Source organism: Pseudomonas sp. CVAP#3, from assembly GCF_018986375.1.
GTDB lineage: Bacteria > Pseudomonadota > Gammaproteobacteria > Pseudomonadales > Pseudomonadaceae > Aquipseudomonas > Aquipseudomonas helvetica.
The window spans coordinates 284,376-515,061 of the sequence record NZ_JAHMSC010000001.1; the positions used below are offsets into that span (position 1 = coordinate 284,376).

201 protein-coding genes, 1 tRNA gene and 2 pseudogenes (2 of these 204 only partly in view) are annotated in these 230,686 nt (G+C 58.5%); 87 read left to right on the forward strand and 117 right to left on the reverse strand.

The features are described 5' to 3' along the window. From lpxA to rpsB, 13 genes are all read right to left on the reverse strand, one after another. Window positions 1–114, reverse strand: the 5' end (the start) of a protein-coding gene (lpxA, locus tag KRR23_RS01365; protein WP_216741036.1) for an acyl-ACP--UDP-N-acetylglucosamine O-acyltransferase. 663 nt of this gene lie to the left of the window's left edge; only the first 114 of its 777 coding nucleotides appear in the window; its start codon is at window positions 112–114; its stop codon lies off the left edge, out of view. Continuing rightward, window positions 111–551 carry a 3-hydroxyacyl-ACP dehydratase FabZ gene (gene fabZ / locus KRR23_RS01370; protein ID WP_007978374.1) on the reverse strand — a complete coding sequence of 147 codons (441 nt, stop codon included), beginning with the start codon at window positions 549–551 and terminating at the stop codon, window positions 111–113. Before fabZ ends, lpxA begins: the two co-directional genes overlap by 4 nt. A gap of 108 nt (window positions 552–659) precedes the next feature. Continuing rightward, window positions 660–1,715 (reverse strand): UDP-3-O-(3-hydroxymyristoyl)glucosamine N-acyltransferase, encoded by a 1,056-nt coding sequence (gene lpxD / locus KRR23_RS01375; RefSeq protein WP_216741037.1) that lies wholly within the window; start codon window positions 1,713–1,715, stop codon window positions 660–662. 3 nt (window positions 1,716–1,718) lie between these two features. Next, the gene (locus KRR23_RS01380) at window positions 1,719–2,222 is read right to left on the reverse strand and encodes an OmpH family outer membrane protein (protein WP_019692093.1); all 504 of its coding nucleotides are present in this window, start codon (window positions 2,220–2,222) and stop codon (window positions 1,719–1,721) included. Window positions 2,223–2,267: 45 nt separating this feature from the next. Continuing rightward, complete coding sequence (gene bamA, locus KRR23_RS01385; protein WP_216741038.1) at window positions 2,268–4,646, reverse strand: outer membrane protein assembly factor BamA; 2,379 nt, start codon at window positions 4,644–4,646, stop codon at window positions 2,268–2,270. Between the two features lie 74 nt (window positions 4,647–4,720). Further along, a complete protein-coding gene (gene rseP / locus KRR23_RS01390; protein WP_216741039.1) occupies window positions 4,721–6,073 on the reverse strand; it encodes a sigma E protease regulator RseP in 1,353 nt (450 codons plus the stop codon). A gap of 54 nt (window positions 6,074–6,127) precedes the next feature. Then, window positions 6,128–7,318 (reverse strand): 1-deoxy-D-xylulose-5-phosphate reductoisomerase, encoded by a 1,191-nt coding sequence (gene ispC / locus KRR23_RS01395; protein ID WP_216741040.1) that lies wholly within the window; start codon window positions 7,316–7,318, stop codon window positions 6,128–6,130. Beyond that, window positions 7,315–8,121, reverse strand: coding sequence for a phosphatidate cytidylyltransferase (locus tag KRR23_RS01400; protein ID WP_103315516.1), 807 nt, complete (start codon window positions 8,119–8,121; stop codon window positions 7,315–7,317). The genes ispC and KRR23_RS01400 overlap by 4 nt, the downstream gene beginning before the upstream one ends. Further along, window positions 8,121–8,876: a polyprenyl diphosphate synthase gene (gene uppS / locus KRR23_RS01405; protein WP_054595911.1), complete on the reverse strand. Its 756-nt coding sequence runs from the start codon at window positions 8,874–8,876 to the stop codon at window positions 8,121–8,123. The genes KRR23_RS01400 and uppS overlap by 1 nt, the downstream gene beginning before the upstream one ends. A gap of 17 nt (window positions 8,877–8,893) precedes the next feature. Continuing rightward, the gene (frr, locus tag KRR23_RS01410; protein WP_019692087.1) at window positions 8,894–9,451 is read right to left on the reverse strand and encodes a ribosome recycling factor; all 558 of its coding nucleotides are present in this window, start codon (window positions 9,449–9,451) and stop codon (window positions 8,894–8,896) included. Further along, window positions 9,448–10,191, reverse strand: coding sequence for a UMP kinase (gene pyrH / locus KRR23_RS01415; protein ID WP_011059526.1), 744 nt, complete (start codon window positions 10,189–10,191; stop codon window positions 9,448–9,450). The genes frr and pyrH overlap by 4 nt, the downstream gene beginning before the upstream one ends. 210 nt (window positions 10,192–10,401) lie before the next feature. Continuing rightward, entirely contained in the window at window positions 10,402–11,265 is an 864-nt protein-coding gene (tsf, locus tag KRR23_RS01420; RefSeq protein WP_216741338.1) for a translation elongation factor Ts, read from the reverse strand. Between the two features lie 204 nt (window positions 11,266–11,469). Next, complete coding sequence (gene rpsB / locus KRR23_RS01425) at window positions 11,470–12,207, reverse strand: 30S ribosomal protein S2 (protein ID WP_003219330.1); 738 nt, start codon at window positions 12,205–12,207, stop codon at window positions 11,470–11,472. A gap of 371 nt (window positions 12,208–12,578) precedes the next feature. Between rpsB and map the strand changes: the two genes are divergently transcribed. From map to dapC, 3 genes are read left to right on the forward strand one after another with little or no spacing between them, the layout of a single operon-like run. Continuing rightward, a complete protein-coding gene (gene map, locus KRR23_RS01430; protein WP_054595909.1) occupies window positions 12,579–13,361 on the forward strand; it encodes a type I methionyl aminopeptidase in 783 nt (260 codons plus the stop codon). A gap of 43 nt (window positions 13,362–13,404) precedes the next feature. After that, window positions 13,405–16,107 carry a [protein-PII] uridylyltransferase gene (locus KRR23_RS01435; RefSeq protein ID WP_216741041.1) on the forward strand — a complete coding sequence of 901 codons (2,703 nt, stop codon included), beginning with the start codon at window positions 13,405–13,407 and terminating at the stop codon, window positions 16,105–16,107. Between the two features lie 44 nt (window positions 16,108–16,151). After that, window positions 16,152–17,351 carry a succinyldiaminopimelate transaminase gene (gene dapC / locus KRR23_RS01440; protein ID WP_216741042.1) on the forward strand — a complete coding sequence of 400 codons (1,200 nt, stop codon included), beginning with the start codon at window positions 16,152–16,154 and terminating at the stop codon, window positions 17,349–17,351. Window positions 17,352–17,902: 551 nt separating this feature from the next. Here the strand turns inward: dapC and KRR23_RS01445 are convergent. Beyond that, window positions 17,903–18,520 (reverse strand): nitroreductase family protein, encoded by a 618-nt coding sequence (locus tag KRR23_RS01445; protein WP_216741043.1) that lies wholly within the window; start codon window positions 18,518–18,520, stop codon window positions 17,903–17,905. Continuing rightward, on the reverse strand, window positions 18,517–19,452 hold the full coding sequence (locus tag KRR23_RS01450; protein ID WP_145017520.1) for an EamA family transporter: 936 nt from the start codon (window positions 19,450–19,452) through the stop codon (window positions 18,517–18,519). The genes KRR23_RS01445 and KRR23_RS01450 overlap by 4 nt, the downstream gene beginning before the upstream one ends. An 80-nt stretch (window positions 19,453–19,532) precedes the next feature. On the opposite strand from KRR23_RS01450, the gene KRR23_RS01455 reads away from it, so the two are divergent. The 5 genes from KRR23_RS01455 (at window position 19,533) to KRR23_RS01475 (ending at window position 23,659) form a co-directional block, all read left to right on the forward strand. Beyond that, window positions 19,533–20,045, forward strand: coding sequence for a MarR family winged helix-turn-helix transcriptional regulator (locus tag KRR23_RS01455; RefSeq protein ID WP_216741044.1), 513 nt, complete (start codon window positions 19,533–19,535; stop codon window positions 20,043–20,045). Between the two features lie 448 nt (window positions 20,046–20,493). Next, window positions 20,494–20,856, forward strand: a complete 363-nt coding sequence (locus tag KRR23_RS01460) for an ArsC family reductase (protein WP_216741045.1) — start codon at window positions 20,494–20,496, stop codon at window positions 20,854–20,856. Window positions 20,857–20,889: 33 nt separating this feature from the next. After that, a complete protein-coding gene (gene dapD, locus KRR23_RS01465; RefSeq protein ID WP_216741046.1) occupies window positions 20,890–21,924 on the forward strand; it encodes a 2,3,4,5-tetrahydropyridine-2,6-dicarboxylate N-succinyltransferase in 1,035 nt (344 codons plus the stop codon). A gap of 128 nt (window positions 21,925–22,052) precedes the next feature. Further along, on the forward strand, window positions 22,053–23,258 hold the full coding sequence (locus KRR23_RS01470) for an aminotransferase class V-fold PLP-dependent enzyme (protein WP_216741047.1): 1,206 nt from the start codon (window positions 22,053–22,055) through the stop codon (window positions 23,256–23,258). Next, on the forward strand, window positions 23,255–23,659 hold the full coding sequence (locus tag KRR23_RS01475; RefSeq protein ID WP_216741048.1) for a SufE family protein: 405 nt from the start codon (window positions 23,255–23,257) through the stop codon (window positions 23,657–23,659). Before KRR23_RS01470 ends, KRR23_RS01475 begins: the two co-directional genes overlap by 4 nt. A gap of 145 nt (window positions 23,660–23,804) precedes the next feature. Here KRR23_RS01475 and tcdA read toward each other — a convergent pair whose 3' ends face one another. Continuing rightward, a complete protein-coding gene (tcdA, locus tag KRR23_RS01480) occupies window positions 23,805–24,617 on the reverse strand; it encodes a tRNA cyclic N6-threonylcarbamoyladenosine(37) synthase TcdA (RefSeq protein ID WP_216741049.1) in 813 nt (270 codons plus the stop codon). A 268-nt stretch (window positions 24,618–24,885) separates the two neighbouring features. Here tcdA and KRR23_RS01485 point away from each other — a divergent pair, with 268 nt between their 5' ends. The 4 genes from KRR23_RS01485 to KRR23_RS01500 all read left to right on the forward strand — a co-directional run bounded on the left by KRR23_RS01485 (window position 24,886) and on the right by KRR23_RS01500 (window position 30,111). Further along, a complete protein-coding gene (locus tag KRR23_RS01485; RefSeq protein WP_216741050.1) occupies window positions 24,886–27,477 on the forward strand; it encodes a glycosyltransferase in 2,592 nt (863 codons plus the stop codon). A gap of 199 nt (window positions 27,478–27,676) precedes the next feature. Beyond that, entirely contained in the window at window positions 27,677–28,828 is a 1,152-nt protein-coding gene (gene dapE / locus KRR23_RS01490) for a succinyl-diaminopimelate desuccinylase (RefSeq protein ID WP_216741051.1), read from the forward strand. Beyond that, on the forward strand, window positions 28,828–29,637 hold the full coding sequence (locus KRR23_RS01495; RefSeq protein WP_216741052.1) for a putative RNA methyltransferase: 810 nt from the start codon (window positions 28,828–28,830) through the stop codon (window positions 29,635–29,637). Before dapE ends, KRR23_RS01495 begins: the two co-directional genes overlap by 1 nt. A gap of 96 nt (window positions 29,638–29,733) precedes the next feature. Then, window positions 29,734–30,111, forward strand: a complete 378-nt coding sequence (locus KRR23_RS01500; RefSeq protein ID WP_054595899.1) for a hypothetical protein — start codon at window positions 29,734–29,736, stop codon at window positions 30,109–30,111. 179 nt (window positions 30,112–30,290) lie between these two features. On the opposite strand, the gene KRR23_RS01505 is transcribed toward KRR23_RS01500, so the two are convergent. Then, window positions 30,291–30,500, reverse strand: a complete 210-nt coding sequence (locus KRR23_RS01505; RefSeq protein WP_054595898.1) for a cold shock domain-containing protein — start codon at window positions 30,498–30,500, stop codon at window positions 30,291–30,293. A gap of 245 nt (window positions 30,501–30,745) precedes the next feature. Here KRR23_RS01505 and plsB point away from each other — a divergent pair, with 245 nt between their 5' ends. The 3 genes from plsB to KRR23_RS01520 all read left to right on the forward strand — a co-directional run bounded on the left by plsB (window position 30,746) and on the right by KRR23_RS01520 (window position 34,791). Then, window positions 30,746–33,250 (forward strand): glycerol-3-phosphate 1-O-acyltransferase PlsB, encoded by a 2,505-nt coding sequence (plsB, locus tag KRR23_RS01510; protein WP_216741053.1) that lies wholly within the window; start codon window positions 30,746–30,748, stop codon window positions 33,248–33,250. A 56-nt stretch (window positions 33,251–33,306) separates the two neighbouring features. After that, window positions 33,307–33,996 carry a DUF4197 domain-containing protein gene (locus tag KRR23_RS01515; protein ID WP_216741054.1) on the forward strand — a complete coding sequence of 230 codons (690 nt, stop codon included), beginning with the start codon at window positions 33,307–33,309 and terminating at the stop codon, window positions 33,994–33,996. A 420-nt stretch (window positions 33,997–34,416) separates the two neighbouring features. Further along, window positions 34,417–34,791 (forward strand): DUF6124 family protein, encoded by a 375-nt coding sequence (locus KRR23_RS01520; RefSeq protein ID WP_216741055.1) that lies wholly within the window; start codon window positions 34,417–34,419, stop codon window positions 34,789–34,791. Window positions 34,792–34,849: 58 nt separating this feature from the next. Here KRR23_RS01520 and KRR23_RS01525 read toward each other — a convergent pair whose 3' ends face one another. From KRR23_RS01525 to KRR23_RS01535, 3 genes are all read right to left on the reverse strand, one after another. Next, window positions 34,850–36,205, reverse strand: a complete 1,356-nt coding sequence (locus KRR23_RS01525; protein ID WP_216741056.1) for a Fic family protein — start codon at window positions 36,203–36,205, stop codon at window positions 34,850–34,852. A 96-nt stretch (window positions 36,206–36,301) separates the two neighbouring features. Then, a complete protein-coding gene (locus tag KRR23_RS01530; RefSeq protein WP_216741057.1) occupies window positions 36,302–39,367 on the reverse strand; it encodes an efflux RND transporter permease subunit in 3,066 nt (1,021 codons plus the stop codon). Between the two features lie 6 nt (window positions 39,368–39,373). Then, on the reverse strand, window positions 39,374–40,462 hold the full coding sequence (locus KRR23_RS01535; RefSeq protein ID WP_216741058.1) for an efflux RND transporter periplasmic adaptor subunit: 1,089 nt from the start codon (window positions 40,460–40,462) through the stop codon (window positions 39,374–39,376). Window positions 40,463–40,555: 93 nt separating this feature from the next. Here KRR23_RS01535 and KRR23_RS01540 point away from each other — a divergent pair, with 93 nt between their 5' ends. Continuing rightward, on the forward strand, window positions 40,556–41,200 hold the full coding sequence (locus KRR23_RS01540; protein ID WP_216741059.1) for a TetR/AcrR family transcriptional regulator: 645 nt from the start codon (window positions 40,556–40,558) through the stop codon (window positions 41,198–41,200). Window positions 41,201–41,307: 107 nt separating this feature from the next. On the opposite strand, the gene KRR23_RS01545 is transcribed toward KRR23_RS01540, so the two are convergent. Then, the gene (locus KRR23_RS01545) at window positions 41,308–42,090 is read right to left on the reverse strand and encodes a class I SAM-dependent methyltransferase (protein WP_216741060.1); all 783 of its coding nucleotides are present in this window, start codon (window positions 42,088–42,090) and stop codon (window positions 41,308–41,310) included. Window positions 42,091–42,183: 93 nt separating this feature from the next. On the opposite strand from KRR23_RS01545, the gene KRR23_RS01550 reads away from it, so the two are divergent. Then, window positions 42,184–42,804, forward strand: a complete 621-nt coding sequence (locus tag KRR23_RS01550) for an energy transducer TonB (protein WP_216741061.1) — start codon at window positions 42,184–42,186, stop codon at window positions 42,802–42,804. A gap of 9 nt (window positions 42,805–42,813) precedes the next feature. Here KRR23_RS01550 and KRR23_RS01555 read toward each other — a convergent pair whose 3' ends face one another. The 7 genes from KRR23_RS01555 to ppc all read right to left on the reverse strand — a co-directional run bounded on the left by KRR23_RS01555 (window position 42,814) and on the right by ppc (window position 50,168). Beyond that, window positions 42,814–43,512: an extensin family protein gene (locus KRR23_RS01555; protein ID WP_216741062.1), complete on the reverse strand. Its 699-nt coding sequence runs from the start codon at window positions 43,510–43,512 to the stop codon at window positions 42,814–42,816. A gap of 16 nt (window positions 43,513–43,528) precedes the next feature. Next, window positions 43,529–44,350, reverse strand: coding sequence for an oxaloacetate decarboxylase (locus KRR23_RS01560; protein ID WP_216741063.1), 822 nt, complete (start codon window positions 44,348–44,350; stop codon window positions 43,529–43,531). A 32-nt stretch (window positions 44,351–44,382) separates the two neighbouring features. Next, the gene (locus tag KRR23_RS01565; RefSeq protein WP_216741064.1) at window positions 44,383–45,243 is read right to left on the reverse strand and encodes a DUF72 domain-containing protein; all 861 of its coding nucleotides are present in this window, start codon (window positions 45,241–45,243) and stop codon (window positions 44,383–44,385) included. Beyond that, entirely contained in the window at window positions 45,243–45,551 is a 309-nt protein-coding gene (locus tag KRR23_RS01570; RefSeq protein ID WP_103315536.1) for a hypothetical protein, read from the reverse strand. The genes KRR23_RS01565 and KRR23_RS01570 overlap by 1 nt, the downstream gene beginning before the upstream one ends. Window positions 45,552–45,831: 280 nt before the next feature. Then, on the reverse strand, window positions 45,832–46,506 hold the full coding sequence (gene tsaB / locus KRR23_RS01575) for a tRNA (adenosine(37)-N6)-threonylcarbamoyltransferase complex dimerization subunit type 1 TsaB (RefSeq protein WP_216741065.1): 675 nt from the start codon (window positions 46,504–46,506) through the stop codon (window positions 45,832–45,834). 93 nt (window positions 46,507–46,599) lie between these two features. Next, entirely contained in the window at window positions 46,600–47,247 is a 648-nt protein-coding gene (gene adk / locus KRR23_RS01580; RefSeq protein WP_054595883.1) for an adenylate kinase, read from the reverse strand. A 290-nt stretch (window positions 47,248–47,537) separates the two neighbouring features. After that, a complete protein-coding gene (ppc, locus tag KRR23_RS01585; RefSeq protein WP_216741066.1) occupies window positions 47,538–50,168 on the reverse strand; it encodes a phosphoenolpyruvate carboxylase in 2,631 nt (876 codons plus the stop codon). A gap of 194 nt (window positions 50,169–50,362) precedes the next feature. Here ppc and KRR23_RS01590 point away from each other — a divergent pair, with 194 nt between their 5' ends. Next, complete coding sequence (locus KRR23_RS01590) at window positions 50,363–50,707, forward strand: pilin assembly protein (protein ID WP_103315539.1); 345 nt, start codon at window positions 50,363–50,365, stop codon at window positions 50,705–50,707. Window positions 50,708–50,875: 168 nt separating this feature from the next. Further along, on the forward strand, window positions 50,876–52,330 hold the full coding sequence (locus KRR23_RS01595) for a transposase (protein ID WP_216741067.1): 1,455 nt from the start codon (window positions 50,876–50,878) through the stop codon (window positions 52,328–52,330). Between the two features lie 59 nt (window positions 52,331–52,389). Here KRR23_RS01595 and KRR23_RS01600 read toward each other — a convergent pair whose 3' ends face one another. Both KRR23_RS01600 and KRR23_RS01605 read right to left on the reverse strand, forming a co-directional pair. Next, on the reverse strand, window positions 52,390–52,716 hold the full coding sequence (locus tag KRR23_RS01600) for a hypothetical protein (protein ID WP_216741068.1): 327 nt from the start codon (window positions 52,714–52,716) through the stop codon (window positions 52,390–52,392). Continuing rightward, window positions 52,713–53,627, reverse strand: coding sequence for an alpha/beta hydrolase (locus KRR23_RS01605; RefSeq protein ID WP_216741339.1), 915 nt, complete (start codon window positions 53,625–53,627; stop codon window positions 52,713–52,715). The genes KRR23_RS01600 and KRR23_RS01605 overlap by 4 nt, the downstream gene beginning before the upstream one ends. A gap of 380 nt (window positions 53,628–54,007) precedes the next feature. On the opposite strand from KRR23_RS01605, the gene KRR23_RS01610 reads away from it, so the two are divergent. The 10 genes from KRR23_RS01610 to KRR23_RS01655 all read left to right on the forward strand — a co-directional run bounded on the left by KRR23_RS01610 (window position 54,008) and on the right by KRR23_RS01655 (window position 63,040). Next, window positions 54,008–54,922: a glutamate/aspartate ABC transporter substrate-binding protein gene (locus KRR23_RS01610; RefSeq protein ID WP_216741069.1), complete on the forward strand. Its 915-nt coding sequence runs from the start codon at window positions 54,008–54,010 to the stop codon at window positions 54,920–54,922. Between the two features lie 191 nt (window positions 54,923–55,113). Further along, window positions 55,114–55,860 (forward strand): amino acid ABC transporter permease, encoded by a 747-nt coding sequence (locus KRR23_RS01615; protein WP_054595878.1) that lies wholly within the window; start codon window positions 55,114–55,116, stop codon window positions 55,858–55,860. Next, a complete protein-coding gene (locus KRR23_RS01620; RefSeq protein ID WP_054595877.1) occupies window positions 55,860–56,531 on the forward strand; it encodes an amino acid ABC transporter permease in 672 nt (223 codons plus the stop codon). The genes KRR23_RS01615 and KRR23_RS01620 overlap by 1 nt, the downstream gene beginning before the upstream one ends. After that, window positions 56,528–57,262: an amino acid ABC transporter ATP-binding protein gene (locus tag KRR23_RS01625; protein WP_054595876.1), complete on the forward strand. Its 735-nt coding sequence runs from the start codon at window positions 56,528–56,530 to the stop codon at window positions 57,260–57,262. Before KRR23_RS01620 ends, KRR23_RS01625 begins: the two co-directional genes overlap by 4 nt. Before the next feature lie 132 nt (window positions 57,263–57,394). Continuing rightward, on the forward strand, window positions 57,395–59,296 hold the full coding sequence (locus KRR23_RS01630; RefSeq protein ID WP_216741070.1) for a sensor histidine kinase: 1,902 nt from the start codon (window positions 57,395–57,397) through the stop codon (window positions 59,294–59,296). After that, window positions 59,293–60,621: a sigma-54 dependent transcriptional regulator gene (locus tag KRR23_RS01635; protein ID WP_216741071.1), complete on the forward strand. Its 1,329-nt coding sequence runs from the start codon at window positions 59,293–59,295 to the stop codon at window positions 60,619–60,621. Before KRR23_RS01630 ends, KRR23_RS01635 begins: the two co-directional genes overlap by 4 nt. Before the next feature lie 27 nt (window positions 60,622–60,648). Then, on the forward strand, window positions 60,649–60,978 hold the full coding sequence (locus KRR23_RS01640; protein WP_173859969.1) for a GlpM family protein: 330 nt from the start codon (window positions 60,649–60,651) through the stop codon (window positions 60,976–60,978). Between the two features lie 355 nt (window positions 60,979–61,333). Continuing rightward, window positions 61,334–62,254, forward strand: coding sequence for an arginase (locus KRR23_RS01645; protein ID WP_216741072.1), 921 nt, complete (start codon window positions 61,334–61,336; stop codon window positions 62,252–62,254). Further along, window positions 62,251–62,625, forward strand: a complete 375-nt coding sequence (locus KRR23_RS01650) for a transporter (RefSeq protein ID WP_216741073.1) — start codon at window positions 62,251–62,253, stop codon at window positions 62,623–62,625. Before KRR23_RS01645 ends, KRR23_RS01650 begins: the two co-directional genes overlap by 4 nt. Window positions 62,626–62,638: 13 nt before the next feature. Further along, window positions 62,639–63,040, forward strand: a complete 402-nt coding sequence (locus tag KRR23_RS01655; protein ID WP_103315552.1) for an EamA family transporter — start codon at window positions 62,639–62,641, stop codon at window positions 63,038–63,040. A 184-nt stretch (window positions 63,041–63,224) separates the two neighbouring features. Here KRR23_RS01655 and KRR23_RS01660 read toward each other — a convergent pair whose 3' ends face one another. Both KRR23_RS01660 and KRR23_RS01665 read right to left on the reverse strand, forming a co-directional pair. Further along, on the reverse strand, window positions 63,225–64,091 hold the full coding sequence (locus KRR23_RS01660) for a fatty acid desaturase (protein WP_216741074.1): 867 nt from the start codon (window positions 64,089–64,091) through the stop codon (window positions 63,225–63,227). Window positions 64,092–64,283: 192 nt separating this feature from the next. Further along, window positions 64,284–65,054, reverse strand: coding sequence for a MipA/OmpV family protein (locus KRR23_RS01665; protein ID WP_216741075.1), 771 nt, complete (start codon window positions 65,052–65,054; stop codon window positions 64,284–64,286). A gap of 227 nt (window positions 65,055–65,281) precedes the next feature. On the opposite strand from KRR23_RS01665, the gene KRR23_RS01670 reads away from it, so the two are divergent. The 6 genes from KRR23_RS01670 to KRR23_RS01695 are packed head-to-tail and all read left to right on the forward strand — an operon-like array spanning window position 65,282 to window position 72,555. Then, window positions 65,282–66,004, forward strand: a complete 723-nt coding sequence (locus tag KRR23_RS01670) for an MtnX-like HAD-IB family phosphatase (RefSeq protein ID WP_216741076.1) — start codon at window positions 65,282–65,284, stop codon at window positions 66,002–66,004. Then, window positions 65,997–67,391: an aspartate aminotransferase family protein gene (locus KRR23_RS01675; protein ID WP_123582346.1), complete on the forward strand. Its 1,395-nt coding sequence runs from the start codon at window positions 65,997–65,999 to the stop codon at window positions 67,389–67,391. Before KRR23_RS01670 ends, KRR23_RS01675 begins: the two co-directional genes overlap by 8 nt. Then, entirely contained in the window at window positions 67,388–68,251 is an 864-nt protein-coding gene (locus KRR23_RS01680) for a carboxylesterase (RefSeq protein WP_216741077.1), read from the forward strand. The genes KRR23_RS01675 and KRR23_RS01680 overlap by 4 nt, the downstream gene beginning before the upstream one ends. 14 nt (window positions 68,252–68,265) lie before the next feature. Next, window positions 68,266–69,390, forward strand: a complete 1,125-nt coding sequence (locus KRR23_RS01685) for a GNAT family N-acetyltransferase (RefSeq protein ID WP_216741078.1) — start codon at window positions 68,266–68,268, stop codon at window positions 69,388–69,390. Then, on the forward strand, window positions 69,390–71,168 hold the full coding sequence (locus KRR23_RS01690; RefSeq protein ID WP_216741079.1) for an ATP-binding protein: 1,779 nt from the start codon (window positions 69,390–69,392) through the stop codon (window positions 71,166–71,168). Before KRR23_RS01685 ends, KRR23_RS01690 begins: the two co-directional genes overlap by 1 nt. Next, entirely contained in the window at window positions 71,158–72,555 is a 1,398-nt protein-coding gene (locus KRR23_RS01695) for a sigma-54 dependent transcriptional regulator (protein WP_216741080.1), read from the forward strand. The genes KRR23_RS01690 and KRR23_RS01695 overlap by 11 nt, the downstream gene beginning before the upstream one ends. A gap of 167 nt (window positions 72,556–72,722) precedes the next feature. Here the strand turns inward: KRR23_RS01695 and KRR23_RS01700 are convergent, their stop codons facing one another. Beyond that, window positions 72,723–73,757 (reverse strand): alpha/beta fold hydrolase, encoded by a 1,035-nt coding sequence (locus KRR23_RS01700; protein ID WP_216741081.1) that lies wholly within the window; start codon window positions 73,755–73,757, stop codon window positions 72,723–72,725. Between the two features lie 247 nt (window positions 73,758–74,004). Beyond that, window positions 74,005–76,317 carry a 5-methyltetrahydropteroyltriglutamate--homocysteine S-methyltransferase gene (gene metE, locus KRR23_RS01705; protein ID WP_216741082.1) on the reverse strand — a complete coding sequence of 771 codons (2,313 nt, stop codon included), beginning with the start codon at window positions 76,315–76,317 and terminating at the stop codon, window positions 74,005–74,007. Window positions 76,318–76,426: 109 nt separating this feature from the next. Here metE and metR point away from each other — a divergent pair, with 109 nt between their 5' ends. Further along, complete coding sequence (gene metR, locus KRR23_RS01710; RefSeq protein ID WP_019693392.1) at window positions 76,427–77,344, forward strand: transcriptional regulator MetR; 918 nt, start codon at window positions 76,427–76,429, stop codon at window positions 77,342–77,344. 163 nt (window positions 77,345–77,507) lie between these two features. Here the strand turns inward: metR and KRR23_RS01715 are convergent, their stop codons facing one another. The 4 genes from KRR23_RS01715 to KRR23_RS01730 form a co-directional block, all read right to left on the reverse strand. Continuing rightward, a complete protein-coding gene (locus KRR23_RS01715; protein ID WP_216741083.1) occupies window positions 77,508–78,011 on the reverse strand; it encodes a GNAT family N-acetyltransferase in 504 nt (167 codons plus the stop codon). Window positions 78,012–78,016: 5 nt separating this feature from the next. Further along, complete coding sequence (locus KRR23_RS01720) at window positions 78,017–78,655, reverse strand: LysE family translocator (RefSeq protein WP_145015184.1); 639 nt, start codon at window positions 78,653–78,655, stop codon at window positions 78,017–78,019. Window positions 78,656–78,683: 28 nt separating this feature from the next. Then, entirely contained in the window at window positions 78,684–79,118 is a 435-nt protein-coding gene (locus KRR23_RS01725; RefSeq protein WP_216741084.1) for an NUDIX domain-containing protein, read from the reverse strand. A 147-nt stretch (window positions 79,119–79,265) separates the two neighbouring features. Further along, the gene (locus KRR23_RS01730) at window positions 79,266–80,600 is read right to left on the reverse strand and encodes an HD domain-containing phosphohydrolase (RefSeq protein ID WP_216741085.1); all 1,335 of its coding nucleotides are present in this window, start codon (window positions 80,598–80,600) and stop codon (window positions 79,266–79,268) included. 256 nt (window positions 80,601–80,856) lie between these two features. Between KRR23_RS01730 and KRR23_RS01735 the strand changes: the two genes are divergently transcribed. The 8 genes and pseudogenes from KRR23_RS01735 (at window position 80,857) to KRR23_RS01770 (ending at window position 91,613) form a co-directional block, all read left to right on the forward strand. Further along, window positions 80,857–83,169, forward strand: a complete 2,313-nt coding sequence (locus KRR23_RS01735; protein WP_216741340.1) for an EAL domain-containing protein — start codon at window positions 80,857–80,859, stop codon at window positions 83,167–83,169. Continuing rightward, window positions 83,166–85,037: a bifunctional diguanylate cyclase/phosphodiesterase gene (locus KRR23_RS01740; protein WP_216741086.1), complete on the forward strand. Its 1,872-nt coding sequence runs from the start codon at window positions 83,166–83,168 to the stop codon at window positions 85,035–85,037. Before KRR23_RS01735 ends, KRR23_RS01740 begins: the two co-directional genes overlap by 4 nt. 43 nt (window positions 85,038–85,080) lie before the next feature. After that, on the forward strand, window positions 85,081–86,040 hold the full coding sequence (locus KRR23_RS01745; protein ID WP_216741087.1) for a cytochrome-c peroxidase: 960 nt from the start codon (window positions 85,081–85,083) through the stop codon (window positions 86,038–86,040). Then, window positions 86,037–87,848, forward strand: coding sequence for a DAHL domain-containing protein (locus tag KRR23_RS01750; protein WP_216741088.1), 1,812 nt, complete (start codon window positions 86,037–86,039; stop codon window positions 87,846–87,848). The genes KRR23_RS01745 and KRR23_RS01750 overlap by 4 nt, the downstream gene beginning before the upstream one ends. Continuing rightward, a complete protein-coding gene (locus KRR23_RS01755) occupies window positions 87,845–89,251 on the forward strand; it encodes an ATP-binding protein (RefSeq protein ID WP_216741089.1) in 1,407 nt (468 codons plus the stop codon). Before KRR23_RS01750 ends, KRR23_RS01755 begins: the two co-directional genes overlap by 4 nt. Further along, window positions 89,252–89,455: pseudogene (locus tag KRR23_RS01760) on the forward strand (response regulator transcription factor); the annotation flags it as partial. A 199-nt stretch (window positions 89,456–89,654) separates the two neighbouring features. Next, window positions 89,655–91,271 (forward strand): FMN-binding glutamate synthase family protein, encoded by a 1,617-nt coding sequence (locus KRR23_RS01765; protein WP_216741090.1) that lies wholly within the window; start codon window positions 89,655–89,657, stop codon window positions 91,269–91,271. 57 nt (window positions 91,272–91,328) lie between these two features. Continuing rightward, window positions 91,329–91,613, forward strand: coding sequence for a putative quinol monooxygenase (locus tag KRR23_RS01770; RefSeq protein ID WP_054595853.1), 285 nt, complete (start codon window positions 91,329–91,331; stop codon window positions 91,611–91,613). A 40-nt stretch (window positions 91,614–91,653) separates the two neighbouring features. Here the strand turns inward: KRR23_RS01770 and KRR23_RS01775 are convergent, their stop codons facing one another. The 5 genes from KRR23_RS01775 to KRR23_RS01795 form a co-directional block, all read right to left on the reverse strand. Next, window positions 91,654–93,351: a glycosyltransferase family 39 protein gene (locus KRR23_RS01775; RefSeq protein WP_216741091.1), complete on the reverse strand. Its 1,698-nt coding sequence runs from the start codon at window positions 93,349–93,351 to the stop codon at window positions 91,654–91,656. 165 nt (window positions 93,352–93,516) lie between these two features. Then, the gene (locus tag KRR23_RS01780; RefSeq protein WP_216741092.1) at window positions 93,517–95,049 is read right to left on the reverse strand and encodes a glycosyltransferase family 39 protein; all 1,533 of its coding nucleotides are present in this window, start codon (window positions 95,047–95,049) and stop codon (window positions 93,517–93,519) included. After that, a complete protein-coding gene (locus KRR23_RS01785; protein ID WP_216741093.1) occupies window positions 95,043–96,548 on the reverse strand; it encodes a glucosyltransferase domain-containing protein in 1,506 nt (501 codons plus the stop codon). Before KRR23_RS01785 ends, KRR23_RS01780 begins: the two co-directional genes overlap by 7 nt. Further along, a complete protein-coding gene (locus tag KRR23_RS01790) occupies window positions 96,545–97,483 on the reverse strand; it encodes a glycosyltransferase family 2 protein (protein ID WP_216741094.1) in 939 nt (312 codons plus the stop codon). Before KRR23_RS01790 ends, KRR23_RS01785 begins: the two co-directional genes overlap by 4 nt. Continuing rightward, a complete protein-coding gene (locus tag KRR23_RS01795) occupies window positions 97,480–97,983 on the reverse strand; it encodes a GtrA family protein (RefSeq protein ID WP_367880637.1) in 504 nt (167 codons plus the stop codon). The genes KRR23_RS01790 and KRR23_RS01795 overlap by 4 nt, the downstream gene beginning before the upstream one ends. 171 nt (window positions 97,984–98,154) lie before the next feature. Between KRR23_RS01795 and KRR23_RS01800 the strand changes: the two genes are divergently transcribed. Then, window positions 98,155–99,279: an OpgC family protein gene (locus KRR23_RS01800; RefSeq protein ID WP_216741095.1), complete on the forward strand. Its 1,125-nt coding sequence runs from the start codon at window positions 98,155–98,157 to the stop codon at window positions 99,277–99,279. A gap of 223 nt (window positions 99,280–99,502) precedes the next feature. On the opposite strand, the gene KRR23_RS01805 is transcribed toward KRR23_RS01800, so the two are convergent. Continuing rightward, window positions 99,503–100,921 carry an amino acid permease gene (locus tag KRR23_RS01805; RefSeq protein ID WP_216741096.1) on the reverse strand — a complete coding sequence of 473 codons (1,419 nt, stop codon included), beginning with the start codon at window positions 100,919–100,921 and terminating at the stop codon, window positions 99,503–99,505. Window positions 100,922–101,533: 612 nt separating this feature from the next. Between KRR23_RS01805 and KRR23_RS01810 the strand changes: the two genes are divergently transcribed. The 4 genes from KRR23_RS01810 to KRR23_RS29345 all read left to right on the forward strand — a co-directional run bounded on the left by KRR23_RS01810 (window position 101,534) and on the right by KRR23_RS29345 (window position 110,644). Continuing rightward, window positions 101,534–101,992, forward strand: a complete 459-nt coding sequence (locus KRR23_RS01810; protein ID WP_216741097.1) for a transposase — start codon at window positions 101,534–101,536, stop codon at window positions 101,990–101,992. 268 nt (window positions 101,993–102,260) lie between these two features. Beyond that, the gene (locus KRR23_RS01815) at window positions 102,261–105,407 is read left to right on the forward strand and encodes a transglycosylase domain-containing protein (protein ID WP_216741098.1); all 3,147 of its coding nucleotides are present in this window, start codon (window positions 102,261–102,263) and stop codon (window positions 105,405–105,407) included. Between the two features lie 460 nt (window positions 105,408–105,867). Next, entirely contained in the window at window positions 105,868–108,744 is a 2,877-nt protein-coding gene (locus KRR23_RS29340) for a DUF6543 domain-containing protein (RefSeq protein WP_367880638.1), read from the forward strand. Between the two features lie 91 nt (window positions 108,745–108,835). Next, window positions 108,836–110,644, forward strand: a complete 1,809-nt coding sequence (locus KRR23_RS29345) for an NEL-type E3 ubiquitin ligase domain-containing protein (RefSeq protein WP_367880639.1) — start codon at window positions 108,836–108,838, stop codon at window positions 110,642–110,644. Between the two features lie 71 nt (window positions 110,645–110,715). Here the strand turns inward: KRR23_RS29345 and KRR23_RS01825 are convergent, their stop codons facing one another. From KRR23_RS01825 to KRR23_RS01850, 6 genes are all read right to left on the reverse strand, one after another. Next, window positions 110,716–111,978, reverse strand: a complete 1,263-nt coding sequence (locus KRR23_RS01825) for a hypothetical protein (RefSeq protein WP_216741099.1) — start codon at window positions 111,976–111,978, stop codon at window positions 110,716–110,718. Next, window positions 111,975–112,472 (reverse strand): CS1 type fimbrial major subunit, encoded by a 498-nt coding sequence (locus tag KRR23_RS01830; RefSeq protein ID WP_123582574.1) that lies wholly within the window; start codon window positions 112,470–112,472, stop codon window positions 111,975–111,977. Before KRR23_RS01830 ends, KRR23_RS01825 begins: the two co-directional genes overlap by 4 nt. 15 nt (window positions 112,473–112,487) lie before the next feature. Beyond that, window positions 112,488–113,228 carry a molecular chaperone gene (locus tag KRR23_RS01835; protein WP_216741100.1) on the reverse strand — a complete coding sequence of 247 codons (741 nt, stop codon included), beginning with the start codon at window positions 113,226–113,228 and terminating at the stop codon, window positions 112,488–112,490. 43 nt (window positions 113,229–113,271) lie between these two features. Beyond that, the gene (locus KRR23_RS01840; protein WP_216741101.1) at window positions 113,272–114,543 is read right to left on the reverse strand and encodes a hypothetical protein; all 1,272 of its coding nucleotides are present in this window, start codon (window positions 114,541–114,543) and stop codon (window positions 113,272–113,274) included. Window positions 114,544–114,574: 31 nt separating this feature from the next. Then, the gene (locus tag KRR23_RS01845; protein WP_216741102.1) at window positions 114,575–117,097 is read right to left on the reverse strand and encodes a CS1-pili formation C-terminal domain-containing protein; all 2,523 of its coding nucleotides are present in this window, start codon (window positions 117,095–117,097) and stop codon (window positions 114,575–114,577) included. A gap of 109 nt (window positions 117,098–117,206) precedes the next feature. Then, window positions 117,207–117,692 (reverse strand): CS1 type fimbrial major subunit, encoded by a 486-nt coding sequence (locus KRR23_RS01850; protein ID WP_216741103.1) that lies wholly within the window; start codon window positions 117,690–117,692, stop codon window positions 117,207–117,209. 508 nt (window positions 117,693–118,200) lie between these two features. Here KRR23_RS01850 and KRR23_RS01855 point away from each other — a divergent pair. Further along, entirely contained in the window at window positions 118,201–118,779 is a 579-nt protein-coding gene (locus KRR23_RS01855; protein WP_216741104.1) for a PadR family transcriptional regulator, read from the forward strand. Continuing rightward, window positions 118,776–119,561 carry a siderophore-interacting protein gene (locus tag KRR23_RS01860; protein ID WP_216741105.1) on the forward strand — a complete coding sequence of 262 codons (786 nt, stop codon included), beginning with the start codon at window positions 118,776–118,778 and terminating at the stop codon, window positions 119,559–119,561. Before KRR23_RS01855 ends, KRR23_RS01860 begins: the two co-directional genes overlap by 4 nt. 152 nt (window positions 119,562–119,713) lie before the next feature. Here the strand turns inward: KRR23_RS01860 and KRR23_RS01865 are convergent, their stop codons facing one another. Both KRR23_RS01865 and KRR23_RS01870 read right to left on the reverse strand, forming a co-directional pair. After that, the gene (locus tag KRR23_RS01865) at window positions 119,714–120,394 is read right to left on the reverse strand and encodes a Pr6Pr family membrane protein (RefSeq protein WP_216741106.1); all 681 of its coding nucleotides are present in this window, start codon (window positions 120,392–120,394) and stop codon (window positions 119,714–119,716) included. A gap of 9 nt (window positions 120,395–120,403) precedes the next feature. Then, complete coding sequence (locus KRR23_RS01870) at window positions 120,404–120,634, reverse strand: VF530 family DNA-binding protein (RefSeq protein ID WP_019693422.1); 231 nt, start codon at window positions 120,632–120,634, stop codon at window positions 120,404–120,406. Between the two features lie 344 nt (window positions 120,635–120,978). Between KRR23_RS01870 and KRR23_RS01875 the strand changes: the two genes are divergently transcribed. From KRR23_RS01875 to cmoB, 8 genes are all read left to right on the forward strand, one after another. Then, a complete protein-coding gene (locus KRR23_RS01875) occupies window positions 120,979–122,361 on the forward strand; it encodes a carbohydrate porin (protein ID WP_216741107.1) in 1,383 nt (460 codons plus the stop codon). Window positions 122,362–122,446: 85 nt separating this feature from the next. Then, window positions 122,447–124,858, forward strand: a complete 2,412-nt coding sequence (locus KRR23_RS01880; RefSeq protein WP_216741108.1) for a glucose/quinate/shikimate family membrane-bound PQQ-dependent dehydrogenase — start codon at window positions 122,447–122,449, stop codon at window positions 124,856–124,858. A gap of 552 nt (window positions 124,859–125,410) precedes the next feature. Then, window positions 125,411–125,782, forward strand: a complete 372-nt coding sequence (locus KRR23_RS01885; protein ID WP_019693425.1) for a DUF6124 family protein — start codon at window positions 125,411–125,413, stop codon at window positions 125,780–125,782. Between the two features lie 272 nt (window positions 125,783–126,054). Continuing rightward, entirely contained in the window at window positions 126,055–128,475 is a 2,421-nt protein-coding gene (lon, locus tag KRR23_RS01890; protein ID WP_253911869.1) for an endopeptidase La, read from the forward strand. Between the two features lie 230 nt (window positions 128,476–128,705). Then, window positions 128,706–129,098 (forward strand): protease inhibitor I42 family protein, encoded by a 393-nt coding sequence (locus tag KRR23_RS01895; protein WP_216741109.1) that lies wholly within the window; start codon window positions 128,706–128,708, stop codon window positions 129,096–129,098. Window positions 129,099–129,100: 2 nt separating this feature from the next. After that, window positions 129,101–129,736: a lysoplasmalogenase gene (locus KRR23_RS01900; RefSeq protein ID WP_216741110.1), complete on the forward strand. Its 636-nt coding sequence runs from the start codon at window positions 129,101–129,103 to the stop codon at window positions 129,734–129,736. 217 nt (window positions 129,737–129,953) lie between these two features. Further along, complete coding sequence (gene cmoA / locus KRR23_RS01905; protein ID WP_177474908.1) at window positions 129,954–130,733, forward strand: carboxy-S-adenosyl-L-methionine synthase CmoA; 780 nt, start codon at window positions 129,954–129,956, stop codon at window positions 130,731–130,733. Then, complete coding sequence (cmoB, locus tag KRR23_RS01910; protein ID WP_216741111.1) at window positions 130,730–131,686, forward strand: tRNA 5-methoxyuridine(34)/uridine 5-oxyacetic acid(34) synthase CmoB; 957 nt, start codon at window positions 130,730–130,732, stop codon at window positions 131,684–131,686. Before cmoA ends, cmoB begins: the two co-directional genes overlap by 4 nt. A gap of 163 nt (window positions 131,687–131,849) precedes the next feature. Here cmoB and tadA read toward each other — a convergent pair whose 3' ends face one another. From tadA to treP, 7 genes are all read right to left on the reverse strand, one after another. Continuing rightward, the gene (gene tadA / locus KRR23_RS01915; RefSeq protein WP_216741112.1) at window positions 131,850–132,347 is read right to left on the reverse strand and encodes a tRNA adenosine(34) deaminase TadA; all 498 of its coding nucleotides are present in this window, start codon (window positions 132,345–132,347) and stop codon (window positions 131,850–131,852) included. Continuing rightward, the gene (locus tag KRR23_RS01920; protein WP_216741113.1) at window positions 132,347–133,723 is read right to left on the reverse strand and encodes a multicopper oxidase family protein; all 1,377 of its coding nucleotides are present in this window, start codon (window positions 133,721–133,723) and stop codon (window positions 132,347–132,349) included. The genes tadA and KRR23_RS01920 overlap by 1 nt, the downstream gene beginning before the upstream one ends. Window positions 133,724–133,971: 248 nt before the next feature. Beyond that, on the reverse strand, window positions 133,972–134,262 hold the full coding sequence (locus tag KRR23_RS01925) for a PTS transporter subunit EIIB (protein WP_216741114.1): 291 nt from the start codon (window positions 134,260–134,262) through the stop codon (window positions 133,972–133,974). Between the two features lie 2 nt (window positions 134,263–134,264). After that, complete coding sequence (ptsP, locus tag KRR23_RS01930) at window positions 134,265–136,799, reverse strand: phosphoenolpyruvate--protein phosphotransferase (protein WP_216741115.1); 2,535 nt, start codon at window positions 136,797–136,799, stop codon at window positions 134,265–134,267. A 61-nt stretch (window positions 136,800–136,860) separates the two neighbouring features. Beyond that, window positions 136,861–138,084 carry a carbohydrate porin gene (locus KRR23_RS01935; protein ID WP_216741116.1) on the reverse strand — a complete coding sequence of 408 codons (1,224 nt, stop codon included), beginning with the start codon at window positions 138,082–138,084 and terminating at the stop codon, window positions 136,861–136,863. A gap of 96 nt (window positions 138,085–138,180) precedes the next feature. Beyond that, window positions 138,181–139,830 carry an alpha,alpha-phosphotrehalase gene (gene treC / locus KRR23_RS01940; RefSeq protein ID WP_216741117.1) on the reverse strand — a complete coding sequence of 550 codons (1,650 nt, stop codon included), beginning with the start codon at window positions 139,828–139,830 and terminating at the stop codon, window positions 138,181–138,183. Window positions 139,831–140,022: 192 nt separating this feature from the next. Continuing rightward, window positions 140,023–141,465, reverse strand: coding sequence for a PTS system trehalose-specific EIIBC component (gene treP / locus KRR23_RS01945; protein ID WP_216741118.1), 1,443 nt, complete (start codon window positions 141,463–141,465; stop codon window positions 140,023–140,025). Between the two features lie 222 nt (window positions 141,466–141,687). Here treP and treR point away from each other — a divergent pair, with 222 nt between their 5' ends. Next, window positions 141,688–142,392 (forward strand): trehalose operon repressor, encoded by a 705-nt coding sequence (gene treR / locus KRR23_RS01950; RefSeq protein ID WP_216741119.1) that lies wholly within the window; start codon window positions 141,688–141,690, stop codon window positions 142,390–142,392. Window positions 142,393–142,618: 226 nt separating this feature from the next. Further along, window positions 142,619–145,522, forward strand: a complete 2,904-nt coding sequence (locus tag KRR23_RS01955) for a DUF6543 domain-containing protein (protein ID WP_367880640.1) — start codon at window positions 142,619–142,621, stop codon at window positions 145,520–145,522. Window positions 145,523–145,947: 425 nt separating this feature from the next. Here KRR23_RS01955 and KRR23_RS01960 read toward each other — a convergent pair whose 3' ends face one another. The 5 genes from KRR23_RS01960 to KRR23_RS01980 form a co-directional block, all read right to left on the reverse strand. Further along, entirely contained in the window at window positions 145,948–148,647 is a 2,700-nt protein-coding gene (locus KRR23_RS01960) for an AAA domain-containing protein (protein ID WP_216741121.1), read from the reverse strand. A 200-nt stretch (window positions 148,648–148,847) separates the two neighbouring features. Further along, a complete protein-coding gene (guaA, locus tag KRR23_RS01965; protein WP_054595817.1) occupies window positions 148,848–150,425 on the reverse strand; it encodes a glutamine-hydrolyzing GMP synthase in 1,578 nt (525 codons plus the stop codon). A 99-nt stretch (window positions 150,426–150,524) separates the two neighbouring features. Next, window positions 150,525–151,994 carry an IMP dehydrogenase gene (gene guaB, locus KRR23_RS01970; RefSeq protein ID WP_216741122.1) on the reverse strand — a complete coding sequence of 490 codons (1,470 nt, stop codon included), beginning with the start codon at window positions 151,992–151,994 and terminating at the stop codon, window positions 150,525–150,527. Between the two features lie 276 nt (window positions 151,995–152,270). Beyond that, window positions 152,271–152,819: a hypothetical protein gene (locus tag KRR23_RS01975; protein ID WP_019693449.1), complete on the reverse strand. Its 549-nt coding sequence runs from the start codon at window positions 152,817–152,819 to the stop codon at window positions 152,271–152,273. A gap of 159 nt (window positions 152,820–152,978) precedes the next feature. Next, window positions 152,979–153,704 carry a sulfite exporter TauE/SafE family protein gene (locus KRR23_RS01980; RefSeq protein ID WP_216741343.1) on the reverse strand — a complete coding sequence of 242 codons (726 nt, stop codon included), beginning with the start codon at window positions 153,702–153,704 and terminating at the stop codon, window positions 152,979–152,981. A gap of 190 nt (window positions 153,705–153,894) precedes the next feature. Here KRR23_RS01980 and xseA point away from each other — a divergent pair, with 190 nt between their 5' ends. The 3 genes from xseA to leuA all read left to right on the forward strand — a co-directional run bounded on the left by xseA (window position 153,895) and on the right by leuA (window position 158,201). Continuing rightward, window positions 153,895–155,274: an exodeoxyribonuclease VII large subunit gene (gene xseA / locus KRR23_RS01985; RefSeq protein WP_216741123.1), complete on the forward strand. Its 1,380-nt coding sequence runs from the start codon at window positions 153,895–153,897 to the stop codon at window positions 155,272–155,274. Between the two features lie 3 nt (window positions 155,275–155,277). Further along, entirely contained in the window at window positions 155,278–156,099 is an 822-nt protein-coding gene (locus tag KRR23_RS01990; RefSeq protein ID WP_216741124.1) for a M23 family metallopeptidase, read from the forward strand. 422 nt (window positions 156,100–156,521) lie between these two features. Further along, window positions 156,522–158,201 (forward strand): 2-isopropylmalate synthase, encoded by a 1,680-nt coding sequence (gene leuA, locus KRR23_RS01995; RefSeq protein WP_216741125.1) that lies wholly within the window; start codon window positions 156,522–156,524, stop codon window positions 158,199–158,201. Window positions 158,202–158,410: 209 nt separating this feature from the next. On the opposite strand, the gene KRR23_RS02000 is transcribed toward leuA, so the two are convergent. After that, window positions 158,411–159,202 carry an amidohydrolase gene (locus KRR23_RS02000; RefSeq protein ID WP_216741126.1) on the reverse strand — a complete coding sequence of 264 codons (792 nt, stop codon included), beginning with the start codon at window positions 159,200–159,202 and terminating at the stop codon, window positions 158,411–158,413. Further along, on the reverse strand, window positions 159,190–160,338 hold the full coding sequence (locus KRR23_RS02005) for a pyridoxal phosphate-dependent aminotransferase (RefSeq protein ID WP_216741127.1): 1,149 nt from the start codon (window positions 160,336–160,338) through the stop codon (window positions 159,190–159,192). Before KRR23_RS02005 ends, KRR23_RS02000 begins: the two co-directional genes overlap by 13 nt. A 264-nt stretch (window positions 160,339–160,602) precedes the next feature. Here KRR23_RS02005 and KRR23_RS02010 point away from each other — a divergent pair, with 264 nt between their 5' ends. Next, the gene (locus tag KRR23_RS02010) at window positions 160,603–161,832 is read left to right on the forward strand and encodes a hypothetical protein (RefSeq protein WP_216741128.1); all 1,230 of its coding nucleotides are present in this window, start codon (window positions 160,603–160,605) and stop codon (window positions 161,830–161,832) included. Between the two features lie 60 nt (window positions 161,833–161,892). Here KRR23_RS02010 and der read toward each other — a convergent pair whose 3' ends face one another. The 19 genes from der to trmJ all read right to left on the reverse strand — a co-directional run bounded on the left by der (window position 161,893) and on the right by trmJ (window position 178,597). Then, on the reverse strand, window positions 161,893–163,362 hold the full coding sequence (der, locus tag KRR23_RS02015; protein WP_054595810.1) for a ribosome biogenesis GTPase Der: 1,470 nt from the start codon (window positions 163,360–163,362) through the stop codon (window positions 161,893–161,895). Between the two features lie 143 nt (window positions 163,363–163,505). Continuing rightward, complete coding sequence (gene bamB, locus KRR23_RS02020) at window positions 163,506–164,657, reverse strand: outer membrane protein assembly factor BamB (RefSeq protein WP_216741129.1); 1,152 nt, start codon at window positions 164,655–164,657, stop codon at window positions 163,506–163,508. Beyond that, on the reverse strand, window positions 164,650–165,291 hold the full coding sequence (locus KRR23_RS02025) for a tetratricopeptide repeat protein (protein ID WP_103319250.1): 642 nt from the start codon (window positions 165,289–165,291) through the stop codon (window positions 164,650–164,652). The genes bamB and KRR23_RS02025 overlap by 8 nt, the downstream gene beginning before the upstream one ends. A 40-nt stretch (window positions 165,292–165,331) precedes the next feature. Further along, window positions 165,332–166,621 (reverse strand): histidine--tRNA ligase, encoded by a 1,290-nt coding sequence (gene hisS, locus KRR23_RS02030; protein WP_216741130.1) that lies wholly within the window; start codon window positions 166,619–166,621, stop codon window positions 165,332–165,334. A 23-nt stretch (window positions 166,622–166,644) separates the two neighbouring features. Beyond that, window positions 166,645–167,754 carry a flavodoxin-dependent (E)-4-hydroxy-3-methylbut-2-enyl-diphosphate synthase gene (gene ispG / locus KRR23_RS02035; RefSeq protein WP_054595806.1) on the reverse strand — a complete coding sequence of 370 codons (1,110 nt, stop codon included), beginning with the start codon at window positions 167,752–167,754 and terminating at the stop codon, window positions 166,645–166,647. Between the two features lie 3 nt (window positions 167,755–167,757). Next, window positions 167,758–168,795, reverse strand: a complete 1,038-nt coding sequence (locus KRR23_RS02040) for a RodZ family helix-turn-helix domain-containing protein (protein ID WP_216741131.1) — start codon at window positions 168,793–168,795, stop codon at window positions 167,758–167,760. Beyond that, a complete protein-coding gene (gene pilW / locus KRR23_RS02045; RefSeq protein ID WP_054595804.1) occupies window positions 168,795–169,553 on the reverse strand; it encodes a type IV pilus biogenesis/stability protein PilW in 759 nt (252 codons plus the stop codon). The genes KRR23_RS02040 and pilW overlap by 1 nt, the downstream gene beginning before the upstream one ends. A gap of 12 nt (window positions 169,554–169,565) precedes the next feature. Further along, window positions 169,566–170,714 carry a 23S rRNA (adenine(2503)-C(2))-methyltransferase RlmN gene (rlmN, locus tag KRR23_RS02050; RefSeq protein ID WP_019693463.1) on the reverse strand — a complete coding sequence of 383 codons (1,149 nt, stop codon included), beginning with the start codon at window positions 170,712–170,714 and terminating at the stop codon, window positions 169,566–169,568. A 28-nt stretch (window positions 170,715–170,742) separates the two neighbouring features. Continuing rightward, entirely contained in the window at window positions 170,743–171,168 is a 426-nt protein-coding gene (gene ndk / locus KRR23_RS02055) for a nucleoside-diphosphate kinase (RefSeq protein WP_007903599.1), read from the reverse strand. 90 nt (window positions 171,169–171,258) lie between these two features. Then, window positions 171,259–171,459 (reverse strand): Fe-S cluster assembly protein IscX, encoded by a 201-nt coding sequence (gene iscX, locus KRR23_RS02060; protein WP_071553503.1) that lies wholly within the window; start codon window positions 171,457–171,459, stop codon window positions 171,259–171,261. Window positions 171,460–171,473: 14 nt separating this feature from the next. Then, on the reverse strand, window positions 171,474–171,815 hold the full coding sequence (fdx, locus tag KRR23_RS02065; RefSeq protein WP_216741132.1) for an ISC system 2Fe-2S type ferredoxin: 342 nt from the start codon (window positions 171,813–171,815) through the stop codon (window positions 171,474–171,476). A gap of 3 nt (window positions 171,816–171,818) precedes the next feature. Next, the gene (gene hscA, locus KRR23_RS02070; RefSeq protein ID WP_216741133.1) at window positions 171,819–173,681 is read right to left on the reverse strand and encodes a Fe-S protein assembly chaperone HscA; all 1,863 of its coding nucleotides are present in this window, start codon (window positions 173,679–173,681) and stop codon (window positions 171,819–171,821) included. A gap of 51 nt (window positions 173,682–173,732) precedes the next feature. Continuing rightward, window positions 173,733–174,254 carry a co-chaperone HscB gene (gene hscB, locus KRR23_RS02075; RefSeq protein WP_123425092.1) on the reverse strand — a complete coding sequence of 174 codons (522 nt, stop codon included), beginning with the start codon at window positions 174,252–174,254 and terminating at the stop codon, window positions 173,733–173,735. 8 nt (window positions 174,255–174,262) lie between these two features. Beyond that, window positions 174,263–174,586 (reverse strand): iron-sulfur cluster assembly protein IscA, encoded by a 324-nt coding sequence (gene iscA, locus KRR23_RS02080; RefSeq protein WP_123425091.1) that lies wholly within the window; start codon window positions 174,584–174,586, stop codon window positions 174,263–174,265. A gap of 34 nt (window positions 174,587–174,620) precedes the next feature. Then, window positions 174,621–175,007: a Fe-S cluster assembly scaffold IscU gene (gene iscU / locus KRR23_RS02085; RefSeq protein WP_003443374.1), complete on the reverse strand. Its 387-nt coding sequence runs from the start codon at window positions 175,005–175,007 to the stop codon at window positions 174,621–174,623. Window positions 175,008–175,101: 94 nt separating this feature from the next. Then, window positions 175,102–176,316 carry an IscS subfamily cysteine desulfurase gene (locus KRR23_RS02090; RefSeq protein ID WP_103319241.1) on the reverse strand — a complete coding sequence of 405 codons (1,215 nt, stop codon included), beginning with the start codon at window positions 176,314–176,316 and terminating at the stop codon, window positions 175,102–175,104. Window positions 176,317–176,366: 50 nt separating this feature from the next. Beyond that, window positions 176,367–176,858, reverse strand: a complete 492-nt coding sequence (gene iscR, locus KRR23_RS02095; protein ID WP_054595797.1) for a Fe-S cluster assembly transcriptional regulator IscR — start codon at window positions 176,856–176,858, stop codon at window positions 176,367–176,369. Between the two features lie 189 nt (window positions 176,859–177,047). After that, a complete protein-coding gene (gene cysE, locus KRR23_RS02100) occupies window positions 177,048–177,824 on the reverse strand; it encodes a serine O-acetyltransferase (RefSeq protein ID WP_216741134.1) in 777 nt (258 codons plus the stop codon). A gap of 2 nt (window positions 177,825–177,826) precedes the next feature. Then, entirely contained in the window at window positions 177,827–178,597 is a 771-nt protein-coding gene (gene trmJ, locus KRR23_RS02105) for a tRNA (cytosine(32)/uridine(32)-2'-O)-methyltransferase TrmJ (RefSeq protein ID WP_054595795.1), read from the reverse strand. Between the two features lie 146 nt (window positions 178,598–178,743). On the opposite strand from trmJ, the gene suhB reads away from it, so the two are divergent. Next, window positions 178,744–179,562: an inositol-phosphate phosphatase gene (gene suhB / locus KRR23_RS02110; RefSeq protein ID WP_038981724.1), complete on the forward strand. Its 819-nt coding sequence runs from the start codon at window positions 178,744–178,746 to the stop codon at window positions 179,560–179,562. Between the two features lie 56 nt (window positions 179,563–179,618). Here suhB and KRR23_RS02115 read toward each other — a convergent pair whose 3' ends face one another. The 6 genes from KRR23_RS02115 to queA all read right to left on the reverse strand — a co-directional run bounded on the left by KRR23_RS02115 (window position 179,619) and on the right by queA (window position 185,706). Continuing rightward, window positions 179,619–180,173, reverse strand: a complete 555-nt coding sequence (locus KRR23_RS02115; RefSeq protein WP_145015124.1) for a glycine zipper 2TM domain-containing protein — start codon at window positions 180,171–180,173, stop codon at window positions 179,619–179,621. Between the two features lie 118 nt (window positions 180,174–180,291). Beyond that, window positions 180,292–181,206, reverse strand: a complete 915-nt coding sequence (gene secF / locus KRR23_RS02120; RefSeq protein ID WP_216741135.1) for a protein translocase subunit SecF — start codon at window positions 181,204–181,206, stop codon at window positions 180,292–180,294. A gap of 9 nt (window positions 181,207–181,215) precedes the next feature. Beyond that, entirely contained in the window at window positions 181,216–183,084 is a 1,869-nt protein-coding gene (gene secD / locus KRR23_RS02125; protein ID WP_216741136.1) for a protein translocase subunit SecD, read from the reverse strand. A 63-nt stretch (window positions 183,085–183,147) separates the two neighbouring features. Continuing rightward, the gene (gene yajC / locus KRR23_RS02130; RefSeq protein ID WP_019693477.1) at window positions 183,148–183,483 is read right to left on the reverse strand and encodes a preprotein translocase subunit YajC; all 336 of its coding nucleotides are present in this window, start codon (window positions 183,481–183,483) and stop codon (window positions 183,148–183,150) included. A 43-nt stretch (window positions 183,484–183,526) separates the two neighbouring features. Continuing rightward, a complete protein-coding gene (gene tgt, locus KRR23_RS02135) occupies window positions 183,527–184,642 on the reverse strand; it encodes a tRNA guanosine(34) transglycosylase Tgt (protein WP_162130405.1) in 1,116 nt (371 codons plus the stop codon). Between the two features lie 14 nt (window positions 184,643–184,656). Next, window positions 184,657–185,706 carry a tRNA preQ1(34) S-adenosylmethionine ribosyltransferase-isomerase QueA gene (gene queA / locus KRR23_RS02140; protein ID WP_216741137.1) on the reverse strand — a complete coding sequence of 350 codons (1,050 nt, stop codon included), beginning with the start codon at window positions 185,704–185,706 and terminating at the stop codon, window positions 184,657–184,659. 107 nt (window positions 185,707–185,813) lie between these two features. Here queA and KRR23_RS02145 point away from each other — a divergent pair. Beyond that, a tRNA-Leu gene (locus KRR23_RS02145) sits at window positions 185,814–185,898 on the forward strand. Window positions 185,899–186,105: 207 nt separating this feature from the next. Beyond that, window positions 186,106–186,435 carry a hypothetical protein gene (locus tag KRR23_RS02150; RefSeq protein WP_216741138.1) on the forward strand — a complete coding sequence of 110 codons (330 nt, stop codon included), beginning with the start codon at window positions 186,106–186,108 and terminating at the stop codon, window positions 186,433–186,435. 409 nt (window positions 186,436–186,844) lie between these two features. Here KRR23_RS02150 and KRR23_RS02155 read toward each other — a convergent pair whose 3' ends face one another. Beyond that, window positions 186,845–189,958 carry a metallophosphoesterase gene (locus KRR23_RS02155; RefSeq protein WP_216741139.1) on the reverse strand — a complete coding sequence of 1,038 codons (3,114 nt, stop codon included), beginning with the start codon at window positions 189,956–189,958 and terminating at the stop codon, window positions 186,845–186,847. Window positions 189,959–191,000: 1,042 nt separating this feature from the next. On the opposite strand from KRR23_RS02155, the gene KRR23_RS02160 reads away from it, so the two are divergent. After that, window positions 191,001–191,975 (forward strand): ATPase, encoded by a 975-nt coding sequence (locus KRR23_RS02160; protein ID WP_216741140.1) that lies wholly within the window; start codon window positions 191,001–191,003, stop codon window positions 191,973–191,975. Between the two features lie 198 nt (window positions 191,976–192,173). Here the strand turns inward: KRR23_RS02160 and KRR23_RS02165 are convergent, their stop codons facing one another. Together KRR23_RS02165 and KRR23_RS02170 are read right to left on the reverse strand one after the other, a co-directional pair. Next, window positions 192,174–192,452, reverse strand: a complete 279-nt coding sequence (locus KRR23_RS02165; protein ID WP_216741141.1) for a hypothetical protein — start codon at window positions 192,450–192,452, stop codon at window positions 192,174–192,176. Window positions 192,453–192,486: 34 nt separating this feature from the next. After that, window positions 192,487–192,870, reverse strand: coding sequence for a DUF6124 family protein (locus KRR23_RS02170; RefSeq protein ID WP_216741142.1), 384 nt, complete (start codon window positions 192,868–192,870; stop codon window positions 192,487–192,489). A 472-nt stretch (window positions 192,871–193,342) separates the two neighbouring features. Between KRR23_RS02170 and KRR23_RS02175 the strand changes: the two genes are divergently transcribed. From KRR23_RS02175 to KRR23_RS02185, 3 genes are all read left to right on the forward strand, one after another. Further along, window positions 193,343–194,113 (forward strand): alpha/beta fold hydrolase, encoded by a 771-nt coding sequence (locus KRR23_RS02175; protein ID WP_216741143.1) that lies wholly within the window; start codon window positions 193,343–193,345, stop codon window positions 194,111–194,113. A 149-nt stretch (window positions 194,114–194,262) separates the two neighbouring features. Beyond that, window positions 194,263–194,745 carry a hypothetical protein gene (locus tag KRR23_RS02180; protein ID WP_216741144.1) on the forward strand — a complete coding sequence of 161 codons (483 nt, stop codon included), beginning with the start codon at window positions 194,263–194,265 and terminating at the stop codon, window positions 194,743–194,745. 3 nt (window positions 194,746–194,748) lie between these two features. Continuing rightward, on the forward strand, window positions 194,749–194,982 hold the full coding sequence (locus KRR23_RS02185; protein WP_216741145.1) for a hypothetical protein: 234 nt from the start codon (window positions 194,749–194,751) through the stop codon (window positions 194,980–194,982). Between the two features lie 149 nt (window positions 194,983–195,131). Here KRR23_RS02185 and KRR23_RS02190 read toward each other — a convergent pair whose 3' ends face one another. Together KRR23_RS02190 and KRR23_RS02195 are read right to left on the reverse strand one after the other, a co-directional pair. Further along, window positions 195,132–195,752, reverse strand: a complete 621-nt coding sequence (locus KRR23_RS02190; protein WP_216741344.1) for a LysE family translocator — start codon at window positions 195,750–195,752, stop codon at window positions 195,132–195,134. Window positions 195,753–195,911: 159 nt separating this feature from the next. Next, entirely contained in the window at window positions 195,912–196,661 is a 750-nt protein-coding gene (locus tag KRR23_RS02195; RefSeq protein WP_216741146.1) for a type IV pilus biogenesis/stability protein PilW, read from the reverse strand. A 196-nt stretch (window positions 196,662–196,857) separates the two neighbouring features. Between KRR23_RS02195 and KRR23_RS02200 the strand changes: the two genes are divergently transcribed. Continuing rightward, window positions 196,858–198,120: a VWA domain-containing protein gene (locus KRR23_RS02200; protein ID WP_216741147.1), complete on the forward strand. Its 1,263-nt coding sequence runs from the start codon at window positions 196,858–196,860 to the stop codon at window positions 198,118–198,120. Between the two features lie 422 nt (window positions 198,121–198,542). On the opposite strand, the gene KRR23_RS02205 is transcribed toward KRR23_RS02200, so the two are convergent. The 13 genes from KRR23_RS02205 to KRR23_RS02265 form a co-directional block, all read right to left on the reverse strand. After that, window positions 198,543–199,121: a TerD family protein gene (locus KRR23_RS02205; RefSeq protein WP_216741148.1), complete on the reverse strand. Its 579-nt coding sequence runs from the start codon at window positions 199,119–199,121 to the stop codon at window positions 198,543–198,545. A gap of 32 nt (window positions 199,122–199,153) precedes the next feature. Then, the gene (locus KRR23_RS02210) at window positions 199,154–199,729 is read right to left on the reverse strand and encodes a TerD family protein (RefSeq protein ID WP_216741149.1); all 576 of its coding nucleotides are present in this window, start codon (window positions 199,727–199,729) and stop codon (window positions 199,154–199,156) included. Between the two features lie 33 nt (window positions 199,730–199,762). Continuing rightward, on the reverse strand, window positions 199,763–200,797 hold the full coding sequence (locus KRR23_RS02215; RefSeq protein ID WP_216741150.1) for a TerC/Alx family metal homeostasis membrane protein: 1,035 nt from the start codon (window positions 200,795–200,797) through the stop codon (window positions 199,763–199,765). 11 nt (window positions 200,798–200,808) lie between these two features. Then, window positions 200,809–201,258 carry a tellurite resistance TerB family protein gene (locus tag KRR23_RS02220; RefSeq protein WP_216741345.1) on the reverse strand — a complete coding sequence of 150 codons (450 nt, stop codon included), beginning with the start codon at window positions 201,256–201,258 and terminating at the stop codon, window positions 200,809–200,811. Between the two features lie 48 nt (window positions 201,259–201,306). Further along, window positions 201,307–202,473 carry a TerD family protein gene (locus KRR23_RS02225; protein ID WP_216741151.1) on the reverse strand — a complete coding sequence of 389 codons (1,167 nt, stop codon included), beginning with the start codon at window positions 202,471–202,473 and terminating at the stop codon, window positions 201,307–201,309. Next, window positions 202,470–203,057, reverse strand: a complete 588-nt coding sequence (locus tag KRR23_RS02230) for a TerD family protein (RefSeq protein ID WP_216741152.1) — start codon at window positions 203,055–203,057, stop codon at window positions 202,470–202,472. Before KRR23_RS02230 ends, KRR23_RS02225 begins: the two co-directional genes overlap by 4 nt. After that, window positions 203,038–203,817 (reverse strand): HAD-IB family hydrolase, encoded by a 780-nt coding sequence (locus tag KRR23_RS02235; protein ID WP_216741153.1) that lies wholly within the window; start codon window positions 203,815–203,817, stop codon window positions 203,038–203,040. Before KRR23_RS02235 ends, KRR23_RS02230 begins: the two co-directional genes overlap by 20 nt. Further along, the gene (locus KRR23_RS02240) at window positions 203,814–204,764 is read right to left on the reverse strand and encodes an HpcH/HpaI aldolase/citrate lyase family protein (RefSeq protein ID WP_216741154.1); all 951 of its coding nucleotides are present in this window, start codon (window positions 204,762–204,764) and stop codon (window positions 203,814–203,816) included. The genes KRR23_RS02235 and KRR23_RS02240 overlap by 4 nt, the downstream gene beginning before the upstream one ends. Beyond that, window positions 204,764–205,858 (reverse strand): cysteine protease StiP family protein, encoded by a 1,095-nt coding sequence (locus tag KRR23_RS02245; protein WP_216741155.1) that lies wholly within the window; start codon window positions 205,856–205,858, stop codon window positions 204,764–204,766. Before KRR23_RS02245 ends, KRR23_RS02240 begins: the two co-directional genes overlap by 1 nt. Continuing rightward, a complete protein-coding gene (locus KRR23_RS02250; protein ID WP_216741156.1) occupies window positions 205,851–206,609 on the reverse strand; it encodes a trehalose phosphatase in 759 nt (252 codons plus the stop codon). Before KRR23_RS02250 ends, KRR23_RS02245 begins: the two co-directional genes overlap by 8 nt. Beyond that, entirely contained in the window at window positions 206,599–207,735 is a 1,137-nt protein-coding gene (locus KRR23_RS02255) for a phosphoribosyltransferase domain-containing protein (protein WP_216741157.1), read from the reverse strand. Before KRR23_RS02255 ends, KRR23_RS02250 begins: the two co-directional genes overlap by 11 nt. A gap of 69 nt (window positions 207,736–207,804) precedes the next feature. Next, complete coding sequence (locus KRR23_RS02260; protein WP_216741158.1) at window positions 207,805–208,947, reverse strand: trypsin-like peptidase domain-containing protein; 1,143 nt, start codon at window positions 208,945–208,947, stop codon at window positions 207,805–207,807. Window positions 208,948–209,025: 78 nt separating this feature from the next. Next, complete coding sequence (locus tag KRR23_RS02265) at window positions 209,026–210,024, reverse strand: ATP-grasp domain-containing protein (RefSeq protein ID WP_216741159.1); 999 nt, start codon at window positions 210,022–210,024, stop codon at window positions 209,026–209,028. Between the two features lie 554 nt (window positions 210,025–210,578). Here KRR23_RS02265 and KRR23_RS02270 point away from each other — a divergent pair. The 5 genes from KRR23_RS02270 (at window position 210,579) to KRR23_RS02290 (ending at window position 216,557) form a co-directional block, all read left to right on the forward strand. After that, window positions 210,579–211,055 (forward strand): formate dehydrogenase subunit gamma, encoded by a 477-nt coding sequence (locus KRR23_RS02270; RefSeq protein ID WP_216741160.1) that lies wholly within the window; start codon window positions 210,579–210,581, stop codon window positions 211,053–211,055. After that, on the forward strand, window positions 211,052–212,614 hold the full coding sequence (locus tag KRR23_RS02275; RefSeq protein ID WP_216741161.1) for an NADH-quinone oxidoreductase subunit NuoF: 1,563 nt from the start codon (window positions 211,052–211,054) through the stop codon (window positions 212,612–212,614). Before KRR23_RS02270 ends, KRR23_RS02275 begins: the two co-directional genes overlap by 4 nt. Continuing rightward, window positions 212,611–215,499 carry a formate dehydrogenase subunit alpha gene (fdhF, locus tag KRR23_RS02280; protein WP_216741162.1) on the forward strand — a complete coding sequence of 963 codons (2,889 nt, stop codon included), beginning with the start codon at window positions 212,611–212,613 and terminating at the stop codon, window positions 215,497–215,499. The genes KRR23_RS02275 and fdhF overlap by 4 nt, the downstream gene beginning before the upstream one ends. Next, window positions 215,496–215,717, forward strand: coding sequence for a formate dehydrogenase subunit delta (locus tag KRR23_RS02285; RefSeq protein ID WP_216741163.1), 222 nt, complete (start codon window positions 215,496–215,498; stop codon window positions 215,715–215,717). The genes fdhF and KRR23_RS02285 overlap by 4 nt, the downstream gene beginning before the upstream one ends. A 381-nt stretch (window positions 215,718–216,098) precedes the next feature. Next, complete coding sequence (locus KRR23_RS02290) at window positions 216,099–216,557, forward strand: hemerythrin domain-containing protein (protein ID WP_216741164.1); 459 nt, start codon at window positions 216,099–216,101, stop codon at window positions 216,555–216,557. Window positions 216,558–216,753: 196 nt separating this feature from the next. Here the strand turns inward: KRR23_RS02290 and KRR23_RS28955 are convergent. Continuing rightward, window positions 216,754–216,941, reverse strand: a pseudogene (locus KRR23_RS28955) (hypothetical protein); the annotation flags it as partial. A gap of 335 nt (window positions 216,942–217,276) precedes the next feature. On the opposite strand from KRR23_RS28955, the gene KRR23_RS02295 reads away from it, so the two are divergent. After that, on the forward strand, window positions 217,277–217,777 hold the full coding sequence (locus KRR23_RS02295; RefSeq protein WP_216741165.1) for an RNA polymerase sigma factor: 501 nt from the start codon (window positions 217,277–217,279) through the stop codon (window positions 217,775–217,777). A gap of 79 nt (window positions 217,778–217,856) precedes the next feature. Here KRR23_RS02295 and KRR23_RS02300 read toward each other — a convergent pair whose 3' ends face one another. Further along, window positions 217,857–218,516: an EndoU domain-containing protein gene (locus KRR23_RS02300; RefSeq protein WP_216741166.1), complete on the reverse strand. Its 660-nt coding sequence runs from the start codon at window positions 218,514–218,516 to the stop codon at window positions 217,857–217,859. A gap of 220 nt (window positions 218,517–218,736) precedes the next feature. On the opposite strand from KRR23_RS02300, the gene KRR23_RS02305 reads away from it, so the two are divergent. After that, window positions 218,737–219,360 (forward strand): hypothetical protein, encoded by a 624-nt coding sequence (locus KRR23_RS02305; RefSeq protein ID WP_216741167.1) that lies wholly within the window; start codon window positions 218,737–218,739, stop codon window positions 219,358–219,360. Window positions 219,361–219,592: 232 nt separating this feature from the next. Here the strand turns inward: KRR23_RS02305 and KRR23_RS02310 are convergent, their stop codons facing one another. Further along, on the reverse strand, window positions 219,593–220,477 hold the full coding sequence (locus KRR23_RS02310) for a LysR family transcriptional regulator (protein WP_216741168.1): 885 nt from the start codon (window positions 220,475–220,477) through the stop codon (window positions 219,593–219,595). A 71-nt stretch (window positions 220,478–220,548) separates the two neighbouring features. Between KRR23_RS02310 and KRR23_RS02315 the strand changes: the two genes are divergently transcribed. Beyond that, entirely contained in the window at window positions 220,549–221,820 is a 1,272-nt protein-coding gene (locus KRR23_RS02315; RefSeq protein ID WP_253911871.1) for an MFS transporter, read from the forward strand. 119 nt (window positions 221,821–221,939) lie between these two features. On the opposite strand, the gene KRR23_RS02320 is transcribed toward KRR23_RS02315, so the two are convergent. Continuing rightward, window positions 221,940–223,268 (reverse strand): ATP-binding protein, encoded by a 1,329-nt coding sequence (locus KRR23_RS02320; RefSeq protein ID WP_216741169.1) that lies wholly within the window; start codon window positions 223,266–223,268, stop codon window positions 221,940–221,942. Window positions 223,269–223,276: 8 nt separating this feature from the next. After that, window positions 223,277–223,987 (reverse strand): response regulator, encoded by a 711-nt coding sequence (locus KRR23_RS02325; RefSeq protein WP_033865698.1) that lies wholly within the window; start codon window positions 223,985–223,987, stop codon window positions 223,277–223,279. 211 nt (window positions 223,988–224,198) lie between these two features. On the opposite strand from KRR23_RS02325, the gene KRR23_RS02330 reads away from it, so the two are divergent. The 4 genes from KRR23_RS02330 (at window position 224,199) to KRR23_RS02345 (ending at window position 226,163) form a co-directional block, all read left to right on the forward strand. Continuing rightward, window positions 224,199–224,516: a hypothetical protein gene (locus KRR23_RS02330; RefSeq protein ID WP_216741170.1), complete on the forward strand. Its 318-nt coding sequence runs from the start codon at window positions 224,199–224,201 to the stop codon at window positions 224,514–224,516. A gap of 82 nt (window positions 224,517–224,598) precedes the next feature. Beyond that, entirely contained in the window at window positions 224,599–224,997 is a 399-nt protein-coding gene (locus KRR23_RS02335) for a hypothetical protein (RefSeq protein WP_216741171.1), read from the forward strand. 52 nt (window positions 224,998–225,049) lie between these two features. Further along, a complete protein-coding gene (locus KRR23_RS02340; RefSeq protein WP_216741172.1) occupies window positions 225,050–225,490 on the forward strand; it encodes a VOC family protein in 441 nt (146 codons plus the stop codon). Window positions 225,491–225,584: 94 nt separating this feature from the next. Then, window positions 225,585–226,163: a DedA family protein gene (locus KRR23_RS02345; RefSeq protein WP_216741173.1), complete on the forward strand. Its 579-nt coding sequence runs from the start codon at window positions 225,585–225,587 to the stop codon at window positions 226,161–226,163. A gap of 126 nt (window positions 226,164–226,289) precedes the next feature. On the opposite strand, the gene KRR23_RS02350 is transcribed toward KRR23_RS02345, so the two are convergent. Continuing rightward, on the reverse strand, window positions 226,290–227,471 hold the full coding sequence (locus KRR23_RS02350; RefSeq protein ID WP_216741174.1) for an aspartate aminotransferase family protein: 1,182 nt from the start codon (window positions 227,469–227,471) through the stop codon (window positions 226,290–226,292). Between the two features lie 102 nt (window positions 227,472–227,573). Between KRR23_RS02350 and KRR23_RS02355 the strand changes: the two genes are divergently transcribed. Beyond that, on the forward strand, window positions 227,574–228,482 hold the full coding sequence (locus tag KRR23_RS02355) for a LysR family transcriptional regulator (RefSeq protein WP_216741175.1): 909 nt from the start codon (window positions 227,574–227,576) through the stop codon (window positions 228,480–228,482). A gap of 131 nt (window positions 228,483–228,613) precedes the next feature. Further along, window positions 228,614–229,627: a diguanylate cyclase gene (locus KRR23_RS02360; RefSeq protein WP_216741176.1), complete on the forward strand. Its 1,014-nt coding sequence runs from the start codon at window positions 228,614–228,616 to the stop codon at window positions 229,625–229,627. Window positions 229,628–229,634: 7 nt separating this feature from the next. On the opposite strand, the gene msrA is transcribed toward KRR23_RS02360, so the two are convergent. Both msrA and KRR23_RS02370 read right to left on the reverse strand, forming a co-directional pair. Continuing rightward, window positions 229,635–230,342 carry a peptide-methionine (S)-S-oxide reductase MsrA gene (gene msrA, locus KRR23_RS02365; protein ID WP_216741177.1) on the reverse strand — a complete coding sequence of 236 codons (708 nt, stop codon included), beginning with the start codon at window positions 230,340–230,342 and terminating at the stop codon, window positions 229,635–229,637. Between the two features lie 230 nt (window positions 230,343–230,572). Continuing rightward, window positions 230,573–230,686: the end of a cytochrome c biogenesis protein DipZ gene (locus KRR23_RS02370; RefSeq protein WP_216741178.1), read on the reverse strand. Its footprint extends 1,698 nt past the window's final position; 114 of the gene's 1,812 nt are visible here — the last part of the coding sequence; its start codon lies beyond the right edge, outside the window — the gene reads right to left on this strand; its stop codon occupies window positions 230,573–230,575.

Here is a 230,686-nt window from a genome sequence, read left to right on the forward strand (position 1 = left end):
TGTTCCCTCGCCGATTTCCACACCAGCGCCGACGATCGACCATGGGCCGACCTCGACGTCGTCGGCCAGGATGGCCGTCGGATCGATGATTGCGCGAGGGTCAATCAAACTCATAGTTTGCGTTCCGCACAGATGATTTCAGCAGAGCAGACTGGCTTGCCATCGACCGAAGCCTGGCATTCGAACTTCCAGATCTGACGCTTGCAGCTGATGAACTTGGCTTCAAGAATCAACTGATCACCCGGCAGGACCGGCTGGCGGAAACGCAGCTTGTCGGAGCCGACGAAGTAGTAAAGCGTGCCATCGGCAGGCTTGACGTCGAGCATTTTGAAACCAAGGATCCCGGCAGCCTGAGCCATCGCTTCAATGATCAATACGCCTGGCATGATTGGATGCGCCGGGAAGTGACCATTGAAGAACGGCTCGTTGATGCTGACATTCTTGTAGGCGCGAATGCGCTTGCCCTCAACATCCAGCTCCACTACCCGGTCCACCAACAGGAACGGGTAACGGTGAGGCAGGTATTCGCGAATCTCGTTGATGTCCATCATTTCGGGGGGAAGCCTATGTAAAGATTGGGAGCGCGCGACTGACGCACACTCCTCTAGCAAATCAAGGAGGCCGTCTAACGGCTGTGCACACTTGATATGGAAATGGTATCAGCCATCTGATGAAGCATTGCCGTCAGGGGTCACGTCCCCAACACGCTTTTCCAGCTGTCGCAGACGTCGCGCGATATCATCGAGTTGACGGATACGTGCGGCGCTTTTGCGCCACTCGGCAGCCGGTTGCATAGCTGTCCCGGAGGAATAGGAACCCGGCTCGGTAATCGAGTGAGTCACCATGGTCATCCCGGTCAGGAATACGTTGTCGCAAATATCAATGTGTCCGACCAGCCCCACACCACCCGCCAGCATGCAGTGCTTGCCGATTTTGGTGCTGCCGGAAATCCCCACGCACGCCGCCATGGCGGTGTGATCACCGACTTGCACGTTGTGGGCGATCTGAATCTGGTTATCGAGCTTCACGCCATTGCCGATGATGGTGTCAGCCAGCGCGCCGCGGTCGATGGCGGTATTCACGCCAATCTCCACATCGTCACCGATCAATACCCCACCCACCTGGGCGATCTTCTGCCAGATGCCTTTTTCGTTGGCAAAACCAAAGCCTTCACCACCGAGCACGGCACCGGACTGAATCACCACGCGCTTGCCGATGCGTACGTCGTGGTACAGCGTCACACGCGGGGCCAACCAGCCACCCTCACCGATCTCGCTGCGCGCACCGACGAAGCAGTGGGCACCGACCGTCACGCCGGCGGCAATTCGCGCAGCACTTTCGATCACGGCAAACGCGCCAATGCTCGCAGCCGGATCAACCACTGCGTCCGCTGCCACCACCGCTGTCGGATGGATACCGGCAGCAGCCTTGGGCTTGGGGTCGAACAGATGGGAAACCCGGGCATACGCCGCATACGGATCAGGCACAACCAGCGCATCACCGGCAAAACCTTCTGCGTCAGCGGCCTTCAGCAACACGGCTGCGGCCTGGCTGTCAGCCAGATATTTACGGTATTGGGGGTTTGCCAGAAAGCTCAACTGAGCTGGGCCAGCCTCCTGCAAGGTGGCTAGCCCAGTGATTTCTTTCTCCGCGGAGCCACGGAGAGTGGCCCCGAGGAACTCGGCCAATTGACCGAGCTTTATAGTCGCTGTCATGGATTACTTCAGCTGATTCATGCGCTCGATAACCTGGCGAGTGATGTCGTACTGAGGCTTGACATCAATCACTGCGCCACGCTCGAAGACCAGGTCAAAAGCACCTTTCTTGATGACTTCTTCCACAGCGCTGTCCAGTTTCGGCTTGAGCTGCTTCAGCATTTCACGGTCAGCAACGGCTTTGGCTTCGTTCAGCTCTTTGGACTGGAACTGGAAGTCACGGGCCTTTTGCTTGAATTCAAGCTCAAGACGCTCACGCTCGCCCTGGGCCATCTTGTCGCCACCGCTTACCAGACGATCCTGAATGCCTTTGGCACTGCTTTCCAGGGTTTTGAGCTTGGTCAACTGCGGCCCGAATTTCTTCTCGGCATCCACGGCGTACTTCTTCGCCGCGTCAGATTCCAGCAGAGCCATTTGATAGTTCAGTACCGCGATTTTCATTTCGGCAAATGCCGGGGTTGCTACCAGGACAGTTGCCAGGAGAACCAATTGAGTCAACTTACGCACGATGCACTCCTACAAAATCCATTGTCGTTATCTTGGATCAGGCTATTAGAAAGTCTGACCGAGGGAGAATTGGAACACCTGAGTCTCCGCATTGCTGTCCGGTTTCTTGACCGGCATTGCCAAGGCAAAGCTCAACGGACCAAGGGCGGTAACCCATGTCACACCAACGCCCACCGAACTGGCCATATTGGCCAGACTGATGTCATTGCACAGTGTTTTGGACTTCGAACCATCGGCGTTAGTACTCTGCGTGCAGCTCGAGTCGAACACGTTACCCACGTCCCAGAATACCGATGTACGCAAGGAACGCTGATCCTTCACGAACGGCAGAGGGAACAGAACCTCTACACCGCCTTGGATCAGGACGTTACCACCAAACGGCAGCGGATCCTGGTCCGGGTCGACGGCGGTTCCCGGGTTAATGCCACGGCTTGGCGTACTGCGAGGACCCAGGGTGCTGTCCTTGAAGCCGCGAACCGAGTTGAAACCACCCGCGTAGTAGTTCTCGTAGAACGGCAGGCCATTCGTCGAACCGTAACCATCACCATAGCCCAGCTCTGTATGCAGACGCATGGTGTAGTTTTCGGTCAATGGCTGGAACAGCTGGCCACGGTAATCTAGCTTGAAGAAAGACAGGTCGCTACCTGGTGTCGTCGCTTCCATCGTCAAGCTCTGGGAATGACCACGAGTCGCCAGCACGCCTTTGTTCAGGGTCGATTCAGACCAGCCGGCCGAAGCCTTGAAGTTCAGGAACTGGTTGCCTTCACGGTTAACGAAGTCAAAAATCTCGTCAACGGTGTACTGACCGGTCTTGATCTTGTCTTGCTGCGCCGTCAGACCAAAGGTCAAACGCGAAGTTTCACTGATCGGATAACCGACGTTGACGCCCGCGCCCAAGCTGTCTACCGCATAGCTCGATACGTTGACGTCGAGGTTTTTGTAGTCAGTGGTGCGATAGAAGGCGTTGTAACCCAGGCTCACGCCATCGGCTGTCCAGTACGGGTCGACATAACCGAAGTTATAACGGCTCTGGTATTGGCTACGGGTCAAGCCGATGCTGACCTTGTTACCGGTACCCAGGAAGTTGTTCTGGGTAATCGAACCACCCAGGATCAACCCGGCGCTCTGAGCAAAACCAACGCTGGCGGTAATCGAACCGGAGGGTTGCTCTTCAACGGCGTAGTTCACATCAACCTGGTCATCGACGCCCGGTACAGCCGGAGTCTCGACGTTGACCTCCTTGAAGAAGCCCAGACGTTCCAGACGGGTCTTGGACTGGTCGATCAGGTAGGTCGAAGCCCAGCCACCTTCCATCTGGCGCATTTCACGACGGAGCACTTCGTCTTCCGACTTGGTGTTGCCGCGGAAGTTGATACGGTTTACGTAGGCACGCTTGCCCGGATCGACCACAAAGGTGATATCAACGGTGTGATCGTCGTCATGCGGAGTCGGTACGCCGTTGACGTTGGCGAAGGTGTAGCCCTCGTTCCCCAGGCGACGGGTGATCAACTCAGAAGTCGTGGTCATCAGCTTACGCGAGAACACCTGACCTTTTTGCACCAGCAGCAGCGCCTTGACCTGGTCTTCAGGGACCTTCAGGTCTCCGCTGAGCTTCACGTCACGAACGTTGTACTTCTGACCTTCGTTGATGTTGACGGTGATATAGACGTGCTTTTTGTCCGGAGTGATCGAAACCTGGGTCGAAGCGATATCCATGTTGATATAGCCACGGTCCAGGTAGTAGGAACGCAGACGTTCCAGGTCACCGGAAAGTTTTTCACGAGCATACTTGTCATCGTTCTTGAAGAACGACAACCAGTTGCTGGTCTTGAGTTCGAACAGGTCGATCAGGTCTTCGTCAGGGAAAACCGTGTTACCCACCACGTTGATGTGCTGGATAGCCGCGACAGTGCCTTCGTTGATATTGACCTTCAAGCCAACGCGGTTGCGCGGCTGAGGAACAACTTCAGTGTCAACGGTGGCCGAGTAGCGGCCTTGAGCGACGTACTGGCGCTGCAGCTCGTTACGCACGCCTTCAAGCGTCGCACGCTGGAAGATCTCGCCTTCGGCCAGACCGGATTGTTTAAGGCCTTTCATCAGGTCTTCAGTGGAGATCGCCTTGTTGCCTTCGATCTCGATACTGGCGACCGACGGGCGCTCGACTACAGTAATGACCAGGACATTGCCATCGCGGCCCAGCTGGATATCTTGAAAGAAACCGGTTTTGAACAGCGCACGAGTGGATTCCACCAGGCGACGATCATCCGCCTGTTCACCGACGTTCAACGGCAAGGCACCAAAGACGCTACCCGCGGATACCCGCTGGAGGCCATTGATACGAATATCGGAGATAGTGAAGGACTCGGCGTGAACTTCGGCGATCATCAATACGGTGAGAACCGCAGTTAGCAGCAGACGTTTCATGAAGTCCTTTCTTATTCCAACTGGCAATAAACAAACTGCCGCAAAATGCGGCAGATTCGCAATTCAGCGAAGCGTTACAGTCGACCCAGATCGTTGACCAGAGCAAGCAACATCACCCCGATCACCAAACTGATACCGATCTGTATCCCCCAACTCTGCACCCGATCCGACAAGGGACGACCACGCGCCCACTCGATCAGATAAAACAACAGATGCCCCCCATCCAGTACAGGAATGGGCAGCAAATTCAGAACACCCAAGCTAATACTCAGATAAGCCAGGAAATTCAGGAAATCAGCGACACCCGACTGGGCAGAAGCGCCCGCCACTTTAGCAATGGTTATCGGTCCACTCAAGTTTTTTACCGAGAGCTCGCCGAACAACATTTTCTTTAGTGAATCAAGGGTCAGCACACTCATGGTCCAGGTGCGTCGAGCACCTTCGCCAATCGCGGCCACGGGACCGTAGCTGACCTCGCGAATCATCTCTGGTGGCCAATCGATAGCCTTCACCCCTGTCCCCAGATAACCACTGGCTACTTTCGCCTTGTCGCGAGTTGCCAAGGTAACCGGGACGTCGATTTGAGCACCGTCACGTTCGATATGCAGCACAATTTTGGTATCAGGACGCACACGCACCCAATCGACCACTTGCTGCCAATCGGTCAGCGCCTGGCCATCGAGCGCCAGCAGACGGTCACCGGTCTTCAGGCCTGCTGCCTGCGCCGGCCCCTTAGGGTCCAGCTCAGCCAACACGGGCGGCAATGCCGGACGCCAAGGACGGATACCCAACGAACGAATCGGGTCCGGCTCATCGGCCCCCTTGAGCCAGTGATCCAGGACCAGCTCGCGCGGCGAATCGGCGGTAGAGCCCTGTTCGCGCACCAGCAATTGCAACGAACCACTTTCACCAAGACGTCGGACCAGTTGCAGATTCACCGCTGCCCAACCCGAAGTCGGCTCACCATCGATGGCGACGATTTCCTGCCCTGGACTCAAACCGGCCTTGGCAGCCATGCTGCCGACTTCAACGGCTCCGATGACAGGACGCACCTGCTCGGTGCCAAGCATCGCCAGCACCCAGAAAAACGCCAATGCCAACAAAAAGTTGGCGATAGGCCCGGCAGCTACGATGGCAATGCGCTGACGAACGGATTTGCGATTGAAGGCCTGATCAAGCTGGTCAGCCGACACTTCGCCTTCACGCTCATCAAGCATCTTCACGTAACCACCCAAAGGGATGGCAGCGATCACGAACTCGGTGCCGCGCCGGTCATGCCAGCGCAACAATGGCAGGCCGAAGCCCACGGAGAAACGCAGAACCTTGACGCCACAGCGACGCGCGACCCAGAAATGGCCAAATTCATGGAAGGTGACCAGCACGCCCAAAGCTACCAGGGTGCCGACAATCATATAGAGCGCGCTCATCTACTTTCTCCGCAATCCTATTCAGTGCTGCCGTGGGCAAACCCGCCGCAACACCTATCGCCCGTGACGACTCAACCAACGCTCGGCCAGGACACGCGCTTTCGCGTCCGCAGTGAAAACCGCATCGAGATCATCGACCGAAACCACAGGTTCGAGGTTTAACACCTCTTCGATGATACTCGCGATCTCCAGGTAACGGACACGTCCATCGAGAAAGGCTGCAACTGCCACCTCATTCGCGGCGTTCAGCATGGCCGGAGCACTGTTCCCGGCCTCGGCTGCCTGGCGCGCCAGACGCAAGCACGGGAAACGCTCTTCGTCGGGCGCCTGGAAGTCCAGACGCGCGATTGCAAACAGATCCAGCGGCGCAACCCCGGAGTCGATGCGCTCAGGCCATGCCAGCGCGTTGGCGATCGGCGTCCGCATATCCGGATTACCCAACTGCGCCAATACCGAACCATCAACGTAGTCGACCAGCGAATGAATCACGCTTTGCGGATGAATCACCACCTCAACCTGTGACGGCTTGGCATCAAACAGCCAACAGGCCTCGATCAGCTCCAGGCCTTTGTTCATCATGCTGGCCGAATCGACCGAAATCTTGCGCCCCATCGACCAATTGGGATGGGCACATGCCTGCTCTGGCGTAACATGCGCCAACTCAGCCATGGATGTCTGCCGGAACGGACCGCCAGAAGCTGTCAGTAAAATCCGTCGAACACCTACAGCGCCGAGCCCACGAGAAAAATCTGTGGGCATGCACTGAAAGATCGCATTGTGCTCGCTGTCGATCGGCAGCAGCACCGACCCGCTCTTGTGCACGGCCTGCATGAACAGAGCGCCGGACATCACCAGCGCTTCCTTGTTGGCCAGCAGAATCTTCTTGCCCGCCTCCACCGCCGCCAGCGTCGGACGCAATCCCGCCGCACCGACAATCGCCGCCATCACCGCATCGACTTCAGCGTCGGAAGCGACCTGACACAGCCCCTCCTCCCCCACCAGCACGCGCGTAGAAAGGCCCGCAGCCCGCAAATCATCTTGCAGACGCCGGGCAGCCACGGGCTCCGGCACAACAGCAAAGCGCGGCACATGGCGGACGCACAAGGCCAACAGCTCACTCAGGCGAGAGAAGCCGCTCAAGGCAAAGACTTGATAGCGCTCGGGATGACGCGCGATGACATCAAGGGTGCTCAGGCCAATAGAACCGGTCGCCCCCAGGACAGTGATCTGTTGTGGGCGGCTCACGATGCAGCCATCCACAGCAATACTGCAAACACCGGAATCGCCGCAGTCAGACTGTCGATACGATCCAGAATGCCGCCATGACCCGGCAGCAGATTACTGCTGTCCTTGATACCCGACTGGCGCTTGAACATACTTTCGGTCAAATCGCCGACCACCGAGATAAACACGATAATCGCCGCACCGATCAAACCTTTCAGCATCTCGCCAACTGTCCAGTCACGCACCAGACCAACGATGGCGGTAATCACCAGGCTCAGCAACAAGCCGCCGTACACGCCTTCCCAGCTCTTGCCAGGACTGACCTGCGGAGCAAGCTTGCGCTTGCCGAATGCCCGACCGGAAAAGTAAGCGCCAATATCTGCGCCCCAGACCAATACCATCACCGCCATGATCAACCAGTTACCCAGCGGCTCTTGCTTGATCAGGATCAAACCTTGCCAGGCCGGCAACAGGATCAGCAGGCCGATAACCAGCTTGCAGGCCGCACTGGCCCAATGCTCACTGGTCTTGGGATAGGTCAGCACCAGATAGGTTGCCACCGCCCACCAGAGCACGGCAGCACCCAGCACCCAGGGTGAAAGCCCCGGCAGCACATGCATGACAAACAGCATCGCCGCGACCACCGCGGCATAAGCGACACGCATCGGTTGTGCAGTGAAACCTGCCAGACGCGCCCATTCCCAGGCACCAAGAGTCACGACCAGGCCGATAAACAGCGCAAAACCGGAGCCCTCGAGCAGAAAAAATCCGCACAGGGCGATCGGCAGCAGGATCAGCGCAGTGATGATTCGTTGTTTAAGCATTAAACCCGGGCTCCAGCCTCGACCTGCTCACTCGTTTTACCGAAGCGACGCTGGCGAGAAGCGAAATCGGCCAATGCGTTACGCATGGCTTCGTGTTTGAAGTCCGGCCAGAACAGGTCGGAGAAATACAGCTCGGAGTACGCCAATTGCCACAGCAGGAAGTTGCTGATGCGATGCTCGCCCCCGGTACGAATGCACAAATCCGGCAACGGCAGATCACCGGTAGCCAGACAGGTTTGCAGCAATTGAGGAGTGATGTCGTCCGGACGTAAATGCCCGGCCTGAACCTCTCGCGCCAGACGCTGGGCTGCCTGGGCGATATCCCATTGGCCGCCGTAGTTGGCCGCGATCTGCAGGACAAAACGATTGGCGCCGACGGTCATTGCCTCCGCCTCACGCATGGCGGCCTGAAGCTCGGGATGAAAGCGCGAACGATCGCCGATAATACGCAACGTGATGTTGTTGTCGTTGAGGCGCTTGGCCTCGCGACGCAACGCCTTGAAAAACAAATCCATCAAGGCGCTGACTTCATCGGCCGGACGCTGCCAGTTTTCACTGGAGAAGGCGAACAGGGTCAGTACTTCAACCCCGGCCTCAGCGCACACCTCAATAACCGCGCGCACAGCATCGACGCCAGCCTTGTGCCCGGCAACACCGGGCAAGAAACGTTTTTTTGCCCAGCGATTATTACCGTCCATGATGATCGCGACGTGGCGCGGCACCGAGGACAGCACTGGCTGCTTGGTCTTTTCCATGAAGGCGTCCTGACCCCTTATACGGCCATCAGGTCCTTTTCTTTGTCTTCAGTGAGCTTATTGATCTGAGCCTCGAAGTCTTTGATCAACTTGTCGATATCGGCACTCGCGCGACGCTCTTCGTCTTCGCTGATTTCCTTATCCTTGACCAGCTTCTTCAGGTCGCCCAGAGCATCACGGCGAATATTACGCACCGCGACACGAGCATCTTCGGCTGCGCTGCGCGCTTGCTTGGTAAAGCCCTTGCGGGTCTCCTCGGTCAAGGCCGGCATAGAGATCAGCAGCAACTCACCCAGGTTCGTCGGGTTGAGGTTCAGGCCAGCACTCTGGATCGCCTTGTCGACCGCTGCGAGCATGTTGCGCTCGAAAGCCACGACTTGCAGGGTCCGGGAGTCCTTCACGGTGACGTTGGCCACACTGCTCAAAGGTGTATCCGAACCGTAATAAGGCACCATCACACTGCCCAGGATACTTGGGTGCGCCTTGCCTGTACGAATCTGACCAAAAGCGTGGGCCAGGGACTCCAGGGATTTGGTCATGCGCTCTTGAGCGTCTTTCTTGATTTCGTTGATCATTGTTCGCCTTCCTCGATCAGGGTTCCTTCAGCGCCGCCATGTACGATGTTCAGCAGGGCGCCGGGCTTGTTCATATTAAATACGCGCAGCGGCATCTTGTGGTCGCGGCACAGGCAAATAGCCGTCAGATCCATCACACCCAGCTTGCGATCCAGTACTTCATCGTAGGTCAGATGATCGAACTTCTCGGCATGCGGGTCTTTGAATGGGTCAGCGGTGTACACACCATCAACCTTGGTCGCCTTCAACACAACGTCAGCATCGATCTCGATCGCACGCAAGCAGGCTGCCGAGTCCGTGGTGAAGAACGGGTTGCCGGTACCGGCAGCGAAAATGACCACTTCCTTGGAGTTCAGGTGACGCATGGCTTTGCGGCGATCGTAGTGATCAGTCACGCCTACCATCGAAATAGCCGACATCACGATGGCCGAGATATTCGCACGCTCCAGCGCATCACGCATGGCCAGGGCGTTCATCACAGTGGCCAGCATGCCCATGTGGTCGCCAGTCACCCGATCCATACCGGCCGCACTCAGTGCCGCGCCGCGGAACAGATTACCACCACCAATCACCAGACCGACCTGAACACCGATACCGACCAGTTGGCCGACTTCCAGCGCCATGCGATCCAGAACCTTGGGGTCGATCCCGAACTCTTCGGAGCCCATCAGGGCCTCGCCGCTAAGCTTGAGTAGAATGCGTTTATAGCGAGCCTGATAACCACTGCCCTGCTGAGCCATTGCGAATCTCTCCTGCGGCGTATTTTAAAAAATTCTTTGCGGGCTGTTTGCAGCCTGCGTTCACTCTAACGTGACGCTGTCACAGCGCCATCAGAACACGGCTTTGTAAGCCAGTTCCGACGGAAAACCAAATAAATTGGCTTCCCCATCTGAAAAGAGGCTGCGCGCGTAAGCGGGCAGCCTCTTCAGGGCGACAGTTAAAAAACCGTCTTACTGCTTAGCAGCAGCCAGTTGAGCAGCAACTTCTTCAGCGAAGTTGTCGACTGGCTTCTCGATGCCTTCGCCTACTTTGAAGTAAGTGAAAGAAACGATTTCAGCACCGGCTTTCTTAGCCAGTTCGCCAACCTTGATTTCAGGGTTCTTAACGAACGCCTGCTCAACCAGACTTGCTTCAGCCAAGAACTTGCTGATACGGCCTTTGACCATGTTCTCAACAATGTTTTCTGGCTTGCCTTTGATTTTTTCTTCGTTCAGCTGCAGGAACACAGCTTTTTCGCGCTCGATAGCTTCGGCAGAAACTTCCGATGGCAGCAGGAACTCAGGATTGCTGGCCGCTACGTGCATAGCGATGTCTTTGGCCAGCTCAACGTCGCCGCCCTTCAGAACAACAGCTACACCGATCTTGTTGCCGTGCAGGTAACCACCAACAACATCACCTTCAACGCGAGTCAGGCGACGGATGTTGACGTTTTCGCCAACCTTGCCGACCAATACCAGGCGAGCAGCTTCTTGAGCTTCGATCAGAGGCTCAACGGTAGTCATCTTGTCGGCGAACGCTTTTTCAACGCTAGCAGCAACAAATACCTTGAAGTCGTCCTGCAGAGCCAGGAAGTCAGTCTGCGAGTTCACTTCCAGCAGGACTGCGGATTTACCGTCTTCTTTCAGAGCGATCGCGCCTTCAGCAGCAACGTTGCCTGCTTTTTTGGCGGCCTTGATGGCGCCCGAAGCACGCATGTCATCAATGGCTTTTTCGATGTCGCCGCCAGCCTTGGTCAAGGCTTTCTTGCAGTCCATCATGCCTTCGCCAGTACGCTCGCGCAGTTCTTTGACCAACGCTGCAGTAATCTCTGCCATTTCAAAATTCCTCTTGGATAGGTTATCAACCATTCCACCCGATCGAACGGGCGTTCAATTCTTCCCGAACCACCCTTGTTAGCTGCTGCACATTACAGATGCAGTAGCGGCATCCTGAAAACAGGCGCCAACAAATGGTTTTCGAGGTGGCAAAAAGGGGGCCAAGCCCCCTTTTTGCTTACTGAGTCAACGCCAATGCGTCAATTACTCAGCTGCTGCTACCGGAGCTTCTTCAACGAACTGCTCGGTGCCGCCAGCAACGTGGTTGCGACCGCGGATTACAGCGTCAGCCATCGAACCCATGTACAGCTGGATAGCGCGGATTGCGTCATCGTTGCCTGGGATGATGTAGTCAACGCCTTCCGGGCTACTGTTGGTATCGACTACGCCGATAACCGGGATGCCCAGCTTGTTGGCTTCGGTGATCGCGATGCGCTCGTGATCAACGTCGATAACGAACAGTGCGTCAGGCAGACCGCCCATGTCCTTGATACCACCCAGGGAACGATCGAGCTTTTCCAGGTCGCGAGTGCGCATCAGCGCCTCTTTCTTGGTCAGCTTGGCGAAAGTACCGTCTTCGGCTTGCACTTCAAGGTCACGCAGACGCTTGATGGAAGCACGGATGGTTTTGAAGTTGGTCAGCATGCCGCCCAACCAGCGGTGATCGACGTACGGCGAACCGCAACGTGCTGCTTCTTCAGCAACGATCTTGCCAGCGGAACGCTTGGTGCCGACGAACAGAATCTTGTTTTTGCCCTGGGCCAGACGCTCTACGAAAGTCAGAGCTTCGTTGAACATTGGCAGGGTTTTTTCAAGGTTGATGATGTGGATCTTGTTACGCGCGCCGAAAATGTACTTACCCATTTTCGGGTTCCAGTAACGGGTCTGGTGACCGAAGTGCACACCGGCCTTCAGCATATCGCGCATGTTGACTTGGGACATGATAGTTCCTTAATAAGTCGGGTTTGGCCTCCACGTATCCCAATGACCAACCAGCAGCATCAGCTGAAGGCACCCAGGTCATCGTGTCGACACGTGTGTGGATTTAAGCTTTTCGGGGTATACCCGGAAAGCGGCGCATTTTATATCACAAGGAGGACGAAAACGAAACCCGGATTCTTAAAACCCGATAAGTGCTTTTGCTTCGGCCCTTGGAATCCCCCCAGAATGCGCCATTCTATAGAGAGAAGCGATGCACAGAGGCGCAGATTTGCCGTGATCGTCTGTTAGAATCGTGTTTTTCAGGGCTGCGAGCAGCATCACGCAGAGCCCATTCCGTATAGAAAGCGCCACTGAGCGTAGAGAGAACCTGTATGACCGTCACCCTCAAAACCCCAGAGGACATCGCAAAAATGCGGATCGCCGGCAAGCTTGCCGCCGATGTGCTGGAAATGATTGCCGAATACGTCAAGCCCGGTGTCACGACCGAAGAGCTAGACCGCATCTGCCACGACTACATCGTCAACGAGCAGAAGGCCATCCCTGCCCCGCTCAACTATAAAGGCTTTCCGAAGTCGATCTGCACCTCGATCAACCACGTGGTCTGCCACGGCATCCCGAACGAGAAGCCGCTTAAAGACGGCGACACGCTGAACATCGACGTCACCGTGATCAAAGATGGCTATCACGGCGACACCAGCCGCATGTTCCACGTCGGCACCGTGCCAGTCTGGGCCGAGCGCCTGTCGCAAGTTACCCAGGAATGCATGTACAAGGCCATCGAACTGGTCAAGCCCGGCTGCCGCCTCGGCGATATCGGCGAAGTCATCCAGAAGCACGCTGAAAAGAATGGCTTCTCGGTGGTTCGCGAGTTCTGCGGCCACGGCATCGGCAAGGTGTTCCACGAAGAACCGCAAATCCTGCATTACGGCCGCGCCGGTACCGGCATGGAACTGAAAGCCGGCATGACCTTCACCATCGAGCCGATGATCAATCAGGGCCGTGCCGACACCAAGGTACTCGGCGATGGCTGGACCGCGATCACCAAGGATCGCAAGCTGTCGGCCCAGTGGGAACACACCCTGCTGGTGACCGAAACCGGCTACGAGATCTTCACCTTGCGCAGCGATGACACCATCCCTCGCGTTTCGGCCTGATCCGACAAGTTCCGCACCCAGCCTATAGAAGGAAAGCCAATCGATGCCGCAGGTGGATCCCGAACTCTTCGACCGCGGCCAGTTCCAGGCCGAACTGGCCCTGAAGGCAAGCCCGATCGCGGCCTTCAAGAAGGCCATCCGCCAGGCACAAGAGGTGCTCGACGCGCGATTTCGCAGCGGACGGGATATTCGCCGGCTGATAGAAGATCGCGCCTGGTTCGTCGACAACATCCTGCAACAGGCCTGGGAGCAGTTCAATTGGAGTGAAGACGCCGACATCGCGCTGGTCGCGGTCGGCGGCTACGGTCGCGGCGAACTGCACCCCTACTCCGACATCGATTTGCTGATCCTGCTGGACAACGCCGATCACGAAGTTTTCCGCGACTCCATCGAGCGTTTTCTGACGCTGCTATGGGACATCGGCCTGGAAGTTGGCCAGAGCGTACGCTCGGTGGACGAATGTGCCGAACAAGCCCGCGCCGACCTGACCATCATCACCAACCTGATGGAGAGCCGCACCATTGCCGGCCCCGAGCACTTGCGCCAGCGCATGCTCGATGTCACCAGCACTGAGCACATGTGGCCGGCCAAGGATTTTTTCCTGGCCAAACGTGCTGAACAGAAGGCTCGTCACCACAAATACAACGACACCGAATACAACCTGGAACCCAACGTCAAAGGCTCGCCTGGCGGCCTACGGGATATTCAGACGATTCTGTGGGTGGCACGCCGCCAATACGGCACACTCAACCTGCGCGCACTGGCGGGCGAAGGCTTCCTGGTCGAAAGCGAAAACGCCCTGTTGGCCTCGTCCCAGGAGTTTTTGTGGAAGGTTCGCTACGCCCTGCACATGCTCGCTGGCCGCGCCGAAGACCGCTTGCTGTTCGATCACCAGCGCTCGATCGCCGGGCTGCTGGGCTTTGAAGGCGATGACGCCAAGCACGCCATCGAAAACTTCATGCAGCAGTACTACCGGGTGGTGATGAGCATTGCCCAGCTCAGCGACCTGATCATCCAGCATTTCGAGGAAGTCATCCTCGCGCCGGAAGATGAAGCGCCGCCGCAACCGATCAACTCGCGCTTCCAGCTGCATGACGGCTACATCGAGGCGATCAACACCAACGTGTTCAGACGCACACCGTTTGCCATGCTGGAAATTTTCGTGCTGATGGCTCAACAGCCGGAAATCAAAGGTGTGCGGGCTGACACCATTCGTCTGCTGCGAGAACACCGATACCTGATCGATGACGATTTTCGCAATGACATTCGCAATACCAGCCTGTTCATCGAACTGTTCAAGTGCAAGATCGGCATCCACCGCAACCTGCGACGGATGAACCGTTACGGCATTCTCGGGCGCTACCTGCCGGAGTTCGGTTTTATCGTCGGGCAGATGCAGCACGACCTGTTCCATATTTATACGGTCGACGCCCACACCCTGAACCTGATCAAACACCTGCGTAAGCTGCAGTACACCCAGGTGTCCGAGAAATTCCCGCTGGCCAGCAAGCTCATGGGCAAGCTGCCCAAGCCAGAGCTGATCTACCTTGCCGGGTTGTACCATGACATTGGCAAGGGCCGGCATGGCGATCACTCGGATATCGGTGCGGTCGACGCCGAAGCGTTTTGCCAACGCCATCAACTGCCCCTGTGGGACAGCCGACTGATTGTCTGGCTGGTGCAAAACCACCTGGTGATGTCGACCACCGCCCAGCGCAAAGACCTGTCCGACCCGCAAGTGATCCACGACTTCGCGCAGATCGTCGGCGACGAAACCCGCCTCGATTACCTGTACGTGCTGACCGTTTCGGACATCAACGCCACCAACCCGACGCTGTGGAACTCCTGGCGCGCCAGTTTGCTGCGCCAGCTCTACACCGAAACCAAGCGGGCCTTGCGCCGTGGCCTGGAAAACCCGGTCGATCGCGAAGAACAGATCCGCCAGACCCAACGCGCCGCCCTGGATATTCTGGTACGCGGCGGCACTGACCCGGATGATGTCGAACAGCTCTGGTCGCAACTGGGCGACGACTACTTCCTGCGTCACACCGCTGGCGACGTGGCTTGGCACACTGAGGCCATCCTCCAGCAGCCAGCCGATGGCGGGCCGCTGGTACTGATCAAGGAAACCACCCAGCGCGAGTTCGAGGGCGGCACGCAGATCTTCATCTATGCGCCGGACCAGCACGACTTCTTCGCCGTGACCGTGGCGGCGATGGACCAGCTCAACCTGAACATTCACGACGCCCGGGTGATCACCTCGACCAGCCAGTTCACCCTCGACACCTATATCGTGCTCGACACCGATGGCGACTCGATTGGCGACAACCCGGCGCGGGTCAAGCAGATCCGCGACGGCCTGACCGAGGCCCTGCGCAACCCGGACAACTACCCGACCATCATCCAGCGTCGGGTGCCGCGTCAGCTCAAGCACTTTGCGTTCGCACCGCAAGTGACGATCCACAACGACGCCCAGCGTCAGGTGACGGTGCTGGAACTCAGCGCCCCCGACCGTCCGGGTCTGTTGGCACGGATCGGAACAATCTTTCTCGAATTCGACCTGTCGCTGCAGAATGCCAAGATTGCCACCCTCGGCGAGCGGGTCGAAGACGTGTTCTTCATCACCGACGCGAGCAATCACCCGTTGTCCGACCCGCAACTGTGCAGCCGTTTGCAGGATGCGATCGTCGAACAACTGAGCGTCAGCCCTGAACCCTCTATCGAACTGTCGCGCATCAGCATCTGAATGCGCGCCATGATTTAACTGCTTTTGAGTGAGACCCCGCACCGATGAACAACGCTCTGAACCAGCTCCAGCCTTACCCGTTCGAGAAACTGCGCGCCCTGCTCGGTGCGGTGACGCCAAATCCCGACAAGCGCCCGATTGCGCTGTCCATCGGCGAACCGAAGCACCGTTCGCCAAGCTTTGTCGCTGAAGCGCTGGCGAGCAATCTGGATCAGATGGCGGTGTACCCGACCACGCTTGGCATCCCGGCCCTGCGTGAAGCCATTGCCGGCTGGTGCGAGCGGCGCTTTGGCGTACCGAGTGGCTGGATCGATCCGGCGCGCAACGTGCTACCGGTCAACGGCACTCGCGAAGCGCTGTTCGCCTTCACCCAGACCGTGGTCAATCGCGGCGACGACGCACTGATCGTCAGCCCGAACCCGTTCTACCAGATCTATGAAGGCGCAGCGTTCCTCGCTGGCGCCAAGCCACATTACTTGCCGTGCCTGGATAAAAACGGCTTCAACCCGGACTTCGACGCCGTATCGGACGATATCTGGAAGCGCTGCCAGATCCTGTTCCTGTGCTCGCCGGGCAACCCGACGGGCGCGCTGATCCCGGTCGAAACCCTGAAGAAACTGATCGCCCTGGCCGACGAACACGACTTCGTGATCGCTGCCGACGAGTGCTACAGCGAGCTCTACTTCAACGAACAGACCCCGCCGCCAGGCCTGCTCAGCGCCTGCGTGGAACTGGGTCGCAAGGACTTCAAACGCTGCGTGGTGTTCCACAGCCTGTCCAAGCGCTCCAACCTGCCGGGCCTGCGCTCGGGTTTCGTCGCCGGCGATGCCGAGATTCTCAAGGGCTTCCTGCTGTATCGCACCTACCACGGCTGCGCCATGCCGGTTCAGACCCAACTCGCCAGCGTTGCCGCGTGGAATGACGAAGTGCATGTACGGGCCAACCGTGCGCTGTACCGCGAGAAATACGATGCAGTACTGGAAATCCTCAGCCCGGTGATGGACGTACAGCGTCCGGACGGCGGTTTCTACCTGTGGCCGAACGTTGAAGGCGATGATGCCGCGTTCTGCCGCGATCTGTTTGTCGAAGAGCACGTGACGGTGGTGCCGGGCTCTTACCTGTCACGTGAGGTTGACGGTTTCAATCCGGGGGCAGGCCGGGTGCGCCTGGCATTGGTCGCGCCGCTGGCAGAGTGCGTTGAAGCAGCAGAGCGCATTCGCAGCTTTATAGTTAACCGCCATTAACAAACACCAGGCCTGCACCGTGCAATACGCTGTAGGCCTATTTAAATACACTGCAACTCTAACAACTTAAAACACGCCTTCCTCACGCACACCCCTTAGACCAATCTGCACGTCAAGCGAGCAGAAATATATTCCGAAAACTTGCATAACCAACAACGGTTTAAATTATTCACTTATAAGAACACGAATGTTTTTTATGCCACCTATAAAACCTTGTCTTGCCAGGGCCCCAACGACACACAAGCCTCTTACGAAGCAGCTATCACCGAGAATCCGGCCAATGCAATGCACGCCTCATCCAGCCGAAAAAAAAGATCCATCGGTGAGCACACCACATACTGGAAACCAGGCCGAAAACACTCAACTCAGCACAGCCGACAAGGCCTTCGCTCGACTGATTTACCCGAAATGACCCGCGATCATTGAGTGCCCTCATTTCACCACGCCAAGATTGGCCACACTTAAATCCAGTAAGTCGCAAGCAGTTCGAACACATCCAGCCCCTGCTATTTCAGTCAGTGGAGTGAGCCCGAACAGGATGGTGAAGGCTCTTAGGCGAATGCCAGCACCTCATGCAAAGGCCGACGCACTTTTTGCGGCCAGTTGCCGGCGGCCGGGTAGCCGGCGGTAACCAGCATGACCGGCAGTTCATTGGCCCCCAGGTCGAACTCCCGCGCCACACCCTCGGCATCGAAGCCGCTCATGGCCCCGCTGGCCAGGCCCATGCCTTGCGCCGCCAACATCAGCGTCATGGCGGTGAGGGAGGCCGAACGCAGCGCCTCGTCGCGTTGCAACTGCGGATTGCCCGCGTGCGATTCGCTGGCCATGGCCGCCCAGCCCTGGAGGGTGGCGGGCGGCAGAATGCCGGCGTCGACCGAGGGCTGCAGCATCTGCGGCAGCGTCTCGTGGGCCGCCAGGGTGCCGCAGATGATAAAGGTCACGGGGGCATCCAGCACTTGGCGCTGCTGGTAGGCCACGGCATGCAGGCGGGCCTTGGCTGCGTCCGAGCGCACCGCGATAAATTTCCAGTTCTGCAGGTTGTAGGCCGAGGGCGCGCGGGTGGCAAGCTGCACCAACTCGCGGATGACCGACTCGGGCAGATCGCGACCGGCCTGATAACGGGTGGTGGAAACTCGCGACTCGATAAGGTTCTTGATGGCAGTGTTCATAGCATTCTCCGTTGCACAGGGTTTTCTAGAGTGGATAAATCAGTGTGCTTTTGGTTGGCCGGCGAGCCTGAGGTCGATGCCCATTGCACCGCCAGGATGCTGCCCAACACTGTGATCAGCCCCAGCAGCGCCAGACCGGTGATGCTCTGTCCCAGCAGCGCCCAACCCAGTAGTACGGCCACCAGCGGGCTGAGCAAGCCCAGGGATGACACCGCCACCGGCCTCAACCGGGCAATCCCGCGAAACCACAGCACATAGGCCAGCAGCGCGCCGAACAGCGACAGGTAGGCGTAACCCAACCACTGGCTGAGGCTCAGGCTCGGCAGCGGCGGATCGACCAGCCAGGCCAGCGGCAGCAGCAACAGGCCGCCCACCAGCAGCTGCCAGCCGGTAAAGGCCAGCAACGGTATCGCCAGCTGCCAGCGCCGTGTCAGGTAGGTGCCGGCCGCCATGCAGGTGGTGCCGATAAAGGCCGCGGTTATGCCGATCGGGTCCCAGGAGGCGCCCGGCGCCAGCAGCAGCGCGGCCATCCCGACGATCCCCAGCACGCTGGCGCCGACCGCCAGATAAGCCGGGCGTTGGCGGTCCAGTGTCCATACCAGGCCCATCACCAGCAGCGGCTGGATGGCCCCGACCACGGCAGCCAGGCCGCCGGGCAAGCGGTAGGCGGCGACAAACAGCAGAGCCTGGAAGAAGCCGATATTCAGCGCCGCCAGTATCAGCAGGCGCAACCATTCGGCGCGTTTGGGCAGATGCCGGCTGTACAGGACCAGCAACAGACCGGCCGGCAAGGCGCGCAGCAAGGCGGCGGTAAAGGGCCGATCCGCTGGCAAGAGTTCGGTGGTGACTATATAGGTCGAGCCCCAGATGGCCGGGGCCAGCGCCGTGCTCAGGACGTCCAGCCAGGAACTGCGGGTGCTTAACTTGTGCATGTATTTACCTCGCATTCAAGATAAAATGGAAGTTAGTAGTATTTTGTCTTGAGTTCAAGATAAATTTTGAGGAGTAGAGCATGACAACCGAACGACAGGCCGATGCGGTCGACATGATTCTTCGACAGTGGCGCCGCGAGCGTCCGGATCTGGACGTCAGCCCCATGGGCACCATTGGCCGGGTCAAGCGCTGCTCGGTGCTGCTGCAGCGTGAACTGGCTAAGGTCTTCAGCGCTTTCGGCCTGAACGCCTGGGAGTTCGATGTGCTGGCCACCCTGCGTCGCGCCGGCGCGCCCCACTGCCTGGCGCCGACCGCGCTGTTCTCGTCCTTGATGATCACCTCCGGCACCATGACCCGGCAGCTGCAGCAGTTGGAAGCCGCCGGCTGGGTCAGTCGCACGCCCAACCCCAGTGACGCGCGCAGCCTGCTGGTGCAATTGACCCCGGCCGGGCTGGAGCTGATCGACCGCGCGGTGACCGCTCATGTCGCCAACGAGGCGCGGATTCTGGCGCCTATGGCGGCGGCACAGCTGGCGCAGTTGGATGAGCGGCTATCGGAGCTGTTGGCGGCCTTGGAACCGGCGGCCGAGTGATTTCTGAAAACCTGTTTATGACCTGCTGCGCGTCGGCGATACCGCGTTAAAAACAGCCTCAGAATGCTCATTTACAGCCCGTAAACTGCGCTTCTTCGGCTGTTTTTGCCTTTTATCCTCTAGCTCGCGAGATCGTAAACAGGTTCTAAGGCCCTGTGTCCGCAGCACCTTCGGTCGCAAACGCCGCTTCAGCCGTGAAACGCCAACCAGTATCAGCAGGACAGGACGGCTAAGCCGGTTTGCACAAAACGCGGGACCCAGGCAATCGACAGCATTGAAGTGCCATATCAGTCGCTTAGACTGACGACTGACCGTTGCACCCATGTCGCACGGAACCGATGATCCTCCCGGCAAAAGGACAAACCCAACCACGGCCGACGCGAACCCGCGCGGTCATGGCATAATCCTTCACCTTTTATTTCCAGCACCTCCAAAGGGGGGCAATTCCTTGACCGCTTCAAGCAAAACGTTGCACCTTTTCGGCATCAAAGCCTGCGACACCATGAAAAAGGCGCGCACCTGGCTCGATGAAAACGCTGTGCATTTTGACTTTCATGATTACAAAACGGCCGGAATCGACCGTGAACACCTGACCCAGTGGTGCGACGAGCACGGCTGGCAAGTGGTGCTCAACCGTGCAGGCACGACCTTTCGCAAACTCGACGACGAACGTAAAGCCGATCTCGACCAGGCGAAAGCTATCGAACTGATGCTCGCACAACCTTCGATGATCAAGCGCCCGGTGCTCGATCTCGGTGACCGAACCCTGATTGGCTTCAAGCCAGACATTTACGCGGCAGCGCTCAAGTAAGCCAGCCCGTTCAATTTTGTTAGAGGTATAAACATGTCCACTACCCTGTTCAGCCTGGCCTTTGGTGTCGGCACTCAAAACCGTCAAGGTGCATGGCTGGAAGTGTTTTATGCAGCCCCGGTTCTCAAGCCATCGGCTGAGCTGGTCGCCGCTATCGCGCCGATTCTGGGCTACACCGAAGGCAATCAGGCTATCGCTTTCACTACCGCCCAGGCCGCGCAACTGGCTGAAGCCCTGAAAGGTGTCGATTCTGCTCAAGCGGCGCTGCTGACCCGCCTGGCCGAAAGCCACAAGCCGCTGGTCGCCACCCTGCTGGCTGAAGACGCACAACTGAGCTCCACCCCTGAGGCCTACCTGAAGCTGCATCTGCTGTCCCATCGCCTGGTCAAGCCACACGGCCTGAACCTGGCCGGGATCTTCCCGTTGCTGCCGAACGTGGCCTGGACCAGCCAGGGCGCAATCGACCTGAACGAACTGGCCGAGCATCAACTCGAAGCGCGCCTGCGTGGCGAGCTGCTGGAAGTGTTCTCGGTCGACAAGTTCCCGAAAATGACCGATTACGTTGTTCCGGCTGGCGTGCGTATCGCTGACGCCGCGCGGATCCGTCTGGGCGCCTACGTGGGTGAAGGCACCACCGTGATGCACGAAGGTTTCGTCAACTTCAACGCCGGCACCGAAGGCCCGGGCATGATCGAAGGTCGCGTCTCTGCGGGCGTGTTCGTCGGCAAGGGTTCTGACCTGGGCGGCGGCTGCTCGACCATGGGCACCCTGTCGGGCGGCGGCAACATCGTGATCAAGGTTGGCGAAGGCTGCCTGATCGGCGCCAACGCCGGTATCGGTATTCCATTGGGCGATCGCAACACCGTTGAGTCGGGCCTATACGTGACCGCTGGCACCAAAGTGGCCCTGCTGGACGAGAACAACAAACTGGTCAAAGTGCTCAAGGCCCGCGAACTGGCTGGCCAGCCTGACCTGTTGTTCCGCCGTAATTCGGAGACCGGTGCCGTGGAATGCAAAACCCACAAATCGGCCATCGAACTGAACGAAGCGCTGCACGCTCACAACTAAGTGCCGCAGGCACCTGTGGGAGCGAGTTTGCTCGCGAAGCTTTTGGCGACCTCTAGGACGCCTTCGCGAGCAAGCTCGCTCCCACAGGGTCTGGCCTACACCCGCCCCATGTTCACAGGGCCGAACATATGATGATTCCTTCGCCCTGGCGCGCCGATTTTCCGGCCATCGCCGCTCTGCAACGGCAAGACCAGACCTATCTGGACAACGCCGCCACCACCCAGAAACCCCAAGCCCTGCTCGACGCGCTGGCGCATTACTACGCCAACGGCGCGGCCAACGTCCATCGTGCGCAACATCTGCCCGGCGCCCACGCCACGCAGGCATTCGAAGGCAGCCGCAGCAAAGTCGCGCACTGGCTCAATGCCGGCAACAGCGGGCAAATCATCTTTACCCACGGCGCAACCTCTGCGCTGAACCTCCTGGCCTACGGCCTGGAACACCTTTTCAATCCGGGCGATGAGGTTGTCATCAGCGCTCTGGAACACCACGCCAACCTGTTGCCGTGGCAGCAATTGGCGCACCGTCGCGAGCTAAAACTGGTGGTGTTGCCGCTGGACGCAGACGGTCTGATCGATCTCGACGCCGCCACCCGGTTGATCGGCCCACGCACGCGGTTGCTGGCGGTCAGCCAGTTGTCCAACGTGCTCGGCGCCTGGCAACCGTTAGCGCCGTTGCTGGCGCTGGCCAAGGCGCAGAACGCCTTGACCGTGGTCGATGGCGCCCAAGGCGTAGTCCATGGCCGCCATGACGTGCAGGCACTGGGTTGCGACTTTTACGTTTTTTCCAGCCACAAACTCTATGGCCCGGACGGTCTTGGCGTGTTGTATGGTCGCAACGAAGCCTTGCAACAGCTGCGCCCATGGCAGTTCGGCGGCGAGATGGTGCTGGACGCCAACTACCACGACGCACGTTTCCGCCCCGCCCCGCTGGGCTTTGAAGCCGGCACACCGCCGATTGCCAGCGTAATTGGCCTGGGTGCGACTCTCGATTACCTCGCCGGTCTGGACCAGGATGCCGTGTGCGCCCACGAAGCCGCGCTGCATGATTACCTGTTGAAGGGTTTGCAGGCGCGCAATGGCATTCGCCTGCTGGGCAAACCGCAACTGGCACTGGCCAGTTTTGTCGTCGAAGGCGTGCACAACGCCGATTTGGCGCATCTGCTCACCGAACAGGGCATCGCTGTACGTGCCGGACACCATTGCGCCATGCCGTTGATGAAGAGCTTCGAGCTGGCGGGGGCGATTCGGGTTTCGTTGGCGCTGTACAACGATTCGGAAGACCTTGAGCGCTTTTTTGAAGCCCTTGATCAAGCGCTGGAGTTGTTGCGATGAGCCTGCCGGCGGATGCCATTACGGCACTCGAAACCTTTCAGGCCGCCGCGGGCTGGGAACAACGCGCTCGTTTGCTGATGCAGTGGGGCGAACGGCTTCCGGCGTTGAGCGATGCAGACAAGACCGAGGCCAATCGCGTACACGGCTGCGAAAGTCAGGTGTGGCTGGTGGGCGCGTTGCAAGACGGTCATTGGCAGTTTGCTGCCAGCAGCGATGCACGGTTGATTCGCGGGTTGGTGGCACTGCTGCTGGCGCGGGTCAACGGCTTGACCGCCGCCGAGTTGCAACAGGTGGATTTGCCGGATTGGTTCAATCAACTGGGGTTATCGCGACAACTGTCGTCGTCGCGCAGCAATGGCCTCAATGCCGTGTTACAGCAAATGCGCGAACTGTCCACCTGACACCAGTGGCGAGGGAGCTTGCTCCCGTTCGGCTGCGCAGCAGTCGTAAATCGATGAATACGGTGTGCCTGACAACCTGCGGCGCTCGATTTTTGGGCCGCTTCGCGACCCAGCGGGAGCAAGCTCCCTCGCCACAACGGCAGGATTATTGCGCTGGTTTGATCTTGTCCGCCGGGCGCCGCACACCCGCCACAATCTTATCCACAGCCTTGGTCGCGGCGACCATGCCAAAAGTCGCGGTCACCATCATCACCGCGCCGAAACCGCCGGCGCAGTCGAGCTTCACGCCATCGCCGACAAAGCTCTTCTGCAAACAAATGCTGCCATCGGGTTTCGGATAGCGCAGTTGCTCGGTGGAGAATACGCACGGCACGCTGTAGTGACGGGTCACGGTGCGCGAAAAACCATAATCGCGACGCAACGTGGAGCGCACTTTCGAGGCCAGCGGGTCGTTGAAGGTACGGTTCAGGTCACAGACCTGGATCAGCGTCGGATCGATCTGCCCGCCCGCACCGCCCGTGGTAATGATCTGGATCTTGCGACGTTTGCACCAGGCGATCAGCGCAGCCTTGGCGTTGACGCTGTCGATGCAGTCGATCACGCAGTCGATATTTGGCGTGATGTACTCGGCCATGGTCTCGCGGGTGACGAAATCCGCCACCGCGTGCACGGTGCATTCCGGGTTGATCCCGCGCAAGCGCTCGGCCATCACCTCGACCTTGGGTTTGCCGACGGTGCTGTCCAGTGCATGCAACTGACGATTGGCGTTGCTGACGCACACGTCATCAAGGTCGAACAGCGAGATTTCGCCGACACCGCAACGGGCCATGGCTTCCGCCGCCCAGGAACCGACGCCACCGACGCCAACAATCGCCACATGGGCCGCGCGCAAACGCGCAAGGCCATCGATGCCATACAAGCGGGCAATGCCAGCAAACCGCGGATCTTCTGTACTCATGACCACTACCCTAAAAACCGGCGCGCATTATAGGGCCGATGCGTGCCAAGAACATCTTTGCGCTATAAACGGCAGCGGGTCGTGCTTTATTTGTGCCGGCATATGTACATTTTTTGTCACACAAAAGAACTTAAGCGAAGATGGCTTGCCCAATGTCCGGCTTTTTTCTGTCTGCTGTACGCTCAGTTGAAGGCCAGTGTAGGATGCGCGCCGATTGGCGCGTGCCAACCGTCCCCTCGTTCCACACCTTTTGGAACCCGATATAGCTATGTCATCGCGTAAATTTGGACTCAATCTGGTGGTAGTGCTGGCGATTGCCGCGCTGTTCACCGGTTTCTGGGCGCTGATCAACCGCCCCGTCACGACCCCCAACTGGCCTGAGCAGATCTCCGGTTTTTCTTACTCGCCGTTCCAACAAGGCCAGTTCCCACAGAAAAACCAGTTCCCGTCCGACGATGAAATGCGTCGCGACCTGGAGATCATGAGCAAGCTGACCGACAACATTCGGACCTACTCCGTCGACGGTACGCTTGCGGACATCCCGAAGCTGGCGGAAGAATTCGGCCTGCGCGTAACGCTCGGGATCTGGATCAGCCCCGATCTTGAGCGCAACGAGCGCGAGATCCAGCGCGCCATTGAGCTGGCCAACAGCTCGCGCAGCGTCGTACGCGTGGTGGTCGGTAACGAAGCGATCTTCCGTAAGGAAATCACCGCCGAGCAATTGAGCGTGATCCTCGATCGCGTGCGCGCAGCGGTAAAGGTCCCGGTGACCACGTCCGAGCAGTGGCACGTCTGGGAAGAAAACCCGATGCTGGCCAAGCACGTCGACCTGATCGCGGCTCACATCCTGCCTTACTGGGAATTCATTCCGGTGGACCAGGCCGGCCAGTTTGTTCTGGACCGTGCCCGCGACCTGAAAAAACTCTTCCCGAAAAAACCACTGCTGCTGTCCGAAGTGGGCTGGCCGAGCAATGGCCGCATGCGCGGTGGTGCTGACGCAACCCCGGCAGACCAGGCGATTTACCTGCGTACGCTGGTGAACAAACTCAACCGCCAGGGCTTCAACTACTTCGTGATCGAAGCATTTGACCAGCCATGGAAAGCCAGCGACGAAGGTTCGGTAGGCGCCTATTGGGGCGTGTTCAACGCTGCACGTCAGCAGAAATTCAACTTCGAAGGCCCGGTCGTCGCGATCCCGCAATGGCGAGTACTGGCGGTCGGCTCCGTGGTCCTGGCGTTGTTGTCCCTGACGCTGCTGATGATCGACGGCTCGGCCCTGCGCCAGCGCGGTCGGACCTTCCTGACCTTCACCGCGTTCCTCGGCGGTTCGGCACTGGTGTGGATCGGTTACGACTACAGCCAGCAATACAGCACCTGGTTCAGCCTGACGGTGGGCTTCCTGCTCGCCCTCGGTGCGCTCGGGGTATTTATCGTATTGCTGACCGAAGCCCACGAACTGGCCGAGACCGTCTGGACCCACAAACGCCGGCGTGAATTCCTGCCGGTGGTGGGTGATTCGGACTACCGCCCGAAAGTGTCGATTCACGTGCCGTGCTACAACGAGCCGCCGGAGATGGTCAAACAGACCCTCAACGCCTTGGCCAACCTCGACTATCCGGACTTCGAAGTCCTGATCATCGACAACAACACCAAGGACCCGGCCGTCTGGGAACCGGTGCAGGCCTATTGCGAAACCCTCGGCCCGCGCTTCAAGTTCTTCCACGTCTCGCCATTGGCCGGGTTCAAGGGCGGCGCGCTGAACTACCTGATCCCGCACACCGCCAAAGATGCCGAAGTCATCGCGGTGATCGACTCGGACTACTGCGTCGACCCGAACTGGCTCAAGCACATGGTGCCGCACTTCGCCGATCCGAAAATCGCCGTGGTGCAGTCGCCACAGGATTATCGCGACCAGAACGAAAGCACCTTCAAGAAGCTCTGCTACGCGGAATACAAAGGCTTCTTCCACATCGGCATGGTGACCCGCAACGACCGTGACGCGATCATCCAGCACGGCACCATGACCATGACCCGCCGTTCGGTGCTCGAAGAGCTCGGCTGGGCCGACTGGTGCATCTGCGAAGACGCCGAGTTGGGTCTGCGGGTGTTCGAAAAAGGCCTGTCGGCGGCGTACTACCACAACAGCTATGGCAAGGGCCTGATGCCCGATACCTTTATCGACTTCAAGAAGCAGCGTTTCCGCTGGGCCTACGGAGCGATTCAGATCATCAAGCGGCACACCGCCAGCCTGTTGCGTGGCAAGGACACCGAGCTGACCCGTGGTCAGCGTTACCACTTCCTCGCGGGCTGGTTGCCGTGGGTCGCGGATGGCATGAACATCTTCTTCACCGTCGGCGCCCTGCTCTGGTCGGCGGCGATGATCATCGTGCCGCAACGGGTCGATCCGCCGCTGCTGATCTTCGCAATCCCGCCTTTGGCGCTGTTCGTGTTCAAGGTCGGCAAGATCATCTTCCTCTACCGCCGTGCGGTCGGGGTCAACCTGAAGGACGCATTCTGCGCGGCATTGGCCGGCCTGGCGTTGTCGCACACCATCGCCAAAGCGGTGCTGTACGGCTTCTTCACCAGCAGCATTCCGTTTTTCCGCACCCCGAAAAATGCCGATAATCACGGCTTCTGGGTAGCGATTTCGGAAGCGCGCGAAGAGCTGTTCATCATGCTGCTGTTGTGGGGTGCGGCGCTGGGGATTTACCTGGTGCAGGGTATCCCGAGCAACGACATGCGCTTCTGGGTGACCATGTTGCTGGTGCAGTCGCTGCCGTATCTGGCTGCGCTGATCATGGCCTTCCTGTCTTCGCTGCCAAAACCAACGCCTGCAACCGAGCCGGCACCGGCCGCTTAAATCTGCGCAAACCACTAAACGGCGGCCTCTGGCCGCCGTTTTGCTTTAAGATATCTGCCATTTTGCAGGGCTTGGCCCCAAAGGCCTGACCCAATACCTGTGAGAGCGAGCTGGCTCGCGATGGGGTTTGTCATACAAACCGTGTCATCGTTCATCGCGAGCAAGCTCGCTCCCACATTGACAGTCTCCGGAGCTTCCCATGACGGCCCACGCCGACCTTTCGCCGACCCTCCAACTCGCCATCGACCTGATCCGTCGTCCGTCCGTGACGCCGGTCGACGCCGATTGCCAGAAGCAGATGATGCAGCGCCTGGGCGATGCCGGTTTTGCGCTTGAGCCGATGCGCATCGAAGATGTGGATAACTTCTGGGCCACCCACGGCAAACACGAAGGCCCGGTGTTGTGCTTCGCCGGTCACACCGACGTGGTGCCGACCGGTCCGGTGCAGGCCTGGCAGATCGATCCGTTCGACGCCGTGATCGACGAACACGGCATGCTCTGCGGCCGTGGCGCGGCGGACATGAAAGGCAGCCTGGCCTCCATGACCGTGGCGGCCGAACGTTTTGTCGCCGACTACCCGGACCACAAGGGCAAGGTTGCGTTTCTGATCACCAGCGACGAAGAAGGCCCGGCGCATCACGGCACCAAGGCTGTGATCGAACGCCTCGTGGCGCGTAAGGAACGTCTGGACTGGTGCATCGTCGGCGAACCGTCGAGCACCACCCTGGTCGGTGACGTGGTCAAGAACGGTCGTCGCGGTTCCCTCGGCGCCAAGCTCACCGTGCGCGGCGTGCAAGGTCACGTGGCCTACCCGCACCTGGCGAAGAACCCGATCCACCTCGCCGCCCCGGCCCTGGCCGAACTGGCCGCCGAGCACTGGGATCACGGCAACGACTTCTTCCCGCCGACCAGTTTCCAGATTTCCAACGTCAACTCCGGCACCGGCGCGACCAACGTCATTCCCGGTGATCTGGTGGCGGTGTTCAACTTCCGCTTCTCCACCGAATCGACCGTCGAAGGCCTGCAACAGCGGGTGGCCGACATCCTCGACAAACATGGCCTGGACTGGCACATCGACTGGGCGCTGTCCGGCCTGCCGTTCCTCACCGAGCCGGGCGCCCTGCTCGATGCGGTGTCGGCAAGCATCAAGACCATCACCGGACGCGAAACCAAGGCGTCCACCAGCGGTGGTACTTCGGACGGGCGCTTCATCGCCACCATGGGTACGCAAGTAGTCGAGCTTGGCCCGGTCAACGCGACGATCCATCAGGTGAACGAGCGTGTACTGGCCAGCGACCTCGATCTGCTGACCGAAATCTACTACCAGACCCTGATCAAGTTGCTCGCCTGATGCTTGCCTGTCCTATCTGCAGCGCGCCGCTGAACGCGGTCGACAACGGCGTCGCGTGCCCGGCCGGGCATCGCTTCGACCGCGCCCGCCAGGGTTACCTGAACCTGCTGCCGGTGCAGCACAAGAACAGCCGTGACCCAGGCGACAACCAGGCGATGGTCGAAGCCCGTCGCGACTTCTTGAACGCCGGGCACTACGCGCCGGTGGCCAAGCGTCTCGCCGAGCTGGCTGCTGAACGTGCGCCACAGCGCTGGCTGGACATCGGTTGTGGCGAGGGTTACTACACCGCGCAAATCGCTGACGCCCTGCCAAACGCCGATGGCTACGCGCTGGATATCTCCCGCGAAGCGGTCAAGCGCGCCTGCAAACGCAATCCGCAGCTGACCTGGTTGATCGCCAGCATGGCCCGGGTGCCATTGGCCGATGCCAGCTGCCAGTTTCTCGCCAGTGTGTTCAGCCCGCTCGACTGGCTGGAAGCCAAACGCCTGCTCAGCCCGGGTGGCGGCTTGATGAAAGTAGGGCCGACCAGCGGCCATTTGATGGAACTGCGTGAGCGTCTGTACGACGAAGTGCGCGAATACACCGATGACAAGCACCTGGCGCTGGTGCCGGAAGGCATGACGCTGCAACACAGCGAAATCCTCGAATTCAAGCTGAACCTGGTCAGCGGCCAGGACCGCGCCAACCTGCTGGCCATGACGCCTCACGGCTGGCGCGCGAGTGCCGAACGCCGGGCGGCCGTCATCGAACAGGCCGAGCCGTTCGAGGTCAGTGTGTCGATGCGCTACGATTATTTCGTTTTGCAGTGATTTGAGAGTAACCCTTAAACTTTTGGTCTTGAGCAATGGCTTGAGACCGGCTAAATCCGCGAATGGATTTTTCGAAACCCGCAGTGAGGAACATCCATGCGCCAACCCGATATCGAGATTTACCTGAAAGACGCCGACGTCGACTACAAGGCCATCGCCACCTGGCTCGGCGCGGCGCTGGGCCCTTGCACCGACTGGGTTCAGAAAGGTCAGACCTACAAGTGCAAGGCCGGCAACGTGCCTGTGACCTGGCTGCCAAAAGCCGTGGGCAAGTGGAACAGCCTGTACCTGGAAAGCGACCAGACGCCGTGGGACGACGATATCGCCTGCGCCCGCGCCGCCTTTGCCGCGCTGAACGTCGAAGTGCGCTGCGCGCCAGGGACCTGGGTCGAGGAAGAAGGTGAAGAGACGGCGGATCGCTGGATTCGGATCAGCGTCGACGGTGAAGAAGAGATCACCTGGAAAACCGCTTAACCCTGCTGGACAACCTTGTGGCGAGGGGGCTTGCCCCCGTTCGACTGCGCAGCAGTCGTAAAACCAGCGAACGCGTACTTCCTGAAACACTGCGTTTGCTGAATTTGGGGCCGCTTCGCGACCCAACGCGGGCAAGCCCGCTCGCCACAGGGAATGATGGTGATTTCGCAGTCCGTGGGTTACAGGCCGACTACATCCTCAGCCTGCAAGCCTTTCTGCCCATCGACCACGGCGTATTCAACCTGCTGGCCCTCGGCCAACGAGCGGTGGCCTTCGCCACGGATCGCGCGGTAATGCACGAACACGTCTGCCCCGTCCTCACGCTGAATGAAGCCGTAGCCCTTGGCGTCGTTGAACCACTTCACGTTGCCGGTCTCGCGCGTTGCCATCAATCAATCCCCCTATTTTTATTATTGGTCGGCGTGCTCATGAACACGCCTTGAGAACGTTTGCCAGCGCTCGGTTGACTGTAAGAAACAGCGCCGATAGTGGCAAACGACTGGCCGAGTATATGACAGTCGTAAAAACTCTCAACTCAAGATTACTTCGGCGCTTTTTTGCCGATTTTCGACGAATACGGCACACTACCGACCCCGAGCGCTTGCTCGGTTTTTTCAACTAAAGCAGAAGCCGTATGACCCGCTCCCCGTTCCGCCGTCTGGTGTTTGGCGCCTTGCGCCGACTGTTGTACCTCTGGGTTCGCTCGGAGACGATCAATCAGTCGTCCTTCACCCTCAACCTCGACCGCAGTCGTCCGGTGTTCTACGTCCTGCAAAATCCTTCGCTGACTGATCTTGCCGTGGTCGATACCGAATGCAGCAAGGCCGGACTGCCGCGTCCGGTGCTGCCGACATCAGTGGGTAACCTGCTGGAGCCCGCCGCGTTTTTCTACCTGACGCCTGAGCCCGACTGGCTCGGTCGCCAGGACAAGCGCGGCGCACCGCCCACCCTGACCCGGCTGGTCAGCGCCCTGAGCCAGAATGGCGCCGAAGACGCGCAGATCATCCCGGTCAGCGTGTTCTGGGGCCAGTCGCCGGACAGCGAATCGAGCCCGTGGAAATTGCTCTTCGCTGATAGCTGGGCGGTGACCGGACGTCTGCGCCGACTGCTGAGCATCATGATCCTGGGGCGCAAGACCCGCGTGCAATTCTCCGCGCCGATCCACCTGCGCGAGCTGATCGAGCACAACAAGGGCCATGAACGCACCGTGCGCATGGCCCAACGCATTTTGCGGGTGCACTTTCGCAACCTCAAAGCCGCAGTCATCGGCCCGGACATTTCCCACCGTCGCAACCTGGTCAAAGGCCTGCTGAATCAGCCATTGGTCAAACAGGCGATCCTCGACGAAGCCGAGCGCGAAAACATTTCACCCGAGAAAGCCAAGGCGCAAGCCCTGCGTTACGGCAACGAAATTGCCTCGGACTACACCTACACCGCGATCCGTTTTCTGGAAGTGGTGCTGAGCTGGTTCTGGAACAAGATCTACGACGGGATCAAGGTCAACCACATCGAAGGCGTGCAGAAAGTAGCCCAAGGTCACGAAGTGATCTACGTGCCGTGCCATCGCAGCCACATCGATTACCTGCTGCTCTCCTACCTGCTGTTTCGCAACGGCCTGACCCCACCGCACGTCGCTGCCGGGATCAACCTCAACATGCCGGTGATCGGCAGCCTGCTGCGGCGCGGCGGGGCGTTCTTCATGCGCCGCACCTTCAAGGGCAATCCGCTCTACACCTCGGTGTTCAACGAATACCTGCACACGCTGTTCACCAAAGGCTTCCCGGTGGAGTACTTCGTCGAGGGCGGCCGTTCGCGCACCGGGCGCATGCTGCAACCGAAAACCGGGATGCTGGCGATCACCCTGCGCAGCTACCTGCGCTCGTCGCGCATGCCGATCGTCTTCATCCCGGTGTACATCGGTTACGAGCGGGTGCTCGAAGGCCGGACTTACCTCGGCGAACTGCGTGGCGCGAGCAAGAAGAAAGAGTCGATCTTCGACATCTTCAAAGTCATCGGCGCGCTCAAGCAGCGCTTCGGCCAGGTGGCGGTGAACTTCGGCGAGCCGATCAAACTGGCGGAGTTCCTCGACAGCGAACAACCGGATTGGCGCACCCAGGAGCTTGGCCCACAGTTCAAGCCAGCCTGGCTCAACGCAACCACCAACCGCCTCGGCGAGCGCGTGGCGCGGCACTTGAACGAAGCGGCCGCGATCAACCCGGTGAATCTGGTGGCGCTGGCCCTGCTCTCCACCAGCCGTCTGGCGCTGGATGACCGCGCCATGGCGCGGGTACTCGATTTGTATCTGGCGTTGCTGCGCAAAGTGCCTTACTCGCCACACACCACGCTGCCGGAAGGTGACGGCCGGGCGCTGATCGAACACGTCAAGGACATGGACTTGCTCTCTGAGCAAAGCGATGCGCTGGGCAAGATTCTTTATCTGGACGAGCAAAACGCCGTCCTGATGACCTACTACCGCAACAACGTGCTGCACATTTTCGCCCTGCCGGCGTTGCTCGCGAGCTTCTTCCAGAGCGCCTCGCGCATGAGCCGCGAACAAATCCTGCGCTACGCGCGCGCGCTGTATCCGTACCTGCAATCGGAGTTGTTCATTCGCTGGTCGCTGGACGAACTGGATGCGGTGATCGATCAATGGCTTGAGGCCTTTGTCGAACAGGGCCTGCTGCGCTTCGAGAACAACGTGTACTTGCGCCCGGCACCAAGCTCCCGGCATTTCGTGTTGCTGACCTTGCTGTCCAAGAGCATCGCGCAGACCTTGCAGCGCTTCTACATGACCGTTTCCCTGTTGCTCAACAGCGGCCAGAACACCCTCACCGCCGAAGAACTGGAAGACCTGTGCACGGTCATGGCCCAGCGCCTGTCGATCCTGCATGGTTTGAATGCCCCGGAGTTCTTCGACAAGAGCCTGTTCCGCCACTTCATCCAGACCTTGCTGAACCTCGACGTGCTCAAGCGCGACGAAGCCGGCAAGCTGAGCCACCACGAACTGCTCGGCGAACTGGCCGAGGGCGCGGCCAAACGCGTGCTGCCGGCGGAGATTCGTTTGTCGATCCGCCAGGTGGCACTGCATCGCAGTGAAGATGCGGCGGATCAACCCGCACCTGCGCTGCAAACCGACTAAATGATTTAAAGCCGTCCGCGGTCCGTTAATTGCTTTTATCGAACAAGGAAACTGCCATGCTCCGCTCTACCCTTCGCTTCGCCGGCCTGTGCGCCGGCCTGCTGATCTCCGCCAACGCGCTGGCCCTGTCGCTGGGCAGTCTTTCCCAGGGCGAAGCCTCGGGCGGCCTCAAGGACGCCCTGGCCCAGGGGGCCGTAGCGGCCGTCACCACGCTCGGCAAACCGGGCGGTTTCAGCAACAACCCTGAAGTGAAGATCGAACTGCCGGGCAAACTGGGCAAAGTCGCCAGCAAGATGAAACAGTTCGGCATGGGCGCCCAGGTCGATCAACTGGAAACCAGCATGAACAAGGCAGCGGAAGCGGCCATGCCGCAGGCCCAGGCCCTGCTGGTGGATGCGGTGAAAAAGATGACCGTGACCGATGCCAAGGGCATCCTCACCGGCGGCAAGGATTCGGCCACCCAATACCTGGACAAGACCAGCCGCGAACAAATCCGCGCCAAGTTCCTGCCGATCGTCAAACAAGCCACCGACCAGGTGGGCCTGGCCAAGCAGTACAACTCGTTCGCCAGCCAGGCGGCAACCTTCGGTGTGCTCGATGCCAAGAGTGCCAACGTTGAAGGCTACGTGACGGAAAAGGCCCTGGACGGCCTGTTCAAGATGATCGCCCAGAAGGAAGAAGGCATCCGCGCCAACCCGGCGGAAGCCGCGACCAGCCTGGCGAAGAAAGTCTTCGGCTTGCTGTAACCCCGCCCCCCCGAAACGGCTCGATCGTTCCCACACGGGAACGATCAACCTCCCCCCCTACGGTTGCGGGGGCATGGTGTTTAATTGCACGTCGACTGCGTTCATCACAAGCCACAGCGTCTTGCGTTGCGCCCTACACCTACGCCAGAATCCGCCGGCTTGTGCGCTTGAGCACTGGGCTCTATCGTCTCCGGGTCGCTGAAAATCAGCGATCGGGTTTGGTAGCCCGGTGGTACTAGGCGCAAAGCGTCACTTCTGCGGAGCCATATTTTGGCCTCTGCTAAATGGTGGCCGTGCGCAGGGCGCCTTCGGGTGCGCCGGGTTCCTAGTACACCGGTCTACCAACCTGCGTATGGCCGCCACCCTAATCGTTTGGTAGCGATGGTGTCGGCTCCTTACTTACGTACTAGGAGTTTCATCATGTTCAAGCCCACACCCAATCCCCCCGAAGCCGACGCCGAAAGCGTCTCCCCCTACGCGTCCCTCGACTCGAAAGAACTCCACGCCGCCGCCCACCGGGCACTCGATCATTACCTGCTGTTACCTGAAACCAAGAAACTACTGACCGACCGCCGCCCCAGCTGCATCTTCGTCATCGCCCCAGAGGTCGACAGCGAAACCCTGCTGGCCCACGCCTGCGAAACCCTGGCCTCGGCCAATGTCATGGCCAGCGACCTGGCGTTTGAACTCGACGGCCCCAAGCGCAACAGCGCACTGGCGATTCAGCAGATGGTCGCCCTGGCGGAACTGGCGCTAAACCGCGCGCTGGATAACATTGATCAGCCAGAGACTTAACACCACCACCGCGTAGGAGCTGCCGCAGGCTGCGATCTTTTGATGTTTAGATCGCAGCCTACGACCAGTCTGTTTTGATGTGTGATGACTCGCGCAAAAAGAACACCCACTCACGGCCCATCTTTTTCTTCTCGAACAGCTTCAACTCAACCAAACCGTTCAAGGTCGTGGCCGCCGTGTTGTAGGAGCAGTTCAGGTTTTCCTTCACATTGACCGCGGTGAACTCCTTGGCCCTGCCGCTCTTGGCAATCTGAAACAGCGTGCGCTGCTTCTCGGTCAACTGCTCGAAAAGCCCGGATTCCTCCAGCCAGCGATCAAAACCTTCGGCATCAACCAGGCTCTTTTGATAAGCCGCCGTGAACCCGGTCACGGCCCGCAAAATCACCGAACACTGGTAATCGATGAAATACGTCAGGTCCAGCCCGTCACTCTCGGTATGCACATAAGACCGACCGTACTTCACCGGTGCATTGCGCAGCAGAATGCTGATCGCGATGTAGCGAAATGCCGAGAAGTCATTCTTGAACATGAACCAGTAAAACAACGCCCGCGCTACCCGGCCATTGCCATCGCGAAACGGATGCTCGTAACCCAGGGCAAAATGCAGGGCGATGGCCTTGATCATCGGGTGCACGTAATCAACGCGTAGAGGGTCGTCGTGGGGCTGGTTGATCCAAGTCGCCAATCCATCGAGCCGAGCGCTGATGCCCGTGGCTGGCGGCGGTGTATGAACGGTATTGCCTTCACCATCCTGTACCACGACCTGATCATTGCTGCGAAAAAGTCCCGGCGAATACAGCGCGTCATCAATGCCTTCGACGCCGACACGATGCAGTTGCCGGATCAGCTCGACACTCAATGGCTCGTGACGCTTCTCCCAGGCGAAGATCATCATTTTGTAGTTGCCGATGACCATTCGCTCGTCCGGGGTACGCGGCAGGCGATTGCGCTTGAGCATGTCCTTGGCCACCAGCGTGGTGGTCGCGGCGCCCTCAAGCTGACTGCTGCTGATCGCTTCGTCTTCGATCAGGTCATTGAGCAGGTAACTGAAATGCGCCGTCTCACCAATATGATGAGTCATGTATTCCAGCGCGGCAGTCGTTGCCTGACGATCAACCGTCGACAGGGTTTTCTGCGCCAGCGGTGTCAGAACGAACTGGCCCCATTGGCTCGGCTCGCCCAGCGGCAACAAACGCACGTATTGCGCCACGCGGGCCTTTTTCACCAAGGCCCAGCACAAAGTCGGATCAAGACCGGGCGGCCAGCGAAAACGCAGATCATCGAACGGCAAGTAACGCCCCTGATCATCCAGCGGCTTGAGCAGTGCCAGATAGTCGACCAGCTTTTCCTTGTGAGGCGATTGGCCGAGTGCGTCGAAAAGACTCGGGTCTAGGGCTGGAGGGCTTTTTATCATCGCTGTCTCAAAAACTCGTAAAACTGAGTTATGAGTACAACACAGAAGCAGTCTTGTCTCAATTTTTCAAAAAATTGAGACAAGGCACTGCCGGGATCAGACTGGTTCTTTCTTGACCCTGAACCACGCCGCATACAGCGCTGGCAGGAACAGCAAGGTCAGCGCCGTCGCGACGATCAAGCCACCCATGATCGCTACCGCCATCGGGCCGAAGAACACGCTGCGTGACAACGGAATCATCGCCAGCACGGCGGCCAGTGCGGTCAGCACGATAGGCCGGAAACGTCGTACCGTGGCTTCGATGATCGCTTGCCAGGGTTTGAGCCCGGCGAGGATGTCCTGTTCGATCTGGTCAACCAGGATCACCGAGTTACGCATGATCATCCCCGACAGCGCGATGGTCCCGAGCATGGCCACGAAACCGAACGGCTGACGGAATACCATCAGGAACAAGGTGACACCGATCAATCCCAACGGCGCCGTCAGAAATACCATCGCCGCGCGTGAGAAGCTACGCAGTTGCAGCATCAGCAAGGTCAGCACAACCACGATGAACAACGGCACGCCGGCATTCACCGAATCCTGACCACGGGTCGAGTCTTCTACCGTGCCGCCGACGTCCAGCAAATAGCCGTCAGGCAATTCGGCGCGAATCGGCTCCAGTGTCGGAAGGATCTGCTTAACCAGGGTTGCCGGTTGCTCCTTGTCATAGATGTCGGCGCGAATCGTCACGTTCGGCAAGCGGTTGCGGTGCCAGATAATGCCTTCTTCGAAGCCATATTCCAGGGTCGCCACCTGTGACAGCGCGACGCTTTTGCCGTTGTCGGTCGGCACCGCCAGGCTCGACAGCCGCGACAGCTCGGTGCGTTCGTGCAAGGTGCCGCGCAAGAGGATCTCGATCAACTCGTTATCTTCACGGTACTGGCTGACGCTGGAGCCGGTCAGCGAGCTCTGCAAGAACCTCGACAGGTTTGCCGTGCTCACGCCCAAGGCTCGCGCGCGGTCCTGATCGACGTTCAGGTACACCACTTTGCTCGGTTCTTCCCAGTCCAGGTGCACGTTGACCACATGCGGGTTCTCACGCACCTTGGCCGCGACTTTACGTGCCAGCGCGCGGACCTCTTCAATGTGTTCGCCGGTGACCCGGAACTGCACCGGATAACCCACTGGCGGACCGTTTTCCAGGCGCGTGACCCGCGAGCGCAAGGCCGGGAATTGTTCGTTCAGGGTTTCGATCAGCCAGGTGCGCAGGCTTTCGCGCTCCTCGATGGTTTTTGCCAGGACCACAAATTGCGCGAAGCTCGCTGCCGGCAATTGCTGGTCCAGCGGCAGGTAAAAACGCGGCGAACCGGTGCCGACATACGCGACATAGTTGTCGATGCCCGCGCGCTCCTTGAGCATCGCTTCCAGGCGCTTGACCTCCTCGTTGGTGTTGCTCAACGAGGCGCCTTCGGCCAGTTTCAGATCAACCATCAGTTCCAGGCGCCCAGAAGCCGGGAAGAACTGTTGCGGCACAAAACGGAACAGCAGCACCGAAGCCACGAACAGCAGGATGGTCAACGCAATCACGGTTTTGCGGCGGCGCACGCACCACTCCACCAGACGCCGGACGCGTTGATAGAACGGCGTGCCATATGGGTCCGGTTGACCGGCACCGTGTTTGGCAGCGTGAATTTTCGCCAGGTCCGGCAGGAGCTTTTCACCCAGATAAGGCACAAACATCACCGCGGCGACCCACGAGGCCAGCAACGCGATGGTCACCACCTGGAAGATCGAGCGGGTGTATTCACCGGTGCCGGATTGCGCGGTGGCAATCGGCAGGAAACCGGCCGCGGTAATCAACGTCCCGGTGAGCATCGGGAATGCGGTGCTGGTCCAGGCAAAGCTGGCAGCCTTGAGCCGGTCGTAGCCCTGCTCCATTTTGATCGCCATCATTTCCACGGCGATGATTGCGTCGTCCACCAGCAATCCCAAAGCCAGCACCAACGCGCCGAGAGAGATCTTGTGCAGGCCGATTCCGAGGTAATACATGCAGGCAAACGTCATCGCCAACACCAGCGGAATCGCCAGGGCAACCACCATGCCGGTGCGCACACCGAGGGAGAAGAAGCTCACCAGCAAGACGATCGCCAGCGCTTCTACCAGCACCTGGACGAACTCGCCGACGCTGGATTTCACCGCGGCAGGCTGATCGGAGACCTTGCGCAGTTGCATGCCGGCCGGCAGGTTGTTCTGGATACGCTCGAATTCCAGCTCCAGCGCCTTGCCGAGCACCAGAATGTCGCCGCCCTCCTTCATCGCCACGGCCAGACCGATTGCGTCCTCACCCATGAAGCGCATGCGCGGTGCCGGTGGATCGTTGAAGCCACGGTGCACATCAGCCACATCGCCGATACGGAAGGTCCGGTCGCCGACACGGATCGGAAAACTCCTGATCTGGTCGACCGTCTGGAAATTGCCCGTCACCCGCAGCTGCAAACGCTCGCTGGAGGTTTCGAAGAATCCGGCGTTGGACATTGCGTTCTGTTCTTCCAGCGCTTGCTGCACCGTGGCCAACGGCAATCCCAGGGTGGCGAGTTTGACGTTGGACAGTTCAATCCAGATCTTCTCGTCCTGCAGCCCGAGCAAGTCGACCTTGCCCACATCCTTGACCCGTTGCAGCTGGATCTGGATACGGTCGGCGTAATCCTTCAGCACCGCGTAATCGAAACCCTCGCCGGTCAGCGCATAGATATTGCCGAAGGTGGTGCCGAATTCATCGTTGAAGAACGGTCCCTGGATCCCCGGCGGCAAGGTCTGGCGGATGTCGCTGATCTTCTTGCGCACCTGATACCAGAGGTCGGGGATCTGCACCGAATGCATCGAGTCCCGGGCCATGAAGGTCACCTGGGATTCACCCGGGCGAGAAAACGAGACAATCCGCTCGTACTCACCGGTTTCCATCAGCTTCTTTTCAATGCGCTCGGTCACTTGCCGCGAGACTTCCTGGGCCGTCGCCCCCGGCCAACTGGTCTTGATCACCATGGCCTTGAAGGTGAACGGCGGGTCTTCGCTCTGGCCCAGCTTGGTGTAGGACAACGTGCCGACGACCGCCAGCAAAATCATCAGGAACAGTACGATCTGGCGGTTACGCAGCGCCCATTCGGAAAGGTTGAAACGCATCGGGAATTACTCCTTGACCGCCAGATTGACCACGCGGTTGGAGTGATCCACCGGCCGCACTTGCTGGCCCTCATGGAGCACATGAACGCCAGCGGCTACCACCCAGTCGCTGGGGTTGAGGCCGTCAAGCACCGGCACGGTTTTCTCACCGAAGGCACCGACACGAACCGGGGCCTTTTTCAGGGTGTTATTGGCGCCCACGACCCAGACATACGTCGCGCCGTTTTCTGCGGTGAGCGCCGAGAGCGGCACCGACAGCGGCACCACATCAGCCAGCTGAATGAATACCCGTGCGCTTTGGCCAAGCTCGGCCGGAACCTTGCCAGCGGTGAAGGTGATGCGCGCGGCAAAGGTCCGCGATTTTGGATCGGCGGCCGGCGACAGCTCACGAATACTCCCGGCGAACCGCTGACCTTGCTGGGTCCACAGTTCAACGGTGACCGGCTGACCCACCTTGAAACGGCCGAAGTTTTGTTCCGGCAGACTGATCAGCACTTCACGCTCGCCGTCGGTGGCCAGGGTGAAGACGGTTTGCCCGGCCGCCACCACTTGCCCGACTTCCACGGCGCGCTTGGCCACGACGCCGTCATGCGGCGCGCGTAACACGGCGTAGCTGGCCTGGTTGCTGGCGACGTCGAACTCGGCCTTGATCTGCTTGAGCCGTGCTTCGCCGGAGCGGTAGAGATTTTCAGAATTGTCGTACTGCGAGCGGCTGACCATCTGACGGTCCATCAGGGTCTTGTAGCGATCACGCTCGGCACGCACCAGGTTCAAATTGGCCTCAGCGGCAGCAACCTGCGCGCGAGTCGCTTCCAGTTGCAGGCGTACGTCCTGGGGATCGAGTTCTGCCAGCGGCTGGTTGGCCTTGACTCGCTCACCTTCCTCGACCAGTCGTCGGCTGACTTTGCCGCCAATACGGAAGGCCAGGTCTGGCTCGTAACGCGCGCGAACTTCGCCGGGATAGCTGTCCATCGCCTGCGCGGAAGGCTCTGGCTGAACCACCATGGCCGGACGCACGGTGACTTGCGCCGGCTCTTCATGGCCGCACGCAGACAACAAGAACGCCAGGCTGACTGGCAAGGCATAGCGGAACATGGTGAACGACCTTTCGCTAATGGAGCTCGGAATATTTATACTGGCCGGTATGTTATTAATAGCAAACTCACCAGTCCAGTATTAAAGCGAAAAATGTCCAACAATCTTCCTGCACCCAACGGCCCCGGCCGCCCGAAGGATCTCGCCAAGCGCGAGGCGATCCTCGAGGCGGCGAAGCGTCTTTTTCTAAGCAATGGTTACGCAAGCACCAGCATGGACGCGGTGGCGGCTGAGGCCGGAGTATCAAAGCTGACCGTTTACAGTCACTTCAACGACAAGGAGACGCTGTTCTCCTCTGCCGTGATGGCCAAATGCGAAGAGCAATTGCCCACACTGTTCTTCGAACTGCCCGACGGCATGCCGATCGAGAACGTGCTGTTGAACATCGCCCGAGGCTTTCATCTGCTGATCAACAGCGATGAATCGGTGAACCTGCATCGCCTGATCATGACGCTGGGGAGTCAGGACCCGAAACTCTCGCTGATCTTCTTCGAGGCAGGTCCGCAGCGGATGTTGCAGGGCATGGAACGCTTGCTGACGAAGATCGACCAGATCGGCGCCTTGAGCATCGACAAACCGCTGAATGCCGCCGAGCACTTCTTCTGCCTGCTCAAAGGCGCGGCGAATTTTCGCTTGCTTTACGGTTGCGGCGAGCCCTTGACCGGGGACGCGGCCGAGGCTCACATACAGGAAGTGGTGGGGTTGTTTATGCGGGCGTATCGGCCGGATTCGGCCTGATAGATATGTAGCGTCTGGGCGGACGCTATCGCGGGCAAGCCTTGCTCCTACAGAATTGTGTATGACCTGTAGGAGCAAAGCTTGCTCGCGATGGGGGCGACACGGTCTTAAGGCTTGAGCGCTTTCTTGGGGTAGATGTCGTAGCGGCTGGACTTGCCATCCAGCGCATGGCTCGGCTTTGGCCCTTCGATGCATGGCGCCTTGCGCGGGCGTTTGACCACCACTCGGTGGCTGGCCAGTGCGAGCGCAGCTTGAAGCAGGGCTGGTGCGTCCGGGTCATCGCCGACCAACGGGCGAAACAGGCGCATTTCCTTCTTCACCAACGCGGTTTTCTCACGATGCGGGAACATCGGGTCGAGGTAGATCACCTGCGGTGGCTCACCTTCCCAATTGCGCATCAACTCGATTGAGTTGCCCTTGAGCAAGGTCATCCGCGCGACAATCGGCGCCACCTCAAAATCTTCCGCCGCGCGAGCCAAACCGTCTTCCAGCAACGCGCCAATCAACGGCTGCCGCTCGATCAGGCTCATTTCGCAGCCAAGACTGGCCAGCACAAAACCATCCTTGCCCAGCCCCGCCGTGGCATCCAGTACCTTTGGCCGCACGCCTTGAGCGACGCCGACAGCCTTGGCGATCATCTGGCCGCTGCCGCCACCGTACAACCGACGATGGGCCGCGCCGCCCTCGACGAAGTCCACCCGCACCGGGCCCGGCGCATCCGGGCCGAGCTGTTGCAGCTGCAAACCATGCTCACCCACTTGCAACACAAACTCGGCATCGTCCAGCAGCAACGGCAAGTTCAATCGCTCGGCCCAGTGCTCGGCACGTGCCTGAAACGCTTCGGCCAAGGCCTGGACTTTGATGCGGCTGGCCGCGGGTTGCTCACTCATCAGAAAACACACTCAAAAAATTAATGATCGGCAAAAACGGCCGATAACAAAACTATCGAGCATTTTGCCAGAGCTGAGCGTCGACCGAGAGAAATGTCAGACATTCAACGCACATCAGTAGGCTACATCTCGCCCCACGGCGATTATGGCCTGCGCAACTCCCAAGCACTGAGCGGTGTCAGTCACCTGTGGCAGGATTTTTTTGCCCAGGCGCTGTCCGATCATTTGGGCGATGCTGCACCGGCTCCTGGCAGTTACACCCCTGTCGCCATCGACGGCCCGGTCGAACCGACCGTTGGCGCAGAATTGCTCGAACACATCGTCACGCAGCGCACCTGTGACGTGAAGGACACCGAAGTCCGCCCGCCTGAGCCGCTGTTCCTGCCGATTGCCGAGTTCGAAATGGACCTGGCCGACAAACCGTTCCCGCCATTCCCGCCGCAAGAAATTCTCGCGCAGCAGAAGCAACAAGACTTCGAAAGCGCTTGGGTGCGCCCGATCGTCCTGGCTGCCGGCCAGCCATTGCCTGCGCCAGGTCCGGCACCGCAACCGCGTCCGTTGCATCTGCCGATTGCCGAGTTCGAACTCGATCTGCTGGATAAACCGGCGACCCCTTACCCGCATGAAGAGTTGGTCGAGCAACAGAAGCGATTCGACTTCGATAACGGCTGGGCCCGCCCGATCGTCCTGCAAAACCTGCGCATCGCCGCCTGAGCCTCAACCTCAGCGACAAACCCACCACGGCCCGACATCCAGATGAAAATGGTTGCGATGAGCGGCGTTGTAATCCGGGCTCAATACCACGCTGAACATGTCACACGCGCCATCGCGAACCTTGCGCAGAAAGCGTGCATCGTCGTTGTCCTTCGGCCAGTCCCGCAGCACGCTGATACTGCGCCCGTCCGCCAGGCGAAAGCCCGCGATATCCAGTGCATCGGCCGTCGCATGCTGACTGCGTGAACCGTTTTCGCGGTTGTACATAGTGCGGCAGGCAAAACTGCCAAGGTGATCGACCCGCGCCACCGCCTGCCCATACGTGGCCTGCGCTGCCGGTTGCAGGGCATGCCGCTCGAACAGCACAAACGCCACTGCCAGCGGGCAACTGGCGAGGAAGCTGCTGCTCAGCGCCACCTCGCCGCCCTGCACGCGCAAGGTGTTGTTCAACGGGCAATCGACGTTGGGGTTGCTGTCGGCCTGGCGAGTGAACTTCAACCCGGCACCGCTGAGCACTTGGTCGCAGAGTGCCGGGTTATCGCGCAGTCTCATCAATTTGAAGCGTGTCAGCAGGTTCGGCGTCGCCCGAACATCCAGCGGCGCCCAAGGGTTCCAGGCCGCTGGCAATGGCAGCCAACCACGCCAGACCCCCACCAGCAATCCGCCCAACACCAGCACTACCGCCAACAGCACTTTCAGAAACCGCACGACAACTCCCTGTGGGTCAGCCTTTGAACAGTTGATTGATCTGCCCGAATGGCAGCGCGCGGTCGGCGAAGTCGAAGGTGCCGTGCGTCTGAATTTCCTGAGCAGCCTGATAAAACGCGCCGTAGGCGGCACGGGCCATGGCTGAGCCGACGCTGATCCGCTTGACGCCCATTTCACTGAGCTGCGCGACGCTCAACTTGAGACCGCCGGACATCAGCACATTGACCGGTTTCGGCGCCACCGCACGGACCACCGCCAGTATCTCTTCGGCGTTGCGCAGGCCCGGCGCATACAGCACATCGGCGCCCGCCTCGGCAAAGGCCTGCAAGCGGCGAATGGTGTCGGCCAGGTCCGGATTACCGTGCAGGTAATTCTCGGCGCGCGCGGTCAGGGTGAACGGGAACGGCAAACTGCGCGTGGCCGCGACCGCCGCTTCGATTCGTGCGACGGCGTGTTCAAAGCAGTAAATCGGGCCGTCTTCACGGCCGGTAGCGTCTTCGATCGAGCCACCGACCGCGCCAGCAGCGGCGGCACGCAGCAGGCTCTCGGCGGACTCTTGCGGGCTGTCGGCGAAACCGTTTTCCAGGTCAACCGCCACCGGCAGATCACTCGCGCCGACAATCGCCCGGACGTTGACCAGTGTCTCTTCGAGTTTGACCGCACCATCCGGGCGGCCCAGCGAAAAAGCATAACCGGCACTGGTGGTCGCCAGCGCCTGGTAACCCAGGCCGGCAAGCATTTTTGCCGAACCGGCGTCCCACGGATTGGGAATCACAAAAGCTCCGGCGCCTTCATGTAAGGCCTTGAAGGCCTGAGCTTTAAGGGTTTGCGCATCCATTGGCTCACTCCTGCAGAAGGGAAAACCCGTCGTCAGAGCAACCCAAGCTGCTCGGCGGCGGGTTCTCTGTATAGCTCAGGCAGCGCCGGCAAGCCAGGCAAACGCGTCATCAACCGAGTATGAAAGCGTTGCGCCAAAGCGGCGGCCAGCAGGTTGTCGGCGGTGTGCAGGAAGATGTACGGCGTGCGGCCCTCTTCGATCCATTGGGCGATTTTCTCGACCCATGGCGTCAGGAACGTATCGTTGGCTTCAAGCAGCGGATGACCGATGAAACGCACCTGCGGGAATTGGGTAAAAGCCGCCGGACGCGGTGGCACCTTGGGCTTTTTCGCTTGCGCATGCAGCACCGAGGGTTCAGTCGACGTGCAACTGAACAGCGCCCGTGGATCAAGGCAAATGCGCTCCACGCCACGATCCAGCAACAGTCGATTGAGCCTGCGCTCGGCATCGCCTTTGGCGAAGAAATCCCGATGCCGCACTTCAACGGCCAAGGGCCGCTGCACGCCATCGATGAACCCGGCCAGCTCGGCCAGTCGTTGCGGAGTGAACGCTGTCGACAGTTGCAGCCAGAGCGGTGAAACCCGCTCACCGAGCGGGCTGAGCAATTGCACGAAGGTTTCGGCGGCGCTCAGTTGCTCGCGCAGGTCGCCGCCGTGGCTGATGTCGCCGGGGAATTTGGCGGTAAAACGAAAATGTTCCGGCATCGTCTGCGCCCAGCGCTCCACCGTCGCCGGTGCAGGGCGTGCGTAGAACGTGGTGTTGCCTTCAACGGCGTTGAACACCTGCGAGTACAGGCCGAGAAATTCATTGGGGCGGGCGTTTTGCGGATACAGGTATTCGCGCCAGGCGTTTTCGCTCCAGGACGGGCAACCGAGGTAATAAGGCAACCGCATCAGATGTGCAGGTCGAGACCCAGCACTTCCATATCCCAATCGACGAACGCTGCGGTACTCAGGTAGCTGGCCAGGGCCATCGCCACGCTTTTGCTCATGGCGCGATGGTAGATCATGTCCTGCTGACGAGCCGGGAGATTGCTCAGGCGTTGCGCAGAAGCCTTGGCGGCGCGGGCGGCGAGTTGCTCTTCAGAAGGAAACTCCTGCTCGCCGTCGATATCTTCGAGGGACTCGTCCACCGACACATTGCCTTTGCGTGGCTTGCGCTTGATGGGGTAGGACTGAGAGGCAAAGCCGTCTATGCGCATAGGTATAAACTCGCTATCGATGATGGCAATTTAGCGGCACTTACCAGTGTGCGCAAACTCCCAAGTGATAACTAGAGCACAGAAACCGGAAAAGGTTTAAAAGCGCGCGGCAGAAACTGACCATTGGCAGTGCCCCTGTGGCGAGGGAGCTTGCTCCGCTCGGGTGCGAAGCGCCCGCAGATCAACCGACGCGATATAGCTGACGAAATGAGGTTGTAGATTTTGGGGGTGCTTCGCGCCCCAGCGGGAGCAAGCTCCCTCGCCACAAAAGCACTCGGATTCACTTGGCTTTGGGGGTTGCTACTTTGTCGCGCAGGTAAACCGGCTGGGCGTCGTCGGCGGGGATGCCTTCGCCGCGTTCCCAGGCGAAACGGGCCAGGGTCAGCAAGTCTTCGGCGTGAGGCAACATGCCGGCATCCTGACCGATCAGGTTGACCGCGATTCGCTCGCCATAGCCCCAGCCGGTGCCCGCGCCGAACCAGTCGCCCGTGGCATCTGCCGGCAATGCCGCGACTTGCGGCGGCAACACCGCTTCAGCCCCCACCAGACGCATTTCCCCGGCGGTTTCGCGGTAGCAGCCCCAATAGACTTCATCCATCCGGGCATCGATGGCCGCCGCGACCTGATGTGCACCGTGCTCGCGCAATGCGCGCTGCGCCAATACCGCCAGGTTAGACACCGGCAACACCGGACGATCCAGCGCAAACGCCAGGCCCTGAACCACGCCAATGGCTATTCGCACGCCAGTGAACGCACCCGGGCCGCGACCAAAGGCAATCGCATCGACCGCTTGCAAGGTGGTGCCCGCATCCGCCAACAACTGCTGGATCATCGGCAACAACTTCTGCGCATGCAGGCGCGGGATCACCTCGTAATGACTCGTGACCTTGCCGTCATGCAGCAAGGCAACGGAGCAAGCTTCAGTCGCGGTGTCCAGGGCCAGCAAGGTGCTCATCGATGTTTCCGTAAAGAGAGTTGGAAAAAGTCCGCCAGTATAAACAACAACGGCCCGCAAGCGGGCCGTTGTAGGTAAAGCAAATCAGCTTTCTCAGCTCAGCGCTTCAAGCACCTTGCCGGTGATCGCTTCAACCGAACCGACGCCTGCGATGTGGCTGTACTTCGGCTTGCCTTGGGCAGCCGACAGTTGCTGGTAGAAATCCACCAGTGGCTTGGTCTGGGAATGGTAGACCGACAGACGATGACGCACGGTTTCTTCAGTGTCGTCTTTACGCTGCACCAGCGCTTCGCCGGTGACGTCGTCCTGGCCCGCGACTTTTGGCGGGTTGTAGACGGTGTGGTAAACGCGGCCGCTGGCTTCGTGTACACGACGACCGGCGATACGCTGGACGATTTCTTCGTCATCAACGGCGATTTCAACCACGTGATCCAGTTCTACACCGGCATCGACCAGGGCTTCAGCCTGAGGAATGGTGCGCGGGAAACCGTCGAACAGGAAGCCATTGGCGCAATCGGGCTGAGCGATACGATCCTTGACCAATGCGATGATCAGGTCGTCGGAGACCAGGCCGCCTGCGTCCATGATGCTCTTGGCTTTAATGCCCAGCTCGGTGCCGGCCTTGACGGCAGCACGCAGCATGTCGCCGGTGGAGATCTGTGGAATAGCGAATTTTTCAGTGATGAACTTAGCCTGAGTACCTTTACCGGCCCCGGGAGCTCCCAGCAGAATGACGCGCATCGATGTGCTCCTCAATTTCTTATTTAGATAACGATCGGATTTGCCGCGTGGGGCCAATCTCAAAAATAGGGTCGTGGGCCGCCCAAACGGCCAAAGGCTGATCAAGATACACAGCAGGCCCTGACCACACAAGCCGCCGAAAGTCGGAGCAACCCGTGCCTGTTATGCCCTGGCGAGGAGGCGATCCAAGTCGCAACCCCATAACAAAGTGTCGCCTGACAAGCGCGACCGGCCCCCGCGGACCGGTCGTTTGTCGCAGTAAAATTGCCTGCGACACCCCGCAAAAGACCTTAGCCGGTATTGCGTAAACCGGCGGCAATCCCCGCCACAGACACCAGCAACGCCTGCTCCACCGGGCTGCCCTGCACCACATCCGGCTGTCGCGAGCGCGCCAACAGTTCAGCCTGCAATAGATGTAGCGGATCGAGGTAGGTGTTGCGCAAACGGATGAACTCCAGGGTGTCAGGGCTATGGGCCAGCAGTTGCGACTGACCGGTCAAGCCAAGGACCACGGCACATGCCTGCGACAATAGGTCGCGTAAATGCACACCCAAAGGTAACAATTCCGGCGCAACCAATCGTTCGTCGTAGGACTGGGCGATGTCCGCGTCAGCCTTGGCCAGCACCATCTCCAGCATGTCGATGCGTGTGCGGAAGAACGGCCACTGCTCACGCATCTGCGCCAGCAACTCGCCCTCACCGCGTGCCAAGGCGTTGCTCAACGCCGCTTCCCAGCCGAGCCAGGCCGGCAGCATCAGGCGGGTCTGGGTCCAGCCGAAGATCCACGGAATCGCCCGCAGGCTTTCGATCCCGCCAGCACGACGCTTGGCCGGACGGCTGCCGAGCGGCAGGCGCCCCAGCTCCTGCTCGGGCGTGGATTGACGGAAATACTCGACGAACTGCGGATTCTCCCGCACCACGGCGCGATAAGCGCTGACGCCATCGGCGGCCAATTCGTCCATCAGGCCGCGCCATGCGGGCGCAGGCGGTGGCGGCGGCAACAGCGTTGCTTCGAGCACCGCCGCCAGATACAGGTTGAGGTTTTGCTCGGCGATGTCCGGCAAGCCGAACTTGAACCGAATCATTTCCCCTTGCTCGGTGGTGCGGAAACGCCCGGCCACCGACCCCGGTGGCTGCGACAGAATCGCCGCGTGCGCCGGGCCACCGCCACGGCCTACGGTGCCACCGCGGCCATGGAACAACAGCAGTTCGACTTGCTGTTCGCGGCAGATATCCACCAGACGTTCCTGCGCCCGGTACTGAGCCCAGGCCGCCGCCGTGGTGCCGGCGTCCTTGGCCGAGTCGGAATAGCCGATCATCACTTCCTGCGGGCCCTGCAAACGCGAACGGTAACCCGGTAGCAGCAACAGTTTTTCGATCACCGGGCCGGCATTGTCGAGGTCGGCGAGGGTTTCGAACAACGGCACGACGCGCATCGGCCGCAGCACGCCAGACTCTTTAAGCAGCAGTTGCACGGCGAGCACGTCCGAAGCGGCACCCGCCATGGAGATCACATACGAGCCGAGCGACGCCGCCGGCGCCGCCGCGATTTCGCGACACGTCGCCAGGACTTCGGCGGTGTCGGCCGAAGGTTTGAAATAGGCCGGCAGGAGTGGCCGACGATTGTTCAGCTCACCCATCAGGAAGCTGATGCGCGCTTCCTCGTCCCAGTCTTCATAGCGACCGAGCCCGAGGTAGTCGGTGATTTCGGTCATCGCCGACGCATGCCGCGACGAGTCCTGGCGCACGTCCAGTCGCACCAGGAACAGGCCGAACGTCACCGCCCGACGCAGGCAATCGAGCAACGGGCCATCGGCGATCACGCCCATGCCGCATTCATGCAGCGATTGATAGCACAGCTCCAGCGGATCCAGCAGCTCGCGGTTGTTTTGCAGCACATCGGCCGGCGCCGGGGTGCTCGCGGTCAAGGATGCCTGCGCCCAGTTACGGGTCGCGCGCAGGCGTTCACGCAGCTGTTTAAGCACTGCACGGTAAGGTTCGGCGCTGTCCCCAGCCTTGGCCCGCAACGCGGTGCTGGCCTGCTGCATCGACAACTCGGCGGCCAGTTGATCGACATCGCGCAGGTAAAGGTCGGCCGCCATCCAGCGCGCCAACAGCAGCACTTCACGGGTCACCGCCGCCGTGACGTTCGGGTTGCCGTCGCGGTCGCCACCCATCCACGAGGCGAAGCGAATCGGCGCCGCCTCCAGCGGCAAGCGCAGACCGGTGGCCGCATGCAGCGCCTGGTCGGCTTTGCGCAGGTAGTTGGGAATCGCCTGCCACAGCGAATGCTCGATCACCGCAAAGCCCCACTTGGCTTCATCGACCGGGGTCGGCCGGGTGCGGCGAATTTCTTCGGTGTGCCAGGCTTCGGCGATCAGGCGCTGCAAGGTCGACTTGATCTGCTCGCGCTCGGCGCGGGTCAGGTCACGGTGATCCTGCGCCGCCAGTTGCGCGGCGATGGCATCGTACTTCTGGATCAAGGTCCGGCGGGCGACTTCAGTCGGGTGCGCCGTCAGCACCAGTTCGATCTCCAACCGTCCCAATTGCCGCGCCAGCGCGTCGCTGCCATGCCCTTCAGCCCGCAGGCGGGCGAGCAGTTCGGGCAACACCCGCGCCTCGAACGGTGCCGGTTGGGACTCTTCGCGGCGGTGAATCAACTGATATTGCTCGGCAATGTTCGCAAGATTCAGGAACTGGTTGAACGCTCGCGCCACTGGCAGCAGTTCATCTTCAGTCAACTGGTTGAGGCTGGCACGCAGTTCGGCGTCCGTCGAGCCACGACGGTCCGCTTTGGCACCCTTGCGGATCAGCTCGATCTTGTCGAGAAAGCCATCCCCGTACTGCTCGCGAATAGTGTTGCCCAACAACTCACCCAGCAGGTGAACATCCTCGCGCAAGCGTGCATCGATATCAGTCATCAGCAGTTCTCCAGCGAATGGCGGTCGACTCCAAGAGTGCCGTCCACAGCGGGTTCTTACAAGTCAGACGACAAATCGACGGTAAATCCTGAAGGTTGGGGCTAGTCTGAAGAATAAGTCGCACAAAGGCTTGCCACCGGCCACGGCCGGACACTCATCTCCCCTGCCACCAGCAGGTGCCTATTGAGGTCATTATGAAAATCCGTGAGCTAGCCCAGCATTGGGAAGAAACCGCCAAAGGCCGTTTGACCAAGACCGGCTACACCATTCACCTGGACGTCGAAGCCGCGGCGCGGTTGGCGGCGCTTACCGAGATGTACCCCAAACGCCACCCCGAAGAACTGCTGGGCGAACTGATCGGCGCCGCCCTGGAAGAGCTCGAAGCGAGTTTCCCTTACATCAAGGGTCAGCACGTGGTCGCAACCGATGAGGAAGGCGACCCGCTCTACGAAGACGTTGGCCCGACACCGCGCTTTCTCGAATTGTCGCGACGCCATCTGCACGATTTATCGGCTCAGGCCGGCAAGCAAAAACATTGACGTGCCCGCAATGCAAGAGCCCCGTCTGAGGTGATCAGTCGGGGCTCTTGTGTATACGCACGCTCTTGCCATTCGTCGCCACCTGTTATTTCTGACAGTAGGCAGCCTCCAGCGTCGCGAGTAAAAGTGAGCTCCTGGCCGGGATCACGGGCATCAAGGAGCAACACCATGCGACTGCTGACGGTTTTTTTGCTGCTGTGTGCGGCGCTGATCCAGGGAGGGTGCGCACAATCCACCCACGACCCTAAAGTCAGCGTCTCGACGAACGGCGAGTCTGAGTATAACCATCTCGACCCTGAGGCCATTCTCACCGGTGAGCCCCTGCCCGTTCCGGGCGTCAACCAACGACCGGTCGTGGGTACAAAAAAGGTGTTGCTGGTGGTCGGTCAGTGGACCGGCACCACCGCGCTGGACAAAGACGTGCTGTGGGCGCAGAGCCTTTCTTCCGAGGAAAAATCCTCCTTGCGCAGTTACATCAGAGATGTTTCAGGCGGGAAACTGACCCTGGAAGGCAAAATGATCACCGCTGACTTCGGTGCAAAACCGGACATCTGCAACACTCGCGACGCAGTCAAAGGTCCAGCGGAAGCTGCTGCCAGGGCTCAAGGCCTGAATCCCGCCGACTATGATTATCTGTTCATCGCGGCCCCTTGCGAAAAAGGTACCGGGAGTGCCGACGCACCTGGCCGAGTGCTGGCGATCTACGGCCAGCCAACGAGCTCGCATCTCTGGATTCGCCTGTTCGGCAATAACCTGGGGGTTATCAGCGGGCCGACCTACTCCGGCTGCCCTCTGAGCGGCAATGTCATCACGGCACCCGACCACTGCAAAATCATCTTCTACCGCGACTACGGTAATCCCGTCTCAGGTGGGCTGGCGGTTCTGTATCCCACGCACCACCGCTGGTATGCAGGCTGGTTGAGTGAGTCCCAGGTAACGCACATCAAGACGTCGGGCATCTACCGCCTCGTCCTCAGAAACAGTTATTTGATTGATCGCCCGACAACGGGCCCAAACCAGCCCCGGCAAATAGCGCTGGAGGTCCGTCAGCCCAGCACTCCACCATTCGACAGCCAGTTTCCCGACAACTTCGCCGTGGGCGTCTGGGTGCGCTACACCAACATGGGTGCCTACGCTCAGGACACGCAACTCGATGCCACGTCAGAGACGGCTTCAACAGAAGATGCGACCTTGAAAGCGGGCAGAACGTTAAAGGATGTGGCGGCCGGTATTACCGTGCTGGTGTGCGCAGTTGAGCCCTTGACGGGATCGTATGCAGCCATTTCTGTTGGCCTCAACGGGGAAACGCCAGCGGCCTGCTCCTCACTGAAGAAGCCGACCGTCACGACTCCAACTGATCAAGCATCGATCGACAGCAATACGCCCTACAGCGGAACTGGAGAGCCCGGCTCGCAGATGTTCTTGACGCTCATTGACCTTGAGACACTGTTCGCTCCAACCTTCACCGTCCCCGTAGATAAAACAGGCCACTGGACAATACGGGGATTGGGGAAGCCGGGGCGATCATACCAACTTACCTTGACTCAAAACTTCGGCGGTATCATTGGCCAAGCACACATCAAGTTCAGAGTAAAACCCGACACATCAGCCGCCAACCGATAGAAAAAGCCCCGCTTCCAGCCAAGGAAGCGGGGCTTTTTTCATTTGTCCGATCTAAACCGTTACTGCTCCAGTTGCGGGGTCTCTTGCCCCATGCAACGCACGGCTTTTTTCTTGTTGTTGACCAGCACACCCGTCAGGCCTTTCTGTTCGGTGTCGAACAGCACCAGTACGCCATCGACGCACTGGGCGACTTGCGCGGCCGGCTCCAGGGAGACTTTGTAGTTTTCGCCCGGTACGGTCTTGAGCATGGTGAAGTCGCTGAGCAGCAGCGCGTCTTCCGGTTTGGCGAAGTGCAGGTAACCGTAGAACCACAAGGCCCCGACGGTGCCGAGGATGCTGCAGATACCGGTGATAATCAGCGGGATGGCGTTACGTTCTTCACTCATTGCGGACTCTCTGGAGGTTCAACTTCTGAATTCGGGGGTACCGGGTAATTGGGCGTTTCGCCCAGGCGGCGCAGACCGTTGAAGTGCTGCGGGTCATCGAGGTAACGCAGCATGACGGTGCGCCAGGTCGGGACGCTGAAGGTCTGCACATGCCCGCCTCGGGTCAATTGCAGGACCCTGGGCGCGGGCGCAGCTTGATACAGTCGGATGCCATTGGAAAGAGGCACGAGCGGATCGTCGATACTGTGGAAGATCAGTTTTGGCACGCCATTGAGCTGCGGCATGGCGTAGATTGCGCTGTCGGCGTCCGGCACCAGCCAGGACAACGGCACCTGAAACGGCCAGGTCATCCACGACGAACTCAGTGCAAACCGCCCGACATCCCGATAACTGGCCGGCACGCTGTCGAGGACCAGCGCCTTGAGACGGGGCTGACGCTCGGGGTGTTCAGCCAGATAATGCACGACCAGCGCACCGCCAATGCTCTGACCCAGGACGATCAACGGTTTGCCCTGAACTTCTGGCGCCTGGTCCAGCCATTTGAATGCAGCGTCGATGTCCTGATAGATCGCCGGAAGGCCGGGTTTACCCTGCGACAGCCCATAGCCGCGATAGTCCACCAGCAGCACCTGGTAACCCTGCTTCGGTAGCCACCAGCTGCCCCCAAGATGCCCGGCGAGATTTCCGCCATTACCGTGCAAGTGCAGCACCGTGCCCTTGACCGCTACGCCTTTTTTGGCCGGCAGCCACCAACCGTTGAGTTTCACGCCGTCAGCGGTGGTCAAGGTGACGTCACGGTATTCAAGCCCGGCTTTTTGCGGGGTAAACGGCAGACCGGGATCGGGGTAGAACAGCAAGGAGCTGCAACCGCCGAGGGTCAGGAGAAGGCAAAGGATGCCGAGGACTTTCATCCGTTGAAACCCCGCAATGAAGGTGAAGAACTCCGCTGCCATTCAGATCATCAGCATCGCGGTCTGCGGTAACTCACAGGGGATCGCATTCCAGTGTAGGCGCTGCCGCGGGCTGCGATTTTTTGCATTCGGTTTTCCGAACGCGACCCATCAGTCGATTCGGTTAACCGGACTATCAAGTCCTGAATCCAACTCTATAAATATTTAATATCCTTTAAAATCAATAAGTTGATTGATAAACACTGAACTGGCATGACTCATGCTCTACAACTTGGGACGAATGCCTGATGTGCCAACACTTCAGGAGCCGTCAAGGCATTCAGCAGTACAAAAGAGCCGATGAACTGGCTCCATATAAAAACAATGTAGAGGAAAATTTGATGCGCATCGTTCCCCATATCCTGGGCGCAGCCATTACGGCCGCTCTGATCAGCACGCCAGTTTTCGCCGCCGAACTCACCGGCACCCTGAAAAAGATCAAAGAGTCCGGCACCATTACCCTGGGGCATCGCGACGCTTCTATTCCGTTTTCCTACATTGCAGATGCTTCCGGCGTACCGGTCGGCTACTCCCACGATATTCAGCTGAAAATCGTCGAAGCCATCAAGAAAGACCTGGATATGCCAAACCTGAAGGTCAAGTACAACCTGGTCACCTCGCAAACCCGTATTCCACTGGTTCAAAACGGCACTGTGGACGTCGAGTGCGGTTCCACCACCAACAACACCGAGCGTCAGCAACAAGTTGACTTCTCCGTTGGCATCTTCGAAATCGGCACCAAGCTGCTGTCGAAAAAAGACTCGACCTACAAAGACTTCGCCGACCTCAAAGGCAAGAACGTCGTGACCACCGCCGGCACCACGTCCGAGCGCATTCTGAAGTCGATGAACGCCGACAAGCAGATGGGCATGAACGTCATCTCCGCCAAAGACCATGGCGAATCCTTCCAGATGCTGGAATCGGGCCGCGCTGTCGCCTTCATGATGGACGACGCCTTGCTGGCCGGTGAAATGGCCAAGGCCAAGAATCCGACTGACTGGGCCGTGACCGGTACTGCTCAGTCCTATGAAATCTACGGTTGCATGGTCCGCAAGGGCGACGCGCCGTTCAAGAAGGCTGTGGACGACGCCATCGTCGCGACCTACAAGTCCGGCGAGATCAACAAGATCTACGGAAAGTGGTTCACTCAGCCAATCCCGCCAAAAAACCTCAACCTGATGTTCCCGATGAGCGACGAGCTCAAGGCCCTGATCGCCAACCCGACCGACAAAGCGGCTGAAGAAAAGAAATCCTGATTTCTGACTAACCCACCTCCTGACAGGGCCTGCGCCCTTTCAGGAGGCTGTCACTACCTGCTGGCACTTTCTGGAAACACTCGAACCGGTGGTTGTCGAGCCGATCGCGTGTGCCTGATCGTCGAGATCAGAGGGAACGGAGTTTCCCCAGGCAGGCACTTGTACATCGATCGATCTGAGGGGAGACCCCAATGAATTACAACTGGGATTGGGGCGTGTTCTTCAAGTCCACCGGCGTGGGCAGCGAGACCTATCTCGACTGGTTCATCACGGGATTGGGCTGGACCATCGCCATCGCCATCGTGGCCTGGATCATCGCCTTGATGCTGGGCTCGGTGCTCGGCGTCATGCGTACCGTACCGAATCGCCTGGTATCGGGCATCGCCACTTGCTATGTGGAACTCTTTCGTAACGTACCGCTGCTGGTTCAGCTGTTCATCTGGTACTTCCTGGTGCCCGACCTGTTGCCGCAAAACCTGCAGGACTGGTACAAGCAGGACCTGAATCCGACCACCTCGGCCTACCTGAGCGTCGTCGTGTGCCTGGGCCTGTTCACCGCCGCCCGAGTGTGCGAGCAAGTGCGCACGGGTATCCAGGCGCTGCCGCGTGGCCAGGAATCGGCCGCCCGCGCCATGGGCTTCAAGCTGCCGCAAATCTACTGGAATGTGCTGCTGCCCCAAGCCTACCGGATCGTCATTCCGCCGCTGACCTCGGAATTTCTCAACGTTTTCAAGAACTCCTCCGTCGCATCCTTGATCGGCCTGATGGAGCTGCTTGCACAGACCAAACAGACCGCGGAGTTCTCCGCCAACCTGTTCGAAGCCTTCACCCTGGCGACCCTGATCTACTTCACCTTGAACATGAGCCTGATGCTGCTGATGCGTATGGTCGAGAAGAAAGTTGCGGTGCCCGGCCTGATTTCCGTGGGGGGTAAATAATGGATCTCGATTTCAGTGGCGTCGTACAGGCCGTCCCCGGCATGTGGAACGGCATGGTCATGACCCTGCAACTGACGGTACTCGGCGTCGTCGGCGGGATCATCCTCGGCACTCTCCTGGCGCTGATGCGCCTGTCCCACAGCAAGCTGCTGTCGAACATTGCCGGCGCTTACGTGAACTACTTCCGCTCGATCCCGCTGCTGCTGGTGATCACCTGGTTCTACCTGGCGGTACCGTTCGTGCTGCGCTGGATCACCGGCGAAGACACGCCGATCGGTGCGTTCACCTCGTGCATCGTGGCCTTCATGATGTTCGAAGCGGCGTACTTCTGCGAAATCGTCCGGGCCGGCGTGCAGTCGATTCCCAAGGGACAGATGGGCGCAGCCAAGGCGTTGGGCATGGGCTACGGCCAGATGATGCGCCTGATCATCCTGCCGCAAGCGTTTCGCAAGATGACCCCGCTGTTGCTGCAACAAAGCATCATCCTGTTTCAGGATACCTCGCTGGTCTACACGGTCGGCCTGGTGGACTTCCTCAATGCTACGCGTGCCAGTGGCGACATCATCGGCCGCGCCAATGAGTTCCTGATCATCGCAGGTCTCGTGTACTTCACAATCAGCTTTGCCGCCTCACGGCTGGTCAAGCGTCTGCAAAAAAGGTTTGCCGTATGATTTCTATCAAGAATGTCAACAAGTGGTATGGCGACTTCCAGGTACTGACTGATTGCAGCACCGAGGTCAAAAAAGGCGAAGTGATTGTGGTGTGCGGACCGTCTGGCTCCGGCAAATCCACCCTGATCAAATGCGTCAACGCCCTGGAACCGTTCCAGAAAGGCGACGTGGTGGTCGATGGTACCTCCATCGCCGACCCGAAAACCGACCTGCCGAAACTGCGCTCGCGCGTTGGCATGGTGTTCCAGCATTTCGAACTGTTCCCGCACCTGACCATCACCGAAAACCTGACCATCGCGCAGATCAAGGTGTTGGGCCGCAGCAAGGAAGAAGCCACCAAAAAGGGCCTGCAACTGCTTGAGCGCGTCGGCCTTTCGGCTCACGCCCACAAGCACCCGGGCCAGCTCTCCGGTGGTCAGCAACAGCGTGTGGCGATTGCCCGTGCACTGGCGATGGACCCGATCGTCATGCTGTTCGACGAACCGACCTCGGCGCTCGACCCGGAAATGGTCAATGAAGTGCTCGACGTAATGGTGCAACTGGCCAACGAAGGCATGACCATGATGTGCGTAACCCACGAAATGGGCTTCGCCCGTAAAGTGGCGGACCGGGTGATCTTCATGGATCAGGGCAAAATCATCGAAGACTGCAAGAAGGAAGAGTTCTTCGGCGACATCAACGCCCGCTCGGACCGCGCGCAGCACTTCCTCGACAAGATTCTGCAGCACTAAAACCGGCAACCGCTCCCTGTTGGAGCGGGCCTGCCTTTGTGGCGAGGGAGCAAGCTCCCTCGCCACAGGTCCTGCGCTCGACTGAAACGAGCGCAAGCCCGCCGCCACACTGGTTGACCCAAGGCATCTGTGATGAAATGCGACCCCACTCTCTATCGCGCAGCGCCGCCATCACTTGCCGTGAAACCTCGTCTGATTCGCCAACTGTTCCTGCCACCGCTGATCATCTTGCTGATGGTCGGATTGGGTTACCTCGGCTTCTGGGTCAGCGAGCACTACGGCATTCGCAGCCTGAGCGAGAACGGTCAACGTCAGCTGGAACTGCACGCCCGCGCGGTCGAAAGCGAGATCAGCAAATACACCTACCTGCCCAGCCTGCTGGAACTCGAATCGAGTGTTTCAGAGCTGTTGGGCGACCCTACGCCCGAGCACCGGCAAGCGGTCAACAATTACCTCGAAGGCCTGAACCGGCGCAGCCGCAGTCGGGCAATCTACGTGATGGATACCACCGGTCGGGTACTGGCCACCAGTAACTGGCGCGATGTCGACAGCTACCTAGGCGAAGACCTGTCCTTCCGTGCGTATTTCCAGAATGCCGTACGCGGTCAGCCCGGTCGTTTCTACGGCATCGGCAGCACCAACGGCGAGCCTGGCTACTACCTGGCCCATGGCCTGGAAGAGCAAGGCAAAATCATCGGCGTCGCAGTGGTCAAAGTCCGCCTCGAAGCCATGGAAGAACGCTGGCAGCGTGCACGCCTGGAAGCTTTCGTCAGCGACGAGAATGGCATCATCATTCTGTCCAGCGACCCGGCGCGGCGGCTCAAATCGGTTCGCCCGCTCAGCGACGACACCAAGGAACGCCTGGCCCGCAGCCTGCAATATTACTGGTACCCGCTCAACGAACTGGAACCGCTGGCCCGCGAACGGCTGTCCGAAGGCGTAGAGAAAATCACCTTCCCGGCCAACGCCGAGCTGGTCTCGGATGAACAGGAAATCAGTTACCTGTCGCAGACCCGCGTCTTGAGCGATACACCGTGGAATTTCACCCTGCTCACACCGCTTGGGGATCTGCGTCGTGAAGCGATCAACCAGGGCATCCTGGTCGCGGTGGCCTTCGCGCTGGTGGCGTTCCTGCTGATTGCCTGGAACGAACGGCGCAAAGTCATCGCCACCCGCCTCGCCGCCCGCGAAGCGCTGCAAGAAGCCAACAATCAGCTCGAACGCAGGATTACCGAACGTACCACCGACCTGCGGGCCAGCAACGAGCGCCTGAAAAGCCAGATCCGCGAACGGCGCCAGGCCGAAGAAACCTTGCGCCGAGCTCAGGACGAACTGGTACAGGCCGGTAAACTCGCGGCCATCGGCCAGATGTCCACCAGCATTGCCCATGAATTGAACCAGCCGCTGGCCGCGTTGCGTACCTTGTCCGGCAATACCGTGCGCTTTCTCGAGCGCGGTCAGCTGGACATCGCCAGTGCCAACCTGAAAACCATCAACGATCTGATCGACCGCATGGGCCGGATTACCGCCAGCCTGCGCTCCTTTGCCCGGCGCGGCGACGATCAGGGCCAGGCCAGCCTCGGTAAAGCGGTAGATGCCGCCTTGCAGTTGCTCGGCGCACGCCTTGAAAGCGCTCGTTTGCTGTTGCACCGCGAGTTCAGCGACGTGCAAGTACAGATCGACCAGACCCGTCTGGAACAGATCCTGGTCAACCTGATTGGCAACGCCCTGGACGCCATGCAAGCGCAGCCATTGCCCGAACTATGGCTGGAAGGCGAGGTTGTCGACGGCAAATATCGCCTGCGCGTCCGCGATAACGGCCACGGTATCAACGCCGAAGCCCGCAAGCATTTGTTCGAACCTTTCTTTACCACCAAACCCGGCGAACAGGGCCTGGGCCTTGGCCTGACCCTGTCGGCGAGCCTGGCGGCCGCCACCGGCGGTCACCTCGGCGTCGAGCACCCGGCCAGCGGTGGTACCGCTTTCGTCCTCAGCTTACCGTTGGTAAGCCCCGTTCCTGCCGAGCCGATATGAACAACGACCTTAGTGTGCTGATCGTCGAAGACGATCCCCATGTCCTGCTCGGTTGCCAGCAGGCGCTGGCGCTGGAAGATATCCCCTGCGAAGGCGTTGGCAGCGCTGAAGAGGCCCTGGCGCGGGTCGGCGACAACTTCGCCGGGATCGTCATCAGCGACATTCGCCTGCCGGGCATCGATGGACTGGAACTGCTAAACCGCCTCAAGGCCCGTGACCGTAGCCTGCCGGTGGTGCTGATCACCGGCCATGGCGACATCTCGATGGCGGTTGGCGCGATGCAAAAAGGCGCCTACGACTTCATGGAGAAACCGTTCTCCCCCGAACGCCTGGTCGACGTCGCACGCCGTGCCCTGGAGCAACGCAGCCTGGCTCGCGAAGTGACCTCGTTGCGCCGGCAACTGGCCGAGCGTGATTCCCTGGAGGGGCGGATCATCGGGCGCTCGCCCGCCATGCAGCACCTGCGCGAGCTGATCGCCAACGTCGCCGATACGTCGGCCAACGTGTTGATCGAAGGCGAGACCGGCACCGGCAAAGAGCTGGTCGCGCGTTGCCTGCACGACTTCAGCCGCCGTCAGTCGCAGCAATTCGTCGCGCTGAACTGCGGTGGCCTGCCGGAGAACCTGTTCGAAAGTGAGATTTTCGGTCATGAAGCGAATGCATTCACCGGTGCCGGAAAACGCCGGATCGGCAAGATCGAACACGCCAACGGCGGCACGTTGTTCCTCGACGAAGTAGAAAGCATGCCATTGCCACTGCAAATCAAACTGCTGCGGGTATTGCAGGAGCGCACGCTGGAGCGGCTCGGCTCGAACCAGAGTGTCGCGGTCGACTGCCGGGTGATCGCGGCGACCAAGTCCGACCTCGACGACTTGAGCCGCGCCGGCCAGTTTCGCAGCGACCTGTATTACCGCTTGAACGTAGTGACGCTGGAACTGCCACCGCTGCGTGAGCGTCGCGAAGACATCCTGCAATTGTTCGAACACTTCTTGCAGCAATCGTCCCTGCGCTTTGACCGTGCGCTGCCTGAGCTGGACAACCAGACCCTGTCGACCCTGATGAGTCACGACTGGCCCGGTAATGTGCGCGAACTGCGTAACGTCGCCGAGCGTTTTGCCCTTGGTTTGCCGGCCTTCAAGAAATCCGGCACCGGTGGCGCCGCCCAAGGCCTGGCGTTCTCAGAAGCGGTGGAAGCCTTCGAACGCAACCTGCTCAATGACGCCTTGCTGCGCAGCGGCGGCAACCTGACCCAGGCCAGCCTGGAACTGGGAATGGCCAAGACCACGCTGTTCGACAAAGTTAAAAAATACGGCTTGAGCCACTAACCCACTGCGAGAGTTTTCGTGGATCTACTGTTAAAAGCTGCACTGGGCGCGGCGGTGGTGGTGATCCTCGCCTTCCTCGCCAAAACCAGAAACTATTACATCGCAGGCCTGGTGCCGCTGTTTCCGACCTTTGCACTGATTGCCCATTACATCGTCGGCAAGGGCCGCTCGCTGGACGATCTGAAGACCACCATCGTGTTTGGCATGTGGTCGATCATTCCGTACTTCGTTTATCTGGCAACCTTGTACGTGATGGTCGATCGCCTTCGCCTGGAGGCCTCGCTGGCGGTGGCTGCGCTTGCGTGGCTGATGGCGGCGACGGTGTTGGTTTCTGTTTGGGTCCGCGTTCACGCCTGACTGCTTTTTAGGGCTTCAGATCCATCCCCTCACCCTAACCCTCCCGAAACGTCGGACCGCCCCAAGGGGCGAGGGGACTGATTTGGGTGTTCTTGCGACTTACTGCGACCTGAAAGATTGGGTGGAACTTGAGTTCGCTGCATTGGATCAGGTCGCAGTATTTCAACTAAACACCTCGGTCAGTCCCCTCGCCCCTCGGGGAGAGGGTTAGGGTGAGGGGGGATTCAAGCCACACCCGGTCATTCAAACCCGACACTGGCCCGCCCCTTGCATTTACCCCCTAAAGCCCGCCCGGCCTGCGCTCGTGATCGACCGCGCCGGCCTTGCAGGGGCGCTGCCATGGGTAAAACACGTTTTGAATATATTGGATCTCGACCACAGCCTCACAGCCCAGGCGCCGATTGCCCGATTGCTGGAAAGCGGTCGCGCCAAGCGTCTGGACCTGCTCGATCTGGGCCCCAAACTGCGTTTGTGGTCCAGCGAGAAAAACTATCGTCGCTTTTCCGAACGCCTGCGCCAACGGCCACCCCATACGGGCCCGCAGCCAGAAATCTTCTTTATAGGCTCTGGCGACTACCACCACCTGACCCCGGCTTTTCTCGCCGAGATTACCGAGCCGGTCAGCCTGATTCATTTCGACAACCATCCCGACTGGGTGCGTTTCGCACCGCGTCGGCATTGCGGTTCATGGGTCAACCGGGCACTGAAGCTGCCGAACATCAAACGCATCGTCACCCTCGGGCCGTGCAGCGATGACCTGCATAACCCGCAACTGCGTGGCGGCAACCTCGGCGCGCTGAAGCGTGGCGACTTGCAGCTGTTCCCCTGGCAGCACCCGCCGTCCCAGGTCTGGGGTTTCATCGGCGATGGTGCCGGGCATCAACAGCGGGAAAACCTGCTGCACTGGCGCAACCTGGCCGACCTCGATTGGCCGGTGTTTCTCCAGCAACTGATCGAGAGCCTGCCGACCGAAGCGGTGTGGATTACCATCGACAAGGATGTGCTGGCCAGTGAAGACGCCGCGACCAACTGGGATCAGGGTGGCATGCGGCTGACGCACTTGCTGCAAGCCCTGCGCATGTTGGCCGCGAGCAAGCGAATCCTCGGCATCGATGTCTGCGGCGAGTTCGCCCAACCAGCCTTCAGCAACGCGCTCAAGCGTTGGGAAGCGAAATCCGACCAGCCGTCCCCCGAGCGCTGGAGCGAAGACGATCTGCTGCGAAATGCGGCAACCAACCAGGCGCTGATCAGCCTGTTCGAGGAGTTATTCCCGTGACCTTGACCGTGGTGTTACTGGTGGCGTTTTCGATTGTTCTGGACGTCATCGGCCAGCTCTGTTTCAAGCTGGGCCTTGACCGTTTACCGGAGCTCGAAGGTGGCTTTCGATTGAACGCGTTCTGGGGCCAGGTGTTCAACGCGCCGTTGCTCTGGTGCGGGATAGGCGCCTATGCCATCGAGTTCTTTGTCTGGCTCGAAGCCCTGTCCCGCGCGCCGCTGAGCCTGTTGTTTCCATCCGCGGCGCTGGCTTATTGCGGTGTGGTACTGGCCGGTAAAGTCGTGCTGGGTGAAACCGTCAGCCGCCGGCGCTGGCTTGGCACCCTGGTGATTACGGCGGGCGTGATGCTCGTGTGTGTCGCCCATGTCTGAAGCTCAATCGATGATGGAAAGGAACAGCACTATGGGTTGGCTGCACGGACGTCTGGGCACCGTGGTGCTCTGGATGCTGCTGATCGGTTTTGAAAGTGGCGGTCAGATCGCCACCAAAGTCGGTGGCGATCAACTGGGGCAGATGGACTTCAACCTTCAATGGCTGGCGGCTGTGGCCGGTAATCCTGGGGTGCTGACGGCCATCGCCTGCTACATCGGGGCGTTTTTCGTCTGGATGTTGATCCTGCGGCGCAGCAGCCTGTCGCTGGCGTTTCCGCTGAGTTCGCTGGTGTTTGTCGGCGTGTTGCTCGGCTCGTGGCTTGGTCTCGGCGAGCAGATCAGCCTGCTGCACTGGCTGGGCGTGGCGGTGATCATGGGTGGGATAGCGTTGCTGGCGGAAGGCGAAGAGACCTAAGAACAGCGCATTTCCCTGTGGCGAGGGGGCTTGCCCCCGCTGGGCCGCGAAGCGGCCCTAAACACTGCAACCGTGGATATCAGGCAGACCTCGATAGCTGGATTGATCGCGAGCGCTTCGCACTCGAACGGGGGCAAGCCCCCCTCGCCACAGTAAGCCCCCTCACCACAAAAGGATCTATAGATCAGCCTTTGCGGTGAGCCGTCAGAAAGCCCAGTCCGTGTGACACCGGGATTACCTTCACCCCCGCCGCACGTTGCTGCTCGGCAATTTCACGGTGGAATGCCTTGACCTGGGTCCAGTGCATTTTCGGCCGGTAATGGTGCTCGGCGTGATAACCGTTGTTCATCCAGATCAGGTTGTAGAGCACGCTGTAGCTGCTCACGCCCCAGGCGATCGGCAAGTCCGGATTACCGCCCAAATGCTCGTAATACCCATTGAGCGACGACAGCGCCTGGCCCAGATACCAGAACGGCAGCAACAGCAACACGGCATGCCAGTCATAGAACGCCAGCGCCACATACGCCGCCACCGTCACATAAATCTCGACCTTGACCCAGCGTGCATCGCCGGGCCGCTTGCGCTGCATTTCTTCGTAGAACGGCTTGGGATCATCGCGGAAAAAGCTGAGAAAAGTGTACGACCAGGGGTTTTCAGGTTGCCCATCCTTGCCGCGCAAGTAGATCGACAGCGGATCGACGGTTTTTCCGTGTGCATCCGGCAGGTCTGAATTACCACGGTGATGGCGATTGTGGATGTCGCGATAGAGGGTCTGCGAGAAACCGATGGTGACCGACAACAACAGATCGAATGCCCGATTCATCCAGCCAAGGGTGAAGTACGGGTTGTGGATCTGGTTGTGGGAAATACTGTTGATGCTCCACGACAGGCTGACGGCATAGACCAGCGCCAGTGGCACAAGGGCCCACCATGACAGGTCATGGAAGGCCAGCACCAACCACAGAACAAACGCCAGATGAGCCACGCCCAGCGCAATCGGGACCAGATCCCACAGCGAATAGGCAAGGAAGCGATACGCGGGACGAGCCATGAAGCACTCCTGAGAAATTGAGTTCATGGCAGGGTTTGCAAAGGACGGACCAGATTGAACACGAATGATCATTCCCACGCTCCCGCGTGGGAATGCATCCGGTGACGCTCTGCGTCACATCCGAAGCGGACGCAGAGCGTCCAGGGCGGCATTCCCACGCAGAGCGTGGGAACGATCACACCTGTGATCGCCTCAATTGAATTTGTAGCTGATCGCCGCCTGAACCTCGCCCTGGTTCACGCGGCCTTCTTGTTTGACGATAGTGCTGTCCGCCGCCGAATTGGTCAGGTGCTTCCAGGTGGCACTGGTCACCAGCGACCACTTTGCGGCCAGCGGGAACTCGAAGTTCTGGGTCAACGCCACATTCTGCAAGCCACCACTGGCCTTGTACTGACGGAACTCCGAATCCCGGGCGTCTTTCTCGGAAACACCAAAGAACGTCTGAGTCTGCTGGCGATCGGCAAAATTGGCGCTCAGTTCGCTACTGCCAATGATCCCCAGCCCCAGTGGATAACCCACTTCCCCGCCCACCCGACCGAGCACACCACCCTGGCCGCGATTGGCGCCGACGGTATGGCCGACGAAAGCGAAAATGCGCCAGAAATCAGCCGGGCTGTACTGAACGAAGCCACCGGCCTCGCCCATGGCCGACACATTGTGCAGGCCCCGCAGCGTGCCATTGGAGTTGCGGCCCGGAATGTAGTTGATAAACGGCCCGGCACTGAAACCATTGGCTTTCAAGGCGCTCCAGGTCAAACCGTCGTCGGTGCTGAGGCTGACATCGCCCCAGTCCAGATCGAAGTAAGGCACCGGCACGGTTTCATAACGGCTACCCGTGGGGTCATAGGGCTGATTGCTCATGCCGAGACCTGCCTCACCGGTAATTCCGGTCGCCTGCGCAGTGGCGCAAAAGCCGCCAAGGCCCAGCATGGCAGCGAATACAGCAGAGGTAATCCTGAACATAGAGCGATTCCTTAGCAGTGCATGCGCGCATCAACTCCCGGGCCGATTTTCCTGCGCAAGCACTCATGTTGTTTGTAGCGACCTACAAAAATTGTAGCTTCGCGGACATATTTCCCGCACAGCATACCTCAGAGCCCCAGCCTATAGGATCTGAAACAACTTGGCACAATCCCTGCTCTACCCGTTGCAAGCGCATCAGCGCGCCCCTGCCCCAATAGGTAATGCAGATGATTGATTGGCATATCGTGTGTGATTTCGACGGGACCATCACCCGGACCGACGTAATCGACAGCATTCTCCAACGTTTCGCCGACCCGAGCTGGGAAGCGATCGAGGACGAGTGGCTGAGCGGTGCTATCGGCTCGCGTGAATGCCTCAGCCGCCAGCTTTCGCTGGTCAAGGCAACTCCCAATGAACTGCTCGAGTTCTTCGACAGCGTCGAAATCGATGCCGACTTCCCGGACTTTGTCGACCATGTGGTCGGCCTGGGCGCTTCCATCGAAGTCGTCAGTGACGGTATCGAACAAGGTATCGCGCGGATTCTGTCGCGCAACTACGTCAGCCTCCTGCCGATCCTCGCCAACCGCCTGCGCCAGGTCGACAACAACAGCTGGCGCATCGACTTCCCGTATTCGAGCGACGCCTGCCGCGCGGCCTCCGGCAACTGCAAATGCAAATCCACGCCCAGCAGCAAACGCGTGCTGGTGATTGGTGACGGTCAGTCCGACATGTGCGTGGCGTCCACTGCCGACTTCGTATTTGCCAAGGACCGCCTGGCCGAACATTGCGAACGCAATGGCATCGCCTACGCCCGCTTCGACAGCTTCGCCGAACTTCCGGCCTTGCTGGCCAAACTGCCGGCCGGCAGCGCAGCCAACGCCACTGACTTCGCACTTGAAACCTCTTCTGAACTCTCGCTACACAATCAGGAACTCTTCCACCATGTCTGATATTCGAATTGCTACCGCAGAAGACCAGGTTCTTCTGGATAAAGAAGCCAAGTACTGCTCCTACGGCGACACCGTTCACTACATCGATCCTCCGCGCATTTTCAGCCGTTGCGAAGGTTCCTACGTGTGGGACACCGAAGACCAGGCCTACCTCGACCTGCAAATGTGGTACTCGGCGGTCAACTTCGGCTACGCCAACCCGCGTCTGAACAACGCCCTGAAACAACAGATCGACACCCTGCCGCAAATCGCCAGCCAGTACCTGCACAAAGGCAAGATCGAGCTGTCGGAAATGATCGCGGTCGACGCCAAGAACAAGTTTGGCCTCGACGGTCGCGTGCACTTCAACGTCGGCGGTTCGCAGTCCATCGAAGACTCGTTGAAAGTGGTGCGTAATGCCTCCAACGGCAAGAGCCTGATGTTCGCCTTCGAAGGCGGCTACCACGGCCGTACCCTCGGCGCCTCGTCGATCACCTCGAGCTTCCGCTACCGTCGCCGCTACGGCCACTTCGGTGAACGCGCCAACTTCATCCCGTTCCCGTACCACTTCCGCGGCCCTAAAGGCATGACCAAGGAAGAATACGGCAGCCACTGCGTGCAGCAGTTCGCCCGTCTGTTCGAAACCGAATACAACGGCGTTTGGGACCCAAAAACCAACCAGTGTGAATACGCAGCCTTCTACGTCGAGCCGATCCAGGGCACCGGCGGCTACGTCATTCCGCCAATGAACTTCTACAGCGAGCTCAAGCAAGTGCTGGATCAGCACGGCATCCTGATGGTTTCCGATGAAATCCAGATGGGTTTCTGGCGTACCGGCAAGCTGTGGTCGATCGAACACTTCGACGTTAAACCTGACGTGATCGTATTCGGTAAGGCGCTGACCAACGGCCTCAACCCACTGGGCGGTATCTGGGCCCGTGAAGAGCTGATCAACCCGAAGATCTTCCCGCCAGGTTCGACTCACTCCACCTTCGCCTCCAACCCACTGGGTACCGCGGTAGGCCTGGAAATGTTCAAGATGACCAGCGAAGTCGACTACGGCGCGATGGTTATGGCCAAGGGCAAGTACTTCCTGTCCGGTCTGCAAGAGCTGCAAAAACGCTTCCCGATCATCGGCGACGTCGACGGCCTGGGCCTGGCCCTGCGCTGCGAAATCTGCACCACTGACGGCTTCACCCCGGACAAGGCCACCCTGGACTACATGGTCGAGGAAGGCATGAAGGGCGATATGGTGGTTGACGGCCAGAAACTGGGCTTGATCCTCGACGTGGGCGGCTACTACAAAAACGTGATCACCCTGGCACCGTCGCTGGAAATCAGCTACCCGGAAATCGACCTGGGCCTGAAACTGCTCGAGCAGTTGCTGAACCGAGCCATGAAACGATGAACGAAACAGAGATCGATCTGGGCGAAGGTAGCACCGGTTTCGTTCTCGGCAGTGGTGAGGTCGCGGTGTTGTTGATCCACGGCCTGACCGGCACCCCGACGGAGTTGCGTCGGGTTGCCATCGGCTTGGCCAAATCGGGTTGCACGGTGTACGTGCCAACCCTGGCCGGGCACTGCGGTGATAACGCCGACCTGCAAGCCACTGGCTGGCAGGATTGGTACGAAGGTGTACGCAAGACATTCGTGGGCATACGCCAGAAGCACAAACAGGTGTTCGTCGGCGGTCTGTCCATGGGCGCGGTCATGTCCATGTATGTCGCGTCCGAGCATCCAGGACAGGTTGCCGGCCTGCTGATGTATTCAACCACCCTGCGCTACGACGGCTGGAGCATCCACAAACTGGCGTTCCTGACGCCTTTGTTGATGAAGATTCCGTTCGGCGTGCACATCTGCAGCTTCGAAGAGAAGCCACCTTATGGCATCAAGAACGAGCGCCTGCGGGCGATCGTCGAACGTCAGATGAAGGACGGCGAAAGCAGCAATGCCGGTCTGTTGACCATGGAAGGCGTCACCGTGCGCGAATTGCACCGGATGAATGCCGTGGTCAAGAAACGCATGCCGTCGATCAAGACACCAGCCCTGGTGCTGCACTCCATCGAAGACGACATCACCAGCCGCTGGAACGCCGATTACGTCGAACGCCATCTCGGCGGCCCGGTTACCAAGATCCTGCTGGACAACTGCTATCACATGATCACAGTTGACCTGGAATACCGCCGCGTCGTGGACCTGAGCGCGGACTTTGTCCATCAGCTTTCCATCAAGCCTGGCGAGCGTGAAGAGTATCGACAACTGGCGTAGCTTAAGGAAAAGACGTGATTACCGCCCAAGCCTTTTCAACCATCCAGGCCATCGAACGCTGCGTCTGGAATGACTGCTTCCCTGGGGAACTGGAGGACTGGGATTATTACCGGGCCGTTGAACAGGCGGGAGTCGCCGACTTCCAGTGGCGCTACCTTGCACTCTATGAAGGCAGCACATTGATTGCCGCAGCCGCGGCATTTACCACGCAGTACTCGCTCGACACCACGGTGCAGGGCATCGGCAAACGCATCACGCAACGCTTGCGTCAATGGTTGCCGGGCGTGCTGGATATTCGCTTGTACGCCATGGGATCGCCAGTGACCGAGCAATGCCACGCAGGCACCGCCAGCCATATCGCTGACGACCAACGTCCGGCGCTGCTGCGTCAGTTACTGACGTTGGCTCGTAACGATGCCAACCAGGCGGGTATCGGCCTGTTGGCGGTCAAGGATGCACCCAGCCACGATCAGCAGTGGATTGACGTCTGCCGCGAGGCCGGACTGCAAACCATGCCCGGTTTACCGAGTGCGGTATTGCCGATCGCGTTCGGCTCACTTGATGCCTACCTCGGCACACTGGGCAAATCCACCCGCAAGGACTTGCGCCGAAAACTTCGGGCGCAAGGCCCGCGAATCGAATGGCGACGCTCGGTCGACGATGTATTGCCACAGATGATGCGTTTGTATGAAGCCACCCTGGCGCGCAGTGATCTGGAGTTCGAACGACTGTCCGCAGAGTATTTCACCAGTATCCTCGAACACCTCGACCAACGTGCCGCGTGCGTGCTGTATTGGGTGGGCGAGCAGCTGGTGGCGTTCAACCTGGTGTTGCTGGACGAACATCGACTGGTGGACAAGTTTTTTGCCCACGACCTGGAACAGACCCGTGAGTACAACCTGTACTTCAGAAGCTGGCTGGCCAATGTCGACTATTGTATTCAGCACAAAATCCCGCTGTATGTGTGCGGCCAGGCCGGCTATGCCAGTAAGCTGCGGCTCGGCTGTAAATTTGAAGGCAATACGCTGTTTTTTCACCACCGCAACGGGTTGCTCAATACATTACTGAAACTCGTGAAACTGTTTGTCCGACCGGATAAATCCGACCCTGCCATGGCTGCTGCGATAAGCGAAACCTGATGATCAAAGTCCGACGCCGTAAAGCCCTGCCCTTCGCCATCTCCCGCTGGAGCCTGCAACGCAAGCTGGTATTGGCATTCTGGCTGGTCAGCGTGATCCCGACCATGATCGCGGCGGAACTGGCGGCCACCACGCTGTCACAGATTTTCGATAGCAACGTGCGCATCTGGTTGCAGGAATCGACCAAGATCGTCGAAGACGAGGTCCGGGAAATCCTGCGCGAAAACACGCGGGTCGCCCAGTTGTTGCTGCGCCACATCCGCCCGATCAACGACCGGCTTTCGGCCCGGCAGGACCGCCTCAGCGCCGACATTGCCGAAGCCATGGGCATCGACGTCGTGGCGCTGGTGCGCACCAGCGATCACAAAGTGCTGTTCAGTACCGTGGCCGACGACATCGTCCAGCAAATCAACACCGCGCCCAAGGCCGTCTTGCAAACCATTCAGGTGACTGGCGAGTCCACCGGCATCCTGGTCTCGACCTACCAGACTACCCAGTCTGGGGTCGACTATCAGTTGGTCCTCGCCAACTACCTGGACAGCAGCTTTCTCACCAGCGTCGCCGATGTACATTCCCTTGACCTGCGGTTGTACCTGGCCAAGGCCGAGGACTTCTCGGAAATTTTCGCCACCCAGCGCTTCGAAAATCACCCTATGAAGGTGCCCGAAGACATCGAGCAAATCCTGCGCACCACGAAAAAACCGATCGAACAGTTCACCAATAACTACAGCGGCATCTATCGGCCAATCCTCAATGACAGCGGTGAACTTCAGGGTGTGATCTTCAGTGGCCTGCTGCGCCACAACAGCCTGGTCGGGCTGGTGAACCAGAGCAATCTGTTCATCCTGATTTTCATCCTCAGTTCGGCGCTGTCGCTGGGTGTCGGCTGGCTGGTCTCGCAACGCCTGACCCAGCCCCTGCGCGCGCTCTCCAAAGGCGTTCGGGCGGTGATCGACGGCGATTATCGTCAGCGAGTGCCGGTCTATGGCAGCGACGAACTGGCCGAACTGAGCAGCACCTTCAACCACATGACCGAGCGTCTGGGCGAATTGCAGCACCTGGAATCGCAACTGCGCCGCCGCGATCGCTTGCACGCCCTGGGGGAAGTGGCCATGGGCCTGGCCCATGAAATCCGCAACCCGCTGGGCATCATCAAGACCGCGACCCAGTTACTGCACCGTCGCGCCGACCTGCCCGATACCGACAAGCGGCATCTCGAATACGTGGTCAGCGAGGTCAGCCGGATCAACGACCTGATCACCGACTTCCTCGACTTTGCCAAGCCCAACGCGCCCATGCGCTCCACCCAACCGGTGCGACCGCTGATTGATGAATTGGTCGGGTTCTGCGCCCCGGAACTGGCGACTCACAACATCGATGCCCGAATAGAAGACAACGCCCCTGGCGCGACCATCTATGCCGACGCACGACAGCTCAAACAGGCCTGCCTGAACCTGGTGATCAATGCCATCGACGCGATGCCTGACGGCGGTCGCTTGACCCTCGGTATAACCAGCGACAAGGAATACACCGTCATCAGTGTTTCCGACACCGGCCAGGGCATCGAACCGGACATGCTCGAACGGATTTTTACACCGTTCGTCACCACAAAGGCATCAGGTACGGGCCTGGGGCTGGCAAAAGTCTTCTCGATCATGGAAAACCATGACGGACGGGTCGAATGCATCAGCGAAAAAGATGCCGGCTCCACATTCAGCCTGTACATTCCGGCCAACGGTGAAGACGACAGCGACGACGAGGACAGTGATGACGCATAACATTCTGGTGGTCGATGACGAGCCCAAGCTTTGCGACTTGTTGGCCTCGGCCCTGAGCCAGAACGACATCCAGGTGTTCACCGCCAGCAATGGCCTGCACGCGCTCAAAGTGCTGGAACAGGAAGACATCGACCTGGTGATCAGCGACTGGCGCATGCCCGGCATGGACGGGCCGCAGTTGCTGGCGGAAGTCAAAGTGCGCTATCCGCAACTGCCGGTGATCGTCATGACGGCCTACAGCACGGTTAAAAATGCCGTGCAGTCGATGCGCAATGGCGCCTTCGACTACATTGCCAAGCCGTTCGACATCGATGAGCTGGACATCACCGTCAACAAGGCCCTGCAATTTCGCGACATTCTTAAAGACAACCTGCGCATGCGCGCCGAGCTTGAAGAACACCAGCAGATCGACAGCCTGGTGGGCGACAGCCCGACCTTCCGCCGAGTGCTGCAAGCAGTGGATTCGGTACGCGAAAGCAATGCGACCATCCTGCTCACCGGCGAAAGCGGCACCGGCAAGGAAATGGTCGCCCGGGCCATCCACAAACACGGCAACCGCGCCGACAAACCCTTCGTCGCAGTGAACTGTGCGGCGATCCCCGAAGGGTTGCTGGAAAGTGAAATGTTCGGCCATCGCAAAGGCGCCTTCACCGGCGCCGTGGCGGACCGGGTCGGGCGCTTCATGCAGGCCGACAAGGGCACGCTGTTTCTCGATGAGGTTGGCGACATGCCGCTGGCCTTGCAGGCAAAAATCCTCCGGGCCTTGCAGGAGCGAGTGATCGAGCCGGTGGGCGACCAGCGCGAGCGCAAAGTCGATGTGCGCGTGATCGCCGCCACCAACAAAAACCTGCTGGAAGCGGTGGCCAACAAAGAGTTTCGCGAAGACCTTTATTATCGCCTCAACGTGTTCCCGATCCCCCTGCCCGCCCTGCGTGAACGGGTCGAAGACATCGCGCCACTGGCCCGACACTTCGCTCACACCCTAGGCGCCACCGCCGGCAAGCGCATCACCGGTTTCAGCCCGGAAGCCTTGCAGGCCATGGCCAATTATTCGTGGCCGGGGAACATCCGCGAACTGCAGAACTGCGTTGAACGAGCCACCATCGTGGCCTCGGGTTCGGTGATCGAGGAGGACGATCTGCCGGCGTACCTGTTCGCCTCAAGACCCACCGTCGACGGCGCCCGCGTGCCCCTCAACGTAGGCACTGGCGTGCCGCCGGACCTCGACGCCGCGCTGGTGGAAGTCGAGAAGTCCTACATTCTTGCCGCCCTGCAACAAAGCAATGGCGTACAAGCGGCCGCGGCGCAACTGATCGGCATCTCGGAGCGCAGCTTCTGGTATCGGCTGAAAAAACTCGGGATTCATGTGGACAAGATTGTCCGCTGAAACCCTCGCGCGGTCTCTGTGGCGAGGGAGCTTGCTCCCGCCGACCGGTCCGCGCTCGGGCGCAGCAGTCGCAGACTGTTTCTATCTGAAAGTACGCGGTGACGGGTTTAGGGCCGCTTCGCAGCCCAGCGGGAGCAAGCTCCCTCGCCACAAAGGCGCGTTGACCGTTACAACAGATTCGGTGCCTGCACCGGATCGATCTGCGCCCAATGCGCGGTGTCCTCACGATGGGTTTTCAGGTACGGCAACACTGCCGCCAGTAATGGCGCCTTGAACGCTTCCTGAAAACGATGAGCCAGCCCCGGAATCAGCTTCAACTGACTGCCCTGGATATGCGCCGCCAGGTGAATGCCATGCATCACCGGCAACAGCGGATCAGCGGTGCCATGCACCACCAGCGTCGGCACCCGCAGCTGGTTGAGCAACGCCACCCGGCTCGGCTCGGCGAGGATCGCCATGATCTGGCGTTTCACGCCTTCAGGATTGAACGCCCGGTCGTACGCCACTGCGGCCTGATGCAGCAGCGCCTGACGATCATCACTCACCTGCGGACTGCCCAGCGCTGCCAGCAGATCGGCCTGTTGCTCCAGTGCCACCTCACGGTTCGGTGCACCGCGCCGTGAGAGCAATTGCACCAGCGCCGCATTCGGCGCCGGCAGCCCTTCTGCACCGGAACTGGTCATGATCAGCGTCAGGCTCTCGACCCGTTGCGGTGCCATGGCCGCCAGGTGCTGGGCGATCATTCCGCCCATGCTCGCGCCCAGTACATGGAATTGCTCCACGTGCAGCGCATCCATCAGGCCCAGCGCGTCGTCCGCCATATCGGTCAGGCTGTACGGCGCCGCTACGGGTAATCCGAGCTTGTAGCGCAGCACCTCAAAGGTCAGGTTGGCGTTGGCCGGGGCCTGGCGCCAGGTCGACAGCCCGACATCACGATTATCGTAGCGAATCACCCGAAAACCCTGCTCGCACAGCGCCACCACCACCTCGTCCGGCCAGTGAATCAACTGGCCACCCAGGCCCATCACCAGCAATAACGCAGGATCGGACGCACGACCGATGCTCTGGTACGCCAGGCTCACCTGCGCCAGATCGACCCGCTCGGTCGGAACATTGACATCGCAGCGCGGCGCCGCCAAAGACGGTAAGCCAAATAGCAGCGCGGCCAGAAAAACCGCAGTTGAAAAAAATCGTACCCGCATGGAAAAACACCGAAACGCAGAACCCCAGTAGAGCGCGAGTCTGATGAACTTTGTTAAAGCGCGCTGCCACAGTTGTGTGACAGTTTGATGAAGAGTGCCGAGCGGTCGATTCGTAGTCCGCTGATCGTTCCCACGCGCAGCAAAGGAATGCAGCCCGGGACGCTCTGCGTCCCTTCAACAGCCGAACGCAGAGCGTCCGTAGAGGCATTCCTTTGCTGCGCGTGGGAACGATCAATCGGTTACGGGATCAGGCCAGTTGATTACGCAGTTGGCGCGCGGCGGCAACCATATTCACCAACGCCGCCTCCGTCTCCGGCCAGGCCCGGGTTTTCAGGCCGCAGTCCGGGTTGACCCACAGCCGTTCGGCCGGGATCCGCTGCACGGCTTTGCTCATCAACTTGACCATCTCGGCGGTGTCCGGCACCCGTGGCGAGTGAATGTCGTAGACGCCCGGGCCGATGTCGTTCGGGTAGTCGAAGGCCTTGAAGGCTTCGAGCAATTCCATGTCCGAACGCGAAGTCTCGATGGTGATCACATCCGCGTCCATGGCCGCGATGGATTCGATCACGTCGTTGAATTCGCTGTAGCACATGTGGGTATGGATCTGCGTTTCATCGAGCACGCCAGACGCGCTCAAGCGGAACGCTTGCACCGACCAGTCGAGGTATTCCTGCCACTGCGCCCGGCGCAGCGGCAAGCCCTCGCGGAACGCCGCTTCGTCGATCTGGACGATCTTGATTCCGGCCTGCTCCAGGTCGACCACTTCATCACGCAGGGCCAGCGCCAACTGTTGCGCCTGGATTTTGCGCGACACGTCTTCACGCGGGAATGACCACATCAGCATCGTCACCGGCCCGGTCAGCATGCCTTTCATGACCTTGTCGGTCAGGCTCTGCGCGTAGGTGATCCAGTCGACGGTCATGGCCTTTGGACGGCTCAGGTCGCCGTAGATGATCGCCGGCTTCACACAGCGCGAACCGTAGCTCTGAACCCAGCCGAAACGGGTGAACAGGTAGCCGTCGAGTTGCTCGGCAAAGTACTCGACCATGTCATTGCGTTCGGCTTCACCGTGCACCAGCACGTCGAGGCCAAGACGTTCCTGGATTTGCACCGCGTGGCGGATTTCGCTGTGCATGGCGTCGGTGTAATCGTTGGCCGAGAGCTTGCCCTGTTTGAACGACTGACGCGCCAGACGGATCGATGCGGTCTGCGGGAACGAGCCGATAGTGGTGGTCGGGAAGGCCGGCAAATTCAGGCGTGCGCGTTGCAACTCGATACGCTTGGCAAACACTGAGTGACGCTGACTGTCGGTGTCGCGAATGGCCCGGATGCGCGCCTGCACCTCGGCTTTGTGAATGCGTGGCGACTGCGCACGGCTGGCCTGCACGGCACGGTTCTGCGCCAGCGCGGCCTGGACCTTCGGCGCTTGCGGATCGTTGAGCGCATCACGCAGCACGGCGATTTCAGCGCATTTTTGTACGGCGAACGCCAGCCAGCTCTTCAGCTCGGCGTCGAGTGTGTCTTCACGGTCCAGATCCACCGGACTGTGCAGCAGCGAGCACGAGCTGCTGACCCACAGGTTGTCGCCGTAACGCTCTTGCGCCGGTTTCAGTTGTGCCAACGCCTGTTCCAGCTCGCAACGCCAGACATTGCGACCGTTGACCAGGCCCACCGACAGCACTTTGTAAGTCGGCAGGCGATCGAGTACCTGGCCCAGTTGTTCCGGCGCTCGCACCGCGTCGATGTGCAGGCCGTCCACCGGCAGGCTCACCGCCAGCCCGAGGTTGTCTTCCAGGCCACTGAAGTAGGTGGCCACGAGTTTCTTCAGCGGCGAATACTGAAGGATGTGGTAGGCGCGCTCGAAGGCGTTTTTCCAGGCTTGCGGCAGGTCGAGGGTCAGGATCGGTTCGTCAATCTGCACCCATTCCACACCTTGGGCCTTGAGGCGATTGAGGATTTCGCCGTAGAGCGGCAGCAGGCGTTCGAGCAGGTCAAGCTTGTCGAAGTCGTTGCCTTTGGTTTTACCCAGCCACAGGTAAGTCAAAGGGCCGATGATCACCGGCTTGACGCGGTGACCGAGGGCGTGGGCTTCGTCGACTTCGTCGAACAGTTGCTCCCAGCTCAGTTTGAACGGCTGGTCAGCGCTGAATTCCGGGACCAGGTAGTGGTAGTTGGTGTCGAACCACTTGGTCAGTTCCTGCGCATGGTGCGTCTTGGCTGACTCACCATCGCAGCACTTTGCACTGGCGCCACGGGCCATTGCGAACAAGGTGTCGAGGGTCGGCAGGCCCTGTGCATCCTTGGCGCTGTCGAAGCGTTCGGGGATCACGCCAAAGGTCAGCGAGTGCGTCAGCACCTGGTCGTACCAGGCGAAGTCGCCCACCGGCAGCAGGTCGATACCGGCGTCTTTCTGCACTTGCCAGTGTCTGGCTCGCAGTTCACGGCCGACGATTTGCAACCCGGCCTGATCGAGGTCGCCCTTCCAGTAGGATTCGAGGGCTTTTTTCAGCTCGCGGTCGGCACCGATGCGTGGAAAACCGAGTGTGTGGGCCAAGGCCATGGCATATGTGCTCCGAAGTAAAAGATGGCCCTATTGTCGACAGCCAACCCAACATGAGACAAGCTCAACCTTTTCGTGTTGATCACAAAATTTACTCATGGAGGCCCTGGTGCTCGAAATCCGTCACCTGAAGACCCTGCACGCCTTGCGCGAGGCCGACAGCCTGGTCGAAGCCGCCGACCGTCTGCACCTGACCCAGTCCGCCCTGTCCCACCAGTTCAAAGAACTGGAAGAGCGCATGGGTATGCCGCTGTTCGTGCGCAAAACCAAACCGGTGCGTTTCACCAGCGCCGGCCTGCGCCTGCTGCAACTGGCCGATGCCACCCTGCCGCTGCTGCGCGGTGCCGAACGTGACATTGCGCGCCTGGCCGGAGGCACCGCCGGACGGCTGCACATGGCAATCGAATGCCACAGTTGCTTTCAGTGGCTGATGCCGACCATCGACCAGTTCCGCGATGCCTGGCCGGAAGTCGAGCTGGACCTGGCGTCGGGTTTCTCCTTCGCCCCGCTGCCGGCCCTGGCCCGTGGTGACCTGGACCTGGTGGTAACGTCCGACCCGCTGGAGCTGGCCGGGATCACCTACGTGCCGTTGTTCACCTACGAAGCGATGCTCGCGGTGGCCAATCAGCATCGGTTGGCGAACAAGCCGTACATCGTCCCGGAAGATTTGCTCAGCGAAACCCTGATCACCTACCCGGTGGAACGTGATCGGCTGGACATCTTCACCCGCTTCCTGGAGCCGGCCGATATCGAACCGGCGCAGGTCCGTACTTCGGAACTGACGGTGATGATGATGCAGTTGGTGGCCAGCGGCCGTGGCGTCTGCGGCATGCCGCATTGGGCGCTGCATGAATACAGCTCACGGGGTTATGTGAAGGCCAAGCGGCTCGGTGAGAAAGGTTTGTTTGCCACGCTATACGCCGGGATCCGCGCCGACATGCTCGACGCGCCGTACATGCGCGACTTTCTGCTGACGGCCAAGGACACCTCGTTCTCGACCCTGGATGGGGTTAGCGCGGTGCGCTGACAGATATCACACCTGTGGCGAGCGAGCTTGCTCGCGCTCGGCGGCGAAGCCGTCGTAAAGTCAGCGAACGCGGTAAACCTGACAGAGCGTGGTGGCAGAGCTTGGGGCTGCTTTGCAGCCCAGCGGGGGCAAGCCCCCTCGCCACAAAAAACCTAGCCGCAGGTCAGGCCGGGACTTCGCGCCACATATGGATCTTGTCGAAGTACTCTTCGCCAACCCGCACCGCCAGCGGTTCGAGCCCGAACTGCACGAAACCGCAACCCTGGTACAACGCCAATGCGGCGTCATTGCCAGCGGTGACGGTCAGTTGAATCAGCTTCAAGCCCGACCGACGCCGTGCCTCGTCGAAAAGCACCTGAACCAGCTGATAACCAAGCCCCCGCTGTCTGGCCTTGTCTGACACATACATGCCAAACAGCGTTGCCTTGTGCCGGGCTTTTTCCCGTGCCTCAAAGGCCAGGCCGACAATGCCCACCAGTTCGTCGTCTTCAAATGCGCCGAACAGCACGTCCAGCGGGCTGGTCAAGCGTGACTCCCACCAGCTCAACGGCATTACCGCGCGCTCGCGGACACTCGACGTGAACGCCTGCGGGTGACGGTCATAGGCCTCAAGCATCAGCGCCCGGTAAGCGAGTGCATGGCTGGCATCGAGTCGTTGGATTGCCATGTGCCTCAGGCCATGCGCCGCTGTTCAGACATCAGCCGCACTGCCAGCCCAGCCAGTACGAAGCCCATGAAATAGCGCTGAACCGCCAGCCAGCTCGGATTGTTGACGAACCACGAGGCAATCCCGGCAGCAAACAGTGCGATAAACAGGTTAACCGTGAAACTCACGCTGATCTGGGTCAGGCCCAGGGCGATACTTTGGGTAAACACCGAACCGTGTTCCGGACTGATGAACTGCGGGAACACCGAGAGATAGAACACCGCGATTTTCGGGTTCAATGCGCTGGTGAAAAAGCCCATCAGCATCAGTTTTCGAGAAGAATCCGGCGGTAGTTGCTGCGCCTCAAAGGGCGAGCGCGCACCCGGTTTGACTGCCTGCCAGGCCATCCACAGCAGGTACAGGGCGCCGGCCCATTTGAGCGCCTCGTAAGCCATCGGCACCGCCATGAACACTGCTGTCAAACCGGCCGCCGCGGCGAACAGATGCACGAAAAAACCTGCGACAACCCCAAGCAACGAGGTCACGCCCGCCTTGCGTCCCTGGCAGATCGAACGGGAGATCAGATAGATCATGTTCGGGCCCGGGGTCAGCACCAGTAGCAGCGAGGCCGCCGCAAAAATCAACAGATCATGTGTTGGAATCATGACGCAGTCCTTGTCATTGTGTGGGGGGTCAGGCCGGAGCCGTCAGGGAGGCTCGATAAAACGGCAGGATCAGGTCCCGTGTCAATGGCGCCAGGATGAAATCAACGACATTGTGCGGATCAACCCACAGCACTTCTTCGATCTCTGCCGCCGGGGTGACGCGTTGCTGGATATCCAGTTGAAAAATCTCGGCCTCGACCACAAACCCCGGCTCATTGGCTGCCGGGGCAGAAAACTTGCCCAGATAACTCGCTTGAGTGGTGTCGATGACCAAACCCAGTTCTTCTTCCAGCTCGCGGGCCAGCGCATCGACCGGTTGCTCAGAGGCCTCGATCTTGCCACCCGGTTGCATGAAGGCCTGGGTCCCGCGCTTGCGCACCAGCAGGGTTCGACCGTCCGGGCCGATCAGCAGGGCAGCGGCAATGCGGATAATGCGCGGTGAAACAGAGGATGAAAGCGTCATGGATCAACGATGGCCTTGGACAAAAGAGCCAAGGATCACATGAGTGCAGGTGCTCAGTCACGTCGAAAAGACCACCGCCGCGTAGGAGCTGCCGCAGGCTGCTATCTTTGGTTACACAGATCAAAAAATCGCAACCTGCGGCAGCTCCTACGCGGAAATAGCCGTTTCCGGCTCCTCGGGCACATGGACAAATACACTGTACCTGGCACCTTCCATAGCTTCAAAGGCGATGAGTTTTTCCACCAGCGGGCCATTGAGCACCTTGCCGGCATTGAGCAGCAACATGCCGTTGTCGGCATTGAGGTTGCGCGCCAGCACCATCCCGGCCGCCAGATCGCGGGTGCTCAGCACCTTGACTGTCGGATCGCCGAGGGTGATATCGCGCTGGTAGGTGGCGCAAACCTGAACGAAGTCCTCCACCAGTTCCGGGTCGTAGAAACGCCCGGTGTATTTACGGATGAACAGCAGCGCTTCATCACTGTTCATGTTTCGCTCAAGAATCAGCCCGCACTGCAATTCGATGAAGTCCACGGCCAGCTTCAGCAGGCGCGAACCCAAAGGGATTGCCTCCCCCTTGAGGCGATCGGGAAACCCGCTGCCGTCCCAGCGCTCCTGATGGTGCAGGATCAGGCGTGCGGCATCCTTCATCGGCTCAAGGGTCATCAACAGCGATTCGCTCTGTTTCGGATAACCGCGATACAGCTCCTTTTCGGGGTGATGTAGCAGGTCCGAAGGCGTCGTCATCATGCCGTCGGTCCAGCTCAGCTTGCCAATGTTGTAAAGCGCCGCAGCCATGGTCAGGTCTCGGCTGCTGGCCTCATCCAGCCCATGGGTCTGGCAGTAGATACGCACCAGATCGATGATTTGCCGGTTGGTTTGCTTGGCGGGTGGCAGACGCAAGTTGGCCAACAGCGAAAACACTTCGGTGCCGGTGACGTAGCTGTGCTTGAGCTCTTCATAGGCCAGATCGAGCATGTCGGCGGTCTGCTGCAGTTCGGCAGTGCGCGCTGCGACACGTTTTTCCAGGGACACGTTGAGCAGCTTCAACTGCTCATTCTGATCCCACGTCAACTGCACCAGACGCAGCCGCTCGCGCTCGGAGTTTTGATACGCCAGTGCCTGACGCAACGTCAGTAGCATTTCCTCGTCGCTCCAGGGTTTGCTGATGTAGCGGTGGATCTTCCCCTCATTGATTGCCTTGATGATCATCGACAGGTCGGCATACCCGGTCAGCAGGATGCGTACGGTGTCGGGATGCCGCTCGTGGATATGCGCCAGCAGGGTCGCACCGTCCATGTTGGGCATGCGTGCGTCGGTCATCACCAGATCAACCGGTTGCCGAGCCATGATCTCCAGCGCCTGGGTGCCGCTTGCGGCCAGCAGCACTTCATAGGGGTGGCCGCGCAACAGCCGACGCAGGCTATTGAGGATCGATTCTTCGTCATCAACCAGTAACACTCGGGGTTTAAGCGGCTCATCCATGGCATTACCTCAGCTGAAACAGACCAGTCGTTTGTGAGCACCCAAGGGAGTTGCCCCTCCTCCATGGGCCTGAACTACAGGCTAGACGGTTTTTCAGCACAGTTCGCAATAGATTTGCCACACGGCGGGCGGCGAACTTGAGAGTCGCAGACTATGCTCTGGGTACCTGGATCCAAGATCTGCACCCGTAGCACACTGCGATCAGGAAGGGACGCCATATGAACACGACGCTGCGAGGGCTTATTTGCAACGGTGCATTGCAATGAAGACACCGTTTGCGCAAAAAAACCGACGGATCCTGATCGTCGACGACACCGCCTCTATCCATCAGGACTTTGCCAAGATCCTCAGCCCCCACGTGCTCGACGATGATGCGCTGAGCAGCGCCGAAGAAGCCCTGTTCGGCACCCAAGTGGTGGCTGCAGACCTGGGCTTTGTGCTCGACAGCGCCTTTCAGGGCCTGGAAGCCCTGGGCAAGGTCGAAACCGCCCTGGCCAAGGACCTTCCCTATGCGATGGCCTTTATCGACATGCGCATGCCGCCCGGTTGGGACGGTCTGGAAACCATCGAACGGCTCTGGCAGGTCGATCCAAAGCTGCAAGTCGCGCTGTGTACCGCGTACTCCGACTACTCCTGGGACGATATCGCCGAACGGCTGGAGCTGGGCGATCGCCTGCTGATCCTGAAGAAACCCTTCGATGCCATCGAAATCCGTCAAATGGCCAGCGCCCTGACCGTCAAATGGCAAATGACCGAAGAAGCCGCCTTGAAGATGAACCTGCTGGAGCAGGCGGTCGAAGAGCGAACCCGCGAGCTGTCCGACGCAAATATCATCGTGCAGAACAGCCCGACCATTTTGTACCGGCTGCGCGGCGAACCCTCGTTCCCGTTGATGTACATCTCCCACAACATTACCAAGTTCGGTCACGTGGCCGCGCAATTGGTGGCGTCGGCAAACTGGGCTCAGGAGCTGATTCATCCCGAGGACCAGGACAAAGTCGACAACGCCATGGCGCGGATACTCGACCGGGACGCTGTCGGGGCGTCCATCGAATTTCGCCTGCGCACTGGCACCGGCGACTGGCGCTGGGTCGAAAACCGCTACGTGCCGGTGCGTAACCAGGACGGACGGTTGCTGGAAGTCGAAGGCATCATCATCGATATCACTGAACGCAAGCTGGCCGAAGAGAAGATCGCCCTGCTGGCACGTACCGACGGGCTGACCGGGCTGGCCAATCGAACGACGCTCCTCGAACGTCTGCACCAGGCATTCGCTGCCGCCCGTCGGGGCGGCGCACCCTTCGCGGTGTTCTATCTGGACCTCGATCATTTCAAACGCATCAACGACACCCTGGGCCATCCCATCGGGGATTTGCTATTGCAGGAAGTCGCCCGACGCATCAAGGCCTGTGTCCGCGAAAACGACCTTGTGGCGCGTCTCGGCGGTGACGAGTTTGCAATCGTGCAGCTCGACGCCGGCGACCCGACACAGGCGGCGGCCCTGGCAGGCAAGGTCCGCGATGAACTGGTACTGCCTTACACCCTCGATGGCAACAATGTGCGGGTTTCGGTCAGCATCGGCATCAGCACTTACTCCAGTGCCAGCTTGAGTGCCGAAAGCCTGCTGGCTCAAGCCGACATGGCGCTGTATCGCTCCAAGGAAAAAGGTCGCAACCAGTACCACTTCCACTCAGAGGAGATCAATCAGGAAGTACTCGACCGGGTGTCGATTGCCAACGATTTGAAACAAGCCATCGAGCAAAACCAGCTTGAACTGCATTACCTGCCCGAAGTCGACCTGAGTACCGGGAAGATCCTCGGCATGGAAGCCCAGGTCCGCTGGAGTCATCCAGAGCGAGGAATACTGGAACCCGATATGTTTCTTCCCGCGGCGGAAAAAACCGGTGTAATCATCGCGCTCGGGCACTGGTTGCTGGATCGGGCCTGTCGGCAAATGCGTGAGTGGCGCGATGAAGGCATGGCGCCCCCGGTGATTGCGATCAAGCTTTCGCTGGCCCAGCTCAAGAGCGGTCCGGACCTGATCTACGACGTGCTGCGCACCACGGCCCTGTGGAACCTCTGCCCCTGGGACCTGCGCTTCGACGTCACCGAAGCGACACTGGCGCAAACCAAATGGACCCACAACGATGTGCTGCCTCGCTTGCGTGAGCTGGGGGTGAAAATAGCCATCGACGACTTCGGCACCGAGTACTCCTCGTTCGACTACCTCAAGACCTATCGGGTCAATCACCTCAAACTCGCCCAGGCCTTCATTGACACCGCGACCCGTGATCCCGCCAGCGCCACAACCTTGCGCGCGATCATCAATTTCGCCCGCGAAGTGGGGATCGGCATCATTGCCGAGGGTGTCGAGACCCAGGAACATCGCAGCTCGCTGATCTCCACCGGCTCGCCAATGAACGCCCAGGGCTATTACTTCAGCAAAGCCGTCAGCAGCCGGCAGGCAGCGGCGTTGCTGATGGCCGGCAGCATCGTGCCGCCGACCTTCCCCGGCGCAACGAACCCGCTGTTCGAAGATGCGCCCCACCCACCGGAGGACCGGGGATGAAACTATCACTCGCCCCCACCAATCGGCGCATCCTGATCATCGATGACATGCCTTCGATCCATCAGGACTTTCGCAAGATCCTCAGCCCCGACGCGCCAAACGAACAGACGCTGGCGGGTACCGAAGAGGCGCTGTTCGGCACGGAACAACCCTCTCGCCCGACGTTTCTCCTCGACTCGGCCTATCAGGGGGAAGAAGCACTGGAACTGGTCAAGCGAGCCCAGGCCGAAGGCCGCCCCTATGCTCTGGTATTTACCGATATGCGCATGCCGCCGGGTTGGGACGGTCTGGAAACCATCGAACGACTCTGGGAGGTCGACCCGCACCTGCAAATCGCCTTGTGCACCGCCTTCTCCGACTACTCTTGGGAAGCGATGGCCGAACGGCTGGAGTTCGGCGACCAGTTACTGGTGCTGAAAAAGCCCTTCGACACCCTGGAAATCCGTCAGATGGCCAGTGCCCTGACCTGGAAATGGCAGATGGCCCAGGACGCCGCGATAAAAATGCTCAGCCTGGAGCGAACCATCGAAGACCGCGTTCAGGAGCTACTCAAAGTCTCCCATCTGTTGCAATACGATGTACTGACCGGCCTGCCCAACAGCACTTTGCTCGGTGATCGACTGACTCAGTCCCTGGCCCTTTCTCGGCGACACGACAAACAACTGGCGGTGATATTTCTGGGGCTCGACCGCTTCAAGCGCATCAACAACGCACTGGGCCATCCGGTTGGCGACGAAATGCTCAAACGGGTCGGCCTGAGCCTCGTGTCCACGGTGCGTGAATCCGATTCGGTGTTTCGTTACGGTTCCGACGAGTTCGTGGTGATCCTCGCGGACATCCACCATCCCCAGCAAACCAAAGGCATTGCCGAAAAGCTGCTGAAAGCCGTCAATACCCAGCAGCACATTGCCGGCCATGACCTGAGCGTGACCGCCAGCCTGGGCATCAGCATCTATCCGGACGACGGCTTCGATGCCGTACCGTTGATCAAGAAAGCCGAAACCGCGATGCATAACGTCAAGGAGAGAGGACTTAACGACTTCAGCTTTTTCATCGACGACATGAATCAGCGAGCCCGTGAACAGCAAAGCATCGAATCCGGCCTGCGCCTGGCGCTGGAGCGCGATGAATTCGTCCTGCATTACCAACCCAAACTGGATCTGCGCACGGGTAAAGTGGTCGGTGCGGAAGCCTTGATCCGCTGGCTCAAACCCGGTCACGGTTGGGTGTACCCAATGGATTTCATCGGAGTGGCCGAAGACAGTGGGCTGATCATTCCCCTGAGCAAATGGGTATTGACCCAGGCCTGCCAACAGGCCCGCACCTGGCAACTGGCCGGATTGCCGGCGATCAGCATGTCCGTCAACGTTTCCGCTATCGACTTCCGTCAGCACGACTTTGTCGACGGTATCGTGCAGGTCCTCGAACTGACAGGCTTCGATCCAACGCTACTGGAGCTCGAAATCACCGAAAGCGTGCTGATGCAGAACGTCGAGGCCACCGTGCAGACCCTGCACGCCATCAAGGCATTGGGCGTGCGCCTGGCAATCGATGATTTCGGCACCGGTTATTCCAGCCTGAGCTACCTGCAACGGTTCCCGGTCGATGTACTGAAAATCGACCAGTCATTCATACGTGGGCTGAGCACCAAAAACAACGACGCTGCGCTGGTCAGCGCCATCATCAGCCTGGGCAAGAGCCTTAACCTCAATATCATCGCCGAAGGCGTGGAAACCCTGGAACAGCTGGACTTTCTCAAGGCCCTTCAGTGTGAGGAAGGCCAGGGTTACTTCTTCAGCAAAGCCGTGCTCCCCCAGGAATTCGTACAGTTGCTCACCGACAGCGAACAGGCACCACCGCGCACGTAGACTGACGCCCCGACAGGCAGGCACCCGGTAAAGGAATCATCAGATGTCGCCCTATGGATTCACACTGCTCACCACGTTGATGCTCGGACTCTGCCTGACGGCGAGTGCCGAGCCTTTGGACGAACCCCTCAAACCGCTGCCACCGGTGCCTGCGCAAGACCCTCAGCGTGTAGAACTGGGTCGTCAGCTGTTCAACGAAACGCGCTTGTCGGTCAACAACCGCCTGTCCTGTGCCAGTTGCCATCACCTGGAAAAGGGCGGTGCCGATAACAAGCAATTTTCCATCGGTTTCGACGGCAAGCCGCTGGTCCTCAACACCCCCAGCGTGCTGAATGCCAGCCTGAACTTCAGGCAGTTCTGGAATGGGCGGGCCGACACCCTGGAAGACCAGGCTCACGCAGTGGTGGAAAGCCCCACTGAAATGGGCAGCAACTGGGAACACGTGGTGCAAATGCTGGCCACTGACCCAGCCTACCGCTCGGCGTTTGGCAACGCTTACCCGAATGGGGTTACGGCGGCCAATGTGCAAAATGCCCTGGCCACCTACGAGCGTACATTGCTCAGCGCCAATTCGCGTTTCGACCAGTACCTGCAGGGCAACACCGACATTCTCAGCCTCGATGAAAAATACGGCTACCAACGCTTCAAGGACTACGGCTGCATCGCCTGTCATCAAGGGGTAAACATTGGCGGCAACATGTTCCAGAAATTCGGGGTGATGGGCGATTACTTCCAGGCGCGGGGCAATCCGACCGAATCGGACCTGGGCCGCTACCTGGTGACCAAGGACGAGGAAGACCGCAACGTGTTCAAGGTTCCCAGCCTGCGCAATGTCGCGGTGACCGCACCGTACTTTCATGACGGCACGGCGAAAACCCTCGAAGACGCCGTTGATGTGATGTTCAAGTTCCAGCTGGGACGCGTCCCCTCCGATAAAGACAAGGCCCTGATCATCAAATTCCTCAAGACCCTGACCGGCGAGTGGGGAGGCAAACCATTATGAAAGTGTCCCGTCGAGTCAGTTTGCTGTTGCTCACCGGCATGACCGTCTTGCTGGCCTCGATCCTGCTGTTCCTGTATCTAAAGTCCAGTTCGGATCAAACCTCGACCTACACCGAATCGCGGGATCTGATCCGCCAGATAAAACAACTGGACGCCCAATGGGAAACCGAGATCCTCAAGGCCCGGATCGCCCTCGTCCACAACTACGATCCACTGGTTTCGCCGCTGACCGAAATGAGCCGTCTGTGGGAACGATTCGACTCGATGGAGTCCAGACATGGTCGCAACGACTCGACACAGTGGCAAACCAGCCATGACGCTTACCTGAACGCGATCAAGGAAAAGACCCGGCTGGTCGAACAATTCAAGTCACACAACGCGGTGCTGCGCAATTCACTGGCGTTCCTGCCGACCGCCGAAGACGACATTCAGGGCCAGCTCGCCCGCCTCACGGACGACGACAAACTACAAATGCAGAACACCGCCACCGACACCTACGATCTGCTACTCAGCAGCCTGGAGTTCGCCCAGGTCACGTCCGACGACAAAGCCGCCGACATCCTGCTCGGCTTGAACAAACTGGCGGTGAACAAAGACCGACTGCCTGCCGAGTTCCACACACCGGTGGAGATTCTCAGCAACCACATTGCGCTGATCCTGCGTGAACAACCACTGGTCAACAGCCTGCTGGAACGGATCGAGGCAGTCCCCGTGTCCGAGCGCCTGGACAACATCACCAGCCTGCTGGACAACGATCAACAACAGGTCGATGCAGTCGATCAACGCTACCACTTCTACATGGCGGTTTTCTCGGCGCTGCTGGTGCTGTTGCTGCTGTTGCTGGCCAATGGGCTGCTACGCAGCTTTGCGGAAATCAACCGCGTCAACAAGGACCTGCAAGCAGCCAATGAAAGCCTGGAACATCGGGTCGAGGAGCGCACCCGCGAACTCAAGGACACTCAAAGCGAGCTGCTGGACACCGCACGCCTGGCCGGGATGGCCGAGATCGCCACCAACGTGCTGCACAACGTCGGCAATGTGCTCAACAGCGTGAATATCTCTGCCGACCTGGTCACCCGCAAACTGCGCAACAGCAAGGCGCTGGGGCTGGGCAAGGCGATGCAGTTGATCAACGAGCACCCGGGCGACCTCGGCCACTTCATCACCGAAGACGAGAAAGGCAAATTGCTGCCCGGCTATCTGAATCAACTGGTGGAAGCCATTGCCCTTGAGCAGCAGAGCATTACCGACGAACTGGCGCAATTGAGCAAAAGCGTTGACCACATCAAGGACATCGTTGCCACCCAGCAGTCCTACGCCGGGGCCAACAGCCTGATGGAGCCGCTGCAAGTCAGCGAACTGCTCGAAGACGCCCTGCGCATGAACTCGGGCGCCCTGACCCGCCACCACGTCACCGTGGTCAAGGACTACGCCGAAGTACCCAAGGTCATGGGCGATAAACACCGGATGTTGCTGATTCTGATCAACCTGATCAGCAACGCCAAATACGCCATGTCGGACCTTAGCGATCGCCCCCGGGAAATGACCCTGGGGGTCAAGGTGGTCGACGACGCCACGCTGCAAGTCAGCGTCAAGGACGAAGGTGAAGGCATCTCGGCCGAAAACATGACCCGGATCTTTGCCCACGGCTTCACCACGCGCAAGGAAGGTCACGGTTTTGGTCTGCACAGTTGCGCCCTCGCTGCCATCGAGATGAATGGCCACCTGACAGCCCACAGCGACGGTCCGGGAAAAGGTGCACTGTTCACCTTGAAAATCCCCTTGAAAATCGCCGAAGGTGAAACATGAACAAGTCATCGAATCGACGCATTCTGCTGATTGACGACACACCGTCGATCCATGACGACTTTCGCAAGATCCTGACACCTGCACCGCCGCAACACGGCGAACTGGACGAGATGGAGTCCGCGCTGTTCGGCACGCAAATCAAAGCGGCGAGCACCCGCTTCGAACTGGATTCGGCCTATGCTGGCCAGGAAGGCTTGAGCAAACTGGTCCAGGCCAAACACGACAATCGCCCCTATGCACTGGCGTTCGTCGACATGCGCATGCCCCAGGGCTGGGACGGCGCCGAAACCATCGAACATTTATGGCAAGCCGATCCGCGTTTGCAGGTGGTGGTCTGTACGGCGTATTCCGACTACTCCTGGGATGACCTGCTCAATCGCTTGCAGGCCCACGACCGGCTGCTGATCCTGAAAAAACCCTTCGACAACATCGAAGTCCAGCAAATGGCCAATACCTTGACCAGCAAATGGGACATGACCGAGCGCGCCAGCGTGCAACTGGATCAGTTGGGGCACCTGGTAGAACGACGGACCCGGCAGTTCCAGCAAGCGAGCGTCGAACTGCAACAGGAGATCGACGAGCGCAAGCAGCTCGAAAGCCAGTTGATACAGTCGGAAAAACTCGCTTCCCTGGGGCAACTGGCGGCGGGTGTCGCCCATGAAATCAACAACCCCATCGGCTTTATTTCTTCGAACCTCGGCGCTCTGGACGGTTACTTCAAGCAGTTGCAAGTCATGCTCGACGCCTATCAGAGGGCCGAAGAAGCCATTGGCTCCATTGAGCTTCTCGAACGGCTCCAAACGTTGCGTAAAGAAGTGGAACTGGACTTCCTGCGTGAAGACATTCCGCTGCTGATCAAGGAGTCCAAGGACGGCATCAACCGGGTCGGGCAAATCGTCAGGGACCTGAAGGACTTCTCACGCGTAGACACCAGCCAGGAGTGGCAGTCGGTCAATCTGCAAGCGGGTATTGATTCGACGCTGAACATTGTCGCCAACGAACTCAAGTACAAGGCCGACGTGATCAAGCACTATCAGACGCTTCCCGAGATCGAGTGCCTGCCCTCGCAGATCAATCAGGTGATCATGAACCTGATCGTCAACGCCGCCCAGGCCATGGGCCCCGAACGCGGGACCATTACCCTGAGTAATGGGGTTGCCGGGGAAAAAGTCTGGATCGAAGTGGCGGACACCGGCTCAGGCATCGCGCCCGAATGCCTGCAGAAAATCTTTGATCCCTTCTTCACCACCAAACCGGTGGGCCAGGGGACCGGATTAGGCCTGTCATTGTCTTACGGCATTGTGAAAAAGCATCGTGGCGACATTACCGTGCGCAGCGAAGTCGGGGTGGGCAGCACCTTTCGGATCGAGCTGCCAATCCGCCAGTCAACACCTGTTGCCTGAACGGCCCGAGAGCCGGGTATCGGTCTATGGATGCACAGTGGTTGCTCCAGCAAGGAAATCGCCCGTAAGCTGGGAATCTCTGCCGAAACCGTGAAAGTCCATAAGAAACACATTTACAGCAAGCTGGGGATCAAATCCCGGTCCGAGCTGTTTTCGATATTTCTCCAGGCACAAAACGCCTGTAAAACCTGCTGCGTTGAATGAACCACCTTGTGGCGAGGGAGCTTGCTCCCGCCGGCCGGTCCGCGCTCAGGCGCAGCAGTCGCAAAACCGGTTGACGGATTTTGTCTGGCTGAACGCGGTGCCTTTATTGGGACCGCTTCGCGGTCCAGCGGGAGCAAGCTCCCTCGCCACACAGAAGCACACCGTGCATAACCAATGAGTCCGAACCCAAGGAAACCGTATGAGCCTGTCACTCCTGAGCCGCTACGCCTTCTTTGCCGTCTGTGTGATCTTCACCCTCGCCAGTCTGCCGTTTCTTGAATACGACTGGCTCTGGCCAATCTCCATCGTCACTGGCCTGCTGAGCCTGCTGGGTATTTTCGACCTGCTGCAAAGCCCCCACGCGGTACGCCGCAACTACCCGATCCTGGGCAATATCCGTTATCTGGTCGAAGGCATTCGCCCGGAAATCCGCCAGTACCTGCTCGAATCCGACAGCGACGCGCTGCCCTTCTCCCGGGCCCAGCGTTCGTTGGTCTATTCACGGGCCAAGAACGAAAGCGCCGACAAACCCTTTGGCACGCTGATCGACGTGTACCAGTCGGGTTTCGAGTTCATCGGCCATTCGATGCGCCCGGCCCCCGTGAGTGACCCGAGCAGTTTCCGGGTGGCCGTTGGTGGCCCGCAATGTACAAAACCGTACTCGGCCTCGGTCTTCAACATCTCGGCCATGAGCTTCGGCTCGCTGAGCGCCAACGCAATCCGCGCCCTCAACCAGGGCGCCAAACTCGGCAACTTCGCCCATGACACCGGCGAAGGCAGCATCAGCCCCTACCACCGCGAACACGGTGGCGACCTGACCTGGGAACTGGGCAGCGGCTACTTCGGCTGCCGCACCGCCGATGGACGCTTCGACCCGGAGCGCTTTGCCGCCCAGGCTCAAGACCCGCAGGTGCGGATGATCGAAATCAAAATGAGCCAGGGCGCCAAACCTGGCCACGGCGGCATCCTGCCCAAACACAAAGTGACCCAGGAAATCGCCGACACTCGCGGCGTTCCGATGGGCCAGGACTGTGTGTCGCCGTCCCGCCACAGCGCGTTCTCCACGCCGATCGAAATGATGCATTTCATCAAGCAACTGCGTGAGCTGTCGGGCGGCAAACCAGTGGGCTTCAAGTTCTGCCTCGGCCACCCGTGGGAGTTCATGGGCATTGCCAAGGCCATGCTGGAAACCGGCATCCTGCCGGACTTCATCGTTGTCGACGGCAAGGAAGGCGGCACTGGCGCTGCGCCGGTGGAGTTCACCGACCACATCGGCGTGCCGATGCGTGAAGGCCTGCTGTTCGTGCACAACACCCTGGTGGGGCTGAACCTGCGGGACAAGATCAAACTCGGCGCCAGCGGCAAAATCGTCAGTGCCTTCGATATCGCCAGCGTGCTGGCAATTGGTGCCGACTGGGCCAACTCGGCCCGCGGCTTCATGTTCGCCATCGGCTGCATCCAGTCGCAAAGTTGCCACACCAACAAGTGCCCGACCGGCGTCGCCACTCAGGACACCCTGCGCCAACGCGCATTGGTGGTACCGGACAAGGCCCAGCGCGTGTTCAACTTCCATCGCAGCACCCTCAAGGCCTTGGCCGAAATGCTCGCCGCGGCAGGCCTCGAACACCCGTCGCAGCTGTCGGCCAAACACCTGGTACGGCGCATGTCAGCGACCGAGATCAAACTGTTTTCCCAATTGCACGTGTTCCTCAAACCCGGCGAGTTGCTGACCGGGGAAGTGAATGGCGAGTTCTATTCACGGATGTGGCAGATGGCCCGGGCTGACAGTTTTGAGGCGAATGAAGTGGCCGCTTGAAGATAGTTTTTATGCCAATCTCGTCGCGAGATTGGCGCTCTTTCCAAGGAAGAAACAGTGCTGAAAGTAATTGCCCGGGATTTCATCAAACCCGAACATATCGAAACCGTCCGCCCGTGGTACACCGAATTGGTGGAGAAAACCCGACAGGAGCCGGATTGCATTGCCTACGACCTGTTCGTCGATCAGAAAGACCCGGGGCATTTCATCTTCGTTGAGCAATGGCCGAATCAGGCCGCGCTGGACGCTCATTGCCAGTCAGAACACTTCAGACGGCTGGTGCCGCAAATCAACCGCTATCAGGCCAAAGATTGCATTGTTGTGCTGATGGATGAATTCTGACCTCCATGCAAGATACAAAAGAAGTGAACGAGTGTTCTATTCACGGATGTGGCAGATGGCCCGGGCTGACAGTTTTGAGGCCAATGTTGTGTAATGCATACTCGCGACTATCAGGTGGCTGGGTAGCACATCCGCCGCCGGTGGTGGCGGTGGTGGTGGTTTGCTCTGCCGAGGCGCGGGTCACATAGAGTCGAAGCTCCATGTCCCCCACGCCTTGCGCGAACAGGCACTGCCAATTGCCTGGAAAGTGGTTTTCTTCATCCGCCAGGCGAGTCGATGTTACCCACCACACTCGCTTGATGTCGGGCGATACACTGACAAGGTTGTCGAGAAAGACCTTATCCCGATCCTGATAAATCAACGTGGACGCGCCATAACCGTTAGGTCGGTGAGCCGTACTGTTATCCCAGGGCGCCTGATACAGCCTTGGTTGAATGTCGGAGCGATTGTAGTAAGCAACGCTGTAATACCAGTACGCGCCATCCACAATGATGTTATCGCCTGCGATCGCATTTTCATTGATACGCGACACAATATCGTCAAGCGGATACTGGGACGCATTGCGTGGATCATCCAGATCATCTTGTTGTTGATAGATTGTATTCAACCCCATGAGTTGAACGCCGACCATCAACAAGGCCGACACCCACGCCAGGGCACGCGTGCGATGTGCTATCCGGCTGATTGCCAACGCCACTATCATCGGCAAGCCCAGCGCCGCAAAGGCCATGTACCGTTCAACAAAAATGGGAAAACCGAACGACACCACAAAAACAATCAACACCGGCAACAGCACGTAGATAACCAGTAACAGCTCAAGTTTCAACCGGCTTCTTTCCTTGAACCCGACCCACACCACCGATGCCATTACCAGCGCCGGAAGCATTACATAAATCGGGCTGGCAAACTCCAGTCCACTCTTCACCGTTAAAAACTTCCAGACCGCTGAAGGCAACGTATAGATCGTCAATTCAGGGATCCAGAAAATATCCCCTCCGGTCTCTAGCTTCTCCGTATTTAAAAACAGCTCATTACCCAGACTGATCAACCAGGGAATATAAAGAACAACAATGGCCACATTCGCGCCCCACCACTTGGGCCGCGAAAGGTAATGCAGCGTTTTATCTCGCTGAAGACGCAAGACAACGAGGTATAGCCAGTGAGACAGCAGACATAAAACAGCCAGGTAATGGGTGTATAACGCGGCCGTCATGAGCACGAGATAGCTCATCAGGTATCGGTTGCGAGCGCTTTTAAGCCAATAGACCAAGGCGATGGTTGCGCCCAGCAGCCATACCCCCTCCAGCGTATACATCCGGGCTTCCTGGCTGTAGCGAACGGATATCGGTAACAAGGCCAGAAACAACCCGGCCAACAAGGCCACCCTCGGTGTGCTGATCAATCGCATCAGCCACATGCCCAACGCGACTGTCGCAACCCCCGCCAGCGCACTCAGGGCCCGAATCGCAAACACCCCTTCACCAAAAATCGCCATCCAGGCATGGAGCACTAAAAAATACAGCGGCGGATGAACGTCATGCCCCAGGTGAAACCAGATACGCCCCGGCGACTGAACCCCCACCAACGCCGAGAACGCTTCATCGGTCCAGAAATAAGGAAGGTTGATGCAGTAAAACCGAACAACAATCGCGAGCATCATGACCAGCACCCACCCACCGTTATCTACCGATGAGCGCAGGGATAGAAACCCCGTATCGTCACGACGCAGAAAGCGCATATTTTCTCCCCGACAACGTAAACCTGATAGAAACAGGTGCCTGTCCACGGACGACTACCCTCATCGTGAATCCGTGTTTACGCTAAACACTCTCGATAAAACGGCCTGCAGTCATCGGTAAAGGCTAGCCAAAGGAGCTGCCCCGGATTGGTTTTTTTTGATTCCTCACGGAATTCCGGGACTTACTGAAAATAATCGGACGTCCCCATCCCCCTGGATAAAGGTATCGAGCAGCCGCCAGTTTTCAGGGATAACGACCGGCTGCGCCCCGTCACCACCGCCGTCCAGCACCCACACCCGACCTGAGCCCGGTGTCAGGCCTTCAAGGTTATCGAGATAGACCTTATCTGCGTTTTTTTGAGTCAGTGTCGAGGTTAGATAGCCGTCGGGACGTCCGGAAGTACCGTCCTTTTGAGGGGGCGTATACAGCATCGGTGTCACGCCAGTCTTGTTGTAATACGCAAAGGGATAGTAAAGAAACCGGTTGGCTACCACGACACCGTCATCGGGACGGGCAGAGGCATTGATGTAGTCCGCCAACGCATCGACTTTGTTGACTTCGGCATACACAACGTGCCCCCGTTGATGAACGTTATATAACCCGACACTTTCCATCGACACTATCAATAGCAACAGAACAAAAAATAACGCTTTTGCGCGCCCCCACAGTGCATCCAGTGCCACCGCAAGGATCATCGGAAAGCCCAGCGCAGCAAACACAAAATAACGGTAAATAAACAGTGGCCGAACCAGAGAGACCCCTGCAATCAATACCAACGGGAACCAGGTATAGATAACGAGCAGCGTGCTGAATCTTTTCTCACTCGTGTCCCGCATGACAATGACTGCCGACACCAGCAACATCAATAACGGCACACTATAGAACAGCCAGATTGATTCTTTCGGCCCATCGCTATAATTCACAAACTGCCAGAACGCTGAAACCACCGTAGGAACGTCCAGCGGCGCTATCCAGTTAAAACCGGAAAACCTTAACTGGTTCATCAGGCTCGGGACCCAGGGCATGAACAGTAAAACGACCACTCCATTGGCCAGCCACCACGCAGGCGCTAGCAACTGTTTTTGTTGTGCTTCGCGTTGAAACCTCAATACCAAAAGCCAAGCCCAGTGTGCCGCCATACACACAGCCGCAAAATAGTGAGTATAAAATCCTGCGACCATCACTAACGTATAGATGGCAAGCGGCCAATGACTGCCTGAGCCTTTTACCCAGTAGACGAAAGCAATCGTTGCGCTAACCATTAACAGCGCAAGCAACGCATACATGCGAACTTCCTGACTGTAGCGTACCGCTATGGGCAGTAACGCCAACATGGTTCCGGCGAGCATCGCCGCCCGTCGCGTACTGACCAGACGAACCAGCCAGATGCCCAGCCCGACGGTGACGACGCCCGCCAGTGCGCTCAGGCTTCGAGCAGCAAAAACACCCTGTCCGAACACATTCATCCATTCATGCAACACCAGATAATACAGCGGCGGGTGCACATCCCGGGCCGTATGGAACAGGATTTGAGAGGGTGAATATGAACTCAACAGCAAGGTAAACCCTTCATCGGCCCAGATAGCAGGTTTACCCAAGTCGTAAAAACGCACCCCTGTCGCCACTAGAATAATCAGCAGGACCCAGCACTTGCTCTGGAGAGTGCTGGCACTCGGGCGGTTAACCTGGTTTACCACTTATCCTCTCCAGAAGAGGGCACTTCCTTCATAACGATAAAGCCATAATCGCCAATCACGTACATAGAATAAAATTTGCTGTCCACCACGGGCGTGTACCGTTGATACCCTACCAGGGTCGCATTTTTCCGTTCATTTTCGGTAACGACATTGGTAATTCCCTCCCTGAGCAGATTTTCAGACAGCATGTAAAAATCAATATTGAGTATGTATTTCAATACCGGGATCTGTTCAAAGCTTGCCTTGGCGCTCAGCAACCAGTTGTTTGAATAGCTAATCGCCATGTATATCCGCTTCGCATCGCGCAAGCCTTGATGAGAAGCAATATCATGGGCCATATTGAATTCAGCATTCAGTCCAAATTCTTTCTGCATATTCAGTACCCGCCCATACGCATATGACATCGACAGCATACTCAGCAACGGCACAATCAATACAACACCGAGCCTGGCATCAACCGTCACCAACCACTGATGAGCCAGGTAAAACAAAAACACCAGCAGCACACCAAAACCCAACAGCGTTCTGGCGCCCTCATGGAAAAACCTGAACAACAGGGCCGAACCTGACACCAGAAAAACCAGGAATAAAACCATCAGAAAATACAAAAAAAACAGCAGCATCTTATTTAATGATGTCTCTTTCCCCTGGGTGACAGTTCGCCCAATCAGCCCTCCCCCAACGACCGCACACACCACCATCAGCCACGCCAGCCAACGATTCCCTCCCTGAAAAAGCAATCCGATTTTTCCGACTAATACGCCTGCATTGTTCAGGATCAGCAACAGCCCGCTCGTATTGAACGGAATCATCTCCAGGCGCTCATGGGTCATGAGTGGATAAGCCAGCAAGAAATAAATGATCAAGCCTGCTACCAACTGCACCGTTTTCACTCCTGCCATTGATAATAAACAGGCAAGGGACTCCTTATTATCAAGAGCTCTCACGAACTCGATGCAACACAGCCCCAAAAACACATTGATACTCAGTTGATACAAGCTGAGCCCCACTGCAATCAATGCGCCAGGCACCAGTGCCTGAACGACGCCAGCTTTATGTTGAAATGCCACCGCATAGATCACCACCACCAGGCTCAACGCCGTTGCTGGCCCGTCATATTGATACGATAAATTCTGTAGAAAAAACGGGTTGTACCACAATGGTAGTAGCACCAGACAGCATGAAACAGTCGGTGCTTTGTAGTAATGCATCGTCAGTTTCGTCAAGGCAAACGCCATGGCAAGCGTGGCGATCAGCAAGGGTAAGGGGAACATATCGGGCGCGCCCGAGGTGAAGCTCAAGGTGTTGTAAAACAGTTCGACCAGTAACCGTCCCTGTCCCGCCCAGCCAGTACCGGCCGCCAAGGACCGCCAGTTATCATCTATATAGTAATAATCGACCAGTATCAGAGGGAGTACATAAACAAGAGTGGCAAGTAGAAAAAACACAAACACTTCACGACCGGGCAACGCCCTGCTCAATACACTCGCCACCTTCATTTCGGCGCTCCTTTGCCACCCACAATATCTTTCACCACGTACCTCGGTCGGTGTTTCGATTCAATATAGATCCGCCCCACATACTCACCCAATATGCCAATACCAATCAGTTGAACCCCCCCCAGGAATAAAATCGCGGTCATCAACGAAGGGTAACCTGGCACGTTATTGCCGAAGAAAATCTTGTCCAGCACCATGTAAATGGCGTAGATAATTGCAAACAGGGAAATCGCGCTACCGACATACGTCCACAACTGCAAGGGCACTGTACTAAAAGACGTAATCCCTTCCAGCGCCAGATTCCAGAGTTTCCAGAGATTGAACTTGGTGGTACCCGCCACACGCTCGGCCCGTTCGTATTCGACAACTGCGGTATTGAACCCCGCCCATGAAAGAATGCCCTTCATGAACAACCGATGCTCCGGGAGCGTGCGAATCACATTCACGACCTTGCGGTCCATTAACCGGAAATCACCGACGTTCTCTTCTATCCGGGTATAAGCGATCCGGTTCAACAGGTGATAGAACAGTGCGGCGCTGTGCCGCTTCATATAACTGTCAGCGGCGCGATCATGGCGCTTGGCAAGTACCACATCAGCCCCGTTCTGCCACTCCCGGATCAACAAGGGGATCACATTGATCGGGTCCTGCAAATCGACATCCATCGGTATCACCGCATCGCCGGTGGCGTACTCCAACCCGGCAAATAACGCCGGCTCCTTGCCAAAATTGCGCGAAAAATTGATGACCAGCACATGCTCGTCAGCCAACGCGATGGCTTTGGCCTGTGCTGGCGTCTGGTCGGAACTGCCGTCATTGATGAACACGATCTCGACGTCACAATCAGCGATCGACAGTTCCTGACGAACCGCCTGATAAAACAGGTTAATCGCCTGTTCTTCATTGAAGACGGGAACAATCAGCGAGATCTTCACTGCTCACGCCCCCGAAAGATGAAATATTTCGAGTAAAAAAAACCGCAGACCAGGCTGATACCGGAGAAGACCACCAACGTCACCAACCCTGGCAGCAGTAACTGATCCGCCCCATACCCCACGCCATAACTCAATACGCCCATGAACCCGATAAACAGCACATACCGTGGAACACTGGTTCTTTGTTTGAAGGTGTATCGCGCATTGGCATAAAAGGAAAAAGAAACGGCCAGACAAAAGCTCACGAAGTTACTGGGTGCCTGACGAAAACCCATGACTGTGTGCAGAACAAAAAACGTCGACCAGTGGATCAACGTATTAAGCAGGCCAACCGACACGAATCTGGGGAAACCGTGAAATGCGGCTCTCATGTCCATTGCGTTTGTTTCCAGTCTGAACACCTGCCCAGTTGAAAGCTTGGCACCCTTGGTCCGCTTGTCTATTTTCCAGTCAACAAATAGACCAATGGCTAAAAATGCTGTTCTAGCAACGCGCTTCAACGTTCAGAGATACGCCCCTGGCTCGCCCCGTTCGCCGCTGAGACATCCGGTAATATCCGGCCTTTGCAATTGCCGCCAAATCGCGCCACCCTGCGCGCCGCCGATGTGCGGCGCACAGTCTTTTGCCCCGCTGACCACCCTTTATTCACATTTGTTCAAGAGCCCGTTGTCATGACCCAAGGACGCGACCTTCGTATCGATTTCTTTCGCGGACTGGCACTGATCTTCATTTTCTGGGATCACGTGCCACACAACCCCCTCGCCCATTTCACGGTGCGCAATTTCGGCTTCAGCGATGCGGCGGAAATCTTCGTGTTTCTGGCGGGCTACGCGGCGGTGCTGGCCTACGGCAAGATTGCTCGACGCGATGGTTTGCTGGTTGCGACGGTGAAAATCCTGCGCCGCGCCTGGGTGCTGTACGTGGCGCATATCTTTTTGTTGGCGGTGCTGATGGGCATCGTGTTCTTTGCCAACAGCCACGTGGAAACCCGTGACCTGGTGCAGGAAATGGGCCTGCAATACTTCCTCAGCAACCCGCAACAGGCCTTGGTCGATGAGTTGCTGCTGCGCTTCAAACCCAACCTGATGGACCCGTTGCCGTTGTACATTCTGCTGTTGCTCGGGCTGCCGCTGATGTTGCCGATGCTACTGCGCAAGGCCGAGTACGTGGTCGGGTTGTCGGTGGTGCTGTACATACTGGCGCCGTGGTTTCAATGGAACCTGGCGGCAACCGACGGTGGCGTGTGGTTCTTCAATCCGATGGCCTGGCAGTTGCTGTTTACCCTCGGTGGCGCAGCCGCGATTCACGGTCAGCGCCCCGCGTTGCCGGACACTCGGACCTTGCCACATCAGCCACTGTTTGTTGCGGCAGCGACCTATCTGCTGATCACCGGGCTGATCGCAGTGTCGTGGAAATGGCCGACAGTGCATGACGCCTTCATGCCCCGGATGCTGGGCGAATGGCTGTACCCGATCAGCAAGACCAACTTGTCACCGGCGCGGCTGCTGCACTTTTTGGCGCTGGCATACGTCATCGCCAAGCTCTTGCCCAACAGCGGCTGGACGCAAAACTGGCTGGCGCGGCAAAGCTGCCGCATGGGCCGTTACTCGCTGGAAGTGTTTTGCCTGGGTGTGCTGCTGGCACCGCTGGCGGACATGCTCAACTCGCTGGCCGGGGATGCGTTGGTCATGCAGATTTTCAGCGCCCTGTTGGGGGCGGGATTGATGGCGGTACTGGCGGCGTGGCTGGATTGGAACAAACGGCTGAACCGGCCGGCGCAAGTGGCCGCGGTTTAGATGATCAAAGCGCACATCTGTGGCGAGGGAGCTTGCTCCCGCTCGGGGGCGAAGCCGCCGCAGAACAGATAAACACGATTTACCTGACAGACCGCAGGTTTGGGAGTGCTACGCACTCCAGCGCGAGCAAGCTCGCTCGCCACAGGTAAATCGCGTTGTCCCAACCGAAACGAGAAAGCCCTGATCTTGCGACCGGGGCTTTTGCTTTTACAGCATCAGACGATTACGACGCCGTGCGCACCGCAGCTTGCGGAACACCGGTCGGTTGCAACTTGAACACATAAAACAGCACCGTCAGCAGCACCAGGAACGCAGGCCCCACATAGAGCGCGACGCGGGTGTCCGGGAAGTAGGCCATCAGGCCAACCACCAACACCAGGAACGCCAGCGCCAGGTAGGAACTCACCGGGTACAGCCACATGCGGTACTTGAGAGCGGCACGTTCAGCCGGGGTCAGGCCTTTGCGGAATTTTAGCTGCGCCAGCAGGATCATCACCCACGTCCAGATCGCACCGAAGGTCGCGATGGCGGTGACCCAGACAAAGACTTTTTCCGGCACCAGGTAGTTGAGCAACACGCCCAGCAGCAGCGCGCCGATCGACAGCAACAAGGCGCGACGCGGCACACCGTTCGATGTTTTGGCGAAACCGGCCGGGGCCTGGCCGTTCTGCGCCAGGCTGTAGAGCATGCGTCCGGTGCTGAAGATGCCGCCGTTGCAGGACGACAGCGCGGCGGTAATCACCACGAAGTTGATGATGCCGGCAGCGGTCTTGATGCCCAGGCGCTCGAAGGTCATCACAAACGGACTGCCCTGAGTGCCAATTTCGTTCCACGGGTAGATCGACAGAATCACGAACAGCGCGCCGACGTAGAACAGCAGGATGCGCCAGAACACCGAGCCGATGGCATTCGGAATAGTCTTCTGCGGGTTCTTCGCTTCACCGGCCGTGAGGCCGATCATCTCGACACCCAGGTAGGCGAACATCACCATTTGCAGGGACATCAATACACCCTGCACGCCATTGGGCATGAAGCCGCCATGGCTCCACAGGTTGGAAATCCCCAACGCTACACCGTCGTTGCCGAAACCGAATGCGATCACACCGACACCGCCGACCACCATTGCAATGATGGTGACGATCTTGATCAGGGCGAACCAGAACTCGAACTCACCGAAGGCCTTGACCGCGATCAGATTGATCGAGCCCATGCTCACCAACGCCGCCAGTGCCCAGATCCAGCGCGGCACATCAGGGAACCAGATGCCCATGTACACCGCCACCGCGGTAATTTCCGCGACGCAGGTCACCAGCCACAGGAACCAGTAGTTCCAGCCCGTGAGAAAGCCCGCCAACGGGCCGAGATAATCTTGTGCGTAACGACTGAACGAGCCGGCGACCGGGTTGTGCACCGCCATTTCGCCAAGGGCGCGCATGATCACCAGGATCGCCAGACCGCCGATGATATAAGACAGCATGATTGCCGGGCCGGCCATTTCGATGGCCTTGGCTGAACCGAGGAACAGACCGACACCGATACAGGCGCCGAGCGCCATCAAGCGAATATGCCGTTCGCCGAGTTCGCGTTTGAGCGGGCCGCCCTGAGCGGTCTCGCCGTGGGGCAGGTGATTGCCGACGGTCATAGGGTACAAACCTCATCTTGTTATTGGATATAGCCACCGAGTGTCGAGGTACAGACCGATAAGCCTGAACCTCCTGAAACCGGATCCACTTCATGGGTAGATACGTCTTGTAGGACAAAACCTGCAAGATCAGCGGGGCGTGCAGTATAAAAAGCTCAATGCAGGGCTTTTCACTATATAAACGACAAGATTAAGCCAGAACTCTCGGCAAAAGCGGTCCTTGCGGAGGGGCATTACCTGGGATTCAGCCTTGAACTCGCCAGCGAAGCGGCACCGAGTATTGCACAGCAATGGTGCGGCGTCATGCCCCTACCTAGACCGTATTTACCGGCTTGATGGCTCTAGCCCAATACTCTCAGACAACCTCTATCCTCTGTGGCGAGGGAGCTTGCTCCCGCTCGGGGGCGAAGCCGCCGCAGAACAGATAAACGCGATTCACCTGACAAACCGCGCTCGCAGGTTTGGGACTGCTTCGCACTCCAGCGGGAGCAAGCTCCCTCGCCACATTGAGGACTTCAGTGTTTTCGGACTTTTCACTCAGCAGTGGAAGCTTCGACTCTATGGCTAGGCAGCTAAGGTCAATTGATACCCCAGACCCAAGGACGCAATGGAATGCATCCCCGCCCAAACTCTCATTGTCTACGCCGTGGCAGGTACTCTGAACCCGGACGGGCCTATATGGTCACGACCGTCGTTCACAAGCGGTGCCCGCTCTTCGCCGACTGGCGTATAGGCCGATTGCTGGTAACAGAAATGAAACGGGCTCATGAGAGAAATCAAGTCGACTCTCTGGCCTGGGTCGTCATGCCTGATCATTTCCACTGGTTGCTTGAACTGAAGCAACGCACCCTGTCTCAGGTCATGCAATCAATCAAATCTCGTAGCACACTCACTATCAATAGAGCGGTCAATGGCTCAGGAGCCTTCTGGCAAAGCGGCTACCACGACAGGGCAATACGCGACGGTGAAGACCTGCGCCCATTCGCCCGATACATCGTCGCCAACCCATTGCGGGCCGGGTTGGTGGAAAACATCGGAGACTATCCGCTCTGGGATGCAAGCTGGCTCTGACCACATCAATAGAACAGTACCTGCCTCCGTGGCGAGGGAGCTTGCTCCCGCTCGGGGGCGAAGCCGCCGCAGATCAGACGAACGCGATTCACCTGACAAACCGCGCTCGCAGGTTTGGGACTGCTTCGCACTCCAGCGGGAGCAAGCTCCCTCGCCACGGTCAGTGATGGGTTCGTGTTTTTTTGCATTCACAAATTTTTCACCGGTTCCAACCAGCGACTAAGCTTCAGACAAGTCCGATCAATCTGCGTAAATGGATCAATCGACTATGGGCGCTTTGTGGCAATCCGATTCGAGTGAAGCTGTTGTGCCAACTGACAACGTGGAAGAAGCGCCTTCACCGAAAAAACCTCGCCGTCCTCGTTATGGCTGGCGACTGTTCTGGTTGTTGTTACTGATTGCTCTGGTCGCGCTCGGCTGGGCAGCCTCCAAGGAAATGCGTACCTCGAAACTGCAGGCGCGCGAATTCAGCCAGTTTGCTGCATCGCTGAGTTACTCGATGCAACCGGGGCCCAGCGATTCAATTTTCTATCCGGGTGCAGGGCCTTTCGACAAGCGCCTGGGCTACAGTTCTCTGGGTGAGTTTTTGCCGCGCTTGCTCAAGCGTGGCTACATGATCTCCGCACAAACCCGTTTCTCACCGAAACTGTTCAACTACAGCGAAAAGGGCTTCTTCGTGCCCTACGCGGAAAAAATCCAGGCCGGTTTATCCATTACCGACTGCCGCGCGTTGCCCTTGTATCAATACAACTATCCGCAGCAGCTGTATTCGAGCTTTGCCGCGATCCCGCCGCTGGTGGTGCACAGCCTGCTATTCATCGAGAACCGCGAACTGCTCGACCCCAAACAACCGCTGGCAAACCCCGCTGTGGACTGGCCGCGTTTTGGCAAGGCGGCCTGGTCGCAAGTTGCCAAGCTGCTGCACCTGCCCGGTCAGACTGCCGGTGGCAGCACCCTGGCCACTCAGCTGGAAAAATACCGCCACTCGCCCGATGGCCTCACCGTGTCGGGCAGCGAGAAAATCCGCCAGATGATTTCCGCCAGCGTGCGCGCTTATCAAGATGGCCCGCAAACCCTCGAGGCTCGTCAAAACATCGTGCGCGATTACCTCAACAGCGTGCCGCTGTCGGCGGTGCCCGGCCACGGTGAAGTGCATGGCATGGCCGAAGGGTTGCGCGTGTGGTACGGCGCCGACTTCAATCAGGTCAATAGAGCCCTGACGAGTGTTGCCAGTGACCCGCTGAGTCTGTCTCAACGCGGTCTGGCCCTGCGTCAGGTACTGTCGCTGATGATCGCCCAGCGCCGGCCTTCACACTACTTGGCCAATGGCCGTGACGAACTGGCAGAACTCACCGACAGCCACATCCGCCTGCTCGCACAAAACGCTGTGATCGACGACCCGCTGGCCGCTGCCGCACTGGCCAGCAAGGTGACCTACCGCGACTGGCAACAACAGCCGACCATTCAACCGATTGAATCCAACAAGGGCATCAGTGTGGCGCGCAGTCGACTGGCCGCCCTGCTCAATCGCCCTTTGTATGACCTCGATCGCCTTGATCTGTCGGCCACCAGCACCTTGCAGTACGACCTGCAAACCAAGGCCACCGCGTACCTCAAGCATTTGGCCGACCCGACCTACGCGGCGCAACTGGGCCTGCTTGGCGAACACTTGCTGACCCCCACCAGCACGACCCAGGTGCGTTACAGCTTCACCCTGTTCGAGCGCACCCCCGATGGCTCGCGGGTGCGCGTGCAGACCGACAGCACCGATCAGCCCTTCGACATCAACGAAGGCAGCAAACTGGAACTGGGCTCCACCGCCAAACTGCGGGTGTTGACCTCCTACCTGCAAATCATCTCCGAACTGCACGACCGTTATGGCGACCAGCCACCGGCCGTGCTGAAAAAAACCGCTGTCCCCGAGCAGGACGTGATTAGCCGCTGGGCCGTCGATTACCTGATCCAGAACACCGACCGCAGCCTGCCGAAAATGCTCGATGCGGCGCTCAACCGTACGTACTCGGCCAACCCCGGCGAATCATTTTTCACGGGTGGCGGCCTGCACACCTTTCACAACTTCCGCAAGGAAGACAACGGCCGCAGCCCGACCCTGCGCGATGCCCTGCGCGAATCGATCAACCTGCCGTTCATTCGCCTGATGCGCGACCTGGTGCGCTACAGCACCTACTCGGGGCCCAACAGCAGCGGCCAGTTGCTCAGTGACGATGACAACCCACGGCGCCAGGAATATCTGGCGCAATTCGCCGACCATGAAGGCACCGCGTTTTTACTGCGCTTCTGGAAGAAGTACCAGAAAAAAGACACTCAGGCTCGCCTCGAGACCTTCCTCGACAGCATGCACCCGACGGCGATTCGTCTGGCCGCGGTGCACCGTTACCTGCTGCCCGAAGCCAGTCAGGAAAGCTTCAACAGCTTTGTGCGCGCACACCTGAAAACGGCCAAAAACACCGATAAGAATATCGACAGAACCGCCGGCAAGCTCAACGAAAAGCTCACTGACGAGCGCCTGGAAAAACTCTATAAAACCTACGGACCAGGCGCCTTTGACCTGCCCGATCAAGGCTTCATCGCCAAGGTCCACCCACTGGATCTGTGGCTGATGGGCTACTTGCTGAACCACCCCGACGCCAAGTTCAGCCAGATCGTCAAAGCCAGTGAATTCGAGCGTCAGGAAGTCTACAGCTGGCTGTTCAAGAGCCGGCACAAGAGCGCTCGCGACAGCCGCATCCGGACCATGCTGGAGATCGAAGCCTTCCTCGACATTCACCAGCGCTGGCAGAAAGTCGGCTACCCGTTCGACCACCTGGTGCCGTCACTGGCCACCGCCATCGGCAGCTCCGGCGATCGGCCAGCGGCTCTGGCAGAGCTGATCGGGACGATCCTCAACGATGGCGTGCGGATGCCGACCCTGCGCATCGACAGCCTGCATTTCGCCGCCGGCACGCCGTATGAGACAACGGTGATCAATGACCCGGACAAAGGCAAACGCGTGATGCCATCCGAAGTGGCGACGGCGATGCGCGAAGCGTTGTCGCAAGTGGTCGACGCCGGTACCGCCAAACGGGTCGCCGGTACGTTCAAACTGCCAAACGGCACCCCGCTGGCCATGGGCGGCAAGACCGGCACCGGTGACAACCGCATTGAAGCCTTCGGTTCCGGCGGGCGGGTGCTGAGCTCGAAATCGATCAACCGCACCGCCACGTTCGTGTTCTACATTGGCGAGCATCACTTCGGCACCCTCACCGCCTTCGTGCCTGGCGCCTCGGCCGAATCCTTTAAATTCACCTCGGCGTTGCCGGTGCAGGTACTTAAAGGCATGGCACCGATTCTCACACCGTATTTGCAACCGGGGAGCAACACGCTGTGTCTGCCTGTCAACGTAGCGCAGCGCTGATGAAGCAGAACATTAAAGGAAGGTAGTAATTAGTTGTTTTCGGCATTGTAAATTTCAATGCCTTATCCGCGCGAACGCCTGTTTAACAGTTGAATTTCAGACTTTTACTTTGAGCCCCGGGAGTTAGGCTGATACCCCCGATAAAGACTCAAGGTTTATTAAAAGCATGTCTGACTTACAAGGAAGTATCTCTGCTCGCCAGTCACTGGAGGCAAGCGATAATAAAGGCCGCCATTACGACTTCATCAAGAGCCGGATCCACCCCGCTTTCAAGAACACTTCATTGCAAAGGGTTCGGGAGCTTAGCCTCACAAAAATACGGCCTGCGCCATGGATAACAACCGCCACAGACTTCCATCACGCGCGGTTACAAGAGGCCAACCTTAAACTCTGGTCCTCTCAAAACAAGGTGGACCGGTTTATTGATAAGTTACAAGATGTTTATGAGTTCGCAGAACCCATGCTCACCCATGCACTGATAAAACAGTTCGGCGTCAATGCCAATGTCAGAACCACTTACTTGCACCTCTATCTACCCAAGGAACGCCCTTGGTATGTCATCAACACATCCGGCGGCGTTGTCACCCGAACCGTTTCGCTGCTGGACGCCGCCTTACACAACTTCGCGCGTACTGAAACCTGTGAGCCAGACTCCGACTTCATCAGCAAGCCCGATGCTCGCGGGCACTTCGACATCCTGGCGATCAAACGCAAAATGTCCATCGCCCAGTTCCAGGCCCTGTGCCGCGAACTGGACATTGGCGCGCGCTATACGAAATACCTCGAAGAACAGTTGCTGCCCAGTGACGGCCTCGCACAGGGCTTTTTGAAACTCAACATTGTCGAGAGCCAGAAAGCCGCCTTTAAAGCGGCCGCGCAACAGGCGGTGATGACCGGCGACATTGACGCCGACGCTCGCGACCTGATCCTGATGATGCTCGATGGCCAGCGCAACCTCACCCGCAAAGGCCGGGTGATGCAGTTCGCTGAACTGTCCATCCTGGACAACCTCCTGACCGGAATCGTGTTGATTACACCGAGCCCGGAACAAAAGATCCGCGACGTTACGCCAGTGTTCGCTTATGTCCCGCAGGACCCTGAGCATCCACTGAAAGAGTACCCGTCAACCGTCGCTTTCATGAATGAACTGACTCGCCAACTGCGCGACAACGACGTCATATCGTCCACTGGAATGACTTACCGGCAGTACTTCAGCCGGTTCGTCGATCAGCAAGAGCGAGGGCACTTTTTCGCAGGGTTGCAACAACGCCTGTTCGAGGTGAAATGGCATCAGAAAGAACCGCTGGACCAGAGTCCTAGCTGGCAGGAAGTCCCGGTCACCAAGCCCAATCTGCATTTCAGCACCACACCGATCCCTGGCAAATTCTGGGAGTACCTCTATCAGCAAAAACTGAACAAGATCCTCAATGACGCCCGACACATCGCCGTGTCCACCGCCGATACCGATCGCAACGCCCGTTGGGCCTGGTGGGACAATTTCAAAAAAATAGTCTCGGACCTCTTCAACGTCGCGCTGATGATCGCCACCCCCTTCGTCCCGGGCCTGGGAGAATTGATGATGGCCTACACCGCTTACCAGATTGCCAGCGACGTCATCGAATCCATCGTCGACCTGGCAGAAGGCCTGTGGATCGAAGCCGCCGAGCATATCGTGGGTGTGGTGACCGACGTTGTTCAACTGGCGGCATTCGCGGCGGGCGTGCAGATTGGCCAGTTCGCTCGCTTGAAGCTCTCGCCGTTGATCGAAGGCATGAAACCAGTGGAACTGCCCAATGGCCAGCCCCGCCTGTGGCACCCCGATCTCGAACCTTACGAACTGCCGGACTACACGTTACCGGCCAACTCCAGGCCTGACGCGTTGGGTATTCACTCCCACGAAGGCCAGGACATTTTGCCGCTGGATGAAAAACATTACGCCGTGCAGCAAGACCCGAAAACGGGCAGCTATCGCGTCAAGCATCCACACCGTTCCAACACCTATTTACCCGAGTTGAAACACAACGGTCTCGGTGCCTGGACCCACGAAGGCGAAAATCCACGCGCGTGGGGAAGCCCGACACTGATGCGTCGTCTCGGCCACTCCGTGGACGGTTTCAGCGACGCAGAGCTGGAGCAAGTTCGCATCGCCAGTGGTACCGACGACGGTGCGTTGCGTCGGATGTACGTCGACAACACGGTCCCGCCACCGTTACTGGACGACAGCCTAAAACGCTTGAACATCCAGCGCCAGACCCGGCAAACCATTCAGCGGATTCGAACAGGCCTGCCTCTGGACTCATCGTCTTACTGGTTTGAACCGCTGGCGACTTACCTGGACGGCTGGCCTTCGGATAAAGCCCTGAGGGTCTATGAAAACGCCGACATGTCGGGGCGTTTTCGCCAGTACGGCAATGCCGACGCGACTGGCGAGCAAACCCTTTCCACCAGTCTGTCCCACCTCCTGAGCGACCGGTTTGCGCCAAGCCTTGTCGAGTTCCTCAGCAAAGAAGAACTGCAAGCGGTGCTCGGTCGACCAACCGCCAACAGCGAACAGGTGCAAGCGCTGCGAAATCGTCTGGCGGACGAAGCAAACCGCCTGAACGCCGATATCGTCAATCAGCTGTATCAGGGGGCAGAAGCGTCCAACGATCCGCGGGTCCGGCTCATTCGCCAGGCATTTCCAGAGCTGCCGTCCCGAGCGGCACAGACGTTGTTGAACAGTAGCGAGGGTGCGAACCTCCAGCGCATGACCCAGGAGCAACGCCTACCGTTGGACCTCAAGATCCGCGCGCGTGAAGCGGCCTTCGAAGCACGGACCAACCATGCGTATGAAGGTTTTCACGATGGGGCGCAGTGGGTGCCCGAAACCGAACGCCTGGTGCTGAACGCGCTCAGGATTCATACCGATACGTTCGCGCAATTGCGCATCGAGGTTCGCGAAGGCAGCGATGCCGGACCACTGCGCGGCAGTGTGGGTGCGCAGGACGCATCGACGGTCCGGCTGCTGGTCAGGGATGACATGAACCGATTCGAAGTCTGGGACGCCGAAAACCACAAACTGCATGACGCCGCTGACTTTTACGAAGCGGTGCTCAAGGCCTTGCCGAAAAACCAACAAACGCAATTGGGTTATCGGCCTGGCCAGGGTGCATTTTTCAAGCAATGGGTGATGGTCAAGACCGAGACGCCGGCCGAACGCCGCACAGCGCTCGCCGCACCGCCGATCCGTCCGTTGGCTGACCATGAAGACATGCTGCTGTTGCGCGGTCCCGGCTTTTCCATCACAGCAGCCACGCTCACCGAACGGGTGCAGGACCTGTACCCACTTCAACGATAGGGAGGTCAATACCTTTGTTCGATCCCTGGGCTCGCAAGAGCAAGGGCATCAGACACTGACGAGACTGGACCGTGAACTGGATGACCTTCGCGTGTTGCTCCATCGGTGGCGATACCAGCAACCTGATACGTGGGGTCCGGATCGTCAGGGGTTCGTGAATGGTGGCGGTCTGCACATTTGCGAACGGCTCGTCGATTGTTTTAAAAGAAAACCCACTGTCTTCGGCGAACGCAGTACCACCGTCGACGGCGGCTATGCGCTGGATCTGTCGACAGAGTTCGATGTTCTTGATCTCGAACGCTGGTGGAAAGAGCTGCCGGATATCAAGCACTACCTCGATCAGGTCAGCACCTTGAACCTGGACCGCGCGACCTTTTCCGCAACCTCTACGGGGCTGTTGAAGGACTTCCCCCATCTTCGGCAACTGAGTGCCAGGAGTTGCGGGCTGACGCAGCTGCCTGCAAGCATTGGCAAGATGCATTACCTGCGTACTTTGCGGCTGATGAACAACGACATCACGTTGACACCCTCGACTGTCGAACAACTGCGAAACCTGACCCACATGGAAACGCTCAGGCTCGATGACAACCCGCAATTGACCAGGTTACCGAACGTTGAACGCATGCCCAAGCTGAGCATCCTGAGTTTGAGCAACACGGGCGCAACCACGTGGCCCGACGGCCTCTTCGCGCCCATCAGCAAGCGTCGACCGCGTGGTTTTTTTCTGGATCTGCAGGAGAACCCGATCAGTAAAATTCCGACCGTCGTACCCGGCTCGGAGGATGCATTCATCGTGGCGCGAACCCGTTTGTACGAAAGAAATCTTTCAGAGGTAAATCTGGTCATTTTCAAAGAGTATCGGCGCTCGGTCGGCATTTCTCCCAAGCAGCTCTATACCGACGCCGCTACCGATGCGATGGCCCAATGGCCAATGAACGACGACTCTCAATGGTGGAGTGCCGAGGTCTCCGGGCTGGGCACTTTCCGGCAGGAAGCCTGGCACGACTTGATGACCGAACCTGATTCTGAGGGTTTTTTCTTGCTGATCCAGAAGCAGACCCTCTCGGCCGATTACCGGGCCGGCGGGGAAATGCGCAGACAGCTCAGCAGCCGGGTATGGCGAATGATCGAGGCCATTGATCTGGACAGCGAGTTGCGCAAGGAACTGTTCGAGATGGCGACAGCGCCTACCACCTGCGCTGATGCAGGGGCCCAGGTGTTCAACCATATGGGCATCAAGGTGCTCGCATCCGAAGCCTATGCCTTGTCGACGTCGGGCGCGATCCTTGAAAGCAGGTTGGTGACCCTGGCCAAAGGCGCCGCTCGTCTCGCGCGGGTGGATGACATTGCACGTGCCGATTTCGGCAGCCGGCCAGGTAATCCCGATGAGGTTGAGGTGTACCTCGCCTATGAGAGCGGTCTGGCGCAACGCCTCGATTTGCCGTGGCAATCGGAGATCATGTTGCATCGACGAGTGGCTGGCGTGAGCGCAGAAACCCTCGACACGGCCTTTAACACAGTGATGTCGATGGAAGCCGGCGATGGCTTGATCAACGACATGCTCGAACAGCCGTTCTGGGAGAAATACCTGCGCAACACCTACCCGATCGAATTCAGGCGCAATGCCCGACTGTACGAAAACAAGACCGACCTGCTGGATGAGTTGCGCGACGCTCAACACGCCTGGGCCCGTTCCAAAGGCATGCAGATTGCGCAACGACGGGCACTCAAACAGCGTGTCCAGGACCTCGCCAGGCAATTAAACGTCGACGACAGCGTTGTACTCACCAATGAGGACATGACCGATGAGGCCTATGGCAGGTTGTTGAACGACATCGGCTACGAGGAGAAGCAGCTGAGCAGGCGGTTGACACGCGAGGCGTTGCGCAAGGCCGTGTAGAGGTAACCCGCCCTGAAAGCTCGCGGAGCAGCTTTCAGGGCGTTACATGCAAACCGGTTCGCGCCTCACGGTTATCCCACTTCGGAGTCCCAGATCACCGTGATACTCCCGGAATAGTTGGCCGCTTCGCCGGGTTTCAACATGTAGTCCACGTAAGCGCGTGCAATCTCGAAGTGCAAAACACCTGGAGCCCGATCCACATAAAACCCGGGTTTGAATGCTTGCGCATTCACCCCGCCCACGCGCAACGGACGACGTTTGACCGGTTGCCCGCTGACGTCCGTCAAGCCGTTGGGCAGGCTGACACTGAGCTGCACCGTGGCTGCGCGTTGTGAAACCGGATCACGAACCATGCAATCGAACAGCCCCGGAATCTGGCACTCCACGAGCATCTTGAAACGACTCGACGCCGAAATATTGAACGTCTGATCACGAAACAGCCGCGTTGGCTTGCGCCCCTGAGTCAGCCAGGCCTGCCATCCCCCCTGAGGGGCCAGTTCGACGCGATTGCCACCGGGTGGAATCTCGACCTTGAGCGTATGCCGAACATCCAGAGAGAAGCTGAGGGTCAGTTGGTTGTCACTTGGAATCATGACATCGCCCATATCGAAATCCTGATGAGGGCCGACCATATAGTTAATAGAACCGGTGTATTTACCCGCCACCATGTTCAGCGGGTCAGGTGTTCGCAGTTCATAAGCGAAAACGAAATACAGATACCGAAAGGACATCGGAATGTCGAAAAGCGCCTTTTTGCTGCACACACCCGCCCCCTCCGGGACTCTCCAGAAACTGTTGTAACCCCTAGGTCCATGGGTATACCAACCAACACCCTGGCAAGGAGCCCGGGGATAAACCCAGCCCCCACCTTCCCACAGTTGATCCCAATACCCACCCCCGGTTAACTCGGAAACGGCGCGGGGAATTGACGCTTCGTGACCAATACCGCCGATCCGTATGGAAAGCACTTTGGAATCACCTGACTCATGCGTAACGCGCACGTCTCTCCATTCCGAGGGAACCCGGGCCATGCCGCCCTGGCGAGGGTCGGCATGATTGGCCAGAATCGGCGCATTGGCCGTGAATAAAATGGGCGCTCGAAGACTGAAAAGGTTAAAGGGTTCACAGGCCACCGGGACCTGATTACAGAAACCCACAGAGGGTGTTTTATTGACGAATTCATTTTTTTGCGGCTTCGCCGAGTCGGGCTCGAACACCGCCTCAATGTCCAGCACCACCGCTTGCGCCTGCATTGCAAACACAGCGCACACCAGACTGCTCAATACACAGCCACTCAGTGTCCGGGCCAGTCGCCCGCTCAATAAGCTCATCATTTCGGTAACACCGCATTAAAAGTCATATTGACGCTGCCAAAGTAATTGCCGGGTTTATAAACCCCATCGACGGGCGGCACGGGTATGACTTCCAGCAAAACCCGTTTACCCAGGGCGGCATCGCTCAGGGAAACCACTTCGCTGCTTTCCAGCTCGCTCAATAACGTGCCGTTGAACAGAACACGCAAGCCAATGTCATGGGCATCGGTGCCGTTGGACAGATAAGGCCTGCCTTCAAGCCGGGCCTTGATCGAACCGGCTTCATTCTTGACATCGAAATACTTGCGCAAGCCGCCCAAGGTCGACGTCACCAGATTCCACGGCAGTTGCTGCTCACGATGTATCCAGCCAGAGTCCGCCGGAATGACGTAGAACGCCTGGCTCGGGACCGTCACGAACACCTCGAAGTGATGCACCTCGCGGGCTGCAAACGCCGAAGTACAGGCCCACAGGGCAACAGCCGACAAAGGCACGACAGTCAGTTTTTTGAACATGCTCATCACCTGGCGTTATCCCTTCACGTCGAGTTTTTTGCTTTTCTCGCCTTCAACCAGAGTGAAGCGGTATTCACGACCGGCCTGTTTCTCGAACTGAAAGGTCCGGCCCGCAAGAATGTGATGCTTGGTCGTCGGCTGGCAGTCCTGCTCGTTTTTCACCGCGCAGTCCTTGAACTCATCGATCACCACCACGCTGTTGCCGTTGTTGCGAATCCGGTAGTTGCGCGCGTCGTTCTCGATCGCGCTGTCGAAGCGGGTTTCCTTGGGTCGCACGAAAAATACCGTGCCGTACCCGGCCAGCACATTGACCCCGGCGGACAGGCCTTTCTTGTAATCTTCACGGTCTTCGCTGGAGACCGCGAACTCGTCTTCCTTCTCCGGAACCACCGGTACAAAACGCACCCGGAAATACCGCTCTTTCTCACGCTCGCCCATATACAACAGGCGCGTGCCCTGCATGCCGTTGGCCGGCACGATCAATCGGGCCGGGCTGGCCATCAAGCCATCACGCGCGGTCGCGTCGGCCTGGGTTTTGAGCGGCTCTTCCCGTGCGCTGCCATCGGCGTCATAAATAATTTCGAGAATATTGACCTTGACGAACGCGGTGCTGTCACCTCCGTTGAACACGCGTTTCAAGTAAGTACTTTTGTCCCCGTCCAGATAGTCATACACGGTCCCGACATTGATACTCGGGCCGGCGTGAGCCGTCTGGGTAAATAAGCAAAAACCAAATAATGCCACCAGGCGTTTCATAGTCCTGTCCCTCCTTGAATGAATGCCGCAATGACGCGACGCACTAAACCTCTGAATCCCAGATAACCGTCACACTTCCCGAGTACTGCCGTTGTGATTCGGGACGAATCATCTCTGCCACTTCGCTTGAAGGAATTTCGAAGTGCAGGGTTCCCGGTTTGCGGTCGACATAAACGCCCGGCTGGAACAGTTCAGTGCCGCTGCCATCACGCAGCAGTGGCCTACGATTGACGGGTAGACCGCCAACATCGGACACGCCATGGGGAAGACTGACGCTGACGTTCAGCGGTACGACATGACCGGTCACCGGCTCTCGCAAAGAGCAGGTTTTGCCGTCCTGGGTGTATTCACATTCAAGTTTCATCTTGAAGCGCGAACTGGCCGAGATATTGAAAGTCTGGTCCCGGAACAGGCGTGTGGGTTTACGGCCCTGTTGCAACCAGGCTTGCCAGCCACCTTGCGGCACCAGTTCAATCCGGTTGCCGCCCGGCGGAATTTCGACTTTGAGGGTGTGTTCGACGGTCAGGGTGAAGTCGAGCTGGATGAGCCCGTCCGCGGCTACGACGACATCGCCCAGATCGAAGTCGCCACCGGGACCGATGGTGTAGACCTGCATGCCCTGGTAGACACCCGAGGACATCTTCAGCGGATCCGGCGTGCGCAGTTCGTAGGTGAAATCCAGATACCGATAACTGAAACCGGGAATAAGAAATTTGGCCTGTTTGGCACACACCGCTTCTGTGGGGGTCAGCCAGAAAAATCCGAAGCCCGTGGTACCGTGATGGCTTATAGGGCCGATTGCTACGCAGGGACTGGGCGCATGTCGCCAATCATCGGTTGCCCACAACACCCGATGGGACTGGTACATATCCGGTTCGCCCGTGATATCCCTCACGTCGTCGCTAAGCCGATAAACAGCGCCCATCCCGGCAATGCGAACTTCCACTGTGGTCGCTTCGCCCGTTTCGCGGTTCAACACTGGCAACGTTCGCCAGGCGGCTGGCGTCTTGATCATCGCGCCCTGTCGTACGTCTGTGTGGTTGGGCTGGATGGGGCCAGTGGACTCAACACCTACGACATGTGAGCGCAGACTGAAAATATTGTGAGCCAAACAGGTGGCTGGTTGGGAAGTGCAGAATCCTTCATTGCGCGTCGTGTTCCTGAATTCATTGTTCTGCGGATTGCTCGGGTCAGGGTTGAAAGTGGCGGTGATCTGCTTAACCACCGCTCCCGCCTGCAACGGCGTGACAACCAGGCAGGCAGTGATGAATATCGTTCTTGCCGTGCGCCATCGCACTGTCAAAAAGCTCATCATTTTGCGGACTCCAGAGATTGAGCAACACACATCAACCGGCGCTCTGCACGGCATCGCCAACGTCTGCCAGCGTGTCTGGGCTGCAGCGCAAATCCCCGATCATCAACACATTGTTTTCAGTACGCCCACGGCTCGGGTCCAGCCGGAACTGACACAGCAACTGATTGCCATGCCGCACTTCGAGGGTCGGTGAACCGGCGTTCATTTCCATCGAGAAGAAGCCGTCCACTTCACTGACCCCACGGCTGGCGTGGTTGATGATGTGATGGCCCTTGAGCGGCTTGCCCGTGGGGTCAACCAGACGCCCAAGGACGGTGAGGGTTTTCATCACGCGGATCTTGCGATAGTCCACGCCGCCCTTGTTCAAGTGATAGCTGGTACGGGCTGGCTGGATGGTCGCGGCGGGCACATGGTTGCCTTCGAAGTCGAAGCTCACCGAACTGCTCTTGTACGCGGTGATCGGAATGAAATTGCGACCCGGACGCAGACGGGCGCTGCCGCCGCTGAGGTCATCGGCGCGCAGGGCGATTTGATCGAGATCGGACTCCACATCGACGATCATCCCTGCCCCGCTGCCCTGCTGCTGGTGGGTCATGACCAAGTGCTTGCCGCTGGTGGCAATCGTGCTGTCCAGGTTCAAGCCGCCGGTCAAGTTGTTACTGAAAGACGAGCGCTGAACGAACGCATCGCCATTGACTACCTCCGTACTGAAACTGGTGGTACCGGACAGACCGAGACCGTAAGTGTCGGACATCGCGGTGGCCGATACGCTCTGCAGCACATGGTCTTGCAGGTCTTTGCGGTAGGTCAGCGAGGCATTGTTGTCGCGTCCGCCCTCACGAGAAGTGCGTGAGCCGATGCTGCCGGACCACTGCTCACCGGGGCTGCCGAGCGCCAGGCTGAGCGTCAGGTCGACCCCGCGATTGCGCGAGTCACCACTGCTGACGCTTCCGGGTCGGTCAAACAGCGAAAAGCGCCAGTTGGCATCGTTGCCGAACAGAGTGCTGCGCTGGGTCCAGCCCAGATCCAGCCCCATCCCTTCAACGTTGCCCTCGCTATGCGAGACCCGCGCATTGACCGAGCTTTTGCTGGTAACGCGGTGGTTGAGCGCCAATGACGAATTGCTGGTCTGGCCGACAAACACATTGCGCTGGCGCACCCGCGTACCGTCGGGCAAGGTTTCAAAGATGTCGGTGGTGTCGAGCCAACTGCGGTTATGACTCAGGAACAGGCTGCCGGCGCCATAGTTGTACATCGTCTGCACATCAAGGCCGGTGCCGTGGTCCTTGGTCTGATAGACATTGGCGAAAAGGCTGACGTCGTTGGCCAGCGTCCAGTCAATCGACGAACCGTATTGCATCGTCTCTCGAACCTGACGCCCGGAAACCCCGAGAATCACCCGTGGGTGCAACAAGTAATTGAGCGCGGCGCCAGCGGTCATTTCACCGCTAGCCTGATCCTGCCAGTTACTCCACAGTTTGCTTTCCTGACCGGCGAACAGGTTGTAGCGCCAGCGCTCATCGTGGTTACGCCAGTTGCTGGGCTTGTACACCAGCTCCTGGGTGGTCGAGGTGATCTGACCGTCTTCAATCAGACGCACTTCTACTTCGTAGATACCACCGGGCAATGGCCGGGTATCCAGCGTCTGTAACCCCGCGTCCACCGGCTGGGTGTTGATCATCAGCCCATTGCGGTAGATCTCCACCGAAGCCTGGCGATTGGCGGTGACATAAATCGGGTACACCGCAGGTTTCGGGTTGTCGATCGCCAGACTGTCAGAGCTGCCGTACATCACCCCCACCGCCGTGTCGGGGCTGGCGCCGAACGAACGTGGCTGGCGGCTTAGGCCTTCGGAATTGGGCATGAAATAGCCCAGGCGCAGGAAGCTGCCTTGCAGCTCACGCTGACTGTAGAGCTCGTGTACGGCGTGGTACAGCTGATCGTCCGGACCGCCCAGGCGAGCCAGTTGCATGTTGAAACTCTGTGTCCAGTTGCCCAGGCTGCTGCTGGTTCCCAGGCCATAACGGCCACCAAGGTCCTGATCCTGACCGCCATTGAGGTTCAATTGATTACGCAGGATCAAGCCAGTGCTGCCGCCTTCGGGCAGGTTGTAATACTGCTGCACCTGATCGTCCCGTTCGGCGTTCTCCGTGAGAATCGACACCAGCGAGTTTTCGAGGCTGTAGTGCACGGCCAACAGTTGTTCGGGGCAGTTGGTCTGGCAGGCGCCCAGCGCCACACCTTGTTTCAGATGGTTGGCCCAGATGTCGCGTTCGCTGGGCTTGATTGTGCTGTCGCTGACATCATTGAAGTCAACTAAGGTGATTCGATCGTCGCGGGTCAACACGACCATCGCCTCACCAAGAAACTGTTGATCAAGTTCCACTCGCACCGCCAGCGGTACATCAAAGAAGTGCTCTTCGAACTCGCTCGGTAAACCCTTGGCTTGCGCAAGCAAACTTCGGGGTGTGTGGCCGTTGTCCGCTGGCGCGGCCAGGGCGGTTGCACAAAAACATAGGGCAAGCGCCGTCGCGATGGGAGTCATCGGGAACATGAACGGGATACTCTGAAGATAAATGCGTTGAAACCCGATCGACAGGCAGTGATTACCCATCGACCGGTAAGTGTTAACGAATAAGGCTGAGCCTTAAGTCATGACTGACTTAGATGCGCGGAACGGCATCGAAGATCACGACTGGGTTGGCCGTGTAAAAACCTGTCTGAGTGCTAATAGGCGGGGCGGCAGTAATCACCAGATCAGCCCGCATGCCCCCGTTGGATGCGGCATCGCTGACCACTTCTTTGGAAAAAGCGGTCAAGGTTACGCCGTTGAAGGTGTAGGTCATCGGAATGTTGTTGTTGCCGTTGCTCAGGGGTTGCGGACCACCTTCCACGTAAGCATTGACCGAACCGTTAGTGTGGCGGATATCGTAAGCCGCACGCAGCGGGCTCAAGGTCTCGGATATCACGTTCCAGGCCATTTTTTCATCTTTACCGAAGTCAGGATTCACCGGTTGGGCGTGGAATGCATTGGTGGGGATATTAGCGCTGATGTTGATGGACGAACGCGCTTCTTCCGCAGCGAACACCATCGAAGAGCTGAGAGCCAGGAGGGTCATCGGAACGGCGATTGCAAGCTTCTTGAACATTATTAAGTACCTGTCAATTTCAAAGGATTGGGCAGAGGAAAGTCTTGAAATGCGAATACCACTCAATACAACGATGGCGATTTCGCTTAACTTTCGACGCCGGAGAATGATCGTCAAATCCGTTGAGAAAGTAAGTACGCAACTTCCTAAGAACAGGTAGTAACAACGACTTTCGAGCCGCAGGAGAAAAGTCAAAAAAGCACTAACAGCACTTCTTTACCCTCAGAGAAATACTACACACAGCTCTAACTAAAAAAGCACACAGACAAGAACTAACCCAACTTCTGTAAGACCGGTACTACTTAACTCCCGGCACTTGGTTAATGATCAACAGCTTAACTTTATAATTAGTTAAATTACTCTAAAAAAGCAATCGACTCATCATTTATTGCGCGTGGTCTTAAGCGCCGCCCAAGGCCGACAGGAGGGCGACCGTTGGTCCAGGACGCTTGCCTAAGCCATAAGATATATCTTAAGTTGTATCTAAATACGACGAGAGCACTTAAAAATGAGAGACCATCATGCCCACCGAGAACACACAGACGGCCGCGACGGCTTCGAAAAACGCCCTGCCCCCGGCCGCGAACGCGGTGGACGCGGCCCGCGAGTATTCGCCCCCGGCGATCTGAAACTGCTGTTGCTGGCGCTGATCGCCGAGCAGCCGTGCCACGGCTACGACCTGATCCGCCAGATCGAAAGCATGTTCGATGGCGCCTACAGCCCCAGCCCTGGCGTGATCTACCCGACCCTGACCTTTCTTGAAGAAAGCGAAATGATCCTCGGCGATGCCGAAGCTGGAAAAAAACGCTACAGCATCACCGACGCCGGTCGTCTGTCATTAAGCGAGCAGGCAATTGCCCTGGACGGCGTGCGCATGCGCATCGAGGTCAGCAAGCGTTCGTTGCGCGGGCAAGACCGCCCGGCCGAGATCCACGAAGCGGTGCACAACCTGCGTCATGCCTTGCAAATGCATCACGGCCGCTGGAGCCCGGAGGAAATCCTGCGGGTGCGCGACCTGCTCAACAACACCGCCAAAGCCATCGTCGATGGCCCTGTCGTTCAATCTGTTCAGGAGAAGGCCGAATGACCGACGTCATCGTGCAAACCATTCACCGCGTCAGCCACGAACTCAAACGCCGTCGCCTGGAAGTGCTGCGGGTGGTCGACCTGACCCCGCGCATGCGCCGGATCACCCTCGGCGGAGCGGAACTGGCCGGCTTCGTCAGCCTCGGAACCGACGACCACGTAAAGCTGTTTTTCCCGCAAACCGCAGCGGAACACGCAACACTGGAAACCCTGGTGCTCGGTGCAGGTAAGGACAACGGACCAATGCCGGCGATGCGTGACTACACGCCCCGTCGTTACGATTTGGACACGCTGGAACTGGACATCGACTTTGTATTGCACGGCGATGGCCCCGCCGCGACCTGGGCGGCTCAGGCCACACCCGGCCAGCTCCTGCACATTGGCGGGCCACGGGGCTCGATGGTCGTGCCGGACGTGTTCGACAGTTACCTGCTGATCGGCGACGAGACCGCCCTGCCTGCCATCGCCCGCCGCCTCGAAGGCCTGGCGGCCAACCGTCGCGCTCTGGTGGTGGTGGAAATCGAAAACGGTGCCGAACAGCAAGTCCTCGAAAGCCAGGCGGAGGTCAAGGTGATCTGGGTCTTGCGCGAAAGTGGCAAGAACCACCTGCTGACGACCGTGCAACAGCTGCCAATGCCGAGCGGCGAGTTGTATGCGTGGATCGCGACAGAATCCAAAGTCTCACGACAGATCCGCCGCGTGCTGCTGGACGAGAAGGGTTTGAGTCAGGATCAGGTGAAAGCCGTGGGCTACTGGAAACTCGACGACAACGACGAAGCCTAACGACGCACTCCTGTGGCGAGGGGGCTTGCCCCCGTTGGGTTGCGAAGCGACCCCCAAACCATTCAATCGGGTTGTATCAGGCAGACCACATTGGTTGAATTACGACGGCTTCGCCGCCGAACGGGGGCAAGCCCCCTCGCCACAATCGATGTTCACTTTGGATCTATGCCAACTCGGCCTGCCGCCGTCCCGCGCCAGCGATCCAGCCCAACCACCACCAGCGCAATCAGCACAAACCCCAGCAATATCCCGCTGGCATTGATGAACACCTGGGGATAACCGAGTTTTTCGACATCAATAAAGGGATACGGGTAAAGCCCCAGCGAGTGCCCGCGCAGCAAGGTAAAAGCGAAATACAGCACCGGGTAAATCGCCCACAAACCGATGTGCCCAAGACGCAAGGTGCCCTTGGGTACGCACCGCCACCAATAGAACAGAAACAGCAGCGGCATGACGTCATGCAACAACTCGTCGGCGATGAACTGCCAGCCCTGCGGATGCCACAAATGCCGCAACAACAGGCTGTACGCCAGACCGACCAGGGTAATGCTCACGGCAATCGCGCTGCTGACCCATGGCTGTAAAAAAAACGTACGGCCCTTCGACTCGCGTGAAGTCACGGCGCAGGTCAGCACCGTCGCCACCAGCGTATTGGTCAGGACCGTGAAGTAACTGAAGTAACTCACCAGCCCACCCAGCTGGCTGGCGCTGACACTCCAGCGGCCGTAAAACACCAGGTACAGCTGAATGCTCAATCCCAGCCAGCCCAGCACGGCGGCCAAGCAGGTAAAACGGCTCATGACGGGCGACAGTCGAGTCGGCTCGGCGGGCATCTATATTCCTTAGAGCGGACGTTTGGTGCGCATCAACTTCACGTAGAGCTTTTCGACTTTCTCGCGGGCCCACGGGGTTTTGCGCAGGAAGGTCAGGCTCGACTTGATACTCGGATCGCTCTTGAAGCAGCGAATGTCGATGCGCTCGGCCAGCCCCGACCATTCGTAGTGTTGAACCAGCGTGTTAAGGATCTGTTCCAGGGTCACGCCGTGCAGCGGGTTGGTGTTCTGTTCGGTCATGCCGGGCCTTTGAACGAAGAAAGTAGAGGAAGCCGCGCACCTTAGCCGAGGGTGTCCTGCGGTGGAAGGACTCTGTGCGCTATCCGTTAAATGTAGGTGAACTCTGAACGATCGCAGCCTGCGGGTGTACACCTTCCGATGTGGAGCTGCCGCAGGCTGCGATCTTTTCAAGGGTGACCGCACACTGTTACCAAATCCGAAATGATCCATGTCAAGAAAAGCCCTTTCTCTCTTTGTTACAGATCATTATCCTTGCAAGCCTAAAAGCTGAATCGCTTCACCTGCCCGATTTCCCCTCGCAGCGTTCAGCTCTCTTCCCCTAAAAGACCAAGAATTCCTTCTCTATGCCTGACATTCAGACTTTGCGAGACAGCGCTGTCTTCCCAACTGGTGCTGCCCGAAAAGCCATTAGCCTGATCGGTGGGCTCAGCGCCCTCGGCCTTGCCACCTGCAGTCAAGCTGCCCCTGCATTCGATAGCGACTCACCGTGGATGCTCGGCGACTGGAACGGCACACGCACCGAACTTGCGGAAAAAGGCTACGACTTCAAGCTCGACTACACCGGCGAGATGGGCAGCAACCTGCACGGCGGCTACGACCACGATCGCACTGCGCGCTACAGCGACCAGTTCGGCCTCGGCACGCACCTGGACCTGCAAAAAATCCTCGGTTGGCACGACGCTGAATTTCAGCTGACCATCACCGAACGCAGCGGCAACAACATCAGCAACGACCGGGTCAACGATCCGCGCGTTGGCGGTTTCACTTCGGCCCAGGAAGTCTGGGGCCGTGGCCAGACCACCCGGCTGACGCAGATGTGGTATCAGCAGAAATTCTTCGATCAGAAGCTCGACATCAAGGCCGGTCGTTTTGGCGAAGGCGAAGACTTCAACAGCTTCCCCTGCGACTTCCAGAACCTGGCGTTCTGCGGATCCCAGGTCGGCAACTGGGCCGGTGGCATCTGGTACAACTGGCCAGTCAGCCAATGGGCGCTGCGGGTCAAATATCACCTGACGCCTGAACTCTACGCACAGATTGGTGCGTACGAGCAGAATCCGTCGAACCTGGATCGCGACAACGGCTTCAAGCTCAGCGGCAGCGGCACCCAAGGCACGGTGCTGCCGGTTGAGCTGGTGTGGACACCGAAGCTCAATGGCCTGCCGGGCGAATACCGCGCCGGTTACTACTACAGCAGCGCCAAGGCTACCGACGTCTACAAGGACAGCAACGGCCAGCCCGCCGCCCTGAGTGGTCAGCCCTACCGCAGCGCATCGAGCAAACACGGCGTCTGGCTGGGCGTGCAGCAGCAACTGACCAGCCGCGCCAGTGATCACTCGCGAGGCTTGAGTGTGTTCGCCAACGGCACGATGCACGACAAAAAGACCAACGCCGTCGACAACTATGTCCAGGCCGGCGTCGTCTACAAAGGCCTGTTCGATGCCCGTAGCAAGGACGATATCGGCTTCGCCATGGCCCGGGTTCACGTCAACCCGGCCTTCCGCAAAAATGCCGAGGCGATCAATCAGGCGCACGCGGTCTTCGACTACAACGACCCGTCCTACCTGCCGCCGCAAGACACCGAATACAGCGCCGAACTCTATTACGGCGTACACGTGACCAACTGGCTGACCGTGCGCCCGAACCTGCAATACATCCGCCATCCGGGCGGCGTGAATGAGGTCGATGACGCGCTGATCGGCGGGATCAAAATCCAGTCGTCGTTCTAAAACCCTTACTGAAACCTGCCCGTACCTGATCGTCATCTACAGTGAACAGGCGCGGGACTACTTAAACGTCACGGAGAACCACACTATGAGCACTGATGGTGCTTTGAGTCGAAGCCGCCTGTTGCCGAGCCTGCTCGGTATCGTGCTTCTGCTAATGGGCCTGGCCTTGCTGGCCGGGGGGATCAAACTGAGCATGCTCGGCGGCTCGCTGTATTACCTGCTGGCCGGGATCGGCCTGGTGCTGACCGGGATTTTGCTGCTGGCTGCCCGCCGTGCGGCGCTGGGCCTGTACGCCGTGGTGCTGTTCGCCAGTACGGTGTGGGCGCTGTGGGAAATCGGTCTCGACTGGTGGCAACTGGTGCCACGTCTGTCGCTGTGGTTCGCCCTTGGCGTAGTCCTGCTGTTGCCGTGGTTCCGCCGTCCACTGCTGCGTGATGGCGCTGCTCCGCTGGGCACTGCTGCGCTGAGCGTGGCCGTGGTGCTGGCCGGCGCCACCGCGGTTGCCAGCCAATTCACCCACCCGGGTGAAATCATCGGCGAGCTGGGCCGCGACACTGCCGACATGACCAGCACCGCGCCAGCAATGCCCGAAGGCGAGTGGCAGGCCTATGGCCGCACCGAATTCGGCGACCGCTACTCGCCGCTGAAGCAGATCACCCCGGCCAACGTCGGCAAGCTGCAGGAAGCCTGGCGCATCCGCACCGGCGACCTGCCGACCGCCGACGATCCGGTAGAGCTGACCAACGAGAACACCCCGCTGAAGGCCAACGGCATGCTCTATGCCTGCACCGCCCACAGCAAGGTGCTGGCGCTGGACCCGGACACCGGCAAGGAAATCTGGCGCTTCGACCCGCAGATCAAGAGCCCGGTGGGCTTCAAGGGCTTCGCCCACATGACCTGCCGTGGCGTTTCCTACTACGACGAGAACGCCTACGCCAAGGCTGACAACGCTTCGGCCGCCGTCATCTCCGAAGCTGGCAAAGCGGTTGCACAAGCCTGCCCGCGTCGTCTCTACCTGCCCACCGCCGATGCTCGCCTGATCGCCCTGAACGCCGACACCGGCAAGGTCTGCGAAGGCTTCGGCAATCACGGCGTGGTTGACCTGACCCAAGGTATCGGCCCGTTCACCCCCGGCGGCTACTACGCCACCTCCCCGGCGGCGATTACCCGTGATCTGGTGATCATGGGCGGTCACGTCACCGACAACGAGTCGACCAACGAGCCGTCCGGCGTGATCCGCGCCTTCGACATTCGCGACGGTCACCTGGTCTGGAACTGGGACAGCGGCAACCCTGAGGCGACCGAGCCTTTGGCACCGGGCAAGGTCTACACCCGCAACTCGCCAAACATGTGGTCGCTGGCCAGCGTCGACGAAAAACTCGGCATGGTCTACCTGCCGCTGGGCAACCAGATGCCTGACCAGTGGGGTGCCGACCGCACGCCGGGCGCAGAGAAATTCAGCGCCGGCATGGTTGCCCTGGACCTGACGACCGGCAAAGTTCGCTGGAACTTCCAGTTCACCCACCACGACCTGTGGGACATGGACGTCGGCAGCCAGCCAACCCTGCTCGACATGAAAACCGCCGACGGCATCAAGCCGGCACTGATCGCACCGACCAAACAGGGCAGCCTGTATGTGCTCGACCGTCGCAACGGCACACCGATCGTGCCGATTCACGAAGTGCCGGCGCCGCAAGGCGCAGTCACCGGCGACCATACCGCACCGACCCAGGCGCGCTCGGACCTCAACCTGCTCGGCCCGGAACTGACCGAAAAGGCCATGTGGGGCGCCAGCCCGTTCGACCAGATGCTCTGCCGCATCCAGTTCAAGCAACTGCGCTACGAAGGCCAGTACACCCCGCCGTCGTTGCAGGGCAGCCTGATCTATCCGGGTAACGTCGGTGTGTTCAACTGGGGCAGCGTGTCGCTCGACCCGGTTCGCCAGATGCTATTCACCAGCCCGAACTACATGGCGTTCGTCTCCAAACTGATCCCGCAGGCTGAAGTGGCTGCCGGGAGCAAGCGCGAGAGCGAGACCTCGGGCATCCAGCCCAACACCGGCGCGCCATACGCGGTGACCATGCACCCGTTCATGTCGCCATTCGGCGTACCGTGCCAGGCTCCGGCCTGGGGCTACGTGGCCGGTATCGACCTGACCACCAATAAAGTGGTGTGGAAGCGCAAAAACGGCACCAGCCGCGACAGCTCGCCACTGCCTATCGGCCTGCCAATCGGCGTGCCAAGCATGGGCGGCTCGATCGTCACTGCCGGTGGCGTCGGCTTCCTCAGCGGCACCCTGGACCAGTACCTGCGCGCCTATGACGTCAACAACGGCAAAGAACTGTGGAAGTCGCGCCTGCCGGCCGGCGGCCAAGCCACGCCGATGACCTACACCGGCAAGGACGGCAAACAGTACGTGCTGCTCGTCGTTGGTGGCCATGGTTCGCTGGGTACCAAGATGGGCGACTATGTGATTGCTTACAAACTGTCGGAATAAGCGTTAATGGCAGTTAAGAGAAAGGCGACTACCGTGAGGTAGTCGCCTTTTTTGTGGGTGATCAGCTGGAATATATGCAACACCGTACTGTGGCGAGGGGGCTTGCCCCCGTCGGGTTGCGCAGCAGCCCCAAACCCGTTAAACGCGGTGTGCCTGACAAAACCCGATTGCAGGTTTTGGGAGTGCTACGCACTCCAACGGGGGCAAGCCCCCTCGCCACAGGTTGAGTGTTTATCCCATGAGTAGGACGCAGAGAAGCTTCCGACATGGTTTTCAGGTTGTCGGTGGGAAGCCGCATCACTAGTCTTTGGTGGTCGCTGCCAATTCAGCGACCGGGTTTGACCGTCCGTGTACACTCTAGGCGCACAGCGTCCACTGATCATGAGCAGACGCTTTTTTTATGTCTGTCATTTCATGTTATGGCGGCTGTGCGCGGGATACCTTCGGGTATGCCGGGTACCCGGAGTCCCGGTCGGTCAACCCGCGTACAGTTGCCACCCCAATTCGTTTGACCGCGGACGGTGGCAGCTCCACTACTCTGGGAGCTTCATCATGCACAAAGTCACTCCAAATCCGCCTGAAACCCCAAGCACTTCCCCTTACGCCTCCACCGACTCGAAAAAACTCCACGACGCCGCCGAGCGGGCGCTGGATCACTACCTCAAGCCACCGTTCGACAAGGGCAACCTGCCCGACAAACGCCCCTCCAACATCTTCGCGGTCATCCCTGATCTGGATAACGAAACCTTGCTGGCGCATGCCTCGGAAACCCTGGCGTCGGTCAATGTGCTGGCCAGTGACCTGGCGTTCGAGCTGGAAGGCACGCGCCGACATGTGGCGCTGGCGATTCAGCAGATGGTCTCGTTGGGGGAACTGTTGGTGAATCGGGCACTGGATAGTTTCGATCAGCCAGAACAGCCATAACACCGCGCTCTGAAGCCAATGTGCTTCTGTGGCGAGGGGGCTTGCCCCCGTTGGAGTGCGCAGCACTCCCAAAACCAGCAATCGGGATGCGTCAGGCACACCGCGTTTGCCGGGTTTGCGGCTGCTGCGCAACCGAACGGGGGCAAGCCCCCTCGCCACAGGTTTGGGTGTACATCGTTGAGTACGAAACACCCGCCAACAACCGCCCCCCCCATTGAAACCACCCACCACCTGCCCCATCTATCCCTCATACCCCATTGCGCAGGTGCCCCATGAGCGACCAGCAAGAATTCCCGGATAACCCGAGCGACTACGCCGACCCCGAACACGCCGAACGCCCCACCTCATCAGGCAAAGGCCTGGCCCTGCCCGGCCAGAACCTGCCGGACAAGGTCTACATCATCCCGATTCACAACCGCCCGTTCTTCCCCGCGCAAGTACTGCCGGTGATCGTCAACGAAGAACCCTGGGCCGAAACCCTCGACCTGGTCGCCAAGTCCGAACATCACTCGCTGGCACTGTTCTTCATGGACACCCCGCAGGAAGACCCACGGCATTTCGACACCTCCGCCCTGCCGCTCTACGGCACCCTGGTGAAGGTCCATCACGCCAGCCGCGAAAACGGCAAACTGCAATTCGTCGCCCAGGGCCTGACCCGCGTACGCCTCAAGACCTGGCTCAAACACCATCGCCCACCGTACCTGGTGGAAGTCGAATACCCGCACCAACCGAGCGAGCCGACCGATGAGGTCAAGGCCTACGGCATGGCGCTGATCAACGCGATCAAGGAACTGCTGCCGCTCAACCCGCTGTACAGCGAAGAGCTGAAAAACTACCTCAACCGCTTCAGCCCCAACGATCCGTCGCCGCTGACTGACTTTGCCGCCGCCCTGACCTCGGCCACCGGCAGCGAGCTGCAAGAAGTGCTCGACTGCGTGCCAATGCTCAAGCGCATGGAAAAAGTCCTGCCGATGCTGCGCAAGGAAGTCGAAGTCGCGCGGTTGCAGAAAGAAATCTCCGCCGAAGTGAACCGCAAGATCGGCGAGCACCAGCGCGAGTTTTTCCTCAAGGAACAACTCAAGGTCATCCAGCAGGAACTGGGGCTGACCAAGGACGACCGCAGTGCCGACGTCGAACAGTTCGAGCAACGGCTGGTGGGCAAGGTCCTGCCACCGCAGGCGCAGAAACGCATCGAAGAGGAAATGAACAAGCTGTCGATCCTCGAAACCGGCTCGCCGGAATACGCGGTCACCCGCAACTACCTCGAGTGGGCGACAGCAGTGCCGTGGGGCGTTTATGGCGAGGACAAACTCGACCTCAAACACGCGCGCAAAGTCCTCGACAAACACCACGCCGGGCTCGACGACATCAAGGACCGGATTCTGGAATTCCTCGCGGTCGGTGCCTATAAAGGCGAAATCGCCGGCTCCATCGTGCTGCTGGTCGGCCCGCCGGGCGTGGGCAAAACCAGCGTCGGCAAATCCATCGCCGAGTCGCTGGGGCGGCCGTTCTATCGCTTCAGCGTCGGCGGCATGCGCGACGAAGCCGAGATCAAGGGCCACCGCCGCACCTACATCGGCGCGCTGCCGGGCAAACTCGTGCAGGCGCTGAAAGACGTTGAAGTGATGAACCCGGTGATCATGCTCGACGAAATCGACAAGATGGGCCAAAGCTTCCAGGGCGACCCGGCCTCGGCGCTGCTGGAAACCCTGGACCCGGAACAGAACGTCGAATTCCTCGACCATTACCTGGACCTGCGTCTGGACCTGTCGAAAGTGCTGTTCGTCTGCACCGCCAACACCCTGGACTCGATCCCGGGTCCCTTGCTCGACCGGATGGAAGTGATTCGCCTGTCGGGTTACATCACCGAAGAAAAGGTCGCCATTGCCAAGCGTCACCTGTGGCCAAAACAGCTTGAGAAAGCCGGGGTCTCCAAAACCAGCCTGTCTATCAGCGACAGCGCGCTGAAAGCCTTGATCGACGGTTACGCCCGCGAAGCCGGGGTGCGTCAGTTGGAAAAACAACTGGGCAAACTGGTGCGCAAAGCGGTGGTGAAACTGATCGACGAACCGAAAGTAGTGATCAAGATCGGCCCCAAAGACCTCGAAGCCTCACTCGGCATGCCGGTGTTCCGCAACGAACAAGTGTTGTCCGGCACCGGCGTCATCACAGGCTTAGCCTGGACCAGCATGGGCGGCGCGACCTTGCCGATCGAAGCCACGCGCATTCACACCCTCAACCGTGGCTTCAAACTCACCGGACAACTGGGTGATGTGATGAAGGAATCGGCCGAGATCGCCTACAGCTACGTCAGCTCGCACCTCAAGCAGTTCGGTGGCGACGCGAAGTTCTTCGACGAAGCCTTCATCCACCTCCATGTGCCGGAAGGTGCAACACCGAAAGACGGCCCAAGCGCCGGCGTAACCATGGCCAGCGCCCTGCTCTCGCTGGCACGCAACCAGCCACCGAAAAAAGGCGTGGCCATGACCGGCGAACTGACGTTGACCGGGCATGTACTGCCGATTGGCGGAGTACGCGAGAAAGTAATTGCAGCGCGACGCCAGAAGATCTTCGAACTGATACTGCCGGAGCCTAACCGGGGTAGTTTCGAAGAGCTTCCGGACTACCTGAAGGAAGGCATTACCGTGCACTTTGCCAAGCGCTTTGCGGATGTGGCGAAGGTGTTGTTCTAATCAAAAGCCCCTCACCCCAACCCTCTCCCGGAGGGAGAGGGAGCCGATTCTTGTTGCCTTCAGAATCTGAGTTCGGCTCGATATTTCAGGTCGATGTACCTTGTCCAATCACCTCGATCAGTTCCCTCTCCCTCCGGGAGAGGGTTAGGGTGAGGGCTGGCACTGTCACACTTTGATTCATCTTCGGTTATGCTCGCCGTTCGTCGTGAAAACCGGAGCGCTTGACCCTCATGTCCCCTACCCGTCTGCTTTTGCCCCTAAGCCTCGCCCTGCTGGCCGCCTGCGCCACTCAACCGAAACAGAACGTGACGGTGGAAAAACAAAGCGAATGCCCGGTGCAACTGAACAACGGGCAACACCTGATCCTGACCCTGCCGAGCAACCCGACCACCGGTTATCGCTGGGCGATCCAGGACTCGGCCGGTGGCGTGCTGCGGGCGATCAGCCCCGAGGTTTACAGCAACCCGGAGAACACCGGGTTGGTGGGCAGTGGCGGGCAATCGACCTGGCGCTTTCAAGCCTTCGCCGCGGGCAACGGGCGTTTGCGTCTGACTTATCAACAGCCGTGGGAACCGGAAGTCGAACCCGCGCAAACCTTCGACTGCGCGATTTCGGTTAACTGATCATGGGCTGGCTGATTCTGGCGCTGATGGGCGCGGTAACGTTTCTCTACGGAGTGAGCGTACACGCCGCGTTGCTGTGCCTGTTGGTCAAACCGTTGCCGGTGTTGGCGCTGCTCGGCTGGTTGCACGACGCGCCGCCCAGCGACTATCGGCGCTGGATCAGTCTTGGCCTGATGTTTTCCGTGCTCGGCGATGTGCTGTTGGCGTGGCCAGGGGACTTGTTCGTGTTTGGCCTCGGCGCGTTTCTGGTGGCGCACCTGGTGTACTTGAAAGCCTATTTGAGTGATTGCCGACGCCTGGCGCTGGTGCCGCTGATCTTCGCGCTAGGCGTCGGTGCCGTGCTGCTGGGGATCCTGATCAGCCATGGCCTGGGGCCGTTGCTGATTCCGGTGATCGTTTACGCCGTGGCCATCAGCGCCATGCTCTGGCGCGCCCTCGCCCGTTTGGGCAGCGATGTGCCCAAGCGCTCGGCGCTGTTGGCGGCCGGGGGGGCGCTGGCGTTTGTGTTCTCCGACAGCGTGATCGGCATCAGCCGTTTTGTAGTGCCGTTCGAGGCCGCACCCTATGTGATCATCCTCAGCTACTGGCTGGGGCAATGGGGAATTACCGCGTCGGCGTTCTCCCAGAAACCGCGCTGACCCCTGTGGCGAGGGAGCTTGCTCCCGCTGGAGCGCGTAGCGCTCCCAATACTGGCAATGACAATTTTTCAGATAGATCTCATTCGCTGGTTTTGGGGCTGCTACGCAGCCCAGCGGGAGCAAGCTCCCTCGCCACAAGCACTAACCTGCCATGCAACCGGTGGAACGTCAGCGGTTTATCAGACAACCCGCGCATCCACGCGCCAAGTTGGCTAAAATGCCGGCCTTTTCCACATCCGCCGCTGGAACCGCCGTGAGCAAAGAATCCGATCGCCTTTTCGCCCAGCCTTTGGCCCAGGTGCCTGACTTCGCCTTTAACGAGGACGTGGTGCGGGTGTTCCCGGACATGATCAAGCGCTCGGTGCCGGGTTACCCGACCATTGTCGAAAACCTCGGCGTGCTCGCGGCGCAGTTCGCCCAACCGGGTAGCGTGCTCTACGACCTCGGTTCGTCGCTTGGCGCTGTGACCCAGGCCCTGCGCCGTCACGTGCGCACCGACGGTTGCCGGGTGATCGCGGTGGATAACTCGGCGGCGATGGTCGAGCGTTGCCGCGAATACCTCAACGGCCAGGACTCGATGTTCCAGGAGCTGCTGCCGGTTGAAGTGATCGAAGGCGACATTCTCGCGCTGGAGTTCAAACCGGCCTCGGTGGTGGCGCTGAACTTCACCCTGCAATTCATCGCCCCGGATCAACGCCTCGCACTGCTCGCGCGCATTCGTCAGTCGCTGTTGCCCGGCGGTGCACTGATTCTGTCGGAGAAGCTGCGTTTCGAAGACGCGCAAGAGCACGCGCTGCTCACCGACCTGCATATCGCCTTCAAACGCGCCAACGGCTACAGCGAACTGGAAATCGCCCAGAAGCGCAGCGCCATCGAAAACGTCATGAAGCCCGACAGCCTCCAGGAACACCGCGAACGCCTGCTGGCCGCCGGGTTCTCGAAAGTCGTGCCGTGGTTCCAGTGTCTTAACTTTGCCTCGTTGATTGCCTTGCCATGATTGATCTGTCTCCCCTCGCCCGCCGTCTGGCCGGTACGCCGCTGGCCGATTGGGCCAACACCCTGCAAGCGCAACTCGATGTGAAAATGGAAAAAGGTCACGGCGACCTCGAGCGCTGGCAGAGCGCGCTGGACGCCTTGCCGAAGCTCCAGCCGAGTGAAGTCGACCTGCTGAACGGCTTGATCCTCGACACCGACTGCGACGATGAAACCCGCGCGCAAATGCGTACTGCATTGATGGGTTTGTCGCCTTGGCGCAAAGGCCCGTTCGACCTGTTCGGCGTGCACGTCGACACCGAATGGCGTTCGGACTGGAAGTGGTCGCGGGTCGCCCCGCACCTCGACCTCAAAGGTAAACGCATCCTCGATGTCGGCTGCGGCAACGGCTACTACATGTGGCGCATGCTCGGCGCGGGTGCCGACAGCGTGATCGGCGTCGATCCGAACTGGCTGTTCTTCTGCCAGTTCCAGGCGGTGCAGCGTTACCTGTCCGAGCCCAACGCCTGGCACCTGCCATTTCCTTTTGAAGACCTGCCACCGAATCTGGAAGGCTTCGACACCGTGTTTTCCATGGGCGTGTTCTACCATCGCCGCTCGCCGATCGAGCATTTGCTGGCGCTGAAGGATTGCCTGGTCAAGGGCGGTGAGCTGGTGCTGGAAACGCTGGTGATCGAAGGTGACGAGCAGCAGGTGCTGGTGCCGGAAGACCGCTATGCGCAGATGCGCAACGTCTGGTTCCTGCCGTCGGTGCCCGCGCTGATGCTCTGGCTGCGCCGCGCCGGATTCAGCGATGTGCGCTGCGTGGACGTGAGTGTGACCACGGTTGAAGAGCAACGCGGGACCGAGTGGATGAAGTATCAGTCGCTAAGCGACTTCCTCGATCCTGATGATCACAGCAAGACCATTGAAGGTCTGCCGGCACCGATGCGCGCAGTGATCGTCGCCAAAAAATAACGCAGCACACCTGTGGCGAGGGAGCTTGCTCCCGCTCGAGTGCATAGCACTCGCAAAGGGTCTATCCAGCTAAAAACGCATTGACTGTTTTTAGGGCCGCTTCGCGCCCCAGCGGGAGCAAGCTCCCTCGCCACAAAAGCCCGCTCCCACATTGGTTGGGTGTTTAGTCTGTTGGCTTGGCCCGTCGGGCCTTGAAAAATTCGCTCAGCACCGTGCCGCATTCTTCGGCCAAGACCCCGCCTTCGACCAGCACCCGGTGGTTGAGAAAGCCCTGGGTGAAAAACTGCCCCTGGCTTTGCACGATCCCGGCCTTGGGCTCCAGCGCCCCGTAGACCACCCGCGCAATCCGCGAATGCACGATCAAACCGGCGCACATGCTGCACGGTTCCAGCGTGACGTACAGCGTGCTGCCCGGCAGGCGATAGTTGCTCACGGCCTGCGCCGCAGCGCGGATCGCGACCATCTCGGCGTGGGCGCTGGGGTCGCTGCCGCTGATCGGGCAATTGAAGCCGCGGCCGATGATTTCACCGTCCTGCACCAGCACCGCGCCCACCGGCACTTCGCCGAGGGCTGCACCTTGCGCGGCCAGCGCCAGGGCTTCACGCATGAAGTCCTGATCGCGGCTACGGTCGATGATTTTCACGGGGCGTATCTGACGCATCAGGCCACCTCAATGGCGGCCATCAGGCCGGTTTCCATGTGGTCGATCACATGGCAGTGGAACATCCACACCCCCGGGTTATCCGCCACCAGCGCCACCTGGGCGCGCTCGTTCTTGCCCAACAGGTAGGTGTCGGTGAAATACGGGATGATCTTTTTGCGGTTCGAGGCAATGACCTTGAAGCTCATGCCGTGCAGATGGACCGGGTGCTGATACTGAGTCATGTTCTTCAATTCAAAAATGTAGCTTTTGCCTTTTTTCAGAGTAGCAATCGGGCGGTCGGCACAGGTTTTGTCGGTGATGTCCCAGGCCTTGCCATTGATCTGCCAGAGGCTCGGCGGCTTGCCATTATCGACGTTCACCGACACCGATCCAACCCACTCGAAATTGAAGTTGAGCTTCTCGGCATTGGCCAGGTCCGGCTCGGAAATCGGGTTGGCCGGCAGCGCGGGCGGCCACTGGCTCGGCGCATCGCTGTTGGCCACCGAGCGCAAGGTGCCAATGCGCACCGGCCCGTTACGCAGCGACAATTCTTCACCCGCCGCTGGGGCTTTGATCGCCAGGCAAATGCGCATGCCGGGGCCCAGCCAGTATTCCTTGCCCAGCGGACGCGGCTCGATCGGGTTGCCGTCGAGCGCATAGATCTGCGCTTCGACGCCCGGAATGTTGAGGCGGTAAGTCAGGGTGTTGTCGAGATTCAACAAGCGTACTCGAGTGATCTGCCCGGCCGGCAAGTCGATCACCGGCAGCGGCACACCATTGATAGTCGCCAGACGCCCGGCCGTGCCGCCGCGCGCCGCTTCACGAGGAACGCTGAACGGCACGAACGCGCCCTCTTCATCGACGTGCCAGCTTTTCAGGCTGAGGGTCTTCTCGTAGTTGAAACCGGTGGGCTCACGTTCTTCGATGATCAGCGGCCCGACCAGCCCGCGCCCCAGCTCTTCGCTGCTGTTCACGTGCGGGTGATACCAGTAGCTGCCGGCGTCCGGCACGCGGAATTTGTAGTCGAAATACTCGCCCGGCAGCACCGGCAATTGCGAGACGTACGGCACGCCGTCCATCTCCAGCGGCAAACGGATGCCGTGCCAGTGAATGGTGGTGGGCACCGGCAGGTGGTTGATGAAGCGCACCCGCAGCCATTCGCCCTGACGCACCCGCAGTTCCGTCCCCGGCGCCGACGGACCAAAGGCCCAAGCCTCGGTTTTGTGCCCCGGCACCAGCTCGACATCCAGCGGCGCGGCGATCAGCTCGTAGTCGTGACCCGCGTTGGCGTCGGCCATTTTCCCCAGCCAGTAACGCGATGCACCACCGGCCCCGACGCCCACCACTGCCAAACCGGCCAGACCACCCAGTATTTGTCGACGGGTAAAGGACATGAACTCAACAACCTCACGTATCAGCGGCAGGCCTATGCCCGCAAAAGGCGAATACGATACACCTGCGGTTGAGAAACAGTAAGGGCAACAAAGGGACGCACATCACCTGTGGCGAGGGAGCTTGCTCCCGCTCGAGTGCGAAGCAGTCGTAAAACCATCCTGCGCGCGGTGTCTGACGGAATGCGGTTTCAGGTTTTAGGGCCGCTTCGCGCCCCAGCGGGAGCAAGCTCCCTCGCCACAGGGTTCGGTTATGCGTCCAGTCCTGTGATCAAATGCACCACCCCACCCGCCAACGCCATCACCCCCGGCACACCCGCCGCACGCAAGGCCGTCGCGTCCAGCAGCGCGGCATCCTTCAACTCCACCCGCACCCGCGTCAGTGCTACGCGCTGCTGGGATTTGAGGTTATTCACACCGCCCAGCGCGGCCACCACATTCGCGGCCAAGCCCGAGGCAGGTTGGGCAACCCGCTTCGGCTCATCCACCACCAGGTCCGGGGTCAATGCCTTCCAGAACGCCCGTTGCATTTTCTCGAACATGTTCAGCTCTCCAACACCTGTGAAGTTTCGACCATTGCCTGCTGCTGCAACGACAAGGCCTCGCGGACCCGCTCGGCGCTTTCCAGTCCCAGCACCCGATGCGCGATGGCCTGACAGTCACTGAGCTCGACCTCGCGAATCGCTGCCTTGATCGCCGGAATCAGCGGCACACTGACCGACAGCTCATCCACGCCAAGCCCCAGCAATAGCGGCACCGCCAACGTCTCCGACGCCAGCGCGCCACACACACCGACCCACTTGCCATGGGCATGGGCGGCCTTCACGGTGCTGGCGATCAGGCGCAGTACCGAAGGGTGAAAACTATCGGCCTGGCTGGCCAGGCGCGGGTGATCGCGGTCCATGGCCAAGGTGTACTGAGTCAGGTCGTTGGTGCCGATGGAAAAGAAATCCACCTCGGGCGCAAACAGGTCCGCCATCAGCGCCGCTGCCGGGACCTCGATCATGATGCCGAGTTTCGGCAGCTCCGTGAGCCCCAGCGCCAGCGCCTCTTCTTCGAGCATCAGCCGCGCCAGGCGCAGCTCCGACAGCTGGCTGACCATTGGCAGCATGATGTGCAGACGCGCCAGCCCGGCGCTGCTCAGAATCGCCCTGAACTGCTCACGCAGCAGTTGCGGACGCTCCAGGCACAAGCGAATCCCGCGCATCCCCAGAAATGGATTGGCCTCGCTGTCCATCGGCACGTAGGCCAAGGGTTTGTCGCCGCCGACATCCAGCGTGCGCACCACCAGATTGCGTTGCGGGCCCAGTGCGTTGGCGATGGCGCTGTAGGTGCCGGCCTGTTCATCGTGACTCGGCGCCACACTGCGCTGCTGATACAAAAACTCCGAACGCAACAGGCCGATACCTTCAGCCCCGAGGCTCATGGCCTGCTCGGTTTCGGCCAGCGAAGCAACGTTGGCCGTGACTTCGAAGTGATGACCGTCGCGGGTGACGGCGGCCCGTGCAGCGTGTTCCAGTTCGTGCTGATGACGCTGGCGTTGCTGCTGGCGCTTGGCGTGCAACTGCTCGATCACCGACACTGCCGGGTCCAGGTGCAATTCACCCTTGTCCGCATCGAGCAGCACCCGCGTGCCACTGGCCAGCGACAGCACTGGCAGCGGTAAACCACACACCGCGGGCAACCCCAGGGCCCGGGCGAGAATCGCCACATGGCTGGTGGCACCTCCGCCGACGGTGGCGAAGCCCAACACTTTGCTGGTATCCAGCGCAGCGGTCTGCGACGGCGTCAGTTGTTCGGCAATCAAGATCGCCTGATCCGGCAACTCCCAGACACCGTCCGGCACCCCGAGAATCAACTTGAGCACACGCTGACCGACGTCCATCAGGTCCAACGCGCGCTCGGCGAGCAGCGTGCTGCCCAGCGACTTGAACAACGTAGCGGTGGCTTCCGTGGCACTGTTCCAGGCAAATGCCGCACTCTTGCCCTCAGCGATCAGGGCCTGGGCTTGCTCCAGCAGACTCGGGTCTTCCAGTAGTTCCTGATGCGCCTTGAAAATGTCCGCCTGCGCCTCAGCGGTCGCGTTGTCACGCAAGCGTTGCAGCGCCTGCGTCGCGTGCATCAACGCACGTTCCAGCGATTCGCGCTCCACCTGTTGATCCGCGGCTAACTCAGGCATTTCCAGGGTACGTTCAGCGACTTGCACCACGTAGCCGAAGGCCGAACCCGCCGAAGCACAGACACCGCGCAGCAGTTTCGTCGATACCTCCTGCGCCTCAACCACTGGTGCTACCACTTCCACCGGAGTCACAGCCTCACCGCAGCCATCCGCCAGCAATTGGGCCAGCGTGCTGATTGCCAATTCGGCATCTTCGCCCACCGCGCTGACTTGCAACGCATCGCCATGCACCGTCTGCAACGCCATGATCGCCACCAGTGACTTGGCGTTGGCGCTGTCCTGCTGCTTGTGCAGGCAAATGCTCGCCGAGAACGCTTTTGCCGCCTGCGCAAAGATCGCCGCCGGCCGTGCGTGCAAACCGTTGGGGTTAGGCAGGTGGACCGGTTTGGAGAACAGCGCTTCGCCCTCTTCTTGCTCCACACTGGAACGCGGATCGCCAAGGCTCAGGCGCAACACCGGCTGCGCACAGGCCACCAGACCGCTGTCCGGTGTCAGCAGACTGAAGGGCTCGCCGCTGACCACCAGCATCAAGGTCAACAGGCTGCGGGCATGCAGGGCGATATAGTCGGCATCAAATTCGATCAACGGCTGCCCGGCCTCGACACGCTGGCCCTGCTCGACCAATGCGCTGAACCCCTGACCCGCCAGATTCACCGTGTCCAGACCAATGTGCAGTAACACCTGCACACCGCTGTCATCGGTGATGCTGATCGCATGGCCGCTGTGTTGAAGGTTGCTGACGACGCCGGCCAACGGTGCACAAAGGACCTGTGACGTCGGGTCGATGCACAGGCCGTCGCCGATCACCCGGCTGGCGAACACCGGATCCGGCACGTGATCAAGCGGCATCAGCACCCCGGACAGCGGCGCCAGCAATTGCAAAGGTTGGGTTATGGTCATGACTTCACCTGCAGTTTTGTTCTTTGAAGTGCCGATGGAGCGCGAGCCCCGACAGCATCGCTTATTTCCACCAGTACTCGACCTGCAATCCGACGTTCGCACCATGCAGTGCCGTGCCGAACGCGCCGGTATCGGACAACGCCGAACCTTGCGCCAGTTCATTCGCCGCACGCTTGGCCGCCTCGTTCCAACTGGCATAGGTGTAGTACAAACGCACCTCGGGACGTTCCCAGAAACCCGGACCTTTGGGCGACCAGGTCGGGGCAAAGGTGAACTTGCTCAGCTTGCGCGTACCACCGGGGGCCTCGACCTGATCGTGCCCCAGCTCAGTCACCAGTTTGAATTGATCGGTGATCGCATACGCCGGACGAACGCCTAGGGAAATCCAGTTCTGGCCGTTACCGTCCTGGCGGATGTCCTTTTGATAGACCGCTTCGACCTGACCACCAAAACGCGGCGTCAGTTGCCAGTCGAAGAACTCCACCAGCCGGTAGCTCTTGTTGCTGTCGTCCAGCCCTACGTCGCCGGTGTAGCCCAACCCGGTGCCGGGGCCTTCGCCGTATTGCAGCGCCAGTTTGTTCTTGCCGCCGAAAAAGTCTTTCTGCACATGTTGGGCAGTGATCGCCCAGCCTGCGTGCGCGTCGCGACGGTCGGGTTTGTCGATGTAGCTCAGGCCAAACTCCAGCTCGCCACCAGGGTTGGTATCAAAGCCTGAGACGTTGAAGTCGTGTCGAGTAACGTAGTCCTTCTGGTACAGGTTGTCCTTGCGCGAAAACGCGTAGCTGTATTTCAGGTCGCCAATCTTCACGTCCTCGATACCGCCACCCGTGGCGCTCTGGTTCCAGTAGTAGAAGTCGGAAATGTGGATGTCGTTTCGTTTGTAGTAGCGCCGACCGGCCCACAGCGAACCGCCATTGAGGCTCGGCAGGTTCGACCATTGCGCATACATCTGCGGCATCCGCACCGAGCCGTTGTCACCCTGGAACGTCAGGTTGCGGTCGTACTGGTTGTACAGCGAAGCCATGCCGTCGACGCTGAGCACCGAGCCGTCATCGAGGGTCAGCAGGTTCTGACGCAATTCCAGCTCCGCGTACTGTTCGCACTCGTTACCCAGACGGTACTTCGACTCTGCGCCGGGCAGTTTGAAGCACGATTGCGAGCCGCCATTGACCGTGCTCCCGACGCCGCTGCGCAGGTAACCGGCAAACTCCAGAGCGTGGGCCGAGAACGGCAATACCAGGCACACGCACGATGCTGCAAGGCTACGATTTATTGTTGTTTTCAAGAGCCACCCCATTATTTTTATTGTGCTCATCCGGCAAAACCTGCGCGCAAAAAGCCCCCGCGCAGTGCCCTGCGAGTTGTTTGAAAAGCCTGTTGTTTAGTGGTCGGTCAGGTGCAGAACGAACGACTCGTAAGGCCGCAGGAACAGCTGCTGCTTGCGCACCTCACAGTCCGGGTAGTTGCTGATCACCCGGCGTTGCACCATGCAGTCGGTGATCACCCGTTCCGGCAGCTCGACTTCACACGCCGCGCCATAGAAGTTATTCACCACCAACAGCCGCTCGCCTTCTCCTTCACGCAGGTACACCCAGACCTGTTTGTGCGCGGGCAAGAGCTGGCGATACACGCCGTCCTGGATCAGCGGTTCGCTGCGGCGCAAGGCAATCAGCTGGCGATAGTGGTGCAGCACCGAAGTCGTGTCGTCGAGCTGGTTTTCGACGTTGATCTGCGTGGCGTTGGCCGGCACGCCGATCCACGGCTCGGTGCTGCTGAAACCGGCATTGGGTAACGCGCGCCATTGCATGGGGGTGCGACTGTTGTCGCGGGACTTCTGCATGATCGCGGCCATGCTCGAGGCCTCGGACTCGCCCGCCTCGCGCTTGAGGCGATAGATGTTCAGGGTTTCGACATCCCGGTACTGCTCGATGCGCTCGAAGCCCGGGTTGGTCATGCCCAACTCTTCACCCTGATAGATGAACGGCGTGCCCTGCAGAAAGTGCAGCGCAGTGCCGAGCATCTTCGCCGAGACCACCCGATGTTCGCCGTCATCACCAAACCGCGATACCACGCGCGGCTGATCGTGGTTACACCAGAACAGCGCATTCCAGCCGCCACCGGCCTGCATTCCGGTCTGCCAGTCGGAAAGGATGCGCTTGAGTTCGAGGAAATCGAAATCGGCGCGAACCCATTTCTGCATATTTGGGTAATCGACTTTCAGGTGATGAAAGTTGAAGGTCATCGACAGCTCTTTGGAGTCCGGCCGCGAATAGCGGATGCAGTGCTCAAGGCTGGTGGAAGACATCTCGCCGACGTTGATCAGGTCATGACCTTCGAAGACTTCGCGGTGCATTTCCTGCAAGTACTCATGCACGTTCGGGCCGTCGGTGTAGAAGCGTCGGCCATCGGTGTGGTCTTCGGGGAAGTCCGCTGGTTTGGAGATCAGGTTGATCACGTCCAGACGGAAACCGCCCACGCCTTTGTCACGCCAGAAGCGCATCAGCTTGAAGACTTCAGCACGGACCTTCGGGTTGTCCCAGTTCAGGTCGGCCTGGGTGTGGTCGAACAGGTGCAGAAAGTACTGACCGGTTTGCGCCTCGTATTCCCAGGCCGAGCCGCCGAACTTGGACTCCCAGTTGTTCGGCTGATCGCGCCAGATGTAGAAGTCACGGTACGGGTTATCGAGGCTGCTGCGCGCTTGCTGAAACCAGCTGTGCTCGATGGAGGTGTGGTTGACCACGATGTCGAGCATCAGCTTGATCCCGCGCTTGCCGGCCTCGGCGATCAGCAACTCGCAGTCGGCCATGGTCCCGTAGCTCGGGTCGATGGCGTAGTAGTCGCTGATGTCGTAGCCGTTGTCGCGCTGGGGCGAGCGCAGGAACGGGGTGATCCACAGGCAGTCGACACCCAGCCATTGCAGGTAATCGAGCTTGGCCACCACCCCGAGCAAATCGCCCGTGGCGTTGCCGGCGTGGCTGTGAAAACTCTTCGGGTAGATCTGGTAGATCACCGAACGCTGCCAGTCTTGCATGGCGGATTCCTTCAATGAATTTATGCGCTGAGCATTGTTCTTTTGTGGCGAGGGAGCTTGCTCCCGCTGGGCCGCGAAGCGGCCCCAAAAACGTGTAAATGCATTTAGCCAAGCACACCGCATCCGCCGGTTTTACGACTGCTTCGCAGCCGAACGGGAGCAAGCTCCCTCGCCACAGGTGTGCTCAGCCTGTTAAGCCACTCGATATCCCGCTCGAACGATTTTCATACTCATGCCACAGGTCAACACGAACGGCACGACCATGGCGATGACCATCCCGACAATGAACATCGGAATGAACTGCGGGATGATCGAGATGAAACCGGGCAAGCCACCGACACCAATGGCCGAGGCCTGAACCTTGTTCAGCGACAGGAACATGCAGCCCAGCGCCGAGCCGGTCAGTGCGGCGTAGAACGGAAACTTGTAGCGCAGGTTGACGCCGAACATCGCCGGTTCGGTGATGCCGAAATAGGCGGAAATCGCCGAGGTCGAAGCCATGCTTTTGTCCCGCGCGCTACGGGTCATATAGAACACCCCGAGCGCCGCGCTGCCTTGTGCGAGGTTGGACATGACGATCATCGGCCAGATGAACGTACCGCCCTGGGTCGAGATCAACTGCAGGTCCACCGCAAGGAACATGTGGTGCATGCCGGTGATCACCAACGGCGCATAGAGCAGACCGAAAATCGCCCCGCCAACCATCGGCGCCAGGTCGAACAAGGTCACCACGCCTTCGGTAATCAGAATCCCCAGGTGCCGGGTCACCGGACCGATCACGGCCAGCGCCAACACCCCGGTCACGACGATGGTGGTAATCGGCACCACCAGCAGTTGAATGGCATTCGGCACGCGTGCCCGCAGCCATTTTTCAATGACGCTCATGACGTAGGCGGCCATCAGGATCGGCAGTATCTGACCCTGATAACCGACTTTCTCGATCTTGAACCAGCCAAAAATATCGAAGTACGGCAGGCTCTGGCCGTCCAGCCCGGCCACCGCCTTGCCGTAGTTCCAGGCGTTCAGCAGGTCCGGGTGAACCAACATCAGGCCGAGCACGATGCCGAGGATTTCACTGCCGCCAAAACGCTTGGCCGCCGACCAGCCGACCAGCGCCGGGAGGAATACGAACGAGGTGTTGGCCATCAGATTGATCAGGCTCCAGACACCGTCCAGCGTCGGGTAGGCGTCAAGCAGGGTCAGGCCTTCGATGAACATGCCTTTGGCGCCGATCAGGTTGTTCACGCCCATCAGCAGACCGGCAATGATCAGCGCCGGAAGAATCGGCATGAACACATCGGAGAACACCCGCACCAGACGCTGCATGGCGTTGGTCTTGTCGGCACCCTTCTGTTTCACATCAGCGATGGTCGATGCGGCGAGACCGGTCTGCTCGCGCAGTGCGGCGTAGACCTTCTCGACCTCGCCGGGACCGATGACCACCTGAAACAGGCCGCCGGTGAAAAACGAACCTTTGACCAGGTCGATCTGGTTCAGCGTCGCGCTGTCGACCCGCTGCGGGTCTTTGAGGGCCAGGCGCAGACGCGTAACGCAATGCGCGGCCTGTTCGAGGTTGTCAGCACCACCGAGGCTATGAAGCAGCTCGCTGGCGATAGTCGCGTAATCGTGGCTCATGCTTTTTCATCCACTGTGTTTTTTTGTTGTTGGCAGCATGCCGAAGCGAAAAGTACTCGTCTGTACGAGTTATTGCAATAACTCGTACAGACGAGTTTCAATTTGTTTACTCACCAGCCGACCAGTGGCCCTATTTCCCACGGGTGAGGATTTCAACGCTAAATGGACAAACCCCACCTCTGCCCTTAAGGTTCCTGCCTTGAGCACAACGCAGCCAATACCATGAGCAAATACAACCAGATCTACAGCGATCTGCTTGCCAGCATCACCACCGAACGTCTGGAACGCGGCGCGCGGTTACCTTCCGAAACCGAATTGATGGACAGCTACCAGGCCAGTCGCGGCACCGTGCGCAAGGCTATCGAACTGCTTCAGGAACGCGGCTTCGCCCAGAAAATCCACGGTAAAGGCACCTTCGTACTGTCGACCAACCCCATCGAATTCCAGCTCGGCGGCATCGTCAGTTTTCAGGAGACCTACCCAAGGCTGGGCAACGACGTCAGCACCGAGGTCGTGGAGTTCGAGCAGATTCCCCTGCAAGGCGCCTTGCTCGAACACCTGAAAGCCGAAGAAGGCAGCCTGATCACGCGGATCAAGCGCGTACGGCGAATCGATGGCAAAAGGGTCATCCTGGACATCAACCACTTTGTCGCCGAGCTCATTCCGGGGCTGAGCCGCGAGATCGCCGAGCACTCGATCTACGCCTTCATCGAGCAGACCCTGCAACTGCAAATCGCCTACGCCCAACGCACCATCGAAGCGGTGCCGCGGAGCAAGGATGACCAGCAGCACCTGGACCTCGACGGTCAGAGCCATGTGATCGTGGTCAGCAACCAGACCTTTTTGCAGGATGGTCGCCAGTTTGAATACACCGAATCACGGCATACCCTGGACAAGTTCTACTTTTCGGACGTGGCGCGGCGCTGACTCGGCGCCTGCAGCCAAGTTCGAAGACACTCTTTTCCTACAGGGTTCGTCGATCAAGACCAAAACCCGATAGCTCCCGCTCCTACAGATTCAAACGGGTCTGGTTGTCATAGTTCCTCGTCTCTTACCCCCATTTCTCAAGGAGCGAGAAGTGCACACGCCTGAATCAGTTTCCCCGTCCCTCCTCCCGAACCCAGCCGACGAGCGATCTCTAAAAGCACTGGTAGTGCCTTTTACCGAGGCCTGCCCCGACATGCATGCGATGGCCCACGAAGTTGCAAAGGGCATACTCGCCAAACACGGAATCACAGGCATCGACCCGGACAAGGTCTGGTGGCACCGTTTCGATAACGTATCGGTCAGCAGCCCCAAGGCTTTTCTGGGCTGGGAGCGTTATCCGAAACCCAGCGAGTCGTTGACCTTGCCGCAACTGGTTGTCCAGCGATTCCGCCTCAGCGATCAGGAAGACCCTGGCATGCCGGACGGCGACGGCGGCTTCTATAACGAAGGTCCGCACGCCTCCATTTTCAACGAAACCAACGAAGTGCGAATGTACCCCAGGGACGTCCTGAAGGACTTCTGGGCCCTCAACTTCAGCCAGTCCTACCGAGAAAAAATGGAGCGTTTCTGGCCACTCCATTCGGACGACTTTCGTACCCTGGCCAAACTCAATTTCCTGGTGCAGGCACTCGACGAACACGATGGGGCTCGGCTGAACAACGAAAACCTCAAGACCGTGATCAAAGCCGTGGCCGGCAATGTCTCCTGGCCAGTCAGCCTCGACATGCTGCAAACGCAGGCACACCCGGTGGATGGGTTACGTGTGTGTGCCCTGGATATCGGAGGCTATCAAGCCACCGACATCCTCTGCATCACCGACCGCAACGGTGTGAACATTCTTTACACACCGGGTGAAACCCAAACATTTCACATCTTCACCACCCTGCTCGATTTCCATTGGTGGCTACTGCTGCAAAACAACTTTGCGGAAAACCGGGCGCGATTCATGAGCCATTTTCCGTTGTCCGCCCAACAGCAGGACAACGGCAAAATCGGTCTGAACGCCACGATCGACCTGCTCTACACCACGTGGGGCGCCTACGACCATCACCTGATCAATCAAAACGCCGAGCCGATCACCGGCGATGTTTTCAGCTGGTTGCGAGACTCGGTGAAGGCTCGCATGTACAGCGATGCGGACCTGTCCCTGCATTCCAACGGACAACTGCGAAAAAAGCTGTGGATTGGCTATCTGAACGCGTTTGTTCACCTCTTCGGCTCGATGGCCGGTCTTGGCTGGCCGGTGGCATTGGCTGCCGTTGGCGCCGGCATTGCCGATATGGGGTTGAACATTGACCAGGCGATCAACGGCAGTACCAAGGCCGAGCGCAAGGCGGGAGTCGTTGGCGCCATCTCCAGCGGTATCGAAACCCTGTTCAACCTGCCTTTCCTGCGTGGCGCAACGGAGCTTGCCGAAGTAGGTGAAGCCAGCGAAACCTTCAGTCCACAGGAAAGCGTCACCGAACCTGTCGATGAAGCACCCACCAACCCTTCAGGCATACCACCCATTGCCCGATTCGCCCCCGGCCCGGCCTATGCGGAGCAAGGCGCGGAGCTGCTCTCATCCTTCGAAACCAATGAAGTGCTGGATGGCTTGTCGCCCATCAGCGAGGAAGGCAAGTTCGCCGGTATCTATCAGCCGCCAAGCGGCGGCAACTATGTGCTGATCAACGACAGTTATTACCTTGTACGTTACGTGGAGGCATTGAAAACCTGGGTCATCATCGACCCGGCCAACCCCTACTCGTTTTATCGCAGCCTGCCCGTTCGCCTGGACGCGGCCGGAGAATGGCAACCCATCAACCGTCCGGGCCTGTTCGGCGGTGGCAAATTCGATGGGTTATGGCCGTGGGGCCGTGATAGCACGCCGCTGCCGGACATCGACAGCCCGCCCAGCGCATACGATATGCCACAGGCCTCGCGCGAACAGCTCAAAGACCTCGCCCGAGGGGGCGGAAGCAAATACGACCTCAAAGACTACACCGCCAGCCTGCCCAAGCCTGACGGTAGCAATCCCGTTGCCGACTTCAAGGCCATGCGGCAAACCCTGTACCGGGACGCTACGGCTTTCTTCGAATCAAACACTCTGCCAGCCAGGCCCGATATCCCTTCCCTGCCAGCCCACCTGCCCAGCAAGGACATCATCAAGAAACTGTATCGCCTGATATCGGGGCTGGTGGTGGGTGAGAGCCATTCAAGCGTTGCCAGCAAACAGTTCCTGATCGAAAACATGGAGGTGCTGAGCAAGCAAAAGGTCAAGACGCTCTACATGGAGCATTTGCTGAGCGACTTCCATCAGGCCGACCTGGACATCTTCAACCGGACGGGCACCTTGTCCGAAGATCTCGAGAGCTACCTGAGAGCTCAGGATCGAGGGCACGGCACCGACCCCAGTGGTCAGTTCACGTTTCTGGAAGTGGTCAAGGCCGCCCGCAAAAGCCATATCCGGATCCAGGCCATCGATTGCATGGCCAGCTACAGGAGCACCGGAATGAGCGGTGTCGAAAGTAACTTTCGCCAGCGGATGATGAATTTTTTTGCCCATGAGGTGATCAGCGCCGATCAGGCTGCCCGAGGTGCTCATCGCTGGGTTGCATTGATGGGAGACAGTCACGCCAGCACATGGGAAGGCGTGCCGGGTATCAGCGAACTGGAGGGGGGCGTCAGTTTGCGCATAGAAAGCACCGATGCCGGTACGGCGAGGGGCATCGAAGTGGACCCGGGGCGTATTCCAACCGATAACTTCGGCCGGCCGCTGGCCAGCGTCAAAGGTGATCTGCGCCTGCAACTGGATACACCGCCCAGTGTTGCGCTGGCCGAAAATCTGGAAAAAGGTCTGCGCAATACAGGTGATTACACGGTGATGAATATCGATAAACGGGCCACGCTCATTCATCGCAGCAGCGACGGCACTATCGTTCGCACACTGATACAGCGCGACCATGGCTCGTTCTACGTTGAGCGACCCAAATGGCCGTCCATCAGTGGCCGACGCTACCCCAGCATTGCGGAGTTCTCGGCGGCATTAAGGCTCATTGGGCTCAAACAGGTCCAGGTGGCGGGCACCTGATACGCAAAAGGCCCCGTGAACTCGCGTTCACGGGGCCTTTCAGGTGTTACGGACGATCAGTACCAACTTCAGATTGGCGAATTTCGATTTAACTCGCGCTCGTAGATAGACCGCTGCATGCCGCATATCGCGGGTGGAGTCGGCCATTTTCCCCAGCCAGTAACACGATGCACCACCGGCCCCGACGACCACCGCAGCCAGACCGGCCAGCCCCCCGGTATTTGTCGACGGGTAAAGGACATGAACTCAACAACCTCACGTATCAGCGGCAGACCTGCGCCCGCAAAGGCGAAGACGATACAGCTGCAATTGAGAAATATTAAGTGAAGTATTGTCGCGCACTCATCACGAACAAATGGGGCACGACCGTCACATGCGACTAAGGCGCCTCACGGCGCCCCTGTGGTTCAAATTGCATCCACGGTTTAATTCGAAACGTTGCTTGCCCACTGCGACAGAAATGCGGCCACCCGCTCCTCAATGCGGCTCTCGACAGTTCGCAAACGCAACAAGGGGATATCACACTTACGCAGGATGCTGTCTTTCAAGGCATCCCGTTCCGCCTGTTCCGGCTTGTCATGTTCGCCCCCATCGACCTCTATCACGCCCAGCGGCTTTTTTCCTACTTTGTAATAGAGTACGAAATCGCAACTGGCGTGGTTTCTCATGAATGCCAGCTCCCGTGTCGTCAGGCCCGCGCAGGCTATCGAGACCAACTGAATCAGCGCGATCTGAGAGTGGAACATGATCCCCCCGAACGCATCCTGACCCAGCGCCTCACGCAGTATCTGCGCCACGATCTGCTCGGATCTGTATCGGGAGTCATCCCGTCGCAACCTGGCCTTGAGCCGTTCGAGCGATTGGTCGTATTCCTTGTAGAGCAGGTCGAAGGCCGAGATCACCGGTGCGCGGTGCAGTTGCCCTTCTTCCGCGTAGTATTCGATGTAGCGAACCAGCGCCGCGATGTGCCCGTTGTTCTTCGTGAAGACGTCGTCTCCCGTGACCAGGGTGAAGTGATGCTTGGCGCGGGATACCGCCACATTGACCATGCGTGGATCATCCACGAAAGCCAGGAGTTTTGGGGTAGTGCTCTTTTTGTCCAACACTGTTGAAAAGACGATTTCGTCGCACTCGCGTCCCTGAAACTTGTGCACGGTGTCATTGACGAAGTCAGCCGGCAAAACCGTTCCCGAAAGCGTCGCTTGAGCCCGGAAAGGCGCGATGAAGCCCCGGCCGTCCTCGCCCTCCCAGGCACTTTCGCCCTCTCCTTCAAGCATCGCCAGCAACGAATCCAGCTCGCGAAGGTTGGTGGTCTTTCGCGTATGGTTGCCCTTGGCAGTAACCAGCAGCGACAACGGCTTTTCACCGCTGTCTTTGGTCATCGGAACCAGTTGGTTGTCATAGAACTGCTGATTGCAGAACTGAATGATTCGCGGGTGGCAACGATAGTGCTCTTTGAGCAACGTCGTCGGGATCGAACCATTGAACACACTGATGCACGAATCGAGCAGGCTGTGCTTCTCGCAATTGTAGTGATCCTTGGGCGCCGCCATGCCCAACTTTGCCGGGATGTGCGCCAATTGTTTCCTATCGCCCACGATGATCAGGTTCTTTGCGCAACCAAGTGCCAATATTCCCGGAACGATGTCCTGTTGCGAGGCCTCGTCGATGATGACGTAGTCGAGCATCGCGCCGCTTTCGAGCGAGTTGATGATCGAGTGTGTGCTACTGGAAATGATCGGATAGCGTTTCAGGAACCCATCCAACTTGCGTTTGTAAGTCTTGGCATCGAAGGGTTCAGGGTTCGGCACATGCTGATGCAGGTGCTGCTTAAGGTACTTCATCGAAGCGCTCGTCAGCTCATCCAGCAGCGCTTGGTAACTGCCAAGTCGTAACGCTTGCTGATGGCTGGTCAATGCCACCTGTTTTTCCTGCAAAACCTTGTCGTAGTAATGAAGCTGCAGGGCATAGAAAGTCGATTTGCGCTTTTCCCAATTATCGAATGGTTTCATGCGCAAAATTCGGAAATTGAACAGCATCTCGATTCTGTCCCTGATCCTGACGCGGCCACCAGCCATATGTGTCAGGTAAGCCATCAAATCAGCGGACTTTTGCGGGGAGAGTTTGTACTTGTCCAAGGCAGGTATTTGCACGCCGTTGTCCTGCTGCCATTGCTGCAGATAGCGCCGCTCCACCTCAAACTCATCGATTTCAATCTGCAGCTGCGCCACCGCGTTGCGGGCACTCAGAAAACCCTTGAGCTGTTGCAAGACGACCTGAATACGCTCCATTGAAGGAGCGGCTTCGGGAACCGCCGAAGGTCGAGGACGCGGATTGGCGAAGAATGCCTCACGGTTCTCGGTACTGCCCAAACTGGCAACAAGATAATCCAGCCCGGACTTACCCAGTTTTTCGCAGACATTCGCAACGGCCGAATTGTTGTTGGACACCACCGCCACGTTTTTTCCACGCAACAGGATGTTGGCGACGATATTCAAAATGGTCTGGGTCTTGCCGGTGCCGGGTGGCCCTTCGATCAGACTGATCTGCGAGGTGAAGGCCTGCTCGACGGCCTGAAGCTGACTTTCATTGATACCAAAAGGAAAGATGAAATGACCGGTTTGCTCCTGCTGTGCGTTCTTCCCGGTGCAGTAGGCGTGCAATGCAGTATCCGCACATGAAGATATTGCGCTTAGCTGGCGCAGCACATTTTCGGCGATCACCTTGTCCGCAGGTTTCACGGCCTGTTCGACCCGACTATTGGCGACGGAAAGGAAATAGTTGTAGGTCGGCTCATCCTTCATCTTTGTTGGGGTGACAAGCTCGATAGTGTCCATCTTGAACAGGTAACGTGCCGTACTTCCCGAATACTGTACGACGGCATATTTCTCGCCGTAGATTGCAGCTTTCTCAATGGGACTTGTTACTGAGCTGCCCTTTTTGCGCAGAAGCTGGTCTTTCAGCTCTCGGGTCGGAACGACTTCGCAGTCCCCGAGCGAATAAGGAACGCGCTCGCCCGATAGATCGCGACAAGTCAGCACGAATTCACCGTGGCCGTCACTCTTCATCGTCCAGTCACTGATCTGCTCGGCGTTGTCTTTACCCCTGACGTAAATAGAAACCATATATCCCTTACGCAGGCTCGTTCAAAGCCTGTCCACATCCATGTTGTCGGAATCCGAATTCAGTGATCCGGCTAAATTGACACTATTTTGACATCACTTTTCGTCCGAGCACCAGCTTCCGGTCAGTACGCAGGATAAACAGATGTAAACATTTCCTGCAGATGCAACAAGGGCGCCTTACGGCGCCCTTGTTGTTCAACTCATTCCCACTCAATCGTCGCTGGCGGCTTGCTCGACACGTCGTAGGTGACGCGGGAGATGCCTTCGATTTCATTGATGATCCGGCCGCTGACGGTTTCCAGCAGCTCGTAAGGCAGGTGCGCCCAACGTGCGGTCATGAAGTCGATGGTTTCTACCGCACGCAGGGCGACAACCCAGGCGTAACGACGGCCATCACCCACCACGCCTACCGATTTCACCGGCTGGAATACCACGAATGCCTGGCTGACCTTGTGGTACCAGTCGGCCTTGCGCAGTTCTTCGATGAAGATGTGGTCGGCGCGACGCAGCAGGTCGGCGTATTCCTTCTTCACTTCACCGAGGATCCGCACGCCCAGGCCCGGACCCGGGAACGGGTGACGGTAGACCATGTCGTACGGCAGGCCGAGTTCCAAGCCCAGACGACGGACTTCGTCCTTGAACAGCTCGCGCAGCGGTTCAACCAGCTTGAGGTTCATTTCTTCCGGCAGGCCACCCACGTTGTGGTGCGACTTGATCACGTGCGCCTTGCCGCTTTTCGCGCCAGCCGACTCGATCACGTCCGGGTAGATGGTGCCTTGGGCGAGGTACTTGATGTTGTCCAGTTTGTTGGACTGGGCATCGAACACGTCGATGAAGGTACGGCCGATGATCTTGCGTTTCTTCTCTGGGTCGCTTTCGCCTGCCAGGTTGTTCAGGAACTGGTCTTCGGCGTTGGCGCGGATCACTTTGACGCCCATGTTCTCAGCGAACATGGCCATCACTTGCTCGCCTTCGTGCAGACGCAGCAGGCCGTTGTCGACGAAGACACAGGTCAGTTGGTCGCCGATGGCTTTGTGCAGCAACGCGGCAACTACCGAGGAGTCAACGCCGCCGGACAGGCCGAGCAGTACGTTGTCGGTGCCGACCTGAGCGCGGACCTGAGCGATGGCGTCTTCAGCAATCTTCGAAGGCGTCCACAGGGCTTCGCAGCCGCAGATGTCGAGGATGAAGCGCGAGAGGATGCGACCACCCTGCTTGGTGTGGGTCACTTCCGGGTGGAACTGCACGCCGTAGTAGCCGCGAGCATCGTCGAACATGCCGGCAATCGGGCAGCTTGGAGTACTGGCCAGGATGTGGAAATCCTGCGGCATTTTGGTGACCTTGTCACCGTGGCTCATCCATACGTCGAGGCCGAACAGGCCATCAGCGTCGATGTGGTCTTCGATGCCGTCCAGCAGGCGGCTCTTGCCGACCACGTCGACACGGGCGTAACCGAACTCACGCAGTTCGGAACCTTCAACCTTGCCACCCAGCTGTTCAGCCATGGTCTGCATGCCGTAGCAGATCCCGAAGACCGGGACGCCCAGGTCAAATACGGCTTGCGGGCAGCGCGGACTGTCAGCTACGTGCACGGACTCGGGGCCGCCGGCGAGAATGACGCCTTTTGGAGCGAATTCGCGAATCGCGTCTTCATCCATGTCGAACGGGTGCAGTTCGCAGTAAACACCGATTTCACGCACGCGACGGGCGATCAGCTGGGTGTACTGGGAACCGAAGTCGAGGATCAGGATGCGGTGAGCGTGAATGTCGAGGGCCATGATTCAGTCTCGTCTAAGTAATTCAAAAACAGTCGTGATTCAGAAACAACTCGGGGCTGAATAGAACAGCCCCGGTTGCTTAACGATTTGCTTGAAGCTTCAACCTACGCGGTAGTTTGGCGCTTCTTTGGTGATCTGCACGTCGTGGACATGAGATTCCGCCATGCCGGCGCCGGTGATGCGCACGAACTCTGGCTTGGTACGCATTTCTTCGATATCGGCGCTACCGGTGTAGCCCATGGAAGAACGCAGGCCGCCCATCAGTTGATGGATGATGGCGCTCAGGGTGCCCTTGTACGGAACACGCCCTTCGATACCTTCCGGAACCAGTTTCTCGGCGCCTGCCGAGGAGTCCTGGAAGTAACGGTCGGAAGAGCCTTGAGCCTGGGACATGGCGCCCAGCGAACCCATGCCACGGTAAGCCTTGTACGAACGGCCCTGGAACAGTTCGATCTCGCCCGGCGCTTCTTCAGTACCGGCGAACATCGAGCCCATCATCACGCAGGAGGCACCGGCAACGATGGCCTTGGACAGGTCACCGGAGAAACGGATGCCGCCGTCGGCGATCAACGGAACGCCAGTGCCTTCAAGGGCAGCGGCGACGTTGGCGATGGCGCTGATTTGCGGCACGCCGACACCGGCAACGATACGGGTGGTGCAGATCGAGCCAGGGCCGATACCGACCTTGACCGCGTCCGCGCCCGCTTCGGCCAGGGCCTTGGCAGCAGCGCCGGTGGCAATGTTGCCGCCGATCACCTGGACTTCAGGGAAATTCTGCTTGACCCAGCGAACGCGGTCGATCACGCCTTTGGAGTGACCGTGTGCGGTGTCGACCACCACCACGTCAACGCCGGCAGCAACCAGTGCCGCGACGCGATCGCCGGTGTCTTTACCGGTACCGACCGCAGCACCCACGCGCAGACGACCCTGGTCGTCCTTGCTGGCCAGTGGGTAGGCCTTGGCTTTTTCGATGTCGTTGACGGTCATCATGCCTTTGAGGGCAAATTTTTCGTCGACGATCAGCACGCGCTCGATACGGTGTTTGTGCAACAACTCGCGAACGTCGTTCTTGTTGGCGCCTTCCTTGACCGTGACCAGACGCTCTTTAGGCGTCATCACTTCACGGACAGTGGCGTCCAGACGGTTCTCGAAGCGCACGTCACGGGAAGTGACGATGCCGACCAGGTCGCCATCGTGCAGTACCGGAACGCCGGAGATGTTGTGCATGCGGGTCAGTTCGAACAGCTCACGAACCGTGGCATCAGCCTCGATGGTGATCGGGTCCTTGACCACGCCGGCCTCGTACCGCTTGACCTTGCGCACTTCGGCAGCTTGCTGCTCGATGGTCATGTTCTTGTGGATGATGCCGATGCCACCTTCCTGAGCCATGGCAATTGCCAGACGGGCTTCAGTGACGGTGTCCATGGCAGCGGAAACCAGTGGAATATTCAGCTCGATGCCACGGGTAAGGCGGGTTTTGAGACTGACTTCGTTAGGAAGCACCTCGGAATAACCGGGCACTAAAAGAATGTCGTCGAAGGTCAGAGCTTCTTGGCTGATACGCAGCATCGCGGGGGCTCCCGAGCGGGAAAATGGAAGCGCGCCATTATACTCAGACACCCCCGCCGGCTCAATGTAAAAGTCTGTCTATTATCAACGCAGTGATCGACGGAGCATTTCACACCCCAACCCCGTAGGAGCAAAGCTTGCTCGCGATGGCATCACCACGGAGTATCAGGCAGACCGAGTTGCCCGCATCGCTGTAGGAGCAAAGCTTGCTCGCGATGCAGGCGCCACGGAGTATCAGACAGAACGGGTTGCCCGCATCGCGAGCAAGCTTTGCTCCTACAGCTCGACTTTGACCCAACTCACCGGCAGGTCCAGCCATTCGGCGAACTCGTCGATGAAGCTCTGCTTGAACCCGGCCTCGGCCCAGTTATTGAAGATAAAGCCCAGGTTCGAGAAGCCGCATTCCTGCAGGAACAGAAAACCGTTGATGTCGTCTTCATGCCCGCATTCCGGGCAGATGAAGTTGTCGGTGCGCCCCGGCATCCAGTCTTCCAGGCTTTCGAACAGCGCTTCGCCAATTTCCTTGCGGCATTCGGCACATCCGGCTTCTTCGAGAAAGCCCTTGGCCGGTGTATAGATGCAGCGCTTGGTGATGATCTCCAGCCCATTGATCGGCTCGCCAAACGGCAGCGCTTCGGGATGCAACACCACCGCCCGCGCGCCCGGTGCGATGGCGTGGGCCATGCGATTGCCGGTACGACCGCAGGTGGTGAGTTGTTCTTCAATGATGTTCTTGCGCACCAGCCACCGCACAATCGCCCGCGCCCGAGGTTCGTGCACCGGCAGTGTGGAGATTTTCGGGACGATAATGCTTTGCGAGTTCATGGGTGCAGCCCTGAAGCGTTCAATGAGAGATCGGCAGTAACCGGCCTGGCGTCATCGCGGGCAAGCCTTGCTCCTACAGTTGTGCGCCGACCTGTAGGAGCATGGCTTGCCCGCGATAGCGATATGAGGCGCGGCAGCTTAATCCCTGACGAAATCCGGTCAAGTACTGATATAGCGACCGATCAAGGCAATGCCACTGGCCAGCACCAGCCAGGTCACCAGCCGCACAAAGGCCTCGCGGGACAACTTCATGGTCAACCGCCGACCGGTCCACAGCCCCAGCGTCATTGCCGGCAACAAACATACCGCCAGTACCAACAAGGGTAGCTCGGCATAAACCCCGGCGATCGCGAACAGGCTCAAACGCACCACCGTACTGCAACTGATCAACGCACTTTGCGTGGCGCGGGCCTGATCCTTGGGCAAGCGGCTGTTCAGATAGATTGCATATAAAAAGCCGCCACTGCCAAACAGCGCCCCGAACATTCCGCCCACCGTGCCCATCGGGATCGCCCATGCAGCAGCCAACTGTGTCGGTCGGGCTTTCACCCACAAGCTGTAAATCGCATACGCGCTGATAAACAGCCCCATCAATAGCAGCAACAGATTCGATTTGAGGTTCAGCAGGAAGATCACTCCCAACGTGCACCCCACCGCCATGCACGGCAGCAAGCGCAACAACTCGGGCTTGGCGACATCACGCCGCGACGGCAGCAGATTGCCAAACGCGGCGATAAAATCCAGCAGCACCAGCAGCGGCACGATCTTCGACAATGGCATGAACAGAATCAGGATGGGACCTGCCACCAGCGCCGTACCGAAACCGGCGACGCCGAAGACGATGTACGCCAGGCTGATGCCCAGCCCGATCACCAGCCAGTCCATGGCGCCGAAGGCCCATTGATTCAGTAATTCCAGCAACGCAACTTCCTTTTTATCACTGTGATGGTTTTAGCCTGCGCCCCCCTGTGGGAGCGAGCAGGCTCGCTACCACAAAGGATCGCACAGCGTTCACTTCAGCCAGAAGGTAATCGGCCATGGAGATTGACCGCCGAATGCCATTAAACTGCGCCCCATGATTAAAGATCCCTTTGCAAGACTCGGCCTGGACCGAGAAGTCCTGACGGTCAGTCAGCTCAACGGTCGCGCGCGGGTGTTGCTTGAAGACGTGTTCAGCAACATCTGGGTCGAAGGCGAAATCTCCAACCTCGCCCGCCCGGCGTCCGGCCACATCTATTTCACCCTAAAGGACAGTGGCGCCCAAGTGCGTTGCGCGCTGTTCCGGCAGAACGCTGCGCGGGTTCGCCAGGCGCTGAAGGATGGCCTGGCGGTCAAGGTCCGGGGCAAGGTTTCGCTGTTTGAGGGGCGTGGCGACTATCAGCTGATTCTCGACACCGTGGAGCCTGCCGGTGACGGTGCGCTGCGCCTGGCATTCGATGCACTGAAAGAAAAACTCAGCGCCGAAGGCCTGTTCAGTGCCGAACGCAAAGTGCCGCTGCCGGCACACCCGCAACGCATCGGCATCATCAGTTCGCCGACCGGCGCGGTGATTCGCGACATCATCAGCGTATTCCGCCGCCGTGCGCCGCAAGTGGTGCTGACCCTGATCCCCACCGCCGTGCAAGGCCGCGAAGCTACCGCACAGATTGTCCGCGCACTCAAACTGGCTGACGCCCGCGGTTTCGATGCGCTGATTCTCGCGCGTGGCGGCGGCTCGCTGGAAGACCTCTGGTGTTTCAACGAAGAAGCCGTGGCCCGCGCGATAGATGCCTGCGTCACCCCGATTGTCAGCGCCGTTGGCCATGAAACCGATGTGTCGATCAGCGACTTCGTGGCCGACGTCCGTGCGCCGACGCCTTCCGCCGCCGCTGAACTGCTGGCGCCGGATTCCAGCGATCTGGTGCGCCGGGTCGAAAGCCTGCATCGGCGTTTGGTGATGCGCATCCGCGACCGTTTGATGCGTGATCGCCTGCGCCTGGAAGGCATCTCGCGCCGCTTGCGCCATCCGGGTGAACGCCTGCGTCAGCAAGCGCAACGTCTCGACGACCTGGACATGCGCCTGCGCCGGGCTTTCGAGCGCAGCCTCAATACCCGTCGCGAACGGCTTATCCGTTTGGAAACCCGCCTCGCCGGACAACATCCGGGACGGCAATTGACGCTGCTGCGCCAGCGCCTCGACAGCCTCGCCGAGCGCCTGCCGCGTTCGATGCGCGAAGGTCTGAAGGCCCGTCGCCTGCAACTGCAAACCCAAATGCAAACCCTGCATGTGGTCAGCCCGCTGGCGACACTGGGCCGTGGCTACAGCATTTTGCTCGATGAACGCGGCAACGCGATCCGCAGCGCCGCGCAGACCCAAAACGGCCAACGCCTGAAAGCCATACTCGGCGAAGGCCAATTGCAGGTCCGGGTCGAAGACAACCACCTGACGCCCGTCACCCTTTCTTTACTGGATTGATCCATGCCGCGCTTTCTTGCACCGTTGCTGTTGCTTTGCCTGACCTTCAACGCCCACGCCGACAGCTACATCACGCGCCTGCTGAACAAACCGGTACCCGGCGGTGTGGCGGTGGTCGACCTGGGCACTTCGGCTCAGGCACCCAAGGCCAGCTATCAAGGCAAACCGGTGCTGGTGGTCAAGGAACAGAACAACTGGCTGGCGGTTGTCGGTGTGCCGCTGACCGTCAAGCCCGGCAACCAGCAGCTCAGTAGCGGTGGCCGTAACCTGAACTTCGTGGTCGGCAACAAGAAGTATCCGGAACAGCACATCACCCTGAAGAACCAGCGCCAGGTCAATCCGAACCCGGACGACCTGAAACGCATCGACGCCGAACTGGACGAACAGATTCGTGCTTATCGCAGCTTCAGCCCGGTGACGCCGAGCAATCTGCTGCTGGACAAACCGGTCAATGGTCCGCTGTCGAGCAAGTTCGGTGTGCGCCGGTTCTTCAACGGCGAAGAGCGCAATCCCCACGCCGGCCTGGACTTCGCGGTGCCAGCCGGTACGCCGATCAAGACCCCGGCGGCCGGCAAGGTAATCCTGATCGGCAACTACTTTTTTAACGGCAACACGGTATTCGTCGACCACGGCCAGGGCTTTATCAGCATGTTCTGCCACATGTCGAAAATCGACGTGAAAGTCGGCCAGCAACTGGCACGCGGTGGCGTGGTCGGTAAAGTCGGCTCCACCGGTCGTGCCACCGGGCCGCACATGCACTGGAACGTCAGCCTGAACGATGCCCGCGTGGACCCGGCGATTTTCATCGGCGCATTCCAGCCATAAGTCACCGTAATTTCGTAGGAGCAAGGCTTGCCCGCGAATGCCGCGATGCGGTGTCACAGATACACCGCGTTATCGTTCATCGCGGGCAAGCCTTGCTCCTACAGGTATTGCGTACGACGAACGGTCCGCGCAATACCTATCAAACAATATTGTTCTTTCCAGAATAAAATCTCGCAAAAACATATTTTTCGAGTATTCCTCTCAAAGTTTTTCGACTACTTGCCATCTTTCACCCTCGCGGTTAGGGTTGAAGACATGAAAACTTCTCACACCCTCATTCAGCTCCGCCAGCACCGCAGCCTGTGCCTTGTCAGCGCACGACTGCCGGGCTGAATCGCGGTGCCTCGTCCCACGTTTTATCCAACTTTTTTTGATCCACCGGCAGGCCGCCTTTTTTCGGCCCACACAATAAGGATTTTCCGATGAGCATGCTCAAAGACCCGTCTTCGAAATACCGCGCTTTCCCGACTATCGACATTCCGGATCGCACCTGGCCGTCGAAGACCATCACTGCCGCGCCGATCTGGTGCAGCTCCGACTTGCGCGATGGTAACCAGTCGCTGATCGAGCCAATGGACGCAGTGAAAAAGCTGCGCTTCTGGAAAACCCTGGTCGCCGTCGGCGTGAAAGAAATCGAAGCCTCGTTCCCGGCCGCTTCGCAAACCGACTTCGACTTCGTGCGGACCCTGATCGAAGGCGGCCACATCCCGGACGACACCACCATTCAGGTGCTGACCCAGGGCCGTGAAGACCTGATCGAGCGGACTTTCGAATCCCTGCGCGGTGCGAAAAAAGCCATCGTTCACCTCTACAACGCGACCTCCCCTTCCTTCCGCCGGATTGTCTTCAATCAGGACAAGGACGGGATCAAGGCCATCGCAGTGAATGCCGCCAAGCTGTTCGTCAAATATGCCGCCCAGCAACCAAACACCGAGTGGACCTTCGAATACTCGCCAGAGACCTTCAGCGCCACTGAGCTGGAATTCGCCAAAGAAGTCTGCGACGCGGTGATCGAGGTCTGGAACCCGACGCCTGCGCACAAGGTGATTCTCAACCTGCCGGCCACCGTCGAATGCGCCACACCGAACATCTACGCCGACCAGATCGAGTGGTTCGGCCGTCACATCAATCGTCGTGACAGCGTGATCATCAGCCTGCACACCCACAACGACCGTGGCACTGGCGTTGCGGCCACCGAACTGGGCCTGATGGCCGGCGCCGACCGTGTCGAAGGCTGCCTGTTCGGCAACGGCGAGCGTACCGGTAACGTTGACCTGGTCACCGTGGCCTTGAACCTCTACACCCAGGGCGTTGACCCTGAGCTGGATTTCTCCGACATCGACGGCGTGCGCAAAGTCGTTGAAGAGTGCAACCAGATTCCGGTGCACCCGCGTCACCCGTACGTCGGCGACCTGGTTCACACCGCGTTCTCCGGCTCGCACCAGGACGCGATCCGCAAGGGCTTCGCCCAGCAAAAGCCGGACGCGCTGTGGGAAGTACCGTACTTGCCAATCGACCCGGCCGACATCGGTCGCAGCTACGAGGCGGTGATTCGCGTCAACAGCCAGTCCGGCAAGGGCGGTATCGCTTACCTGCTGGAACAGGAATACGGCATCAACTTGCCGCGCCGCATGCAGATCGAATTCAGCCAGGTCGTACAACGCGAAACCGATCGCCTGGGCCTCGAGATGACTGCCCAGCAGATCCACGCGCTGCTGCACAGCGAGTACTTACAGGCCAACACGCCATACGCGCTGGTCAGCCATCGCTTGCAGGAAGAGAACGGTCATAGCGCCGTCGAAGTGGAAGTCTCCAGCAAAGGCCAAGGCGAAACCAACCTGCACTGGCGTGGCAAAGGCAACGGCGCCCTGGAAGCACTGGTGGCCGGTCTGCCGATTCCGGTGGAGATCATGGACTACAACGAACACGCGATCGGCGCAGGCACCAATGCCAAGGCTGCGGCCTACATTGAACTGCGTGTGAACGGCGAGCGTGCAGTGCATGGCGTGGGCATCGATGAAAACATCACCACCGCCAGCTTCAAGGCCCTGTTCAGCGCGCTGAACCGCTCCCTGAGCCAGCCGGAAGCGAAAGCGGCGTAAGCCCTTGCGCTAGAACACAAAAGGCCCCGAGGTAAAAACCTCGGGGCCTTTTTGTTTGTCTGCAGATTTTGTGTTGTCTGTGATGGCCCCTTCGCGAGCAAGCCCGCTCCCACATTAAACCTGCGTCGTTCATGCGGTTTGTGAACTGAAGAAGATCCAATGTGGGAGCGGGCTTGCTCGCGAAGACGGACTACCAGGCGGCGAAAATCTCAGGTCAGCTCGAAGGTATCGGCATCCAGATTCGCCGGGAACCGCGTGCGATACGCCGCCAGCTCCGCAGCGCTCAGCACGACCTGGAATACCCCGTCGGCCTCACCGGCACCCAGCAGCGTCTCGCCCTGGAAATCCAGCACCTGGCTATCACCGGTATACGCAAAGCCTTTACCGTCGGTACCAATCCGGTTCACCGCGGCGACATAGCAGAGGTTCTCGATGGCCCGCGCCGGCAGCAAACGGTTCCAGTGCTGACGCCGCGCACCCGGCCAGTTGGCGGTGTACAGCAGCAAGTCAGTGTCTTGCGCATCGCGGCTCCACACCGGGAAGCGCAAGTCGTAGCAAATCAGCGGACGCACCCGCCAGCCCTTGAGCTCGAACTGCACCTGATGCTCGCCGGCGGTGTAATGCTTGTGCTCGCCGGCCATGCGGAACAGGTGACGCTTGTCGTAATGCAGGACTTCACCGTCCGGCTGCGCCCACAACAGTCGATTGCGATAGCTGCCATCGGCCGCCTGGACAATCACGCTGCCGGTAATCACCGCGTCAAGTTTGGCGGCCTGCGTTCGCAACCATTTACTGGTCGGGCCGTTTTCCGCTTCAGCGAGGGTTGGCGACTCCATGGAGAAACCGGTGGTGAACATCTCCGGCAGGATGATCAGGTCGGCGCCCCGCGCCTGCTCCAGCAACTGTTCGAAATGCTCGAGGTTGGCCTTGCGGTCATGCCAGGCCAATGTGGTCTGGATCAACGCAACGTTCAGATTGGGCAAGGTCGTCAGATCGCGCATAGTTTCTCCGCTGCCTGACGCAGCGTCTCCTCACGCTTGGCAAAACACAGGCGCACCAGACGCTGTTCCGGCAGCGGGTTCTGGTAGAACACGGAAATCGGGATCGCCGCCACGCCATGCTCGCGCGTCATCCACTTGGCCATCTCGACATCGTTCAGGTCCGGGCGGATCTGCGAATAGTCGACCAACTGGAAATAGGTCCCGGTGGCCTTGGTAAAGCTGAACCGCGAAGGTGCCAGCAAATCACAGAACAGATCACGCTTGGCCTGATAGAAACCCGGCAACTCTTCGACATGCTCCGGATGCTCGGCCATGAAGTCGGCCAGCGCGTACTGCAACGGGGTCACACCGCAGAAACTGACGTATTGATGCACCTTGCGCAGTTCTTCCGTGAGCGCCGGTGGCGCGACCACGTAGCCGGTCTTCCAGCCAGTGACGTGATAGGTCTTGCCAAAAGAACTGACCACGAAGGCGCGCTGGTACAGCTCTTCATGGGCCAAAACGCTGGCATGCGCTACACCGTCAAACACCAGGTGTTCATACACTTCGTCGCTGATCAGGTAGATATCGCGGTCGCGGATCAAGGCCGCCAACTGATCCAGCTCGGCACGCGAGATCAGCGCACCACTCGGGTTATGCGGCGAGTTGAGGATGATCATTCGCGTGCGCGGGCTCAGAGCTTCGCCGAGCTTCTGGAAGTCGATGGCGAAGTCCTTTCCCGCCAATGGCACGTGCACGCAACGACCACCGGCCAGCGCCACCGAAGGCTCATAACTGTCGTAGGCCGGATCGAAGACGATCACTTCGTCACCGCTGTGGATAACCGCTGCAATGGCGCAGAAGATTGCCTGGGTCGCGCCGGGAGTGATGGTCACCTCGGTGTCGGCATTGACGCTCACGCCATAGCTGCGAGCGATCTTCGCCGCCACTTGCTGGCGCAGCGCTGGCAGGCCGGTCATCGGTGAATACTGGTTATGGCCATTGGCGATGTGCCGACCGACCGCATCGCACAAGGCTTGCGGAGCATCGAAATCAGGGAACCCCTGGGACAGGTTGAGCGCGCCGGTCTGTGCCGCGAGCTGAGACATTTGGGTGAAGATAGTGATGCCTACATTCGGCAGCTTACTGGTGATCATCGGTGATTCCCTGCTCTACACCCGGCTCTAACGGCGGCACGGGAGAGCCCGAGGATAGCCCATCTGTCAGTGATAAAAAAAGCATTTGCGGCAATGGACGCACGGCCACAACTCGTCTTGATGAATACGCATACACATCTTATATGGTCAAACTTTTTGACTGACCAACGGCGTAAAAAACCAGGCATACCTGTTAGTTCTGACAGTTGCCGGGCGAAGCACCTAGAGATTAACTGACCCAACCAAGCCTCAGAAGACAGTGAAATGACTAATGTTGCGCCACCCGTTAATCCGGGAGATCTTGATAACTATTTTGGTAACAAGGGAATCCAACTTATCAAACACCACAACCACGGTGTATTCAGGTGTCACGGACTGAACTTGTCAACCGATGGAAAACTGCTCGTTGCTGGCAGCCACGCGCCGGTAGCCGAACTTAGCCACTACTCACTGCAGCGGTGCACCGCCAACGGACAGCTGGACAAAACCTTCGGGGTAAATGGCTACAGTGACGGTCAATTTACGTCAGACGCAGCCCTGTCATCAACGGCACTCAAAACCTTCACACTTGAAAATTCCCGGCTTTTACTTTTTGGCATGTTCAATTCCAGCAGAGGCGAACCACTACCCGCCTTCGCCAGGCTGCATACCAACGGCCAGCTTGATACTACATTTGGTGACGGAGGGAAATTTGTATCGCGCTCGCCCCTCCCCACGGATGGCGGCAGCCCAATCAATTCGTACCTCGGTGCCTGTATTCAATCCACCAAAAACATCGTGAGCGTGCACCCTCATGCATGGGAGGACGAAGTACCGTATGTCATTTTGCGAATTACTGAGGACGGACAGCAAGACGTCCACTTCAATGAAGATGAAGCCTATGTGGACATTAGTCAGCCAGGCGGTGAAAAGATCTATTTGACCGCGATTGCCGTACAGACGGATGACAAATTTCTTGTTTGCGGCTACTCCGAAGATTTTCGCGGCATCAAGACCGGAATTATTTTGCGCTTCGAAAAAGATGGGAAGACGGATTCAACATTCGCGGTTCGTGGGGTATTTCGTAAACAAGACTGGCGTTTCGAACATCTGGTTGTTCTTGATTACCGAATCCTGTGTTGCGGATCAACCACATCTGGCGAGGCCTTGCTGGTTCTACTCGACCACGACGGAGAACTGCTGGGCGAACCGAGCATAACTCCCGCCGACATCAGTTCTCGATGGACCAAAATGGCGTATCAAGACAATAAAATTGTGGTAACTGGCGAAACACAAGGGGATTTCGGTTCACAATTCCTTGTTGCGCGCTTTAACAACGACACAACCCTGGATCAGTCATTTGGCGTGGAAGGGTGCGTCTCTATCAACTTTGGGGGAATTAACAGCAAAGCGGTCGATCTTATTGTTGATGCCAACCAAGGGATCGTGGTGTTGACATCTGCCAGACAGCCAGTCGGGGATGAACAATTCTTTCTGGCTCGGATTCTCTCCTGATCAACCAAACACGAAAAAGGGCACCATTGGTGCCCTCTTCCTTCCCCGGAAAAGCGTGAATCAGCGCTTGTCGCGGCGCTTCTTGTCGGCTTTCTTGTGGTGCGTCATCAAGCGGCGTTTCTTGTTGACCTGACGGTCCGTAAGCGTGTTCTTGTTGCCTTCGTACGGGTTCTCGCCACCTTTGAACTCGATGCGGATCGGCGTACCAACCAGCTTCAAGACGCGACGGTAGGTGTTTTCCAGGTAACGGACGTAAGACTTTGGAACCTTCTCGACCTGGTTACCGTGGATCACGATGATCGGCGGGTTCGCGCCACCCAAGTGGGCATAACGCAGCTTGATCCGACGGTTGTTGACCATCGGTGGCGCGTGCTCACCGACCGCATCCTCGAGAATCTGGGTCAGGCGGTTGGTCGGCCAGCGGGTAACCGCGGACTTGAACGAGTTCTGCACCGACGCGTAGAGGTTGCCCACGCCAGTACCGTGCAGGGCCGAGATGAAGTGGATGTCGGCGAAGTCGACGAAGAACAGCCGACGTTGCAGCTCGACCTTCACGAAGTCGCGCTCGCTCGGCGTCATGCCGTCCCACTTGTTGATCGCGATCACCAACGCACGACCCGCTTCCAGGGCAAAGCCCAGCAAGTTGAGGTCGTGGTCCACCACGCCTTCGCGGGCGTCCATCACGAAGATCACCACGTTGGCGTCTTTGATCGCTTGCAGGGTTTTGACCACGGAGAACTTTTCAACTTCTTCGTGGATCTTGCCGCGCTTGCGCACACCCGCGGTATCGATCAGCGTGTACTTCTCGTCGTTACGCTCGAACGGGATGTAGATGCTGTCGCGGGTGGTGCCTGGCTGGTCATACACGATCACCCGGTCTTCACCGAGCATGCGGTTGACCAGGGTCGACTTGCCGACGTTCGGGCGGCCAATGATAGCGATCTTGATACCGTCTTTTTCGCTCGGGCCCGGAATGCGCTTGGCTTCCTCGCCTTCGGCAACGATCTCTTCTTCACCGTCTTCCGGCTCTTCGCTGTCTTTAGGGAAGTCGCTCAGGGCGATTTCCAGCATCTGGGTGATGCCACGACCGTGGGCACCGGCGATCGGGATCGCGTGGCCCATGCCCAGCGGGGCGAACTCGGCGCGGGCCATTTCAGGGTCGATGTTGTCGACCTTGTTGGCAACCACGTAAGAACGCTTGTTACGCTTGCGCAAGTGCTCGGCGATCATCTGGTCGGCGGCGGTGAAACCGGCCTTGGCATCTACCAGGAACAGAACGACATCCGCTTCTTCAATGGCCAGCAGCGACTGCTCGGCCATTTTTTCGTCCATACCGTGTTCGTCACCGGAGATACCGCCGGTGTCGACCAAAATGTAGGAACGCCCTTGCCACTTGGCCTCACCGTATTGGCGATCACGGGTCAGACCGGACAAGTCGCCGACGATGGCGTCACGCGTCCTGGTCAGGCGGTTGAACAAGGTGGACTTGCCGACGTTCGGTCGGCCCACCAGGGCGATTACGGGAACCATGCGGCTCTCCACTTCGTTATTTCAGAAAATACAAAAGCCGCTGCGAGGCAGCGGCTGGTGCTCGGGGCAGCACTTGATGTACTGCGAGCCTTGTAAAACAAGGCCGCCTGGGAACATTGCTATCCCCAAGCATAGTCAAACCATTACTTGATGGTCAGGGCTTCCAGTTTGCCGCTGTTGCCATACACGTAAATCATGTCACCCATCACCAGCGGTCGGGCACGCAGGCCGTCGCTGTCGATGCGTTCACGGCCGACGAAACGACCGTCCACCTGACTCAACAGGTGCAGGTAACCTTCCAGGTCACCGACTGCAACGTAGCTGGAGAACACTTCCGGTGCCGACAGTTGACGGCGGGCCAGAGAGTCGTTGCTCCACAAGGAGGTGGTCGAACGCTCGTCGACGCCTTCAACGGTGCCCGAAGACAGGCTGATGTAGACGCTGCCGAAACCTTGGGCGACACCGGCATAGCTGGAAGCATCACGCTGCCAGAGCTGACGACCGCTTTGCAGGTCCAGGGCCGCTACGCGCCCCTGATAGCTGGCGACATAGATCTTGTCGCCGGACAGCAGCAAGCCACCGTCGATATCAACCACGCGCTCCAGCTCCGAGCGACCCTGTGGAATCGCAATGCGCTGCTCCCAGACCGGCACGCCGTTGGAGATATCCAGCGCCACGACTTTACCGGTCGACAGGCCGGCAATCGCCAGACGATTGGTCACGATCGGCGCACTGGTGCCGCGCAGAGTCAGGACCGCAGGCGTGCTGTCATACAACCAGCGCTGGTTACCGGTGGAAGCATCCAGACCGATCAGACGATCGTCCTGGGTTTGCACCACCACCACGTCACCGTTGTTGGCTGGCGGTGCGAGGACTTCACTGGTCACGCGAGCGCGCCATTTCTCTTCACCGGAGCTTGCGTCCAGGGCAACCACTTCGCCCTTCAGCGTGCCGATCATGACCAGACCGTAACCCACGCCAACGGCGCCGGACACAGGCAACTCAAGATCTTTCTTCCATTTGACGTCGCCGTTCATGCGATCCAGCGCCATCACCACGCCTTTGACGTCGGCAGCATAGATGGTGTTGCCATCGATGGCCGGCACCAGCATGTTGTAGGTCTCGCCCTGGCCGTTACCGACCGAACGGCTCCACTGCTTTTGCAGGACCACTTCTTCCTTGAATTTGACCAGCTCGGCCGGCGGCAATTCTTTTTTGCTGTTGCTGCTGCAACCCGCGGCCAGAATGGCCAGAGCCAGCAATGCTGCATGTTTCCAACGGATCACGTCACGCATCCCCTTTGGCCAGGTCGTCCAGCTTGATTTGTAAGCCACCGACCGCCGCTTCATCCGACAGCGCAGCCTTGGCTTTTTGGTAAGCAGCATGGGCTTCATCGGTACGACCCAACTGGACCAGCAGGTCACCCTTGAGTTCTTCGCGAGTGGCCAGGAATGCCTGATCGGCATCACCTTCGAGCAACTTCAGTGCTTCGTCAGCCTTGTTCTGTGCGGCCAGAACCTGAGCCAGACGCTGACGCGCCACTTCGCCCAGCGCCGGGTTGGCAGGTTTGTCAGCCACAGCCTTGAGCTGGCTTACAGCGTCATCCAGCTTGCCGCTGTCGACCGCGACTTTCGCCACGAACAGGCTGCCGTATTGGGCGTAAGCCGTGCCGCCGAACTCGCTGTTGAGCTTGTTGGCGAGGTCCGCTACACGGGCCGCGTCAGGCTTGCCGTCCGGGGTCAGCGTGGTTTCCAGCAGTTGCTGATAAAGCATCGAGGCGCCTTGCGACTGATTGCTCTGATACTTGTGGAACGCCTGCCAGCCGAACACGATGACCAGCGCCAACAGGCCGCCGGTTACGAGAGGTTTGCCGTTACGCTGCCACCAGTCTTTGAATTCCGCCAGATGTTCGTCTTCGGTACTCGACACCCCAATACTCCTTAATCGCTAAATCGGCTGTTTGACAGCTTCAACCCTGCACGACGCAGGTGGCCAGGTGAGCGGCAAGCGCATCCCAGGCAATGCTTTGTTGTTCGCCCTGGCCACGCAGGGGTTTGAAACCTACCACTTGCTGGGCCATTTCGTCGTCACCGAGGATCAATGCGTACAGCGCACCGCTCTTGTCGGCCTTCTTGAACTGACTTTTGAAGCTGCCTGCACCGGCATTGATCTGCAGACGCAGGTTTGGCAACTGATCACGAACCCGCTCGCTCAGTGTCAAAGCGGCCAGTTCGGCAGCCTCACCGAAGGCGCACAGGTAGACATCAACCTGCCGGGAGATTTCTTCCGGGATCTGCTCCAGGGTTTCGAGCAGCAACACCAGGCGCTCAATGCCCATGGCGAAACCAACGCCCGGCGTCGGCTTGCCGCCCATCTGCTCGACCAGGCCGTCGTAACGGCCACCCGCGCAGACAGTGCCCTGGGCGCCGAGTTTGTCGGTGACCCATTCGAATACGGTTTTGCTGTAGTAATCCAGCCCGCGCACCAGCTTCGGGTTGATCACATAAGGGATGCCGGCAGCGTCCAGACGCGCCTTGAGGCCCTCGAAGTGAGCGCGAGACTCTTCGTCGAGGTAGTCAGCCATCTTCGGTGCATCGATCAGTGCCGCCTGGGTATCGGCGTTCTTGGTATCGAGCACTCGCAGCGGGTTGGTTTTCAGGCGGCGCTGGCTGTCTTCGTCCAGTTGGTCCAGGCGTGCCGTCAGGTATTCGACCAGCGCATCGCGATAACGAGCGCGAGATGCGCTGGTGCCCAGGCTGTTGAGCTCGAGCTTGACCGCGTCACGGATGCCCAGCTCGCCCCACAGGCGCCAGGTCAGCACGATCAGTTCGGCGTCGATGTCCGGACCATCAAGGTTGAAAACCTCGCAACCGATCTGGTGGAACTGACGATAACGGCCTTTTTGCGGACGCTCGTGGCGGAACATCGGGCCGATGTACCAGAGTTTCTGCACCTGGCCACCGCCGGTGATGCCGTGCTCAAGCACTGCACGCACGCAGGCCGCTGTGCCTTCAGGGCGCAGGGTCAGCGAGTCGCCGTTACGGTCTTCGAAGGTGTACATCTCTTTTTCGACGATGTCGGTCACTTCACCGATGGAGCGTTTGAACAGCTCGGTGAACTCGACGATCGGCATGCGAATCTGCTTGTAACCGTAGTTATCCAGCAGACGCGAAACGGTGCCCTCGAAGTGACGCCACAGCGGGGTCTGTTCGGGCAGGATGTCGTTCATGCCACGTATGGCTTGCAGAGACTTGCTCACTTTAAATCCTTAAATTCGTTCGATCAGCCGCGAGCGATGACTGCTGCGTCGGCTTCGACCTTTTCGGCCGCTTTCTGGCGGATCAGCCTTTCCAGCTCATCCACCAGATTGTCATTCGTCAATTTCTGCGACGGCTTGCCGTCGATGTAAATCAGGTTCGGCGTACCGCCAGTCAAACCGATATGGGCCTCTTTGGCTTCACCGGGACCGTTGACCACGCAACCGATGACTGCGACATCCAGCGGCACCAGCAGATCTTCGAGGCGCCCTTCCAGTTCGTTCATGGTTTTCACCACATCGAAGTTCTGCCGCGAGCAGCTCGGGCAGGCGATGAAGTTGATGCCACGGGAACGTAGATGCAGGGATTTGAGAATGTCGTAGCCGACTTTCACTTCCTCGACCGGGTCAGCCGCCAACGAGATGCGAATAGTATCGCCAATCCCTTCGGCGAGCAGCATACCGAGGCCCACGGCGGATTTCACTGTGCCTGAACGCAAACCGCCGGCTTCAGTGATACCCAGGTGCAGTGGCTGGACGATTTCCTTGGCCAGCAAGCGATAGGCTTCGACGGCCATGAACACGTCGGAAGCCTTCACGCTGACCTTGAAGTCCTGGAAGTTCAAGCGCTCAAGGTGCTCGACGTGGCGCAGGGCCGACTCGACCAGCGCGGCCGGTGTCGGTTCGCCGTATTTCTTTTGCAGGTCTTTTTCCAGCGAACCGGCGTTGACGCCGATACGGATCGGAATCCCCCGGTCACGGGCGGCATCGACCACCGCGCGCACACGGTCTTCACGACCGATGTTGCCCGGGTTGATCCGCAAGCAATCGACGCCCAGTTCGGCTACGCGCAAAGCGATCTTGTAGTCGAAGTGAATGTCGGCAACCAACGGCACCTTGACCAGTTGCTTGATTCGACCGAAGGCTTCGGCCGCGTCCATGTCCGGAACGGAAACCCGCACGATGTCGACACCGGCCGCTTCCAGACGATTGATCTGGGCCACGGTGGCGGCAACGTCATTGGTGTCGCTGTTGGTCATGCTCTGTACAGCGATAGGCGCATCACCGCCCACCGGTACCGAACCAACCCAGATCTTGCGGGATTCGCGACGTTTGATTGGAGATTCGCCGTGCATGACTTATTGACCCAACTTCAGGCGAGCAGTCTCGCCACTGGTGAACGGAGCTACATCGACCACTTGCCCGTTGTAGCTGACCTGCGCGCCACGGGCGTAGCCCAGGCGTACTGTAAACGGTGGTTTACCGCTGACGTCGGCGGTTTCGCCCTTATGCTTGAGAGCGCTCAACAGCACTTTGCCGTTGCCATCGGTGACTTGCGTCCAGCAGTTGGCAGAGAACTGAATCCGTACCTGGCCCGCGCCGGCAACCGGAGTGACCGGGGCAGCAGCCGAAGCGGTGGGTGCTGGCGCGGCGGCCACGACGGGCGCTGGCGCAGCAGCCACAACCGGTGCCGCTGGCGTCGCAATAACCGGGGCTGGCACGGTGCGCACTGGAGCGGCAACCGGGGCTGTCGGTGCAACCACCGGGGCGACCGGAGCGGCCGGCGTCGGCGCTTCGACCGTTGCCTGAGCTTCGGCAGTCGCCTGGCCTTCCGGCAATGCCAGAGGCGTCCCGGCTTCGACCTGACCTTCTACCACGGCCTGATCTTCCGGCTCGTCGAGCGGATGGATCTGCGTGGTGCCATCGGCGCCTTCGACTTCGACGTGTTCAGGGCTGAGACCATTCAGGTCCTTGGTGCGCAATGAGGTTTGATCCTGCCACCAGACAAAACCGCCACCCACCACGGCCATCAGCAGCAACAGGCTAACGATGCGCAAAATGGTGTGGGAGACCCGCGATGGTTCTTCGATACGCCCAAGGCTGTGCACGTTGCTGCCCTGGGAATCGGTGCCGGTGAGCTGATCGAACTGTTGAACCAGTACGGCCTGGTCCATGCCGAGCAATTTGGCGTAAGCACGAATATAGCCGCGAGCAAAGGTATGCCCCGGCAGCTTGTCGAAAGCGCCGTCTTCCAGATTCTTCAAGGAATTGACGGTGAGATTGAGCTTGAGCGCTACTTCTGCCAGCGACCAACCATTGCCTTCGCGGGCCTGACGCAGGGTCTCTCCGGGGTTTACGCGAGTCGCTGCTACAACTTCTGGATGCGCCGCTTTCATCATTGCTCCGACAGGTATTGCTGATATTCCGGCGTACCGGGATAGAGTCGTTTTAATTGCAGGCCAAAACTGGCGGCCTTGTCGCGATCTTCGAACACTTTGGCCAGCCGAACGCCGAGCAATAGACTACGTGCATTTTGCTCGGCGAGCAGGCTAAAACGATCGTAATAGTCACGCGCGGGCACATAATGCCTGTCTTCGTACGACAACTCAGCCATTTCCAGCAACGCCCGTGGCTGTTGGCGGTTCAGGCGCAGGGCTTTTTCCAGTTGCTGACGGGCCAGATCCCGCTGGCCAAGCATCGAAGCCGTCATACCGAGGTTCTCGAAAACCCGTGAACGCTCAGGATAAAGGCTATCGGCAGCCGCTTGTTCAAAGCGCTCGTAAGCTTCTTTGTAACGTTTCTCTTCAAAGAGAAAGCTGCCGTAGTTGTTCAGGATACGAGCATCGCCAGGACGGCCGGACAATGCCTTGCGAAAATGCTGATCCGCGAGCTCGGGTTCCATCTCGGCCTGAAACACCAGGCCCAACGCCGCGTTGGCATCCGGGTCGGCGCTATCCAGTTCAAGGGCCTTCTTCAACGGGACTTTCGCCCGTTCGGTCATGCCCTGTTGCAGATACCCCACACCCAGCTGCACATACGCAGCACGCGCCTCATCGCGCCCCTTGCTGGTTTTCATCGGATTGAAATCACCCGACAGAACACAACCAGCCGACAGGCTGGCGAACAGCAGAAGCAGCGCTAGGCGCAGTGACATAGAGATCCTCTCTTAAGTACGATTCGCAGCGTCTTGCGGCATATCGTTGTCGGCGCTCAACTCACGCACGGCGATATAACGTTCGCTACGACGGGTGCGATCCAGCACCTGTCCTACCAATTGGCCACACGCGGCGTCGATGTCTTCGCCACGGGTGGTGCGCACGGTGACATTGAAGCCAGCGTGATGAAGCTGATCCTGGAAACGACGGATGGCGTTGTTGCTCGGCCGCTCGTAACCGGAATGAGGGAACGGGTTGAACGGGATCAGGTTGATCTTGCAAGGCGTGTCCTTGAGCAACTCGATCATTTCAACCGCATGCTCGACCTTGTCATTGATGTCCTTGAGCAAGGTGTACTCGATGGTCAGCACGCGCTTTTCGCCCAGGGACGACATGTAGCGACGGCAGGACTCGAGGAGCATTTTCAGCGGGTACTTCTTGTTGATCGGTACCAACTGGTTACGCAGCGCATCGTTCGGTGCGTGCAGGGACAACGCCAGGGAAACGTCGATGTGCTTGGACAGCTCATCGATCATCGGCACCACGCCCGAGGTCGACAGGGTCACGCGGCGCTTGGAAATGCCGTAGCCCAGGTCGTCCATCATCAGGTGCATGGCAGCAACGACGTTGTCGAAGTTCAGCAGCGGCTCACCCATGCCCATCATCACCACGTTGGTGATGGCACGGTCGGCGGTTGCCGGGATGCTGCCGAACGATTTATTGGCAATCCACACCTGGCCGATGACTTCGGCGGCGGTGAGGTTGCTGTTGAAACCTTGCTTGCCGGTGGAGCAGAAGCTGCAATCCAGGGCACAGCCTGCCTGGGACGAAACGCACAGAGTGCCGCGCTTGCCCTGGGGAATGTAGACGGTCTCGACGCAGCTGCCGGACGCCACGCGCACCACCCACTTACGGGTGCCGTCGCTGGAGATGTCCTCGCTGACCACTTCGGGGCCGCGAACTTCGGCAATAGCCTTGAGCTTGTCGCGCAAGGCTTTGCTGACGTTCGTCATGGCGTCGAAATCATCGACGCCAAGGTGGTGAATCCACTTCATTACCTGACTGGCACGGAAACGCTTCTCCCCGATTGAGTCGAAGAATTTTTCCATTTCCGGCTGAGTCAGACCCAGCAGGTTAGTTTTTGCAGTCGATGTAGTCATGGATTCACCTTCACTCATAAGCCAATGCTTAGCGAGTGGTTACTTCAGTAGCTGCGAAGAAGTACGAGATTTCGCGAGCAGCAGCGGCTTCGGAGTCCGAACCGTGTACAGCGTTGGCGTCGATGGAGTCAGCGAAGTCAGCGCGGATGGTGCCGGCAGCAGCTTCTTTAGGGTTGGTAGCGCCCATCAGCTCACGGTTCAGAGCGATAGCGTTTTCGCCTTCCAGAACCTGAACGACAACCGGACCGGAGATCATGAAAGCAACCAGGTCGTTGAAGAAACCACGAGCACTGTGCTCAGCGTAGAAGCCTTCAGCTTCGGCTTTGGACAGTTGCTTCAGTTTCGAAGCTACAACGCGCAGGCCTGCTTTTTCGAAACGAGTGGTGATCTCGCCGATAACGTTTTTTGCAACTGCGTCAGGCTTGATGATGGAGAAAGTACGTTGAACAGCCATGGTGTAACTCCAGAAACGGTAATTTGCGAAAAATTAAACCCGCGAATTATACGCGGGTTCTTTGGTATTGCCTAACGGCGTACGGTGCGTTCAGTCGGCTTCTTCGATCCAGGCCGCTTGAATCGCTTCAAGCACCTTCTCGCCACCGCGAGCAGCGTCATCATTGAACTCCGGCAACGCCAGCACCCATTGGTGCAGATCGACGAAGTTCACGTAACGCGGATCCACATCCGGCTTGCTTTCAGCCAGCTGGATCGCGATTTCCAGCACATCAACCCATTTAAGACTCATGCCAGTTCCTTGAATCAATGCGGCGCTTCGGCTGCATGGTTGAGCGAGTATTTAGGAATTTCGACGGTCAGGTCTTCAGTCCCGACGACTGCCTGGCAGGTCAGGCGCGACTGCGCTTCCAGACCCCAGGCCCGATCAAGATAGTCCTCTTCCAGCTCATCGGCCTCATTCAGCGATTCAAAGCCTTCGCGAATGATGCAGTGGCAGGTGGTGCAGGCACAGACGCCGCCGCAGGCGCTCTCGATCTCGATATGGTTGTCATGGGCCACTTCGAGAATGGACTTGCCGGTCTCAGCCTCTACGACCATACCGTCCGGGCAATGCTCGGCGTGTGGCAGAAAAATGATCTGCGGCATCAGTTATTCCTCGATTTCATTCAGGTTGCGCCCCGCCAGAGCGGCTTTCACCGTCGAGTCCAGGCGGCGGGCAGCAAAGGCATCGGTCACTTGCGACAGACGCTTGGTCTGCTGCTCGATGGCGTAACCATCGGTACCTTTCATCAATTCGGTCAGTTCCTGCATCTGCAATTCGATGACCATGCGTTCTTCGGCGTCGAGCAGGCGCTCGCCGTCGACATCAAGGGCGCCTTGCACCGCTTCGATCAAACGCTGGGCATCGACTTGCTGCTCACGCAGTACGCGGGCGACCTTGTCGTCGTTGGCGTGCTGGAACGATTCCTTGAGCATGCGGGCGATTTCGCCGTCGGTCAGGCCGTAGGACGGCTTGACCTGAATGCTCGCCTCGACGCCCGAACCCAATTCGCGGGCGGCCACGCTGAGCAAGCCATCGGCATCGACCTGGAAGGTCACGCGAATCTTCGCCGCACCCGCCACCATGGCTGGAATGCCGCGCAATTCGAAGCGCGCCAGGGAACGGCAATCACTGATCAGCTCGCGCTCGCCCTGCAACACATGAATCATCATGGCCGACTGGCCATCTTTGTAGGTCGTGAAATCTTGAGCGCGGGCGACAGGGATGGTGGTGTTACGCGGAATCACCTTCTCCATCAGACCGCCCATGGTTTCGAGCCCCAGGGACAACGGGATCACGTCGAGCAGCAGCAGTTCGCCGCCATCACGCTTGTTGCCCGCCAAGGTATCGGCCTGGATCGCAGCACCAATGGCCACTACTTGATCCGGATCGATCTCGGTCAGCGGCTGACGACCAAAGGCTTCAGCCACGGCATCGCGAACACGCGGCACGCGGGTCGAACCGCCGACCATCACCACCGCCTTCACGTCTTCCAGCTCGACACCGGAATCACGCACGGCGCGACGGCAGGCTTTCAGGCTGCGAGCAACCATCGGCTCGATCAGCGCATCAAAGGCTTCGCGGGTCAGCTCGGCTTTCCAGCCGTCATAAACGACTTCAACCGTCGCCGCATTCGTCAGGGCTTCCTTGGCCGCGCAAGCGGTTTGCAGCAGATGACGTTGCGCACCTGGATCGAGATCAGCGGACAGGCCCGCGCTCTCGATGATCCAGCCAGCGATCGCGTGATCGAAGTCATCGCCGCCCAGGGCGCTGTCGCCACCGGTCGCCAACACTTCAAACACACCGCCAGTCAGACGCAGAATCGAAATATCGAAGGTGCCGCCGCCCAGGTCGTAAATGGCAACCAGCCCTTCGGCGTGTTGATCCAGGCCATAAGCCACCGCCGCCGCAGTCGGCTCGTTGAGCAAACGCAGCACGTTCAGACCGGCCAGTTTGGCCGCATCCTTGGTTGCCTGGCGCTGTGCGTCATCGAAATACGCCGGAACGGTGATCACCGCGCCAACCAGTTCGCCGCCCAGCGTCAACTCGGCGCGCTGACGCAGCACCTTGAGGATATCGGCGGAAACTTCGACCGGGCTTTTCGGCCCTTGCACGGTGTCGATGAACGGCATGTGCGACTCGCCATCGACAAAGCGGTACGGCAATTGTTCACCAAGCTGCTTGACGTCGGACAGACCACGACCCATCAAGCGCTTGACCGACAACACCGTGTTCAGCGGATCGGTAGCGGCTGCCAGCTTGGCGGACTCGCCGACCTCGACACGGTCAGCGTGATAGCGCACCGCAGACGGCAGGATGACCTGCCCGTCAGCGTCGGCCAGTGGTTCGGAAAGACCACTGCGCAACGCAGCGACCAGCGAATTGGTAGTGCCCAAGTCGATCCCCACAGCCAGACGACGCTGGTGCGGTTGAGGACTTTGGCCGGGTTCGGCGATCTGCAGTAGGGCCATCGTTATCAGGACTTATCTGTATATCAGGCGTGCGACCGAGGCGGCACTGGGTTAATCGTCGAGGCGCTCTTCTAACTGGCGCACTTCGTAGGTGAGCTTGTCGAGGAACTGCATGCGCCGCATCAGGCGTTCGGCCTGTTCACGTTGCGCTGCATCATTCCAGCAAGCTGCGAAGCTTTCGTTCAGTTCATCCTGAGCGACCTTCAGGCGACGCTTGAACACTGCAATACCGGCCAGATCGGCACTGTCTTGCAGGTCTTCGAGCTCTTCACGCCAATGCATCTGCTGCAGAAGAAATTCCGGATCATGCACCGTGACCTCCAGCGGCAGCTCGCGACCACCCATGGCGAGCAGGTAACGCGCGCGCTTGGGGGGACTTTTGAGCGTCTGGTAGGCCTCGTTGAGGCTCGCGGATTGCTCTAGCGCCAGCCGTTGCTCGCGCTCGGAAGCGTCAGCAAAGCGGTCTGGATGAACGCCGCGCGCTAACTCACGGTAGCGCGTAGCCAGCTGGTCGAGATCCAGAGTGAAGCTCGGTTGCAGCTCAAATAAAGCGAAATGACAAGGAGTTCCCACGAGCAGCCTCAGATGTTGAAGCTTTCGCCGCAGCCACATTCACCGCGCACGTTGGGGTTGTTGAACTTGAAGCCTTCGTTCAACCCTTCCTTGACGAAATCGAGCTCGGTGCCGTCCAGGTACGCCAGGCTTTTCGGATCGATGATCACTTTCTCGCCGTGACTTTCGAATACCTGATCGTCTGCCCCTACCTCATCGACAAACTCCAGCACGTAGGCAAGGCCGGAACAGCCCGTGGTGCGAACACCCAGACGAATCCCATCACCCTTGCCGCGCCCGTCGAGGGAGCGTCGCACGTGTTGAGCAGCCGCTTCTGTCATGCTGATAGCCATCGGTGACTCCTTACTCGTCGCCAAATCTTGAAAGTCAGATCAAGCCTTTCTTCTGCTTGTAATCGCGAACGGCAGCCTTGATGGCATCTTCAGCGAGTACCGAGCAGTGGATTTTCACTGGCGGCAAGGCCAGTTCTTCAGCCAGCTGGGTGTTCTTGATGGTTTCTGCTTCATCCAGAGTCTTGCCCTTCATCCACTCGGTAGCGAGGGAGCTGGAAGCAATGGCAGAGCCGCAGCCATAGGTCTTGAACTTGGCGTCTTCGATGATGCCTTGCTCGTTGACCTTGATTTGCAGGCGCATAACGTCGCCGCACGCCGGAGCGCCGACCATGCCGGTGCCGACATCAGGATCTTCCGCGTCCATCTTGCCGACGTTGCGCGGGTTCTCGTAGTGGTCGATGACCTTTTCGCTGTAAGCCATGATTCAATCCTCACTCATCAGATAGTCGCTCTTGGGGCCCTGCAAGCCAACTTTTCAACAGGTTTACAGAGCCCGTATGCGGCGACTTAATTCGTTAGTGTGCCGCCCACTCGATCTTCGAAATGTCGACGCCGTCTTTGTACATGTCCCACAGCGGCGACAGAGCGCGCAGCTTGGTGACGGCCTCGCAGACTTTCTGCGCGGCATAATCGATTTCTTCTTCGGTGGTGAAACGGCCGAAGGTGAAGCGAATCGAGCTGTGTGCCAGTTCGTCGTTGCGGCCCAGGGCGCGCAGTACGTACGAAGGCTCAAGCGACGCCGAGGTGCAGGCCGAACCGGACGATACCGCCAGATCCTTGAGCGCCATGATCAGCGACTCGCCTTCAACGTAGTTGAAGCTCAGGTTCAGGTTGTGCGGAACGCGGGCAGTCAGGCTGCCGTTGACGTACAGCTCTTCGAGGCCTTCGACCTGCTTGAAGAAACGGTCGCTCAGGGCTTTGATCCGAACGTTTTCGGTAGCCATGTCTTCCTTGGCCACACGGAACGCTTCGCCCATGCCAACGATCTGGTGAGTGGCCAGGGTGCCGGAACGCATGCCGCGCTCGTGACCGCCGCCGTGCATGGTCGCTTCAAGGCGAACACGCGGCTTGCGGCTGACGTACAGCGCGCCAATGCCTTTAGGGCCGTAGGTTTTGTGAGCCGAGAAGGACATCAGGTCGACTTTCAGCTTTTGCAGGTCGATCTCGACTTTGCCGGTGGACTGCGCAGCGTCGACGTGGAACAGGATGCCCTTGGAACGGGTCAGTTCGCCGATGGCTGCGATGTCGTTGATGGTGCCGATTTCGTTGTTCACGTGCATGACCGACACCAGGATGGTGTCATCGCGCAGCGCGGCTTCGATCATCTCAGGCGTTACCAGACCGTCTTCACGAGGATCGAGGTAGGTGACTTCGAAACCTTCGCGCTCCAGTTGGCGCATGGTGTCGAGGACCGCCTTGTGTTCGATCTTGGTGGTGATCAGGTGCTTGCCTTTGGTGCCATAGAAATGCGCGACACCCTTGATTGCCAGGTTGTCGGACTCGGTGGCACCGGAGGTCCAGACGATTTCACGCGGGTCGGCGTTGACCAGGTCGGCGACCTGGCGGCGAGCGTTTTCGACCGATTCTTCGGCTTTCCAGCCGAACACGTGGGAGCGGGACGCCGGGTTACCGAAGTTTCCGTCGACCAGCAGGCATTCACTCATCTTTTGCGCGACACGCGGATCAACCGGGGTGGTCGCAGAGTAATCAAGGTAAATCGGCAATTTCATGGACTCTCTCCTAAATCAGGCTGGCTGGCGTGCCGCTAGCTCTTTGGCTGTCATTCGACGGCGGACGCTTCAATCTTGTCCAGACGCGACGCCTTGCTGTTGCAACGACGCTGGTCCTGACGCTGGGCTACTTCTTGCACTTCACGGCGAGTGACAAGGTCAGCCAAGCTGATACCGCTCAGAAATTCGTGGATTTGCAGGCTCAGATCACACCACAAATGGTGGGTCAGGCAGGTGTCGCCGCCATGGCAATCACCCAGCCCCTGGCATTTGGTTGCATCGACCGATTCGTTTACCGCATCGATCACCTGAGCGACCTGGATGCCCTGCATGTCACGCGATAGCTGGTAGCCACCGCCTGGTCCACGGACACTGGAAACCAGATTGCTGCGGCGCAATTTGGCGAAGAGCTGTTCGAGGTAGGACAGGGAAATGCCTTGGCGCTCAGAGATATCGGCCAGGGACACCGGGCCATGTTGCGCGTGCAACGCCAGGTCAAGCATGGCGGTGACAGCGTATCGGCCTTTTGTAGTCAGTCGCATGGACAATTACCACGGAGTTACGGGATGGGGGCGAGTATGCAATTCCCGAGTATTTAAGTCAACTTTAAGACCTAGTACTTTAGTCAGGTTTACCCGCAAAAGAGCGCGCGCACTATAGCAGGATCTGCCACCTAATGGCACACCGCTCAACGCCGCGCCATTGCCTGATTGCGCCCCAATGCGGAGTCGTTAGCTGGCCTGGCTTTCATCCTTGTCTTTTACGCAGGCGAAGTCTTCTTCGCGCAGCTCGGGCAAGTCTTTGGCACAGTAAGGGCTGCCCAGATCCTTGAGTGCGCCGCACATGCCCTCCAGTCGACCATCAACTGCCTGCAAGTGATCCAGCAACTGACCGATGGCGCGCGCCACCGGGTCCGGCATGTCTTCACTGACGCCGTAGGCATCAAAGCCGATCTTCTCGGCCATGGCCTTGCGCCTGGCTTCCAGTTCATCATCGGACTTGACGATAATCCGCCCCGGAATCCCGACCACCGTCGCCCCTGCCGGCACAGCCTTGGTCACCACCGCATTGGAGCCCACCTTGGCACCCGCCCCCACGGTGAACGGCCCCAGCACCTTGGCGCCCGCCCCTACCACTACGCCATCTTCCAGCGTCGGGTGGCGCTTGCCTTTGTTCCAGCTGGTGCCGCCGAGGGTCACGCCCTGATACAGCGTCACGTCATTGCCGATCTCGGCGGTTTCACCGATGACAATGCCCATGCCATGATCAATAAAGAAGCGACGACCGACCTTGGCGCCCGGATGAATCTCGATCCCGGTCAACCAGCGGCCGAAGTTCGATACCAACCGCGCCAGCCATTTCCAGCCCATGCCCCACAGAGCAGCAGACAGTCGATGAATCCAGATGGCGTGCATGCCCGGGTAGCAGGTCAACACCTCAAACGCATTACGGGCCGCCGGGTCACGGTGGAAAACGCTCTGGATATCTTCACGCAAACGCTCGAACATCATTAATCCTTCCGTTTAAGAAGCTCACCACGGGCCGCTTTTTGGGTTTCCGTGAGGATGCCACGCAAAATATTCATTTCCGCCCGGCTGACCGAGCTTCGTCCGTACAACCGACGCAGGCGCGCCATCAAGTGCCGCGGTTTTTCCGGATCGAGAAACTCGATGGCCACCAGCGTCTGCTCCAGGTGCTCATAGAATCGCTCAAGCTCATCCATGGTCGCCAGCTCGCCACTCTTGGTCGACGCCACTTCTTCCTTCTCGATCTTGCTTGGCTGACCTTGGGCCGCCAGCCAGGACATGCGCACTTCATAGCTCAACACCTGCACCGCCGCCCCAAGGTTCAGCGAACTGAACTCAGGGTCTGATGGGATGTGCACGTGATAATGACATCGCTGCAGCTCTTCATTGGTCAGGCCGGAATCTTCACGGCCAAAGACCAAAGCAATCTCGGCACCTTGCGCTGCCTCCTCAACCACCTTCGTCCCGCACTCACGGGGATCGAGCAGCGGCCAGGGGATGCGACGATCACGCGCACTGGTGCCCAGCACCAGGTTGCAGCCGACCAGCGCATCTTCCAGCGTGGCGACGACTTGGGCGTTTTCCAGGATGTCACCGGCACCGGAAGCTCGCGCATCGGCTTCGTGGTGCGGGAACAACCGCGGCTCGACCAGCACCAGTCGCGACAGGCCCATGTTCTTCATGGCACGCGCAGCCCCGCCGATATTCCCCGGATGGCTGGTATTGACCAGGACGACACGAATGTTCTGCAGCAAGGGAGGTGCTCTCTGACAGGGAAATTAGGGAGCAAATCTTACAGTTCATCCCACCGTTAAGCTATGAAAGCGAACGTCGACCTTCACCTGTAGAAAACTTCTGATAGAATGCTCGGCTTTCTTTAACAACCTTAGGTGACACATCCATGCAGCCCATGCTGAATATCGCGCTGCGCGCCGCCCGCAGCGCCAGTGAATTGATTTTCCGCTCCATCGAGCGCCTGGATACCATCAAGGTCGACGAAAAAGACGCCAAGGACTACGTGTCCGAAGTGGATCGCGCTGCCGAACAGAAAATCATCGACGCACTGCGCAAGGCTTACCCGAATCATTCGATCATGGGTGAAGAGACCGGCATGCACGCCGGCTCCGGGATCGAAGGCGAAGAATACCTGTGGATCATCGACCCACTGGACGGCACCACCAACTTCCTGCGCGGCATTCCTCACTTCGCTGTCAGCATCGCCTGCAAATACCGTGGTCGCCTGGAACACGCAGTGGTTCTGGACCCGGTTCGCCAGGAAGAATTCACCGCCAGCCGTGGTCGCGGCGCTCAACTGAACGGTCGTCGTCTGCGCGTCAGCGGTCGCACCAGCCTGGACGGCGCCCTGCTGGGTACCGGTTTCCCGTTCCGTGACGACCAGATGGACAACCTCGACAACTACCTGGGCATGTTCCGCGCCCTGGTTGGCCAGACCGCCGGCATCCGCCGCGCTGGCGCAGCGAGCCTGGACCTGGCTTACGTAGCTGCCGGCCGTTTCGACGCCTTCTGGGAGTCGGGCCTGTCCGAGTGGGACATGGCGGCAGGCGCCCTGCTGATCCAGGAAGCTGGCGGCCTGGTGAGCGACTTCACCGGCGGTCACGATTTCCTTGAAAAAGGCCACATCGTTGCCGGTAACACCAAATGCTTCAAAGCAGTCCTTACGGCCATCCAGCCGCACCTGCCAGCCTCGCTGAAACGCTAAACGCCAGGCACAAAAAAGCACCCTTCGGGGTGCTTTTTTTATACCTGAAATTCAGCTTACTTCTGAGCGGGCTGGTTCTGTCCCAGGATCAGATGGCCATCCTTGTCGACCGGAATCTGGTTACCCGGATCACGATCCATCCGCACTTTACCTTCCTTGCCGCCCAGCGAATACCGAACGTCATAGCCTACGAGTTTGTCGCTGACGTCATTGACCGTCTCGCAACGTCTTTGCATCGTGGTAGAGGTATCACGCTCCTGCATGCCTTCCTGCACCCTGTTACCCGCGTAACCGCCGCCAACTGCACCGGCGACCGTGGCGAGCTTCTTGCCATTACCGCCACCGACCATGTTGCCCAACAAACCACCGCCGACCGCACCGATCACCGTACCGAGGATCTGATGCTGATCTTTCACCGGCGCCTGCCGGGTAACAGGTACATCCCTGCACACTTCACGTGGCGTCTTGATTTGTGTTTTGACCGGCTCGACTGCCAGTACCTGCGCATACTCAGGTCCGCCGCTTTTTACCAGGCTGTAGGTGGCAACAGCGCCTCCGGCAGTCACACCGACAGCACCCAATACCGCACCAACCAGTAACGACTTGTTCACTTGAACCTCCTGACCATCACATGCGGGACGTGCCCGCGCTTCTCCCAACCTTGGAGCATAAAAAAAGGCGCGAGTTCAATGCTCGCGCCTTCTGGTTATAACGAGAGGAAATAACGCCTCAAGGACGGTCGTCCACTTCCTTCTCGGTATTGGCAGGAGGAATCAGGTCCTCGCTGCTCAGGTTCAGCCAGATCAGCACCACGTTGGCGATGTAGATCGACGAGTAAGTACCCGCCAGAACACCGATAAACAGCGCAATGGAGAAGCCGAACAGGTTGTCACCACCGAAGAACAGCAGCGCAGAGATCGCCAGCAAGGTGGAGATCGACGTCGCCATGGTCCGCAGCAGGGTTTGGGTGGTCGAGATGTTGATGTTCTCGATCAGGCTGGCCTTGCGCAGCACCCGGAAGTTCTCACGAACCCGGTCGAATACCACGATGGTGTCGTTGAGCGAGTAACCGATGATCGCCAGTACCGCCGCCAGCACCGTCAGGTCGAACGTGATCTGGAAGAACGACAGGATACCGATGGTCACGATCACGTCGTGGATCAGCGAGACAATCGCACCGACCGCGAACTTCCACTGAAAGCGGAACGCCAGGTAGATCAGAATGCCGCCCAGCGCCATCAGCATGCCGAGGCCGCCCTGGTCGCGCAGCTCTTCACCAACCTGCGGGCCGACGAACTCGACGCGCTTGACCACAGCCGGATTGTCGCCGCCGACTTTCTGCAGCGCTTCAGCGACCTGGTGACCCAATTGCGGGTCTTCGCCAGGCATGCGCACCAGCAAATCGGTGGTCGCGCCGAAGCTCTGAACGATCGCTTCGTGATAACCCGCCTCAGTCAGCTGGGAACGAACTTTCATGACGTCGGCCGGACGCTCGTAGGTCAGCTCGATGAGCGTACCGCCGGTGAAGTCCAGACCGTAGTTCATGCCCTTGTGGAAGCAGCTGAACAACGCCAGAGCGGTAAGGAACAATGTGACGCCGAACGCAACGTTGCGAACGCCCATGAAGTTGATAGTACGTAACATGGCAGCCCCTTAAATCCACAACTTCTTGAAGTCACGACCGCCGAAGATCAGGTTGACCATCGCGCGGGTCACCATGATGGCCGTGAACATCGAGGTAAAGATCCCGAGGGACATGGTCACTGCGAAACCCTTGACCGGGCCGGTGCCCATCGCAAAGAGGATGCCGCCGACCAACAGGGTGGTCAGGTTGGCGTCGAGAATCGCGGTGAATGCCCGGCCGAAGCCTTCGTTGATTGCCCGCTGCACGGTCATGCCGGCCGCGATCTCTTCACGTATCCGCGAGAAGATCAGTACGTTGGCGTCGACCGCCATACCCATGGTCAATACGATACCGGCGATACCTGGCAGGGTCAGCGTTGCCCCCAGCAAAGACATCAAGGCCAGCAGCAGTACCATGTTCACCGCCAGTGCAACCGTGGCGATCAGACCGAAGAAACGGTAGATAGCCATGATGAACAGCGAAACGAACAGCATGCCCCACAGCGACGCATCGATACCCTTGGTGATGTTGTCAGCACCCAGGCTTGGACCAATGGTGCGTTCTTCAGCAAAGTACATCGGCGCCGCGAGACCACCGGCGCGCAGCAGCAAGGCCAGCTCCGAGGATTCGCCCTGACCGTTCAGGCCAGTGATGCGGAACTGAGCACCCAGCGGCGACTGAATGGTCGCCAGGCTGATGATCTTTTTCTCTTCCTTGAAGGTCTGGACCGGCACGTCTTTCTCGACGCCGTTGACCATCTGCTTGACGTAAGTCGTCACCGGGCGTTGCTCGATGAAGATCACCGCCATGCTGCGACCGACGTTGGAACGCGTCGCGCGGTTCATCAGCTCACCGCCGTGACCGTCCAGACGAATGTTCACTTCCGGCGTGCCGTGCTCACCGAAACCAGCCTTGGCGTCAGTCACCTGGTCGCCAGTGATGATCAGGCCACGCTCGATTTGCGCAGGAGGACGCTTGCCCTCACGGAACTCGAAGGTCTCGGAAGTGGCTTTCGAAGCACCCGGATCAGCCGCCAGACGGAACTCGAGGTTGGCCGTCTTGCCGAGGATACGCTTGGCTTCGGCAGTGTCTTGCACGCCTGGCAGCTCAACCACGATGCGGTTGGCACCCTGACGCTGAACGATAGGTTCGGCAACACCCAGCTCGTTGACGCGGTTACGGACCGTGGTCAAGTTCTGCTTGATGGAGTATTCGCGGATTTCCGCCAGCTTGGCTGGGGTCATCGCCAGACGCAGTACCGCCTGACCATTGAGGTCGGCCGGAACAATGTCGAAATCGTTGAAGTTCTTGCGGATCAGCGCACGAGCATCTTCGCGGGAAGCCTCATCACTGAAACCCAGCTGAATGGCGCCATTGATCTGCGGCAGGCTGCGATAGCGCAGTTTCTCTTTACGCAGCAGGCTCTTGACGTCGCCTTCGTAGACTTTCAGGCGGGCGTCGAGGGCTTTTTCCATGTCCACTTCGAGCAGGAAGTGCACACCACCGGACAAGTCCAGACCCAGCTTCATCGGATGCGCGCCGACAGTGCGCAGCCATTGCGGAGTCGTTTGTGCCAGGTTCAGTGCGACGACGTAGTCATCACCCAGCGCCTTGCGCACGACGTCTTTGGCTGGCAGTTGGTCTTCCGCCTTGGTCAGGCGCAACAAACCGCCCTTGCCATTGGCCGAAAGAGTGGCCGCCTTGACGTTGATCCCGGCATCGTTGAGCGCTTTGCTTACACGATCCAGATCAGCCTGATTGACCTGCAGCGCAGTGCTTGCACCGCTGACCTGAATGGCCGGATCGTCAGGATAAAGATTGGGAGCGGAATAAATCAGACCGACCGCCAGCACCGCCAGGATCAGAATGTATTTCCACAGAGGGTATTTGTTCAGCATCACGCCGCCCGCTTATGACGCGGGGCGCCTTGCGCGCCCCGTCGATTGAGTAGAAGTTGGAACTTAGATCGCTTTTAGCGTGCCTTTTGGCAGCGTGGCGGCAATGGCGCCTTTTTGGAATTTCATTTCGACAGTGTCGGAAACTTCCAGAACAACGAAATCATCTGCCACTTTAGTGATCTTGCCGGCGATACCACCGGTGGTCACAACTTCGTCGCCTTTCTGCAGGCTGCTCAGCAGGTTCTTCTGCTCTTTGGCGCGCTTGGCCTGTGGACGCCAGATCATCAGGTAGAAGATGACCAGGAAGCCGACCAGGAAAATCCACTCAAAGCCGCCGCCCATTGGGCCTGCCGCAGGGGCACCAGCATCAGCCATGGCATTAGAGATAAAAAAGCTCATTTAGCACTCCAGTTGCAAATGTTGAATCTTGGGGTCAGAAAACTCAGTCCAAAGGCGGTACGGGTAACCCGCGTTTGGCGTAGAAGGCATCGACAAAGGCGGCCAATGTACCCTGTTGAATAGCCTCGCGCAAACCAGCCATAAGTACCTGGTAATGGCGCAAATTGTGGATTGTATTCAACATGCTACCCAGCATTTCTCCACACTTGTCCAGATGGTGCAGATAAGCACGGGAGAAGTTCTGGCAGGTATAGCAATCGCAGGTCGGATCGAGCGGCGAATCATCATGGCGATGAAACGCGTTACGAATCTTCAGCACGCCAGTATCAATGAACAAGTGCCCATTGCGGGCATTACGGGTTGGCATCACGCAATCGAACATGTCCACACCGCGGCGCACACCCTCAACCAAGTCTTCCGGTTTGCCAACGCCCATAAGGTAACGAGGTTTGTCAGCCGGCATCTGGCCTGGCAAATAATCCAGCACCTTGATCATCTCGTGCTTGGGCTCGCCCACCGACAGACCGCCGATCGCCAGGCCATCAAAACCGATCTTGTCGAGGCCTTCCAGGGAGCGCATGCGCAGGTCCTGGTGCATGCCGCCCTGAACGATGCCGAACAGCGCCGCGGTGTTGTCGCCATGAGCGTTTTTCGAACGCTGGGCCCAGCGCAACGACAGCTCCATGGACACCCGCGCCACATCTTCGTCGGCCGGGTACGGCGTGCATTCGTCAAAAATCATCACGATGTCGGAGCCCAGGTCGCGCTGAACCTGCATCGACTCTTCCGGGCCCATGAACACTTTCGCGCCATCAACCGGCGAAGCGAAGGTCACGCCCTCCTCCTTGATCTTGCGCATGGCGCCCAGGCTGAACACCTGGAAACCGCCGGAGTCGGTCAGAATCGGGCCTTTCCACTGCATGAAATCGTGCAGGTCGCCGTGCTTCTTGATCACTTCAGTGCCAGGACGCAGCCACAGGTGAAAGGTGTTGCCCAGAATGATCTCGGCGCCTGTCGCCTCGATATCCCGCGGCAACATGCCCTTGACCGTGCCGTACGTGCCGACTGGCATAAAGGCTGGGGTTTCGACAGTGCCACGCGGAAAGGTCAGGCGACCACGACGAGCCTTGCCGTCAGTGGCCAGCAATTCGAAAGACATACGACTGGTGCGACTCATGCTGTTTCCTCAGGGCCGCGTGGCGCGGGATTACGGGTGATGAACATCGCATCACCGTAGCTGAAAAAGCGGTATCCATGCTCGACGGCGGCCTTGTAGGCGGCCATGGTCTCGGGATAACCGGCGAACGCCGAAACCAGCATCAACAGCGTGGATTCGGGCAAATGAAAGTTGGTCACCAGGGCATCGACCACATGGAACGGCCGGCCTGGGTAGATAAAGATATCGGTGTCGCCGCTGAACGGCTTGAGCACGCCATCGCGGGCCGCGCTTTCCAGCGAACGCACGCTGGTGGTCCCCACCGCCACCACGCGCCCGCCCCGCGCACGGCACGCAGCGACCGCATCCACCACGTCCTGGCCGACTTCCAGCCATTCACTGTGCATGTGGTGATCTTCGAGCTTTTCGACACGCACTGGCTGAAAGGTGCCCGCGCCAACGTGCAAGGTCACGAACGCCGTCTCGATACCCTTGGCGGCAATCGCCTCGAGCAACGGCTGATCGAAATGCAGCCCCGCCGTCGGTGCCGCCACCGCGCCCAAACGCTCGGCGTAGACCGTCTGATAACGCTCGCGGTCCGAGCCTTCGTCCGGGCGGTCTATATAAGGAGGCAACGGCATGTGCCCGACGCGGTCGAGCAGCGGCAGCACTTCTTCGGCGAACCCCAGTTCGAACAACGCATCATGACGCGCGAGCATTTCGGCTTCACCACCACCGTCGATGAGAATCTTCGAACCCGGCTTCGGCGACTTGCTGGAACGCACATGGGCCAGCACGCGATGACTGTCGAGCACCCGCTCGACCAGAATTTCCAGCTTGCCGCCGGAAGCTTTCTGGCCAAACAGCCGCGCCGGAATCACCCGGGTATTGTTGAACACCATCAAATCGCCCGGGCGCAAATGCTCAAGCAAATCAGTGAATTGACGGTGCGCCAGAGCGCCGCTGAGCCCATCCAGGGTCAACAGGCGACTGCCGCGCCGCTCAGCCAAAGGGTGGCGAGCGATCAGCGAATCAGGGAGTTCGAAAGTAAAGTCAGCAACGCGCATGATGGGGTTCGTCTAGCAGGGCCGGGAAGTCTAGCGGAAATAGTGAAAATTCTCCATGTACCTGATTGACCGACGGTTATCTCATCTCTATACTTCGCCGCCATTGAGCCCTGATGGCGGAATTGGTAGACGCGGCGGATTCAAAATCCGTTTTCGAAAGGAGTGGGAGTTCGAGTCTCCCTCGGGGCACCAAAATTAAGAAAGGTCTTGCTTAGCAAGGCCTTTTTTTTCGCCTGTAGAAAAGTGGTGCCACCCCACTGATCGTTCCCACGCTCTGCGTGGTAACGCATCCCGTGACGCTCCGCGTCACAACTAGCGGCACCACCCCGCTCTTTCTTCCACCCAAAAAACCTGCGAAAAAATGATTCTGCCCCCATTTTTTCCCTCAAGGATTCCCCCATGGAATTGCCACTGGAAACCGTCGCCCTCTTCTCCCTCAAACTCGCCTACGAGTCGGAAGGCCAAAGCCCGATCCTGCGCGACGACCTGATGATGGGCGACTACCAGCGGGACGTATTCGGCTTGCTGGTACGCAGAGGTGATGTCGCGACCATCAAGGTCAAAGTGGCCGAATGCGTGGGGCTGGCGCTTGAGGCGATAGGCGGAGCGGGTACGCCGCTGGGGCGAGAGCTGGATAGATTGTCGGGAGATTTCAGCGCGGCGCAGACGCTGGAGCAGCTTGATAGTCCGCTCATTGCGCTTAAGGATTACTTGAAAGACATTCAGTGAGTGATCAGGTTTGGTGCCCTTTTCCACCAGCTGATACTGAGCAGCGCTCTGGCTTATATGAAAATAAACCTGCCCCCTTCCCCACTGATCGTTCCCACGCTCCGCGTGGTAACGCATCCCGTGACGCTCTGCGTCACAATTAACTGCAACACCCTACTCTCAAAAATCACAGCCCCATTCCGCACTGCCTCGATCAGTTGAAAGGTAAATAAATCCGTCCCCTTTACGCTAGAAAAAATGATGCCAAACAATGGTATTTATTGATTAAAGGAGGGGCTAGCCAATTCTAAATTGACACAAACCTTTACCAGTTTAAACACGCAAAAAGACAAACAGAAAAAATTCATCGTAATCGTACAAGGGTGGCAGCATGCCGCCACCCGCGAACCACATCAACTAAAAGTCAATCTCACTCTTCCGCTTCAGAATCTTCAAGATTGTTTGTACGCTTTTCATCTATGTGCTGTAGAAATTTGCCTTTCAACATTGACCTTTCAGCACTACTAGAACCACGGAGAACACTAAATGCATCTCCAAGACAGTCTCGTACCGCGCCCAGTGAACTCGTGGGAGCCTCATAGTGATACAGAGTCAAAAGCCTTATAAATATTGCCTGCGCCACGATATTATTTGCACCAGACTCTCTCAGCAACTTTCGAACAGCCTGAATACTGTGCTTGTTTATATTTTCTATAGCCAACATAGTAGATAGAAAACTAATACATTGAGCAGAGTTATTAGTCTCAGCCAATATAAACGACTCAAGTTTAGGCGTAGCCAAAGACTCTGCCATAAGCGATGACACAAGCTGCGGAATCATAAGCCTTGCGAAAACTTTAAACTGGCTTTGACTCATACCTCCAACATCATCTGGAAATTCGTCAAGGCTTGCCACATTGAGGTACGATATTGTAGATACAATTATTTTTGACCACATAACGAGCACTTCATTCAGACATGCTTTCTTCAGCTCCACATCATCGATTAGCTCACTATTTCTTAATATATTCGAATATGCTCTTAAAGCACCGATGAAGTGCATTTGATTTGATAGAGGCGCAGTTGGGTGTCTCTGCCGTGCATGGTCATGATCAATCGATGCTTTTGAGGAGATCTCTGCCTCCTCAATCAGTTTTGTTCTTTGGCTCTCGTCAAACGGTGTGTTTAAAAATTCACCTTCAATTTTGGTAAGCGTTTCCTCTTGATTGAAAACTCCCTTTTCCTCACCATGAGTTTCAAAGATAGAAATATCAATATCGAATTCAGACGACGAAAGCAACTCCCGACAACACTCCCTCGCCAAAACAAGTATTTCTTTTCGACCTCGATGCAACCCCGTTAGCAAATCAAGCTCTGCTGTATATTTTGATATTAAAAGCGGAGTCAATACCCTCTCTAAATCCTCGCTACTTTCCGCAAGCTTTCCTGCTAGAAAAAAAGCTCTGAAACAGTCAAACTTAAAAGTAATCATTTGATTACTTTCATATAACAGACCTTTCCTCAAGAGCTCTTCTGTAAACCCACGAGAAGGCACTGCGAGACCGCGCTTTTTAAAATAAGAAGAGACAAAAATCTCGAATTCATTCGAAGCAATCCATTCCACACCTTTTTCATCCATATCTTTGGCAAGCTCAGATAAAAAGTGTGACTGTATATTTGAATCATAATTTGAGCGCGATTTTGACTCTGTGAACTTCTCCAACAAACCAAAAATTAACGCCTCTACCGCCGACGCCTGGTTTATGAGCTTGGCAGTCGGCTGCTGTTCTATGACCCAAAGAAGTACAGAGACCAAAAATGGTGTTTGTGGCACATTCAACTTTGACAACAATTTCTTTACGAGCGCAAGCTTTTCCTCTGAACCTTGGTCGTGTTCACCAAACCATTTTCTCACTAACTCCCGCGTTTGCCTGCGCTTGAAAGAGTGAATATAAATTACAGCCGGACTCTTATTAAGCGAAGGCAGTTTCTCAAGACTCAGATCATCTTGCACCTCTTCACTTGTAGCCAGAATATATCGAGGCAAGGGATATTTACCCCGAAATTCCTCCACCACTTTCCGATGCTCTGAATTATGTATATTAAAACCATCAAATATAACTAAAACCTCGCCATTATCCAGCAAGGCCACAACATCCCGCTTTGTAATTTCATTGCCAAGAAATTCTATAGCCTGAGTGAGAATTGCAGCAATGGTCAGCCTATTGAGTATAGACATATCAATAAGGAGGCCGACTCTCGCATTACCGTGAAACTCCATAAACCGATTAACAGCAATATGATTAAGAAGAGTAGACTTCCCAGACTCTCTCTTTCCAATGAAAATAATGTCTATTTTTTCTTGGGACAGGCTATGCAGAGTAACAAAATCATCATAATCATCTGCATCCAACCCCTCACTAGCGGCCATACTTTTCTCGCTTCTTCTGGCTAGCGGCGGCTCCACAAATATCGAAGACAAGTGTTTAGGAGCGACATCAGAAGCCGAGAAAGATAATAATTTTGAGTTGGCTTTCTCCAATGCAGCATTGATAGCCGTACTGGACACTATGGTTTTTGAGTCACTGCTTCTCTTGGATATATTGAATTCGCAGACTCCATTCTCAGCAAACCTAGGAGCTATATCAAATGTATTTCTCTGACTATAATATTCTCGGGCCTCTATTCTCCACAGACCACTAGCACAAATATCTATGATCGAATAGCCATTAAAATGCTCTCTATTCTCATAAATACACCCGGTATTGCTAATAAGCAAGTCACCCAATGTCGAAACTGTATGACCAGCACTGTTATTATGATTATGACCACATAGAAGCGCATCAAAACTAGTTGCAAGCACGCGCTGAATTCTGTTCTTCTCGTCTGGGGACAACCAATCTAGGGCATGGTGCATCAAAGCGATTTTTATATCACACTCGCTTATTTGTTCCGAGGCCAACTCTATTTGTCGTTCACCTACGAAGAGGGCACCTCTATCCTTGCTGCCTCCACCAGTAGTTCTCCACGTGCTATTTAAAGACGCCACTCCCACTACTATGGAGCCAACTTTTATTTTCTTTGTGGTGAACAGTATATTTTCCTTATAAGCCGATTGATCGATTTTCCTCGACAGATCAATATACCCACCCAAATGCCCCCACAGTTCAATACTCCCCTTGCTAATCAGATTACTAACTAACTTATTCGCTTCCTCAGGAGTTCTTACTCCCGTAAAAATTGGCTCATACACATCATCTCTAGCCTTGAGATTTATATCATGATTGCCGGGGCAGCATAAGAACTCTACCGACTCGTTAGTAGATGCTAATATTTTTTTCAGCACAGCCTCTTGAGCATTAATAGCAGCCGGGGATGTATCACCTCTATTAGCTATATCGCCGGTACAAAGCACAGCATCAATTTTTCTTATTTTATCGGCCGCACTAATATCAACACATAGCGCTTCAATGGTTCGGGCGTGATCGGCACTATTGGTGATATGTAGATCAGAAATATGTAAAACCCTTACCATGCTATCCATTTCATCAACTCCAAAATTTTTGTTTTTTAGTACACGCCAAACGTGTTTTTTCGGCTTTTTATTAAATACCAAGCCTGCCGTTTAAAGTTACAACCCAAACGCACAGACAACGCTATGAGCTTAGCTGGTTTAAAAATTCACGTCTTAACCTAACGTTTTTTTTCATAACCGCCTCAACTCGCCCCCTATCCAATATAATCGCAAGATCCTGGGTGACCTCTACTTACTGAAGACAATCGCGCTACCAAAATGCCACCACCATATAGATGAATCACTTGAAATCACAATGAAAAGCACTTGAAGCCAACTCTCTGCGTGGAGCGATTCGGAAAAGTGGCCCAGAAGCACCGCAAAATTGGTTGCGCTTACTTAATGGTCAATCAAAGCAGCATCCAATACGGTTGGCCTTAGCGGACTCGCAGAGTGACGATCTTGGAGCACCGACCACGATATGTGTTACACGAAGAAGTAGAGGTAACACCGTAGCATTTAAGTATCGAAAGACGAGTTACAAGTAAAAACCCCTTTGTTTTCATAGTCTTAATGGCGACCGTCACACCTGTAACACCTGTAACCTTCGATTTCTGCTTAGTGACGGCCCCACACCCCGTATAAACCCATTCCATCAGCGGGAGCCGTCACAGAAAGCGCCAGAGCTTCCGCTATGGTGATTACACCCGCGTCGGCCCCCTATCTGACTTTCCTATATTGCTTGACAGCCCCATCGCTAACAGATGGGAAGCTTCTGCCTTTATGCTCAAAATTGGATGCGAGACCTACACCATCACAGAATGCCCAATGAAGCACCCTTTCTCTTCAAGATCCTTTCAATTTCAATGTTGAAATTTCTGTAAGCTGCCGCACCTACGACTAATAAGCTCCCGCGGGTTTCCGACCCCGTACACCTCGTAAATCTCTAGGGGCCCCCGCCTAATTTCCGAAGGCCGACCGCTCTAGCACTTCGCCTCACGCTACGTTAGCCTCGCGTAGCAGGTTAAAGGGTGTTGACCCAACGAAGAGCTGTTCAAGGAATGTCACTCGGATGAAAACAAACAAACGCATCACACGCGCTTACTGTGTCGAGCTTGAAAAGAAGTTGTCGATTGTCGCCGCACGGCGGGAATATCTTTCGCTCGTACCGCCACGCGAACGCTTCACGTTCCTCTGCACCACTGAAGAATGCCGAGAGCTCGACGCGAAGATCACGGGCGTGAATTACGACGTGAATCCCCAAGAAACTACGATGTCCGCACATTTCCGTGCCAACCCAAAGGATGAGCACTGCCCAACCTGCGAGTGGATCGAACATGGTTCGAGTGGAGACCAAGACAGAAGCCGTCCTGGGGAGACGGAAGAAGAAGCCACCACTCGAAAAGCCAAACGCAAGCTGGACGACTACATCGATATCTTTGATCCAAGCCTGAAGGAAAAGAAACCGAGCGGCGACCGCCCGGGTAAGGGAGGTGATGAGATAGATGGAGATGGCCAAGGGAGAGGGGCAACTAGAAGTACGACTGAGCCAAACGACAAGCCGCGCGGGCCCACGAAAACCACAGACCTAGAGCGTTTGGTGGAGAGTTACAGAAACGCTAAATCTGAACTGTCTAAGGAAGAGTTCGATCTTCTGACGTTGCAGGTTTCAGGATATGGCGTGATCCCGCTTCGCTCGTACTTCCGTCACATTACAGCGGCAAACATTGGTGAAAACGGCTGTGTCTTGTTCGGTGGTGGCACTATAAAGCGCTACGGAGAAGGATTTAGCTTCAATTTCTACGATCCGCTCGGGGAAAAGCGCGTTTCCCTTTACGTACCGGCAGATCAAATGAACGCTTATCGCTACCGCCGATACCTAAAAGAGCTGATTATCCAGGCCGATGAAGTGAGATATGTCACGCTTTACACCCTTGGGCATCTTGAAGAAAATCCTCAGGGCAAAGGAATCGATCTGAAGGTGGAAGATCTGAGGCAGATAGCTCTCGTTCTCGGTCCTCCAAAGACTCAAACAGAGACGGCATAGCGAAGCAGCTCAGATTCTGTATCCCTGCTTGTATCCCTGATAGTATTACTAGCCTGTAAGCCTTGATTTATATGGTGCCCTCCAGTCTCCCTCGGCACTAAATTAAAAAAGACCTTGAAACTCAAAGTCTTTTTTTGTCTGAAAAAACGGGACAGTTTTATTTTCATACTCGTTTTTCCACCAACTAAAATGGGCGACCTAAACAAGGCCGCCCATTTCTCGCACCAACAGCACCTCCCCCTGCAATCGTCGCCCAACCACGTCCAGCAAATCACAACCATCGCGCAATGAAGTCACCAACACCCGCGCCAGTTCACTGTGAACCCCCTCGCCCATGGCGATGTTCTCCAACAGTTGAGTCGCGGTGCGGATGCGGTAGGCCGCGGTTTCGTGCAGTACGTCGAGCGGCGCTTGGGTATCTATCAGTAGCGACGGGATGGTGCAGTCAATGCCAGTGACTGGCATGTATCGATCCATGACAAACCTCCATTGGGTAAACGAGCGCGGCCACTCAGTGGTGGACGGTGGGCTGACTCTCACCTGCGCCTTCGGGTTGGTCGAGGTGGTCCAGTGCTCGGTTTACCAACAACTCGGCCAACACGGTCAACTGTTGCATCGCCAGCGCCACATTGCGCCGCGAGCCTTCGAGTTCGAACGCCAGGTCGGTGGTCATGGCGTTGATAGAGGCGAGGGTTTCGCTGGCGTGGACCAGTAAGGTTGGCGTGTCTACGTCGGGGACAATCGTGAATATGTGGCTGACGGGATCGGGGTGACTGGGGGTACGTAAACGGGCACTGACGGTGCGTTGGGCGGTTTCGCTGAGCGGAATGGGATCTACGGGATCAGAGGTAGACGAGGTCGGGACTTCCGGCGGATTGGGGGTGATCTTTTTCATGGTGGAGCTCCTGTGTTGTTTATAGAAGCTGCCAGCCCCCTGCTGTCAAACAGGATTGGGTGGCAACTGCACGCGGGTTGACAGACCAGGAACACAGGCACCCGGTGCACCCGAAGATGCCCCACGCACAGCCGCCAAAACGAAACTGCACGCGGGGAAGCATGCCGATTTATCTAGGGGAGTGAAAGCCTGTGTTTTTTACAGCCTGTCAAAGCCGATCGCTGATGCGCAGCGACACCTGAAGACTATCCCTGAAGAAGAGCAGCCGCCAGTTCATGGAAGGCGCTACGGTTTGCGGGAAATGTCCTAGGACGGTGGTTGCGATTTTGCCCAGGGGAAACACGGGACAGACCACGATCATGGGTATGAGAAAACGTAGCCTGCCCCCCTTCTTTGCCCTACGCTGCTGATCGGCGTTGTCGTCGGCTTATCTTTTTCCACGGACGGTACGGAACACACAAAGGAGAACACTATGAAGCAGACAATATTCGCTGGAACGCAGGGCAATCTTGCGGTGATTGAAGCAGGAAACGGCGAAGGTTTGCCGGTGCTCTTCCTCCATGCGGACTCCGGTCGAGCAAGCCAGTGGGCGGAAATGCTCGAACCTATCGGACGAGACAGGAAAGTCTATGCCCTTGATTCACGGGGCAGCGGAGACAGCTCCCCGGCTGCGGATGGTGACTATTCATATGCAGGGCGTGCGCAGGACATCATCGATACAGCCGCCGCCTTCAAGCTTGAGCGTTTCATCATCGTGGCCCACAGCGGAAGTGGTGCCGCAGCGCTGGACTATGCCGCCAGATCCGACCGCGTGGCTGGCGTGTTCCTGCTTGATCCCGCAACCGATCCAAGGGCACTTCCCGATGAGGTTCGCGCCGGAATGCTGGAGGCGCTTGCAGGGCCTGCGAGCCTTGATGTGCAACAGGGGTTCTATGCCACGATCGCGGGCAATAACGTAGAGGTAATGTCCAGAATTCTGGAAGATTGTGCTGCGGTGGATGCAGCGGCGCGGTTGGGGTTTGCGGTGGCGTTCGCCAATTGGAACCCGGAACCCGCGCTGGATGCATGGAAAGGTCCTGTTTTTCTTCTGGTCAGTAGCGCGAACGACAATCCCAATGCGCTCTACGCGTTACGACCGGAGTTACCCCACGCCGTGGTGACTGATACGGGACACTGGATACAGCTCGACCAGCCCGAAAAGGTCGAGCGGGAAATCCTGCGTTTCATCGCTAGCGTTCGATAGCGAAGTTGTTGGGAAGTACAGGGGCAGGTCAAAGCGCCTCCATTTTCACCCGAGATGAAAGTCTTTTTCAGCGTATTACCAAGCGCTTGCGAACGCCCACGGGCTAAGACAGACTCCCCGCCTTTCCAGACTCGATAAGGATGCGAGCATTGAAGTTTGAGAGCGACCAGTTTTCCGGCAACCATGGAATTGTCTTCAACGTATCGCGCTTCACCCTGTCAGCCAGTGAACGGGGTAGCCTCAGAACGCTGCATTTCGGTGAAGCGAAAGCCGCCCACTATGAAGTGAACAATCTGGTGGTGGAGCTCTACGACAAAATGCTCGCCAAGGATTTGCCCTGCCAAATGATGGTCGGGATCTCCAAACCCCTGACCCGGCAACAGGGGGATTTACTCAATGCCCAACGAACGAGTATCGCCAACCTCTCCAGTGGTGTTTTCGGCGCAGCGGTAGGCAAGTTTGTGCCCGGTGCGATCATCCCGGTGGGATGGGCAGTCCGCGAGTTCACGCTGAGCAAATTGCCGACTTATCACGCCGGCGATGTCATCGTCAGCCTGGATGCGCAGGTCAGCGGTGGCATAGGCCCTCAGCATTCCGTATCGTCCATGATCATCAAGAATCAAGGCGGATAGACCATGAGCGAATATGGCTTGTATGCCGGTGCTTACGCGGTGTTCCTGCTGTTGTTCTTCTATCTGAAATCCTACCGCCTCAGAAAATGGCTGGGCATCACCCTGCTCGCTCTGGGGTTTATGAGTATTTTCATGCTGCCGCCTTTCATTGCCGGCTTCGATCTGGGCATCGTTTCAACCAATGCTATCGGCATCGGGGCGGGGCTGTTTTTTAGTCGGGCCCGGTATGTGGAATGAGCCAGGTGCTCATTAATAATCGGCCACTCTCGAGATCGAAGTACGGATTTCATGCCGGGAGGCGTGGTAGGAGAACCAGCATAGGACTGGCAACCCGTCCAACTACGCAGATGAGTCGCAGACGCTTCGCATCATCTGCTAACTGCGAATCACGCTCGACGTGCCATCAATAGCATCGAGGCGGCAGCCGACAACAAACCAGCGCAGCAACGGTTGAAAATTTGCTTACCCTGAGGCAGGGCAAACCAACGTCGCATATACAATCCGATGTACGCATAGATGCCAATGGCAATCCACTCCAATACCAAAAACAGAAGACCTAGCAACGCAAACTGAGAACCCATGTCTGCCGTTGGGTCGACGAATTGAGGTAAGAACGCGGTAAAAATCAGGATGGCTTTAGGGTTGCCTGCGGCGACGAGGAATTCCTGCCTTGCCAGCGCGAAAAGACCTAACGGGGCGCTTTTTGACTCGGCTTCCGCTCGTGGTTCAGCCCTCCACAACTGGTATGCCAAGTAAAAAAGGTAGGCCGCGCCAACTATTTTGATCCCATAGAAGACTAGCTCTGAAGTTTGCAACACTACGGCCAAGCCTGCCGAAACCAGCGCAATCATCAGCGCGAACGCCAGCAAGCGACCAACACCTGCCATGCATGATGTGCGGTATCCGTAGCGTGTTGCATTGCTGATAGACAGCAGGTTGTTAGGCCCTGGCGCCATATTCAGGGCAAAGCAGGCGGGCAGGAATAACGCTAGCGTCGCAAGATTCATATGGATATCCATCACCATTTTGCGTCAATCCTACATTTGAACATGCCGCATGTGCCACCGTCCTTAGGGCTATGAGCGGAGCTTGAGTGGACCCGGAAAGTTGTTTACGTCCTCTGTACGGGATCAGGGTGGCTGGGATTACGCAAATTCCGAAAGCGGCTAGAACTCGACTCTGTGATAAATACCTTCAGCACCCACATTATGACCAAAGCCGCACCACTCACCCGCAGTACGCTTTACCGTCATCAGTTCTTTTTTAATATCGAAGTCATAGACACAGTCGCCTTCGTCGTCTCCACTCATGGCGTAATTAGCCTTCCCGTTATCAACTTCTAATACCGTTGAAAATTCACCTATATTGGGACCGTAATACATCGCCATCAGGCCAGCGTAATAACCCTGGAAATCAATCTTGTATTTCCGACCTTGCGGCTTGATAGTCATGGAGTTCCATAAAGCAGCCCCGGCATATTGCCAATACTGCCCTTCTGACTGACTCGGCAGCTTCTCCAATGCATTTTTTACATCACCGCTGATCTTGCCAAGATTGAAGATCGATTTTTTGTCGTTTGGCAAGATACTCAGCCACGCACGGGCCTTCAGGTAATTGCCTTCATGTACGTAGGTGAGTGCAACGTTATTGTAGGCCAACGCAATTTTCTGCTCATCCAGCTGACAACCTTCAGACCAGCCAGCCTGCTGCTCATACTGTTTCCGAGCCTTGGCATACTGTTTGAGCTTGTAATACTTCCCACCCTCGGCGGAGTATTCACTGACTTTCAAACAGTTGGCCATCGCCTGTTCCTCGGTAATGTCCGCCTGAGCAAAAAACGGTGTCATCAAAAGCAAGATAGCCGCGTCTATCTGTATGAAACGGCGCATTGAAGGATAGAAGCGTTTAATGTCCATATTATGTTTCCCTGTTTGAAAGTCGACCTACCGAGCGATGAGAAGGGTAGCGTGGTCATGCCGCACAGACAATCGGAGCAGCGCCTACCCTCTCCCGCATATAAACGTCCCCTATCGATCTCTTACTCCCGCATAATCCTCCCCTTGACTCCCAATGAATGCCATAACGTCGGCGCACCCATTACAAGGACGCAACATGCAAATCAGCCAAGGACAACGGTTACCCTTGTCCAGCCTTATGCAGGGCACGCAACTAACCCTCTCGATCAACGTTCAGTCACCCCACGTGCTCGATTTTGTGTGCTTTGGCATCGATGCACAGGGCAAGCTTTCCGATGACCGCTATATGGTGTTTTTCAACCAACCCACGACGCCGTGCAATAGCGTGAGAATGTCGAACGGCGGTGATTTCACGCTCGACCTTTCGAAACTGCCTGCCAGCATCGATCGTCTGGTTTTCACCAGCTCGATCGATGGTGCCGGCGCGATGCGGGACATTCAGGCCAGCAGTTTCAGCATCAAGAACCTGTACGGCGATGTATTGGCGCAATGCCCTTTTTCAGGAGCCAGCTTCTCCGACGAAAAGGCAATCATGGTGGCCGAGCTCTATCGCAAGTCAGGTGAATGGCGCCTGGCTTCCAATCTGCAAGGGTTCAACGCAGGTCTGGAAGCGCTGGTAAAACACTTCGGCGGGGATGTCGCTGACGAACCGGCGCCCGCTCCAGCTCCGATACCAGCACCCGTTTCAAACACAATTTCTCTTGAGAAAAAGATCGGCAACGCCGCTCCTCACCTGGTCAGCCTGGCGAAGAAAGCCCAGATCAGCCTTGAAAAAGCCAAGCTGACGGAGGTTAAAGCGCGGGTCGGCCTGGTGCTGGATTCATCCGGTTCCATGCATAACCAATACACCAGTGGCCGTGTCCAGGAAGTCGTCAACCGGCTGCTGCCCCTGGCGTTGCACTTCGACGACGACGGCACCCTCGACTGCTGGGCCTTTGGCGCCGAGACACTGCAACTGTCTGCCGTGACACTGGCCAATCACAAAGACTTCATCAACACCGATAGTCACGGCTGGAAGGATTGGGCGGTGGGCGCTCGCTACAACGACGAACCCAAAGCCATCAAGAAGGTGATCGACTTTTACAAAAAGTCCCGGGACACCACACCGATCTACATCCTGTTCATCAGTGATGGTGGTGTTTCGGCAAGTGGCGCGATCAAAAAGCTGATGATAGAGGCAGCAAAACTGCCGATCTTCTGGCAGTTCGTTGGGATCGGCGGACACAACTACGGCATTCTGGAAAAACTCGACACCATGGCCGGCCGAGTCGTCGATAACTGTGGTTTCTTCGCGCTGGATGACCTGCACGACATCACCGAAGAGCAGCTGTACGACAAGCTAATGGAAGAATTCCCACAATGGCTGAAGGCTGCGAAGGCTAAAGGCATTATCTTTTAATCCTGATTCCCCGCTCTCCCACACCGCAATACCTCGCGGCGCGGGAGAGGTGATTCAGCCCGGACCGGACAGGTCAAACGGCATGATCTCTCTGAACCGGGAAGACCGATCCACATGCCCTGTATGGCTTGCAGAGCTATGAACTAGACGCCTCCGGCCATGTAGTCATTGAGCGATGAAAAATGCCGATGACGGCACATCCACCCCGAAATGAATACGAAGATCGAGGTGCAGGCAATCATCCAGCCTCGCTTACGGCGTGCCTCACGCTGGTTTCGAGAACCGCCTGCCAATACATTCGTGATCTCATATCCCTGATTCCTTTTTCCATTAGCCAAAACCCGATCCCAAGGGTTTTGAATGACATCGACAGGCAAGAAAAAGCCCCGCTTGAAAAGCGGGGCTTTTTGAACCCGAAAGGGTTAACCGATGCTTACGCCGTGGGCTTCAGCCAGAGGCTTCAGGCCGCCGGCGAAACCTTGGCCGATCGCCTTGAACTTGAACTCTTCACCGCTGCGATACAGCTCGCCAAAGATCATGGCCGTTTCGGTGGAAGCGTCTTCGCTCAAGTCGAAACGCGCCAGTTCTTTACCGTCAGCCTTGTTCACAACGCGAATGTAGCCGTTGGAGACCTGGCCGAAGTTCTGTTTACGAGCATCGGAGTCGTGGATGGTGACCGCGAACACCAACTTTTTCACCAGCGGAGCCAGGGAAGTCAGTTTGACCGTCACTTGTTCATCGTCGCCTTCACCGGCGCCGGAGCGGTTGTCGCCCATGTGCTCGACGGAGCCGTCAGCGGATTTTTTGTTGTTGTAGAAAATGAAGCTGTTGTCGTCGAGCACTTTGCCGCTTTCGCCCACGATAAAAATCGACGCATCGAGGTCGAACTCGGTGCCGTCAGTAACGCGAGGATCCCAGCCCAGGCCCACGAGAACTTCGCTCAGGCCCGGCGCTTCTTTGGACAGGGAGACGTTGCCGCCTTTGGAAAGACTTACAGCCATGATTAGTTTCCTTATTCAATAGACCGAGGGATTTAGAAGTTCATGCCGTACGAGTTGGCCAGCGCCTTCAGGCCACCAGCAAAGCCCGAACCGACGGCACGGAATTTCCACTCGCCGTTGTTGCGGTACAGCTCGGCAAAGATCATCGCGGTTTCGGTAGAAGCGTCTTCTGCCAGGTCGTAACGAACTATCTCGCTACCGGTGATTTCGTTGGCGATGCGAATAAACGAACCGCCGACCTGACCGAAGTTTTGCTTGCGTGCATCCGCGTCGTGGATGGTGACGGTGAATGCGACCTTGTCGATATCGGCCGGAACGCGGCTCAAATCTATTTTCAGCACTTCGTCGTCGCCATCGCCCGCACCGGTGCGGTTGTCACCGGTGTGCTCGATGGAGCCATCAGCGCTTTTGAGCTGATTGTAAAAAATGAAGTCGGCGTCACCACGTACTTTGCCGTTGGCACCCAGCAGGAACGCGCTTGCGTCCAGGTCAAACTCCGTGCCGTCAGTTGCGCGTGGATCCCAACCCAGACCGACCAGGATCTTGGTCAGAGAAGGATCGGTCTTCGATAGGGACAGGTTGCCGCCTTTTTGAAGAGTCAGTGCCATGAGTACAGCTCCTTGTGGTTGATGCGTTTGAAATTACTGATTGTCGGCCTGCGCAACTTCCTTTTGCGGGAAGAGCACACTGGCGAAGATGCCGATGGCCAGCACCACAACAACGATGATCAGGCTGGTGTTCGGATCGATGCTGTAGCCGTGATGAAACAGGTGGTCAGTCGCATTCAGGCCCAGCTTTACAGCGATAAAGAAGAGCAGCGCAATGACGGCCTTTTCCAGATGCACCAGGTAGCGTTTCAGCGCTTCCAGTACAAAGTACATGGTCCGCAGGCCAAGGATGGCGAAGAGCATTGCCGAGAACACGATCAGGGGTTCGCGGCTGACGGCGATGACTGCGGGTACGGAGTCGAAGGCAAACAACACGTCGGACACTTCCATGACCACCAGGCACAAGAACAGAGGCGTCGCGAACAGACCACCTTTGGCCGCCAACGACATGCCTTTGTTTTCCGGCTTGGTCAGTTCAACTTCCAACGTCTTGCGACGTACGAAGAAGTCGTGACCATGCAATTTCGGCCACACCGGGAACAGCTTCTTCGCGAAGCGGTAAGCCATGTGCGTGGAGTAATCCTCTTCCTCTTCATCGTCACCGCCGCCTCTGAGCATCATGACAGCCGTCCAGGCCACAATCAGTGCAAAGACCACTTCGACCCATGGACCCAGCGCCAGCAGACCCGTACCGATTGCCACGAAGATCAGGCGGAAAACGATCGCGCCGAGAATGCCCCAGTACAGTACGCGATGGCGCAAGCCATCCGGCACTTTGAACCAGGCGAAGATCGCCATGAACACGAACAGGTTGTCCACGCTCAGGACTTTTTCCAGCGCATAGCCGGTGATGAACAGGGTGGCGGTATCCGGACCATGTTCGACGTACAGGAAACCTGCAAAACCGAACGAGATGAGAATCCAGAACACCGACCAGGCCGACGCTTGGGCAAGGCTGATCGGCTTGTCACCGCGGTGGGTGAACATGTCGAGGATCATTGCGCCGAGCGCCAGCGCTGCAAACACAGCGATGGTCAGCGGGGGGAAACCCAGGTGAGTAACTTCCACGGTGTCGTTCCTTACAGTTCAAAGTCAGCCGGGGGAAGACCCAGCTCCAGGCAGATCAGGCGACAAACCGCTTTTTCCTTGTTATCGAAATTGCCGTCCGACGCGCCGATGGCACAGGCAACACGGACAAGCAGGCGCCCCGCCCCATCCTTGCCCTTTATCTTGCTGATGTTTTTCAGGGCTTCGGCTTGACCGATCTGAAAGTCAAATTCGAACTTGCCGCAAGCGTCGTTGAAAACCTTGATGACGTCGCTCAGGTTGAACACCTTCAGCTCGGGCGAGTTGTTGATGAACCCGGTCATCTTCATTTTTTCAGCCGAGCTGACCTCTCCATCCGCCGCCGCGACCATGGCACAGCTGTTGGCAACAGCTTCCATGAACTCTCTGTTCTTGAACTTGGTCACTTCGGTAGTCAGCTTCTCGCGAGCAAGTGCTGCGTTTGTTTTCAACCATGACAACATGTTGTTCACCTCTAGGGCGGACCGGATCGGTCCGCCGTTTTCAAATAATTACTTGGAGCCAGCCGACCAGCGCATGCCCCAACCGTAAGCCTTGTCCATGACCGAATGCCCTTTATGGAAATCAACGCGTCGACTGACCTTGACGCCGCCGGCCACATTCTCAAGAAGAGCGATTGCACACATGCCAAGGCGACCGCCTTCTTCATTCAGGCGAACCTCGATCGGTGGCTGACCCGGGACATAAATGGTCACGACACCATCGGTCTCACGCCAGTTCGGCGCACCTTCGTAGATGAAGGCGAAAACCAGCACACGCCGGATATCCCCCCAATGCTTACCGTTGATGTGGAGCCATTCACCATCGCTGACGGCACCGGTACGGTCATCTCCCATCAACTGAATGTAAGGGTCGTAGTCGAGTTCGCCGAAGCTGTTGCCCAGCGCCTGAACAACTCCTTTGGAGCCATCCTGCAACTCATAAAGGCAACCCACGTCGAGGTCGATGGCGTTGTTTCGCGAGAAGAAGCCACCGCCCTTGCCTTTGTTCCAGTTGAGGTTGACCTTGATCTCGCCGAAGCCTTCCGAGGTTTTCTCCAGACTGATCGAGGAGCGAGTCTTGTCGAGGGTGATTTTGCTCAGGCTGACCGAAGACTTCGGTGGCGCGGTGGGCGCCGCAACAGGTGCAGGCGCGGCCACCGGAGCCGGGGAAGGCGCGGCAATTTCGACCCCAAAGTACTTGGCCAAAGGCTCCAGACCGCCGGCAAAACCTTGAGCGACACAACGGAATTTCCACTCGCCCTGGCGACGATAAAACTCGCCGAGAATCAGCGCGGTTTCTTTCATTCCGCTGGTTGGTATCTGCGCCTCGATACCACCGGTGACGGTCAGCGCGAGATGGGATACACGATCGAAGCTGGCTTTGTTCTCGTAAATCGTTGCTGTCAGCGCCACTTTCTCGACCGCCGAATCAAGGCGCGACAAATCAAGGCTGAATACCGCACGACCGGCAGAGGACTCGGTCATCTGCACCGTACCGCCCAGCACATTGGTCTGGCCGTAGAAGCACATATCGGCGTCGCCGCGGACTTTACCCGCGGCCCCCAGGACGAATGCAGACACGTCGATATCCGCACCCGGGATTGCCGAGTAGCTGATATCGATCCGCACCTGGCCGGTGGCTACCGGCGCGTTTCCACCAGGAACCAGGGTCGTCATGCACGCACCGCCTGAGCAGCCAGGTTGACCAGGTCATCAGCTGTGCGGCCATTGGTCACCTGACCAATCGCCTTGAATTCCCAGCCGCCGTTTCCGCGAACCAGACTGGCCATGACGACGCCGGTGTGACGGCCCTTTTCGGAGAGATTGAAACGTGCCAGTTCGGTCTTGTTGCTCGCATTGACGATGCGGCAATAGGCGTTGGCAATCTTCTCGAAGTTCTGGCCAGTGAAGCTGTTCACTGTAAACACCAGGGACTTGACGGTGGCTGGCAGACGCTGCAGATCAACCGTGATGGTTTCGTCGTCGCCATCGCCTTCGCCGGTGCGGTTGTCGCCCGAGTGCTGGATCGAACCATCGCGGGACGTCAATTGACGGAACCACACCAGGTCTACTGGCTTGAAGTCGGCATCGAAAAGAATGCACGAAGCATCCAGGTCGACCTCACCACTATTACCCATCAATCGCCCCATGAACCCGGCTTTCTCTGGATCCCAGCCGAGGCCAAGACTGATCGCCGTGAGGCCACCGCCTGCGGTTTTTTCCAGGGAGATTGATTGGTTTTTAGTCAGAGTTAGGGCCATCGGTACGCTCCTTGTTGGTCGTCAATTGCTGGTGTGTATCGTTGCTGTCCTCAACCGGACGAGTCGCCATCGGCACAACGCCTGCTTCTCGAGCCACGGTCCTGGATATCCGAAGGCGCCCTCGACGCCATGCGGGGTGGAAATGTCGCCAGTGCGCATCTTGCGCAGCAGCCAATAGTTCGTGATCACCTCGGGTGTCGCCCCAGGCGCGCAATCGGTATTGCGTCAAATCTCCGTACACAGCTTCAAGTCGCTGTACCTTCGCTTCACAGCGGCAGTTGCTACCCGATATCCGCCCCGTCAGCCGCCCATCGACGACCTCCAGTTCGGTGGCGATCAATTTGATATTGAGGCGATCGGCAAACGGTTTCAGAACCAATGCCGGAGAGGCTGAACAGAGGGTGACCTCATTGCCGGCCTGCCTTTCGGCGGACACAGCAATCAACCCGGCAGGCCGCATCAGGCGGGTCCAATACAGGCCGCAAAATTCTGCGGCCTTGTGCCGGACCCACTCTTCTTTGGTGTCGGTCAGGAAAACGGCGATCAACCTTGCCTTGAGCTCGTCTCGCGATAAGCGGCGCGTCAGGTAACGCACCCCCGGCCCGGCGAGCAGGCGCAAGCGCTTGGCGAACTCGAACTTGCCAAACGCAAATTTGAGAAAGGGAATGAAGCTGTCATGCCGGGTCAAGGTGCCGTCGAAATCGAAAACCGACAGTACTTTGGCCTCGGTCGGGCCTGTCTCGAGCATCTCCTGGGTCATCGGCCCGCCTCTGCAAGACGAATCGATTGATCGCTATGGCTCGGCTCCGCATGCCTGACACCATGCCACCTCGCACGCTCAAGGATATTGGTGGCCCATTTGAAGTGAGTAGCGGGTTCGCACATGGTGTCATTGTGATTGAAGACGGCTGGCGCGACTTCATTCAGCATCAATTTGGCACAATTTAGATCTTCAAGGCTGACGCGCAAGCTGTCCTGAATGCTGCTGATCTGGCTTGGATGAATCGCCGTTTTGCCCACCAGGCCATGGGCAATGTCGAGGTTCAGTTCTTCCACCAGCAAATGCGGCGTCGCCAAACACTCGAACACCGGGGCGGTCAAGGCAAACCCTTGCGACCCCATGACCCCGGCAAGCATCGGAATCACGTAACCCATGGGTGTACTGTAAAGCGTTGTAGCCGGATTGCGCCGAAGACCCAGGCAGCCCAGTAAGTCATTGCCGCCGATGCGCAGCGCAATAATGCGATGGTCCAGGGTCTGTTTGAGCGCTACCCCCAATTCGACCATTTCGACTGGGTTGAAGACCTCTCGGGTTTCCAGGGTTGGCATCAGAAAAATGTCGGGATTGGTGACAGCCAACTCCCACGAACGCAGGTTGGACAGGCTTAGCTTGGGCAAGACAAAACCATCCACATGCGCCATCAACGGCCATTCGTTGAGAACCGCGGCCATCTGCGAATCACGCGGTCGCACGAACAGCAGCGGCCCATCTGCCGAGCGGCCGCCCTGCTGTTGAATCGAGTGCAGCAACTGATGAAGATTGGCCAGCGCCGTATCGACGTCGATTTCCGCGACCGCATCCTCAAGGCACACCACCATCGATCGTAGTTCGGGCAGTTTTTTGTGCAAAACCACATCGAGGATGTCCTCGCGGGTGGCCGGCATATAGAGCGTTGCTCCGAGGGCGTAGGGCGATAGTTTTTTCATCAGCTCAAACTCCGGATGACGGTCACGGCACGATAAGGACCGAGGGCAGCCCCCATCTCCTCAACCGCCACGTTCGCTCGCTCGGTCAGGTGCATCAGCAATTGAACGTCCGGATCGCTGCGATCGCGGACCAGAACGTGATCCGGTACGCGGCGCAGTACGGCACGCGTGGCCTCGGCAATGCCGGGTTTCACCCGGTTCAGATTGGTGATGCCCCATTGAGCGGCAATGGCGTCGATGACACTCAGCGCCGAAGACTGCAGTTCGCTGCGCTGCGCCTCCGTCCAGGGTGCCGCGGCCGCCACCGGAGCCTGCGCCTGACGCACGGCTTCGATCTGCTCGATGAACTCTCGCGTTACGTCGTGCTCGTGCAAATGGTCGTAGACCACGCATCCATGCAGGCCACCGTTGGTGGGCCAGATGGAGCGCGATACCAGGCCGGAAACCGTGGCCCCGAGGATGCCGGACGGAATCACCCAGTCCTCGGCCGACGCCGCCAGCCAGGCGCGCCCGCAAGGGTCGGCCAGCACCACAAGACGTGGCTGCTCGGGAAAGCGCGTGTCGCCCTTGAGGCTGCGCTGGATTTCTGCGGAGATGGCGCCCTTGCCTGTCCAGCCATCAACAAAAACAATGTTTTCAGCCCCATGAGCTTTGATCACGGCTTCCAGGGCAATCATGTCGATGCCCCGATCTCGAACAATGCTGATGCCGTAATGATGAGCGTCACGCCCCAGGTCCAGGAGCGCTCGGCGCAGCAATACGCCCAGGGGCAAGCCCGCACGCACGAACGAAACCAGCGCGATCGAAGGGCCGTCACAAGCCTGATCCAGCGCCAGCGCCAAGGACTGAACATCACGGGCCATCCTGGCCGAATTCTGCAACATTGCGCGCTGGTAAAGCCCTTTGTGGACCTCGGTCGGAGCCGATTCCAGGCTGATCATTTCAGAGTAATGCTTCTGCTGCGTCTGGATCAGGCGCTCTTTCTCTTGAACATCCGTCACTTCGATTTCGACCGGTTGCAAAAGGAAGTGCACGTCATCGGGCGCGTAGCTGCCACTGCCAACCGTGGTCAGATGTGCGAAGGCATCAACCATGGATCATTGCCTCCACAACCTTCGCCAACTGGCTATTGGAAGGGGTCGCCCAGAAGTTGCATTCGCTCATGAAGCCAAGGTCGGTGACACTGTCACCAAATCCCAGTACAGGGCGTTCGCCATTGGCGACGCGATCGCGACGAAGCAACTCTTGAACCGCCAGACGCTTGGACAATCCGTTCGGCAGGAAGGCCAGGTTGTTGCCGTTGCCGTGGATATGCATGTCGTCCAACAGACCACGGGCCTGGACCTCGACCAGGACCTTTTGCAGCACAGAATCGTCCGACTCGTTATGCTTGGTCACGACGTAATTCAACAGGCCCTGTTCTTCCACAACCCATCCGCGCAGGGAAAAACCCATTTCCTCGCCGATAGCCAGGGTTGCAGCACTCAGTGCCGGAAGGCGGTTCTGATACGCCGCCAGCGCGTCGGTCATCTGCCCATGCCAATCCCGATCCAGCGCACCGTCGGGCTGGAGGATCACCCCACCATGGGAACACACGGCGCCCGCGACGAAGGGCAATTTCACGCGGCTGTAAGCTTCAACGCTACGCGCCGTGACCGGCACGACATCTGCCGATGCCAGCAGCCACTCCACAAAGTTTTTCTGTACGGAGCTCATATAGCCATTGGGCTGACCCTCGACATCCAGCGTCGCGGTGTGCCGCGCAGATCCTTGCGGCATCTTGCGGGCTGTCTGAAACAACGTGTCATCGAGATCGATAAGTATCAGGGGACGCTTACTGCCCATCAACAATGACCTCTGCGTTCAGCGAATCAATCAGCGACTGGGGAACTGCCCGTGCAGGCGTTTCGGTACAGATCAACACACGGTCAAACTGACCCGGACGCACGTTATAAAGAAAGTTCGGGATACCGAGGCCGTAGTTATCGGAGAACGACAAGGCGTGACCAATCTCGTGACCCAAGGCAATCGGCGACCGACTGGTGGAGCTGAAATGAACGTCGGCCCCTGCTCGTTCAAGACGTTCAGCCAGAAGAAACGGACGCCATACGAATTCACTGGTGCCCACGACCATCACGCGCTCGCCCGGCTTGACCTGAATATCCAGGGCCAATGTGTCGTCAACATGACGCACGCCCAGACGTCCCCAATCGTTACTCGGGTCGATTGGCCATTCACCTACGGCAACGGCGCCCACATCAGGCATTTCAGGTAGAGGCGCGTTCTGATCTTCAGAGAAGCGATAAGCCCCCTGTAGCAAGGAAACCTGAATGGCCGTCTCGCCAAGAACGTTACGTACCGCGCCACGGGACCAATCGGTGAGCACGCAGGTCACGACCCGCTCCACGTTGCTCAGCCCGGCATCCACAAGCGCCCGATGCAAATTGATAAAGGTCTTGCCGGTGGAGGCTTCATCGTCGACCAGCACCAGGGAACGAGCCTGCAGCATCATTTCACGGATATCAGGATCGGTAGGCTGGTGAATCAGGTGCGCGCTGGCGTGGCTGTGTTCTTCTTCAAAACGGGTGAACAACTCAGTGCCGACCGGATGGCGAGTGCTGACCATATAGACGGTGTCCGGGCGGGTCTTGCTGTAAGCGCGGTGCACGCCGGCCCCCAGACCGACGGCCGTCTCTGCCATACCGATCACCAGTACCGGTCCCGGCAAGTCATCGGGAATCTTTGCCGCCAGGCTTTCGTAACTGGCCTGCATGATCGATGGGCGAACAGGAATATGCCGGCCCAGGACGCGGGACACAAAAAGGAACGCACGTTTTGGATTGCGGCGTTCAGCGAACCCAAACAACGTACGGGGTTCGATGGATGATTCATCGACATCGACTTCCATCAGCCCGCGTTTAAGCTGCGCGGTGAGTCGGGTGGTCGAGTTTTTTTCTACTGCGAATTCCATTTGCAACATTCCTAAAAGAGGCGAGGTAGTGAACTGACAACCCTTCACTATTTTTAAAGCAGGATGCCTCTACGGATTTCTGGCTTCGATCCGCCAGAGCGATGAATGAGCTTCACGAGCCATTTCGGCGGTCGAAAAAATCCGACCCGTTGGAGAGTTGGGTGGCGAGACGTGGCAGGCATCCAAAAAGGCCATTAACAACCCGGACTTGACGGCGAAGTTCATGTTTTGCGCATCCGGCAGCGTCGACGTCACCATCCCGATGACTGCGCCACTGGTATCGAACAGCGGGCTACCGCTGGACCCTGGCTGAATAGCCGCGGTGAACTGGAGCAGGCTTGCATCGTTGTGCAATCCGAACAAACCGGACACCCCGCCCTGTGTCACATGAACGCCACCGCCCGCCAGGCCTGCCATCGGAAAACCCAGGACAATTACCGACTCGCCCAGCGCACAACCACCGCCGCCCTCCTTGAAGACGACGGGCGACAGCGGCGGGCAATCCTGAATGCGCAGCAAGGCCATATCGTTTCGCCGATCGACCACCACCACTTCGGCGCAGTAGCGACCGGCAAAGGAGGAAATATGCAGTTCCTGCATCTCCTCGATCACATGGGCACACGTCATGACATGGTTGGGTGAAACGGCGAATCCGGTCCCCGTCGCCGAGCTGCGATTCCTCGGTGAATCACCTGAATACGGACGGCGCGCGGGATGCGCATCATCGATCGTGATGCCCATGCGACGGCCCATTGCGGCAAGGCCGTAAGCCGAACCTTCAGCCAGCGCGCGGAATCTCCACTGATCGTTGCGGCAATAGAACTCGCCAATGACGATTGCTGATTCGCCATTACTTTTCAGATCAAGCAACAACTCGACTTGACTGTCGACTTGCAGGCGCAAGTCTTTGAGCTCGCTGATCGGGCCGGCAGCGGAGAAGGTATAGACGACCAGCAGCAGACGTTCGCTGCCGCCAGGAAGTCGGGACAAATCGAGGGAACAACCAATAGACGACGTGGTGCCGCTCCATTCCATCCACTGTTGAGTGACTTGAAACAGAGCCGGGTCACCTGTCGGAAGACGCTTCTCAGTAACGGGCAGCAGCGCTACGGCTGCGTATTCCCCAAAGACGGATGAGTGGCTGCACTCTAGCGTCCATGCACATTTTTCGCCCGAAATAGCGGCGTTCGCTCCAGGCGTAAGCGCCTTCATCCTGTCGTTCCTTGATCGGTAGCTGGCAATTATGCCAAGACAGCAACAATCATTCACTGTCTATGTGGCGTTGTAATATCAGGAAGGTGCTACAACGGCAACTGTGACTGGCTTCACCCGGACTCTGTCCACCCACTGGCACGCAGGTTCTGGCAGACCCAGCCGACGAACGGCGAATATTCCTGCCAGGTTTATTCCGGTTGCCCGTGTGTATCCGATCCCGCCGGAATAGCGCGGATTGATTTCCAACAGATGAGGAACACCATTGCGGTCATCTCGCGTCTGGACATTGACCAGTCCATCACACTTGAAGTGCGCCGCGGCCTTGAGGGCCAGTTCAACCGCTGCGGACTCGCGCTCGAAGGTCTGGTGAACCCCCTGCTTTCTTCTGCCGACGAACGCAACCGGCTTACCCGCCTCACATACCATGTCCACGGAGCACTCGCTACCCGGCAAATAGGGCATCACGAGCATAGGCGCCCGCTCTGTGCCGGTCTTGTAGATGCTCAGGTAGGTTTCAAAATCGACTTCGCGCGCGTCCGGGTTTTCCAGACAGCGGAACGGGTCGACATCTGCCTTGAACCGCCAGAAACCTTGCCCATAGATACCGACGACAGGCTTGATGCAAACCTCTCCCTGCCGGGACAACAACTCATAGGACGCGGCCAGTTCCTGAGCATTGTTTACCGTCACTGCTGGAATGCAGGCCAACCCCGCCCGCTCGGCCTCTGCCGTAAACCGGCTTTTATCGTCGACGTTATGGAAGGTGTCCATGGACATACCGCCAGTAACAAGCTGCAACCCGGCAGCGTCGAACCGCTCACGGACCGCTTCGTAGAAACTGCCGATACGGCCGGCAAGAATCACCTTGATGCCGTGCTCAAGCGCCGTGGCGATCACCCAGTCGATTCGCGCCTCATTGTCCAGGGGCTCTTGAAAGCTGACATCCGCCTGACCAGTGATTTCAGGTCGATCCTGTCGATGGGAGGCAAAAATCTTGACGTTCGCTGGCAGTGCTTCCCGCGCGCCAATAAGAATATCGCGCTGGCTGGATTGACCTTCGAGAAACCAGATCACGTTTACGCTCCTGAATAAATTTGACCGGGATGGCCACTCGCAATGAGTAGCGCCCCCCCGATGCCAGGTAAATTTCCCGTCACGATAACGGACATCAGACAAAAGGCTACTCAATTTCCTGACCGCTCGCTCCACTGTGCGCCCGTGCAGTGGTGCAATTCCATGATGTTTATATCGTGCCGTCCATCGAGTTACTGCGCGTGAGGGAACGGATGAAGTGGTTCAAGCATGATTCGCGATAGCGCTGCACATCATCTCTGGCCACTCAGGGATGACGACTTGGACTCCACTCTTCTAGACTCAATAAGTAGTCGTAGAAAGAACCGAACACGTCGCTTTGGTGCAGATGATTCAAAGGCAGCGTGGCAAGCTGCCGTATATGCCCTGAAGAGGTGCGGCAAAGACCGCACCGGGCCCAACAAGATGCCCGCTCAGGGTGCCTGGCCAACGGCCTGAAAATGCCACGATACCGTGACGTGGTGTGAATGCCGCAGCCGACACTTTTCGGACAACCGACAACCACCTGGTTTGTCCGTGACCGTGAGGAATGCTGTATGCCTGATGAGATGTTGAACCTGCCGATGGTCAACAGCCTGCTGGAGCGCCACAAGGGTTCGCCCGGCGCGCTGTTGCCGATCCTTCATGATATTCAGGAGGGCATCGGTTACATCCCCGATGCCGCCGTCCCCGAGATTGCCCATGCGCTGAACCTGAGTCAGGCCGAGGTTCGCGGGGTGATCAGCTTCTACCATGACTTCCGTACCGCACCTCCGGCGCGGCATATCCTGCGTCTGTGCCGGGCCGAGTCCTGCCAGAGCCGCGGCGCCGAGCAGCTCGCGGCGCAATTGCGTGAACGCCTGCAACTGGACGACCACGGCAGCAGTGCCGACGGCAACATCAGCCTGCGCCCGGTGTATTGCCTCGGTGCCTGCGCCTGCTCGCCGGCCCTTGAGCTGGATGGTCAGGTGCATGCGCGGCTCAGCGCCGAGCGCCTCGATGCCCTGCTCGACGCTTGCCTGGAGGACGCATGATGCCGAGTCTTTATCTGCCCTATGATTCTCTTGCCCGTGCCGTGGGTGCCGATGAGGTGGCCGTGGCCCTGGCCACTCAGGCCCGGGAACGCAATCTGCCGCTGGACCTGCAACGCACCAGCTCTCGCGGCCTGTACTGGCTGGAACCGCTGCTGGAAGTGGACACACCGCAAGGCCGTATCGGCTTTGGCCCGCTGACCGCAGCCGATGTGCCATCGGTGCTCGATGCGCTGCAAGGCGAGCCATCTACTCATCCACTGGCCTTGGGCTTGGTGGAAGAATTGCCTTATCTCAAGTCTCAGCAACGCCTGCTGTTTGCCCGCGCAGGCATTACCCGGCCACTGTCGCTGGACGATTACCGAGCCCACGGCGGTTTCGAGGGCTTGACCCAGGCCGTCGCCCTGGGCGGCGAGCAGACCGCGACCGCCGTGTTCGATTCGGGCCTGCGTGGCCGTGGCGGCGCGGCGTTCCCGGCCGGGATCAAATGGCGCACGGTGCGCGGCACCCAGGCGGCGCAGAAATACATTGTGTGCAACGCCGACGAAGGCGACTCCGGCACGTTCGCCGACCGTATGTTGATGGAAGGCGATCCCTTCCTGCTGATCGAAGGCATGGCCATTGCCGGCATCACCGTCGGCGCCAGCTATGGCTACATTTATGTGCGCTCGGAATATCCACAAGCCGTCGCCACATTGCGCGAGGCGCTGGATATCGCCCGAGCCGCCGGTTACCTCGGCGCCAATGTCGGCGGCAGCGGCCTGGCCTACGACATGGAAGTGCGGGTCGGTGCCGGCGCTTACATCTGCGGTGAAGAAACCGCGCTGCTCGACTCGCTCGAAGGCAAGCGCGGGATCGTCCGCGCCAAGCCACCGATCCCGGCGTTGCAGGGCCTGTTCGGCCTGCCGACCCTGGTGCACAACGTGCTGACGCTGGCCTCGGTGCCGCTGATTCTGGCGAAGGGCGCGCAGTTCTATCGCGATTACGGCATGGGCCGTTCGCTGGGCACCATGCCTTTCCAACTGGCGGGCAATGTTCGTCACGGCGGCCTGGTGGAACGGGCCTTTGGCCTGAGCCTGCGCGAACTGGTGGAAGAGTATGGCGGCGGTACCGCCAGTGGCCGACCGCTGAAAGCTGCGCAGGTTGGCGGCCCCCTCGGCGCCTGGGTGCCACCGGGGCAATTCGACACGCCGCTGGATTACGAAGCGTTCGCCGCCATCGGCGCCATGCTCGGTCACGGTGGTGTGGTGGTGGCTGACGACAGCCTCGACATGGCCCACATGGCGCGCTTCGCCATGCAGTTCTGCGCCGAGGAATCCTGTGGCAAATGCACTCCCTGCCGCATCGGCTCGACCCGGGGCGTGGAGGTGATCGACCGCCTGCTGGCCGCGCCGGACCAGAGCAGTCGCGATGAACAGGTGATCATCCTCAAGGACCTGTGCGACACCCTGCAGTACGGTTCGCTGTGCGCGTTGGGCGGCATGACCTCCTATCCGGTGGTCAGCGCCCTCAAGTACTTCCCCGCCGACTTCGGTCTGCAAGCCCCGGAGGCCGACCAATGATCACGCTCTTCGACCCGAATACCGATATCGACCTCGGCACCCCGGCCCGCAACAGCGAGGTGCAAGTCACCCTGAACATCGACGGCCAAAGCATCAGCGTGCCCGAAGGCACGTCGGTGATGCGCGCCGCCGCGCTGCTGGGCACCACCATTCCCAAACTGTGTGCCACCGACAGCCTGGAAGCCTTCGGCTCCTGCCGCATGTGCCTGGTCGAGATCGACGGCATGCGCGGCTACCCGGCGTCCTGCACCACGCCGGTCAGCGAAGGCATGAGCGTGCACACCCAGACGCCAAAGCTCGCGACCCTGCGCCGCAACGTCATGGAGCTGTACATCTCCGATCACCCGCTGGACTGCCTGACCTGTTCGGCCAACGGCAACTGCGAGCTACAAACTGTCGCCGGCCAGGTCGGCCTGCGAGAAGTGCGTTACGGCTATGAAGGCGAGAACCATCTGGACGACCAGAAGGACACCTCCAACCCCTACTTCGACTATGACCCGAGCAAGTGCATCGTCTGCAACCGTTGCGTGCGCGCCTGCGAAGAAACCCAGGGCACCTTTGCCCTGACCATTACCGGGCGCGGTTTCGAATCCCGGGTCGCGGCCGCCGGTGGCGAAAACTTCCTCGACTCGGAATGCGTGTCCTGCGGCGCTTGTGTGCAAGCCTGCCCGACCGCGACGCTGATGGAAAAAAGCGTGGTCGAACTGGGTCAGCCCGAACACAGCGTGATCACCACCTGCGCCTATTGCGGCGTGGGCTGCTCGTTCCGCGCCGAGATGAAAGGCGACCAGGTCGTGCGCATGGTCCCCGACAAGAACGGCCAGGCCAACCACGGCCACTCCTGCGTCAAAGGGCGCTTTGCCTGGGGCTACGCGACCCACCCGGATCGCATCACCAAGCCGATGATCCGCAAGCACATCAACGACCCTTGGCAGGAAGTCAGCTGGGATGAAGCGGTGACCTACGCCGCCAGCGAATTCCGTCGGCTGCAGCAAAAATACGGTCGCGACTCCATTGGTGGCATCACCTCCAGCCGCTGCACCAACGAAGAAACCTATCTGGTGCAAAAACTGGTGCGCGCCGCGTTCGGCAACAACAACGTCGACACCTGCGCGCGGGTCTGCCACTCGCCGACCGGCTATGGCCTGAAACAAACCCTGGGCGAGTCCGCCGGCACCCAGAGCTTCGACTCGGTGATGCAGGCCGACGTGATTCTGGTGATGGGCGCCAACCCGAGCGACGCCCACCCGGTGTTCGCCTCCCAGCTCAAACGCCGCCTGCGTGAAGGCGCGCGGCTGATCGTTATCGACCCACGCCGCATTGACCTGGTGGACACGGTGCATGCCCGCGCCGAACTGCACCTGGCCCTGCGCCCGGGCACCAACGTCGCCATGCTCAACGCCCTGGCGCACGTCATCGTCACCGAAGGCCTGCTCAACCAGGCCTTTATCGACGCCCGTTGCGAAGGCAACGATTTCGCCCAGTGGAAGGCGTTCGTCAGCCGCCCGGAAAACTCGCCGGAAGTCCTTGGCGACATCTGCGGCGTCCCCGCTGCCGACATCCGCGCCGCCGCCCGGCTGTATGCCACCGGTGGCAATGCGGCGATCTACTACGGCTTGGGCGTCACCGAACACAGCCAGGGCAGCACCGCGGTCATGGGCATCGCCAACCTGGCCATGGCCACTGGCAACATCGGCCGCGAAGGCGTGGGCGTGAACCCGCTGCGCGGGCAGAACAACGTTCAGGGCTCCTGCGACATGGGCTCCTTCCCGCACGAGTTGCCCGGTTACCGGCACATTTCCAACGAGGTGATACGAGCGCAGTTCGAACAGGCCTGGAACGTTACGCTGCAACCCGATCCGGGCCTGCGCATTCCCAACATGTTCGAGGCAGCCTTGGGCGGCAGCTTCAAGGGCTTGTATTGCCAGGGCGAAGACATCGCCCAGAGCGACCCGAATACCCAGCACGTCACCGCGGCCCTGTCGGCCATGGAATGCATCGTGGTGCAGGATATTTTCCTCAACGAAACCGCCAAGTTCGCCCACGTGTTCCTGCCGGGTGCCTCGTTCCTGGAAAAAGACGGCACCTTCACCAACGCCGAGCGGCGCATCTCCCGAGTGCGCAAAGTCATGGAACCGCTGGGCGGCAAGGCTGACTGGGAAGGCACAGTGGCCCTGGCCAACGCCCTCGGTTACCCGATGAACTACCAGCATCCGTCACAAATCATGGATGAAATCGCCAGCCTGACGCCGACCTTCACCAACGTCAGCTACGCCGAACTGGAGCGCCACGGCAGCCTGCAATGGCCGTGCAACGCCGCAGCACCGGACGGCACGCCGACCATGCACATCGAGGAATTCGTGCGCGGCAAAGGGCGCTTCATGCTCACCGGCTACGTGCCCACCGAGGAAAAGGTCAACAGCCGCTATCCGCTGCTGCTGACTACCGGGCGGATCCTCAGCCAGTACAACGTCGGCGCCCAGACCCGGCGTACCGAAAACGTCGCCTGGCACGACGAAGACCGCCTGGAAATCCACCCGACCGACGCCGAGAGCCGTGGCATCAACGAAGGTGACTGGGTTGGCATTGGCAGCCGCGCCGGACAAACCGTCCTGCGTGCGCGGATCACCGAACGGGTAGCCCCAGGCGTGGTGTACACCACCTTCCACTTCCCGGAATCGGGGGCCAACGTCATCACCACCGACAACTCCGACTGGGCCACCAACTGTCCGGAGTACAAGGTCACCGCCGTGGAAGTCAGCCGCGTCTACCACCCTTCCGAGTGGCAAAAGCGCTATCAGGCGTTCAGTGACGATCAACAACGCCTGCTCGACGAACGCCGCCAGGCACGCACCACCGGAGCAAAAGCCGAGGTACGCCGATGAGCACCGCCAACCTGATCAAAATGGCTAACCAGATCGCCCAGTACTTCGCCAGCGAGCCGGACCAGCAACAAGCCGTGCTCGACGTGCGTAATCACCTGAAAATGTACTGGACGCCCGGCATGCGCAAGGAATTGCTGGCCTGGCAAACGGAGCATCAGGGCGCAGACTTGCACCCGCTGGTGCAATCGGCGGTCAGTGGGGCGGGCTGGGAGGCTTAGGTTCACCTGATCCATTGGAATTGCCCCTTGGCCTGTGAAGACGGGCCAAGGGGCAAACTCATGCTCCGCTTGATAACGCCTCCCGTTCTTCCCCCCTCCAAAACCAACAATCCCGTCCCCTGTTATTTGCAGCGTCTCCTTCAGTAGATCAAATAGCGCATATCAACACTGACCTGATATTTCCAATTCATCCAAGGGCTGCACATTTCCCGGGATAAGGGTTTGGCGCCCGACTATACTAAAAAGGTTTAGTACATCGTGATGAATGCTGTGGGTGGAGGCATTAGACGTGATGGAAGTTTATATATACGACCACCCTTGGAAGTTGGTGATTAATAATAATTAATCCATGATGCCTTGGTGTAGCGGAGAGGAATTTATATGAACACCCTGTTGAATGAACTGCACACCTACCATCATGAGGTGGCTAAAAAAATCACCCAGATCAAAGCATTACTGGGAAAAATGAAGCATGAGCCCGCGGGTGCCGATGATCGCAAGCTGTTGTTTCAGGAACTGGAAGCCTTGCATGGTGACGCAGAGCGGCATCACCATGAAAATGAAGAGATTATCCGGCGAGCCTTGCTGGAGACCGAGGCACCGATCCATCCACGGGTCAAGGATATCGAGCGAGATCATCTGGCATTTGGGCGCATTGCTGGACAACTCAAGGCGTTGGAAGAGTCAACTCAGGAAATAAAAGTGATCGCTGATGCCATCGATGACTTTATCAAGAAATACTATGACCATATGGAGTCCGAGGAGAACATTTTCTTCCCGATGGCAGACAAGTGGCTGTCAGATACTCAGTGGCAGGAAGTAAAGCGCCAGTGGCATTAGTTGGAGTATTAAACATCTTTATTAAAAATGGGATTGTTACTTAATACTTGAGTTCACAGCATCATTGCGTGGATGAAATGGGCGACCTGAACAAGGTCGCCCATTTTTTATATCGACAGCACCTACGCCTGTGATCGCCGCCCAACCACGTCCAGCAAATCACACCCATCGCGCTCGGGTAAACGAGCGCAGCCACTCAGTGATGGACAGCAGGCTGACTCTTACCTGCGCCATCGAGCTGGTCAAGGTGCTCTAGCGCTAGATTGACCAGCAACTCCGCCAGCACACCAACTGTTGAATCACCAGCGCCACATTGCGCCGAGAACCTTCGAGTTCGAACGCCAGGTCGGTGGTCATGGCGTTAATAGAGGCAAGGGGTTCGCTATTCCCCTACACCCAGCCTCGGACTCAATATTGTTCAACTCTCGCCACGGGACTCTCAACCCCACGTACTCGCATCTTGCGCCTCTGCAGCACCTGCCCGTCCCACCTCTTCTATTTGTATTTTATTAACCTCGCGTCACAAACCCCCGCGCTACTTCGTCCTGCATGTTCCGGCCAGATTTCCGGCTGCTCTAGGTTCAGAGCCGTCCAGTACTGGCGTCGCGATCGATCAAGGAACGATTATGGCGAGGTACATGGAAGTAAGCCCGTGCGATGTCAGGTTTGGCGCCCCGCAGGGGGCCATATGGATGTTTCTGATAGACAACGAAGCAATCATGCGAAAACGTTGTCGGCAGTTGACCCGAAGCCCGCAGGATGCTGAAGACGCACTCAGTGAACTGCGTTTGCATCTGTTCAACCTATTCTGCAAAGAACCTGAACGGTTGACCACGATTGATAACGTTCAAGCCTGGCTAAGGCGTGTGACCTCCAATCTCTGTATCGACCGCATACGCAAAGCACCCACCACCTGCAGCCTCGATTGGCTGGATCACGACTTGTATGAAAGCGTGACCTGGCAACCGCTGCACTACAGTCCCGAGCACACCGCATTCCTGTTGGAATCCCTTGAAGCCTTGAGAGTCGCTATAGATCAGCTACCGGCTTCGCTCTCCGAAGCTCTTGAGCTGCGCTGTATTGACGGTGTGGAATACGAAAGCATGGCCGGCACACTGGAGATCAGTGAGTCGAATGCGCGCAAGCGTGTGCAATTGGCACGGCAACAACTACGCGTGTTACTGGGTACATTCAATGAGGATGGTCGGGGATTTGAGTGATCCCACGCCCTCTTCCACAGACGCATCAATGCTATCGAAAACAACGCCTGCCTCGTTTGACGAGGCAGGCGTTCGACATTTAGAAACTGGCTATCGGAAAGGCCGTGTTAACCCACCAGAGCCCGCCGATATTATTCAGATAACCGCTGATGGTGAATGGATATCCGTTCTCGCCAACGCAGTAACCAGGCGCATTGATGGCAGGCGCTGAAGGCCCGTAAAAGGCTGCAGCGGGAGGCGGTGTCACCGAGCTCAGCAGGTGCATGTAGGCATAACGAATCGACTCCACGACCGCCTGCTGCGTGCAGCTTTCCGGGAAGAAAGTCGATGGTCCGGCCTTGGCCTGCCAGGCATTGGTTCCCGTATTGAAGATCTGCACGCCGTTGTTCATGTAGCGATACGGCTGCGGGTTATTCAGGCCTGGAGGTACGATAAAAACCAGTGCGCCAAATGTACGCGCCGCCAAGGGCGCTGCCGGGCCATTGCCCAGGCTTGGATCATGACCGGCGGGCCGAGAGTGAAACCCGACAGCGTTGCCCCCTGCATTGATCTCGCCACAGAAGATATGCCGTTGGTTGATCTGCGGGTTGAGCCGACTGTTGGGGATGACCACGTTACTGACTTGCACCGGCACCGGATTGACCCCGGCTGCACCAGCGGCACAATTGATCTGTGCTGTCGCAGACAAGCTCAGTAGCGAAGTCGCCAGGCCAGCGGCGATTGCATGGATAGTACGCATGATGAGACTCCTTTCTGACATCAGGGCGGGATGCCCCACTGTCAGGACGCAGTCCCCCCAGATGTTGTGAAGTGCCATGCACCATCTAGAGTTGGCATTCAGGCATGCGACGTCGATGAGCGTCGTTGAAAAAACTTTTCACAAGGTGCTTGAAACCCCGTCTGGAGATACAAGCCATGGCGTTTTGCTGCGGCTTCTACAGGGAACAAGGAGAAGGACGATGACTACTTTCAATGTCAACTTCGCTGTCGACGATATGGAAGGCAAGACCGTGCTGGTGTTTCTCAAGCCGCAACAACCTCAGCGTGACTTTCGGATCTATGCCTGGCAGATCCTGACGGGCTCTGCCGGCTCTACCGAGTCGTTCGACTATAAGGCTCTGATCGAAACCGATGTGACTACATTGGGCGAAAAGGCCAACAACATCACCATTTCTGGCCGACGCAGCATCAACCCCGGAAACCTGCTCCAGGCAGTCAGTCCCGACGGTCTGTCACCTTATCTGGAGCCGGCTTCCACTTCCATGGCGCAGGAAAAGCTCACTCCGCAACAATGTGGTGTTATCAACAAGACCAATCCGTACATCCAGTTCGACAGCAACTGGTATGTCAATGGCCGGCCGGTGGTCACCATGCCCAAAGTGGATTCAAGCATGACCGTAAGCTTCGAATACGAGCCGAATTTCTACTTTATGGTGGCGACGCCACCGATGACCGGGCAGACCTACATCGTGCAGAATTTCTCTGACATGACCCCATATGTCGCCCCCATCACGGCGACTGAAGTGGATGTGACTCTCAGCCGGTCCGATGGACTCTGGAGATTCGACTTCCTGGCCCAGTAAAACCAGCGCGCGCAGCGAACAGACCGTTGCGCGCGTTTCTCATTAATCCCACTCTCTGCAACACCGCAACACCGCAACACCGCAACACCGTCTACCTCACCGGCACCGGCAATATCGGGAATTCAGGGACTGGGAATTCAGGGACAGACCACGATATGGATGCAATAAACCATGGTCCGCTCTCTCATGTTCGTTTGATATGCGCATCACGCTAACGCTCGCAATTTATCGCTCAGTAAACAATTTCACTTCGAATTGCCTGCATGACGATATTCGACAAACGCTCGGTCAGCGGATCAGGGTTAGCCTCTCTTCGATGCAGCATCAGGGCTATAGAGGGTAAAGGCGGCAAACCTCGTTCGCCGGCAGCCAACAGTTCGGTCCCCGATTGCAAGCCCAAGGCTGTCCTGATCGTGTAGCCCAAACCGGCTTCGGTCGCCGCGGACAGACCGTTGAGACTGGAACTGGTAAACGACAGCAGCCAGGGAATTCCCTCGCGATTCAGCGCCGCAGTGGCCATCGAATGAAAAGGACATGGCGCGTCAAATGCAATGATAGGCAGCGGTGTCCCTGATTCGACGCGCCAGTCGAGGTACTGGTGAGAAGAGCCGATCCACTCCATTTGCAGTTCCGCCACCCGCTCCCGGTATCCGACGTTCTGCACGTCACCCCACACCACCGCCAAATCGAGCGAGCCATTTTCGATCCGGTTCAGCAGGTCAGCATTGCGCGCAATCCGGGCTTCCACTCGAACATCGGGATGAGCCCTGGCGAACCTGCCCAACACCGTCGGCAAGAAGCTACTGAGATCCTCCTGAAGCCCGAGGCGTACCCATCCCTTGAGCTTCAGCTCGGAGACGGCAGTGATGGTCTCGTCGTTGAGACTCAAAAGACGCCGAGAGTAATTGAGCAGCACCTCTCCCGCATCAGTCAGGGCAAGCCCGCGACCTGCCTTTTTGAAAAGCGCTGAGCCCACCTGGGCTTCCAGTTTCTTCAACTGGGCGCTGATGGCTGAAGTCGAACGCGCGAGTTTTTGCGCCGCCTTGGCAAAGCTGCCCAGTTCGACCCCGGTGACGAAACTGCGCATGGCATCTAGATCGAAATTTACCGGCCTCATGACAATCCTGTTTTTCGGGACGAATACACAAAATAATTTGATATTCGAGACGATACCCTCGTGAGAGTCTTTTGGCCCACAACTATTCAACGAGTGGGATTCTTATGCCTGTGGATAACGGTCACCGCTGGAAAGTGCTGGGTGTCGGCGTTGCCGCCAACGCAAGCTTTTCCAGTGTCGTGGGTGGACTACCCGCGACAGCGGTTTATATGCGAGCAACGTATCAGCTCGATAACACCGAGCTGGGGCTGGTCTTGGGGATTTTGGGACTCGGCATTGCCGTCAGCGAGATCCCGTGGGGGTTATTGACTGATCGCTGGGGTGATCGTCCTGTGCTGCTGACGGGGCTTCTCAGCTCCGGGATCGCACTGCTTGGGCTGGCCATGCTGGCCTTGTATGCGCCAACGATTGTGTTGCTGGCCATAGGGCTGTTCGTGGTGGGTCTGCTGGGGAGCAGCGTCAACGGCGCCAGTGGTCGAGCCATCATGGCCTGGTTCAAAGAGGGCGAACGAGGGCTGGCCATGAGCATTCGGCAAACGGCGGTCCCGGGAGGTTATGCCTTGGGGGCGGTCGTGCTGCCCTACCTTGCCCATACCTATGGATTTGTCGAAGTATTCAGTGCCTCTGCCATCTTCTGTCTTATTGCCTGCCTGTTTGCCGGGTTCTGGTTGTATGAGCCGGACTTCTCCAGCGACGCGGCAAAAAAACAGAGTCAGGAGCCCACAGCCAGCCCGTTGAAAGATTCCAGAGTCTGGCGAATCGTTTTAGCCATCGGCCTGCTCTGCGCCCCGCAATTTGCCATTCTTACTTATGCCGCCGTGTTCTTTCATGACTTTGGCAACATCACATTGGTTTCCGCTACGTTGGCGGTCATACAGATCGGCGCGATCGTCAGCAGAATCTGGAGCGGGCGCTGGACCGATAAAAAGAAAAACCGCCGTAGCTACCTTAAAACCTGTGCGTGGTTGAGTGCCCTGACCTTTTTGGTTCTGGGCTGCACGGTATCGGCCGCCAGCTTTTACGGCATGAGCGAAACACCACTGGCCAGCGCCCTGATCATTGGCGTGATGGTCATCGCCGGGATCAGCGTATCCGCCTGGCATGGTGTGGCTTATACCGAGCTCGCGACACTGGCAGGCGCCAGTCGGGCAGGCACGGCGCTGGCCATGGGCAATACCTGCGTCTTTGTCGTGCTGTTCGCGACCCCAATCGCTGCGTCCGCCCTCATGACTCATTTCTCATGGGGTGTGGTGTGGCTGGCTGCGGCCTTTTGTGCCCTGTTGACGGTGCCGCTCTTTCCACGCGTGGAAAAAGCCTATGCATTGGAATTTGGCTCGGCCTGAAATCGCTATCCCTGAAACGCCATGGGAAAGCACGGAAAAGGGGACTGATGAATTTTCGTAACAACTGGACGCCCGTTGTAGGAGTTCAATCAGCCCCCCATTAATCCTCTCTCCCCCACCTACACCGGCAACACCACCCGCGCCTCCAACCCTCCAACCGTGCGATTGCACACGGTCAGCGTGCCGCCGTGTTCCAGAACGATCGCCCGCGCCGCCGACAACCCCAGCCCCACGCCCCCCGTGCTTTTATTCCGCGACCCTTCCAGCCGAAAGAACGGCGCAAACACCTGTTCATAACTGTCAGCCGGAATCCCCGGCCCACGGTCGAGTACCCGAACGATCACCTGTTCGTCCTCCTGGCACAGTTCAATCGCCGGTTCACTGGCGTACTTGATCGCGTTGTCCAGCAAATTGGCGATCACCCGTTTCAGCCCCAGCGGGCGGCCGAAGTAGACCAGTCGGGGTGGGCCGCTGAAGGTGATGTCGATGGATTGGTCGCGGTAGTCGTCGATCAGGGTTTGCAGCAGTTCGGCCAGGTCGAACTGGGTTGCCTGTTCCAGGCGGGCGTCATCGCGGAAGAATTCCAGGGCGGAGTTGATCATGGCCTGCATTTCGTCGACGTCGCGAAACAGCCGTTGTTGCTGTTCGGAGTCTTCGATGAATTCGCCGCGCAGGCGCATGCGGGTCAGCGGGGTGCGCAGGTCGTGGGAGATGGCGGCGAGCATCTGCGTGCGGTCCTTGATGAAGTGCTGCAACTGGGCCTGCATGGCATTGAACGCGAGGATCGCCTGACGGATTTCATGCGGGCCGACCGGGTCGATGGGCGGTGCGCGAAAGTCGACGCCGAAGCGTCGGGCGCCTAGGGCGAATTGCTGCAAGGGTTTGGCCAGCCGGCGGGTGGCGATCAGCGCGACGACGCTGGTCGACAGCAACACCAGCAGAATCACGATCAAGGTTCGTGGCCCTTCCGCCAGCCCCCAACTGCGTGACGGCACGCTGAACATCAGCCAGGACTCATCCGCCAATTGCACCAGCAAAGCGTAGTGACCGTTCTTCTGTGGCCAGTCGCCGGGTTGATAGGCTTCGACTCGGCGGGTCGGCGTGTTGAACAGTCGCTGGGCCTCCGGTGAGGCCGTGCGGTAAGCCGCTTCGGGTGTGTCCGGCAAGTCGAGGCCTTGACGGGTGGCATGCCAGCTGACGCTGAAGGTGTTTTCGCTGCCGGCCTCGGCCAGGCGTTCGCGCTGCGACGCTTGCGAGGCTTCCATCATCCGGGTAATGGACGCGGTCTTTTCCAGGAGTCCGGTTTCGGCCAACGGTGGATAAGCCCAGACGCCGGCCAACTGGATAAACAGCGCGTTGAAAGCCAGCGACGTAAGCATTGCGATGAGGGTGGTCAGGGCGATCCAGCGGGCCACGGTGTCACGCGGGCGCAGACGCAAAGCGGCCATGAGTTTTTTCACTGGCGGGTCACGCTGGGGGTGAACAGATACCCGCCGTTGCGCACGGTACGAATCATCTCCGGGCGCTTGGTGTCGTACTCCAGTTTGCGCCGCAAGCGGCTGACCTGAACGTCGATGCTGCGATCGAATGCTTCATGGGTGCGGCCTCGCGCCAGGTCCAGTAACTGTTCCCGGGTGAGAATGCGCTGCGGATGCTCGACAAACACCAGCAGCAAGTCGAACTCCCCGGCCGACAGCGGAATCATCACCTGATCCGGTGAACGCAGTTCCCGACGAGTGAGGTCCAGTTGCCAGTCGGCGAACTTGATCAGCGGGCGCGGCGCTTCCCCGGTCAGCGGGCGGCTTTCGCCGGCCCGGCGCAGCACGGCGCGCACGCGGGCCAGTAGCTCCCGGGCGTCGAACGGTTTGCTCAGGTAATCATCGGCGCCCATCTCCAGCCCGACCACCCGATCACTCAATTCACCCATGGCGGTGAGCATGATCACCGGCGTCGGGTATTGCTGGCGCAGGCGTTGGCACAGCGTCAGCCCATTCTCGCCCGGCAGCATCAGGTCGAGAATGATCAGGTCCGGCGCCTGGCGCTCAATCGCCGCCCACATCGAGGCGCCATCAGTGGCGACCTCCACCGCATAACCTTGTTGCACGAAAAATTTCTTCAGCAGCGCGAGGACCTCAAGGTCGTCGTCCACGATCAAAAGACTGCTCACCAGCGGCATCACTTAAGGTCTGAAAGAACCATCATCTAAAACCATTCGGCGCGGTCCGTCATATATTTCAATCGGGTAACAAAGCGACAGCCAGGTAAAAAAGCAGACATCTTTACGCAAGGCCCGAATGTCAGCATCTGTCACCTTTTTCCGAAGACTGTTTGCTCATGCCCTCGCTCACGCGTACACCGCTGCCAGGAAGCCCAGACCGATGATTTCTGAAAACCAGCCGCTGATCCTGCAACAACGCGTGGTGAAACACGCCAACGCCAACCTGCACTGCCGCGAAGTCAGTCTGCGACTGTCGAGCGACCAGCGCGAGATGATCCTCACCCGCTACACCGAACACTACAGCCCCGACGGCCTGCAATGGGTCGAACGCAGCCACCGTGTACCGGTGACCGACCTGCTGCGCTGGGTGATTGAGAATGGTGAGGCGCAAACGTTGGTGCAGGGTGGGGACGCTTCTGAAGTCTTGCCGATTGATCGCTCCCACGCTCCCGCGTGGGAGCGATCAATTACACGTTGATCTTCGACTTGTCCGATGATCTGGAAGACAGGCACCGCAACCTATAGCCTATAGCTATCGCCATTTGAAAAGGACTCTTCACATGCACACGGACTGGAAGCAAATCCGCGAGATGATGAACACTGTCATCGACAGCTGCGAGCAGATCGAGAACGCCGGTTATCGAGAGGAGCACCGCACGGCCATGGTGGAGGTCAACGGCCATCCGTACTCCGTTCATGAGTTTCTGATCAGTGCCTGGACACTGCCGGAGAACATTCGCTACCGGATCATTCAGGAACGCCACGACAAAGGCGTCAGCCTGCCCTATGTGCCTGAGTCGGCGCGGATGCTGCTGGCCATGGCCCAAGCGTGCAGCGAACTGATCGGGGCTCGGGATGCGGCGCCAGCGCAGCAGGCGATCAACGGGATGAACCACTGGTTTACCAGCTATGCGGTGCCGAATATCAAGAAGGCGATTGAGCAGGCCGAATCCGATTGAGGCGGTATCCTGAACGCACATTGATTGGGCTGGACGCTCACTAAGGAGAGGTATGTTTTCAAGGAACAGAATGGTCCCCGAACTGATGGTCGGCGACATCAGGAACAGTCTGGATTTCTGGACCGGATTGGTTGGCTTCAGGGTCGCCTACGACCGTCCCGAAGAGGGATTTGCCTACCTCGATTTCGACGGGGTGCAGGTCATGCTGGAGCAGTACGACCCGCTCGAAGGGCAATGGGTGACCGGTCCACTGCAACCGCCATTTGGGCGCGGCATCAACTTTCAGATGACGGTCGACAGTGTCGAGCCGATTCTCCAGCGGTTGGCCGCTGCCGAGTGGCCATTGTTTCGCCCGTTTGCCGAGAAGTGGTATCGATCCGGTACGGTGGAAGTCGGCCAGCATGAGCTGTTGGTGCAGGACCCGGACGGTTATCTGCTACGGTTGGTTGAGTATCTGGGGGAGCGTCCGCTCTCGAATGTCGCAGCCACATAATCGCTTCATTCATGAAGACACGGGCAACGAACCCGGCCGATAACGCTCCATCATTGCCCAGCCTCCACAACACGCCAAAGGTCACCAACCGTTCATGTTCGAGCACATAGACCTCAACCACCTCCTGGCGACCTACGGCTATTGGGCGGTTTTTATTGGTTGTGTCATGGAAGGCGAAACCATCCTGATATTGGGTGGCATGGCGGCGCATCAGCACTTGCTGAAGCTTTGGCCGGTGATTGCCTGGGCCAGCGCCGGCGGAATGTTGGGGGATCAATTGCTGTTCTGGAGCGGTCGGTATTTCGGCGCGCGACTCTTGCCTCGTCTCAAGCGCCAGCAAGCGCAGATCAAGCGCGTCAGCGGATTGATCGCACGCTACCCGTCGATGTCGGTTTTTTCGGTGCGCTTTCTGTACGGCATGCGGTTGGTGGGCCCTATGGTGATCGGTGCCAGTGGCCTGTCGCCGTTGCGTTTTTCACTGTGGAACATGCTCGGTGCAATGGTCTGGGCCACACTGTTTGTCAGCGGCGGTTATTGGGCGGGCGAAGCGCTTCAGCAATTGTTCGGTGACATCAGGCCTTACCGGCTGCCGATTGCCTTGGGTGTTGTGGCGGTCGTTGCGGTTGTGGGGTTGATTCTGCACCTCAGGAACAAGCGTAAGGTGCAGCAGTAAATCGGTCCCCTTCGTACGTTACAACGGACAGAAAACCGTAGGAGCCTGGCTTGCCAGCGATGACATCCGCGAGACCGCCATCGCGGGCAAGCCTTGCTCCTACGGGAATGGGGTAAGCGAGATCGATCAGCTATCCGTGCCTCTCACCACCCGCCCTACCCCCCGCACAATCATCTCCACCTCCCGCTCATCAATGGTCAGCGGTGGCAGCAAGCGGATGGTCTTGCCCCGTGTCACGTTGATCAGCAGCCCGTGGTCCCGCGCGGCGATCAGGGTCAGGTCGCGAATAGGCCGGGCCAGTTCGATGCCGATCATCAAGCCTTGGCCACGGATCGCCAGCACCAGCGGCTCGCCATCGAGTTCGGCGTGCAAGCGTGCGAGCAGGCGTTCGCCCTGACGCTTGGCGTTTTCCAGCAAGCCTTGTTCTTCGATGATTTCCAGCACCGTGCAGCCCACCCGACACGCCAGCGGGTTTCCGCCAAAGGTGCTGCCGTGGCTACCCGGTGTGAAGAGTTCGGCGGCTTTACCGCGAGCCAGGCAAGCACCAATGGGGACACCGTTACCCAAGCCTTTGGCCAGGGTCATGACGTCCGGCACGATGCCTTCGTGTTGAAAGGCGAACCATTGCCCGGTGCGGCCGATACCGGTCTGGATCTCGTCGAGCATCAGCAGCCAGTTGCGCCGATTGCACAATTCGCGCAGGGCTTTCAGGTAGCCGGGCGGCGCGAGTTGCACGCCGCTCTCGCCCTGAATCGGCTCCATCAAAACCGCCACGATGCGCTGGCCATGAGTCTGGTGCGCCTTATCCAGCGCGGCGAGATCGCCGAACGGCACTTTGATGAAATCCCCCGGTAGCTCCTGAAACCCCAAACGCACCGCAGGGCCATCGCTGGCCGACAAAGTGCCCAGCGTGCGGCCATGAAAGGCGTTCTCCATGACCAGCACCAACGGCTGCTCGACACCTTTGTGCCAACCGTACAGCCGGGCCAGTTTCAGCGCTGTTTCATTGGCCTCGGCGCCGGAGTTGTTGAAGAACACCCGGTCGAGCCCCGACAACTGCGTCAGTTTGTGCGCCAGCCGTTGCTGCCAGTCGATGCTGTACAGGTTGGAAGTGTGCAGCAACAGCCCGGCCTGTTCGCTGATGGCGCTGACCACCCGCGGGTGCGAGTGGCCGACATTGGTCACGGCCACGCCCGCCACCGCATCCAGGTATTCACGACCGGCCTGATCCCACAGGCGTGTGCCCAGCCCTTTGGTAAAGCTCAAGGCCAGGGGTTGATACGTGGTCATCAGGCAGGCGGCGGTCATGACTTCAAGCTCCATCATTGGTCAGTGTTTTTGCAGTATCGTTAGCCACCTGAGCTGGATAAACACCGAAACACTTCAATCATTTTAAAGCTGGGCTTGATAATGGACTTACTGCTAGCGATGTCGGTTTACGTGAAGGTGGTCGAGGCTGGCAGCATGACCGCCGCCGCCCTGGAGTGTGAAATGTCGACCACCATGGTCGGCAATCACCTGCGAGCGCTGGAGCAACGCCTGGGCGTCAGTTTGCTGCACCGTACGACACGGCGTCAGCGCTTGACCGAATTTGGCTCGACCTACTATCAACGCTGCCTTGAAGTATTGGGGCTGGTGGCCGACTCCGAGCGGCTGGCCGAACAAACCCAGGGCGACCCCAGCGGTACGCTGCGCATTACCGCCCCGTTGACCTTTGGCACGGAACGCCTGGCGCCGGCCTTGAGCGAATTCGTGCTGCGCTGCCCGCAGGTCAAGCTGGATGTGGTGTTGACCAATCAACGTCTTGATCTGCTGGACAACGGTTTTGACGTGGCGATTCGCCTGGGTAACACCGAACCGTCCAACCTGATCGCCCGGCCACTGGAGGACTACACGCTGACCATGTGTGCATCGCCGGCGTATCTGGCACGCCGTGGCACACCGCAAAAACCGGAGGAGCTGGCCGATCACGACTGCCTGGCCTTTGCCTACCCGGCGGGCGATGAATGGCGCTCGGTGGAAAAACAGTGGCGCCTGAGCGGCCCTGACGGGGAGATCGTCGTGGCAGTGAGCGGCCCGATGCTGATCAATAGTTCATCGGGCCTGCACCAGGCGGCGCGCACCGGGATGGGCGTGGTGATGCTGCCGGATGCACTGGTGGATCAAGACCTTCGGGATGGAAAACTGGTGGCCCTGATGCAGGACTATCAACTGCCCCGTCGCCCGATGAATCTGATCTACGCGCAGGACCGATACCGTTTGCCGAAGCTGCGCAGTTTTGTCGAGTTTGCGTTGCAGACGTGGGGGAAACAGAACTGATCGCGCACGCCATTATTACTACGCAAGAGGCTTCTATCCCTTGATTTCCGGCGCTACAGTGTCAACGTGCCATGAGTTAGACTCTACGACTGGCCGGCCACTTGAAGATCAGGGCAGCAGGGAGAGCGGTGATGGTTGAGTTGTCCAGTATCGAGCCGTTGAAGGTCAGCCTGACTGATCTGAATGAAGACATGCTGCACGCGATTCTGGAACTGGTCAGCGACGGGATCTGGGACTGGAACGCCAACACCGGGTTTGTCTACCGCAATCGCGGTTGGTACGACATGCTCGGCTATGCGCCTCATGCACTTGAGAACAACGTGCTGGCCTGGGAGAACGCGATTCATCCCGACGATTACCAGCAGGTGATGCTGCAATTCGATGCTCACCTGCATCAGCGCTCGGCCCGCTATCAAACCGAGTACCGTTGCCGCAGGCGGGATGGCCGCTACATCTGGATCGAAGATCGCGGTCATGTAATCGCACGTAACAGCGATGGCTCAGTGGCGCGGATGATTGGGGCGAGCCGCTGCATTGAAGACAAGAAGCGTCTGCTCGAGCAACTCGAACGGCGCAATCATTCCCTCGAAACGATGGTCGAGGAACGGACCCGCGAGTTGTCTCTGCTCAATCAGCAGTTACAGGCTCAGCTGGACGAGAACCGTAAACTGGCAGAAAGCGACACCCTGACCGGGATCGCCAACCGCTACCTCCTGGAAAAAGCCCTGCCACTGGAATGCGAGCGCTCCCAGCGTTTTCGTCAGCCGCTGTCGCTGATCGCCATGGACATCGATGACTTCAAAAATATCAACGACCATTACGGCCATGCCTTGGGCGACGCGGCGTTGGTGCACGTGGTCGACAGCGTCAAACGCTGCGTGCGCGAAGGTGACTTGCTGGCCCGTTGGGGCGGTGACGAGTTCATCGTGATCCTTCCCAACAGCACCGCGGCCACCGCACGCGCCCTCGCCGAAAACATCCGCCTTGAGCTGTCGAGCCTGCCACCGGTAGGCGACTTCCAGGTCACGATGAGCTTCGGCGTGGCGCAACGCTTTGAAGACGAGCAACAAACCGGCCTGCTGGCTCGGGCGGATCAGGCGTTGTATCGCTCGAAGATCATCGGCAAGAACATGATTTCCGGTTGATCCAGCACTACATGCCGGTCTTCACCAACACCGGTTTCTCCTGATACCGCTCCGGGTACAGCTGTTTGAGTTGCGCCACTTTTGGCAGGTCGTTGATCACGATGTAGGGATACGTCGGATGCTCCGTCAGGAAGTTCTGATGGTAGGCCTCTGCCGGGTAGAAGCCGTTGTAGGTTTCGAGTTTGGTCACGATCGGTTTGTTGAAGGCGTGCGCTGCATCGAGCTGTGCGATGTAGGCCTGGGCGACTTTTTGTTGCTCGGCACTTTCGACAAAGATCGCCGAGCGATATTGGGTTCCGGTGTCCGGGCCCTGGCGATTGAGTTCGGTGGGGTTGTGAGCGACCGAGAAGTAGATTTGCAGCAAGGTGCCGTAGCTCACCTGAGCAGGATCGAAAGTGACCTGAACGGATTCCGCATGGCCGGTATCACCCTCGCTGACACGCTCGTATTGCGCGGTGTTCGCAGCACCTCCGGCGTAACCGGAGAGCGCATTCTTGACGCCTTTGACATGCTGGAACACACCTTGAACACCCCAGAAGCAGCCACCGGCGAACACCGCCGTTTCACTGTTGGCCTTGGGCGTTTCATCAAGGGCTGGTGGCGCGATGGCGACCGCGTCTTCGGCAGCGCCGAATGAAAAAGCCATGCATTGACCTGCAACTGCAGCGACGGCCAGCCCGAGCAGGGTCTGGCGCCAGGTAAATCGGGTTTTCATGATGACGACTCCTGCATAAACAATTCTGAGTTATGTGGCGAGCACAACACCTGTGGCGAGGGAGCTTGCTCCCGCTGGAGCGCGTAGCGATCCCAAAACCATTGACCGGGATGCATCAGATACACCGCATTAACTTAATTACGACGGCTTCGCCCGAGCGCGGACCGGCCGGCGGGAGCAAGCTCCCTCGCCACAGTGATCAGTGCGCGCTCTGGGCAACTGAATGTTCATCAACCAAAGGTAAACGCATACGCCGACACTCCCGGGTCAAGGAACTCGATGCTGAAGGTCCGATCTGCCACGTCGCCGGGTTGGCGCACCAATTGGTAGAGGCGTTGTTCGGT

Bases quoted from the DNA above. Each gene is read 5' to 3' on its own strand.
- KRR23_RS01530 (WP_216741057.1), bottom strand. From the start codon at position 39,367: ATGCGTTTCAACCTTTCCGAATGGGCGCTGCGTAACCGCCAGATCGTA.
- KRR23_RS01845 (WP_216741102.1), bottom strand. From the start codon at position 117,097: ATGTTCCCGATGACTCCCATCGCGACGGCGCTTGCCCTATGTTTTTGT.
- xseA (WP_216741123.1), top strand. From the start codon at position 153,895: ATGATTAAAGATCCCTTTGCAAGACTCGGCCTGGACCGAGAAGTCCTG.
- KRR23_RS01925 (WP_216741114.1), bottom strand. From the start codon at position 134,262: ATGTTCGAGAAAATGCAACGGGCGTTCTGGAAGGCATTGACCCCGGAC.
- KRR23_RS01535 (WP_216741058.1), bottom strand. From the start codon at position 40,462: ATGTTCCGCTATGCCTTGCCAGTCAGCCTGGCGTTCTTGTTGTCTGCG.
- tadA (WP_216741112.1), bottom strand. From the start codon at position 132,347: ATGCGTCAGATACGCCCCGTGAAAATCATCGACCGTAGCCGCGATCAG.
- KRR23_RS01570 (WP_103315536.1), bottom strand. From the start codon at position 45,551: ATGCGCATAGACGGCTTTGCCTCTCAGTCCTACCCCATCAAGCGCAAG.
- ptsP (WP_216741115.1), bottom strand. From the start codon at position 136,799: ATGACCATAACCCAACCTTTGCAATTGCTGGCGCCGCTGTCCGGGGTG.
- KRR23_RS01610 (WP_216741069.1), top strand. From the start codon at position 54,008: ATGCGCATCGTTCCCCATATCCTGGGCGCAGCCATTACGGCCGCTCTG.
- KRR23_RS01840 (WP_216741101.1), bottom strand. From the start codon at position 114,543: ATGATGAGCTTTTTGACAGTGCGATGGCGCACGGCAAGAACGATATTC.
- KRR23_RS02275 (WP_216741161.1), top strand. From the start codon at position 211,052: ATGATGCCGAGTCTTTATCTGCCCTATGATTCTCTTGCCCGTGCCGTG.
- KRR23_RS01990 (WP_216741124.1), top strand. From the start codon at position 155,278: ATGCCGCGCTTTCTTGCACCGTTGCTGTTGCTTTGCCTGACCTTCAAC.
- KRR23_RS02185 (WP_216741145.1), top strand. From the start codon at position 194,749: ATGAGCGAATATGGCTTGTATGCCGGTGCTTACGCGGTGTTCCTGCTG.
- cysE (WP_216741134.1), bottom strand. From the start codon at position 177,824: ATGTTCGAGCGTTTGCGTGAAGATATCCAGAGCGTTTTCCACCGTGAC.
- KRR23_RS02240 (WP_216741154.1), bottom strand. From the start codon at position 204,764: ATGAAAAAACTATCGCCCTACGCCCTCGGAGCAACGCTCTATATGCCG.
- KRR23_RS01655 (WP_103315552.1), top strand. From the start codon at position 62,639: ATGGAAAGGAACAGCACTATGGGTTGGCTGCACGGACGTCTGGGCACC.
- KRR23_RS01675 (WP_123582346.1), top strand. From the start codon at position 65,997: ATGTCTGATATTCGAATTGCTACCGCAGAAGACCAGGTTCTTCTGGAT.
- adk (WP_054595883.1), bottom strand. From the start codon at position 47,247: ATGCGCGTCATTCTGCTGGGAGCTCCCGGGGCCGGTAAAGGTACTCAG.
- KRR23_RS02175 (WP_216741143.1), top strand. From the start codon at position 193,343: ATGAAGCAGACAATATTCGCTGGAACGCAGGGCAATCTTGCGGTGATT.
- KRR23_RS01500 (WP_054595899.1), top strand. From the start codon at position 29,734: ATGCGCCAACCCGATATCGAGATTTACCTGAAAGACGCCGACGTCGAC.
- KRR23_RS01755 (WP_216741089.1), top strand. From the start codon at position 87,845: ATGAACAAGTCATCGAATCGACGCATTCTGCTGATTGACGACACACCG.
- pilW (WP_054595804.1), bottom strand. From the start codon at position 169,553: ATGTCACTGCGCCTAGCGCTGCTTCTGCTGTTCGCCAGCCTGTCGGCT.
- yajC (WP_019693477.1), bottom strand. From the start codon at position 183,483: ATGAGCTTTTTTATCTCTAATGCCATGGCTGATGCTGGTGCCCCTGCG.
- ndk (WP_007903599.1), bottom strand. From the start codon at position 171,168: ATGGCTGTTCAACGTACTTTCTCCATCATCAAGCCTGACGCAGTTGCA.
- queA (WP_216741137.1), bottom strand. From the start codon at position 185,706: ATGCGCGTTGCTGACTTTACTTTCGAACTCCCTGATTCGCTGATCGCT.
- KRR23_RS02005 (WP_216741127.1), bottom strand. From the start codon at position 160,338: ATGATCACCAGTAAGCTGCCGAATGTAGGCATCACTATCTTCACCCAA.
- KRR23_RS02040 (WP_216741131.1), bottom strand. From the start codon at position 168,795: ATGAAAGCGGCGCATCCAGAAGTTGTAGCAGCGACTCGCGTAAACCCC.
- KRR23_RS01785 (WP_216741093.1), bottom strand. From the start codon at position 96,548: ATGAAGGTGGCGAGTGTATTGAGCAGGGCGTTGCCCGGTCGTGAAGTG.
- KRR23_RS02290 (WP_216741164.1), top strand. From the start codon at position 216,099: ATGAACACCCTGTTGAATGAACTGCACACCTACCATCATGAGGTGGCT.
- treC (WP_216741117.1), bottom strand. From the start codon at position 139,830: ATGCAAGACTGGCAGCGTTCGGTGATCTACCAGATCTACCCGAAGAGT.
- KRR23_RS01960 (WP_216741121.1), bottom strand. From the start codon at position 148,647: ATGGTTTCTATTTACGTCAGGGGTAAAGACAACGCCGAGCAGATCAGT.
- KRR23_RS01865 (WP_216741106.1), bottom strand. From the start codon at position 120,394: ATGCCCGCCGAGCCGACTCGACTGTCGCCCGTCATGAGCCGTTTTACC.
- KRR23_RS01880 (WP_216741108.1), top strand. From the start codon at position 122,447: ATGAGCACTGATGGTGCTTTGAGTCGAAGCCGCCTGTTGCCGAGCCTG.
- KRR23_RS02350 (WP_216741174.1), bottom strand. From the start codon at position 227,471: ATGACCGCCGCCTGCCTGATGACCACGTATCAACCCCTGGCCTTGAGC.
- KRR23_RS01860 (WP_216741105.1), top strand. From the start codon at position 118,776: ATGACCGACGTCATCGTGCAAACCATTCACCGCGTCAGCCACGAACTC.
- frr (WP_019692087.1), bottom strand. From the start codon at position 9,451: ATGATCAACGAAATCAAGAAAGACGCTCAAGAGCGCATGACCAAATCC.
- suhB (WP_038981724.1), top strand. From the start codon at position 178,744: ATGCAGCCCATGCTGAATATCGCGCTGCGCGCCGCCCGCAGCGCCAGT.
- KRR23_RS01815 (WP_216741098.1), top strand. From the start codon at position 102,261: ATGGGCGCTTTGTGGCAATCCGATTCGAGTGAAGCTGTTGTGCCAACT.
- KRR23_RS02230 (WP_216741152.1), bottom strand. From the start codon at position 203,057: ATGGCCCTAACTCTGACTAAAAACCAATCAATCTCCCTGGAAAAAACC.
- KRR23_RS01485 (WP_216741050.1), top strand. From the start codon at position 24,886: ATGTCATCGCGTAAATTTGGACTCAATCTGGTGGTAGTGCTGGCGATT.
- KRR23_RS01730 (WP_216741085.1), bottom strand. From the start codon at position 80,600: ATGGATGAGCCGCTTAAACCCCGAGTGTTACTGGTTGATGACGAAGAA.
- KRR23_RS02335 (WP_216741171.1), top strand. From the start codon at position 224,599: ATGCACACGGACTGGAAGCAAATCCGCGAGATGATGAACACTGTCATC.
- KRR23_RS01455 (WP_216741044.1), top strand. From the start codon at position 19,533: ATGACAACCGAACGACAGGCCGATGCGGTCGACATGATTCTTCGACAG.
- tsaB (WP_216741065.1), bottom strand. From the start codon at position 46,506: ATGAGCACCTTGCTGGCCCTGGACACCGCGACTGAAGCTTGCTCCGTT.
- KRR23_RS01525 (WP_216741056.1), bottom strand. From the start codon at position 36,205: ATGATAAAAAGCCCTCCAGCCCTAGACCCGAGTCTTTTCGACGCACTC.
- KRR23_RS01470 (WP_216741047.1), top strand. From the start codon at position 22,053: ATGATGATTCCTTCGCCCTGGCGCGCCGATTTTCCGGCCATCGCCGCT.
- KRR23_RS01495 (WP_216741052.1), top strand. From the start codon at position 28,828: ATGCTTGCCTGTCCTATCTGCAGCGCGCCGCTGAACGCGGTCGACAAC.
- KRR23_RS01540 (WP_216741059.1), top strand. From the start codon at position 40,556: ATGTCCAACAATCTTCCTGCACCCAACGGCCCCGGCCGCCCGAAGGAT.
- KRR23_RS01900 (WP_216741110.1), top strand. From the start codon at position 129,101: ATGGGCTGGCTGATTCTGGCGCTGATGGGCGCGGTAACGTTTCTCTAC.
- lon (WP_253911869.1), top strand. From the start codon at position 126,055: ATGAGCGACCAGCAAGAATTCCCGGATAACCCGAGCGACTACGCCGAC.
- KRR23_RS01805 (WP_216741096.1), bottom strand. From the start codon at position 100,921: ATGACCGTCGGCAATCACCTGCCCCACGGCGAGACCGCTCAGGGCGGC.
- KRR23_RS02160 (WP_216741140.1), top strand. From the start codon at position 191,001: ATGAAAACAAACAAACGCATCACACGCGCTTACTGTGTCGAGCTTGAA.
- KRR23_RS01565 (WP_216741064.1), bottom strand. From the start codon at position 45,243: ATGCGGTTGCCTTATTACCTCGGTTGCCCGTCCTGGAGCGAAAACGCC.
- KRR23_RS01520 (WP_216741055.1), top strand. From the start codon at position 34,417: ATGTTCAAGCCCACACCCAATCCCCCCGAAGCCGACGCCGAAAGCGTC.
- bamA (WP_216741038.1), bottom strand. From the start codon at position 4,646: ATGAAACGTCTGCTGCTAACTGCGGTTCTCACCGTATTGATGATCGCC.
- KRR23_RS01830 (WP_123582574.1), bottom strand. From the start codon at position 112,472: ATGTTCAAAAAACTGACTGTCGTGCCTTTGTCGGCTGTTGCCCTGTGG.
- fdhF (WP_216741162.1), top strand. From the start codon at position 212,611: ATGATCACGCTCTTCGACCCGAATACCGATATCGACCTCGGCACCCCG.
- KRR23_RS01725 (WP_216741084.1), bottom strand. From the start codon at position 79,118: ATGACGCTTTCATCCTCTGTTTCACCGCGCATTATCCGCATTGCCGCT.
- KRR23_RS01665 (WP_216741075.1), bottom strand. From the start codon at position 65,054: ATGTTCAGGATTACCTCTGCTGTATTCGCTGCCATGCTGGGCCTTGGC.
- map (WP_054595909.1), top strand. From the start codon at position 12,579: ATGACCGTCACCCTCAAAACCCCAGAGGACATCGCAAAAATGCGGATC.
- dapE (WP_216741051.1), top strand. From the start codon at position 27,677: ATGACGGCCCACGCCGACCTTTCGCCGACCCTCCAACTCGCCATCGAC.
- cmoB (WP_216741111.1), top strand. From the start codon at position 130,730: ATGATTGATCTGTCTCCCCTCGCCCGCCGTCTGGCCGGTACGCCGCTG.
- KRR23_RS02345 (WP_216741173.1), top strand. From the start codon at position 225,585: ATGTTCGAGCACATAGACCTCAACCACCTCCTGGCGACCTACGGCTAT.
- KRR23_RS02355 (WP_216741175.1), top strand. From the start codon at position 227,574: ATGGACTTACTGCTAGCGATGTCGGTTTACGTGAAGGTGGTCGAGGCT.
- KRR23_RS02310 (WP_216741168.1), bottom strand. From the start codon at position 220,477: ATGAGGCCGGTAAATTTCGATCTAGATGCCATGCGCAGTTTCGTCACC.
- KRR23_RS02200 (WP_216741147.1), top strand. From the start codon at position 196,858: ATGCAAATCAGCCAAGGACAACGGTTACCCTTGTCCAGCCTTATGCAG.
- KRR23_RS01870 (WP_019693422.1), bottom strand. From the start codon at position 120,634: ATGACCGAACAGAACACCAACCCGCTGCACGGCGTGACCCTGGAACAG.
- KRR23_RS01885 (WP_019693425.1), top strand. From the start codon at position 125,411: ATGCACAAAGTCACTCCAAATCCGCCTGAAACCCCAAGCACTTCCCCT.
- KRR23_RS01630 (WP_216741070.1), top strand. From the start codon at position 57,395: ATGAAATGCGACCCCACTCTCTATCGCGCAGCGCCGCCATCACTTGCC.
- KRR23_RS01680 (WP_216741077.1), top strand. From the start codon at position 67,388: ATGAACGAAACAGAGATCGATCTGGGCGAAGGTAGCACCGGTTTCGTT.
- pyrH (WP_011059526.1), bottom strand. From the start codon at position 10,191: ATGGCTCAGCAGGGCAGTGGTTATCAGGCTCGCTATAAACGCATTCTA.
- KRR23_RS02250 (WP_216741156.1), bottom strand. From the start codon at position 206,609: ATGGGCAGTAAGCGTCCCCTGATACTTATCGATCTCGATGACACGTTG.
- KRR23_RS01635 (WP_216741071.1), top strand. From the start codon at position 59,293: ATGAACAACGACCTTAGTGTGCTGATCGTCGAAGACGATCCCCATGTC.
- iscU (WP_003443374.1), bottom strand. From the start codon at position 175,007: ATGGCTTACAGCGAAAAGGTCATCGACCACTACGAGAACCCGCGCAAC.
- KRR23_RS01620 (WP_054595877.1), top strand. From the start codon at position 55,860: ATGGATCTCGATTTCAGTGGCGTCGTACAGGCCGTCCCCGGCATGTGG.
- rlmN (WP_019693463.1), bottom strand. From the start codon at position 170,714: ATGACTACATCGACTGCAAAAACTAACCTGCTGGGTCTGACTCAGCCG.
- KRR23_RS02150 (WP_216741138.1), top strand. From the start codon at position 186,106: ATGGAATTGCCACTGGAAACCGTCGCCCTCTTCTCCCTCAAACTCGCC.
- KRR23_RS01800 (WP_216741095.1), top strand. From the start codon at position 98,155: ATGACCCAAGGACGCGACCTTCGTATCGATTTCTTTCGCGGACTGGCA.
- KRR23_RS01660 (WP_216741074.1), bottom strand. From the start codon at position 64,091: ATGGCTCGTCCCGCGTATCGCTTCCTTGCCTATTCGCTGTGGGATCTG.
- ispG (WP_054595806.1), bottom strand. From the start codon at position 167,754: ATGCACGGCGAATCTCCAATCAAACGTCGCGAATCCCGCAAGATCTGG.
- KRR23_RS02210 (WP_216741149.1), bottom strand. From the start codon at position 199,729: ATGGCACTGACTCTTCAAAAAGGCGGCAACCTGTCCCTATCGAAGACC.
- iscR (WP_054595797.1), bottom strand. From the start codon at position 176,858: ATGCGACTGACTACAAAAGGCCGATACGCTGTCACCGCCATGCTTGAC.
- KRR23_RS02225 (WP_216741151.1), bottom strand. From the start codon at position 202,473: ATGACGACCCTGGTTCCTGGTGGAAACGCGCCGGTAGCCACCGGCCAG.
- KRR23_RS02010 (WP_216741128.1), top strand. From the start codon at position 160,603: ATGACTAATGTTGCGCCACCCGTTAATCCGGGAGATCTTGATAACTAT.
- KRR23_RS02190 (WP_216741344.1), bottom strand. From the start codon at position 195,752: ATGAATCTTGCGACGCTAGCGTTATTCCTGCCCGCCTGCTTTGCCCTG.
- KRR23_RS01615 (WP_054595878.1), top strand. From the start codon at position 55,114: ATGAATTACAACTGGGATTGGGGCGTGTTCTTCAAGTCCACCGGCGTG.
- msrA (WP_216741177.1), bottom strand. From the start codon at position 230,342: ATGAAAACCCGATTTACCTGGCGCCAGACCCTGCTCGGGCTGGCCGTC.
- KRR23_RS01745 (WP_216741087.1), top strand. From the start codon at position 85,081: ATGTCGCCCTATGGATTCACACTGCTCACCACGTTGATGCTCGGACTC.
- KRR23_RS01750 (WP_216741088.1), top strand. From the start codon at position 86,037: ATGAAAGTGTCCCGTCGAGTCAGTTTGCTGTTGCTCACCGGCATGACC.
- KRR23_RS01625 (WP_054595876.1), top strand. From the start codon at position 56,528: ATGATTTCTATCAAGAATGTCAACAAGTGGTATGGCGACTTCCAGGTA.
- KRR23_RS01835 (WP_216741100.1), bottom strand. From the start codon at position 113,228: ATGAAACGCCTGGTGGCATTATTTGGTTTTTGCTTATTTACCCAGACG.
- plsB (WP_216741053.1), top strand. From the start codon at position 30,746: ATGACCCGCTCCCCGTTCCGCCGTCTGGTGTTTGGCGCCTTGCGCCGA.
- KRR23_RS01670 (WP_216741076.1), top strand. From the start codon at position 65,282: ATGATTGATTGGCATATCGTGTGTGATTTCGACGGGACCATCACCCGG.
- dapD (WP_216741046.1), top strand. From the start codon at position 20,890: ATGTCCACTACCCTGTTCAGCCTGGCCTTTGGTGTCGGCACTCAAAAC.
- lpxD (WP_216741037.1), bottom strand. From the start codon at position 1,715: ATGACAGCGACTATAAAGCTCGGTCAATTGGCCGAGTTCCTCGGGGCC.
- bamB (WP_216741129.1), bottom strand. From the start codon at position 164,657: ATGCGTGACGTGATCCGTTGGAAACATGCAGCATTGCTGGCTCTGGCC.
- KRR23_RS01975 (WP_019693449.1), bottom strand. From the start codon at position 152,819: ATGAACTCGCAAAGCATTATCGTCCCGAAAATCTCCACACTGCCGGTG.
- KRR23_RS02245 (WP_216741155.1), bottom strand. From the start codon at position 205,858: ATGGTTGATGCCTTCGCACATCTGACCACGGTTGGCAGTGGCAGCTAC.
- KRR23_RS02235 (WP_216741153.1), bottom strand. From the start codon at position 203,817: ATGACCCAGGAGATGCTCGAGACAGGCCCGACCGAGGCCAAAGTACTG.
- KRR23_RS01560 (WP_216741063.1), bottom strand. From the start codon at position 44,350: ATGGATGCGCAAACCCTTAAAGCTCAGGCCTTCAAGGCCTTACATGAA.
- KRR23_RS01775 (WP_216741091.1), bottom strand. From the start codon at position 93,351: ATGCGCTTTCTGCGTCGTGACGATACGGGGTTTCTATCCCTGCGCTCA.
- KRR23_RS01850 (WP_216741103.1), bottom strand. From the start codon at position 117,692: ATGTTCAAGAAGCTTGCAATCGCCGTTCCGATGACCCTCCTGGCTCTC.
- iscA (WP_123425091.1), bottom strand. From the start codon at position 174,586: ATGGCTATCAGCATGACAGAAGCGGCTGCTCAACACGTGCGACGCTCC.
- KRR23_RS01855 (WP_216741104.1), top strand. From the start codon at position 118,201: ATGAGAGACCATCATGCCCACCGAGAACACACAGACGGCCGCGACGGC.
- KRR23_RS01435 (WP_216741041.1), top strand. From the start codon at position 13,405: ATGCCGCAGGTGGATCCCGAACTCTTCGACCGCGGCCAGTTCCAGGCC.
- KRR23_RS01600 (WP_216741068.1), bottom strand. From the start codon at position 52,716: ATGAGTGAAGAACGTAACGCCATCCCGCTGATTATCACCGGTATCTGC.
- KRR23_RS02255 (WP_216741157.1), bottom strand. From the start codon at position 207,735: ATGGAATTCGCAGTAGAAAAAAACTCGACCACCCGACTCACCGCGCAG.
- KRR23_RS01550 (WP_216741061.1), top strand. From the start codon at position 42,184: ATGTCAGACATTCAACGCACATCAGTAGGCTACATCTCGCCCCACGGC.
- uppS (WP_054595911.1), bottom strand. From the start codon at position 8,876: ATGGAAAAGACCAAGCAGCCAGTGCTGTCCTCGGTGCCGCGCCACGTC.
- KRR23_RS01400 (WP_103315516.1), bottom strand. From the start codon at position 8,121: ATGCTTAAACAACGAATCATCACTGCGCTGATCCTGCTGCCGATCGCC.
- KRR23_RS01590 (WP_103315539.1), top strand. From the start codon at position 50,363: ATGAAAATCCGTGAGCTAGCCCAGCATTGGGAAGAAACCGCCAAAGGC.
- KRR23_RS01475 (WP_216741048.1), top strand. From the start codon at position 23,255: ATGAGCCTGCCGGCGGATGCCATTACGGCACTCGAAACCTTTCAGGCC.
- KRR23_RS01545 (WP_216741060.1), bottom strand. From the start codon at position 42,090: ATGAGTGAGCAACCCGCGGCCAGCCGCATCAAAGTCCAGGCCTTGGCC.
- KRR23_RS02320 (WP_216741169.1), bottom strand. From the start codon at position 223,268: ATGGCCGCTTTGCGTCTGCGCCCGCGTGACACCGTGGCCCGCTGGATC.
- KRR23_RS01765 (WP_216741090.1), top strand. From the start codon at position 89,655: ATGAGCCTGTCACTCCTGAGCCGCTACGCCTTCTTTGCCGTCTGTGTG.
- treR (WP_216741119.1), top strand. From the start codon at position 141,688: ATGAGCAAATACAACCAGATCTACAGCGATCTGCTTGCCAGCATCACC.
- KRR23_RS02305 (WP_216741167.1), top strand. From the start codon at position 218,737: ATGACTACTTTCAATGTCAACTTCGCTGTCGACGATATGGAAGGCAAG.
- tcdA (WP_216741049.1), bottom strand. From the start codon at position 24,617: ATGAGTACAGAAGATCCGCGGTTTGCTGGCATTGCCCGCTTGTATGGC.
- KRR23_RS01810 (WP_216741097.1), top strand. From the start codon at position 101,534: ATGCATCCCCGCCCAAACTCTCATTGTCTACGCCGTGGCAGGTACTCT.
- tgt (WP_162130405.1), bottom strand. From the start codon at position 184,642: ATGTCTTTCGAATTGCTGGCCACTGACGGCAAGGCTCGTCGTGGTCGC.
- guaA (WP_054595817.1), bottom strand. From the start codon at position 150,425: ATGGCCCTCGACATTCACGCTCACCGCATCCTGATCCTCGACTTCGGT.
- KRR23_RS02220 (WP_216741345.1), bottom strand. From the start codon at position 201,258: ATGTTGTCATGGTTGAAAACAAACGCAGCACTTGCTCGCGAGAAGCTG.
- treP (WP_216741118.1), bottom strand. From the start codon at position 141,465: ATGAGCCACGATTACGCGACTATCGCCAGCGAGCTGCTTCATAGCCTC.
- KRR23_RS02360 (WP_216741176.1), top strand. From the start codon at position 228,614: ATGGTTGAGTTGTCCAGTATCGAGCCGTTGAAGGTCAGCCTGACTGAT.
- KRR23_RS02300 (WP_216741166.1), bottom strand. From the start codon at position 218,516: ATGCGTACTATCCATGCAATCGCCGCTGGCCTGGCGACTTCGCTACTG.
- KRR23_RS01690 (WP_216741079.1), top strand. From the start codon at position 69,390: ATGATCAAAGTCCGACGCCGTAAAGCCCTGCCCTTCGCCATCTCCCGC.
- cmoA (WP_177474908.1), top strand. From the start codon at position 129,954: ATGCCGGCCTTTTCCACATCCGCCGCTGGAACCGCCGTGAGCAAAGAA.
- KRR23_RS01895 (WP_216741109.1), top strand. From the start codon at position 128,706: ATGTCCCCTACCCGTCTGCTTTTGCCCCTAAGCCTCGCCCTGCTGGCC.
- ppc (WP_216741066.1), bottom strand. From the start codon at position 50,168: ATGACTGATATCGATGCACGCTTGCGCGAGGATGTTCACCTGCTGGGT.
- fabZ (WP_007978374.1), bottom strand. From the start codon at position 551: ATGATGGACATCAACGAGATTCGCGAATACCTGCCTCACCGTTACCCG.
- KRR23_RS02195 (WP_216741146.1), bottom strand. From the start codon at position 196,661: ATGGACATTAAACGCTTCTATCCTTCAATGCGCCGTTTCATACAGATA.
- KRR23_RS02330 (WP_216741170.1), top strand. From the start codon at position 224,199: ATGATTTCTGAAAACCAGCCGCTGATCCTGCAACAACGCGTGGTGAAA.
- KRR23_RS01515 (WP_216741054.1), top strand. From the start codon at position 33,307: ATGCTCCGCTCTACCCTTCGCTTCGCCGGCCTGTGCGCCGGCCTGCTG.
- KRR23_RS01740 (WP_216741086.1), top strand. From the start codon at position 83,166: ATGAAACTATCACTCGCCCCCACCAATCGGCGCATCCTGATCATCGAT.
- rpsB (WP_003219330.1), bottom strand. From the start codon at position 12,207: ATGTCCCAAGTCAACATGCGCGATATGCTGAAGGCCGGTGTGCACTTC.
- KRR23_RS01505 (WP_054595898.1), bottom strand. From the start codon at position 30,500: ATGGCAACGCGCGAGACCGGCAACGTGAAGTGGTTCAACGACGCCAAG.
- KRR23_RS02340 (WP_216741172.1), top strand. From the start codon at position 225,050: ATGTTTTCAAGGAACAGAATGGTCCCCGAACTGATGGTCGGCGACATC.
- KRR23_RS02165 (WP_216741141.1), bottom strand. From the start codon at position 192,452: ATGGATCGATACATGCCAGTCACTGGCATTGACTGCACCATCCCGTCG.
- KRR23_RS01720 (WP_145015184.1), bottom strand. From the start codon at position 78,655: ATGATTCCAACACATGATCTGTTGATTTTTGCGGCGGCCTCGCTGCTA.
- KRR23_RS01980 (WP_216741343.1), bottom strand. From the start codon at position 153,704: ATGGACTGGCTGGTGATCGGGCTGGGCATCAGCCTGGCGTACATCGTC.
- KRR23_RS01825 (WP_216741099.1), bottom strand. From the start codon at position 111,978: ATGATGAGCTTATTGAGCGGGCGACTGGCCCGGACACTGAGTGGCTGT.
- KRR23_RS02090 (WP_103319241.1), bottom strand. From the start codon at position 176,316: ATGAAATTGCCGATTTACCTTGATTACTCTGCGACCACCCCGGTTGAT.
- KRR23_RS02285 (WP_216741163.1), top strand. From the start codon at position 215,496: ATGAGCACCGCCAACCTGATCAAAATGGCTAACCAGATCGCCCAGTAC.
- der (WP_054595810.1), bottom strand. From the start codon at position 163,362: ATGGTTCCCGTAATCGCCCTGGTGGGCCGACCGAACGTCGGCAAGTCC.
- KRR23_RS02260 (WP_216741158.1), bottom strand. From the start codon at position 208,947: ATGAAGGCGCTTACGCCTGGAGCGAACGCCGCTATTTCGGGCGAAAAA.
- rseP (WP_216741039.1), bottom strand. From the start codon at position 6,073: ATGAGCGCGCTCTATATGATTGTCGGCACCCTGGTAGCTTTGGGCGTG.
- KRR23_RS02170 (WP_216741142.1), bottom strand. From the start codon at position 192,870: ATGAAAAAGATCACCCCCAATCCGCCGGAAGTCCCGACCTCGTCTACC.
- KRR23_RS01875 (WP_216741107.1), top strand. From the start codon at position 120,979: ATGCCTGACATTCAGACTTTGCGAGACAGCGCTGTCTTCCCAACTGGT.
- KRR23_RS01700 (WP_216741081.1), bottom strand. From the start codon at position 73,757: ATGCGGGTACGATTTTTTTCAACTGCGGTTTTTCTGGCCGCGCTGCTA.
- KRR23_RS02295 (WP_216741165.1), top strand. From the start codon at position 217,277: ATGCGAAAACGTTGTCGGCAGTTGACCCGAAGCCCGCAGGATGCTGAA.
- KRR23_RS01920 (WP_216741113.1), bottom strand. From the start codon at position 133,723: ATGTCCTTTACCCGTCGACAAATACTGGGTGGTCTGGCCGGTTTGGCA.
- secD (WP_216741136.1), bottom strand. From the start codon at position 183,084: ATGCTGAACAAATACCCTCTGTGGAAATACATTCTGATCCTGGCGGTG.
- iscX (WP_071553503.1), bottom strand. From the start codon at position 171,459: ATGAGTCTTAAATGGGTTGATGTGCTGGAAATCGCGATCCAGCTGGCT.
- KRR23_RS02205 (WP_216741148.1), bottom strand. From the start codon at position 199,121: ATGGCTGTAAGTCTTTCCAAAGGCGGCAACGTCTCCCTGTCCAAAGAA.
- leuA (WP_216741125.1), top strand. From the start codon at position 156,522: ATGAGCATGCTCAAAGACCCGTCTTCGAAATACCGCGCTTTCCCGACT.
- KRR23_RS02270 (WP_216741160.1), top strand. From the start codon at position 210,579: ATGCCTGATGAGATGTTGAACCTGCCGATGGTCAACAGCCTGCTGGAG.
- tsf (WP_216741338.1), bottom strand. From the start codon at position 11,265: ATGGCAGAGATTACTGCAGCGTTGGTCAAAGAACTGCGCGAGCGTACT.
- KRR23_RS29340 (WP_367880638.1), top strand. From the start codon at position 105,868: ATGCTCACCCATGCACTGATAAAACAGTTCGGCGTCAATGCCAATGTC.
- KRR23_RS01715 (WP_216741083.1), bottom strand. From the start codon at position 78,011: ATGGCAATCCAACGACTCGATGCCAGCCATGCACTCGCTTACCGGGCG.
- fdx (WP_216741132.1), bottom strand. From the start codon at position 171,815: ATGCCGCAGATCATTTTTCTGCCACACGCCGAGCATTGCCCGGACGGT.
- dapC (WP_216741042.1), top strand. From the start codon at position 16,152: ATGAACAACGCTCTGAACCAGCTCCAGCCTTACCCGTTCGAGAAACTG.
- KRR23_RS01595 (WP_216741067.1), top strand. From the start codon at position 50,876: ATGCGACTGCTGACGGTTTTTTTGCTGCTGTGTGCGGCGCTGATCCAG.
- KRR23_RS01605 (WP_216741339.1), bottom strand. From the start codon at position 53,627: ATGAAAGTCCTCGGCATCCTTTGCCTTCTCCTGACCCTCGGCGGTTGC.
- KRR23_RS01695 (WP_216741080.1), top strand. From the start codon at position 71,158: ATGACGCATAACATTCTGGTGGTCGATGACGAGCCCAAGCTTTGCGAC.
- KRR23_RS02155 (WP_216741139.1), bottom strand. From the start codon at position 189,958: ATGGATAGCATGGTAAGGGTTTTACATATTTCTGATCTACATATCACC.
- KRR23_RS01450 (WP_145017520.1), bottom strand. From the start codon at position 19,452: ATGCACAAGTTAAGCACCCGCAGTTCCTGGCTGGACGTCCTGAGCACG.
- KRR23_RS01445 (WP_216741043.1), bottom strand. From the start codon at position 18,520: ATGAACACTGCCATCAAGAACCTTATCGAGTCGCGAGTTTCCACCACC.
- hscA (WP_216741133.1), bottom strand. From the start codon at position 173,681: ATGGCCCTACTGCAGATCGCCGAACCCGGCCAAAGTCCTCAACCGCAC.
- secF (WP_216741135.1), bottom strand. From the start codon at position 181,206: ATGTTACGTACTATCAACTTCATGGGCGTTCGCAACGTTGCGTTCGGC.
- guaB (WP_216741122.1), bottom strand. From the start codon at position 151,994: ATGCTGCGTATCAGCCAAGAAGCTCTGACCTTCGACGACATTCTTTTA.
- metE (WP_216741082.1), bottom strand. From the start codon at position 76,317: ATGGCCTTGGCCCACACACTCGGTTTTCCACGCATCGGTGCCGACCGC.
- KRR23_RS02000 (WP_216741126.1), bottom strand. From the start codon at position 159,202: ATGCGCGATCTGACGACCTTGCCCAATCTGAACGTTGCGTTGATCCAG.